We start from the raw sequence: 230,686 nt of genomic DNA, 5'->3' as shown, positions 1-230,686 counted from the left end.
CCTCACCTGTTCGGCGGTCGAGATGGGCGCCAAGGGCGACCTCGGTATCGAGCTTCACCTCGACCAGGTGCCGGTGCGCGAAGAGCGCATGAGCGCCTATGAGATGATGCTGTCGGAGAGCCAGGAGCGCATGCTGATGGTGCTGCGCCCGGAGAAGGAAAAGGAAGCCGAGGCGATCTTCCACAAATGGGGCCTCGACTTCGCCATTGTCGGCAAGACCACCGACGATCTGCGCTTCCGCGTCATTCACCAGGGTGACGAGGTCGCCAACCTGCCGATCAAGGACCTTGGCGACAAGGCGCCGGAATATGACCGCCCCTGGGTCGAGCCGAAGAAGCCTGCGGCGCTTGCCGCCGGCGATGCGCCGAAGGCCGATGTCGCCGATGCGCTGTTGAAACTGCTCGGCGGGCCGGACCTGTCGTCGCGCCGGTGGGTGTGGGAGCAGTACGACACGCTGATCCAGGGCAATTCGCTGCAGCTTCCGGGCGGCGACGCCGGCGTTGTGCGCGTCGAAGGCCATCCGACCAAGGCGCTCGCCTTCTCCTCCGACGTGACGCCGCGCTATTGCGAGGCCGACCCGTATGAAGGCGGCAAGCAGGCTGTGGCCGAATGCTGGCGCAACCTCACCGCCACCGGCGCGCTGCCGCTGGCGGCGACGGACAACCTCAATTTCGGCAATCCGGAACGGGCTGAGATCATGGGCCAGCTGGTCGGCGCGGTGAAAGGCATTGGCGATGCCTGCCGGGCGCTCGGCTTCCCGATCGTGTCGGGCAATGTCTCGCTCTACAATGAAACCAACGGCCAGGGCATCCTGCCGACGCCGACCATCGGCGGCGTCGGGCTGATCGCCGACTGGTCGAAGATGACCCGTATCGGCTTCGCCGCCGAGGGCCAGATGATCATGCTGGTGGGCGCACCCGCAAGCTGGGGCAGCCATCTCGGCCAGTCCGCCTATTTCAGAGACATTCACGGTCGGACCGACGGGCTGCCGCCACCCGTCGACCTCGCGCATGAAAAGCGCGTCGGCGACCATGTGCGCGCGCTGATCGCGTCGGGTGTCGTCACCGCGGCGCATGACCTTTCCGATGGCGGCCTGGCGATAGCCCTGGCCGAAATGGCGATGGCGTCCGGCATCGGCGCCACCATTCCGGGGCTCGCCGGCACCGACCCGATCCCGGTCTGGTTCGGCGAGGACCAGGGCCGCTACCTCCTGACGCTGTCCGTCGATCCGAAGAGCAAGGAATGGGACGCCATCCGCGACGAACAGAGCAGGCTCGGCATCTTTGCGCCATGGATCGGCTCGACCGGTGGAAACGAACTGAAGCTCGGCGATGCCAGGGCGATCCCGGTCAGCGAATTGACCGCCGCCCACGAAGGCTGGTTCCCGAACTTCATGGACAAGTCCAGTTGACCAGCCTGGCAGCCCGGACGCTGATCACAGTCGTCTTCTGGCCGTCGCTGTTCTTCTTCTGGTTCCTCGGGCCGTTCGTCTTTTTCCTGCTGTCGACGACCTCGAGCGAGGTCTGTCCGCTGCTGGAAAGGCGTGACCAGTTCCTTGAGGCGGCCAATGGCACACTGCAGATGCTGGCCTTGCAAAGTCTGATCTATGCGATCCCCATCGTCTGCCTGGTGCTGTGGAGCCGCCTTTTGCCGAACCCGGCGCGCGCAAGGCATGTCGCCACCTGCATCAAGCTCTTTGCCATTGCGGTCATTACCGGCGCGCTGTGGGAATACGGGTCATCGCTGATCTGCGACGGCTATGGCCAACCATTCTTTTCGCCCTTGTGGCAGATGACCAGCTATCTCCCGATTATCACCCTGGCGCTCAACATCCCGCTCTATGTCCTGGTGTTCAGCCTTGGCCGGGGGTTCTCGACCCGCGACGACATTACAGAAGATGGTGTGGTTCACCCGCGGCAGGATGGCCCTTAGACACTGCGTCCCGACAGAACGGCTTCAACCCGGACCAGAAAGGCTTTAGGCTGCCGTCCGAGTCACTCGTGCCTAGCCGCCCAGAACAGGATTTTGCCATGGCAATGGATGCCCACGACATCGAAAAACTGATCAAGGACGGCATTCCGGACGCCAAGGTGACGATCCGCGACCTCGCCGGTGACGGCGATCACTATGCAGCCGAAGTGGTGGCCGAAAGCTTCCGCGGAAAGAGCCGCGTCCAGCAGCACCAGATGGTCTATGATGCGCTGAAGGGCAATATGGGCGGCGTGCTGCACGCGCTGGCGTTGCAGACCAGTGTGCCGGACTGACGCCAGGCTGGCCTAGCGCGTCGGCGGCTGGCTTGCCAACACGGCAATGATCGGCCCTGCCGGATATCTTCCGCCGACAATCATCCTGTCGCCATCCGACAGCGCGGAGACCGCGCCGTCGAGGAACAGCGCGTTGCGGCATTGTAGCGCGTCGCGAAACAGCCGCGCAAAGCTGCCGAAACTTACCTCAGACCGCGAGATCGCCAGCAAAACGGTGTTTTCATCGCGCACGCCGACGCCGTTGCGGACGTAGCGCGAGGTTCCGTTCGGCTCGAAGCGTGGATGAATCTGGCCATCGATCACCAGCATCGGGCCCGACTGCGTGGCGAAGGCGACATCGGGTTTGGCGGCGGCATAGGCGTTGCTTTCCATGACAGCCGCCTTGCCGTCCTTGCCGACCAGAAAGACGCCGTTCGGCTTCAGGAAGAAATTACCTTCGCTATCGGCAAGGTTGAGCGGCGACTTTTCGCTGCCGTTCTCGACCAGCAGGCCGACCGGCGACAAATCCTCGTGATACATGCCGCCATTCATGGCGAGCAGCACCGGCCTCCCCTCGCCCGCAACCGCCTTGTCGAAGGCTTCGAGCGAACCAAAAGGCTTGCCATCGGCGCCGGCGTGGAAAACACCGATGCTGTCGGCGCGAAGATCGATCTCGCAGACGACATAGGTCACCGCCTCGAAGGCGACATTCCGGCAAGGCGCGGGCAGGTCACCGCCAATGACCAGCGGCGGCGGCTCCGGGCGTCTCGGCCACCACACAACGGCAATCGCCGCCAGCAGGATGGCGATCGGAAGGGCGGCGCCATATCGTCTTCTCATCATGTTCCGAAGGCTGCAATCGGGTCGGATGCTTGGCCCAAGACAGGCGATCCTTTGCGCCATTTCCGCGACGGCGGCGCAAACATCTTGTTTCGGCCCATCTATGGGTTTATTTGATGGCTATGCTTCGAGCCTGACTCCCACAGGCGTGAAAGGATATCTCATGAGCGGCATCAACGACTACATCGACAGCGAAGTGAAGGGCAACGACGTCGTCCTTTTCATGAAGGGCACGCCCGGTTTTCCGCAGTGCGGCTTTTCCGGCCAGGTCGTCCAGATCCTCGATTACATCGGAGCCGACTATAAGGGCGTCGACGTGCTGACCTCGGCCGAACTGCGCCAAGGCATCAAGGAATATTCGAACTGGCCGACGATCCCGCAGCTTTACGTCAAGGGCGAATTCGTCGGCGGCTGCGACATCATCCGCGAAATGTTCCAGGCGGGCGAGCTGCAGACGTTGCTCGTCGACAAGGGCGTCAGCGTCAAAGCGACAGCCTGATTCTGAGTTGAGACGGGGCAGCCCCGCCCCGGCAAAATGTTACCTCCCCCTATCGGAGTGAGGACGAAGTTATGCGCCGGCATGCCGGCGCATATTCGTTTTGAAGATCGGACCCGCCGTGGACCAGCCAGCAAAAGCGCCGCAACAGGCACGCAAATTGCCTATTCCGCGCTGGGAATTCATCGCGCTGTGCGCGGCACTGATGGCGTTGAACTCGCTGGCCATCGACATCATGCTGCCGGCACTGCAGCAAATCGGCGCCACGCTTGGCGTTGAGAATGAAAACCACCGCCAGTATGTGATCACCGCCTATATATTGGGCTTCGGTGGCGGACAGCTTTTCTTCGGACCGATCTCGGACCGGTTCGGGCGCCGCGCGCCGCTCGTTGCCGGGCTGGCGATTTATGTCGTGGCGGCGGCAGCTGCCGCCATCGCCCCGTCATTCGCCGTCCTACTGCTGTGCCGGCTGGTGCAAGGCATCGGTGCGGCGGCGACCCGCGTCATCGCCGTCTCGATCGTGCGCGACACGTTCGACGGTCGGCGCATGGCCGAGGTGATGTCTCTGATCTTCATGGTGTTCATGGCCATCCCGGTGATCGCGCCTGGGATCGGCCAGTTCATCATGCTGTTCGCAACATGGCACTGGATCTTCGTCACCATGGCCGTCGGAGCGCTGATCGTGTCGGCGTGGTCGCTGCTGCGGCTGCCGGAGACGCTGCATCCGGAGTACCGCCGGCCGCTGACAGTCTCATCCGTCGTCGGTGGTTTCCGCATCGTGCTCACCAACCGCATGGCGCTTTGCTACGCCTTTGCCAGCACCTTCATTTTCGCCGCCATGTTCGGCTTCATCGCCTCCGCACAGCAGATCTATGTCGACATTTTTCATGTCGGCGAATTGTTTCCTGTCATCTTCGCGGGTGTCGCCGGCGTTCTCGCTTTTTCGAACTACCTCAACTCGCGCCTGGTCGGCCGCATCGGCATGCGCCGCCTGTCGCAGAGCGCACTGCTGTTGTTCCTAGTGATCAGCCTTGCCTGGCTCACCGTTTCGCTTCAAATGAAGATGCCACTCTGGCTGTTCATCACCTTCTTCGCCAGCGCGATGCTCCCGTTCGGCGCGCTCGGCGCCAATTTCAACGCGCTCGCGATGGAGCCGCTCGGCCAACTGGCGGGCACCGCGTCGTCCATCCTGGGCTTCATGCAGACTTTTCTCGGCGGCATCCTCGGCACGCTGATCGGCCAGGCCTTCAACGGCACGGTGACGCCGCTTGCCGCCGGCTTCTGCAGCGTCTCGGTCGCGGCCCTGCTGATGATCCTGATCGCCGAGCGCGGCAAGATGTTCCAGCCGCACAACCCACCCATTTCAGGGCACGTCACCGACCTGCATTGAGCAACTGTTCTGCGCTACGAGTTTTATTTGTCTCAGACCGCAGCCACCTTCAAGCGACGCGTTTCAGGATGCGCCGCCAATCACTGCCGTGAAACGAGGGAACAGCGGGCGCCCTGCGATGGCGCCACCCATGCTGTCCGAAAGAGGCATCGGCAGAGCCTTGTCGAGCGCTTCGAGCACGGATGACACAAAGACCCGGTTGAGCGAGGCATCATCTCCCATATGGGAGAAAGTGGCGCGCGGTTTGCCCATCAGCGTGCCGTTTTTGCGAATTGAGAAACTCAGCGTCAGGGTCATGCCAGCACTTCCAGGCGGCGGCTGCCAACAGGCAAAGATCGCGGAAAACATCTCGTCTATGGTATCGACGGGATCGCGACTGCCGCACGCGCGTTCCTGCGATCTTGCCTCAGTGGCGCCAGCGGCGGCCAAGGCAAGTGCAAGCGCCGTTGCAACAATTGCGGACCGATGTTTCATTTCGCAGATTCCGACTTCGCGAGAGATTGGACACTATAACAGAGCCAATATACTTGACGAAAGCCTCTACCAGCAGTTGGGCCGATTATTGCGCCCAGAGTTCCCTGCGCAACTCCTGCCAGCTTTCCTTGTCCGGGGCGACAAGAATGCCGCCGTCGATATGCGAGGGCAGATAGGCGCTGCCGTCGATCCGCGCGGTGTAGCCGCCGGCCTCGGCGTGGATCAGCACACCGACCAGATGGTCCCATGGCATCAGTTTGTTGTAGACGACGAAATGGGCATGGCCACTGGCCAGAAGACGGTATTCATGTGCCGCGCAGCGATAGCCGAACTGCGACAGGGTCTTGGTCTGGTTGCGCGCCAGGAGCGAGCGTTGCGGTTCCGCCAGATATTGCCAGGAGACGGAGCCGGTCATCTGTGAGATCGGCACGGCATCCGCGACGTGCACCGTCTCCAGCGTGCCATGCGCATGGCGGATATGGCTGCCGGCGCCTTTGGCGCCGATCAGCCAGTCCCGGCCTACGGGGTCATGGATGATACCGGCGACGGTCTCGCCCTTGACGACGACGCTCAGCATGACGCCGAACAGCGGCACGCCGGAGGCGAAGTTGAAGGTGCCATCGACCGGGTCGACGACGAAGGCGAAGTCGGCATCGCCGAGCCCCTCGAGCAGGGCCGGATTGTCGGAACAGGCTTCCTCGCCGACGATCATCGCCGTGGGATAGCGCTCGCGCAGCCTGGCCGTGATCAGCCGCTCGGCGTTGATGTCGGCCTCGGTCACCAGATCGGCGGCCGAGGTCTTCTGCCTGATGTCGCCCTCGCCCAGCCGGCGAAAGCGTGGCATGATTTCGGCCCTGGCTGCATCGGCGAGAAGCTCGGCCAGCCAGTCGATCGCTTGGTCGTCAAATATCATCGGAAATGTCTTGTCCTGTGCTGAGGCTGCCATTGAGGGCGGCAAAGTCGAACAGCTTTCTGTCGAGCAGATGCGACGGCCTGGTGTTGGACAGCGCGCGCAGCATCGTATCCTTGCGGCCCGGCATGCGCTTTTCCATATCGTCCAGCATCGCCTTCATGGCGTTGCGCTGCAGGCCTTCCTGGCTGCCGCAGAGATCGCAGGGAATGATCGGGAATTTCATAGCGGCCGCGAATTTTTCCAGATCGACCTCGGCGCAGTAGCTCAGCGGCCGCAGCACCATGACGTCGCCGTCGTCATTGAGCAGCTTTGGCGGCATGGCGGCAAGGCGGCCGCCATGGAATAGATTCATGAAGAAGGTTTCGAGAATGTCCTCGCGGTGGTGGCCGAGCACCAGCGCCGAACAGCCCTCCTCGCGCGCGATGCGATAGAGATGGCCGCGCCGCAGCCGCGAGCACAGCGAGCAATAGGTGCTGCCCTGAGGCAGCTTGTCGGTGACCACCGAATAGGTGTCCTGATACTCGATGCGATGGGCGATGCCATGCGCATCGAGGTAATCGGGCAAAATGTGCTTCGGGAAATTCGGCTGACCCTGGTCGAGATTGCAGGCCAGCAGCTCGACCGGCAGCAGCCCGCGCCATTTGAGATCGAGCAGCACGGCCAGCAGCCCGTAGGAATCCTTGCCGCCGGACAAGGCCACCAGCCAGCGGTCGCCGGGCCTCGCCATGGCGAAATCCTCGACCGCCTGACGGGTCAACCGCAACAGCCGCTTACGCAGTTTGTTGAACTCGACCGATGACGGCACGTCGGCAAACAGCGGATGGAAGCCGCCTTCAGCAATCGGTTCAACTGTTTCGATGTCTGCCAGCATGTTCATGGCTTGTCGCTTTCCATAGCCGAGAGTGCCGGATTAGCGGACATGGCCGACAAAGAAAAGGCCGCCTCGACGGGCGGCCCTTTCCGGTATCGCAGAAAGCGATCGCTTAGCGCGAATAGAATTCGACGACCAGGTTCGGCTCCATCTGCACGGCGAACGGAACGTCGGCCAGGCCGGGGATGCGCGAGAAGGTCGCGACCATCTTGTTGTGATCGACTTCGATATAGTCCGGCACGTCGCGCTCGGCGAGGCCGACCGCTTCCAGCACGATGACCAGCTGCTTCGACTTTTCGCGCACTTCGACGACGTCGCCCGGCTTGCAACGGTACGAGCCGATGTTGACGCGCTTGCCGTTGACGTTGACGTGGCCGTGGTTGACGAACTGGCGAGCCGCGAAAATGGTGGGCACGAACTTGGAGCGGTAGACGACCGCGTCGAGACGCGACTCGAGCAGGCCGATCAGGTTCTCGGAGGTGTCGCCCTTGCGGCGATCAGCCTCTTCATAGACCTTGCGGAACTGCTTTTCGGAGACATCACCATAGTGACCCTTCAGCTTCTGCTTGGCGCGCAGCTGCAGGCCGAAATCGGAAAGCTTGCCCTTGCGGCGCTGGCCGTGCTGGCCGGGGCCGTATTCACGCTTGTTGACCGGGGACTTCGGGCGGCCCCAGATGTTTTCGCCGAGACGGCGGTCGATCTTGTACTTCGCGGATTCGCGCTTGCTCATCGCATTCCCTTTCAAAACAAACCACCCGGAGCCTCATGGTCCGGGTGAAGGAAACGCGCCCTCCTCTGGCCTCCGTTTTCGAGGCCTGACAGGGTTTTCCCACGCAACGCGGCGGAAAACCCACGGGACACGTCAGTCTAGACAAAACCCAGGAAACGATAAACCTGCTTTCCCGGGCTTGCCATGCAAAAGAAACAACCGGGCATTGCGGCCCGGTGTTGGTGCGCTCGTTAAACGGAGATTTGAGCAGAGTCAAGCGCGTCGCTGGCGCTGGGCCCGGCAACCATATCACGTCTTTGGCGTTGAGTGCCGTGCCGGATGCGGCGGGAGGTTGTTGCGCCGACGGCATTTAGGAAGGGACTGGAGCCAAAGGAGCCCGAAGTCGCATGAAGAAGTTTTTCCTCTCGTTGGTCGGTGCAGCCGTCCTGGCCGGGACGATGTCGATCGCCGTGCCCGAGCCAGCGATGGCCAAGCATTGGCAGGGCCACAAGCATCGTCAGACCTGCCATGTCGTGGTGAAGAAGAAGGTCATCTGGCGGCATGGCCACAAGAAGGTCATCCGCTACAAGGTGAAGCGCTGCTGGTGACGTCAGGGGTTTCGGGCTTGGCCTGAACCGAAGAAGCCCGTGGTTTCGGCCACGGGCTTTGTTTATCGACTCGGTTCAAGGTTTCAGTCTGCCGATTTCTTCTCCGGCAGGCCTTTGCGCTTGGTCTCTGCGAATTCCTCGAGCTGTTTTTCGCTCATCGAATTGTACATCGACTTCGACGCGCCTTGAAGTTCGCTCTTCCTGGTCTCGCCGCGCTTGGCCGACAGGGCTGCGCCAGCGGCCTTTTGCTGTGCTTTTGAGGTTGCAGGCATATCGGCTCCTCCTTTGCTGCCAGAGGAAGAAACGTTGCGCTCCGGCGACGGTTCCAGCGCTGGCGGTCAACTTCCGTTCCGCGCTCATGCCTGCCCATGGTCGGCCGGCACTGCCGGCAAAACCACCTTCCCGTGCCCGCAACGCCGGTGTAGGACGGCGCCATGAAATCGTTGAACGATCCCTCGCAGGCACTCGCCACCGGCCTCGCGAAAATCCGCACCGAGTTCCATGTGCCGGAGGCATTTCCCCCTGATGTAATGGCCATGGCACAGACGGCGGCCAGGCGCGTGCCCGACCAGCATGCCGACCGCACGGCGATGCCTTTCGTGACGCTCGATCCCGCGGCTTCCACCGATCTTGACCAAGCGTTTTCGATCGAAGCGAGCGGTAGCGACCTTCTGTTGCACTATGCGATTGCCGACGTAGCCTGGTTCGTCGCGGACGGCGACGCGGTGGATCGCGAAGCCTGGGCGCGGGGCGAAACCCTGTATTTGCCGGACGGCAAGGCCGGGCTCTATCCCCGGGTCATTGCCGAGGGCGCCGCGAGCTTGCTGCCCGGCGCTCCGCGTCCGGCTGTCATCTTCACGGTCCGGATTGCCGAGGACGGAGCGGTAAGGCTGGATGGCGCGGAGCGGGCAATCATTCAAAGCCGCGCCAAGCTCGGCTATGACAGCGTGCAGGCCGCCGACGTCCCAGTCGGCTTCGCCGAAATCGCGCGGCGCATGGCGGCGGCCGAAGACCGTCGCGGCGCTTCGCGCGTCGACCCGCCCGAGCAGGAGGTGGAACAGCTTGCCGATGGCACATTCCAGCTTGCGTTCAGACCGCTGCTGCAATCCGAGCAAGACAACGCAGCACTTTCGCTGGCCGCCAACATGGCGATTGCCGACGCCATGCTGGCACACCGGACCGGCTTGTTCCGGGTGATGGCGCCGCCCGATGCTTCCAAAGTACAAAGACTGCGCAGCGCGGCACGGGCCTTAGGCCTGTCCTGGCCTCCTTCGACCAGCCTGTCCGACTATCAGCGAACCCTCGATCCGACCAACATGCAACAGGCAGCGCTGATGCTGGAAATCCGCCGCGCCGGCTCCGGTGCGTCCTACCAACCCTATGAAGAAGGCGTTGTCCCCTGGCACGAGGCGATGGCCGCGACCTATGCCCACGCCACCGCACCCCTGAGGCGGCTGGCCGATCGCTATGTCGTGCGCTGCGTGCTGGCCATCGTCAACGGCCAGCCGGTGCCGCAAGCCGTTACCGAGGCGTTTTCCGGACTGCCAAAGGTGATGGGCCGCGCAGGCGCCCGCGCCTCGCAGATCAACCACGCGGCCATCGACCTTGCCGAGGCGGTGATGCTGAGGGGGCGCGTGGGTGAAACATTCAAGGCCGTCGTCACCGACGTCGGTGATCAGCGTGCGCGCGTTCAGCTCTCGGACATGCCTGTCGTTGCGAATGTGAAGGCCTCAGGGTTCAGGCAGGGCGATGGCCTGACGCTAAGGCTTGTTTCGGCCGATCCGGATCGGCGCGTCATTGTCTTCGAACCTGTCTAAAGCGCGTCGGCGACGCGCTTTGGTTTTTTTGTTTTTTGCATGTCGTTGTCCCAAAACCGCTGCGCACTTTTGGGCGACATGCATTAGCGCGCGCTCAATCCAAAACCCTGCATCAGCCGGCTGATGGCGAAATCCGCCTTTCCCGAGGTAAAGACGGCGATGTCGGGCTCGCTTTGCGGCAATGGCCCGTCGACAGCCGGAAGCAGCGACAGAGCACGCCGCGCAATCGCCTCGGCCGGGTCGATCCAGTCGACCGGCCAGGGCGCGGTCTTGCGCATGCGATTGGCCAGGAACGGATAGTGCGTGCAGGCGAGCACGACGATGTCCGTGCGCAAATCGTCATGCTGGACGAAACACGGTGCGATCTCGGCACGCACGGCCTCCTCGTCGACAAAGCCCTCGCGCATGTAGGCCTCGGCCAGTCCGGCCAGATTGTTGCTGCCGACCAGCCGGACATGGCATTTCTGCGCCCATTTGCCGATCAGGTCGCGCGTGTACTGGCGCTTCACCGTGCCCGGCGTCGCCAGCACCGAGACCAGCCCGGACCGGGTGCGCTCGGCAGCCGGCTTGATTGCCGGCACCGTGCCGACAAAGGGATGGCCAGGGAATTTTTCCCGCAACGCATCGATCACCAGCGTCGAAGCGGTATTGCAGGCGACGACCGAAATTTCCGGATCAAAACGGTCGAGCAGCTTGGCGAAGAGCTCGACTATATGGGCCTGCAGCGCCGGCTCTTCCCAGGCGCCGTAGGGAAAGGCCTTGTCATCGGCGACGTAGACGAAGCGCCGGTCGGGCATCAGCACGCGCGCTTCGCGCAGCACGGTCAATCCGCCAACGCCGGAATCGAACATCAGTATCGGACGGTGGCTCATTGATATCGGACCATGAAAGAGGCTGGATCAGAAGGCTTGGCGGTCATTGGCCAATGCCGTTCTATCTGCAACCATCATGGTCTTGAAGTGGCGAATGTTAGCAACTTCCACGCAAAGCCGGCGAAGACGACCTTGCCTCGGCTGCTCTAGAGCCCGCGCTTGCCGAAGCCGGCGGGCCGCGGACGGCCCAGAGGCTGGGCGGACGGCACCGAGCGCGTGGCCGGTGTGGCGTTGCGCATAGAAGACTGTGCCGCGCTGCTGGCCATCCGGCTGGATGCCGCAGGCATGGGCGTATCGCCATCGAAATCGAAAACCGATGTCAGTTCGTCGATATTGATGCCCGCCACCGGCTTAGCCACCAGAATCGTGCACCAAAGGCCAAAGATCGACAGCGCAAGCAGGTTCAAACCGCTGGACGTGCTTTCCGGATTGTTGAAATCGATGACCAGCAGCGTGCCTGCCTGCAGAAAGGCGTAGATGGCGCAGAACACGATGTAGGACCACAGGATCCAGGCTTTGCCGTTGGCGTCGCGGCTGCGTCGCCAGGCGATGTTGGCACGCATGACCACAGCCAGGAGGGAAACGATCAGAACCGCGCTTGCCATCCCTTGCCGCGATGGACCGGGCGCCGAGTTGACCAGCCCCTCAAAGCCGATCGTGCCAACGATGCACAGCACGGCAAGAACGGCCTCGAGCAGGGCTACGCCGAGGGAATAGAAGAAGAAGCGCATACGGCCGATTTTGGACGTGAACATCTGCCACCCCACCGTTTTGACAACAATGGATGATAAGCAAATAAAATTCGGTTACTTCAGCCGTTCGAAGCTTAGCGATTTCTAATCTTCTTTATCTGCCTGGGGTTTTCGCGCAGCGGCCGGCAAACGCCTTGGATCGTCTCCCGGCGAGCCGTCACCGCGCGGCATGGCCGGCGAAAACCGGTCGAGCGACGAGATGATGCCGCGCAGCACTTTCAGTTCCGGCTCGGCGAAACCGGCGCGCGTCAAGACGGCGCGCAGATTGTCGACCATCTTGGGTTTCTTGGGCGCCGGGCGGAAATAACCGCGCGCTTCGAGCGCGCCTTCGAGATAGGCAAACAGGCCGTGCAACTCTTCCTTGCTCGCCGGCTTCATTTCAGGACTGGAGAAATTAGTCGCCGTCTCGTCCTCCAGGCCGGATTTCATCCATTCATAGGACATCAACAGCACGGCCTGGGCGATGTTGAGCGACGAAAAGCCGGGATCGACCGGAAAGGTGACGATCTCGTCGGCCAGCCCGACCTCGTCATTGTAGAGCCCAAAACGCTCGCGGCCGAACAAGATGCCGGTGCGCAGGCCGGCCATCTGACGCGCCCTCAGCGCCCTGCCCGCCTCGACCGGACCACGCACGGGTTTGAAGCCGTCGCGCTCCCGCGCCGTGGTGGCGAAGACGAAGTTGAGGTCGGCGACGGCGGACGCCAGATCGCCGAACACTGTTACGGAATCGATGACATGGTCGGCGCGGCTGGCGGCGGCGCGCGCCTTCTCGCTCGGCCAGCCGTCACGCGGGTTGACCAGTCTCAGTTCGGCAAGGCCGAAATTGGCCATGGCGCGCGCAACCATGCCGATATTCTCGCCGAGCTGCGGCTCGACCAGGATGATCGCCGGCCCGGCGGCGGATGCGTTTTCAGGATGATCGACGGCGGACATGATCTCAATGAACTGCTGTTTGCGGCATTTCAGCGTTCCCTGCCACATCCGCTCGGCAAAATGAAGCTTTTGCAAAACACCGGTCGCGGCACAGACGACCCATTCTGCACGGATCGGCGTTTGCGCGGCCAAATAGGCTTTGATATACGCTCCGCATCCCCGGCCGAAGCCATGCGGGCAAGGCCGTTTAGTTCCCCAAAAGCGAGGCATTCTTTTCATGGCGAAGATCAAGGTGGCGAACCCGGTCGTCGAGCTCGACGGCGACGAGATGACCCGCATCATCTGGCAGTTCATCAAGGACAAGCTGATTCACCCTTATCTCGACCTGAAGCTCGAATATTACGACCTCGGCGTCGAGCACCGCGACGCCACCAACGACCAGGTGACCATCGATTCGGCCAATGCCATCAAGAAATGGGGCGTCGGTGTGAAATGCGCGACGATCACGCCCGACGAGCAGCGCGTCGAGGAATTCAAGCTGAAGAAGATGTGGAAGTCGCCCAACGGCACCATCCGTAACATTCTCGGCGGTACCATTTTCCGCGAACCGATCATCATGAAGAACGTGCCGCGTCTCGTGCCGGGATGGACCAAGCCGATCATCGTCGGCCGTCATGCCTTCGGCGACCAGTATCGCGCCACCGACTTCCGCTTCCCCGGCAAGGGCAAGCTGACCATCAAGTTCGTCGGCGAGGACGGCAAGGTGATCGAGCACGACGTGTACGACGCACCCGGCGCCGGTGTTGCCATGGCGATGTACAATCTCGACGACTCCATCCGCGAATTCGCCCGCGCCTCGCTGAATTACGGCCTGCTGCGCAATTATCCGGTTTATCTCTCGACCAAGAACACCATCCTCAAAGCCTATGATGGCCGCTTCAAGGACATTTTCCAGGAGGTCTACGAGGCTGAATTCGAGGCCGAGTTCAAGGCGAAGAAGCTGTGGTACGAGCACCGGCTGATCGACGACATGGTGGCCTCCGCCCTGAAATGGTCTGGCGGCTACGTCTGGGCCTGCAAGAATTATGACGGCGACGTCCAGTCCGACACGGTGGCGCAAGGTTTTGGCTCGCTTGGCCTGATGACCTCCGTGCTGATGACGCCGGATGGCAAGACGGTGGAAGCGGAGGCCGCGCACGGCACCGTGACGCGCCACTATCGCCAGCACCAGAAGGGCGAGGAAACCTCGACCAATTCGATCGCCTCGATCTTCGCCTGGACGCGCGGCCTCGCCCACCGCGCCAAGCTCGACGATAATGCCGAGTTGAAGCGATTTGCCGACACGCTGGAGAAGGTCTGCATCCAGACGGTTGAGAGCGGCTTCATGACCAAGGACCTGTCGCTCTTGATCGGTCCCGACCAACCATGGCTGTCGACCACCGGCTTCCTCGACAAGATCGACGAGAATTTGCAGAAGGCGATGGCGTAAGCCGGCAGCCATGGCCAAGCCGGTCGTCTACGGGGCGGACTACAGCGTCTATGTGCGCATCGTCCGCCTCGTGCTGGCGGAAAAAGGCATCGACTACGACCTTGTGCCGGTCGATGTCTTTGCCGCCGAGGGCACTCCCGCCTGGTACTTCGAGCATCACCCTTTCGGCCGCATTCCGGCCGTCGAGCATGACGGGTTTCGCCTGTTCGAAACCAGCGCAATCGCCCGCTATGTCGACGAGGCGTTCGACGGCCCGGCACTGCAGCCAAAAGACGCCCGCACCCGCGCAACGATGAACCAGATCATCGGCATGCTCGACGCCTATGCCTACAGATCGATGGTCTGGGACGTCGCCGTCGAGCGGCTTGAGAAGGAAGCGCCAGACGAGGCACTGGTCGCCAACGGGCTGCGCCAGGCGGAAACGGTGCTGCGGGTGCTCACCGCACTCAAGCCTCCCGGGCCGTGGCTGCTCGGCGACCAGCTGACGCTGGCCGACCTGCATGCGGCATCCATCATCGCCTATTTCGTCAAGGTCGCCGACGGGCAAAAGCTGCTTGCGGCGTTCGCCGACATCCAGGCCTGGTGGGACGGCATCGCAAAACGTCCGAGCCTGGCGGCGGGCTGATATGGGTTCGGGCCATGGCTGACCCATCTCGCCAGGACGCGCTCACCATCGCCAGAATTGTCAGGGTCAACCACGCCGGTGAGTTCGGTGCGATCAGGATCTATTCGGCGCAGATTCTTGTCGCCAGGCGCTTCTGGCCGGATTGCGTGCCATCCTTGTCGGAGATGCTCGGGCACGAGCGCACGCATTGCGCCGCCTTCCGTGCCGCCATGCCGGCGCGGAAGGCGCGACCGTGCCGGGTGATGCAATTCTGGAGCTGGGGTGGCTGGCTGCTGGGTTCTGTCACCGCCCTGCTCGGTCCGCAAGGCATCTGGGCCTGCACGGCGGCGGTTGAAGCGGCGGTGCATCGCCATCTGGACGATCAGCTGTTTTTCCTCGCCAATCGCGACCACGACTTGCAAGGCATCATCCTGGCGATCCGCGAGGAAGAGCTCGCCCATCTCCATCACGCCGAAGAGCAGCTGAAATCGCCCGGCCCGGCGCTGAACTTTTTACGGTCGCTGATTTCGATCGCCACGGACGTGCTGATCTGGCTGTCCACCTGGGGCGATTCCAGCAGAATGACGCGCGCCCTGAAGGCGGCGAAAAGAACTAGACTAGCTAGACGGACCGTCTAAGAGCTGATTGCCGGCTTGCCACTATCAGCCACAGAATGGCAAGCACGGCGGCGAAGGCCGGAAAGCCGCACACGAACCAGATACGACATAGGGTGGCTTTCAGGCTGCCTCCAGCGCCGCCCTCACCGCGGCGATCGCATCATTGGCCTTCGAGGCGTCCGGACCGCCGGCTTGCGCCATGTCGGGCCGTCCGCCGCCGCCCTGCCCGCCCAATGCGGCCGAGGCAACGCGCACCAGATCGACAGCGCTGAAGCGGCCGACGAGATCGTCCGTCACGGCGACCACGACGCTTGCCTTGTTGTCTTCGCCCGCACCGACGAAGACGACGACGCCGGAGCCGAGCGATGTCTTGCCGGCATCGGCCAGCGGCTTCAAATCCTTCGGCGACACGCCGGAAACCGCTTTGCCGAGGAAGCCGATACCGGCGACGGTTTCGGTGGTGGCCGGAGCATCGGCCGCGGCACCACCGCCCAGCGCGAGTTTCTTGCGCGCTTCGCTCAGCTCCTTCTCGAGCTTCTTGCGCTCCTCGAGCAGCGTCTCGACACGCGCCGGCACGTCGGCCGGCGAGATCTTCAGCACGGCCGCAGTTGCCTTCAGGCGCCTGTCCTGCTCATCGAGATGTTTGCGCGCGGCTTCGCCGGTCAGCGCCTCGATGCGGCGCACGCCGGCGGCGACCGCGCTGTCGGAGACGACACGGACCAGGCCGATATCGCCGGTCGCCCGGACATGGGTGCCGCCACAAAGTTCGACGGAATAGGGTCTATTGGCCTTGGCGCCATGCACGCCGGTGCCCATCGAGACGACACGCACCTCGTCACCATATTTCTCGCCGAACAGCGCCATGGCGCCCTCGGCAATGGCGTCATCGACCGACATCAGGCGCGTCGTCACCGGGCTGTTCTGGACGACGATTTCGTTGGCCATGCGCTCGACCTCTTCGAGATCTTCGGCCGAGATCGGCTTGTTGTGCGAGATGTCGAAGCGCAGGCGCTCGGGCGCGACCAGCGAACCTTTCTGCGCGACATGGGTGCCCAGCACCTCGCGCAGCGCCTCATGGATCAGATGCGTTGCCGAATGGTTGGCACGCAGCCGGGTGCGGCGCGCATGGTCAACCTTCAGCTCGACGGCTGCACCTGGCTTGACCGTGCCGTTCGTCACCTTGCCCAGATGCACGAACAGGCCGTCGGCCTTTTTCTGCGTGTCGGAAACCTCGATCGAGAAACCTTCGCCGGAGATGATGCCGGTGTCGCCCATCTGGCCGCCCGACTCGCCATAGAACGGCGTCTGGTTGACGACCACCGCCACCGCGTCGCCCTTGCCGGCGCTATCGACTGTCTTGCCGTCCTTGACCAGGGCCTGGATGAGGCCTTCCGCCTGTTCGGTCTCGTAGCCGAGGAATTCGGTGGCGCCGGCCTTCTCGCGTACAGAAAACCAGATGGTCTCGGTGGCCGCGTCGCCGGAGCCAGCCCAATGCTTGCGCGCTTCGGCCTTCTGCTGCTCCATCGCATGGGTGAAGCCGGCAAGGTCGACCGAGATGTTGCGCTGGCGCAGTGCGTCCTGCGTCAGATCGAGCGGGAAGCCGTACGTGTCATAGAGCTTGAACGCCGTCTCGCCATCCAGCATATCGCCGGCGTGCAGCGTATCTGTCGCCTCCGAGAGCAGGCCGAGGCCGCGCACCAGCGTCTTGCGGAACCTGGTCTCCTCGAGCTTCAGCGTCTCGGTAATCAGCTGTTCGCCGCGCAGCAGTTCGGGATAGGCCTGGCCCATCTCACGCACTAGCGCCGGCACCAGCTTCCACATCAACGGCTCCTTGGCGCCGAGCAACTGCGCATGGCGCATGGCGCGGCGCATGATGCGGCGCAGCACATAGCCGCGGCCTTCGTTCGACGGCAGCACGCCGTCGGCAACCAGGAAGGAGGACGAGCGCAGATGATCGGCAATGACGCGGAAGGAGGCGACCGTCTCCTTGTCCGGGCCCTGCCCGAGCGCTGACGAGGCCGCATCGATCAGATGACGGAACAGGTCGGTCTCGAAGACGCTCTCCACCCCTTGCAGGATGGAGGCCATGCGCTCCAGGCCCATGCCGGTGTCGATCGACGGCCGCGGCAGGTCGATGCGCTCATCCTTGGTGACCTGCTCATATTGCATGAACACCAGGTTCCAGAATTCAAGGAAGCGGTCGCCATCCTCCTCCGGGCTGCCGGGAGGGCCGCCCCAGATGTGCTCGCCACGGTCGATGAAGATTTCCGAGCACGGCCCGCACGGTCCGGTGTCGCCCATAGCCCAGAAATTGTCGGAGGTCGGGATGCGGATGATGCGGTCATCGGAGAAACCGGCGATCTTCTTCCAGAAGCCGGCCGCCTCGTCATCGGTGTGATAGACGGTGACCAGCAGCTTGTCCTTGTTCAGCCCGAACTCCTTGGTGATCAGGTTCCAGGCCAGTTCGATGGCGCGCTCCTTGAAATAGTCGCCGAAGGAGAAATTGCCGAGCATTTCGAAGAAGGTCAGATGGCGCGCGGTGTAGCCGACATTGTCGAGGTCGTTGTGCTTGCCGCCGGCGCGCACGCTTTTCTGCGCAGTGGTGGCGCGCGAATAGGACCGCTTCTCCAGGCCGGTGAAGACGTTCTTGAACTGCACCATGCCGGCATTGGTGAACATCAGCGTCGGGTCGTTGCGCGGCACCAGCGGGCTCGAGGCCACGACCTCGTGGCCCTCCTTGCGGAAATAGTCGAGGAATGTCGACCGGATCTCGTTCACGCCACTCATGAGTGCTGCCTTTTCGCGAAAACCGCCGGCACGGCCGGCGGACACTGGTCTCTGCTTTTTAGAAGATTGACTTGGCCTTTTAGCGGGCACGCCCCACCCTGTCCAGAAACACGGAATTGGGCCAATCCGGCAACTGCCAAGCCGGCTTCACGCTGCCCAAAAACGAAAACCGCCGGCGCGAAGGCCGGCGGTTTGAAACGCAATACTAAAGAACTCGGTTACTTAAGCATCGGATAATAGACTGGATTTATGGCCGAACTCTGGCCGTGCCCTACATGGCGCCGGATTCTTCCTCGAAGCCGTCGTCGCTTTCGCCGCGCTCGGGGCCACCATTTTCAAGAAATTTCTCGGCGATCAGCCCGGCATTCTGCCGCAGCGCAAGTTCGATCTCACGCGCCGTGTCGGGATTGTCGCGCAGGAACAGTTTGGCGTTTTCGCGACCTTGGCCGAGACGCTGCGAATTGTAGGAGAACCAGGCGCCGGACTTCTCGACCACGCCGGCCTTGACGCCGAGATCGACCAGTTCGCCGGTCTTGGAGACGCCCTCGCCATACATGATGTCGAACTCGACCACCTTGAAGGGCGGCGCCAGCTTGTTCTTGACCACCTTGACCCGGGTCTGGTTGCCGACGACCTCGTCGCGGTCCTTGACCGAGCCGATGCGGCGGATGTCGAGGCGCACCGAAGCGTAGAATTTCAGCGCGTTGCCGCCGGTCGTGGTTTCCGGCGAACCGAACATGACGCCGATCTTCATGCGGATCTGGTTGATGAAGATGACCATGGTGTTGGAGCGCGAGATCGAGGCGGTCAGCTTGCGCAGCGCCTGGCTCATCAGACGAGCCTGGAGACCGGGCAGCGAATCGCCCATCTCGCCCTCGATTTCAGCGCGCGGCGTCAGGGCGGCCACCGAATTGACCACCAGAACGTCGATGGCGCCGGAACGCACCAGCGTGTCGCAGATTTCCAGTGCCTGCTCGCCGGTGTCCGGCTGCGAGATCAAGAGGTTTTCCAGATCGACGCCGAGCTTGCGGGCATAGACCGGGTCGAGCGCATGCTCGGCATCGACGAAGGCGCAGATACCGCCCTTCTTCTGGGCTTCGGCAACTGTGTGCAGCGCCAGTGTCGTCTTGCCTGAGCTTTCCGGCCCGTAGATCTCGACAATGCGGCCGCGCGGCAGGCCACCGACGCCAAGCGCGATGTCGAGGCCAAGCGATCCGGTCGGCACGGTTTCAATCTCGACGACCTGCTCGTTGGCGCCCAGCCGCATGATCGAGCCCTTGCCGAAGGCGCGCTCGATTTGCGACAGCGCCGCGTCCAGAGCCTTTGATTTGTCCACCGCTTTGTCCTCTACAAGCCGCAAAGTATTCTGAGCCATGATACATCACCCCTTGGTCGTCAATGAAGGCCGGACAATCCGTAATCCCTGCCCTATTTGTACCTTTTTTGTTCTCGTTTGGCAAGAGGGGTCAAATATCTGAAAAGCAATCTTTATCCGGATTTGTTCTTTTTTTGTCTCATGGTTTCGTTTCCGGATGTATCCACCATTGGGCCAGGCGCTCCGGCGGTTTGGCTCCGCCCGAATCGCTGGCTTGCTTGCGAAGCTCCGTCGCACAGCCTAGCGCTTGTCTGGTTCGAATAACAAAGGTCATATCGCCTACATGGTGAAATCAGCAAAAATACTGGCGGTGGGCGGCGCCCATATCGACCGGCGCGGTCAGGTGTCCGGTGCTTACGTGCCGGCGGCGTCCAACCCCGGCACGATGCGCGAGGATGTCGGCGGCGGCGTCTTCAACGCGCTGCGCAGCCTCGTGCGGCGCGGCGTCTCGGCCTCGCTTTTGTCGGTGCGCGGCGGCGATGCCTCGGCCGAGACGGTTGCGCGCGCCATCACTGAGGCCGGCATTGCCGATCTGTCGGCGGTGTTCCTCGACCGCACCACGCCGAGCTACACGGCGCTGATCGATCGCGACGGCGAGCTGATCACCGGCTTTGCCGATATGGCGCTCTACGATTTGGCGTTCCCCAAGCAGATCCGCCGCTCCAAGGTGCGCGAGGTGGTCGCCGAGGCCGATGCGGTGCTCTGCGACGCCAATCTGCCATCAACGGCGCTGGAGCGGCTGGTGGGGCTCGCCGCCGGCAAGCCGGTGTTCGCCATCGCCATTTCGCCGGCCAAGGTGGTGCGGCTGATACCGGTGCTGAAGGAACTCGCGCAGGTCTTCATGAACCGGCGCGAGGCCATGGTGCTGGCCGGCGTCGATGCCAATGCCACCGAGCGCGAGACCGTCGACGGACTGCGCTGCAGCGGCCTCACCAGTGGCGTGGTGACGGCGGGCGACGGCCCGGTGCTGGGATTCGACGAAGCCGGCGCCTTCTCTATCCTGCCGCCGGCGCCGAGAAAAGTCGCCGACGTCACCGGCGCCGGCGACGCGCTGGCCGGCGCCACCATCGCTGCCCTGCTGCGCGGCCTGCCCCTGCGCCAGGCATTGCGCGAGGGCGTTGCCGCCGCCACGCTGGCCATTGAAAGCGCCGACGCGGTTCCGGCCTTCACGATTGCGACCTTCACCGAGGCACTGGCTCTTGTGCCCGACGCGCAGGAAATGGCATGAGGGCGGCCAATTGCCATTGCCGGAGCGCGACGTCCAAGCGGACGCGCGGATCTCCGGATCGGAGACCATCATGACACCGCAAAGCGCCCGCCCCTTCATCGACCTCCACGCGCCCGTGGCCGAGGCGCTCGCCGCTGGCCGCCCCGTCGTGGCGCTGGAAAGCACCATCATCACCCATGGCATGCCTTACCCCGACAATGGCGCCATGGCCGCCAATGTCGAAAAGATAATCCTGGACAATGGCGCGGTGCCAGCGACGATCGCCGTGGTCGCCGGCCGCATCAAGATCGGGCTTTCCGACGGCGAGCGCGAGTCGCTGGCGATGACCGGCGACGCCATGAAGCTGTCGCGCGCCGATCTCGGCTTTGCGGTGGCGCAAGGCCGCACCGGCGGCACCACGGTCGCCGCCACCATGATCGCCGCTGACATGGTCGGGATAAAGGTGTTCGCCACCGGCGGCATTGGCGGCGTCCACAAGGGCGCGGAAAAGAGCTTCGACATCTCGGCCGATCTCGACGAGTTGGCGCGCACGCCGGTCATCGTCGTCTCGGCCGGCGCCAAGGCGATTCTCGACATCGAAAAGACGCTGGAAGTGCTGGAGACGCGCGGCGTGCCGGTGATTGGCCATGGCTGCGAGACGATGCCGGCCTTCTGGTCGCGGCATTCGCCGTTCCGCGCGCCGCTGACCCTGCACAGACCGGAAGAGATCGCGCATTTCTACAAGACCAGGGCGGCACTTGGCCTGGTCGGCGGCATGCTGATCGCCAACCCGGTGCCGCAGGACGATGAAATCCCGGCCGACGAGATGGCCGGCTATATCGAGGCCGCGCAGAAGGCGGCGGAAGTGCAGAATGTGACCGGTAAGGCGGTGACGCCGTTCCTGCTGGGCAAAATCCTCGAACTGACCGGCGGCCGGAGCTTGAAGACCAACATCGCGCTGGTCGAGAACAATGCGCGGCTGGCGGCGAGGATTGCGACGGCGCTGTAGGATCGCCTACGTCGGCGGGACAGCACCCCCCTCTGGCCTGCCGGCCATCTCCCCCGCAAGGAGGGAGATTAACAGCTTAGCCGCAGGCTCCCATTTTCAACGTTGGTGATTAGCGAAGGCCAATGTGACAACTGATCTCCCCCCTTGCGGGGGAGATGTCCGGCAGGACAGAGGGGGGTGGGAAGAAACGCGGCGGTCCCGGTTCACTTCCCCGCCCTTCGTCCCGCCTCATACGCCCGGCGCGCCCACACCCTCATCTCGTCAGGATCATCAAACGCGTCGTCGGGAATGCTCCAGTACGGCATCGCGACCAGCTTGCCGTGGCGGGTGCCGGTATAGGTCCATTGCTTGCAGCCGGCGGCTTCGAAGTCGGGCGCGCTTTGCTCGTCAGCCTTGAGCAGCAATTCGCCGCGCAGCACGATGGCGACGATGACGCCGTCGAAATAGATACCCTTGCCGCCGAACAGTTTTCGGATACTGACCGGGCCGAGGCCTTCGAACAGTTCTTCGATGCGTTCATTGTCCATGCCGCAATCATGTCACCGGGCTTGCCATGGCTGCAACCAAAAACCATGCTGGCAAGTTGAGAGCCATCCGTCGGAGTTCTGTCATGCCGCTGCTGCTCAAGGGATCCTGCCGCTGCGATGCCGTCCATTTCGAGGTGGAGAGCAACACGCCGGTGCCGTTCATGCTGTGCTACTGCTCGATCTGCCGCAAGCAGCAGGGCGGCGGCGGCTTCGCCATCAATCTCGGCGCCGATTACAAGACGCTGAAAATCAAGGGCAAGCGCAATCTCGGCGTCTACCAGGCCGAGATCGCGGACGACGAGCATCCAAAGTGCGAGATTTCGACGGGCGAGCGCAATTTCTGCAAGAAGTGCGGTTCGGCGCTCTGGCTCTACGATCCGACATGGCCGGACCTGGTCCACCCCTTCGCCTCGGCAATCGACAGCGAGTTGCCGAAACCGCCGGAGAAGGTGCATCTGATGTTGAAATACAAGGCGAGTTGGGTCGAGCCGGTGATCGGCAAAAAGGACAAGGTCTTCGACGTCTATCCCGAGGAATCGATCGCCGACTGGCACAAGCGGACGAAGATGTGGGTGAAGTAAGCAGGGAGGCGCGGAGCGCGACTTCCGATGGTCAGCGCTGCCCCTCATCCGGCCCTTCGGGCCGTTCGTCATTCGAAAAGCCAAGCAATTGGCTTTTCGCCCGCTGCGCGGACCATTCCTCACCTCCCCGTGAACGGGGAGAAGGAAGATCAGGCCGAAGCGCGCGCCTCGGCCAGCGCCTTCAGGTCGGCGGGCTTCAGTTCGACGGATTCGCCGCAGCCGCAGGCCGAACTCTGGTTCGGGTTGTGGAAGGTGAAGCCGGTGCGCAGCGTCGTCTGCTCGAAATCCATCTCGGTGCCGAACAGGAAAAGGGCAGCCTCGGGCGCGACATAGACATGCGCGCCGTCGCGTTCGATATGGTCGTCCTTGGTATTGGGCTCGGTCACCAGGTCGACCGTGTATTCCATGCCGGCGCAGCCGCCCTTCTTGATGCCGAGGCGAATGCCATGCGCATTGTCGCGCGTGGCGACGATCTCGCGCACCCGGTCGGCGGCCTTTTCGGTCATCGTGATGACGGCGAAGCGTCCCATTCTTTTTCCTCTTCCATTCCATGCAGGTTCAAGGCCTGCCGAATGATTCCTCACCTAAAATGGTGAAGTTTTACCACTGGTGCAAGTGCACCAACCTCAGTCAACCTAGTACCAGCCCACCGCCACCTGCGCCTCTTCCGACATGCGGTCGGGCGACCAGGGCGGGTCGAAGGTCATGTTGACCTCGACGCCGGAGACGCCTTCGACGGCGCCGACGGCGTTTTCCACCCAGCCGGGCATTTCGCCGGCCACCGGACAGCCGGGCGCGGTCAGCGTCATGTCGATCTTGACCGCGCGGTTGTCCTCGATGTCGATCTTGTAGATGAGGCCGAGCTCATAGATGTCGGCCGGTATTTCCGGGTCATAGACCGTCTTCAGCGCCGAGACGATGTCGTCGGTCAGCCGCGCCAGCTCGTCGGCGGGAATTGCCGAGGCGGAAACCACCGGATTGACGGCCGCTTCCGGCGCGGTGGTGTGGCTCGCATCATCCATGGTCGTCATCCAAAGAACCTGTCACCCGAAGAACTTGCGCGCTTTTTCCAGCGCATCGGCCAAAGCGTCGACTTCGGCCCTGGTATTATACATGCCGAACGATGCCCTGCATGTGGAGGTTACGCCAAAGCGTTTCAACAGCGGCTGGGCGCAATGGGTGCCCGCGCGGACGGCAACACCTTGCCTGTCTATCACCATCGACACGTCATGGGCATGAATGCCCTGCAATTCGAAGGAAATGATGGCGCCCTTGTCCGGCGCGTCGCCGAAGATGCGCAGCGAGTTGATGGCGCGCAGCCGCTCGTGCGCGTAGGTCTTGAGGTCGGCCTCGTGCGCGGCGATGCGCTCGCGGCCGATCTTTTCCATGTATTCCAATGCTGTACCCAGCCCGATCGCCTGGACGATCGGCGGCGTGCCGGCCTCGAAGCGGTGCGGCGGCTCGTTGTAGGTGACGACGTCTTCCGTCACTTCCTCGATCATCTCGCCGCCGCCCATGAAAGGGCGCATGGCCGAGAGAATATCCTTCTTGCCGTAAAGCACGCCGATGCCGGACGGCCCGTAAACCTTGTGACCGGTGAAGACGAAGAAATCGCAGTCGAGGTCCTGGACGTCGATCGGCATGTGCACGGCGCTCTGGCTGCCATCGACAAGTACGGGAATGCCACGCGAATGCGCGATGCGCACGATTTCCTTGATCGGCGTCACCGTGCCCAGCGCGTTCGACATATGCGTGATGGCGACGAGCCTGGTCTTGTCGGTCAGGCGCTTTTCGAATTCCTCGATGTGGAAGATGCCGAGATCGTCGACCGGCACCCAGACCAGCTTGGCGCCCTGCCGTTCCCGGATGAAATGCCACGGCACGATGTTGGAGTGGTGCTCCATGATCGACAGCACGATCTCGTCGCCCGCGCCGATATTGGGCATGCCATAGCCGTAAGCCACGGTGTTGATGGCGGCTGTCGTGTTGGAGGTGAAGACGATGTTGTCGGTGCTTGGCGCATTGAGGAAACGGCGCACCGTCTCGCGCGCCTTCTCATAGGCGTCGGTTGCGGCATTGGACAGGAAATGCAGGCCGCGATGGACGTTGGCGTATTCCTGGGAATAGGCGTGCTGGATCGTATCCAGCACCACCTGCGGCTTCTGCGCCGAGGCGCCATTGTCGAGATAGACCAGCGGTTTGCCGTAGACTTCGCGCGACAGGATCGGGAAGTCGCGGCGGATCGCCTCGACGTCGTATGGGGTTGTTTCGATCTTCTGGTCCATTACAAGCTCTCTTGAGGCACCGCCTCACTTCGTCACGCACCCCTCATCCGACCGAGCTTCGCTCGGCCACCGCCCGGGGCGAGTCACTTGCCTCGCCCGTCCTTCGGACCCCACAAGGGGAGAAGGGAAAGAGGCGCTTACCCGTGCGCCACGAACCAGTCGTCCAGCCTTGTTTCCAGGGCCTCGACGATGGTTTCGTCGTCCAGTTCCTCGATTACTTCGGCCACGAACGCCTTCACCAGCAAGCCGCGGGCGCTCTTCTCGTCGATGCCGCGCGCCATCAGGTAGAACAGATGGTTGTGGTCGATCTCGGTAACGGTCGCGCCATGGCCGCAGATGACGTCGTCGGCGAAGATCTCCAGCTCAGGCTTGGTCGAGAACTCGCCATCGTCCGACAAAAGCAGCGTGTTGCAGGCCATCTTGGCGTTGGTTTTTTGCGCGTATTGGTGGACGTTGATGCGGCCCTGGAAGACGCCGCGCGCCTTGCCGGTCACGACATTGCGGATCACTTCCGTCGACGTCGTATGCGGCACGGCATGGTCGAGCACCATGGTCACGTCGGTGTGGGTGTCGCCGGCGAGCAGGTTGATGCCGCGCAGTTTGAAGTCGGAGCCTTCGCCCGTGGTCTTCACCACGATCTCCTGGCGCACAAGCTTGCCGCCGGCATTCATGAAAAACAGCGTCAGCTTCGAATTCTTGCCGAGATGCGCCTTGAACTGGGCAAGATGCGTGGCCGTTTCCGGCTGCTCCTGCACGATCAGCCAGGTAACGTCCGCACCCTCGCCCAGAACGAGCTGGCTGACCGAGCTGCCCAGTGCCGCGCCCTCGCCGGCCTGACGCTCGACGAGAGCAGCTTTGGCGCCGGCGCCGACACGCACGGGAAAGCGCACATGCACCTGGCCACCGGCCTGCAAATTCTGCAATTCGATCGGCTTTTCCAGTGCTGTGCCATCCGCAATGTCGACGAAATAGCCGTCAGCGACAAAGGCGGTGTTCAGCGCACCGATGGCGTCATCGCTGCCATAGGGATCGAGGCCCGGTGCGATCGAGCCGTCAGTCAGCTTTTCCGACAGGCGCTGGATGGTCACGCCTTCGATCGCGGGGAATTTCGCGCCGGAGACGCCGTTCAGAACCGCCAGCACGGCGGAGCCTTCGACGATGGGCGCCAGCCCCTTGGCGGCGGCCGTCGGATCGAACGCCGGCACCGCAGTCAACAGCCGGCGCAGGTCAGTGTAATGCCAGGATTCGATGCGCCGCGTCGGCAGCCCGTGCTTGATTGCCTCAATGGCGTCGTCGCGCTTCAGCATCACCGCGCCGTCACCCGGCAGCAACGACAGACGCTCGCCAAAGGCGTCGATCAGCGCCGTTTCGGCCTGCGTGCGCTGGGGTTGTGTATGCATATTCATCAGTTTTGCCCCGCCTTTCAGCATAAAATGGCCTTCTGGCGTCTCACGCGGCTTCGCCGATCACGCCGGCATAGCCATTGGCTTCGAGATCGAGCGCCAGCGACTTGTCGCCGGACTTGATCACCTGGCCCTTGTATAGGACGTGCACGCTATCGGGCACGATGTGCTCGAGCAGGCGCTGGTAGTGGGTGATGACGATGATGGCACGGTCGGCCGAACGCAGCGCGTTGACGCCGTCCGAGACGATCTTCAGCGCATCGATGTCGAGGCCGGAATCGGTCTCGTCGAGCACGCAGAGCTTTGGCTCCAGCAGCTTCATCTGCAGGATCTCGGCCCGCTTCTTCTCGCCGCCGGAAAAGCCGACATTGAGCGGCCGCTTGAGCATCGCCATCTCCATCGAGAGCGAGGCTGCCGCCTCTTTCACCCGCTTCAAAAATTCCGGGATCTTCAGCGGCTCCTCGCCGCGCGCCTTGCGCTGCTCGTTCATCGCCACTTTCAGGAATTCCATGGTCGCGACGCCAGGTATCTCCATCGGATACTGGAAGGCGAGGAAGATGCCCGCGGTGGCGCGCTCGGCCGGATCCATTTCGAGGATCGACTGGCCGTTATAGAGGATGTCGCCTTCGGTGACCTCATAGTCCTCACGGCCGGCGAGGATGTAGGACAGCGTCGATTTGCCCGAGCCGTTCGGACCCATGATGGCAGCGACCTCGCCGTTTTTCACCGTCAGGTTCAGGCCGCGGATGATCTCGGTGCCGTCATCGACGATGCGGGCATGCAGGTTCTTGATCTCAAGCATTTTTTCTTTCCTGGATATATTGTCCGGTCAGCCGACCGAGCCCTCGAGGCTGATGCCGATAAGCTTCTGCGCTTCGACCGCGAACTCCATCGGCAGCTGCTGGATGACATCCTTGACGAAGCCGTTGACGATCAGCGCGATCGCCTCCTCTTCCGGGATGCCGCGCTGCATGACGTAGAACTTCTGGTCCTCGGAAATCTTTGACGTCGTCGCTTCATGCTCGAACTGCGCCGTCGAGTTCTTGGCTTCCATGTAGGGCACGGTGTGCGCGCCGCACTGGTCGCCGATCAGGAGACTATCGCAATTGGTGAAGTTGCGGGCGTTGGTCGCCTTGCGGTGCGCCGAGACCTGGCCGCGATAGGTGTTCTGCGAGAAGCCGGCGGCAATGCCCTTGGAGATGATGCGGCTCGACGTGTTCTTGCCGAGATGGATCATCTTGGTGCCGCTATCGACCTGCTGGTAGCCGTTCGACACAGCGATCGAATAGAACTCGCCGGAGGAATTGTCGCCGCGCAGGATGCAGCTGGGATATTTCCAGGTGATCGCCGAACCGGTCTCGACCTGCGTCCACGAGATCTTCGAACGGTGGCCGCGGCAGTCGCCGCGCTTGGTGACGAAATTGTAGATGCCGCCCTTGCCCTCGGCATCGCCGGGGTACCAGTTCTGCACCGTCGAATATTTGATCTCGGCATCGTCGAGCGCCACCAGTTCGACGACGGCGGCATGCAGCTGGTTCTCGTCGCGCTGCGGCGCCGTGCAGCCTTCGAGATAGGAGACGTAAGCCCCCTCCTCGGCGATGATCAGCGTGCGCTCGAACTGGCCGGTGTTCTTCTCGTTCATGCGGAAATAGGTCGACAGCTCCATCGGGCAGCGCACGCCCTTGGGCACGAAGACGAACGAGCCGTCGGTGAAGACAGCCGAATTCAGCGTGGCGTAGAAATTGTCGGATGTCGGCACGACCGAGCCGAGATATTTCTGCACCAGCTCCGGATGCTCGCGGATGGCTTCCGAGATCGAGCAGAAGATGACGCCGGCCTGCGCCAGTTCCTTCTTGAACGTGGTGACAACGGAAACGGAATCAAACACCGCGTCGACGGCGACACGGCCCGATTTGTAGACATTGTCGCTGGGCTCCTCGAGATCGGAGACGTCGGTTTTCTGCACGCCGGCGAGGATTTCTTGTTCCCGCAGCGGAATGCCGAGCTTCTCGTAGACCTTCAACAGCTCGGGATCGACGTCGCTCAGCGAGGTCGGGCCGGGCGTGCTCTTGGGCGCCGCGTAGTAATAGAGGTCCTGAAAATCGATCTTCGGATAATGGACGCGCGCCCAGGTCGGCTCTTCCAGCGTCAGCCAGCGCCGATAGGCTTCCAGACGCCATTCCAGCATCCAGGACGGTTCATCCTTCTTGGCCGAGATAAAGCGAATAATGTCTTCGCTCAGGCCCTTGGGGGCCTTGTCCATCGCGATCTCTGTCTGGAATCCGTATTTGTACTGGTCGACGTCGATCTTTCGGACCCGATCGATCGTGTCCTGCACAGCAGGCATAAGCGTTCTCCATCCACGCCGGGGTCAAGGCCCGACAGTTTTCAAACTATGGCATCGCCGAGGGCTGCCCATGAGGCGCCGAAGGCGGCGTAAGTTTCATATAGTGCGTCTCGGCCGGGAATTCACCCGGCCAGTTGCAAACGCACGGCTCTACCAGGCCGCGAGGCCTGAATTCTTTGTAGCCTTCAGGCGGCTTGTTCCCTGCCCGCCCGGCGCTGGGCGATTTCGGCCAGCGCCGTACGAAACAGTTCGATGTCCCCGGCGCTCGTTGCGCGACCGATGGACACGCGCAAAGCCCCGAGGCTGTCACCATGACCCATGGCCATCAGCACATGGCTCGGCCCGACCTTGCCCGACGAACAGGCCGATCCCGCCGACAGCGCAACGCCAGCCAGATCGAAAGCGATCTGCGCCGTCTCGGCCTTGATGCCGGGAATAGCGAAGAATGTCGTATTGGCAAGCCTTGGCGCGCCGGTTCCGAAGATTTCTGCGTCCGGCACCAGCGTTTTGAGTGTTTTCTCGACCTCGCCGCGGCGTTGCGCGATCGCTTCGACGTCTTTCAGTCCAGCCAAAGCCTGCCGCGCCGCGGCGCCAAAGCCGGCGATGGCCGCCAGGTTTTCGGTGCCGCCGCGATGGCCCTTTTCCTGGCCGCCGCCATTGATCAGCGGCTTCGGCATCATCAGATCGGCTGCCGCAACGACGGCGCCGACACCCTTGGGGCCGCCGATCTTGTGCGAAGACAGAATCAAATAGTCGGCGTAAGCCGCTGACATATCGATGGGAACGCGGCCCGCAGCCTGCACCGCGTCGACCACCAGAATGCCGCCCGCCGCCTTGACGATTGCAGCGATTGCCTCGATCGGCTGGATGACGCCGGTCTCGTTGTTGGCCGCATGGATCGCGACCAACGGCAGGCCTTCGGCCTTGTCATGCGCGGCCAGAGCGGCTGTCAGCTGAGCGAGGTCAGCGATGCCATCGGCGTCGACGCCGATCTGCGAAACCTGTGTTGCCGGGAAGCGGCCGCCGTTCAACAGGCAAGGGTGGTCGGCCTCGCAGACATAGAGCCGGCTCATGCGCGCCGTGCCACGGCCCATCCGCCAATCCGGTGTCAGCAGCGTCGATGCGGCTTCCGTCGCGCCGGAGGTGAAGACGACATGCTCGGCCTTGGCGCCGACAAGCGCTGCCACATCGCGCCGGGCAGTGTCGATCAAGCGCCGCGCCGCGCGCCCCTCGGCATGCACCGACGACGGATTGGCGACGAGATCGAGCGCGGCAATCATCGCCTCGCGCGCCTCGGCAATGAGCGGCGCGCTGGCATTGTAGTCGAGATAGGCGCGTGCTGCGGCCATTTTCACCCAATCGATCCCGTCAAGACCCTTTCCGCAAGGATAGCGCGTTATTTCCTTGAAATTGCAAGGCAAGACGTCCTATTTACGCGGCTTGCGGCGAGGATGGCCGGGCCGTCACGGCTGGCTATCCAGTTTTGAACAATTCTAAACTAGCTTCTAAGAAGACGCTTGCCCTGCGTCAAGGCCCGGAAGGGCTGGGGCTGGAGTAAGAATTGTTCCGGGCGCCGCGCATTCGTATGCCATTTGGAGTATTTCATGCCTGAGGTCATTTTCACCGGTCCGGCCGGCCGCCTGGAGGGCCGCTACCAGCCTTCCAAGGAGAAGAGCGCGCCGATTGCCATCGTGTTGCATCCGCATCCGCAATTCGGCGGCACGATGAACAACAAGATCGTCTATGACCTCTTCTACATGTTCCAGAAGCGCGATTTCACCACGCTTCGCTTCAACTTCCGCGGCATCGGCCGCAGCCAGGGCGAATTCGACCACGGCACCGGCGAATTGTCGGATGCCGCCGCAGCGCTCGACTGGGTGCAGTCGCTGCATCCGGATTCCAAGAGCTGCTGGGTGGCCGGTTATTCCTTCGGCTCCTGGATCGGCATGCAGCTTCTGATGCGCCGGCCCGAGATCGAGGGCTTCATCTCGATCGCGCCGCAGCCCAACACCTATGATTTCTCGTTCCTGGCGCCCTGCCCGTCATCGGGTCTGATCATCCATGGCGATGCCGACAAGGTGGCGCCGCCCAAGGATGTGCAGGGCCTGGTCGACAAGCTGCACACGCAAAAGGGCATCACCATCACGCAGAAGACCTTGCCCGGCGCCAACCACTTCTTCGCCAACGACGCCGATCTGCTGCTCGAGGAATGCGCCGACTATCTCGACCGACGGCTGGCCGGCGAATTGTCCGATCCGCGGCCGAAGCGGCTGCGCTAAGAGCAATTCCAGGAAAAGTGCAAACGGGTTTTCCGTCCGGAATTGCGTCAAAACAAAAACTCCCGGTCCGATGCCGTCACAGTCGTGCCCATCATGGGCGCGACAATGCCATTTCGGCTGATCCAAACGGTGAAGCCAGCCTGACATGTGGCGCGGCTCGGCTGAACGGTGCACAATGCCGGTTCAGCCAGCGCAAGAAGGCATGACCGATCATGTACCAGCCTCCCCATTTCCAGGAAACGCGGCCGGACGTCCTGCACGGGCTGATCCGGACGCATCCGCTGGGGTTGCTGATCTCCAACGGCACCGATGGCCCGGTCGCCAATGCCATTCCTTTCCTGCTTGATGCAGAGGTTGGGCCGAATGGCCGGCTGCGCGCCCATCTGGCCAGGGCCAACCCGCAATGGCGTCAGCTGGCCGACAATCCGACATCGCCGGTGCTGGTCGTCTTCCAGGGCGCCGACGCCTATGTGACGCCGTCCTGGTACGAGACCAAGCGCGAGACCGGCAAGGTCGTGCCGACCTGGAACTACGCCATTGTCCAGGTGCGAGGAACCGTCAGAGTGATCGAGGATTCCGCCTGGATCGCACAGCAGATCACCGAGCTGACGCTGTCGCAGGAAGGCGCCCGCGAGGCACCCTGGGCGGTGACCGATGCGCCGCCGACCTTCATCCAGTCGCAAATCAAGGGCATTGTCGGGCTTGAGATCGAGATCGCCGAAATCAGCGGCAAGTGGAAAGTCAGCCAGAACCGGCCTGTCGCCGACCGCGTCGGTGTCGCCGAAGGGCTGGAGAAGGACGCCGCCGGCGCGCCTGACATGGCTCGGCTGGTGCGGAGCTGGGGTGGCATCGACAGCTAGCTGGGGTGGTCTTAGATGGTTCCAAAGGCGTCAGCAATTCAGTTGCTTGCCGGCGCTGCTCCAATGCGGAAATTCGTCTTGTCTCGGCGCATCGTTTTGGTTTGGTTTGCGAGCCCGACGGAATAGGCGGAACGTAGTTTTTGCCACCGGCAACCCCGACGCCGTGTAGCGGAAGATACATCCCAGCCGGCCAAGCACCATCGCGCAGACGATGGCAACAGCACAGCCAAGGCCGAATCCGGCGACAGTGTCGCTCGGGTAGTGCGCGCCGATAAAGATCCGGGTCGATGCGACCGACAAGGTTGCTGCCAGCAGCACCCATCTGCGCTGGGGCAACAACAGCAGTGCAATGCCGAAAATGACGCCCATGGTCGTGGCATGGCCGGACGGGAAGCTGGCAAAGCGCGCCTCCAAGGAAAAAGGATGCAGCGACAGATCGCCGAGCTTGTCGAAATTCATCGGCCTGGCTCTGCCCACGCCATATTTCAGCACGTTGACGACCATGGCCGAGAGTGCGATCGAACCCAGCACCATGAAAGCAAAGCAGGTCCAGTTGTAGAAGGTCATCCGCGCGCGCCGGGAAAGGCTGCGCCAATCCGTCAGATTCGCGGCAATCAGCACCAATACCGACGGGACAAGATACCAGCCGCCTAGGCCGAAGAAGGTAAAAAACGCGGCGATGCGGAAGACATTGGTCGAGCCTGAAGCCCACTCCCTCGCCATGGTCCCTGCAAGATGGTCGAAACGGAGCGACACCGCGATCGTCAGCAAAAGCCAGGCCACAACCCAGACCGACCACAGGATTTTCGGGTAGCGCGCCGGGCGCGTCGCCAGGCGATGCCGTACAATCCCGAAAGTATCGCGGAAATTAGCGACAGACTGCCGGAGCATGGCAGGCAAAGCGGCACGCGCCGGCGATGGCGACTTCATCAACATGCGGAGCTCGGCGCGATCATTGAAGAGCTATCAGTTCGCCACACGGTACAGGCCGAGCGACAATTTATCACCTGACGAATAGTTGATGCCGTCGATCTCGGCGACGCGGCTGGCCTTCTTGCCTTGCCCTGCCAGCAGGTCATCCAGCCGTTTTTCATCGCCGACCGGCGCCAGGCCCAGCGCGCAGGCCGGATCGCCAAGCAGATGTTGCGCAACCCCGTCGACATCGGTCAGTACCGTCTTTGTGCCCACCAGAAATACCAGGCTCGGTTCGTGATATTGCGCGGAGGCGAGCACGCTCATCTCACAGGGACGATCGGCGCGAACCGCAGCCTCGATTTCCCGGCTCATCCAAATCGGTTTCAGTGACGGCACGATGACACCGAACAGCAGGGCGTAGGTTATACCGGCGCAAACCGCAGCCCCGCCGATGCGGACCAGCGGCACCAGCGTCTGGCGCGAAACAGCGAGGTAGCCGGCGCCCAATGCTGCCGCGGCGGCCGGAACGCTCCACCATAAAAATGTCTTCATGAGATAGATCGGCGCACCGACGCAAAGCACGGCGAGACCGACTGTCACCAGAACGGTGCCGAATGCGGTCGCCCACCACAGCCATGTCTGCCAGCGCCTGAGCGGCGCATTTGCCTCTTGCGGCGTCAGCGTCAAAAGCCAGCCGATGAGCAGGGCCATGCCGGGATAGGCCGGCAGCACATAATGCGGCAGTTTCGTCGGGATCAATTCGAAGACGAGCCAGAACGGAACGTACCAGGCGAGGCAGAAACGCAGGCGCGGATCGTCGCGCAATCGGTTGAGCGCCTGCAGTCCGGCGCCGAGCGCCACAAGGCCGAACGGCCACATGAACAGGCAATAGGTCAGCACGTAGAAGCCCGGCGGAACGCCGTGCGACTCCTCGCCTTGCGCGACCTTGCCGAGCATATCCTTGCCGACGGCCTGCTGCAGGAAGGCGCCGTTGCTCTTCCAGGTGATGAGGGCGAGCCAAGGCAGCACGATCAACAGCACCAGAATCAGCCCACGCCCGGCTTTCAGCCTCGCCAGCCAGCGCCAGTCGCGCTCGAAAGCAACCAGCGTGAGCACCGTCAGCGCCGACAGCAGCGGTGCAATCGGCCCCTTGATGAGGATAGCCGCGCCCTGCGCAGCCCAGAAAATCCACGGCAGATGGCCGGCGACAGGCTCGTTGCGGCGCGATGCCAGATAAATCTGCGCCAGCGCGCCTTGCGCCAGAACGCAGCAGGCAAGCAGCATCGCGTCGGTCTTGGCGTCACGGCCTTCGAAGGCGGTGGCGAAAATCGCCGCCATGACCAGGCCGGCGGCAAGACCGGCATTGGCGCCGAACAGATTGGCCCCGGTCCAGGCGATTGCGACGACGGCGATGGCGATGCCCAGCGCCGAGATCAGCCGGTAAATCCAGATCGGCGCCTGTGCCCCCTCGCCGCTCAGCGTCACCGCCGCCGATTGCAGCCAGTAGATGCCGATCGGCTTTTGGTAGCGCGACGCGTCCTGGAAGCGGATGTCGACATAGTCGCCGGTCTCCGTCATCTGCTTGGTCGCCTGGACGAAGCGCGGCTCGTCGCGGTCGAGCGGCGGCAAAGAGGCCAGTCCCGACGCCGTCATCATCAGGCTGAACAGGAAGAGAAAGATGTAGTTCCTGCTCATTTCGACACCGGACAGACTGGTCAACACCGGACAGACTGGATTTGGCGGGACTGGTGGCTCAGTCGACCTTGGTCATCGCCGCCTTGCGCTCATTGGCGATGAGCCATAAATTTCTGACATAGATCACCATGCCCATGGCCTGGCCGGCGATGAACACCGGATCCTCACGCTGGATGGCGTAGACGAGCAGCAGCCCGCCGCCGAACAGCGAGAAGAACCAGAAAGCGATCGGCACGACGCTGCGCTTGGCCTTTTCCGAAGCGATCCACTGCACCAGGAAGCGCATGGTGAAGAAGAACTGGGCAACGAAGCCGAGCAGAACCCAGGCGTCGAACTGCTTGACGAAAACCTGGTGCAGCCAGGTCGCCAATTCCTGAAACACGTTAGCCATGCGTGATTTCCTCTACCTTTGGCATTCTGCGGCGCCGGCGCCGAAGCCACCAGACGCCGGCGAGATCGAGCGCGCCCTGCAGGCCGCGATCGAAGATGCCGTAATTCGACTTGCCGTGGCGGCGCGAGCGGTCGACGACGTCGCAATGGACGACGCGGTAGCCTTCCTGGATGACCAGGGCCGGAACGAAACGATGCGTGCCGTCGAAGAAGGGCAGTTTGCGTAGGATATCGGTGTGGATCGCCTTCAGGCCGCAGCCAGTGTCGCGGGTGTCGTCATGCAGGATCGCGCCGCGCAGCCAGTTGGCGAAACGCGATGCCAATTGCTTGATCTTGCTGTCGCGGCGCTTCAATCGCTGCCCCTGCGCGGCGCCGAAATCGGGCCCTGCCCGACGCAGCGCATCGACCAGAACGGGGATATATTGCGGGTCGTTCTGGCCGTCGCCGTCGATGGTGGCGACGATCGAGCCGCGCGCCGCCCAAGCGCCCGAGCGCACCGAAAGCGACTGGCCGGCGGATTTTTCGTGCCGCAGCTGCCGAAGCGGAAACGGACGTTTGGCGGCTTCAGCGGCAAGCACCGAAGCGGTGTCGTCAGTCGAACCGTCATTGACGACGATGATTTCGAAGTCGCGCCCGGTCATCGCCGCCTCGATCTCGTCGATCAGCAGCGGCAGGTTCGCCGCCTCGTTGCGGCAGGGAATGACGATGGATATCAATGCGTCCGGCATATCGCGTCGGGCTCTGTCACAAGATATGGCATTCGGTGGATGCCGTGCGGTGCCGTTCCAGCGGATCGAACCCGTTGGCGCGGCGCCTCATTACGCCAGCCGACAGGATGAAGCAAGCATGCGCGGCAGTGCAGAATAGGCTGTCCATGCCGGCGCAAAATCGGAAACCACTTTTGCTTGACGCGCTTGGATGCTAAACGCCCGCGTTCAGGCCATGCCGGGCCGTTCGGACCCGGCGCTTTCAGGAAGAAACAATGTCCGCCTTCAAGTCCGATTTCCTGCGCGTCATGAGCGAGCGCGGCTTCATCCACCAGATTTCGGATGAGACCGGGCTGGATCAACTTTTCGCGAAGGAAACCGTGACCGCCTATGTCGGCTACGACGCCACGGCGACCAGCCTGCACATCGGCAATCTGATATCGGCGACCATGCTCTACTGGATGCAGGAGACCGGACACCGGCCGATCGCGCTGATGGGCGGCGGCACCTCGATGATCGGCGACCCGTCCTTCCGCGACGACCAGCGCAGCCTTTTGACGCCCGAGGCGATCGCCACCAACATCGAAGGCATCAAGCGAATTTTTGGCCGCATCCTGCGCTTCGGCGACACTGGCAATGACGCCATCATGGTCAACAATGCCGACTGGCTGATGAAGCTCAACTATGTCGAGTTCCTGCGCGATGTCGGCCGCCACTTTTCGGTCAACCGGATGCTGACCTTCGACAGCGTCAGGCTGCGGCTCGAGCGCGAACAGTCGCTGTCCTTCCTCGAATTCAACTACATGATCCTGCAAGGCTATGATTTCGTCGAGCTCAGCCGCCGCCACGACTGCCGGCTGCAGATGGGCGGTTCGGACCAGTGGGGCAACATCATCAACGGCGTCGATCTCGGCCACCGCATGGGCACGCCGCAGCTTTATGCGCTGACCACGCCGCTGCTGACGACATCGTCGGGCGCCAAGATGGGCAAATCGGCCAAGGGCGCGGTGTGGCTGAACGGCGACCTCTTCTCGCCCTATGATTTCTGGCAGTACTGGCGAAACACCGAGGATGCCGACGTCGAGCGCTTCCTGAAGATCTTCACCCGGCTGCCGCTGTCGGAGATCGCGCGGCTGGCCGCCCTTGGCGGCTCGGAGATCAACGAGGCCAAGAAGGTGCTGGCCACCGAAACCACGGCCATCGTGCACGGCCGCGAGGCGGCGCTCGCGGCCGAGGAAACTGCGCGCAAGACATTCGAGGAAGGCGTGACGGCCGAAACGCTGCCGACCGTGGAAGTGGACGACGCCGCGCTGGAAGCCGGCATCGGCATCCTGTCGCTGCTGGTCAGCGCGGGCCTTGCCGGGTCAAACGGCGAGGCAAGGCGTCACATACAGGGTGGCGCCGTGCGCCTCAACGACCAGCCGGTGGCGGACGACCGGCGGATGGTGACGCCTCTTGATTTGAGTCCGGAAAACGTCGCAAAGCTTTCAGTGGGCAAGAAAAAACACGTTCTGGTGCGGCCGGTCTGACCCGTCTTCTGGGATCCTCAGCGATATTCGAAGATCGAGCGGAAAATGCCCGGCGCGATTACCGATAGCGGGTTGATGTCCAGCACCGGCTTGTTGGCGTTGCCCTTAAGCCGGTAGGTGACGCCGATCAGCCCGCGGTCGCGGCCATTGCCGAGCAGCGCGCCGACCAGCGGCAGTTCGCCAAAGATGCGGTTGAGGCCATAGGCCGGCATGAAGGTTCCGGTCATGTCCATATTGTTGTTCTGGTCGTAGAGCGTGCCTTGGAAGGTGGTGCCGATGCGCGGGCCGCGCAGCACGCCATTCGCCAATTTCAAATAGCCCGACCCCTTGTCGATCTCGGTAAAGCCGCGCTCGAACTTTACCCGCGAAGTGTCGATCTTGCCCTTGACCGCTTCGTTCAGGCTGCGGCTGTCGCCGGTTGGCGTGGTCGAGACGATCGAGGCGAGCTTCGGTTCATTGACGATGAAGAAGTTGCTCGAATCGACCTGTCCACGCATCGGGCCGTCGGCTGCGCCGCTGAGCGCCAGCGTGATCGATCCGCCTTCCATATGCTCGTAGATGTTGAGGAAGCGCAATATGGCGCCTGCGTCGGCCGACTTCATGGTGAGCGCGCGAGCACCATTGCCTGCCGTATTGCTGATGGTGATGGCGGCGCCGGAACTTGCCGCGGCGCTGACCTTGAGCCTGTTCACCCTGGAGCCGGCGGCACTGTAGTCGAGCTTCAAATTGGACAGGACCTCGTCATGGAACCCGGTTAGCGAATTGACGTCGGCGCTGACCGAAACCGCGTCCGTGCCGGTGGTTTTGGTGGCGGTATCGACATCGGAGGTGAACTGCTTGATCAGCGAGCGGGCATCGAGCGCGTTGCCGCTGACATCGACTGCGAAGCCCTTGCCCGACCGCTTCACCGTCACGGCGACATCGTCGCCCCGGTTCAAGGCGACTTTGCTGAAGCGGGCCGACGACAGCGCGCCCTTGACCAGGACGACATTGCCTTCGACCGAAAAGCTCTTTCCGTCGAGGTCGAAGTCGGACAGCGTCGTGGTATCGCCGGACTTGGTCATGGTAAAAGTGGCATTGGCGGCAATGCCCGGCCCCTTGCTCCAGCCTGCCCAGGGAATGTCCAGCCTGGCGCTCGTCAGGTCGACGTCGACGTTCTGGCTGCCGCCTTCGCCGCTCTTGTCGATTGCCACCTTGATGGTGCCGGAAATCAGCGGCGACAGGCCAGGCATGGCCATGGCGCGCGTCTTTTCGTCGAGCACAAGCGCCACCTTGCGGCTGCGCGGCGGCCCGTCATCCCTGAGCGGCTCGACCAGATCGAGCTCGGCTGGAATGCCGTTCAGCCGCGCCTTGGCAGAGATCACCGCCTTGTCGGGCCCGACTTCGATCGAGCCGTCGGCATCGGTCACCATCTGGCCTTCGAACGGCTTGGCGAGCGACAGGTCCTTGTAGTCGAGCGATACCAGCCAATCGAGCTTCGACGTGTCGACGCCGGATTGCAACGGAATGTCGGCCTTGACGTGGCCGGTCACCGTGCCCGACAGGTCGTCCGGCAAGATGCCGACATGGCGCATGGCGTTGATCGGTTCGTAGGAGGCAAGTTCGGCGATGGCCGGCGCCTCGCCGGCGACGTCGATGTCGAGCGCGCCGATCACCGGCGGGTGGTTTGCCGCCTTTACCGACAGTGTGCCATTGCTTGCCGCCACGGTGCGGCCGCTCGGCATATAGACGCTGCCCGACGACAGCGCGACGTCGACATCGTTGCCGTGGAAGGAAACGACGCCGACGGCATCGCGTATCGGCGGGATGCGGCCGGCGGTGTCGAAACGCGAGCCCTCGACCTGGAAGCGGCCGAACACCTCGTCGGCCGAAAGCGGCACGCCGTTGCCGAGACGCCCCGGCACGACCTGGAACTGCAGGCTGGCATCGACGACGCGGCCGCCAAACAGGTTCTGCAGCACCCACAGCCGCGCGTTCTTGGCCGAGAACCAGGGCCACAATTGCTTGACGTGCGAGACCGCCATGTCGTGGACGTTGAGCGACACCGAGATACCCGGCGGTCCGTTGTCGATGAAGGAAACCGCAGCGGTTCCCAGCACTTCGCTCCCCGATCCCGACCTGATGCCGATCTGGTCGGCGACAAGCTTGCGGCTCTTGATCTGATAGACGCCGGCGATGCGGGCGAAGAAATTCAGCGCCGGCTCGGGCGATTCCGAAGGCGCCAGCGTCGAGCCGTCGCTGGTCAGGTCGTAACGATAGGAAGGCTCCTCGCCGGCCGCGCCGGTCGACGGCTTTGGCCCGATCGAGCCGGCGAAATTGAACGCCGAGCGCCCGGTCTTTAGAACCAGCCTGCCGACATCGATCTTGTTGGAGCCGGAGACAAGGGCGGCGTCGACATCGACATCGGCCGGCAACAGCCCGCGTGTGCCGAGGTCGAGCACCGAGCCGGTTAGCGACAGCGAGCCCGTCAGCCGCGAATTGGTCTCGCCCGAGCCTTCGGATCCCGTGAGCTTCAAAGCCATCGCGCCGGTTCGCCCGCCGGCCGCCGGCGTTGTCTCCGCGACATCCGCCATGTCGATGGCGGCGTTCAAGGCGGTAACGCGCATCGAGCTCGTATCGCGGGTGGCGGTGGCCGTGACGGTGAGCGCGCGGCCATCGACATCCGCCTCGGACGAGAACTCCATGCTGCCGGGGCCTGACTGCAGCACCGTGGCGTTGGCGATCGTGACCAGCTTGACCGATCCGGCCTCGGGCAGCTCGAACGCGACATTTTTGAGATCGATGCGGCGCATCGAATCCTCGCGCACGGCATCGAGTGCACGATTGACGTCACTGAAGACGACGGCGGCCAGTTTTTCCGGATCGATGAGACCGTCTTGATTGCGCAGGCGCGCTATCCAGTCACCACCCGACGGCATTGCCGCGGTGACGATATGGGCGTCGGAAATCCTGGCGCTGGTCAGCCGAACCTCGCCCGAAAGCAGCGGGACCAGCCGGATGCCGAAGCGGACGCGCCCGGCATCGGCCATCGGCTTGCCGTCGGCCGTCTCGACGCTGACATCCTTGACCTGCAGCGCAATGAAGCTCGATCCGTCAAGTGTCAGGCTGGCAGGACCGACGGCGACTTTGACGTCGAAACCGGCCAGTTTCTCGATCGCCGTTTCGGCTTCCAACCGCAGCCGTTCGCTGCCGATGCCGGTGGCGCCGATGACGTAGACGGCGGCCGCCGCCAGCAGCACAAGGGCTCCAATGCCGGCAAACAGCCGGGCAAGGATGCGAAAGCCGCGGCCGATCCGTGCCTTGCCGAGCGGCGGCACGCGGCAAGCGGACGGGAAAGCCCCCAGGTCGGTGATCTCGTCACGCCTGAACCGGATTTTCTCGTGCTGCGGTTCTTCCTGATCCACGCAATTTTCCGTTGTGCGAATTCGATCGTGGACGAATCCCCGCCCGACACTATAACGACGCAGGCTAGAGCATGATGCCGAAAAGTGTGAGGCGGTTTTCTCGGACAAACGGTTTCCGTTTGTCCAGACATCATGCTCTATCTCTTTGATTTAGGGCCGCGTAACCTCAAACAAGGGCATCGATATGGCTGATCTCGACGTTGGCGACGTTGCGCCGCAATTCGATCTTCCGCGCGACGGCGGCGGCTCGATCAGCCTTGCCTCGATGCGGGGGAAGCCCGTTGTACTTTATTTCTATCCGCAGGACGACACCACAAGTTGTACCAATGAGGCGATCAGCTTTTCGCAGCTGAAGCCGGAGTTCGAAAAGGCCGGCGCCGTGGTGATCGGCCTGTCGCCGGACAGCGTGAAGAAGCACGACAAGTTCAAAACCAAATACGATCTCACCGTCGGCCTGGTTGCCGACGAGGAGCGCAAGGTGATCGAGGCTTACAATCTGTGGGTCGAAAAGACGATGTATGGCCGCAACTATATGGGCGTCGAGCGGGCGACGTTCCTGATCGGCAAGGACGGGCGGATCGCCGGGATCTGGCGCAAGGTCCGGGTGAAAGGCCATGCCGAAGCAGTGCTGGAGGCGGTGCGCGCGCTTTGAGGCGCCACCGATCTGGCCAACGCCGCGCAGTGCATTAGGGGCATAAGACATAAATGCGGTTGGCTGACACCGTTGGTCACTAGCGCGCCCGCGACGGCAAAACTTTGTTAACCCTAATAATGTGTAATCGGGCTTCGTTGGTGTCGTAACGAAAGCTTGGTCCCGTGAACCTAACCGGTCAGTCAGCGGTCTTCGGCAGGCGCAAGGAGCCGCATACGGTCATCATTGCGCGGGGCAATGAAATACGGCATTTCACCATCCGGCCGTGGCTCGTCGCCTTTCTCGGCTCGGCACTGGCGGCGATCGCCATCGGCTATCTCTTGGCGACCTCCTATCTCGTACTGCGCGACGATCTGATCGGCGCCACCACGGCCCGGCAGGCGCGCATGCAGCAGGCCTATGAAGATCGCATTTCCGCATTGCGCGCGCAGGTCGACCGCATCACCAGCCGCCAGCTTCTCGACCAAAAACTGATGGAAACCAAGGTCAGCGAATTGATCGAGCGGCAGAGCCAGCTCAGCCAGCGCCATGGCCGCCTCGGCCCGATTCTCGAGCGGGCCGAAAACGAAGTCGGGACGCTGCCAACCGCTGATGCCGCAGCGACAACAAAACCCGACGAACATGCCGAACTGACTGGCGGCGAGCCACTCGCCTATTCGGTCGCCAGCCTTGGTTCGGGCGACACCAGGCCATTCTCGCTGTGGTCGACACGTTCCGATCCGCTGCCCAGCGAAACGGCTGCGGACCGTGCCGACAAATTGTTCGTCTCGATCAATGATTCACTGAAGGCTATCGAAAGCCAGCAACTCACCCGCATCGAAACCCTGGCCGACAACGCCTACAAGAACGCCGATGCCATCACCCAGGCGCTGGAAGCGGCCGGTCTGCCGGTCGACAGTGATTTCGGCAAAAACGAAAGCGATGTCGGCGGACCGCTGATCCCGCTTGACAGCTCGATGATGTTCGACAGCAAGGTCAAGGAACTGGACGAGGCGCTGGATACGCTCGACCAGTTGAAGAAAGAGGCGCGGCGGCTGCCGCTCGCCAACCCGGCGCCGGGCCACTCCGTCACCAGCCCGTTCGGCGTGCGCACTGACCCCATCCTCGGCACCGCTGCCCTGCACTCGGGCATGGATTTCCGCGCGCCGGTCGGCATGGCAGCCAAGGTCACGGCGGCCGGAATCGTTACCAAGGCCGGCTGGAACGGCGGCTATGGCCGCATGGTCGAGGTCGATCACGGCAACGGCTTTGCCACGCGCTACGGCCATCTGAGCGAGATCGACGTTGCCGTCGGCCAAAAACTCGCAGCCGGCGACATCATTGGCAAAACCGGCAGCAGCGGCCGTTCGACCGGCCCGCACCTGCACTACGAAGTCCGCCACAATGGCGAGGCCATCGACCCGCTGCGCTTCCTGACCGTCGGCAAGAAGGTTGAGCAGTATCTGTAGGGTCAAGCCAGGCTGGTTGCTGCCCAACTTCGCCGCGCCCTGCCCGCTGGTTCCGCGATCCAGGGTCGCACCAAGCGCGGACCCGTGCCGACAAAACTGTCCCTGGGCTGAGGCAGATGCACGGCCACTGCGAAGCCCATCGAGCCATGGGCGTCATGGCCGCAGGCATGCATCACCTTATCGCCACATTGCGATTGACGGCCTCCCGGAGCCGACAATATCGACGGCCAGGCCGTAGCGGGCGACGTCGCGGATGTCTGATATCCCCTGCCCGGCCAGCATCGGCCTGAGATAAGCTCCCGTCCCAATCTTGCGGTTCGATAATTCGGGATGGCGGTGCAGATGACGGCGGATCTCGACCATCCGATCGAGAATTCCGGCATCGATGCGGGGGCGCGGCACCGCCCGGTGCTGCCGACCGGTCAGGATTTGACATGGATGTCTCGCGGGAATTTGGTCAGCGTCTCATGGCCGGTCTCGGTCACCAGAATGGTCTCGCTGATCTCGATGCCCCAGCCATCCATCCACATGCCAAGAATGGAGTGCAGGACGTTGCCGGGTTGCAGCGCGGTCTTGTCGCCGGGCCGCAGGCTGATCGTGTGCTCGCCCCAATCCGGGGGATAAGCGACGCCGATGGAGTAGCCGATGCGCGATTCCTTCTTCAGCCCGTAGCGCTGGATAACCTTGCGCCATGCGGCCTCGACCGCTTCGGCTGTGGTCCCCGGCCTGACCGCGTCGAGCACCGCATCCATGCCTTCGATCACCGCCTTTGCGGTGTCGGCGACACGGGCCGGCGTCTTGCCGAGCTGCATCGTTCGGGCGAGCCCTGCGGCATAGCGGCGGCAGACGCCGGCGAGTTCGAGCGCAATCGTTTCGTCCTTGCCGAACCTCCGGTCGCTCCACATGATGTGCGGAGCCGATGCATTCTCGCCGCCGAGGATCGTCGGCGGAAGTGCCGTGATGTCGCCGGCGAAGTCTGGACTGCCGGCAATCTGCGCCGCCTGGATCGCGGCAATCGCATCGCATTCGCGCACGCCTAGCGCGATGACTTCGAAGGCCCGCGCGACAGCTGCTTCAGCCAAGGTAGACGCCTTGCGCAGGTAGGCGATTTCCGGCGCGGATTTCACGGCGCGGATCCAGTTCACCAGCAGATCGGCGTCGTGCCATTTCGCATTGGGCAGGCCAGCGACCAGCCGGGCATGCGCCTTCGGCGAGAAATAATAGGCTTCGAGCTCGATGCCGATATGTCTCGCGCCCCAGCCCTTGGCGACGATCCAGGCCGCCATCCAGTCCATCGGATGGCGATCGGCTCGCTGCACGTGGTCTTCGGGGAAGCCGACCACATTCTCCGGCTTCATCCAGGCCGTCAGCAAGCCGCCTGCCGCATCCATGGCGCGGCCGATCCAGACCGGCTCGGCCTCGTCTTCGATCGGGACCAGCACGATCTGCGGCGTGTAGAACGACCAGCCGTCATAGCCGGTGATGTAATGCTGGTTGGCGACATCGTTGACGACCAGCAGTTCCAGCCCACGCGCCGCCATCTCGGCGCGGATCTTCTTGAGCCGCCGCTGGTACTCATCGCGCGCAAAAGGCAATTCGATCATCGGTTTTCCTGCTGGATTGTTGGCCGGCGAGCCCCGCGCCCGCCTGACGTCATTCACCATTGCGGTGGTTTCAGCCCGGCTGCAATCGGCCAGCGCGACGAATGGGACAGGTCCTGCACCGCGCCAGGGAACCGTCGCGACTTATTTTTGAATTCCATTTGACTGAATAAATTGCCTGTGCAAGTCTTGGCCTTCCTAAGGGGCGCGGGACATGGCACTGCGGGGGACCAATCAGGAGTTCGGGCGGCCTTACAACCGGCGCATCGTGCTGGAGTCCATCCGCCTTCACGGTCCCATAGCTCGCGGCGACATTGCCAGCCGGGTCGGCCTCACCGTCCAGACCGTATCGACCATCGTTCGCGAACTCGAAGAGCATGGCTATGTGCTGTCGCTGCGCGAAGAGCCGCGCGGACGCGGGTTGCCGCCGGCGACGCTCAGGATCAACCCCGAGGGCGGCTATGCCGTCGGCGTCCACCTCACCCCGCTGGGGATCGACGCGGCGCTCATCAATCTCAGCGGCGATGTCATCGAGAGCATGCATCGCGAGGCGCCGCATGCGACGCCCGACCATGCCTTCGAGCTGATCGGCGCGATGGTGCCCGAGCTGACCGCGCTGCGGCCCGGCGGACGCGTGCTCGGCATCGGCATGGCGCTGCCTGGACCGTTCGGCGTGGAGTCGATGAGCTTCGTCGGCCCGACGACCATGGCCGGCTGGAAGGATGTCGCGCTGCCGGAACGGCTGGCCGCGTCGACCGGGCTGCCGGCCTTCTTCGAAACCGACATGGCCGCGGCGGCCATGGGCGAACGGCTTTACGGTCTCGGCTCCGGTTATTCCGAATACTACTACCTCTATTTCGGCGTCGGCCTCGGCGGCGTCATCGTGCATGACGGCGCGGTGATGCGCGGCGCCTGGGGCAATGCCGGCGAAATCGGACACATCCCTGCCGTTCCGGGCGGCGAGCCTTGCCCATGCGGCAACAGCGGCTGCCTCGAACGGTATCTCTCGCTCGAAGCACGTCGCCGCCGCAACATCAGCGACGCCGCCTGGGTGGCCGAGATCGTACCGATCTTCCGCAACGCCATCGTCACCATCGAGAATGTGTTCGACCCCGAAACCGTCATCCTCGGCGGGCTTGCCCCCACCGACCTGCTCGAAAAGCTGGTCGGCGCGGCGGGACAGCTTCCCAATTCGGTCTCGGCGCGGCGCGACCGCAAGACACCGCGCGTGACGGTGGCGACCGGCGGCAAGCATTCGGTGCTGCGGGGCGCTGCCGCATTGGCCGTTTCGGGCGTGCTTTCGCCGCGCTTCGGCCAGATGTTCATTGCCGAGCGCGAGCGCCGGCCAGACCTCATGCACAGCAAGGGAGTGGCGGCATGACCGAACCGCTGCTGGTACTCGAAAACGTCACCAAGAATTACGGCGCCATCCATGCGCTGAGGGGCATCAGCTTCTCGATCGGCAAGGGCGAAGTCGTGGCGCTGCTCGGTGACAACGGCGCCGGCAAGTCGACGCTGGTCAAGATCATCGCCGGCGGCCTCGAACCGAGTTCCGGCCGCATGCTGTTCGAGGGCAAGGAGTTTCTGGCGAAGACGCCGGCCGAGGCCAAGGCTGCCGGCATCGAGACCGTCTACCAGGACCTGTCGCTCTGCACCAATGTCGACGTCGTCGCCAACTTCTTCATGGGCCGCGAGATCACCCGCAAGGTGCTCGGTGTCCCCATCCTTGACGAGCGCGCCATGGAGGCCGTGGTCGGCAAGGCGCTGGCAAGTGCCGGCACCCGCATTCCGTCGCTGCGCACCAATGTCGAGCATCTCTCGGGCGGCCAACGCCAGGCCATCGAGCTCAACCGCTTCGTGCACTGGGGCGGCAAGCTGGTGCTGCTTGACGAGCCGTTCGCGGCACTCGGCGTCGAGCAGACCAGGCGCGGTCTCGAGATGATCCGCCAGGTGGCCAACCAGGGCATCGGCGTCGTCATCATCACCCACATCATGCAACAGGCTTTCCAGGTCGCCGACCGGATCGTGGTGATCCGGCAAGGCGTCGTGGCCGGCGATGTCGCACGCAACAAAACAAGTCCCGATGCGGTGATCAACATGATCACCGGTGAGACGCTTGCCGGTGCCGGACCGGCAGGCTGAGGGACAAAAGAGGGGTCCGGTATAAAAGAGGAGCGAACGACATGAAGCGAATACTGGTTCTTGTCTTCGGTATCCTGGCACTGGCTCTTGCCTCGCTCACGCCGGCAATGTCCCAGACCAAGGGCACCGTCTATTATATGGTCCCGACCCTGCTCGATGAATTCCAGACCGGCTCGGTGAGCGCGCTGGAGCTGTTCCTCAAGCAGGTCGACTATGAGGTGAAAACACTCAACGCCGACAACAAGACCGACGCGCAGCAATCGCAGATGAACGACGTCATTGCGCTGAAGCCGGCGGCGATCATCCTGGCCGCCGTCGATTTCAACGCGCTGAAGCCGTCCATCGAAGCGGCGCGTGCGGCCGGCATCCCGGTGGTCGAATTCGACCGCCAGATCACCTCGACCCCGTCCGATTTCACCTCGGTGGCGGGCACGGTCGAGATCGGCTACGTCGCCGCCGAGCAGGCGCAAAAGCTTCTGACCGCCAAGAACGGTTCGGTGAAGGGCAAGATCCTGCAGGTGCTCGGCGATCCCGGCGATCCCTACACGCTCGACATCCAGAAGGGTTTCGAGGAGAAGTTGAAGGCGTTTCCTGACGTCAAGATCATCTCGCTGCCGGCCATGCAATGGGAAGCCAGCAACGCCGGCACGATCGTTGCCGACCAGATGCTCGCCAACCCCGACATCGACCTGATCTTCAGCCATGCCGCGCACCTGTCGGTCGCAGCCGTCGCCTCGCTCGAGGCCGCCGGCAAGAAGCCGGGCGACGTCATGCTGATGAGCTCGAACGGCGCTCCGGTCGGTCTCGACCTGATCCGCAAGGGCTGGCTCAATGTCGAAGTCGAGCAGCCGCTCTACGCGCAGGCCGCGGCCGTGGCGATGTTCATGGACAAGATCGCCGGCAAGCAGGAAATCAAGCCTGGCGAGTATGACGTGCTCGGCTTGAAGTCGACCGTGACCAAGGAGAGCTGGGGCCCCAACATCAAGATCCCGGGCGCCGCCATCACCAAGGAAAACGTCGACAATCCGGCCTTCTGGGGCAACCAGAAGCCGCCGACGGACACGATCAAGTCTGTCGAATAGTCGCCTAGCGAAGCGCTCCGGGCCATTGCGGCCCGGAGCCTGCCCATTCACGACGCCGCGTTGCAGGACACCGTGGCGAACCTAAACCCGCGCCTGAACCCGATGAAATCGAGTTGATTTCTCAGCCTGATTTTCTCGGGGGCGCCAACCGGATCAGCCCATGAACCCGCGCAGCCGCAAAGCCCTGGAGTTCGTCCTCGACAACCTCGTCTGGTTCATGCTGATCTTTGTGCTGGTTGTCTTTTCCGTCTTCGTCCCCAACTATTTCCAGCTCGGCATCTTCGCCAACATCATCGAGGCCTCGAGCGTTCTCGGCGTGATGTCGATCGGCCTGTCGCTGGTCATCATTGCCGGCCATATGGACCTGTCGGTGGAATCGGTGGCCGCACTCAGCGCCATGGCGGTCGGCATCCTGTTCTGCTCATCGGGCATCGGCATGGGCATACAGCTCAATCCGCAATGGCTGATGGTTCCGGTTTCGCTGCTGGTTGCGCTGGCCGTCGGCGGCCTCATCGGCGCCTTCAACGGCTATCTCGTGGTCAAGGTGAAGATGAGCGCCTTTATCATTACGCTGGCGTCCTACATCTGGGTGCGCGGCCTGGTGCTGGTGATTTCCGGCGGCCGCTCGGCACAGGATCTGGCGCCGGCCATCCGCTGGTTCGGCATCCAGCGAATGGCCGGCCTGCCGCTGACCGCCTGGATCGCGGTCGCCTGTTTCGTCCTGTTCTCGCTGATCATGGCCAAAACGCCGTTCGGCCGCCACCTCGTGATGATCGGCGGCAACGAGACCGCGACCTTCCGCGCCGGCATCCGCGTCAACCGCAATCTGATCATCGCCTTCGTACTTGCCGGCGCCATTGCCGGCCTCGCCGGCTGGCTGCTCGCCATCCGCACCTCGGGCGCCACCGCCAATCTCGGCACCGGGCTGTTGTTCAACGCCTTTGCCGCGGTCGTCATCGGCGGCGTCAGCCTGAAAGGCGGTGTCGGCACCTTGCCCGGCGTCTATGCCGGCGTGCTGCTGCTCTCCTCCATCAACACGGCAATCAACCTGATGGGCCTGCCGGCCAATTTCACCCAGGTGATCCATGGCCTGCTGGTGCTCGCCGCCGTGCTGCTCGACGCCTTCAAGCAAACCATTCGCCAAAGACTCGCATGACAGGACAGCTCACATGACCGGACGGCTGCAAGACAAGGTCGCGCTTATCGTCGGCAGCGCGCGCGGCATCGGCAAGGGCATTGCGCTGCGCTTTGCCGAGGAAGGCGCAAGGCTGGTCCTGGCCGACAGCGAGGCCGAAGCCGGCCAGGCGACCGCGGACGAGCTCGGCGCGGATTTCATTCGCACCGACATCTCGCAAATGGCCGATGCAGAAGCTGCGGTGGCGCTGGCGCTGAGCCGCCATGGCCGCCTCGACATCGTCGTGCAGAATGCCGGCATCTATCCCTGGCAGCTGATCGAAAACACCAGCCCGGACGACTGGGACCGGGTGATGGCGGTCAATCTGCGCGGCACGTTCAACGCCACGCTGGCGGCGCTGGCGCCGATGAAGGTGCAAGGTTACGGGCGCATGCTCTACACCTCGTCGATCACCGGTCCGCACGTCACCAGCCCCGGCCACGGCCACTATGCCGCCAGCAAGGCCGGCATCAACGGCTTCATCCGCTCGGCGGCGCTGGAATTTTCGGGCTACGGCATCACCGTCAACGGCGTCGAGCCCGGCAACATCCTGACCGAAGCGATCGAGCTGCATCGCGGCGCCGCCTACATCAAGAACATGGAGGATTCGATCCCGCTCGGACGCCTCGGCAGTCCGCGCGACGTCGCCAACGCCTTCCTGTTCCTCGCCTCCGACGATGCCAGCTACATCACCGGCACCACCATCGTCGTCGACGGCGGCCAGTTGCTGCCCGAAGGCAAGGATTTCCGGCTGCTGCCGCCGTGATCAGCCGGATTTCTTGTACAGCAGCAACTCAGGCCGGTACTCGAAGTGCATGGTGTCGTAGTGATACCAGCGCCCGCCCCAGATGAAGCCGTTTTTCTCGAACAATTCCACGATTTCCAGCGGAATCCGGTTCTTGAAGGGAATGTGGGCCTTCGGGTTGGTTTTGTTCCTGTTGTTGTACCAATAGTCGGAGAAGCCGACATTGATATCGAAGGCCGCTCCGAACGAGTGAACGCTCAACCGGTCGGTGCCGGCGATCGGCCGCCAGACAAAGCCGCCGCCGGGCTTGAGCCCGTAACGGCTCAGCTCCGCGGGCATCGCCTCAAGCGCAGCGGAGACCTTGCCCAGCCGGTCGTTGATGCCGAAAATCCTGGTGACCTGCACGGTCTTCTTGCCGAGCTTCGGCAACCATTTGACGTTGGCGATGTGCTTGCCCACCTCGGCGGCACTTGCCCCGTAAAGCTTCTCGAAGAAAGGTTCGTTGCGGATGCGGCCGGGGTCGAAATCCTCCGCCGGGACCGGGGCGCCCTCCGCTGCTCCGGGATAGACGTAGCGAAACATGTCTTCGATGTCAGGGCTCTCCAGCAGCGCGTCGGCGTCGCGCGCCTTGCCGTCGTTCCACACCATGGTGGTGCCGTCGGTCCAGGTCAGGACATTGCCCGAAATGGTGAAAAGGCCGGGATAGGCCTTGAGCAAGGCTGCCTTGGCGGCGGGCTGGTCGACGCCGTCGCCCACATTCCCCGCATAGGCGAAGCGCCCAATACCAGAGATTGCCAATGCCAATAGCAGCTGTAACATCAGCCGCCGTGGATGGTCGATCATTGTGCTGCCTCCGCGAGGGCTTTCATTCATCGTGCATTTAACAAGGCAGCTGTACCATGCTGGTCGAATCGAACGGGAGACAAAATCATGTCAAAAACCTTCACTGCTTTGATCCGGATGACGTTTACATTCATTTGCCTGGTCGGCCTGGCCTCGTCAGTTTCTATCCTTTTCCCCGCCACCGCGTCGGCCCAGCGCATGCAGAAATGCGCCGATGAAGGCGGCACGTGCCGCCTGCCCTACCCCTCGGAAGTGGTCTACGGCGCGCGCGGCCAGACCACCTCCCGCTTCTTCGATCGTCGTTCCGTGCCTTGCTCGAATCGCGTCTTCGGCGACCCGGCGCCCGGCCGCGACAAGGCCTGCTATATTGCGAGGCGCGATAGCGGTAATGATTATGGTGACAACGACGACGACAATTACGGCAATGATGACAATTACGGCGATAATGATTACGGCCAGGGCCGCGGCAGATGGGTGGCCTGCGCCTCGGAGGGGCGGTTCTGCGAGTTCCGTGGCCGCAAAGTGGTGAGATACGGGGCGCGTGGCCAGTACGTCCAGGGCGTATTCAGGAACGGCGTCACATGCAGCGTCGACGCCTTTGGCGAGGATCCCATCCGCCGCGTGAAGAAGAACTGCTACGTCAAGCGATAGGTTGCACTGGGAAAGAAGTGCGGGTGCGGCTCATTGCGGCCGCGCCCGGCATTCGAGATATGGTCGGCCGGGATATGGTGGGCGATGACGGGCTCGAACCGCCGACATCTTCGGTGTAAACGAACACGACTGACTACCTTGCGTTCCTCGCGCCCACCCTCTCACACTGTTTTTACTTGATATTTTAATGCTGCGCTACCTTGTGGCCCCCGCTGTTTACCGAGATACTAGTAGCTAGTTTGTAGCTAGGGACGCTCATGGCGATCACGAAGACGGACGTAGACACAATCGCCGCAAACTCAGTCCTTTGGGATTCGGGTAGGGGAAGCGTTGTCGGTTTCGGCGTTCGTAAGCAGCGCCGCGATGCGGTATTCGTGATCAAGTACTCGATCAACAGCCGCCAGCGCTGGTACACGATCGGACGGTTTGGATCCCCCTGGACCGTCGACCAGGCGCGTCTTGAAGCCAAAAGGTTCTTTGGCCTGGTCGCGTCGGGAATCGATCCTGGTCAAACCAAACGCAATGCCAAAGACGAGACGCCGGTACTCTCGGTTTCTGATCTTTGCGACCGCTATATGGAAGTGGCAACCGCGGGAGCCATTCTGACAAGGTTTAACAGACCCAAGAAGGGCTCTACGCTGCAAATCGATATTGGCCGCATCGAGCGACACATCAAGCCGCTGATCGGCACTACGGCGGTCACGGAGGTCGATGCCAAGGTCGTTAAGCGCCTTATCCAAGACGTAACCCTGGGCAAGTCGGCAACCGACGTCAAAACAAAAGCAAGAGGTCGCGCACGGGTTACCGGAGGCGCAGCCGCCGCAGCCCGTGTGGCTGACCTGTTGTCAGGAATAATGACCTGGGCCGTCGACGAAGCCATCGTTGACAAAAACCCAGTTCATGGCGTCCGACGGTTTCGAAGCGAGGCAAAACAGCGCTTTCTTAGCTATGATGAGTTGGCAGCGTTGGGAGCCATGCTCCGCAAAGGTAAAGACCAGACCGACAAAGCCTTTCATCCCTATGCCCTGGCGATCATCGAGCTTCTCTGCGTGACAGGCTGCCGATCAAGCGAGATTACCAAACTCGTTTGGTCCGAGTTCGACCGCGACCAGCACTGCCTCCGTCTCTCTGACACGAAATCAGGATACAGCTTGCGCGCCATCGGAAGTCAGGCGTCGGACTTAATTTGCAAGCAAGCGGTCATTGAATCGTCCCCGTTTGTATTCCCTGGCGCCAAGGGCATTTCAAACTACCAGGGATTGAACAAGGAAGCCCCGCGCTTCTTCGCGTCTGCAGGGCTGACGGGGGTGACATGCCATGTCCTCCGTCACACATTCGCTTCGGTCGCGTCAGGATTGGGCTATTCCGATTCGACGATTGCCGGATTGTTGGGTCACAAAGGTCGAGGGGTAACTTCTCGATACATCCATCGACCAGACGCAGCGCTAGCATCGGCTGCAGAAGCCGTTGCAACGGAAATTTCCGAAAAAATGAAAATTGAAATTAAGCGCTGACGCGGTTTGTGCGCACGTGCGGAAACGCGTTTTTGGACAATTCACAGGATTCGATTTTTCGCTCGTAAAGACCGCTGTTTGTCGCATGATCGGAAATGCGCTGCACGAATTTTGAAGCGGTGCATAATATGTCATCAACAAAATTTCGCATCGAGAGATTGCGAGCAATTGCGTGCTGACGCACCTCTCGCAGATGATGGGCGCGAATTTCCGCGCGACGATTTTCGCCGCCGTAAAGACCGCCGTTTCCGCCTCCATGAAATGAATCGCACAATGTGAACCCGCGCGCGGAGTTTAGCGGATAACGAAAATTTGGAGCGCGCGATTCCGCAACAACTGGAATCGCCTGCGTTTATCCGCGCGCGAACTTCTTCGCGTGACGTCGACCATTTTTCGCCGCCGTAAAGACGGCCGTTTTCAACGGATCGAAAATCAATCGCGCGCACTTCGAAGCGCGCGGAATTTAGCAAACAATGAAAACTGAAATCCAAATTTGATGCACGCGATTCCGCAATGACCCGCGTCATGTGCATTTATGCGCGCCGAATTTCTGCGCGTGATTTCGACGATTTTCGCCGCCGTAAAGGACGTGTGCACTCGAACAAAGGAGTACACGTTGTGCAGCAACCTCAATTTAAAAAAGCTGAAATCGACGCAGCTGAAAATGCGTTGTCCGATCGCCTGATTGACGAGAAAACACTAGCAGTTCGCTGGGGCGTTTCAACGAGGACGCTACAGAACAAACGCGTCGCCGGAAATGGAATTCCATTTCTGAAAATCAGCTCATCAGTGAGATATCGCATGAGCGATGTGATCGCATTCGAGAACGCCGCAACGCGTTTATCGACATCAGACTCTTCGGACGCAAATTGATCAGCATCACATCAGGTAATGTCGGTCACTGAGCTGCACACACGCGTCCGCACTGCAAGGCGCAATTCGCTTCAGCGATAGCTCAGTCCGACAGCAATTCGACCCGTCGTAAATGATCACATCGAACGACATTCGCTCGTTCGGCGATCTCCAACTTTTGTCCAACAGTCACCAACATTAACGAAAGGAAACTGCCGTGAAATCACGTCAGAAGGTAATCCGTCTCGCGCCGATCAACGCGGAAACAAACTTCGCAAGGTCCATCTTGCGGACCTCAAAAAATGCTCGCGATGACGGCATCCAAAAGCTCGGCAAGCGTTTGCGAAAACAGGACGGCGTCGCAAATGTGCTGGTCAAGATTCGGTCAGAGTTCAACCCACTCTCGCTTGCATATCATGACCACGTCAGGGGATCGACGGTTGCCGTTTACGCGGCCTCACGATTCCTCGTCGAGGACAAATCGTCATGGGTTGAGTTTTGTCGGCACCCCGAGTGGCAAGACTGGAAGCGACTCGCACCACGTGCAAGTCACCCAGAAGACGCACTGCGCGCCGCCGCAAGGATCGCTGTTGGATTTGGCAGCAAACGGGCAACTAGACGGGCCAGCCGCCTCTACCGGCTTCTGGAGCCGTTTTTCGCCCGCAATGCCTCCCTGCGAAAAGTTGCGTCCATCATCAATGACGGCGGCTTAAAGCGCTTAGCAGAGGCTGGCGCGACGTTGAAAAATGGAAAAAAGGGAGCGCCGAAATCAGCAAAGACTCCGCACTGCCGGTTTGACCTGAAGAACCAGAAGATGGCGAAGAAAATCGCGGCAATGACCCCAGGCACAAAATTTAGGTTGTCGGCTAAGGTGAAAAAAGCAAAAAGCGGCGCGATCGAAATTGGTATTTACGACATCAAAGCGACATAAGTTATTGTAATACACTAATTACATAACATGAATAATTCACGTAATAATAGCTATATGTGTCACAATAACTATAGATATTTAGTTATATGTTCATATAGCTATTATTTTTTTGTAAGGTACCTGCAATGAGACGAGAACCGATGCTAACCAAGCGCGTTTTCATTAAAACACATGATAAAATCGATGAGGCCATCACCAAAAAACTTCTCACCCCGCGAGGCGAGGAGCTTCTAAACATCGACTTGCGCGACGCGATGCTCGAAAGGGCGGCCAAACAGTTATACGCCATCAACAAAAGGTCCCGTATCGCCTTCGCCAAATCCATGCAAAGGACCTTCAAGCGCACAGTCAACAACAAGAGCAAGAAAGCTGCGTATCATTTCGTCACCCTGGCGCCAGCAAGGTTCGCTGTCCCCATCTCGCAAGCCTCGGCCATGGATGTCGCGCGCATCATCAAGTGGGCCAGGCGTCACCTCGGGAAATGTCACTTCATCGCCTGTGTAGAGGCTGCGGTCTACCCGAACCTTGCGAAGGCCGGCATCGCCCGGGAGATAGTGGTCTCTTGGCACATCCACGCCATCCTCTGGGGGGTCGAAAGCGAAGCCGTTAAAGAACGCGTGGACAGGGTGACCAAGCGGTGCCCCTCCCTCCTTCCGGGCGTACCGGCAGGGCACGTTGCGACGTTCACGGCCGACGAGATCCTTGGGCGGGTATGGTACGCTCTCAAGGCCCCCTGCTCGGAGCACAACGTGTACCCGATGAAGACATTGGATGTTGATGGGGAGACGGGGGAGATCTTCACGGTAGCTACCGGACGGTTCAGGCAGAAAAAGCGCGAGATCCGACCCGGCAATGCCGTCCGGATGGTTGGTGTCATGGGAGCCCGAACGATTCCGGACCTAGCTTTCGCCGGCGGGAAGGGTGCAGCGCTTCTGGAACGGGCTGAGAAGGCCGCCCGACGCACGCTGGAGAAGCAAGACAGGGAAACCGCGCTGCGGCTCGACCGGCTGTTTAAGTAACTTTGACGTTACCTCCCTCGGCGAGGCTAAATCGCCGGTCCCCACGATCGTCATCGCTGATCGGTGTTGGCGCCTTCTCCTCGGTCCGGTTAGCTCGCCAATTGCTAGGGCGCGTCGGCTTTCTGCATCACATGTACCGACGCGGCTGCCAGCGGCAGCAAGAAGAACAGCTCAGGCGCGCTTCATCTTGACAACTTGCGAGCGGTCTTCCTGTTCGCTAGGCTGAAAGGTCCGCCAAGCCGGCGGCAGGTTCTGCTCCCAACTGAAGAAATCCCGCAGCAACCAGTCTCTTTCGGGCATGGCTATTTCCGACATCGGCGGTAGAACCCGCTTCCAACCCGGCTCGCCACTGGCCGACGCGAGCACCGCCTTCACCGAGGCCGGGAACGGTTTCCTCGAAAGGATGGAGTCGCCGCCCAACAAGGCCGGCACGAGCTTGCGGCGATCGAAGGCGGTCGGCGCGTCGAACATCGCCCGCATCAGACGCGGCATGGCGTTGCCGAGGCCGCATATGGTGCCGCGCGCGCCCGCCGCGAGCGTTTGCGGTAGATGGGTCTCAGAGCCCGTGTAGATGGACAAGTGCGAGAAGCGGCCGATCAAGGCCTCGGTGAAATCCAGGTCCCCGCCGCTGTCCTTCACGCCACTGATGATCCCCGGATAGGCCTCGTCCAGCCGCCGGATGACGCGCGGCGTCAGTGGGACGCCGCAAATATCCGGGAAATGATAGAGGCACAGTTTCAGATCGACACGCGAGATACGGTCGATGACAGTCGCGTAGAAGCGGAAGGTGCCGTCCTCGGTGATGCCGCCGCGATAGACGCAAGGCGGCATCAGCAGCAGGCTGTCAACGCCACGGTCCAGCGCATGATGAGCCAGCCGTGCAATATCCGGGATCGACAGTGCGCCGACCGAGACGATGAGCCGACCTGGCGCGATACCGGCGGCAATGACGCCATCGAGTGCTTCTGTCCTGTCCTCCACCGAGAACTCGGTGCCCTCGCCCGTCGTGCCAAAGAGCGCGATGCCGTCGCAACCGGCACCGAACAGCATCTCGATGTGACGGACGAGCAGTTTGATGTCGGGGTGCAGGTCGGTCGTCAGCGGTGTCGCCGCCGCGACCATGAAGCAATCGATCCTCGGCAGGGCTGGCGTCTGGATCTTCATAGTGGGCTCGCTCGTCTGTTTGAGAGCAGTTTGTGCCCTCCGGCTCCAACAAATGATGATTGATTGCCTATTGTCAACATTCAGCTTGACGATTTGTAGCTGTGGTGAAACCATCCGTTCGTCAGGTCGCGCGCCATCGAAGGCGCCCCAACAGCGACGCAGAGGGGAAGAGCATGAGCAAACAGGAGTCTTCATTTCTTAATCGTGCCGTTGGCCGCCGCACGGTAGTTGCCGGCGCCTTGGGCGTCCTGGCGGCGCCCTTCGTCTCGCGGCTCGCTTTCGCGGCAGGCAAGGTCATCCGTGCCTCGACGCCCGGTCCGGACACAGAATGGCAATCCAAGGCGCTGCAAGCGTTCAAGGCGGAACTCGACAAGTCGATGCCGGGTGCTTTCGACGTACAGTTGCACTACAACGGCACGCTGTTCGCGCAGGGCACGGAAATCGAGGCGATGCAGCGCGGCAATCTCGAAATCGCTCTCACCTCGCCTTCGGATATTTCGGAACTGGTCCCGGAATTCTCGATCTTCACCACCGGCTATCTGTTCCGCGATGCCAAACACCTGGATGCGGTGTACGGCGGCGACATCGGCAAGGAATTCAAGGACAAGGTGGCGAGCGATCTGAAATTGCAGATCCTTAGGAGCCAGTATCTCGGCACGCGGCATGTCATCCTGCGGACAGCCCGCACCGTCAATGTGCCGGCGGATCTCAAGGGCGTGAAGCTGCGCATGCCGGGTTCGGCTGCCTGGCAATTCCTCGGCAACGCGCTTGGCGCCAGCGCCACGCCGCTGGCCTTCGAGGAAGTCTATCTTGCCATGCAAACCGGCACGATCGACGGCCTCGAAAACCCGCTGCCGGACGCCATCGCTTCAAAGTTCTACGAGGTGTCGAAACAGGTCGTGCTGACCGGCCACCAGGTTGCGAATGTCTTCTTCACAATGCCGACCGCGTTCTGGGACGGGCTCAGTGACGATGAGAAGAAGGCGATCCTCGCGGCCGAGGAAGTGGCCAAGAAGGTCAATGACGACGGCGTGATCGCCACTGAAAACGATGGCAAGGCGTTCCTTGAGGCACACGGCAACAGGGTGACGACCCCCGACGTCGCGGCTTTCCAAAAACATGTGCTCGATGCTTTCGTCAATTCGGACTTTTCGAAGACCTGGCCCAAGGGCATGCTTGATCGTATCGGCGCTGCCTAAGCTCGGTTGATGCCGTCCTTGGCCATCGTTTGGAAGCGACTGGCGGAGTCGGTGAGCGTCGTGGCTTTTGCCGTGATGTTCGCCGGCTTCGTCATCGGCATCGTCGCCCGCTACGTCTTCAACGCGCCGATATCGTGGACGAACGAGCTTTGCGTGGTCGCCTATGTGTGGATCGTGTTCTGGACGAGCGACATACTGATCAAGGAGCGGCAGCACATCGTCTTCGACGTTATCTACGGCCTGTTTCCACCCCGGTCGCGACGAGCCCTGGCGATCTTCGTGACGCTTTCCCTGGCGGTGGTGTTCCTTGCCGCCCTGCCCGGCACTTTCGACTACATCCTGTTCCTTCGCAATCGTCACTCGACCTTGCTGCATCTTCCCATGCAGTTCGTGTTCGGAAGTTTCCTGATCTTCCTCGTCGCCGTAGTCGTCAGCGCACTTCGGCGCCTCTGGCAATTGTTACGACCCGGTTGGGAACAGCATATCTAGGAATTTTTCATGTCCTTCGCCGTCGAGGTGATGTTCGTTCTATTCTTCGTCTGGATGTTCGCCGGCATGCCGCTCGGCCACGCCATGCTGGCCTCCGGCATCGTGTACTTCGTCATCACCGGCCGCGACATGGGCCTGGTCGCCAGCCAGAGCCTCAATGGGATCTACGGCAACTTCGTCATGCTAGCGGTGCCATTGTTCATCTTTGCCGCCGAGTTGATGAATGCCGGTAAGATGACCGACAAGATGTTCGGCTTCGCCAACCTCCTCGTCGGCCGGTTTCGGGGCGGGCTCGCCCATGTCAACATCGTCGCCAGCGTGATCTTTGCCGGCATGAGCGGCAGCGCGCTGGCGGACGCGGCAGGTCCCGGCAAGATCTCCATCGACATGATGATCAAGGCCGGCTACCGCCCCGGTTTTGCGGCGGCGCTGACGTCGGCATCCTCGATCCTGGGACCGATCATTCCACCCTCCATCCCGATGGTGCTCTACGGCGTCGTTTCCAACACGTCGATCGGCTATCTTTTCATGGGGGGTGTCGGCCCCGGCATCTTTCTGGCGCTGGTCATGATGGCGGTGGTGGCAGTGCAGGCGCGGCTGCAGAATTTTCCGACACAGCCGAAGCCAACCCGGCAAGAAGCGATTGCCGTGACACGCGACGCGGCACCGACCCTGGTGTTGCCCGTCATCCTGCTCGGCGGCATCTACTCGGGCGCGGTCACTCCGACCGAAGCCGCGGCGGTGGCGGCTTTCTGCGCACTGTTGCTCGCGCTGTTCTGGTATCGGACACTGTCGCCAAAGGTCCTGTTCAATGTGTTGATGGAATCGTCGCGCTCGACCGCTATCGTGGCGATCACCATCGCCGGTGCCGTGCTGATGAACTACGTCGTCGCGGCAGAGCAGATACCGGATCAGCTCGGAAGCTGGATTGCCTCGCTGGACCTCAGCCCGCTGATGTTCATGCTGCTGGTGACGGTTTTGTTCCTGATCCTCGGTGCACTGCTCGACACCTTGCTGATGCTGCTGATCGTCATCCCGATCCTGATGCCGACCGTGCGGGAACTTGGCATCGATCCCGTCTATTTCGGCGTCGTCTCCACGGTGAATATGATGATCGGGCTAATTACACCGCCGATGGGACAGTTGGTTTTCCTCATATCAGGCATTACCGGCATAAAGGTCGCGACCATTCTTGGCGAAGTCTGGTTGCTGCTTTTCATCTTGATCCTAGCGCTCTTCGTCCTCGTCTTCGTGCCCCAGATTACGCTCTGGCTGCCGGAGATGGCGGGCTACGTGCCGGTAGGAACATTCCACTGAATTACCCCGAGGACATGACATGCCCGCTATGAAGGAACTGGTCAAAGGCACCGATCGCTACCGCCACTACATCAATGGCGAATGGGTCGATTCCACCATCAAGGAATGGATCGAGGTCGAAAACCCGGCAACGCAGGCGGTGATCGCCTCGGTGCCGAAAGGCGGCGCGGACGATGCCGACCGGGCGCTGGTGGCCGCTCGCGCCGCCCAGCCTGGTTGGGAAGCCCTACCGCCGGCGGCGCGTGGGCAATTGCTAAAGGATCTGGCGCGGCTGATCCTCGAAAACCGCGAACGGCTGGCGCGCATCGTCGTTGCCGAACAAGGCAAGCCGATCCACGAGGCGCGCGGCGAAATCGAGGGGGCGGCGCTCTATCTCACCTACGCCGCCGAGGAAGCACGCCGCATCACCGGCGACATCATTCCGTCCGATGTGCCGGACGAGCAGATCTGGATCCAGCGTGTCGCCCATGGAGTCGTCATCGGCCTGACGGCCTGGAACTATCCGGCGGCGCTGATGTGCCGCAAGATGGGTCCGGCGCTGCTCGCCGGAAACACCATCGTCATCAAGTCGCATGAGGGCACGCCGATCTCGGCGCTGGAGATCGCGCAGCTCTCCTCGCAGCTCGACTTCCCGCCTGGCGTGATCAATGTCGTCAGCGGCACCGGCGAAGGCATCGGTGCGGCCCTGGTGCGCCATCCTATCCCACGTCTCATCACGCTCACCGGCAGTGTGCGCGCCGGCAAGGAGATCTTCCGTGCCGCTGCTGAAGATCTCAAATTGCTGCGGCTTGAGCTCGGTGGCAAGGCGCCCTTCGTCGTCGCCGAGGATGCCGACATCGGAGCAGCCGTTCGCGCGGCCGTGCTGTCGCGCTTCGAGAATTGCGGCCAGATCTGCATCTGCAACGAGCGCATGTATGTGCATAGGCGCGTCGCCGACGAATTCCTGGAGAAGTTCACCCGCGCGGTGAAGGCACTAAAGGTCGGCGATCCCACCACATTGGTAGATGTCGGGCCGAAATTCAGCGGCATGGAACTCGACAAGGTCGAGCGCATGGTCGAGATGGCACGCTCCACCGGTGCTGAAGTGCTGACCGGCGGGCGGCGCCTGACAGAGGGCGAATTCGCGCGCGGACACTGGTACGAGCCAACCGTGATGACCGTCACCGACAATCAGATGCGCATCATGCAGGACGAGGTCTTCGGCCCTGTCGTTCCGGTGATGACGGTCGGTGATTTCGATGAAGGGCTGCGGCTTGCCAATGAATCGAACTACGGCCTGTCGGCCTACGTCTTCACCAAGGATATGCGCCGGGTGATGCGGCTGGTGCGAGAGCTGAAGTTCGGCGAGATCTATGTCAATCGGCCCGGCGGCGACGCCGTGCATGCCCACCACGCCGGCATCCGCGACAGCGGCATCGGAGGCGAGGACGGCAAGTACGGGCTGGACGCCTATTTCCAGAAGAAGACTATCTACGTCAATTACGCTTGAGTCGTTTCGTCGGGGCGCGATCCAATAGGCAAGGCATTGCGCCTTCGCCGCCGGGACCGTAAGGCTGGCCGCAATGGCACGGGCGGTGCGATGAGTTTTGCCGATCAACTACAGCGCTTCGGGCTGCTTTTGCCGCAAGGCCGCGCGACAGTGGTGCTGGCAGGCACGCCGGACGAGATCGGCCGGGTCTATGAGACGGTCGATGCAGCGCTCCGGCAGCGACCCGGCTATCGGCTTGTGCTGGCAGCGGCGGCCGAAGACCTCTCGGAACTGCGCCGGCGATATCCTCATGAACTGGTGCTGCCCTTGCCCTATCCAGCGGGCGCCGGGCTTTGGCGGCGTCGTCTGGAAGCGATCCTGGTCATCGGTCCGGCGAGACTGAACGCGGAATTTGGGAAGGCCGGCGTCCTCGACAGCAACGACCCCATGACAGCCGGGACGGTCGCGACAATGCTGCCGCCCCGCGACTTGCCGGCTCGTCCGGTTTCCACCAGCACATTCCTGATCGACCTGCTGGGTGGAAGTAGTATCGCTTCGCTGGCCGACCTCAAGACGCGGCTCGGCAATCCACGAACGATAGTCTGTCTTGGCAACGGTCCATCATCCGAGGATCCGAGACTTTCGGACCATCGCGATGCCGCGCTGTTTCGCGTCAACTGGAACTGGCGCGGGCGCGGCTGGATGACGGAGCCCGCTGTCGTCTTCACCGCCGATCCCGACCTTCCCGGTTCTGGACGGCGGCCGATCATCACCTTTCCGACCGCTGCGATCGGCCGGCCAATCCTGATGCGCCATACGAGGGCGATGCGTCCTCCTTCGGCTGGCTATATTTTTCTTGATGCCTTCGATCCGACGCTCGCAGATCTTTCCGGACCAATGATCCCGACCAACGGTGCGCTGATGATTGCCGTGGCCGCGGCAGTTGGAGCCGAACGGATCGTGATAGCCGGAATGGACCTCTACCAGCACCCGCACGGACGCTATCCCGGCGATGCCACGGCGTTTGACGGCTACTCGCGCGAACACAGCGCCGAGATCGACCTGGCGTTGATGCGCACCGCTTTGGGCGGTTTCAAAGGCGAAAAGATTATCCTCAGCGACAATCTGCGCGCCGCGCTCCAAACGCCTGGATAGCCGGCCTTGTCATATTGCAGGTGGCGCCCTCAGGACGCCTTTTCCCGGATGGGCTTGGCGCTGCCGCCTTGCTTTAACAGTTTCGCCAGCAGCTTGACTTCGGCATCGTTATGATTGCGCGCCAGCTTCTCGGCCCGGTCCGCATCGCCGGCGATCACCGCCTCGATCAACGCCTTGTGCTCGGCAATCAGCTCTTCATAGTCGTTGGGCAGAAAGCCCGATTGCACCATGTGGAAGCGGACCTGCTGGACGATGAAGCGGTGTTGTTCGGCCAGGCGCTCATGCCTGGCTAGCTCTATAATCGCCCCGTGCAGGTCGAAATCGATCCCTGTGGCATCCTGGAAGCGGCCCTCGCGAATGGCGTGCAGCAGGTCGTCGGCAATGGCACGCAGGCGCATTCCATCTGTTTCGCTAACGTTGGCCGCGGCAAGGCGCGCGCCCAACCCTTCCAGCGCGCCGCGCAGCGTGTAGATTTCCCAGGCATCGACGGTAGAGGTGCCCGAAACTTCCCAGCGGGTGAAGGCCACCTGCTGGACAAGACCTTCATTGGCCAGTTGCGCCAGTGCCGAACGCACTGTGCCGCGGCTGACTTCAAGTTCCTCGGACAGTTGGGTCTCAAGCAGCCGTTCGCCGGCCGGCAGCACGCCTTCGAGTATATGCGAGCGTATCTGGTCGGCGGCCCTGCGGTCGAGCAGACGCTTTTCAGACTTGAGACTTGTAAGCTTCGTCATCAATCGACTCATGGCCAACGGTGCCAACTACATATTCCGGCGCCTTGGCCCACGCAACCGGCATTGCTGACAATTAACGATAGCTCATCGCCACTGAGGAAATGCTGTTTGGCACCCAAAGCCGCTGGGGACGAGAGAGCCCTGAAGGTGGCACACAGATTTATGTTTGCTGATTGCTGACAATCAGGCAAAACTATGTTTGATTGCTTTCCTAGGAGTGGGCAATGGCCGAAGTGAAAAGCGTGGTTCTACAGCTGAAGCCCGACGACGAGGTGGCCGTGGCGCTTCGCGACATCCATGCCGGCGAGACCCTGGTGCCGTTTGGCCCGCTTGCAACCACCGCTATCCCCTTCGGCCATAAGGTAGCGTTGCGACCGCTGGAACAGGGAGAGGTGATCCACCGCCTCGGCCAGCCGATCGGTCTGGCGACGGCCGCTATCCCCGCTGGAGCGCATGTCCACCTTCACAATATGGGTTTCGAGGCATCGATGGCAGGGCGTGCGATCGGCACACGGCTATCCAATGCGCCAGTGCGGTTGCCATCGGATATCCCGACCTTCGACGGCTATCTTCGCGCGGATGGCAAGGTTGGAACACGCAACTATGTCGGCGTCCTGACCTCGGTGAATTGCTCGGCGCTGGTCGCGCGCATGATCGCCGATCATTTCCGTGATCCGAGGCGGTTGCTGCCCTACCCGGGCGTCGACGGGGTGGTCGCGTTGACCCACAAGTCAGGTTGCAGCGTCGCCGATGGCTCTATGTCGATGAAGATGCTTCGGCGGACGCTCGCGGGCTACGCGCGGCACCCGAATGTTTCTGGCGCGCTGCTTGTCGGGCTTGGCTGCGAGGACAATCAGATCGACCAGTTGATCGACGAAGAGCAACTCGAGCTCGGTGACGACCTGGCCAAGCTGGTGATGCAGGAGACCGGCGGAACCCGTTCGAGCATTTCGCGCGGCATCGAGATGGTCGAAGCCATGCTGGAAAAGGCGGCAAAGAAGCAACGACAGAGGGTCCCTGCGAGCGAGATCATGGTCGGGTTGCAATGTGGTGGCTCCGACAGCTTTTCGGGAATTTCCGCCAATCCCGCACTCGGTGCCGCGGTGGACCGTCTCGTTGCCTGCGGCGGTACGGCGATCCTGGCGGAGACACCGGAAATTTACGGTGCTGAAAACCTCTTGCTCGAACGCGCCGTGACCAAGGAAGTCGGCGAGCGGCTGATCGGGCTGCTCGAATGGTGGGACGACTACACCAGCCGCGAACCGCAAGGTTTCGACAATAACCCTTCGCCAGGCAACAAGGCAGGCGGATTGACCACCATCCTCGAGAAATCGCTGGGCGCGGTGGCCAAGGGCGGCACCAGCAACCTCGTCGAGGTCTACGGTTATGGACGTCCAATAGACAAGCGCGGCCTGGTGTTCATGGACTCGCCCGGTTTCGATCCGATGTCGGCGACCGGTCAGGTCGCGTGCGGCGCCAATTTGATCGCATTCACCACCGGGCGCGGCTCCTGCTTCGGCTGCCGGCCGGCACCCTCGATCAAGCTCGCGACCAACTCCGAAATGTATGCCCGCATGGAAGAGGACATGGACATCAATTGCGGATCGATCCTCGATGGCGACAGGTCGATCGACGAGATGGGCGAAGCGATCTTTCGCGAGATGATCGCCACCGCCTCGGGCAAAGCCACCAAGAGCGAACTGCTCGGCTACGGCGACGACGAGTTCGCGCCATGGCATGTCAACGCGTGGCTATAGGCCAGGAATTCGGAGGGACATCATGCCGACAATCAGCGTTAGGCTGCTCAAGGGACGCAGCATCGATCAGAAACGCGAATTCGTCGAGGTCGTGACGCGCGAAGCGGCGAGCATCCTCAAATGCGGACCTGACGTGATCGACATCATTTTCGAGGATGTCGAGAAGCACGATTGGGCGGTGGGCGGCAAGCTCGCGTCCGACAAATAGCGTGCCAATGATGCAGTCGGCACGGCTCAGCGTCGATATCGGTGGCACGTTCACCGATCTGGTGCTGCTCAGAAATGACGGCCTCACCTTCTCGGCCAAGGTTAGCTCAACGCCGGCGGCACCCGAGGACGCCGTTATATCGGGCATGGCCGAAGTGCTGGCTGCCGCCGACATCCCTGCCGCCGCCCTCACTGAGATTTTGCACGGGACAACGGTCGGTTCGAACACACTGCTGCAGAAACTTGGCGCCCGCACGGGACTGATCACGACCAAGGGGTTTCGCGACGTGCTGGAGATCGGCCGGCTGCGCACGCCCGGCATGTTCGACCTGACCTGGGACAAGCCGGAACCGCTGGTTGCCAGGCGATACCGGCTGGAAGTGGCCGAGAGGACGCTGGCGGACGGCACCATCCAAACACCGGTCGTCGCCGAGGACGTGCTCAGGGCGGGCGCCTTCTTTCGTGACGAAAGCATCCAGTCCGTCGCCATCTGCTTCCTCAATTCCTACAAGAACCCAGAGAATGAACGCAGCGCCGCGCAAATCTTCTCGCAGGCTTTCGCCGAGATCGCGGTGACGGCCTCCGTCGACGTGCTGCCCGAAGCGGGCGAATACGAACGTACCTCGACGGTGGCTGTGAATGCCTACGTGCTGCCGCCGCTTAAGGGGTATCTGGAGCGTCTCGAGCATAAATTGCGGTCGGCGGGTGTCACCGCGCCGCTGTTGATCGGCAATTCCAATGGCGGCCTGTCTGCGTCCACCACTGCGCAGAGCAAGCCGGTTTTCTTCATATCGTCGGGTCGTTCTTCAGGCGCCGTCGGTGCCGCACGCCTGGGCGCGGCTCTGGGCGAACCCAATCTCGTTGCCTTCGACATGGGCGGAACGACGGCATCGGCGGCACTCATCCACCGGGGCGTGCTGAGCCGCACGCATGAATACGAGTTCCGCGCCGGAATGTCGGTGCCATCGCGCTTCATCAAGGCCGGCGGCTACATGATGCGGGTGCCGACGGTGGATGTGGCCGAGGTCGGCAACGGCGCCGGTTCCATCGCCGCGATCGACGCCGCCGGCCTGCTCACTGTCGGTCCAATTTCGGCGGGCGCCGATCCCGGTCCCGTCTGCTATGGGCTGGGCGGCGCACGGCCGACGGTAACGGATGCCAATGTCGTGCTTGGCTACTTGCCGCCGCGACTGGCTGGCGGCACGCTGAGGCTGGACGTCGAGGCAGCGCGCATGGCGATCGACAAGACGCTGGGAAGCCCACTCGGGCTCTCCGCGGCAGCGGCGGCCTGCGGGATCCGGGAGATCGCCAACGCCAACATGGTTCGCGCCATCCGTGCCGTGACGGTAGAGCGGGGTCTCGATCCGCGCGACCTCACGCTGCTTGCCTTCGGTGGCTCGGGTCCGGTGCATGCCTGCGATCTCGCCAGAACGCTCGGCATCACACGGGTTGTGTTTCCGCCGTCGCCAGGGGTGTTCACGGCAATGGGCATGCTGGCCGGCAGCATCGAACATCACGAGTTGCGGTCGGCGCAAGCGAGGCTCGATCTGCTGGGGTTTGAAGTGGTTGAAAGGTTGCGGCGCGAGATGCGCGCGGCCGCTACCGTGGCGCTGACAAGACAGGGCTATGCGGCCGAGACGGTCGGCTTCAGCGAGGCGATCGATCTGCGCCTCGAGGGACAGGACGCGTCGCTGTCCATACCGTTCTCCGGTGCGTTCGACGCAGCTTCCCTGCGGCCGGCGTTCATCGCGGCCTATCGCGACACCTACGGCTACACGCCAAACGACGCGGTGGAAGCGGTGGCGCTGCGGCTGCATGCCCACGCGCGGATATCGGAGCCGCTCGATTTCACCTCGCTCAAGGCCGCACGGACCGATGTCGGTGCGCGCGAGGAGAGGCGCATGGTGCACTTCACCCGCGACGCGGCGATCGAGACGACGATCGTACCACGTGCGTCAGTGGTATCGGCGCTCTCCGGACCGGTGATCATCGAGGGCGCGGACACCACTATTGTTATCCCGCCCGGAATCCGGGTCGAACCAAATGCGACCGGCAGCCTGATCGCGACGCTGGAGGCTGCTTGATGACCGCCATCGATCCCATCACGTTCGCGGTCATCAAGTCGGGGCTCGACACCATCGTCGACGACATGGCCTACGCGGTGATGCGCACCGCCCGCTCGCCGATCGTGCGCGATGTTCTCGATTATTCGGTGACGCTCTGCGATGCCAAAGGGCGGATCCTCAGCCAGGCAAAGACCGTCGCCCTGCACTTGGGCGCCGTCCCGGACGCGATGGACGTGATCGTCGAGCGCTTCCGCGACGACATGTTCCGGGGCGATGTGATCGTGCTCAACGATCCTTATGACGGCGGCATGCACCTGCCCGACATCTTCATGTTCAAGCCGATCTTTTCCAGCAAACGATTGCTCGGATTTTCCGTCGTGATCGCCCATCATTGCGATGTCGGTGGCCGGGTGCCGGGCTCGAATGCGTCGGATTCGACCGAGATTTTCCAGGAAGGCCTGCGCATCGCGCCGATGAAGCTCTATGAGCGCGGCCTGCCCAACAGGACGTTGTTCAATATCATCGAGAAGAACGTGCGGCTGCCGGCCATGGTGCTCGGCGATCTCGATGCGCAATACGCCACGTGCAACATCGGCGAACGCGAGATGTTGCGGCTGTTCGAGCGGTACGGCGAAGAACTGGAAGCCTATTTCGACCGGCTGATCGACTACGGCGAGGAACTGACGCGCAAGGCGATCGCCGGCTGGCCGGATGGCGAGTACGCCTTCACCGATTACATCGACGGCGATGGCTTCTCGCCCGCGCCGATCCCGATCGTCTGTCGGATCACGGTGAAGGGCGACCATCTGTGGGTCGACTTCGCCGGCTCATCGCCACAGGTGAAGGGCGCGATCAATGCCACGCTCTCTTTCGTCAAGTCCTCGACCTATCTGACCATACGCTGCGCCCTCGACCACGACGTTCCCAACAATGCCGGCGTCTATCGCTGCATCACCGTGACGGCGCCGGAGGGATCGATCCTCAATCCGAACATGCCAGCTCCGGTGGCGGCGCGGGCGCTGACTGGCTACCGCGTCGTCGACACGGTGATGGGGGCTCTGGCACAGATCGCGCCGAAGCGGCTGATGGCGGCAGGCGAAGGCGGCAACACAGTAGTCGCCATCGGCGGCTATCACGGGCCTGAGTGCAAACCTTTTATCCTGGTGGATATGATCAACGGTGCCTGGGGCGGTCGGTCCGACAAGGACGGCATCGAAGGTATCACCAATCCCAGCCAGAACATGTCGAACTTGCCTATCGAGACGATCGAGGCGCGCTACCCCGTGATGATGGAGGAGTATGCGCTGCGAGAAGATTCCGGCGGCGCCGGGCAATTTCGTGGCGGGCTAGGACTGGTGCGGCAATATCGCCTGCAGGCGGACACGGCGGTCCTGCAATTGCGCGCCGACCGTCACGAGCATTCGCCCTATGGGCTGTTCGGCGGCCAGGCGGCGGCGAGTTCAAGGAATCTGCTGAAACAAGACGGCGAATGGCGCGTGCTGCCGGCAAAGGTGACGCTGGAGATCGGCAAGGACACCGTGATCCGCCATGAACAGGCTGGCGGCGGTGGTTGGGGCGACCCGGCAAGTCGCGGCCGAGACTCCATCGCGACCGACCTGGCCAACGGAAAGATCTCACCTGCGCGCGCCATGGCCGACTATCGTTTTGAGGCAGAGCCAAAGGCAGACGGCGACGACACTTCAACCTGACGTCCAACACACAATGCCGGCTAAGGTGCCTGCAAAAACTGGAGATCTGATATGACTTGGACAGGCGTATTTCCCGCTGTCACCACGAAGATGCAGGCATCTGGAGCGATCGATATCGAAGCTACCCAGAACAGCATCGATAGGCTCATTGAAAATGGCATCTCCGGCGTGATCGTGCTGCCGATGCTTGGCGAAAATGCCACGCTCACTCAGTCGGAACGCGACACTGTCGTTCGCGCCGCGAAAGAAGTCGTCGCGGGACGGGTGCCGCTGCTGTCGGGCCTTGCGGAGCTGTCCACCGACAATGCATCGGCTGCGGCTCGCAACTACCAGAAGCTTGGAGCCGAAGGCCTAATGACCTTCCCTAGCCTCGCCTATCGCACCGACCGCCAGGAGACCGTCGCCTGGTACAAAACGGTGGCCGAGGCGAGCGATCTGCCGGTCATGATCTACAACAACCCCATTGCCTACAAAGTTGACGTTGATGTCGAAACGCTGAAGGCGCTGGTCGACGTACCCGGCATCGTGGCCGTCAAGGAAGAAACCGGTGACATCCGCAGGGTCACCGACCTGTTTAACGCCTTCGGCGATCGCTTCGATATCTTTTGCGGCGTGGACGATCTGATCCTTGAAAGCCTGGCGCTGGGTGCCATTGGCTGGGTCTCTGGCATGACGAATGCATGGCCAGCCGAGTGCGTATCCCTGTTCAACACGGCACGAGGCGGTGACTTCGCGACGGCCCTTCCTTTGTACCGGCTGCTGACGCCGGCGTTTCATCTCGATACCGACGTCAAGTTGGTCCAGTACATAAAACTTGCCGAGCATCTGGTGTACGGCGCCCCAGAGCATGTCCGAAAACCACGCCTCCCGATCACTGGTGAGGAACGGGCGAACGTCGAGGAGATCATCATGCAGGCGATTTCAGATCTATCATGCTTGGCCGGTCGCAAAGTGGAAAGGGCTGATGTGGCCGCCAGTGATGTTTGTGGCGAAGTGCAAAGCAAAAGCTAGCCGTTGAATGCCGGCAGTGTGAGGCCCTTGACGCCAACGTCGAGCGCGAACAATCCACCCGGATTATTCTGTCCGACAAAGTGGCAGGCCGGACGTTTGAGTACTGCTGAGGTGACACACAGGATGGCCCTGCATTAATGCGGGCGTTTGCGGCACAAATGCAGGCGTTTATCGCCGGTACGGAAACCTCCCAGGAACCAAGGTGCGTGCGGCGCTAACGGTGATTAGAGATCGCGATTACGCGTTCGACAATGGTCAACTGGTCGCTGGCATTTCGGCGCTCGCGGTTCCCATTTTGCCTCGCGGAAGAGATGCAATCGCTGCTATTAACATGACGAGTGCGCGATTGGCTCCGGACCGTTTGGTATCGCTGGTTGGATTGCTGCATCGAGATACCCGCCAAATTGAAGAGGCGCTGAATGCCCTCGAAGGTTCTCACATCGCCCCAACCAGCTAAATGCGACCAGGAGGCGTGAACTGCTTTGGACGCAGACAATACGCTTTGCGTACCAAATGTCTGCTCACTGACTAGACACCAAACAGCCCGAGCCGCCGACTTGAGGCGCAAAGCTGCCGTTCATCTCGCGGATAATAGCCGCGCCCTTCAAGACCGCGGTCTGGCGCTCAAAATCCGTCAAAGAGTCCGATAGTGTGAAATGGGTATTTCACACTGAAAAGTCCATTGCTGCCGGCCCCTTGTCTGACAAAGGCTACAGATCGACCGCACGTTGGATAACGTCGTGCCACGCCTTCGGCGAGTATCCGGTCGATGGGTGCTGCATCCGCACTGCGCGCATAGGTGGATTTCGGGGCAGATCGATCCACTCGCCAGCGAACGACCATGGGTGTCCATCGTATTCAGGATAGTGGTTCCTGATTATCCATGGAAAAAGCTCGTAACCCCAGATCAACAGCACTTGGGGGTTCGTCGCTTGAAGCACATCCTCGAACGAGGCCTTGCCGTCCTGAAACTGCTCGGGGGTAGGCCTGTTGGATCGAGGCGTTTTGGCGAGCACTTTTGGGATGTAGTTATACAGGGCTAGTGAACTCCAGACTTCAAATTCGCCCCGCTTGCCATCGCACTCGAGTTCTTCACGACTCTTGCCAGATACGGCCCAAGCGACGTTGTCAAAGGTCCGGACCCAGCGCTCACCGGCCGGCCTCGATTGGTAGAGCCTCATCGCATCAGCAGTCATCTCAGGAACTTTGCTGCCTACCGGATGTTCGCCTGCATAGTGCGATTCACCGACACAGAGCACCCGTCTTCCGCCCACGATGTTGTCGGCAACACCAAATCGTTCCCCCACCCACGGCTCAAACATTATCGTCCCCATCTTCCTTGATTTCAAAAGGCGGCAGTTTGTGCGTCCATCCGGCTAGCATGGCTCCTAGCACAGCTCCAACGATAGCGTGCGGAGGATCATACGTGCTGTGTGCATGGGCGACCTTACGCTGACTATCGATGAGACAAACTCGATAATCCGTTCCCCAATTGACGTTGTCCTCCTCGCTGATCGTAAGGCGGAGGTAAGAGCCGAAGACTCGATCCTTGAATTTCAAGGCATCGTCCACTTTCGTGGTGAAGTGAGGGATCAATTCGAGGCGGGGGCTTTCTATGAATTCACCGTCGGGGCGGAAGTAGCCGTGACGTCCCATTTCGACAACATGGACGCCGTCGTCCTCAACATAGTCGACTTCGAATATATGTGTTTCGCTGACCCAGTCTTCATGGACAGCGGGCAGCAGTTCTCGCAACTTGAGTTCCGCATCAAGTGCATCCGGAGGCAAAGCGCTCAACGTCACATCATTGTTCATGACGGTGCCCCGCCGAACGGGGCGTGGGTCGATGGCTCTAAAAAGGTCTGCGTCATAGTCGCGACTGGCGTAGTCGACCCCTACCAGGGGCAATAGACCCGCGAGCCTGATAATGGTCGATCGCGGGATTTCTCTGTGTTCAACGTAGGCCATAGGTTCTCCTTGGTCTTGCCAAGCCAGAACCTTTCTTGAGCGTCTAATTCAGCCTTTGCGTCCGCAAAAAATCTTGCCGAAGCAGAATCTATGGTGGCGTATGGGTGCTGGTCACTGGAGGTCACCACTGTCCAAGAGCGCCTGGAAAGCTCGCAGACCCACGACGCATTTGCTGTGCAGACCATAGCCGGCGAACCTTGCAACAAAAAACCTCAACTCGAAATCAACCGGCTCGTCGACGGAGCCAATTAATCTACGGAGAATCGTACTGTTTGGGTTCGTGTTTGCGATAATAATTATAACTTCTGGCCTACCCGACACCGTAACTCCGTCAAACACCTTAGCACGATTGAATCTCAGTAGCCCAAGTTGATCCAACTGGCGGAATTGACTCTCAATCATATTATTCAATTTCTCACTTCTTAATTCATCGCGTAGAGTTGCGCTCAAATCCGCAAGATGCTTCTGTAAACCCGCCTTTCCATCCAGAGCAGAATCTCCGTACTTCATCTCTATGAAGACTGGACCACATTTTTTTCCTGTCTTTTTGTCCTTGGCCAACCATCTAAGGCCAACCATATCAAACCGCCCGGAACCCGCGCCGCCATCGTATTCGATGTCCGTTATGAAGTATTCGGTCCCGTTCGCATTGCGCGAACGGTTATTTTCCCATGCAACAAGCTGCTGGAATTCGCGTTCCAACTTGGGATGTTTGGCAAGGTAGCTGTTCATGATCTCCTTGAGATGTGGAAAGGATTTCAGCCAAAGCTGGCAGTCTGCCTCCGTTCCAATCGACTTAGGCAATTGTTCGAGTAACGCGAGCTGCTCAGGGAAGGCATTCTTCCCGGCGTAATTCACGTCGAACGTCGCTCGGTAGCTGCCAGGGTTCTTCTTCGCGATTCGCATAAGATTGCCGCCCCTGTAGTAGATGTTGATCGAGGCCCCCCTGAGCGCAAGCATGAGAGTGTCGTCCACGCGCACACGCTCTGTTAGATGCCGAAGCATCCCGTCCTTCAAATCATGGAGAAATTCCTCCGAAACCGCCCTCATTCAAATCTGCTCCCACTTGCCATCTTCTGTTGGTGCAACATTGTCGAACAAGCTGCCGAACCGATCCGGAAAGAATGTATGGATCGGTATCAGTCTGCCAGGGTTGACCGCCTTGGCATATCGCTGGAGATCCTGGATATCGGCGTGGCCTGAGGTGTGGATGGTCTCCATCGGGATGCTAAGTTCGCGGCACCTAGCCATAAACCTGATGCCGGATTCCTGAGCGAGATACCCATCCCATTGAGACCAGATTACGCGTGCTCCGTTCAACGCCCCAAACTCACTTAGGTCGGCTAGCATCCGTGGTCTAACGATCATTACCGACCTGCTCGCTGCCGCCGATAACTTCTCCGGGAATATCCGTAGTCCTTTATAGCCGTCGACCAGATAAGAGATTTCATTCTGGGCCAGATGCCGTCGTTGGTATTTTGGAATATAGACTTTTACGTCGTCCCAGCCTTCTGCGGGCTTGGGGATGGAGGCGGTATCCGTGGCTCTCAGGACCTCCGCCCCATAGGCGTCAACTATCAGTTGTCGACCTGAGCGCTTTCCTGCCCGGTAGATGCTGACAACGCGATCGATGTTCTGAACCGAGCAGGCCACCAATACCATCCCCGTGGTCTGGTTCATCGCATCGAGCAACCGGTTTTCGATCTGGCCTTCTGTCTCAAACCGGTCGCCTTCAGCGAGCCGACCAAGGCTCGATCCCTCCATCAGCATTACGTCGACGGAATTTGGTGGATTTGCCACAAAGCGCTCGAACAGGGCGGCCTTTCGGCCATGCCCTCTTATGTCCCCGGAATACAGCAGCCGTTTTCCCCCAGCCTCGACCAGCAGACTGTAGGCGTCGAACCCGGAGTGATCCATTAAATATGGGGTGACCTTGAAAGGGCCAACGTGGAAAGGCTTGCGATCCCGATACACGATGACGCTCTCTGGAGCGTAGCCGCCTGGGACGAACGGCTTCGAAGCACGCATGATCGATAAAGTCTTGGCGCCGACATAGACATCGATCGGCTGGGAGAGTTTCGGAAGAAGGCCCCAGTGATCTCGGTGGCCATGACTAAGAACAATCCCCAGCAGCCCGTCGTCTGCCTCTTGCAGGCCACTGACAGCTGGTAAGGTTGCGCTTTCGAATTCGAGGTCGAGTGGGAGTCCCAAGTCCAGCAAGATCCTGTGACCGTCCTGCTCCAGTTCGACGCAGCTTCCTCCGATTTCCTTACTGCCGCGACGGATACAGAGCTTCATTTTGGCTCAGGCCCCCAGCCCAAATCTAGCCCCTCGGCTTGGAACCATGCTCCTCGGCCTCATGTTGGCTATTTAACGCCCGAATAGCTCACCATTCGGCCGTCCTGGTCTAAATCGATGAAGGCCCGCTTTCCGCGAAGGCCAACAGCCATGAAGACGAGACGGTCCGGGTGGGCCTCCAGAAAGCGCAATGAATGGTCATAGGCGTCATAGTGAGTGATGTCGTCCCCATCGGTTTCGCGAAAGCCGTTTTCCTTCAGGAACCGCTCGTTGAACTTGGCTACGGCGATCATTTTCAGCCGTTTCGGTCGCTGAAAAACCCCAGCCACGACACCGATCCCTGCGATGATCGCGGTCACCACGAGTCCGCCGAGCAGTGCAAGAGGAAGAGGACTGTGAGCATTGCCATCATTGACGAAGGCGAGGACCCCGAACATCAAGAGGGTCGCGGCACAAAAGCCCGCCACGATCAAAAGCAGACTTCCAAGAACGGTCAGGAAGATGGTTCCGAATATCCCTCGATCATGTCCCCGGACGAGACCCCGTCCGCCGATGAACGGGCAAAAAATCGCTGCCAAAAGGAGCGCGATCAATTCGACGTTCTTCTTTGTTTTCTTGTAAAGGTCCCTGCCGAACGCAAGTCCAAAACCTGCGACAGCAGTCCCACCAATCCCCGCCGCTACCAACGCCAGTCTTGAACGTCCGTTTGAACTCATGTGCTCGCCCCCGCGCGTTTAACTAAGTTGCGTGAGGTCCGAATCAAAGAAAACACGAACCACAAGGCGCCAGCGAACCAACCTATCGCCGCAATCAAAACCGTTACGACCAAATAAACCAGTTCCCCAAGCCTGATCGCGCCTTTGCCTAGCAATTTCAGGACCGCAGAGGTTCTCTCACCCGTACGCCTTGCCAAGGATCGGAACCGGGATAAATCCTCGGCATCGTCGGCATATTCCAGCGCTCGAAATGTCGCCTTTATTCCTCCGCTAGACGCTATTCCGGTTGCAGAGCTTGCCAGTATACCTACCTCCTCGACCATCTCTTTGCGAACCGCGCCGCTAAAGGCTTCCTTTGCAGCCTTGATGTCGACAGGCATCATTTCGGAGATCAGTTTTCTGAATCCCGAGAAGTCGCCCTTCGCCACGTTATGCCAGTCGATCTCCCTGAAGGCCGCGCGAACGGCCGCAACCGAAGGAGTCTTGAATGACGGCAGTGAGGTCCGGGAAAGTCCTCGTTTCAAGCCTTCAACGTCAATCAGACGAGCGGATATGGCTCCTAGGCGCGTGCGCAGCGCTTTCGATAGCTTCCCCGCCTTGTTGGCGTTTTTGAATAGCGAGAACCCGATATCGATCGGTCCGGAACCTGGAACATTCGTCGCTAGACCGACTAGGGAAAGCCCAAGCGTGAGCTTGTCGTAGTCTTCTCTACGGACAAGATGGTTGCCTTGGATAACTGCATCGCGGATATCGCCGACACCGAAGTAATCTGCCGCCAAAACCCCTCCGATAGAGGCTGGAGTCGTCACTTGTCCGGTAATCGCGCCGTCCAGGAAATCTTTGCTGTTTCGCAGTCCGAATTCAAAAGGGCTTTCTTGCGCCCGGTCCACCAGATCCGGCGGCAATTGGATCCCATTGTACTGGGCGAGCTTCACAAGGCTGTTAGCCTCAGAAACATCCCCCTCTTCCAGCGCTTGTTCGATGGATACTTCATAGTCGTTAGTGGAAAGACGACTCAGGCGATATTGTGAGATCGCGAACGGATCCCAAAAATCAAAGGCCAGCTCCAGGGCGGCAAATTGATTCGAGGATAAGAAGGCAACAAGTGTTGCAGTCAGCACTGCCCCACTGATTGCCTGTCGACCCAGACGGATCATACGGAACATTCACTTCGCACCTGCGCCAGAGTATCTTTTCAAACATCTCAACATCCCCGTCGCGAAAGGCGTGGACGAACCCCCTCAGTGTAAAACTGGAATTCCACACTGAGAACACTCTCCACAGTGGCTGGTGATATTCAAACTTGGTCTTTTGAGATGAAATCTGCAACTGAGGGTCAATCAGGCTCCCAATCCCATCTCCTCCTGGGACAAGCTCTCGATCATCAGTGGATCGAGTCCTTCAATGACCTGCAGATGCCGCCCGGCGATACCCTGAAGATCGCCATACATTCCTGCGGTCGCCTCAACCACACCGCGGATCTGTTGTTCACGCTTCGCCCACAACCTCGTCATGGTTTTGCGCTCCTTCTCGAGATCCTCCTGCATGTCGGTGAACTTCTCGACGATTGCTTCCACGCGATGCCGAAAACGCGGGCCCGTCAGGTACCCGTAAATCATCTCCATTTTGGTCTGTTGGCCTTCGCCGGCATGGCGCGCGCCAAGCAAGGAAATGAGCGATTCACGCAGAGCTATGGCCACTGGAACCGCACATCGTGGTTCGGTCACCCAAACGCCGTCGATAAGATCGAACGAATGATCCATCCCCTGCGGAAGGGCGTGCGACACAATAAGAGCCACCTCTGCCTTTGCGGCGCGCTGGTCGTCCCGCAGTTTTGCCAGCCAGTTTCCGCTCCAGTTCTTGGTGCGCTTGATCTCCCACAGTATCGTGCCGGCCAGCTGTGACGTCGGTCCCATCACCCGCTGGATGATGTCGCCACCAAATTCGCCTTTTCCCACTGGTTCAATCTGATCACGTGGAAACTTTTGTCGAAGCATCGCTTCAAACTCCAGTTCCTGGACTTCACCCTGCAGCTGTTGCGATCCCTGCTCGGCTCGCTGCTTCAAAAGCTCAATCTGCTTCTGCATTGAGCTGATTTGCTCCTCCTTCTCGCGGACCTTGAGATGAAGGCCATCCTCCGCCTCCTTCTTCGCTTTGTCGCGCACGCTGACTACCGATTCTTGCACGCGCTGTTCGACAGTTAGTTCCAGTTCGCGACGTGCGTCATCGAGCTCCCTTTCTTTGCGGAGCGTCTCTGCTTGGACCTTCTGCGCCTCCCCCAACTTTTCATCGCGCTGCTGGAGCAGTTCCTTCAGATCGCCAATTTCCTTTGCACGCTGCTCCAAATCCGACGAGACCTTAAGTGTGGCGCGCTTCGCCTCCTCCGCCCCAATCCGCTCGCATTCGGCAGCAAGCTTTGCTGCCACTTGTTCATCAACAGTCTCCTTGGCGTTCGCGACGTCTTCCAACTGTCGCCGGACCATTTCCTCGCGCGCTCCGATTTCGGAATCCTTCTTTGCCAGCCGCTCTTCGAATTCCCGCCGCGTGGCGTCAATCAATGGGGCCGCCAAAGACTCCGTCAGCTTGATTTCCGTCTTGCATTTCGGACAGCAGATCGTCGGTTCCATTTTGGCCTCCCCTTCCTTCGAGCCTTTTTCTACCGCCGCTTTCTCACGTTGCGGCTGAGCCTTGCTTCCTCAGAGACAACCGCAGATGATAGTCAGACACCCGTTCCAGGACGACTACATCGCCCGGCTCCGCCGTAGTGTGCCGAAAAAAGTCGGCGACGAACGCCCGATCGCGAAAGAAAAGCCGTGGATTGCCGGCCCTGGTAGTAGGGACGTCGGTTTCCGTTTGGAGGGAGCCGTACTCAAGGAGCATGCTGCGCGGCGCCGCCTTGTCCTTGGTGCTGCCGCCGAACACGTCAGTAGGCAGCTGGTGAATGAAGCTGGTTATATAGAAGTGGTTGTTGGCAACAGATTTCCCGAAATTCCCGTAGGTTAGCACACTCTCATAAACCATAAACTCAATGCTCCTTGACACGCCCGCCGTCGAAACAGCCAGGGGTGTGTTTCATTCCCATAGTCCGGTGACAAAACCTGTCACCAGCTAGTGGTCACGCACTTTGCATGATTCGGACGGATGGATCGCCAGATTATGGAAGCGACGGGAAATCCGATCGCCGATACTCGTGCACCATCTGACGAAGGGCTTGGGGACCTATCACTTCGACCTTGTCGCCCCACATATAAAGATGCCAGCACATCTCGAGGTGCCCCGACGCGGAGAAGCGCACTAGGAGCGAGCCGTCAGGTTGGTCCTCCAGCACCTGATCCGGATGAAAAAGAAAGCTGCGGGCCTGTGGAGCGGCATCTGAACTGAACCTCCAAACGACCTCGCCAAACTCGCTGTCATTCTGAAAGGCTCCGAATGCCTGGCGGGCATGCCGATTGATATCGAAGCTGGGGTCGCGCTCGAAGATTTCTCCAGTTAACTCGGCCCCCTCGATCTTTTCAGCAAGATAATGCCGGAAGCTATCACCTGCATCCAATCTAGGTTTTGCCACAAGATAGCGTCTGATTCCGATCAACACACCATACGGCTCGATAATGCGTTCGGTCGGCACGGCAGTGCCACGAGACTGATAGATGATCCGGAGTCGCTCCGAACCCTTCAAAGCCGTCGCTATGGTGGCGGCGATTTGAGGAGCCAGCCGCGAGACAGGTCCGGGACGGGCGGCTAGACCCTGCGCCTCAAGAAGGGCATCGTGATCTGTCTCCAGGCGAGCAATTCTGTTACGCGGTACCAGGGCAACGATCTTCTCCCTAAGCGACCGCAGCATGTCTGCCTCCACACCCTGGGCGTTGCGTTCGAGTGTCCCAATCGACATGTCCAGCGCAGCCAGCTCGTCTGGAGTGAGCGTGAGGAGATCGCGGAGGGCAGCCGTATCCAGGCGCCATCTTTTCCGGCCTTCGTCGTCGAAATGCGTTTCCGTATCCGGAAATCTAAGTTCGAGCGTATGGAGAATCCGTTGGGCCGTGCGTTTCGAAACGCCGAGCCGGTCAATGACATCGTCGGTGGTCACCCCCATACGATGCGCGGCTACGTAAGTCGCAAGATCGATGAGCTGCTGCGCTTTTTCGAAAGACATCGGCGTTTACCGTTTCGGGTGACAGCTATTGTCATCTCCACTGCTTACAGCTTTATTATCATCGGTTGTGGGGAATCTAACATGAAGATGGAAGGCAAGGACATCTTGCTGTCCGCATCGGATCTGATGCGCTTCATGGGGTGCGTGCATGCCACGGCGATGGATCTGCGCAGTTTGCGGGGTGAGCGGCTGACGCCAGCTGAGGACACTGAAGATGCGAAGCTCCTTCAGCAATATGGCGATGCGCACGAAGCAAACTACCTCGCCAAGCTACATTCCGAAGGTCGCCGTATAATCGAATTCAGCCGAGACATCGATCTGCGCACCGCAGCGAATGCTACCAGAGAAGCACTCAGCGAAGGCGCGGACGTTCTTTTCCAAGGCGCCCTCCTCTCGGCACAGTGGGGTGGTTGGTCAGATTTCCTCATCAAGGTGGACAAGCCGTCAGCTTTAGGTCCTTTTTCTTATGAAGTGGTCGATACCAAACTGAAGCGGAAGCCCGACCCGAAGCACATCCTGCAGCTTGTTCTCTATTCGGATTTGCTTGCCGAGATTCAGGGAGTCGACCCCGACCAAGCCCATATCGAGCTAGGCAACGGCGAGCGCTTTTCATTCCGGCTTCAAGAATATTCCGCCTATGCCCGTCAGGCGCGTACGCGTCTGGAAGCATTCGTGGCTAACCCGCAGGCGACATCTCCTGATCCGGTCAGGATGTGCCAGCTTTGTCGGTGGAGAGAAGTCTGCAAGAGTTATTGGGAAGATACTGACAGTCTCACTCTCGTCGCCGGGATCGCAAAAGGCCAGCGAGACAAGCTGACCTCGGTTGGCATTTCGACCATGACTGCTCTTGGTCGACGCGAGATGCCGGTGCCGAGGCTTGCCGAGGCGACACTTACGAGGCTCAAAACTCAGGCTCGGCTGCAGTCTGCCCGGCGCGCCGGCGGCCCGCCAGCGTTCGAATTGAAGCCGTTTGACCCAGCACGCGGACTTGCACTGCTTCCTCGGCCGGACGAGGGAGACCTTTTTTACGACATCGAGGGCGATCCATTCTACGAAGATGGCTTGGAATATCTGCACGGCGTCTGGTTCAACGGCGAAGGTGATAACACTTTCCTGGACTTTTGGGCTCACGATCGTGTCCAGGAAAAAGAAGCGTTGCGCCATCTGATGGCATTTTTCGAAGATCGGCTTCGCCGGTTCCCTGGGGCGCACATCTACCACTACGCAGCCTACGAAATTTCCGCGCTGCGGAGACTTACGAGCAGCCACGGGATCGGCGAAGCGCTACTGGATCAGCTGCTGCGGCAAAACCGCTTCATCGACCTTTATCGGGTTGTTTCCGGCGGTCTGACCGCTTCAGAACCGGCCTACTCTCTCAAGAATCTTGAAGTTTTCTACATGGAACAACGCACCGGCCAGGTAAAGACCGCCGGCGGCAGCGTTGTAGCTTATGAAAAATGGCGCGAAACAGGCGACCAGGCGATTCTTGATGAAATCCGAGACTACAATCGTATCGACTGTGTCTCTACGCAGTTGCTTCGCGACTGGCTGGTCTCAGCGGTTCGTCCACACGATATGGAATGGCGGGCTTCTAACGAGGACGGAAGCGGCATCGATTTTGAGAGAGTTGATACCGAGCAAGTGGCCGGCGACCAACTGCGCGAAAGGCTGCAGCCAGTTCGTGATCGGCTGGGGGATCGGATGGCTGACTTGCTGCTTGACCTCGTCTATTTTCACCCAAGAGAGAAGAAGCCTTCATGGTGGTCGATCTTCGACAAGGTCAGCGCCGAATTGGATGAACTCATCGACGATCTCGACTGTCTGGGCGGGCTGAGGGCCGTTTCGTCGAGCTCGAAGATGGGCAGTTATTGGCAGCGAACCTATGAGTTCCCGGAACAGGAGACAAAACTCGATATCGGCGATTGCAATGTCGAATTAGAGGGACTGCCAGTGTCGGTTAGGCTGGTTGAACTCGACCGAGTTCACAACACAGCGATCGTGGCCTTTCCTAGGGGTCGGTTCGACGAAACGCCGATTTGTACAGCGCTCATTCCCTCTGGACCGCTCGACACCCGTCAGATCGAAGGTGCCATCCGACGAGTGGTGACATCCGTCATCCATGACGATCGACATTTCCCGGCCATCCTCGACTTCCTTGAGCGCTCCAAACCTCACTTTACAAGTGACCATCGGCAGCTCACAATCATCGATCCATCTCGAGAAGTCGTCGCCGAAACGGTCAGAGCGTTGGGTGACCTCAATTGTTCAACTATCGCGATACAGGGCCCTCCGGGCACTGGTAAGACCTATGTCAGCTCCCGCACGATTATCGATCTCGCTAAGCGAGGAAAGCGGGTTGCAGTCGCTTCCAATAGTCACAAAGCGATCGACAACCTTCTCTGCGCTGTCATAGACCGAGCCAACGACGCCGGGATCAACATCACGGTCGCAAAGAAGGGTGGCGATGGCTTTAGCGATGAGTACCGGTCGATTTACGTGGCATCCAAAAACGATGACGACCAGCTGCGCTCTGCGTCGGTAGTAGGTGCAACGGCCTGGCTTTTTTCACGGCCAGAATTCGAACAGATGTTCGATTACCTGTTCGTCGACGAAGCTGGGCAGGTTTCGGTGGCGAACATCGTGGCGATGGGGACCTGTGCGAATAACATCGTATTGGTTGGTGATCCGATGCAGTTGCCACAGCCAATCCAGGGTGCTCATCCCGGAGAAAGCGGACTTTCGTCTCTTGAATATCTGCTGGCCGGTCACAATACAGTTCCTACCGACATGGGTATTTTCCTACCCGTGTCGCGGCGAATGCACCCAGACGTCTGCCAATTCATATCCGACATCGTCTACGAGAGCCGCCTCGCCTCAGATGACAGCGCAGCAAAGCAGGCTCTCCTTCTTGATCGTGGCGATCGATCGTCAGGTGTCCATCTTATGCAAGTTCCACATGCGGGGAACAGACAGGTTTCGGTAGAAGAAATTGCTGCGATCCGTAACGAGTTTGATCGCTTGGTCGGAGCGAGGTTTCGCGACCGCGATGGCTTGGAGCGCAACTTGTCGCTGGACGATATCTTGATCGTGGCGCCCTACAACGCACAGGTCAATGCGCTGAAAAGGTCGCTGCCCGCCGGGACCCGTATCGGAACGGTCGACAAATTCCAGGGACAGGAAGCACCGGTTTGCATGGTCTCGATGACGACCTCGTCGGGGGATGAAATACCTCGGGGTGTCGAGTTCCTGTTCAGCCTCAACCGGATCAATGTCGCCGTTTCGCGCGCGCAAGTGCTTGCGCTTGTTTTCGCCAGTCCGCGTCTCCTGGAGGTTCCCTGTAGCAGCGTGCGCGAGATGCGGCTCGTCAACACGGTCTGCGCCTTGCGCGAATACGGTCTGACTCAGGAGCAGCCATCTACCCATTCAGGCGAACGGGCTGCGTGACAGGAATTGACATCCTCCTCTGCTAGCTTGGGCCCTGAAGGAGAATTGGATATACTATGATATACAGGAATCGCGATGAATAAAGACGCCGGCTGGCAAATAATTTCAAGCGAAGCGCACGCATAACCTACTTTTTAACTCACCGGACGCGAGATTGTATTGGAGGTCGAGAATGCTCGACAGAGTCAAAATCGCCATCACTGACGAAGCGATCTATTTCGCCAATACTGGACGCCCGATGGATCGCCTGGGCGTGATCTCCATCTCGAACCAATATCTTAGTACCAAGGCGGAAGGCGCGCCGGTCGACAACTACAGATGCCGGGACGACGAGCTAGCCAGCGCCATCAGCAACCAGCGCTTGGAACTTTACCGTCAGAACCTCAATGACTTAAACGCCCACGTCAACGAGGAAAATGCCACACGACGAGACTACGCGGGGCGCGCTCTTTGGGAGCTGCTCCAGAATGCCGACGATGCTATGGCTCCAGCCGGCAGTCCCTCGAGTGAATTGATCGGGGCAAAGGGGCTAGGCTTCAAGTCCGTTCTGGAGCTGACCGATCGGCCTGAAGTGCATTCAGGACCGTTCCATTTTGCTTTCGATCCGGATCGATCGGCAACTATGCTTGGTAAGCTGGTTGAAAAGCCACCGCGGCTGGTCTTCAGGTTGCCGCATACAGCGCTCCCCGACAAACCGGTCAAAGCGCTTCGCGCTAGGGGCTTTGCAACGGTAATCAAGCTTCCGCACAAAGGCAAGGAAACCCGAGAGGAAGTCGAGCAAAGGCTCCGCAATCTTGCTCCACATTTTCTGCTTCTCTGCCAACACTTGACCTCCGTTGAAATCCAATTCGGCAATGGATCGGCTCGCCTAATGAGCAAGGAGGGCGGAAATCTCAATGGTATGGCCGTCCGAGCGGTTCTTTCGACATTGGAGGACAGCGAGAGCCAAACAGAAGAATGGCGGATCTGGTCGAAGCTTTGGGAGGCGCCGGCCGATGGATCGAAGCGCCTCAGTGCTGCCATCGCCGTTAAGGTGGAAGGAAAAATTGCTATACCGGCCCGCTCGGAAATCCCGATCCATGTCTTCTTCCCAACTCACGAGACTATCTCAGCACCGTTCCTGGTACATGCGGCTTTCGAACTCCGCAGTGATCGCAATCACCTTTTGGCTGGCGCGAAGCACCAGTCGCTGCTTCTCGAGGCCTTAGGCGATCTGGCAAGCCATGCTGCCGCCTTTTTGGAGCCTGCTTCCGCTCTGGAACTCTTCCGACCGCTGGCGAAGCTGCCTGCCGCCAATGTTACTCGGCTCGATCGTAAGATCGAGCGCGCGCTTGGGATAGCAGTCCATGGGACGGACTTCGTGCCCACTCATGGCGGGCGATTTGTAGCACCGGCTAACGCTAGGATTTGGTCTCACGACCTCGTTTCGGTGTTGGATCGCCGGTTGAAGCCGATCAAGGAGGCTCGACTCTGCTCGGCAGCTGTTGTCGAGGCTACATCGGCTTTGCGCGAATTCGGTGCCGAGACCCTGCGGGTCTCCGACTATGCAGAGCTTCTAGGCACTGTAAGCTGCCACACACTCGAGGAGTGTCTCAACACAGCTCGTGTGGTTCGTCATGCCTGCCTTGAGGATGGCTATCTAACGGACAGTGCGTCGGCGCACCTCGTCAAGGCGTCGTTCTGGTTTGTTCACGCCGGCCAAATAAGGCCACTGGCGGATAAGCGGCCGCTGGTTCAGTTCCGCCCAGCCACGTGGCCATCTTGGCTTTTCGTAGACGACCTTCATTCCGATTTTGCAAAAGCGATCTTTGCTTCGGGTGACGAGTTGAAGAAGTGGAGCCCACTGGTCGAGAATCGCCTCTTGGGGGACATCAAAGACGTCATCGCCTACTGCCTCGCGCCTGCCTTGAGCTATTGGTCGGCTAAGGACTGGGACGAACGCGGCTGGGAAGCGCTTGAGACCCTCGCGGCCTGGATGCCAGATCTGGAATGGGCCAAGATCGAACCGTTCATCCCAGGAAAAACGGAATTGAACGACCCGGCGCGTGCTGCGTTGATAGCAGTCGCGCGAGTGCCGTTTGGCTCAAATTGGGTTGCTTCGGCAGATGCCTACGCGAGCGGCGAGGTAGGTGGGAGCCATGAAATGGCAGAGTATTTCCGAAAACAGGAGGGCAGGAACGTCATCGGCATGCCGTCAAAGGCTACCGCCATAGGCAAAGGTCGTTGGCGGGCTCTCCTTAGATATCTAGGGGTTTCTTGGGAGCCAAAGGTCCGGTCGATCGAAAACCTCCAAGATCCGGGCCTTAAATGCTATCCGAGATATTGGTCTGCCATAGATGAAACTTCCCTCAAATACCTGAAATGCGACTGGTACCTGGACGGATTCCCAGATGCCGTTGCTGAAGTGAGCCCACCACGCTTGTTACGAATGATCGAGGCGCTGCAGCCTGCCGTCTCGCAGCTCTCGGCGGCTTACACGAAGGTTTGGGGGGCCAGCCTGACGCACAGGCCCTACCCGTTTGGATCATGTGCAGACTACCAGCTGAAGCGAGAGGCCTATCTTCCTTGTCGACCGAGCTTTACGCACCCAGAGAATCGGGCCGCACCACGCGACCTCTACTGGGCGGATCGTGGGCTCATCGGGATCACGCCAACTCTGGATGTCGGATCATTCCCGTTGGGGGAGCGCTCACGTCTGAAGAAGCTGCTTGTGTCCCAACTCAAGGTTCAGGAAAAACTCCCCGATATATGGGAGCCATGGCTCGATTGGGCAGATAGCCTCGCTGAACACGTCGCGACCGGAGGATCAATCTCGGAGCGAGCCGTCCGCAATTTTTACGAAGAGTTCGTCTCACGCAAATTCGACGATGACCAACCTCGCACGCCAAAGCGGGTGGTCGCAGCAACAATCGACAAGCTGATGGCTGTGCCCACAAAGGAGGTCGTTTGGATCGATAACCCAAAGCTTGCCTCCCACGATGTGCATGCTGCGCTACTCACAACCCAGCCGTTGTTTCTGCCGATGCTCGATCGAGGGACCGGCTCGGTGCAACGGTTGAAGATTAGGAAAGCAAGCGATCTAGTCGCGGTGACCCCAGATTTCCGGGACGGACCGATCGAAATCACTGCGCGCCTCGAGAGCAGGCTCAAATCTCGACGTCGGGCTCTAGCCGCCGTCTGCGAACGGAAAGGAGAAAAATGGGCGGAGCCAGGCATCCTCCGCTCTGTGCAAGGACTGTCTCTGACGCTGACCCTGGCCGGTCAGGTCATCTCGCGCCACTCTGCAGCCGCCTTCCGTATTGACGGCAGATGGTTGATCAACCTTGAAGCCGGTCAATGGGAAGGTCTAGCGACGGCGTGCGCTGACCGGTTTCGCAACTCAGCTGATCTGCGCCTATGGTTCGCACAAATCTTCAAGGCAGGCACCGCTCAGGAGGTAATCGCCATCCTGCAGGAAGGCGGAATCCCGAGTTATCGTCTTCAGGAATTGAGACTGGCCGATGATGAAGTGTCGGATTCTGAGTTTGCGCCGCGCCTGGCCGAACCGTTGGTGCCTGGAGCGCCGCCGGAACCTTCCCTCGGGATACCTGGGAAAGTTGGCCTTGGCTCTGAGGGAGGGGACGGGGACGGGGACGAGGACGACGACAGCGAGGGAGTTGGGCAAGGTCGAGATTACATTTCCCAAGGAGATCGAGGCACGAAATTAGACGAGCGTCCGTTGCAATTTCCGTCCGCCGGTGTCCGCGCGGGTTCCGCACGATCCGCCTTTCTGCGTAAGCGCCCACTCTACGAGGGCGGCGTCGACTTGCGCGGAGGCGGCAATCCAGGACGCGCAATCGCTGCTCAAGTCGCCGCTCGAGCACGAACGCTGGGGTATGAGGGTGAAGAGTGGTTTGCCAGGCGTCTCGAGGAGACCATCGCCGTCGGCTGGATCCCCACCTTCAACGTTCGGGACGACGCACTCCGCGAGAGCGACGTCGTACTGTCGTCGGATCGTGCCGAATGGCACATTGAAATCAAGACTCTATCAACCGAACGCATCTATTGGTCCGAACTTGAGTGCCGGAAGGCACAGGATAATCCCAAGCGATATTTGATGGCCTTGCTCGTCCCCGACGCTACATCAGGCTTCAGGGTCTGTTGGTGCTGGGACCCACTCAAGGACCTTCTCGCATGTGAGCGACGTGTCGATTGGGTCTGGGCTGCTTCTGATCCTGGCCCGCCACTATCCGCAAACTCTTGGAAGCCGCTCAGCGGCCTGAAGCGCCCGGAGCGGCCGCCGGACCGGATGAATTTTGCCATCCGCATCCCCCAGGCATTCCTTGATATTCTGCCGCGCGAGAATAACGATTTGCAGCTTCTGTGGGGTCGACTGACCGGCACCTCGGAAACAGAAGCCGCCGAATAATCTCTCGGGTGCAGGGACACCATAAATCTGGGACCCAACCGTCATCGGATCATCATTTCACTGTGCGCAATGCGTTGAACACTAACCTGTGGCAATTCGGCCTTTAAATGGAAGGCTACATGACAGAAATTGGCATCCCCCTCTCCTACCTTTCAGATGGAACAGGAGCGAGGAAAGATCGTGTACACGCACCACGCAGAAATTCGTTGTCGGCAAAGGGGCATCAGACCTGAAGTTGTAGAGGCCATACTCGCCTACGGACGGAGAAAGCGCCGGCGCGGGGCCGATGTATGTTTCATGGATGACGAGGCAAGATCTCGGGCTAAGGAGGAGCTAGGGCGCCGGTACGCGAAGCTTTCCGATCGACTGAACACCTACCTTGTGTTGAGCGACAACGACGAGATCATTACGGCTGCCAAGAGACATAGGCGAATGAAATTCTAGGTTCCAATTAGTTACACCAAATCGGCGGGCGCAAGAATGAACGATATCGAGCCTTCTGGTCTCCTACCCCGCCTCTACGAACGGGACATTGACGTACTGCTGCAGGAAGAGCTTCTGTTCAACTCGTCAGTCCGCCGGCTCGTCGCGGAAGCGCTGAAGCTGCCGCAGGTCATGGATGTTCAGGACTGTCAGCTATCTGTAGTCGATCATTCCGGCGAGACTGACGTAATGGTTACGTTCTCAGTTGGATCGCGGAGATGCGCCCTATTGATCGAGAACAAGATTGATGCCTCGTTTCAGCCAAGGCAGCCAGAACGTTATCGAGAGAGAGTTGCTACGCTCGTGTCCCCTGGTGGCCCCTTCGACGCCGCCTTTTCAATGCTGATCGCTCCGAAAGACTATTCTCGAGATGGGGATCCGAATGTGGCTTCTTTCGACGCGGCAGTCTCTTACGAAGATATCGCCTCTGCAGTGGAAGCCGACGGAGCGCCCCGCTCTTATCATCGGGCGAGGCTCCTTCGACGGGCGATCGAACAGGCACGAAGCATGTACATTCTCGTCGAGGCGCCCGCCGTCACGTCTCTTTGGGACCGAATTTTCCAGATTGCGAACACTGAATATCCGATTCTCGACATGAAGAGACCGGGCGGCAAAGGTAGCAATTCCAATTGGGTAGTATTCAAAGGGACCCTTCCGCCGAAAGTCACGATCGACTGGAAAATCAAGAAGGCGACAGTGGACCTTTCATTCTGGCCAGGAGCTTTGATAATACCGCCGAGTTCCGTCGACCTGACAGCGCTTGCCAACGTCGCGCTGAGCAATCCTGTCCTGCGCGATCTCGGGGCAACAAGGGTGATTACAATGCGAGTTTGCAGCCCGCCGGCAAACTTTGTAGAGATGAATGATGGCCTGATCCGAGAAGCGCTCAATACTGCTATGGCTTTGCATGGATTTTACGAGGATCTAGAAGAACAAATTCGCCCGACAGCTCGTACCTAGCCGAATTGCAGACAAACATTCTGGAGGTGTGATTTCGACCAGGATCGCTGTCGTCAGGAGCTCCTGCGCCGTGTGGCTCCCCCAAAGCTAGGAGTGGCGACTCTAAGCCGATTCGAGAGCATTATCGGTTCCGATCTGCATCATTTGCTTGCGTTCCCACAATGCAGAGACTTAATTCAATCACAGGGTAGGTTGGGGAACGGAAGTGGGATGGGCATCACTTGGATCTATGAGGACAGCCAAGAGGCTATTTACTCCAACACTGAAGTGGTTCCGCCTCCCGGTGGTCGGGCACCTCTCCTTTTTATCTGCCCGTTCTGCGATGCCGCTTATCCAGATTTTCCTGCCATGCAGCGGCACGCGTCGAGCGAACATCGATTGCAGCGGCCGGCCCTCCTGTGGAACGGATATGAAGTTGGCGTCGATCGTAAAATTGTCTCGCAGGGGTCATTTGTCGTCACCAACTGCACGAGTGCATTCGTTGCAATCGACGGCGCTGCCGAGAAGCCGATACTGGCGAGCGAACTACCGGCCGTCCTGGACGCGGCAGTGGATTCTTTTGTCAGGGTCCGGCTCGAGAATCGGCCCGACAAAAAAATGGCGCCCGCCGTGTCGGCGTATCGCCTGGAATTTCGTGTCGCCGATCAGACTTCGCTTGCTGGAGTTGAAGAGGCTTTTCGCCATCACATTATTCGGTCTTCGCCTACACCAGATATGATTCGGGTGTTCCTTGAGGATCCACGCTGCGCCGGTGTAGCGAGCGAATATGCCACAGGCCTCTATGCGTATGTTCATGCCCTTCTGCTGAAGGAACGGTTGAACGACGGTTCCCTATTCTCCGCCTACGCGATGCATTCGGAACGCTTCGGAGAGGCACTTCAAAAGCTGGAGCAAGTGGAACGCAAGCTCGCATCGATGATCTGCACGATCGTGCGACTAATGCGGAACGATATCTCGGGGCGCGCCGGTGCCTCTCCGGGAAACATTGGGATTGCGTATGCCATGTTGCGCGGACCGACGGAAATAGCGTCGATGAAGCGTTTCGACGGCTCGACGCGAAACGAGCGCCTGTGTCCGGTCGACCACGGTACAAGTCGCATAATTGCCCTGGCCTGCCGAATGGCCGCCGCCGAACGCTGGAGCGACCTGTTGGAAGACGAATGTCGTTCATTCGCGGCTAGCGATATTCTCCCTATTGATGATAGGCGAAAGGTATTCGCCTACTGGGCTGTGACCGCATTGCGACTCGGTAGGCGGAAAGCGGCACGTTATCCGCTCCAGCAAATTGCAAACATTTATCCCTTCGATCAGTGGGCTGCGGATGCGCTCGCAGAAAATGGGCAGGACGTCGAATGAGTGGAGATCAAATCGACCCGAGCGGTCAGGGTAACCCGCGGGGTGAGCCACAAGGCGATAAGCATCCTAAGGACGCCCAGTCGTCGCGTGACACGGAACCGCAGAAAGAAGGAACAGCTACTCTTTCACGAAAGGCAGGTCCGCCCTCCAACAACGATTCAGCATGGACAAACCAATCCATCCTTGAGGAACCTAGCGGCGGGGGAAGTCTTTCGGTTCCCGACGATGCGAAACCTATAGACGCGCATGCCGAAAAGGATGCGGACGAGACTACGGTTGAGCCGAGACTGCAAGTATATTTTGGACCGAACGCTGTTCAGGTTGCAGCGTTCGTTAGGGCGCTGAAGGCGGCGAAGCTTCGCAGGTTCGATCCGGACGATATCAGGATCGCCGAGGCGGCTGTCGCTGAGAACGACAAAGAAGGCTCGCGGCTCTGGCAGCTTGTCACCCACGCGTCGAGTTTGAGGCCGGTTTCCACATGGGGCTGGCCGTTCATCCATGATCGAATCAACGCATTGGTCGGAGCGCAAGTTAACCTGAGCCAAGAGTCGCCATCTCGGATTTTGAGTTATGTCATCACCGCCATTTCCGATGCGCTTCTCGGGGAAAGCCGGCAACATGCAAAGCGTGCCGAGAATGATCTACGACTTGCAATTGCTTGGCTCCTCGAGCGCCGTAACGCGGATGTGACTGATGTTGTCGCGCAGATCTACCACCTCTTCGTCGGCGTTGAAGGCGATGTAGAAGGGCGTGTCCGAAGAGCGGTGTCTATTGGTAGCAAGGCTGAACTTCAGGCAAGTATTGCGGCTATCCATCTCATCAACGACCAGATACGCGCTGCAAAGCACGAACGCGACGTCGAGCGGCGTGAGAGGTTTGACCTAAAGGGTGCATTGGATGAGCTACGAGAGCGGACGGCTCGTGACAAAGAGGCGATTCATCGCTTGGAGGATGAAAAGGCCGATCTAGAGCGACAGCTCGAAGAAGAAAGAACGAAGGCGGAAAGCGATAGGAGGCACCACGCTCATTCTTCCACCCAGAGACAGGCTGACGTCACCACGTCTTTGCAAAGAGTGAAGGGGCTCATTGTAGACGCTGCCGAGGCCGTCCAGATAGCTATGAAACGAGCCGACGAAGGAAGTCTGCGAGGACTTCAGGCCGCGGAGAGGCGCATTATTTCCGCGATTGACGCAATAACGGGGATCGGCAAATGAGTGGTCAGATTTTCGGAATAGATTTCGGAACAACAAACAGTTTGGTGACGCTCATTGACGAACAAGGTCGTCCGATCCCATTGGTCGAAATAGAGACCAACAGGCCGCATCCGTCGGTACTCTGGTATCGCGGAAGCGAAATCGTCGTCGGACGCCAAGCTCGCAGTTACCTCGACATCACCTCTGAAGGCGCCCCTCCGGGTTTCGTCAGGTCACCCAAAATGGCACTGCGCCAAGATAGCGCGATATACGTTGATGGCCTCGTCATCGATCCATGTGACGCAATAGCCGAGGTCTTGAAACATTTAGTCGCAGACGCCGCCAAGGCGCGCGGTGGCCGCGCTGGAGAGACCGTGACGAAAGCAGTGATGACGATACCGGTTAATTTCGGCGGTCCGCAACGCAGGGCCTTGCGCATGGCGGCAGCGAAGGCCGGCATTGGTGTCGTGCAGTTTGTTCACGAGCCAGTGGCTGCACTCTATGCCCACCTGCGATCAAAACCGAACATGGATCGCGAAATAGCACGCTACGAAGACCGAACGATGCTTGTCTTCGATTGGGGCGGCGGGACGCTCGATCTCACTCTTTGTAGGATTCGAGATGGCATGATCCTGCAGATCGATAGTCTCGGCGACAATGAAGTCGGCGGCGATCGCTTTGATGAGAGGCTGCGCAATCTTGTCCGTGAGAAGCACGGTAAATCGTGGAAGTTGGCCGACGTAGTTGCCCTAGAACGTCCCGGCATGGCAGCTCGGCTTCTGAACCAATGCGAGAACGCCAAAATCGATCTCTCTGATCCGGACAAGGAGAGCACGGACTTTATCATAGACGGGTATCTTGAGGCAGACGGCCCATCCTCAGATCTCTTGGAAGGCATCACCCGCGATGAACTGAATTTTCTATCAAGGGATCTTGTGCTGCGGGGCCTCGGCCGTATCGACGAAATTCTCGACAGATCTGATCTACAGACAAGAGACGTTGAGTTCTGCCTCGCCACGGGTGGAATGGTAAACATGCCAGCGATTCGAAACGCCCTTGCGGAGAAATTCCCAGGGCGGTACCGGGCACCAGCAAATGGCGACAGGATAATCTCGGAGGGGGCCGCATGGATCGCCGCGGACGGTCTTCGGTTGTGTCTTTCCAAACCGATCGAGATACTTAGCGCAGATAGCACCGGGCGTGGAACGTATCAGAACTCTCGTCGCCGAAGGCACGGCACTACCGATCGAAAACGCTACGCATACGGTAACGAATTCTCGACTGTACTGCTTGGATCCCCGAGAGGGGGTGGCTAGCATTGAGTTCGCAAAGCCCCGGTCTCCTGGAACGCCACGGCCCTCGGACAAGAGGACGACGCTACAAACTCTTGTGGTCTTGGTTGATCCTACAGCTCGTCCACTTATCGAACGTATCATCTGCGACCTTACAATTGACCATGACTACGTCGCCAAGGCGAGCCTTCGATCAACGGCAAGAGGCGATGTTCGTGAAGCTGAGTTTCACGATCTCGATTTCGCACTTGCCCTTCCTCATAGAGAACGCGATCCTGCGAAACGCTCCGACAACCCTAAATCAGAGAAATCGAACGGGTTAGCGACTGGGCCGACACTGATCGCGGCGGGGTCGGTCAACATTGTTCAGCGCACAAACATCGTGTTTTCGCCCGGCGACGATAACCGTGTGGATGCCTTCTGGAGGCTTGTGCCTGGCGATATAATTGGCGAGTACCAAACGAGCTATTTTGATGTCCGCAGCGCACAGGCAACGTCGAGGCAGCACGAGGAGCGCGATTTCTATCAGCCATGCGCTTCATGTAGGCGATTGCTGACCGAGATCAAAGCGGTTGGACCTATCGAGGCCTGTCGTGGGAGGCGGTGCGGAGCATCGCTGCCTTTGCCGGCAGGTGCTTCTACGCACCAGGCCGACTCGCCTGAAGCGGCAGCTTCCGCAGCATCCGCCTGACGATGCACGATCTGCCATTCACTCAGACCGAGGGAAGACGGGGCGCGAGACGCTTTGTTGTCTCAAGCACTCCCGATCGTTCGCTCTTCAGCAGCCGTCGTCCTCGCGAACGCCCTCAGTGTGAAAATGGTGTTTCACACTGAGACCCCTCCTTCAATGCCGGGAGGACTCCCGTTTTGGGGTGTCGGCTGCCAAACCGATTTTCCTTTGCCGACATCCCGTTCGCCTCCAGCCTGGCAAGTGGCGCCTTGTCGAAACCCACTTTCCGCCGAGACTCGCCGACATTTCGTCGAATTGGGACGAGTCGGCCTGAAATTCGGCTTCACAGCCGATGACTTCATGCCAAGCAAGCGGTTGCGACCCGGCGTAAAGACGGCAATCCGGCGCGGGAATCGACGAACTAGGCTTCCGCCCGCTGCATCTCCCGACGGCTGATAGCAACACGCCGCATGGCAAGATTTCGGTACGAGGGCCATAAGACGTGCCGCCGACGTAGGCAGTTGCTCGATAAGACGCGAGCGGCTACGTGTGCGTCGGGAGGGTTTTGACTTTGGATAACAACCTCGATCTGGAATGGCTGCTGAAGATCCGTACCTGCATTGCGCGTTGCGGTGAGATGGACGTGGGCAAGTGGTGGAACACCGACGGTCAGCTTGGGTCCTACGGATCGAAGATGCTGAGCCGAGGTTTTCCCAGGACCCACCATTTCGCTCAAGCAAGGTCGGTATTTGCTGTTGCCGCCCATCGCTGCTCCCAAGTCTTCGACCCTCCGCATTGCGCAACGTTCTGGCATTTGTCCGACGCGATCGAAGATGAGTTCGATGCTCGATGGGAGGGTTGGCTCGACGATGCTCCCGTTTGGGCGCCATTCTTCGACCAGATCGCGGCCATCGACACAGCAGACGCTCGCATCGTCCTCACGCGCCTTGAATTGGTGACTGATGAGGAAGTCGCAGAGGCAGCTACCCTTCGTCGTTCAAACGAAGGCAAGTCGGTACAACTTCCGAGCCTGTTTGGACGAGACCGGCGGTCGGTCGCGCTTCTTGGCCTCGCCTTTTCACTGTCCGCCATTGGCGACCTTTCTGTACCCTACGCCCGCATGGGTTCGGAATGACCGCTCCGACCATCTTCTCCCAACGCCTGCTTCGAAAGGGACCTCTTGTCGAGGAAACCTATCGGCTATTCGCTGGCTGGGACCTTTCAGTCGCGATGGAGGACAATCTTGCACAAGGACTCCGCGGAATTTTCCGCAGCCTCGGCTGGGAACGAGAGGTTGTCACCACTATCAGCCGCCGCCTAAAGCACTTCGATCTGCTGATGCCGCTAGTAGTGCTGGCAGAACGCGGTCTGCCGTTGTTGGACTGGCGCGATTGTTGGCGCCTGTGGATTGGAGCAACCGAGCAGCCTTTTGGGCGCTTTGCGCTGGATTGGCTGTATGACGAGTACCAGTCCGGGAGGTACCACCTTAATTCCGAGGACGTCCGCGAGCTGGCCAAAGATGCCTGGGCTGCCCAAAACCCGCAGAAGCCTCTGTCCGACTACGGGGTTCAGCGCACAGCTCGCGATCTCCTCAAGACGGCTGGAGATTTGGGGATGCTATCGGGGAACGGGCCAATCAAGACCTTTGCGCCCATTACCATGTCGAACGACGTCTTCTTGTTTTATGTCCACCAAATCGCCGGATTCGAGGGCACTTACACCAAAGTACCAAGCAGCAAGTATTGGCGATTGGCCTACATGGGGCCGGAAGATGTTCACCGAACACTGCTTCGCCTGCACCAATACCGGAAACTCGATTATCAGATTGCGGGAACATTCGTTCAACTCACGCTGCCGCAAAAATCGGCGCTGGGCTTTGCCGAAAGTATCACCTCATGACTGATTTCCAGATTCGGCTCACCCGTGACCTCGAACCCATCCTCAAGATGGTTGACCCTCGCGAGAAGATCGGTGCCTACCACGACATGCCTTACGCGATCTTCCAATATGATCCATCGCAGGAGCTGGCGTTGAGGGCTGCGGTCACCGGCCTACAAACACGTCTCGATCTCGCTGGAAAGCGCGTGGTCAGGATTTCCCTTGCCGATTGCCTGATCGAGGCGCTGCAGTCGGAGGGCGAACTCAGCGAATGGTTCGATCTAGAAAAGCGTTTTGGAGTCGACAAGACCATCGAGGATGTTCATGCCCTCCTGGCGGAACGCATGCCCCTCGTGGATCTAGTTGCCAACCGCATGCCACCCGACCCCGATCCCAAGAAGGATGTCGCGCTCATCGTGCGTACCGGTGCCCTGTTCCCGGTCTACCGCACGTTCTCGCTGCTCGAACAGCTCAAGGGACGTGTCGAAATCCCAACAATACTATTCTATCCGGGCGATCTCGACGGCGCCGCAGGCCTTCGGTTTATGGGCGTACTCGACGCCGAGCACAATTATCGTCCGAAGATTTTTTGAGGGTTTCCTTGATGACGCAGATATCGACGCTTTTTGCCAACAACATTGATCGCAAGATCGAGGAAGTAATCAAGGTCGACCAGGTCGCGGAGGAGAGCATCGCGGCGGAAATCGACGAGTATGTCGTCACCGATGCGATCAAGCGGTATTTCGTCGAGGTGATGGAGGCTTACCAGCAGACGCCGCAGAAGCCGCACGAAGGCATCGCGATCTGGGTGTCTGGTTTCTTCGGGTCCGGCAAGTCATCCTTCGCCAAAAATCTTGGTCTCGTCGTCGAGAACCGCAGCGTTCTGGGTCAACCGGTTGCTGATCGCTTCATCGCCCGGGCACATGACCAGAAGCTCGCGGTCGTCCTCAAGACGATTAACGAGCAGATCCCGACCCACACTGTGATCTTCGACGTCTCGACCGACCGCGGCATTCGTAGCGGCAACCAGATGCTCAGCGAGATCATGTACCGACTGTTCCTGAAAAGCCTGGGTTATTCGGAAGATCTTGATCTGTCCGAGCTTGAGATCAATCTCGAACAACAGGGCAGCTTCGACCATTTCAAGGCAACCTTCCAATCCGAGATCGGCAAGGAATGGGACGTCGCCAAGAAGCGCCTCATGTTCGCGACCAGCGAGGCCAGCAGCACACTTCACCGGATGCAGCCAGGGACGTATTCGTCTCCCGACAGCTGGGCCAACGTGGCCAATAACAAGACCGACATATCGCCAGGCAAGCTCGCCGACCGTATTGTCGAATTGATGGCCAGGCACCGACCCGGTCAGTCGCTGATGTTCGTGATCGACGAGGTCGGACAGTTCGTCGCGCGGGACGTGCAGAAGATGCTCGACCTGCAAGCGGTTGTTCAGCAACTCGGCGTCAAGGGGCGTGGCAAGCACTGGATCGTGGTGACGTCCCAGGAGAAGCTCAACGAACTGGTGAGCGGTCTCGAGAACTCGAAGATCGAGCTCGCCCGCTTGATGGATCGCTTCCCGCTGCAAGTGCATCTCGAGCCGTCTGACATTTCCGAGGTCACGAGCCAACGTGTGCTGCTGAAGTTGGGCAGTGCAGAACAAGAGCTCGGCGCACTCTACGAGGTCAATCGCGGCCGATTGGTGCAACACACCAAGCTTAGCGCCGACATTACGCTGCCCGAAATTGACCGTCAGTCGTTCATCGACCTCTATCCGCTACTGCCGTATCAGATCGATCTCATCATCCAGATCGTCTCCGGCCTGAGGACACAAAGTGGTGCCAGCAAGCACGTTGGTGGTGCCAACCGCACCATTATCAAGCTCGCCCAGCAGCTCCTCGTTCATCCCCAGACCCGTCTCGCGGATTCCGAGGTAGGGGCCCTCGCTCGCCTCGATCAAATCTACGACTTGGTCGAGGGCAATATCGCTTCAGACATTCGCGCCAAGATTGCGCTGATCCCGTCCAAAATATCTCATCCCCTGGCACCGGCAGTTGCCAAGGCGGTTTGCCTGCTGCAATTCGTCAGGTCCGTGCATCGTTCTGCCGAAAACATTGCTGCTGCGCTGCATGCCAGCGTCGACGGTGACTCCCGGCTGGCCGAGGTTCGTGAAGCACTTGCTCTGCTGGAGAAGGAGCTGTTCGTACGAAACAAGAAGGACGGCTATCAGATTCCCACTCCCGCTGAGGACGACTGGGATCAAACCCGCAATTCGTTCGATCCCAAAGTGGGGGACACCAATCGGATTTATGCGCAGACGATCAACAGCTTCTGGTCGCCGGCGCCAGTGTTCAATCTTGGCGACACCAAGCAGTTCAAGGCCGGGTTGATGATCAACGGTAGGTCAGAGGTCGGCGGCGACATCACCTTCAACATCCAGATCGCCGAGGATGCGGCGACAGCGGCCAAGCTGGCAGAGGAACTTCGGGTCCGGAGCCAGACTGAACCCACTTCCATCTTCTGGGTTTTCACGATCGATGGCGATATCCAGCGCGAGGTCCGCGAAACGTTCCGCTCGCAGCAGATGATCGAGAAGAAGGGCCGCGATATGACAACTGTCGATGGCGCTGCTCTGATTGGAGAGGAAAAGCAGCGTCTTCGTCGACATGAGGACGAATTGAAGCGCCGGCTGCGGGCCGCCGCGCTCTCCGGTCGGATGTTCTTTCGTGGGAACGATCGCAGCCCAGATAGCTCGGCCACCGACGTTGGTAAGACTGCGTCGGCGACGCTTGGTGTCGTGCTGCCGCTGGTTTACGACCGATTCTCGGAGGCATCGGCAAAGTCCGTCGATGTGAAGAAGGGGCTCGATTCCCTGTTCGTCGCCGAGAATCTAAACGGGCTTCCAGCCGTGTTTTCCCAGCTTCGTCTGCTACGGGATGAGAATAGCAAGCCGACCTTCAAGACCGACGTCACGCCGCTCTCGGAAATCCTTGCCCAAATCGAAGCCCGCGCCAACTATGGCGAGCAGGCAACAGGCAAGTGGCTGGAAGACGAGTTCTCGAAAGCTCCGTTTGGTTGGGACTTCGAGGTACTCCGCCTGTTGGCATTGTCACTGCTTCGTGCCGGCAGCATAGAAGCCGTCTCCAAGGGAGTGACCATCGACAGCGCCACAAGTACCCAGGCGAAGGATTCGTTTGGCAGTAACAACCTGTTCAGGTCGACTAATTTCCGGCCCAAAAAAAGCATCGACAAACGAGTACTCATCGAGGCCGACGAGAACTTCAAATCGACTTTCGGTACCGGCTTCAAGGAGATCTCGCAGCAGGCCATCGCTGCCGAAATCCGAACCGAGGTCGAACGCCACGAGGACGCCATCAGCACGGTCATGAGCACCTTGCAGGTGCATGGCTTGCCCGGCGCCAACGTGCTTGAGACCGCGGTCAGCGAGATCAAATCCATCCGACGCGGGAGCGAGGAGAATGCGATCACCACCTTCAACGCCAGCCATCGCTCCGTCAAGGACGCGATCAGACGGGCGGCAGACCTATCGAACGCATTAACCGCGCCGGCGCTTCAGGACCTGGACCGCGCCAAGCGGGTGGTTGTCACCGAGCTTCTTGTCCTTCGAGAGGAGTCCGATATCGACGAGGCGATCTCGGCCAAGGGATCGGAACTCGTGGATCGGCTCAGCAAGGAGACGTTCTTCCGCGAGATCGCGGCGATTGAGCAGGCCGCGACCGTTATCCAGTCAGAATACGGGAAGCGCTATGGCGCTGCCCTCGACGGTCGCATCAGCGCTTACGTGGACGCGCTGCAGCTCCTGACTCAGACGCCCGGTTGGGAGCGGCTGACAGAGGCACAGCAGGAGCAGGTGTCGAAAAACCTTCGCCAGTCTGCGGACCGCAACTTCAACAATCAAACAATTCGTCATCTTCGATCTGAGACCGAAGCGTGCGAGGGGCGGCTTTCCTCGGCGATTGAGCGAATTCATCAGATCCTGGAAGGCGAGCGGCTTGCGACAGTGTCAGTTTCCAAGTTCTTCGCAGGCGGCATAGACAATGAAGAGCAGCTCGAGCAGGCGCTGACGGGGGTTCGGGAGGAGTTCACCAAGCTCCTGGGAGCCGGCAAGAAAGTGATCGTGCGGTAAGTCAGATGGAGAAGGAAACCCGTAGCGCGATCGAGCGTGCCACCCAACGAGCGCGGCTGATACTAGAGGCAGACTTCGCAGAACAGCTGCAAGGCGACTATGACGTCATGGTCGACGGTCGTGTCGGCGAACGGCCAGGCGTTCATCTGACTGGCCAGCAGAAGGGTTTGCGCTCCAGGATCGTGGCTGCCCTCGAGCACAAACGCATGGCCGGTATGAAGCCCGCTGATGCTGTCGCCGACTACATCAGAGACGCGGCCTTCACTACGTTAAATCGCTTCGTCGCCCTCAAGATGCTTGAGGCCCGCAGGCTGGTCCAAGAGTGCATCACCAAGGGCGACGCGTCGTCCGGCTTTGTCAACGAGTATCTTGCATTCGCAACGGGGGCGAAGTTCGCTGATGGCAGTGGGTATCGGCTCTATATCGAGAGCATTTTCGACGAGCTCTCGACCGAGGTGAAGGTGCTGTTCGACCGGCGCGATGCCGCCTCGGCCCTTTGGCCCCGGCGCGCAGCATTTCTGGAGCTGCTCGACATCCTCAATGCATCGGCCCTGGCGGGGGTATGGGCTGAGGACGAGACCATCGGCTGGGTCTACCAGTACTTCAATGGCCAGGACGAGCGGCGGGCGATGCGCGACGCTAGCCAAGCGCCTCGCAACAGCCGCGAGCTGGCCGTGCGCAACCAATTTTTCACCCCTCGCTACGTAGTCCAGTTTCTCACTGACAACACCTTGGGTCGCATCTGGTACGAGATGCGGGGGGGCGAGACCGGCCTAGTTGAGATCTGCGAATACATGGTCCGCAGGCCGGATGAGGTCTGGATGCCGCGGGCGAACAAAGATCCGCGCGACCTGCGTGTGCTCGACCCCGCCTGCGGCTCGGGTCACTTCCTGCTCTATGCCTTCGATCTGCTGGTGACGATCTACCAGGAAGCCTGGTTCGATCCCGGCTCGCCGCCCAGCGACGTGACCGGAGCAACGTTGCGCGCCGACTACCCCGACCTGGATGCCCTAAAGCTGGCGATACCGGGGCTGATCCTGGCGCACAATCTGCACGGCGTGGACATCGACCCCCGCTGCGCCCAGATCGCCCAGCTGGCCCTGTGGATGCGAGCCCAGCGTGCCTTCCGTGAATTCGGCGTCGACCGTGCAGCCCGCAGGCCGATCCGACGCTCCAACATCGTCATCGCCGAACCCATGCCGGGCGAACAGGACCTGCGCGATGAGTTCCTCCGCGAGCTGAGGGAGGACCGGCTGGAGGGTCTGATGCGCCGGGCGCTGGACATCCCGGCGGGACGACCTGTGCACACGAATAGGGCGATGGCCGATAGCCTTGCTTCGTTGGTAGGAACCGTTTGGGACGACATGGCCTTAGCGGGCGACTTGGGCGTGTTGCTCAAGATCGAACGCACGCTGGCGCAGGCCATAGAAAAGGCGCGGGCAGAATGGGAGGCGGACATGCCCCTGTTCCGCATCTCTGAGTTCGGCTTAGTTGGCGACCGCCTGCGAACGGAAAGCGAGAAGGTGGTCCGGTTAGTCCCCGGCGAAGGGCTGGACTTCTGGGGAAAGGCGGAGCGGCTCGTGCTCCGTGCGCTGGAAGACTATGCCGACGCCGCCAGCGGAGCTGGTGTCACACGCCGGCGCCTGTTCGCGGACGATGCAGCGCATGGGTTTGCCCTGGCTGACCTGGCGTCCAAGAGGTTCGATGTCGTGCTGATGAATCCGCCTTTTGGCACGGGGAGCTTGAACGCGAAGAAGGTATTTGAGAGCGCCTATTCGAGATCCAAATCCAACCTCTTTGCAGCATTCGTCGAACGAGGCGTTCAGATGCTTGTTGGGCGTGGCCGGCTGGGTGCCATCACGTCTCGGTCCGGGTTCTTTAATTCTAGCCTTAAGCAATGGCGCGAGGAGGTCCTGCTAGCGGACGCTCCTCCAATAATCGTGGCTGATCTCGGCTATGGGGTCCTCGACGGAGCCAAAGTCGAGGCTGCAGCCTATTGCCTGGAGGCCGTCTGGTGACAATCTTTGTGCGCTTGCTTGACGTTGCATCTGAGAAAAAAGGGGCTGTTCTTCTAGAGAGCTTGAGGACCAGAGATGATCGAGTAGTTGACGTGTCCCCTTCCGAATTCGGCCGAATCCCGGGAGCGCCATTTGCCTATTGGGCCAGTACTGCCATTAGGCAGAGCTTCGAAAAATTCCCGCCGTTGGGGTCGAGCGGGCGCACTGCGCGCCAAGGATTGGCTACGGCTGACGACTTTAGATTTGTCCGCGCCTGGTGGGAGGTTGAGGCTCTGAATCTCAACCGCAGTTGGTATCCCATGGCAAAGGGTGGCGCTTACTCGCCGTATGCGTCAAATATATATCTAACTGTAAATTGGGCGCGCGGCGGCTACGAAATAACCAATTTTTATGATCCTATAACCGGAAAGCAAAATTCACGGCCTCAGGGCGTAGCTAGTTATTTCAAACCGGGAATTACGTGGCCTTCTCGCCCGTTTAAGCGGGGTGGATTTTCCTTGGTGGGTCCAGGAAGCATTTTTAGCCACACCGGAACGATGCTCTTTTGTGAGGATGACGCGGATCTGCCGGCTTTGACCGCAATTCTGAACTCTGACGCATATATTGGGCTTTTGCACCTCCTCCTGCCCAGAGGCGGCGAGGGCTCCGACCGCACGCTGCAATATGAAGTTGGGTATGTCTCGTCGGTACCGCTGCCAGATCTCTCCAAAGTGGACCGTGAGGCATTGGAGGGTGTATTCAAGAAAGCTTATGATGAGAAAAGGCGAATCCATAGCGCAACCGAGGTATCAAGGCTGTATTTGCTTCCAAAAGCTATTTCTGAGGCAAGAGGAAAGGCTCCGACGTACCAAAACGAGGCCGACCTGTCAGATAGACTTAATGACATCGCCTTTGGCATCTATGGATTTCTAGGCGAAGATCGCACAAATCTGGAGTCCTGGAGTAGAAGCGAGTCTGTTGAAATTGAGCTTGACGTAGAAGTAGAAACGAAAAGTGCTGTAGCCTCCCCTCAAAGCGATGACGGCGACGAAGTGAGCACTGACGGTGACCAGGAAGTTCTTTCCTGGACCATAGGGGTGGCTTTCGGCCGCTTCGACATCCGCCTCGCCACCGGCGAGCGCCCTACACCTCGGGAACCCGATCCCTTTGACCCGTTGCCGGCGAATAGTCCCGGCATGCTCCCCGTGGGCGATTTGCCATTCATCCCAACCTCAGGCGTCTTCGTTGATGATCCAGGCCATCCCGACGACCTCACCTCCCGGGTGACCGCCGTCTACGACCGCGTGGGTGAGACGCCGCCGGCGCCGGACAAGTTGCGACGAATCCTGGCAAAGGATTTCTTTCCCGCTCACATCCGCATGTATTCCAAGAGCCGCCGTAAGGCGCCGATCTACTGGCAGCTGGCGACACCCTCGACCGACTACTCGGTTTGGCTCTATGTTCACGCCTTCGGCAAGGACACGTTGTTCCGCATCAGGAACGACTATGTGGAACCCAAGCTGGCCCATGAGCGGCGCGAGTTGGAGTCCCTGCGCGCTGAGGCCGGGCTCATGCCGACCACCATCCAGAGTCGCGCCATCGAGAACCAGACGGCTTTCGTCGAGGAACTGTCGGCCCTGCTGGATGAGGTCAAGCGCGTCGCGCCCCTGTGGGACCCTGATCTCGATGACGGCGTAGTCGTTAACTTCAGCCCTCTCTGGCGTTTGGTCCCGCAGAACCGCGCTTGGCAGAAGGAGCTGCGCGCCACTTGGGCTTCGCTCATTTGCGGGGACTACGACTGGACCCATCTGGCGATGCGACTATGGCCCGAGAGGGTCGTGGCCAAATGCGCAGAAGACCGTAGCCTTGCAATCGCCCATGATCTGGAAGGCGTCTTGTGGGCCAAGGACGAAAACGGCAAATGGGAACCACGCACCTCGCCAGTTAGATCAGTCGGTGACCTGATCGCCGAACGCACCATCCCAGCCGTCAAAGAATCTCTCAAGAGCCTACTGCAAGCGCCGGAACCTATTCTGGTTACCAGAGGCGGTCGAAAATCCAAGGCGAGCTAGGAACATGGCGATGCATGCACTCCACGACTACATCGCCGGTCAGATTGGCGAGAAGATAAAGAACCGCCAAATCGTGGTGATGTACGATGAGCGGAAGGAATTCGTCCCGTTCTTCGACGAGATGGTCGAAGGCGCCAAGCAGGACGGTTTGCCGATCGGCGATTTCGGCGGCCGTCGAGCCAAGATAGTTCGCTTTAGCGGTTCCTTCCTGGAAGTGCGGTATGCTGTCGAGTCGATCACCGGTGGTGATAGCGTCGAGGATGTCGTGATCTATCTTCCAGGTGTCCGCAGGCACGAGAAGGGATCACTCCTGCTGGAGCTTGAGAAGACAGGGATGTACTACGCCCAACCACCTCTCCAACAGATGGCCCGCCTAACCCTGCGGAAACGATTTACCGACGTCGCCATCGACGATCTAGTGAAGAACGAGGCTCTTACCTACTCAGACTTCGCGAAACTGGCGAACGATTCCAGTACTGCGGAAGGGGCCTCAATTCTCAAGGGCATTTTCGGTCAATCCGAGTCTCTCCCGCTCATTGCAGCTTGGATTCTCGATGATCAACGCGACGAAGAAATCGAGCAGAAAGGCGCAGTTGAAGAATTTTGCCGCATTGTGAAAGGTAGGATCGGCCTCAGCCTCCCGGATGATGCAACCCTCGCTCGCCTGCGGAGCAACGTTGCCCGCTACGTGTTGGCGAACGAATTTCGTCTCGACCTGACTGGCGAAGCTCCCATCTCCTTGGGCACCGTCCCGGTTCCAGACACCGAGACCCAACGGAAGGCGGTCAGAAAGATTGCCGAGAGTCTGCGCGAGCTTAAGCACGCTGATGCCTATGAGACACTCGCCGACCAGGTCGAAAGCGAACTCGGTTTGGGTGAGCATAGCGCTCCGGGCGCAAACCTGGGTTCCATCGACACTTTTCGTTTTGAGGAGCGTTCTGTCGTTCGGGAGTGCTTCAGACTGATCGCCACGGGCAAGGCCGATGCCGCAAGGGAGATCTTGGGAACCAGATCGCAGAGCTTCTGGGTCGATCGAAGTGCCGCCAGGAAAGGTGTGTGGGAAGCATGCCGTCTCATGTTGGAGATGGAAGGGCTGGCATCCAGGGTCGAGGCGACGATCTCCAAGGCCAATGGGAAGCCCGAAAAGTGGGTTGATCGCTATACATCGGACCAAGGCGACGGAAGCGGCTGGTATCGCCTTGACCAAGCACAGCGCCAACTAGAGACCTTATTGGCCGCTATCGATGACGACGATCTCGATGAAAAAGCCATCGCCAAGATGCGGTCTGTGTACGATGGCGTTGCCCGCAAGATGGCTGAGGGTTTCGTAAAGGCTTATGCCAACGCGGGATGGACCGTGCCCGGCGTCGTGCATCAGACCGCGATCTGGTCCGACGTCGTTGCAAACCAGCATAAGCCGGTCGCCTACATCATCGTGGATGCCATGCGCTATGAGATCGGTGTGGAGCTGGCGGCACGCCTCGAGAAGCTAGGCGAGGTCAAGCTCGTACCGGCGATTGCTGCCATGCCGTCCATTACTCCCGTCGGGATGGCCGCGCTGCTTCCTGGTGCATCTTCCAGCTTTTCTGTAGTCGAAAAGAATGGGAAACTCGGCTCACAGATCGACGGCACCTTCATGCACAACCGGGAGGCACGCCTCAAGTATCTGCAGGCGAAAATACCGGGCGCTGTCACATTGAGATTGAGCGATGTCGTCACCTGGACGGTAGCCACGAAGAAGAAAGTCGCAGGCGCCCAGGTCGTGGTTGTGCTCTCTTCCGAGATCGATGAAGCAGGTGAATCGACCGAGAACCGTTACGCGCGCAGCATCATGGGCGGTGTAGTTGCGGATGTGGCCAGGGCTTTGCAAAAACTGGCCTCCGTCGGCATCGAGAATGCCGTCGTTACTGCCGACCACGGTCACTTGTTTTTCGGGTCCGAGCGCGAAGAGTCGATGCGTATCGACGGCCCTGCCGGGGGGCAGGTAGAACTCCATCGCCGCTGTTGGATCGGGCGCGGCGGCGCAACGCCTCCGGGAAGCATCCGTGTGACCGGCGTCAAACTCGGCTACGACTCTGATCTCGATGTGGTTGTCCCCGCGAGCGTGTCCGTATTTAAGGCCGGCGGAGATCTCGCCTACCATCATGGTGGGGCCTCACTCCAGGAGTTGGTGATCCCGCTTCTGACCGTTCGGATGACGGGCGATGGATCGCAGAAAGTTGAAAAGAACGCACTGTCAGTCAAGCTAGGATTCGACACGGTGACAAATCGTATCTTCTCGGTCGAGATCGCGTTGGGCGGAAGCAGTGGGGGGCTCTTTGCTGAGGCCAGAAGGGTTCGGCCTGTTGCCATCGCCGAGGGTAGAGAGGTCGCCTCGGCGAAGATGACCTCAACCGGTCCCATCGAAGATGGCGTGTTGGTCGTCGAGCCGGGAGCTCCGATCAACGTTGCCTTCCTTCTCATCAACGATGAAGCTGAGTCCTTGAAGATCCAGGTCCTCGATGCGGAAACGGACGCGGTGCTCTATACCTCGCCGGCCGCGATACCTGTCCGGCTCGGAGTTTAGATAATGAGTGTTCCAGTCCGCGACGAGCTTGACGATAAGGCCAACCGGCTGTTCGCGGGTAAGGTCGTCCGCAAGGACCTAGTGCGCAAGGTCAAGACCGGCGCCAACGTGCCAGTGTTTGTCTTGGAATTTCTGCTGGGAAAGTACTGCGCCTCATCGGACGAGATGGCGATTCAGATGGGGTTGGGTGTAGTCAACGATACCCTGGCCAACAACTACATCCGTGCCGACGAATCCATGAAGGCTCAGAGTAAGGTCAAGGAGAAGGGTCGTTGGACGTTCATCGACAAGGTGAAAGTCCGCCTGGTGGACTCCGACTATTGGGCGGAACTGAGCAATTTCGGGAACAAGTTCGTTCGCATTCCCACCGACTATATCCGCGACTACGAACGCCTATTAACCGGGGGTATCTGGGCGCAGGTGGAAATGCGCTTCGAGTACGACGAAGAAAACAAGGGGAAGAATCCATTCCGGATCGAGAAGCTGACCCCCATCCAGATCGCGGCCTTCGACCTGAATGAGTATCAGAGGATTCGAGCTGAGTTCACGACCGACGAGTGGATCGACCTGATCCTTCGGAGTATGGGCTACGAGCCGAGCGAGATGTCGCGCCGGCTCAAGCTCTTGTTTCTGACGCGTCTCGTTCCGCTTGCCGAGCGGAACTTCAACCTTGTCGAACTGGGTCCCCGCGGCACCGGCAAGAGCTACGTCACGCAGGAAGTCTCACCCTACACGGCCCTCATGACTGGCCCGACCACAGTGGCGAACCTGTTCGGCCACATGGGAGGTAAGTCCAAAGGTCTCGTGCAGATCTGGGACGTTGTCGGTTTCGACGAGGTGGCCGACCTCGAAAAGATGCCGAAAGAGGTCATCACTACGATGAAGACCTATTGCGAGTCCGGCACATATCAGCGCGGTCAGGAGGCGGCCACGGGCGAAGCAAGTATCGCCATGTTCGGCAACACCAACCAGCCGATCGACGTCATGGTGCAGACCGGCCACCTGTTCGAACCCATGCCGACGGTAATTCGCGACGACATGGCGTTCATTGATCGACTGCACTTTTATCTCCCTGGATGGGAGATCCCAAAGATGCGGAATGATCTCTTTACGGACCATTATGGCTTCGTCGTGGACTACTTGGCCGAGGCACTCCGCGATCTGCGGAGGCATAACTTCACTGAGATCGTCGACCGCCACTTCACGATGGGTTCGCACCTTGTCACCCGTGATCGCAAGGCGGTCAAGAAAACGGTCTCTGGCCTGATGAAGATCATTCATCCGCACGGCAAAGCAGCGAAGGCGGATATCGCTGAGCTTCTCGACTTCGCGATGGAGGGCCGACGCCGGGTCAAGGAGCAGCTCAAGAAGATGGGCTCTTTCGAGTACTACCACACGTCTTTCAGCTACAGCGACATCGAGACGGGCGAAGAGCGGTTCGTCGGCGTCCCCGAACAGGGCGGCAAGAACATGATTTCCTCCGATCCCCTTGCGCCCGGAAGCGTCTATAGCGCTTCCGTTGGCGCTGATGGCACGGTCGGCATGTTCAGGATCGAGGTCTCCCTTTCCACGGGTTCAGGTAAGCTCAAAATGGCCGGAGGCATCAACGGTGCGACTAAGGAGTCGATCAATCGAGCCTTCAGCTACATGCTCACCCGCAAGGGCGAACTCGCGATTGCTCGGGAAATGGATGAATCCGATTTGCATGTGGAAGTCATCGACCTGATGCACAATCGCGCAGAGGGTGAGATCGGCCTCGCATTCTTCGTCGCTGCTTTTTCCGCGCTCAAGAAGGCACCGGCCGTTGCCGCGACACTCATAATGGGCGATCTCAGCGTGCAGGGAAACATCAAGGGCGTACGGTCGCTGGTCGAACCGCTTCAGGTTGGAATGGATAACGGCGCCAAGCGTGCCCTTATACCGATAGAAAACAAGCGTAGCTTTATGGAAGTGACGGCTGACGTCATGGAGCACGTCGATCCAGTGTTCTTCGGGGATCCAAAGACGGCGGCTCTCAAGGCATTGGGTTTGAACTGAAGCCTTGAGCCTATCAGAATCATAACAGCACCTGTAGCAGAGAGTTGTAAATACACCAGAGACAGAATTGCGTGCCTAAAGCTTCCAACAATCAGCCAAGCTAATGGCAATGGGAATTGGTTGGCAGCGTTAGTGTTCATCATGAACAGAGCGTACAACACAGCCCGCCGGGTCAGTCGGTCGAACTCACTTACATCATAGCGCCAGTGAATTTAACTGGTGTGGCCCATCCATCGACCTAACGTCATCGCGAACGCTTGCTGGAAATCGAAAGCCTCGCGCTCCGGGATCATCCCCGAAAGCCTTGCAGACGATCGGGAAAAGCTGGAGGAGACGCTGGCGGCGTTCGGACTACCTGAGACGTTCGACCTCAACTCCTACGAGAACCTGCTGCCCGCGTGCGGGCGGTGCAACGCCAAGAAGCTCGCGCATGTGTTCGAACCAGGACTGCTAATCAAGCTGGCGCTGGACGAAGCCAAAAAGAAGGCGAGGGTCGTTCGCTCTGTCATCGAGCAAGCCATCAAAGACCGGCGGTTGTCCGAGAGCCTAAACCTCGTAGAACGGGCAATCGACAACTAACAGGTCACGCCTGCGATGATACGCAAATTAGAGGAGCTTGCTGCACGCGCTAAGGAGGCGCAGTGGCAGATCAATCTTGAATTCCAGATCGAAGGTCCACGCAGCGAATTCCCTGAGACATCAAGAGACACGCGAAGGATCGCTGCAGCGGTACGATTGCTAAAAGCCTTCCGCGAAATAAGCATGCACCGCGAACGGGACGGCCTGGTTTACCGGATCGCCGAGACGGAAGAGCCCTGACGTCCTAACTGGCTGGTACGGCGAGATAGCTGACTACAACCTGGGCGATGCCAACCTGGATAAGAACGCGGGTCAATACGCCAAGGATGGTCTGCAACCGGGCATTCTGCTTGAACCGCCTCTCCTCCAGCTCGTAAGCAATCAGCCCGGAGATGCTGCTGGACGACAGTCGATAGTTACACCTCCCTGGGCCAACTCGCCGGACTGCTCAAGGGATGCGAGGATGAGCCCGTAATAGTTCGTGGTGGCTTCGCGCTCTGAGTGCCGGAAGCTGCGGAGGGAATAAAGTTTCCATATCAAATGTGTCCGATCGGGCGTTAAGCCGCTCTTCTCGATCGTGTTCGAGACGAAGTACCGGAGGACATCAATGCGCCCCTGTCGCACTAGCGGCTATCGGCGCAAGGATCCGCTACACCGGTCATTCCACATATACTCCGTGGCTCCCGACAACGGTCTCAGTGTGAAATTGGGTTTTCACACTGTCGGACTTTCCAAGGATACTACCGTCAGCTTTTTTTCACCGAAACCGGTAGCTCTTGGTAGATCGCCAGTAGCGGACACTCATGCCGATCTCTCGCGTTTTACAAGGAACTTTGGCCGCGAGTTCAAGCTTGAGGCAGTGAGGCAGGTGAAAGGGTCGAGGCGTGGGGATGGCGCAGGCGGCCCGCGACCCTCGATCTCCACGAGAACGCGCTGCGCAAATGGACGCGTGATCTATCGGCCGATCCGCAGCATGCTCCCGGTCACGGACAGATCAAACCGGAGCAGTCGACCAAGCATCAATTCCATATCCATTCTCTACTGGTAGGCTTGCGCCTGATGCCCCAAGGCTGCATATTGTCTGCAATCGGGGTGTACAGGCATGCCTCTTCGTGTCCAGACATACTTTTATTCTGTCAACCTCTTCATGCTCGTGATGGTTTCGGGAATTAGCTCCGGTGCTGAGCCTTCTGAAATCCATTACAAAGCTCCCATCCGCTGTGAAGGTGATCACCCGGCGGCATCCTGTGGAACACCTGTATTGTTGAGCGAAGTAGAGTCAAGCGCGGCGAATCTGTCGCGTGACATCGCAACTTGCGGGAAAAATCCTGAACAATGTAGCACCCTCAGGATCAGTCAGCGACTTGCCGACCCAAGTTTTTCTTGCGACGGCGACTATCTCGATGATGACGAATGGTTGCCATCTTCGATGGACGAAATCAAGGCCAAGTATGGAGAGGCGCTCAATGGCGTTCCGGTTGAAGGTCGGATACTGGTCGAAGCTTCCGATAGTCCGCCTAACGAAACGCACTTCGCCTCGTGCTCAGTGAGTACCGTTGACGGCAGGTCTGGACCTCCCCACGAATGCGTTACGGTCGCCGTTGTAACAGCGAATAGGGTGTATCGTCGTACCAGCGGCCGCGATGGGAAATCCTCCAACAACTACATCAATCTCTGCAATGTTTCTGCGAGTTTTTCTCCGTCTGGGAGAATAGATATTGAGTATAACATAGTCACGCAAAAAAGTATTGTTGGCTTTGCGGATGCGGTACAAACGTTGCTAGTTGATGATTTTGCTCTGGCTGTCAGTCGCCGCGAAGTGTCAAATAATATTCCCTATATTGACATTAGATCAACATCTGGCCTTCGGGATTCGACAATACTTCCGACGTGGAGAGAAGCGCTTGATCTCGATGTGAATATTGCGCAAACGGAAGATAACAGTATCCAGTTGAGGGCCAGCACGAACCCACTTATCTGCAAAACGGCTTCGTCGAAGATCTTCGAGTATCGGGGTTTGGATGACGGGCAACGAGACGCGTATGCGACCGTTTTCAATAGCCGTATCAAAAGAGCCATTGTCGCTGCATGTGGGCAAGTTACAAGCGCCGACGACCATACCATCGTGTGCCAGTGACGGGGGACGAAAATGACAGTAGCCGATGCTAGAAAATGGTTGATTTTGGCGAGTCTTATCGTCACCGGCGTCCAGATTTTCTTTTTGCTGGTGGCCCCGGCAATCGGAGTACCGCTCGAGTTCAAACAGAGCATAAATCTCTTGCAGATCGTGACGCCCGTTTTCCTTGGATATCTGGGATCCGCAGCCCACTTCGCTTTTATGACACCTCCGCCGCCGGTAACGGCGGATAACGACCTCTTGCGCTACCTTGTGAAGGGCCCGATCTTGATTTATGCCATCGCCATGGTAGCGGCGTTCGGGGCTTTCACGTATTCGAACCGCCCGGGTGTCATGCTGGGTACAGGCATGTCTATCGACGACTTATCGACAGCGGTCTCGATATGCCTTGGGATCCTGGCTGCTGTTACCGGCGTCCTCGTCACCTATCTTTTCGCTGTTCAACGTCGAAAGGAGGCAGAGGCCGAGAACCGAAATCTCGTTGGGGGCACTCCACTAGCCCCGCCGCCGGTTACGCAAAGTGCGCAAGGCTAGGCTCAAACTTGGCCCTACCCAAAATGCTGGAGTGGCTGCGGACTGTATTCCCACCTTCGGTTATTTTGGCACAATCTTCTGTCAGAAGAAATTTAGGTTGAACTGAAATCGAAAACGGATGAATACTACACCTATCCACGAGGATCAGGTCATGGACTTCATCGAACAAATATTCGGAATATCCCCCGACGGCGGTTCCGGCTCCTTCGAGGCGGCGCTGATTATGGTTCCTATCGTGATCGCGGGCCTTGTGCTGGTGGCATGGAAGCGCGCAAGGTCCGGCTGAGGCGCTTCGAATAGACGCCGCGGTCCAGCCGCCCCAGGGCGCTATCGGCCACTCCAACGAACAGGAGGTCCGCGATGCCTAACAAGGGTTCGAAGGATTCAAAAGGCGATCCGGGCAAGGCGCGCGACGACGGCAAGCCGGGGACGAGCAAGCCCGAGCGGTTGCGTCCACAGGGCGAGCATCAAGTGCCGTTGCAGCCGATGCCTCCGCCGCCGAGCGAAGAGCGATCCATTCATCAGCGCCGTCCGCTGCCGCCGGTTCCGGAAAAGAAAGCCTGAACGGAGAGGGCCAGCACCGAATAGCTCCCGCGAGATTAACGAGCCGCCGAATGGAGGAACGAGATGGCCAAGGCAAGCAGCAGCCGCAGAGGTTCAGGCAGAGGCACGCGTGCCGCCAAGGCCGGCCGATTGCCGGTTCAGGCGGTTCCGCTACTTGAGACCCCGCCCGCAATCGAGAGGCCGAAGCGGATTCACCCCCGGCATCTGCTGCCGCTGATCAGCGAGGGGGTTGAGCGCGACGTTCACAGTGTCTCGAAGGAGATCCGGCTGGCCCCTGCCTCCATGGCGGCGCGCGCCGCAGGCGACGAGATAGCGCTGTGGCGCAACACCGAGCTGACCGGCCCGGTGACCAACAGCACCGCATCCAACGTCGGCGAGCCGAGCTGCGCGATCAACGGCGACATCGTGCTCTACACCGGCAACTGGTACGCAGCGGTTTCCACCGACGGCGGCGCGACTTTCCAATACATGAACCCGGAAAACGCGTTCCCGCGGCCGGACCCCAAGATTCGCTTCTGCTGCGACCAGGTGGTCCAGTACGTAGCTGAGCTCGATATGTTCGTATGGCTGCTGCAGTATGGTCCTGAATCGGGCGACAATATCCAGCGGCTGGCCTTCGCCAAAACAGCTGATGTCGCGAAGGGCCGCTGGAAGGTGTTTGACATAACCACCGCCATGCTCGGCGTGCCCGGCGCTTTCCTGGACTTTCCCGACCTCGCCGTCGGCCAGAACTTTCTCTATATGACCACCAATATCTTCGCGGGCAATAATGTCGGCTCGGCGGTCGTGCGCATCAGCCTGGCCAGCATCCGTGCCGGCAATCCGACAGAAACCCATTTCGTCTCAATGGAGTTGCAGAGCTTCCGCGTTGCGCAAAACACTAGCAATGTCGGCTATTTCGCCGCTCACCAGGATACAAGCACGCTCGCCGTGTTTGCGTGGCCGGAGAATGCGGCGGCTCCCACCAAGACGCAGGTTGCCGTAGCGCGCTGGCTGGGCGGGAACGGCTACATCTCGCGCACACCGGACAACCGCAGATGGCTGGATCGTGCCGACCCCCGCATCACGGGCGCCACGCGTTCCGGCAACGAGCTGTGGTTTGCATGGAGCGTCGATGCCCGGTCCAATCGAAGGGCGCGACCGTTCATCCAGATGGCCCGGATTGGCCTTCCCGGCTTTAGCCTGATCGACAACGTCAACGTGTTTGATCCCGACGCCGCCACCTGCTACGGCGCGCTGTCGACCAACGTAGACGGCGAGATCGGCATCTCCTACATGATCGGCGGCGCTCAGCAGTTCCCGAGCCATGTCGTGGGATTGCTCACCGGTTCCGAAAAACACCTCATCGTCGCCAACGGCGAGCGCAGCCCGATCGGCGATCCCTCGACCGGCAAGGGAGAATGGGGAGACTATCTGACGGTGCGGCCGGTGCATCCCGGCGGCAAGCTGTTTGCGGCCACCGGCTACACGATGAAGGGGCCGGGCAATGGATCGAACCGCGACGTCACCCCGCGCTTCGTGACGTTCGGGCGCGCGCGCGATGGCGCAGGAGGCATGGGCATGCCGCCGATGCCGCCACCGCCCCCGCCGCCCCCGGCGCTGCCACCTCCAGGGATCGACGACCTCAAGGCGCCGTTCGGTGACGTCAACACGCTCGCCGCGGTACCGGCGGCGGTCGCGGTGGCGGTCAAGGCGGCGTGCGTCGCAGAGGGGCAACAGGCCATGTCGGCCGACCAAGAGATGGTAGTCGGACTGAAGATGGTCACCAAGCCCGGCGTGGAGCGCTGGTCGATCAAGACCGGCACCGATCGCGACATCGCGCTTGTCGGTAAGAATGTCATCGGCGGCCAGAAGCTCGCCACCGGCATCGTCGAGACGACTATCGAGGAACTCAACTTGATTGGCCGGCCGGCGGACATGCGTCCGCCGACCATGCTCTTCCCGCGTTACCAGGAACGTCGGCGCGGGCCGGTGGAGTTCACGGTGTGGCGCATCGAATGCGACGTGATCGGCGTCAAGCTGGAAAAGGACGGGGATTATCACTTGGTCCTGCAAGGGGCGAGCGGCAAGATGATGGTCGGCGAAGTTCCGACGCCGAGTCCGCCCTTTATCGACTCGACCGCGCCGTGGCTGCAGAACATCAAGGACGTCAGGCGGGCGGTTGACGACAAGCTGATCGCGCCGCTGTCACCGCACGACTTCGTGCAACTCAATGACACGCTGGTGCCGCGGAACGCTGTCAGCGACGATCAATTCCTGATGCTGCCGATGGCCATGGAGAGGCTGCCGGTCTCGTTCCGCACGCCGCTGGACGATGTCCTGGAGATGCCGACCTTCGAGGCGAAGGTGAAGCCGACCTCCGCGCGCATAACCGGCGTCGGGTTGTTTGACCGCATCCATGGCGCCACCGGTGCCTCGCCCCTTAACGGCATCGAGTTGCATCCGATTCTGAAAATCGAGTGGCTTTAGGCGAGAAAGTCACTGGCGCGGCATGCCAGGGCGCTGCTTAGGCGGGCGGCGCCTCGTTGCGGACTAGATTTGTCCTGCTTGTGATCACACTCTGATGAGCGAGGTACGAGACTTCACCGCGGTAAGTCCTGGGATCACTCGCGCCCTCGCCTGACGTCTCACACAATGCCTCGATTGTGCGGCAAGATGTCTCAACCAGACTGATTGCGTCGAGCCACTATAATCCCTGCTTTGCGATCGCCTGGTTGACATTCTGCGCAAAGGTCGGATCGTCGCGGTACTCAACGCTCTGCCTGAGCGCCAGAAGCACCTGTTGCTGTACAGGATCTTTCAAGGCCCCAGATGCCATACGGGTGAACGCCACCGCGACATAGAGGTTGACCCGATAGCGTCGTTCCGGATCCTCTTTCTGAGGGATGATCGCATCGACAACGGCTTTCACGAGTGTCGCTCGGCCGGGTTCATCGGATTTGTCATAGAGCATCGCTAGATGAGTGGCATACTCTCGCCGCTGATCGCTGAACAATCGCTGTCGGATCCGGTCTGTGGTCAGATCGGCTATCGTCTCCGGGAAGAGAGGCGCAACGTCCTGCTCGCCGGTAAACGCGGCGGGCAGCTCGGCAATACACCTCTTGAAGCTCGCCTCATTGAAGCTACGCAGGGTCAGTAGCTGACCGTTTGTCCGCTTGCCGAGGGCATCCTTTATGCGGTCGAGTAATCGCGCGGTATTCTCGACATCCGACTGGGCCTTGAGCTCCCTTTCTTTCAACTCGACCAGTTTTTGGATCCAGGCCGCGGTATCGCTGAAAGCATAGCCCGCTACTTGCCGGGTCACCTGCAGCAGATTGTACTGGCCGTCCGCGCCTACGTCAGGCGTATTGGCAAGAAAGGCGATTACATAACATACGTTGGTATTGTCGACTACGTTGCCAAGGACCAATGTTGCCGGGCTACGGGTCTCCGACCTCAACCCGGCGGCGAGTGGAATGAGTCCGCGCACGATGTCGTCGTCATTCTTCGACTCCCTGAACCGGCGGATGTCGTCCGGTGTACGGATCCAGTCATTAAGGGCATTGAGGTGCGATACAAGCGCCAGGTTAAGTCCGCCGCTAGTGCTCTCTTTGTCGATTTCCTTAAAGGTGGTCAACCAGCCTGCAAGCGCCTCGTCCGAGAGCGGCGGCTGGCCGCTCACCGTCTGCCCGCGCGCAAGACCTGCGCACAGCATCAGCGCCATCGACAGGCAGATCGCTGTCTCTCGGATCTTCATCGTGGTACCACCGGGTCCTCGCTTTGAACCACCAGCGATTGAGCACTAAGTACCGCGCGAATAACGACGCGGGGCACTCGATTGACGTCGACCGCATCCCTTACCGTGATGATGAAAAGACAGGAATCCTGCGACACACGAACGAGGCATTGGTCGTTTTTCTCGTCGCTGCCGGCAAGGTCGCGGAAGCTGAAGTAGCTAAGGTCGGCTGCGTACTTGGTATTACCCTGTTCAGCCGAGGCTCCGTGGAGCTTGATTCTGCCACTATCCCCCAGGTCACGGTCGAATACAATGAACTCCAACCCGCTGTCGTCCGCTTTGCCGTAAGCGCGCTCGCCAAGCCCGGTCTCGAGATAGGCGCTCTGGACAATTTTTCGCAGCGTTTCATCCGTCAACTCCGACCGGCCCGGCTCCGGCGCCTTGAGAGCGACATTGTCAAGCACGTTGGGATCGGTGCATTCGCTCACCGCAGCATCGCAGAACTCAAGCCTCACCCTGGTGTATTGATCATAGTCCCGGAAGACTTGCCGAATTTGATTCTGGTAGGTGATCACCCCCCAACCGAAGAATGCCGTGAGCACAGCCGCGCCGCCCGCGACCACCAGGTTCGCTGCGCCGGGAGAGATCGCTGTCGGAAGCGCACCTGGCGGTGGGTCGGGTGCCTTGGGCTGAGGAGCCTCGTCCCCCTCAGCGGGTTCCACAAGCTTTTTCGCAGAAGGCTTTTCCTCCTGGCGAGCCTGAAGCAACCGCGCCGCCAGTTCCGGGTTCGGTCCAAAGGTTCCGATAGCCTGCGATCCTGTGCCATATAACAGGATCGCCACGCCCAGCATTGCCACAAGGAACGTCAGCGAAGTGTTCAGCCCTTCTTGCGACGTTAAAAAGGCCAGAGCGAGAAGAAGACATCCAAAGAAGAAATAGAACGGCGGAGACTGCAATGCATCGAACGCCACGTTCCACCATCCCGGTCCCCGCGTGACTGGGAGCAGTGCATTCGACTCCGACACGATAGCTTTCAGGACTTTCTGCGCCTCGACTGCACTGAGCGTCTTTTCATCGAGCGTGCGCACGAACTGCTGAATGTCGGCGCGTTCGTTATCAGAAACGCCGCCGAGCAGTACCGCCAGGGCACGTTCTCTTAAACGGTCGTAAGCCGCATTTTCGGCACTGTCGCCGTTGGCCACGTCGAGCCCCTCCTCAGCGGCCATGGTCGCAAGTCTCCTTCAATGGAAACATGCCCATGATGAGTATTCAATTGCTACTACGCCCATTTCCTGAACAATCACAGCATTTTTTAACTTAGTCTACGTTTTCCAGCCCCCTTCGAGATCGAAGCGCAGTCAACACGCTTCAGAACGCGCGTTTCTTCCATGTTGTGGGTTTGACGAACCGATGGCGGGCGTTACTGGCTAGGCGTTTCATCCGGACCGCGCTGTGTCGCAACCTATGCAGGTCTATAAGTTGCTCAAAGCAACCAAAGCGGCCAATGGAATGTGGTTGCTACTGTCAGCTCGGGTACGGGCGACAGGCACCGGTGCGACGCCCGAAGCTGGATGCGGTGGTCGCGGCGATCGATCGACGGATGAGGACCTGACAGTCCCGCGCAGGCAGTTCACATGGCTGGGTATGGGATGTTGATCTTAAGCCTTAACCGCGAAATGTATATGGTTTCCATGTTGGTTGATCGTAGTGTCATCGAAGGTGTGCGGGCTGCCGCCGTCGAAGTTGAAACGGTTTGTCTTGAAACCAATCTTGCGAGAATCGAAGATAATCTCATCGATCCCGAAGTGATCGACGACTGATTGTATTGCAACCTTTGGCAGCAGCTTCCCGGCAACATCCTCATTGCCAATGTCCACGGCTTGCCCCGTTTGATGGAAGCTGCCGCCGCCAGGGCGAACGATCGAACTTATTTCGATAAAGGTATCGACAACACTTGCCAGATGAAGCACCAGCCGCCGGAGGAGTGGAGTTGCAAAACCATCGTTTCCCGTCCCCAGGAGCATGCCCCGGAGCTTGTCTTTCGGAGGTTGGAAACGAACCTTGCTCTTGGCAATATGTTCCCGCAGAAGCTTGATTACATCTTCGTCGTCCGTCGGGACTGAAAGAGCGGCCATTGCGGAGCCATCGCCGTTGAATGCATGTCCCCTGCCCGCATGGAAGATCACGTAGGATCCCGTGGGCTTGTAGAGCGATCCGTCCAGTTTTTTCGGAAAACCATGATAGTGTACAGAGTTGGTATCGGGATTGCCGCCAATGAATGTCGGATGTGCCTTTACCTCTGGCCCCCAGTCCGGGTTTGATGCGTGAGGATTGAAGAAGTGCATGGCGCCCAAAACGACGCTGGAACCCCCCAAGGCGCGCCGTTTCAAATGCGCGTCGACTATGGCAGACACCTCCTCAGAATGTGGCAATTCGCGCCAGGTTTTGTGTGGCGTCTCCAACATTGGTGAAAACTGAGACTTCTCGTCAATGACCGCCTGGATGGTATTCTCGAATTCGGTGGAGTCATCGACAATCCGGTTGAAAACTGTATCGACGACTGCGCCCACCCCGTCGACAAGCACCTGTTCTCCAAACATCTTGAAGACCCCGACCTCCTTGCTGCACAAGCGACCCAGCGCATCGACGTCGTCAGGCTCGACCTTGATCACGACACCTTTGAAGTCGGCGGGAATATCATTGAAGCTGGCGTCGGAACTATCGGGCAGTTCGATCGAAAAATCGCGCAGGAGCGTCGCTGCCCGATCCAAACCAGCTTGCAGTGCAGCTCTGCAACGCTCCAGGAACGTGGACACGATCGCTTCAGCGCCCGCATTCATCGTCAGCAACCCACGATTGGCTAACACGTCTTGCAACTCGTCTGCGCTAAGGCCAAGCTTATCCAGAATGTCGCTGAGCTTCTTCTCCTGCGAGGAAGGCTCCCGCAGCGCAATCGCAGCCGTCACCCCAAAGATATGGGCCAGGTAGAGGTCGAGTGAGGTGACGAAGCGTTCCAGTTTTTTTGTTAGAACTTCGGAATCCTGGTTGCTCTTAAGTCCCACCGCCAGGGACTGCTGATCCGGGAAATTCAGTCCCGCTTCACGCAATCCCAGCTCCCGCCCGCGATCGCTTTCCGCGATCACTTTCCAGCTATCCTTCGTGAACCGATAGGGGGCAAACGCGCCCTTGTTGTCCACGTTCGCTGTTAGAACTCCGTTTCGCCAGTCGTCCCGGCTCTCCACATGGGCAACAGCCAATAAGTAGCCTGCATTCGTCTGGAGGTCCTTCGCAACAGCAACGCTTACGGCAGCGAGTTCCTTTTCTTCTATCGACCGGACGAGCGCCGTTTCACGCAGGTTATCCGGGCGCGTCCAACCTGCTGTACCAAGGTCGTCAACATTGATCCATTTCTTGCCGTCCGCAGAATTTGCCTCACCGAGCACCGTCAACTCCGTTTCGGCCAAAACGCGGTGGTCGGTAAGATCTCCACCAGGAGTCGATCTGAGAAAGAAGGCAAACTTTGCGATTGTCGTAGTCATGAACGTGCCCTCACTATCAGACCATAAGTCTTGTCATCCACTATGCCTGTAGTTGGAAGCTGATTTCTTTGCTGGAACGCTTTTATCGCCTCACGTAGATTTATTCCGAACTTGTCATCTTTTTCTATCTTTTCGACCAGCTCGGCGGAAATCTTCTCCTCATTCATTATTGCAATAAGATTTTCTTTGAACTCCCTGACGTTCTGAGCTTCTGGGAAGAGGAACATCTCAAACGTATGGCCATGCCACGTATTGCAAAGCGCCTGCGATCCCTTCGACAGAATAGCCAAGCGCTGATCTGGACCATTGATGGTTCTTGGGGCATCGCCGCTTGGTATGGTGACAGCGTTGCCCCAAGCAAGCTTGAACTGCGCGATCGCTAGCCTTGTTTTGCTCTCCAACCCTCCAAAGTTTCCATCATCCGGCACGCAAAGCGCCTGCTGAATGAGCTTGCCGTCCGAAAAGTCGATTTGCCTTTCGAAGTTAGTTATCGCGCCGCTGATTTTCGTGCTCCCTTTTGGTGTTACGACGACCGGCGCTTCGGGACTTTTTGGTACGAAGGTTGCTTGACCCCGCTCGTTCTCCCTTAGAGCAGCATTCGGAGAAACTTGCATACCACCCACCGTGAGAAGCTGCGGGGCAGCTAAGTTACTCGAGGTGTCGGCCACAAAGTCTGTGTTGTCGACGGCCTTGTCGATAAGCGACACGATCGTCGGCACGCGGCAAAGATCGAGGTATCCGGCGATCGCATTCATGGCCGACACCTGATTGGTGTACTCGCCGGCGCGTCTTATAGTCTGCTCTTTATAGGCAGACTGAGCCCGGTTCACCAGTTGAAGAACGCGTGATGGTCCAAGATCTACCAGACGAACGATTTGGTAGTTGTCTATCGTCGATTTGGCCAGACCAAGGGAAGCAGCGACATAACCTATGGCTTCCAATGATGTGCCTGCGATCGACATTATGGCCATGGCCGCCGTACCAACATCTGAGATCTGGTTGCGCGTAGCGCGCAAATTCCGCTCGGCAGCAAACAGGTTGCTCAAGAAGGGTTTGCAAAGGTCCTCGTCGACATAGTCGTAGCCCCCCAGGACCACCAGTTTCCATTCAGGCGATTCCAGACCCGGCCTTTCAGGGAGGCCTGAATACCGGGCTATCGAAGCTACCACGTCGGCCCTGTTGCTAGCTGCAGCCTTCACCCGATCGGCCCGCAGGACCATCGAAGAGTCAGGGTCAGTGGTACACGCGCTGGCAAAAATGATCGGGAGCACTGTCAAGATCGAACGAAGTCTTCGGGTGCGGTTGAGAATCCGTATCATTCCGTCCCTCTGTGGTCGCACATTAATCCGCAAGCAAATGCTTCGCCGCCGCTGGAAGATGACGAGGTAATAGCCATCACCGCGCCGATTCGATCCGCAATGCAACGCCCGGCGCTCTCTGTGCACAGGAAAGTACGACCCGGAACGATGATTAGAGTGCTGCGAGGGACTATAGTCGAGTAGATCCTGCTTAGTTTCGTTGCCCATGGGCCCGACCTCATTAGAGACACCGTGTTCGACACCAGCTCCCGCCGAGATATCGGCCATGTAAATCATGCCTTTAGACCATCGTTGACTGTGGGCAAATTGGTCGGCGACGATGAAGCTAGGGGGTGCGGAGCAGGTCGGTTTAGTCGTAGTGACTTGATTGATACGGCCCATGGTCATCGCGAACTCAGCCATCCCAGCCTGGCTCGGACTGGTGTGGCCTTACGCGGCGTTTGATGAAAACGCGGCCCGGTTACCGGGGCTGCATCATGGCGGTGCCAACTACGGTGCCATGTCATTCTGCGACTAACAGTGCTGAACGAGCCGGCGCTCTTAGATTGAGCCGGCTCTACGCGTTCTCGGTCCACCCAGTGCGGCGCGCTGCCCATGCCGCACCCGTCGGGTCATGGGGCTATTGGCTCGCACAGACCTAGCAACGACCCGCATGAAGACGCCTATCCCTAGACCCCTCCGCTACAAATGGAGAAAATGTTGGCGGTTCGCATAGACGCTTGGGATACGCCCTTTGCTCCAGACTATTTGTATAGCCCAAGTTCCTCAAACGAAGGCAGAGGTTGAGACATGTCCTTTGAGCTAACTACTGGCGAAGAAAAAATTAGCCTAAGTTTTGCATCCACCTTTTTTATTAGGTCGGAAGCATCAGTGGCGATTAGATCTGGCGAAGACATCGTAAGAAGTCGGAAGCTAGTCATGGCATCTCTCACCTTTGATTGATCGTTCGCTCGAACCGCTTCATTTACAAGCCGGTACGCGTCGCGGAGTTCACCAATTTCACCCCAGCGAGCCTGCTTCTCAACCGCCTCGATAGTGAAAACCAAATAGGGCCTATCTTCGTAGTGTTGACCATCTACCTTCAGTTTCCCGTCGTCTGGATCCAAGTCCATCTTTGCGCCCGCAAGCTCGCCTACCGAGGACGCGATCAAAGCATAGTGGCCCGGCTTTGGAACCTGGAACGTTCTATCCATGCCAATTTCCAGTTTTACAGATCCGACCTGCCTCGTCAGGGCACCTACCGCAGAACTAATGACTTCGATGAACGGCTTAGACGGTGTAACGAATGCTACGCCGACCTTGTCCGAGAGGGCGGTCATAGTTAAGAGGAACGGCCCAGCCAAGTCTTGTTCAACCACGGAAAATAGACCGATCTGCAGCCTTAGATCACCACCCCGCCAAGGCGTCGGACCAACAACCTGCCTATCAATCATCAAGATATTCGAAACGTTCTTTGGATCGAGCCCGAACAGCGCCGTGGGAGTGGTTGCACTTGCAAATTCTGTCGCTTCTTGGCCTGCGCCCGGGAGGTTTGCAAAGGTGTGCACTACTCCGTGCAGCTTGGCAACGCCTCTGCGCCGGAGCGGCAGACGAAGGGACTTCACTCTCACCGAAAGATAAGTTTCCTCGGGGACTAGCGATCGAAATTCCGGATCTCTCCCCCCCACGGTTAATGGAGGTGTCGAGATAAAGTCAACCGTTTCCTCTTTTGCCACTTTGCTGATCAAGTCGTTTAGCCATTGGGCTGTTGACACGCGGCACTCCTATTTCAACAGAGTTAGTTCGAGTTCATTCAGGGCCGATGGTGCCCAAATCCAATCAGCAAAATCGACAACCGATGCGCCGCCGTAGGGAGTCCTTTGAAACGCGAAGCCGACTAGTTTGTCGTCGGCGTTTAGAAGAGCCGACCCAGAATCTCCGTGGTTGGTATCTGGTGCAGTTTGAATGCAAAGCTGCCTACCTTTGAACGGGAACGGAACACCCCAATCGGTTGCTATAACCTTGGTATATTTTGGACCTTGTTGCTGAAACCCGAAGAAATGATGCGACTCGGCTCTTCCAGGCGCGCGCTCAGCTAACAAGCCTGCAACTCCACAGACCGCATTTGGTCGCCAATTATCGCCAATCGGTACAAAACATGTGTCCATTACTTCGCTCGCTTTCGCTACCTCTCCCTCATAAAAATCCGGATCGTTACCTATCTTCACTTGGGTTCCGATAGGCCCGGAACCATGAAAGCACACGGTCACCCCTAGCCTTCCACCTGCGTCTCTAGCCAAAGCGCCTACTGTCGACTTTTCCCGACCTGACACGGCGCTCCAAGGCGGCCTGGGCACGCACGTTTTGATCATCTTAGGAGCAGATGCGACGATTACACTTGGTTGGGCGATCCATATTGCTTCGGCCAGACTTACCGGATCGCAAATTAAATCGCTAGATACCTTCCGCATTCGTTCTAGCGTCGCCACGTCCGGATACTCAAACAAAGGCATGTATTTCCCTGGAGAGATGACTATCGGCGTGGTGGAATGGAAATTTGGATCTAGAACCACGACGCTCCGCAACGCGTCGGAATGTTCATCTAACAAGACGACAAACCTCCGGGCAGCGGCCGAAATGCGCAATCCGGTTTCATCCAAAATTACTTCGTCCAAAACTTCTTCTCTAAGTAACGGCTGCACAGCCGTCGATCCAATCATGTCCAGCGCCGAGCTACCGCGGAATTTCGCAAATCTCGACCGCAAGAGTGCCGAATTATTGTAACGCTCGATTGGCGAAGTTCGATCCGATTCTAGGTATTTAGCTGCCCCGGGAGCAGCCTTCGACATCGAGGTGGCTCTAAAAAATTCTTCAAAATCGCGGTCAAATTTCTGCCATTCGTCGGACGTCTTATCCGAGCGGAAAGCACTCCGAAAATAGTCAATGCCGCGCTGCAACAGAAATCGCGTGCTAGGGCCCTTGCTAGGAGCCTCAATAGAACGCCTAGGCAGGCGTTGTCGAACCCGATAATTAAATTTGACCAGTTCCTGCTCCGCTATTATATCGAGACGGCCAATTCCGTTTCCTGGCCCCGTTGTTGCTGCCATAATACCCCCCAATATTCGGTCTTTCGTCGAAGTATACCCCACAACTCTGGTCGCGCAGACGGCCTGGAGCTTTCTTTTACCCGCGATATCATGCTTACGACCAGCGGGTACTACGTATAAGGCGCTGCAGTAGCGCCACCAGCGCACTGTAGGTTGTAATGATAGCTCCATTACTTGCTTGCCGCAAACGGCGACACGATGAACGGCATTGACGACGGGCAAGCGTCGTCCGCCTTGCCGGTCGAAATGAAGGCTTCAACGGGCATGCCGGGTGCCAGGTCAGGCCTTTGATTTTCTCTCAACTCAGTTCGCGGCAGACTGACTAGAAGCCCGCTCCGCTTCGCTTGTCGACACTGAGACCGGCGCAAATCTCGTTGGCGCTGCCGTTCAGTTCCGCGGTACAAGCTGATTGCATTGCAGAGAGCTAAAGGGTCACGTCCTGTCCAGTTGGTCGAGTCCTGCGGAGCGATGCGGGCTTCGACCTATATTTATGTATCCGTCCCATCCATCAACGAGCCGATCGGGCTGCCTCCTCCGTCTCCGAAGCGTCACCGCGAGGACTGGGGTCAATACTCGTCCGCTCGCATGATCGTCATCACCCTCGACGTAACATTTCGGTCAGTTGGGTCAGGGGAGTGGTATCGACGGCTCAGATCGTAATAGTCGATCTTCCAAATGACCTTGATCTCGCTGACCGTCATGACCGCGCAATCGTGCTCGCCATACGGATCGTTCTCGGGTGTGAAACCGTCGAACGCGGTGATGGCCGAGATAATGTTCCTAACCGTCGATGGACCGAGCGCGGATATCCCGGAAGTGATGACAATCGTCCCACCGAGGCGGTGGATCCTCAGGTCGTCGTTCAGTGATCTGGTCTTGAGGACAGTCCCGTCGAGAGCCCTGCTGATATCATGAGTCTCCCCGAAGAGGAGGTCTGGCTTCTGTTTCGTCATGGTCTTTCCTTTCTTGGACATAGGTGATCCATTCTGGCCGGCCCCATCGCCGGTCAGTTCCGCTTTCAAGTTCTTGTTTGGTGTGGTTAGCCCGTCAGGGACAATCAATCAGCCGCGGGCTCGTCAGCCGGGAATGCTCCCGCGCGCCACCATCCTTGCTGACACGTCTTCCAAATCACGTAATCGACGGTCGAGACGCTGTCCCCCGACTGTTTCGACAGTCGTTCGCATAACTCTTGGACCGTCTCACCCGATTGGCTCGCAACCCTTTCCAACCAGACATCGGGCTTCGCCACGTCAACACCGAGGTTCTTTGCCAAGTGGTATTTCGTGATCTCGCCAATGTGAGGGAGTGTCCGACAGAATTCGATCACCTTCTCCGGTCCCTGTTCCCAGGCCAATCTAAAACCCTCGAAAAACTCCGACCTGTTCGACATCACCAAGTTGATGGACTTCGTCTTTCCCGGATGACCGAAAGTGTTTCCTACATCCCCTGTCCCTATCAGTGACGGCCTCATCCGGTTCCAGATGTCCTTTGCTACTGTCCACCTCATTCCACTGTTGAGAATGACGTACGACACCCTCAGGGCAAAATCGGTTTCGTCCGTCGGCGGTGATTTCGTCTTGACCCTTTCCATCGCGTCCGGATCGAGTTCTGCGACCATTTTGCGGTAGGCGAGATACTCATCCAGCGTCACCGAGTTAGTTCCGCTCTGGCAACCGTACTACCCTCGTTGGCGGTGTCGGTTTCGGTGTAAAAGAGACATTTCACACTGAGGGAGCGATCACCCGAAATTCTACTAGATTTTACTATCAACGCCTCCTCCCCTTCGAATGAGAATGATCTCGTCCGGATCAATCTGGTAAGGAACTCTCGGATCGCGGAGCGAGCACCGCGCCCGTTGCAAAACTTTCATCGAGTCGGAGTCAAACAACCGGATCGTTCTCGCGGTCATTCGATAGGCAACCGTCCAATGATCGTAGCGACCAGAGAGACCGATGATGGCGACCTGATTGTCGCCCAAGCCCTCACCCAACGCGGCCCACAGATCGTCGAACCGACGGATTTTCGACGTCAATGTCGCAGCGATGATCGACGTCTCGAGTACCTCTCGGAGGTAGTTGCAGGCAGTCTCGACGAGAGCATGGACGGTCGGAATTTCGATACCCAGTCCGACAGTCTCATGGGCCGTCACCCGGTTTGTCGTCAGAACTCTCTGACAGGACTTGGAAAAGGCCAATCGACCTCTGACGTCCCAACTCCGGGCAAAGAAATCGGACGGCGTTCATGACGGAATAGATCCCACAAAGGCTATCCAAATCTCCTTGATTGAACGGTGCCGGGATCTTCTCGGCGACCGGCATCCTCAAAATGCGCGCGCGCGAAATCGGTCTACGGACATCGTCGTCTCGGTCAGGCATCTTCGATATCTCAGATCATGGAAACGATGCGGCGTTGGGCATCGGTGTCGCCGTCGATGTAAGTCTGTGTCATCGACAGCGAACGATGACCCGCGAGGAGCTGGACGTCGCGAAGACATCCTCCCGCGCGGTGCGCGGATCGTGCTGCCGTCGTTATAAAGGTTCGGCGTCCTGAATGGGACGAACAGCCTTCGAAGTTCAGTTCTCGATAGAGTTCGACAAACCAATTGACGATGCTATTCGGCTTCATTGCACCACCGCGAGCCGAACGAATGACGGGACCAATGTCCGGTCCAATCTTCCGTAATCGAGACAATGCGTTCCTGAGATCATGATGAAGGGGAATTCGACGCCCGGATTGCCGTTTTGCGATCCTATCCTCAACAACAAGCGAATTCCCGATCTTCCCCCTCGGATCGAGGAGCATCGACCATTCCAAGCCCGCAATCTCACAGGCTCGCAATCCGGCCTTACAAGAGAGCAGAATCATCACCTGGTCTCGGACTGGGGTGGAGGATCCGCGCGAATGTGTGAGCATTTTGCGCAACATTAAATCGGTGACGAATTTGGCCTGACGACCAGACATTTGGGTTGTGCTCCAAAGATGAAGACAACTCAAGATTATAGGCATTTAGTCCTATTTTCAAGCCGAAAAGCAGGACATGACGACCCTGTTTGAATGATGTTATTTCAGGATTTCTGGTCGAATTGATCCTCAGGTCTGACGAGCTCCACATGGTCACCCCGGGGCGCCTGGGCCCAGTCAATCAGGATCATCACCGTTGGGGTTTCGCTTCCCGTTCTCAATTTCACTGATGTATTGCTGACTCAAATTCGCGCGTTCCGCGACGGCCTCCTGGGTAAGCCCTGCCGCACCCCGAATTCGGGAACAATTCCGGCCCACGAGTTTCCGTATATCCGTACGGCTAACAATCGCGGAAGCGCTGAGCTTAAGTTTATCAACTATGTGAATAGGTCATCAGACCAACATTGGCATATCCTTGATGGATCCCGATCGTCTTCTGACTTGGGAGACGTCGGTCTGCGGCCACGACCTCACAACGGCTTTGAGAACGACTCATCCGCGATCACGAAAAAAATGACCACAATGGCGCGCCGGGTCGACGGAAGGCGAGCTCGAACGTCCTTCCTTTTTGTGCTTAGCTAACATTCCACGGTCATTTATAAGATGCATCCTGACACCTACCTGGTCTGGTCGAACTGGAACTGTTATTTTTCAGCGAGAAGCCGCGGGGCGGTTGAAGGATTCGGCGCTTGATCCAATATCCGTCGTTGGGCTCCCTTTTTGGAATCTTGATAAGCTTCCTACTGGTTGCATCCGCTCGCTCTGAAGATCTGTTTGTCGATTCCTGCAAGCAGGACGACTGTACACGAGAATGGGTGACCGAAATTGGCGCAATGGGCGACGGTTTATTTGATGTCTCTGTAACATCGGCAGACTACAAAGCTCCCGGTCAAGGAAAACAGCTCGTGTACACCAGTGTCACTCAGGAAAAAGATCGGGTCCATTGCGGGTCCACGAATCCCTATACCCGCCTTGGGAATGACACACCCGTGCCTTTGGGAGACTTTTCTGACCTTCCCAGCCAGTTCGACATTGTATTCGTGATTCGTGAAGCCCTATGGAAGGCGGTGTGCGAAGGAAAATATGGCCAGGCCATCGGTTGGTAGTTGGTTTTCTGACACCATGTCGCCGGACCTTGCCTCCACGCGCGCGACCGTTCTCTTTCAATTTAATGAAGATGTGCCCATCGATAACGAGGTCGGACGTCTACAACACCTCGACGACGAAATGGACTAGGACCCAGACATTTGTTTGAACTCTGACGGCAGACATGGAGTCGAGCGCCGGGCAGGCTAAACCGGATTCCTCACTGGCTACTTCGCAACCTTTGGACGCCCTTCGCTTATGCACGTAAGATACAATCGGGCTGCTTCAAGTCGGTCCTTTTCTGGAAACAGCTTAAGCCACTCCGTCTGAGTGCTTATTTTTGCGGTACCGTCAGCTCCTTGGCCCGAGAATATGTCCTTTAAGGAACCCTTTAGGTCTGCCGAAATGTCAAAATTTGCACCGGCCGCGCAGGTGCTAATTTGATCATACATCGTGTTTCCGTCCGTCTGAGAAGACGCGCCAACAGTTCCCAGCAGAAGTATTGCCAATACGCGAGCTATTCCTTTAACTATCATTTTTGTTCTCCGGATTCCTTAATGCCCATCAATGCAGAAAGCGCACCTACCAAAGCGCCCAGCACCAGTTTGAACCCGTCCGACGCAATAGGCAGGAGATTGGCACGTACCGTTGCGCCGAGGAACTCGCTGCCAATGATCAAAGCCGCACAGAGGCATAACAGCGCAAAATACAGAGCGATTACCGCGCTTCTCCTTTGCAATGCAGTTCTCCTTCCCTTTTTTCGATCGGCCTATTATTCACTCCGAGCCCTCGGCACTGGGCTAAGTCACTTACTGGAACGTAAGCGTAACGAAATTCCAACGTGTATTGTCACTTGAAAATGCGCTGAGTTTTAGAATTAACCGCTTATCCTCGTTGTAGAACATAATATTCTTCGAATCGTTCTTTTGATCTGCACCACTAGCCACTATCCCATTCTTCCAAGCGGGCAGGCATGCCTGAATATCTCGAATAGCCGACGTGAATATCGTTTCGGGATCTTTCAACTCCTGGTCTGGATAGATCGACTTGATGTTGAATTTGGCTAGCTCTTCCTCACTGAACCCGTACTTTCTCATCAATGTCTCCACGAAAGCCCGCTGCTCACTCGACGAGCGCGGCTGCTCAATCACTGAGTTTCCATCGAGACGCTTGTAAAGGCTAACATCTGTCGGCCGGCCGCCGACGCATTGAAACATACACACAGGCTCCATTTGATTTCGGCGCCAAGTCTGTTGGCAATTATCGATGAAGCTGTTTCCAGTCCGTCCGTCCTCCATCAAAGAAAAACGGTCGTCAGTGCCTTCCTTGCAAGATGAGGTGCCGACTTCTGAGATAATATACTTTAGCCTGTCGCAATATCCAATCCCATTTCTCCATATCCACGACTCCGGAGCTAGACCATCCTCAATTTTACGCCACGTAAACAGCATTAGTTGGTCAAACGAATCGATTGTTCTGTCACTTCCCTGGACTCTTATTATTCGCAACACCTGCGTCGTTCTTACATCGACAATCTTAATAGCAATGACAACCTTATCTCCTAAGACGCTGACCGACGGAAGAAACGCCTGGTCCACTTGATTGGCGCATTCTGTTGTGTCATTCGCCATCGCTAGCGACATTAGCGGGTCTGAGTCAGATAATTGTTCCAACGTCTGCTGGACTTGCTCCGACAGCACCAAACGATACTTGCGCGAAGCCTTTAAGAGAGACGCAAGCGAGGTCGAGTACAAGTCCTCTTGATTGACGCCAGGGCCAAGAATGAACCTAGACATCGCAATGCGCGTATAATGTGATGCTGGTGAGTCTGCGCATATCGAATCCGAGGTTAAATTCAACGTCTTAAACATACACCCGCGATAGGCACGATATGCCTTTAGCTTGTCGGTATCGGGGAAGAGCCCTAAGAATGCTGTTGTCGTTTCTACGCTGAATCGGCCTTTGGCCGAGGCATCCTCAAACAACGACTTCAAAGAGCCCTTGATATCGGCATCTACCTTAAGGTTGACGTTCAAAGCACACAGGGACAACGCTGTGTACATCTGTTCTGCGCTCGGCATTGGATTAACAGCAGAATACCCTTGACTGCCTGTGACGATGCCAAGCACGCAGGCGAATAATCCTATAATTCTCGGAGACCAGCGATTCAGCAGTCTCATCCAAACCTACCTGGCATATTACGCGACTTCTGTTTCCGGCAGTCTACAAGCGGTAGCTTAATTACGCAATCAATACCCAACAAAATCCATGCCAATCGGTATGGTTTCGGCCGCCTACCCGCCACCCATGCGATAGTGCTCTGCTCAAGCAGCTGTGACCGGGGACGTGCACCATTCACTAGACGGTCAGTGGTGCAGAATGACGTGAAAGCCAAAGCGGTATCATCGGGCGAAATATGGGTGACGTCGTCAAACGTAAACTGGCGTTTACGTTTGACGAGGCCCCATGAAATATGTCGGCTGTTACCGGTTTCCACGAAGCAGCAGTTCAAGCCCGGGCTTGGGTTAGACGCTCAGCAGCAGATTGTCCGGCCATTTGCCGAGGCCCAGTGGGTCGGTGATCGCAGAGTTTGTCGAGTTAGAATCAGGCAGGAACGATCTAATATCTGAACTGGCAAAGGCGATCGTCGCTTCGAAAATGGCGGGTGCATCACTATAGATTGCCCGCCTAAACCGCTTCTCACGACGTGTCAGCTTCATCGCAGCCGTGATGGAGAACGGCGTCCAGCTGGTCGTGCCGAGATGCCCCACGCCAGGAATCCAGCAGCATGTTTTTGCGGCGTTGGCCCAGGAAGAACGACGGCTGATATCGGCGAAACGTGAAGCTCAAATCCATGGCGTCATCTAGTCCGCAGTCGGCATGTACGGTTACCTGCCGGGCATAGCGGGAAAGCAAATGTAGGAGATATTGAGCCTGCAGGTTTTGGCGGTGGAAGGGCCATCCGATAGTAGTGATATTTGCGGCAACCGTCGACTTCAGGGACCTGCTGACACGGCATATGAATCACCGCATAGAGTTGCTAGTTTGTAGCTAGATCCGCCATCACTGGCAGGGAGGTCAATTCAGTGCGATAAAATATTCATTTAAATTCAGCATGTTAGATGGTGGGCGATGACGGGCTCGAACCGCCGACATCTTCGGTGTAAACGAAGCGCTCTACCAACTGAGCTAATCGCCCGCTCCGGCCGGACCTTTAAGCGGTCGCAACCGGCTTCGCAAGGCCAAATGAACAGCTGCGAGCTTAGCCGCACAGTGGTTTTCGCGGGCAAAGTGCCGCCCGTCAAAAAACCTTCTCCTGTTTGCGTTTATGCTGTCCAGCTGCGCTTGACACCCGGTGGCGAACCCCTTATCCACCGCCCCAACGACGAACACGGCTGACACGTGCTCGTCCAATGCGCGGGTGTAGCTCAGTTGGTTAGAGTGCCGGCCTGTCACGCCGGAGGTCGCGGGTTCGAGCCCCGTCACTCGCGCCATTAATTTCAAGGGGTTAGCTACCGCCCCTTGAAAAGTTTCAACTCTCATTCTCCGGAGAGTTTCAACTTTCTGTATTCGTTCCGTTCCAGGCCAAGCAGCGTTCTGCCCTTGCGGCGGCTGGCATCGGCTGAGCGGACGGCGGCCAGATTGACCGGCATATAGGTCTTCTGCAGCGCCTTGTTCTCGTCGATCGAATTGCCCATCTTGGCCGAGATTGCCTCGACCGACGCGCCTCCGGCATTCGCCTCGACCGCGCCGGAACGCCGCATGTCCATCAGGCGCCGCTTCTCCGCTGTCCCGAACACCAGCGTGCGCAGATCGGCGAAGTCGTCGACCAGGGAATCCTTCGTGTAAGGCACGCCGGCGCGCGGCCGGCCGCCCTTCGGGCCCGGCGCGAAACCGCGCGAGCGAAAGATCGGCGCATCGTCAAGCAGGGTGACGCCCAATGATTCGACATAGGCCAGCACCAGGCGCTGCGTGCGTGACGACAGCGTGCCGAAAGCCGCCTCGCCACTCTTGCTGCGTGCAATCAGAAAACCCCATTCCTGTGCTGTCTGCATTGCCTGCGCCGGTGTGAGCGTGCGTACGTCGACCGGTGAGAAGCTCGTGTCCCACGCAACGGCGATGATGCACGCCAGTCCGCGGTAGCCGGCGCGCCAGGCGCCCTTGACCATGCGCACGGCCTCGCCTGCCGTCCACGTCTGGTGCCGCGGTGTTGGCGTCTGGCGGCGGATCGCCTGCGATGGGTCGGAGCCAGGTGGGCATAGCTTCATGCCTGCCATGACATTGTAGAGCGAACGCCACGTCTTTACGGCACGGTAGGCGGTGTCGACCCCCTTGACCCGCAGCAGACGGCCATACCAGTCGTCGAGCAGCTCGAGCGTGATGTCGGCTGGCGGCAGGTCGGCGAAGTACGGCTCGATGAAGGTCCAGCCGCGCTCCCAATCCTCGCGGGTGCGCGGTGGCTTGCGCCTCCATGCATCCATGCGGCGGTAGCGTGCGAAGGCGTCGCCGATCGAATCCTTTGGCCATACATGCAGGCGCGACGGCTCCCTGCCCTTGCGAAATTCCTGCCAGCGGTCTTCCCACTCCCTGGCGATCGTCCAGGCCTTAGGCCCGTCGATTCCACAGGAAATGCATTCGAAGCCAGCTTCGATCATCTTAGGCGTCGGCAGCCAGTAGCCGTATTTGCCCTTACGAATGACGTAGTGCTTCAACTTGATCTTACCCAAGGGTCGCCAGCCTCGCTCTTGCAATGTCGATGCTAGACTGCGCGCCGGATCCTGATCCTGCAAGACCCGCGCGTCGATCCAACCAGGCGTCGATCGCAACCAGGTCGTAGTTGCCGGTAATTGGGCAGGACTTGGGAAAGCCTTGATCCTGCAACGAGGGCAGCAATTCCATGAATTCCCGCAGCGTCAGGTGCAGATAACGCGCCGCCTTGATCGCCGGTACCAGCCGCGGTTGCACCGGGAAGCGGATAGATGACGGTTGTAGTGTGTGGGTTTGGCTCATGACACCACAACTCTATTCACCATCCATCGGGCAGGGGATGGGCGCCTTGTCGCATAGCATGCGATTTTCCTACTCCGTGATCTCGTTATTCCTGCATCGAAGGTGAACGAGGCTTAGAATAGCGGCCTTTCTCCCCCATGCCTATTCATCCAATTCTTAATCGCAGAATCGGCAGCCACAGGGCGAGAATACTTATAATCGGCGGCTTCGGAGCCGCTACGCCCGGGCGCCACAGGCGGCATATTCGCGGCACCAGCTTTCCTGATGCTCTGCCCTAAATATCGCGGATAAGGTTATGGTTGAATGAGCCAGCGTTAGCTTTGACGCCTCTAGACAGCTGTTATTCAAGATGATGAAAAGAAGGAATTTCCGCGCCCAATTGAGAGAATGGAGCGTCCACTGGTAATCCCGCTTTTGCTCGGCTCGATCAAGGAGGTCGCGGGGATCGGCGACAGCTTGGTAATCAGCCAAACGTGAAGCAGAATACCTCGACGCCGGGGCCAAAAAATTCGATGTCGAATTGGCGATCTACGATCGGCCCTAGTTGTCGGATAAGCTGGAACAGGCGTTGTTCGCTTACCGTTCCGTTGCCGTGTTCATCAACGTCAAGTCCGTGAGATCCGCCTGGTGGGTGACCATCGACAAGGACGCGGAACTCTACGGACGATCCCGGCGATGCCGGCACCATAACAAGATGCAGATCGCGGGCGTGAAAGCGGTACGTTATGCGGCCATTGGCCCTTTTCGCCGACACGCCGTCGCTTCCCATGATCCAGTCGCCCGTAAGCGCCCATTCGTTCGGGCGCAACTGTGCCGGCGCTTCGAAGAGATGCGGCTTGTTGCGAATTACTCCGCCAAGGGACGCAAAGCCTTGGGTACGTTCATAGCCAACATAATTTTCCCGAGACTTCAGGTTGGCTTTGTCGGCTGCGGCTTCGAGGCCGCGCGCATCGACCGACACCAGATCACTGCCTCCGACCTCGTTGCCACCCTCTGCCAGCAATCGCTGAATGATCTTCTCGGACTCGTTGTAGGATCCTTCACCGAAATGCTGATCACGCACTCGCCCTTGAGCATCGATGAAATAGAATGCCGGCCAGAAGTTGTTGTTGAAAGCGCTCCAGATCGCTCCCTTGCTGTCGACGGCGACGGGATAGTCGACCCCCAGCGCTTTCACCTCTCGGCGGACGTTGTCGATGTTCTTCTCAAACCGGAACTCCGGCGAGTGGACGCCGATCACGACCAACCCCTGGTTTCGGTATTTTTCCGACCAAGCGCGGAGATAGGGCTGTGCGCGCATCCAGTTGATACAGGTGTAAGTCCAGAAACTGACAAGGACGACTTTTCCACGGAGTGCCGTCGGCGTCAGTGGTGGCGAATTGAGCCACTCTTCGGCTTGCGTGATTGACGCCAACTCCGATTGGCCGGCAAACCAGCCGAAAATCGAGCCCTGGACGGATGAGCCCTGCGATCCTTTGGAACTCATCGATAGTCCCATAGCGTCGGCCCCAAAACTGCCATTCGGCAGCCCAATCGAAGTGATGAGTAGGAACGAGGCCAACAAGAGGTTCGTCTTCATGCGCGAACTCCCTCCATGGTTTGATTGTGGTCTTCCGCGCGGAAAATTGATGGCGGGCTTGCCCGCCATCATTTTAGGCGCCGTTCGCGGGGGCAATGACGGGGACTATTTCATCCCGCCGAGGGCATTCACGTTGGCGCAGAACTCGGCGTAGGGCTTGCTCATCGCCGCGTCGTTGCATTCGCGCATGATCATTTCGCGCATGGGCTTCGGCTTGGCCATGAAGACCGCCTTGAACTCAGGCATAGGCTTCAGGGCCTTCATCGAGGCGTCAGTGTAGAATGGCCCGATGTTGTCGACGACGTCGAGTGCGCCGGCGAGGGCTGTGCTGCCGACACAAAAAAGTGCAAATGCACCGAGACCAATCGCTTTGATGTTCATGGTGTAGACCTCTCTTGTTTTCGCCATCGTCCCAATGACGATGGGCGTCCAAAGGTACATCTGACGAGGGTCAGAAGTGATATGGAGATGACCTACGCAATCTTTTGGATGCTATTGCACGTTGGTATCGGCAATACTTTTGTACCGACGCCCACCTCGCCGCCCGATTGCCGTCCCGAATGGAACGCCGCGCAATTCCCAGCGCTCCATCGACGTTTTGTCGATCAGCCGCCAATGCCCGAGGCAGGTGCCGGCATTGGCGATAATGCCTGAAACCCGCTGGTGTACCTCGTGCGCAATCGATGCGGTCAGAGCAGCACAGGCTCATGATCCGAGTAGTGCGTGCAGTTCGGATCGGACTTTCTCCAGCGCCCTGGCTGCACTCACAGCCGGGGTCATTTCTTCACCCGAGGATCATGCCCGCAGCGGGAACCAAGATCCACAATCCGAACAGCGGAATAAGTATCCACCGCGCCTGATTGACGCTGACTTCGTTCTTCGTTTTGATGATTGCTGCGACACGTGAATTGCTAAGCCCTTGATCGCGCATGGCATATCTCCTGTGTTGAATGCGCTAGTAATCGACTGACGGCGGCCGCAAATCCATTGAACGATAGTGTCGGCAACACTTATGTGCTGGTCTACGAATAAGTGAAGAGTATCGCTGCCAAGAGAATACCTCAGATGCAGTCGGTGATCCTCGGGTGGCCCGCAGGCTCCGATCCTAATCGGTCCTATCTCTTGTTCCTCGAGCCAATATCCAAAGAAATCCAATAAGTGAGGACCTCGCGGGCAAGCAGGAGCAACAGGGCAGCCTTAATCGCCGCCATTTTCCAACACCTGCTGGCGTTCCTTTGTAATCGCGCCGTTATCAGGTGGTCCTGACAGACGTCACCGTTCAAGCGCGCCTAACCAGAAGCCAGGCGGTAAGCTCCGGCGGACACGTCACCATCTCCAGCAGTGAAAAGGACCCCGGGGAAGCCGGAGACGCAGTATCGCAGGCCACCATCCCTCACGAGATATTCACCCTCTCGTAGTCGGCATATTCGAAAACGCAGCGATTGTGGCCTCGAGAGATACATTCAACGCGTTGGAAAAGGTCCTGCCCCTCTGCCAAATCGCAACGTAGTGATAGAGCGCGGACGGTTCTACTGGCCTTACTCCCAGCTGAAACGCCGCGTACTCACGCGCGATGATCTCGTTTGTGATCGAAATGCCCAGGCCAGCCGAGACGTATCCGGCTTCGTGACCGTTGCAATCGAATTCCACCAGTATGTCTGGCTCAACGCCGGCGAAGCGCAAGGCGTTGAAGTTCATTTGATGAGCGGCGAACTGGGGATCGATATCGACGATCGTCTCGCCTGCCAGGTCTTGCGCCTCGATACAGGTCTGTTTCGAAAAGCGGTGGTCGGGATGGAAGATGCATACGTTGCGAGCCGACCCAAGCGGCGCCCACTCAAACAGACGTGGATCCAGCGGCAGTCTCGAGATGCCGAGATCGGCACGGCCGGCCAGGATGTGTTCGCCGATCTGCTCGTAGCTTCCAGAAATCGACCGGACATTCGAAGCGGTCTTTGAGTGGATGATCGCCACGACCTTGGGCAAGGTCACGAAACCGAAAACAGAAGGCGCGGCAATCGCGATCCGTTGCTTTTCCTCGTTCTTCATTGCGAAGATCGACGCTTCCAGCCGATCCAGGGACGTCAGGGCAAGTTCCACGTTTCGCAGGAGTTCCCAGGCTTCCTGCAAGGGGACGATGCGGTTGGCTGATCGCTTGAACAGTGTGATGCCGAGCGTGGTCTCGAGCTGCTTCACATGTTGACTGACGGCCGGCTGGCTTATCCCGAGCGCAACCGCTGCTCGCCGTGTCGAACCGGCCCGCAACACTTCCCGGAAGACCTTCAACTGACGGAGCTTGAGGTCGCTCTGCAGAAGCTCCATCCCCGCGCACCTTTCCCTGACAACGCTACCCGGGAAGCGGATCACGCCAACCTAGGAGCAACGAACCGCCTTAGTATATAACGGTTGGTTATAGATAAAATAATAAAAATTATAGATTGAGTGTGTAATTTGAAGCGCTAGAATTAGCGAATATCTCAAATTAACTCCAAATTACAAATATAACAATTCGCAACCTTGGGTTATACGACTTGGTCTTGGCGATAAAGACCGGCGTGTCCTGCGGTAATTGCGAGTCGAGGAAAGCGCCCCATGGGTGGTTTTACTACTCAGTTTGTTGTCGCACTCACCGTGACCATCAGCCTGGCCCTAGTCAGCGGCTGCCTGGGTACGGCATTTGGCTTGTTTTTGGCGATTTCGAAGGGCACGGCAAAACCGCGCCTCAACGCGGTCGTGACCGCCTACACCACAGTCGTCCGGGGTGTACCAGAACTTCTGATTATCCTGCTCATCTACTTCGGCGGAACCACGCTCGCCAGCAAGATCGCCGGCCGGTATGTCGAGGTGAACGCATTCACCGCAGGCGTTGTCGCGCTCTCGGTCGTTTTCAGCGGTTATGCGACCGAAGTGTTTCGCGGAGCGATCGCGGCGGTGCCAGCGGGTCAAACCGAAGCGGCAAAGTCGCTTGGCCTGAACGCCTGGCAACGCTGGATGTTCGTCATCGGACCTCAAATGCTGCGGCTGGCGCTGCCTGCCTACGGCAATCTATGGATCTCGCTCTTCAAGGATACCGCACTGGTTTCGATCGTCGGCCTGACCGACATCATGCGCGTTGCGTATGTGGGGGCCGGATCCTTGCGCGCACCGTTGACCTTCTACCTTGCGGCCTCCGCTCTCTATCTCTCGCTGACCACCGTCACGCTGCTTTCGATCCGGCTGGCTGAGCGGCGCTATCCGGCACTCGGCCGGTAGGAGGGAGCGACCCATGAACCTCGGCTTGATGTTCGACGCAATGGTTGTCCTGCCTTCGGGCGTTGGTCTCACATTGACCCTGACGGTCCTGTCGCTGACGGCCGGATTTCTTCTGTCCGTGCCGCTGGCCTTCATGCGCGCTTTCGGACGCCCCGGCCTCTCGCTCTCGGTGCTCTCATACACCTATGTGATCCGCGGAACGCCGATGCTTGTTCAGCTCTTCTTGCTCTATTACGGCCTCGCTCAGATCGAGGGGGTGCGGGCCAGCATCTTCTGGGTCATCCTGCGGGATCCTTTCTGGTGCGCCCTTCTGACATTTTCGCTGAACAGCGCGGCACACACCACCGAGATCCTGTGCCGTGGTCTCCAGTCCGTGCCTAAGGGTGTCACCGAGGCGGCCACGTCTCTCGGCTTGAAACGCTTCCAGATCGCTCGCCTGGTCACCTTCCCGATCGCTTTCAGGATATCGCTCCCGGCCTACGGCAACGAGATCGTCGGGATGATCAAGGGTTCGTCCCTTGCGAGCACCGTAACGCTGCTCGAGATCACCGGCATGGCGAGACAGATGGTGTCGACCACGTTCGCGCCGTACGAGATCTTCATCGTCGCCGGAGCGATCTACCTATCGCTCACCTCGATCGCCGTAAAAGCGATCCAGCTTCTGGAGCGATGGCTTTCGACCGACGGCCATCCGGTGCATCGACGAAAGCAGCGCTTGCGCCCGGCCTTGCCTGATCACGAGATCACGATGCCACCCCTGCCCTGACGCCGCGGCTTTTGAACTGCCCTTCCCATCCAAACCAACGAAGAGGTGCATCATGCGCATACCCGTAGCTATTGCCGTTTCTATCGCGTCCCTGATGTCGGTATTCCCGGCCGGCGCGCAAAGCGAGCGCGTCATTTCGATCGCCTCCGAAGGTGCTTCGCCGCCTTGGGACTCTACCGACGCGAACGGTCAACTTTACGGCTACGATATCGATGTCGGACAGGAGCTGTGTCGTCGCATCGAGATCAAATGTACCTTTGTCCCGCAGGATTGGGACGGGATCATCCCGGCACTGCTTGTCGGCAAGTTCGACGTGATCATGTCTGGCATGGCGATCACGGAAAAACGCAAGCAGAAGATCGCGTTCTCAGTTCCCTACGCCACCGGCTTCAACCAGTTCGTTGTGCGCAAGGACCTGGGTCTCGATCCTGGCGACATCAAGCAGAAGGTCAACCTCTCGAGCATCGGCGACAAGGAAAAGGCGACAATCGAACGCCTCAGATCGACACTCGCCGGCAGGGCGATCGGGGCCTTGCGCTCGTCAAATTCGGAAGCAGTCGTGAAGGAAATGCTGGGCGATGTCGTGACCATTCGCAGTTATGACAGCCAGGACAACATGAAGCTCGATCTTGCCGCAGGTCGCATCGACGGCGGTCTGGCCGACTATTTCACCTGGCGGGATTTTCTGGAGACGCCTTCCGGCTCGGATGTGGTGTTTTTCGGCCCTGAACTGAAAGGCGGGCTCTGGGGACCAGGCGTCGGCGCCGGCATGCGCAAGGACGATACCGACCTTCTCGCCAAGTTCAACGCGGCGATCGACGCGGCCACCAAGGATGGGACGATCAAGGGGCTGAGCCTGAAATGGTTCAAGAGCGATATCTCGCCGGCCATCTCGCAATAGGCGGCAACCGACTTCGACATTGACGTGGCGCCAGCTTGAACGCTGGCGCCCTCCCCTCCTTCAAGGCGAGTTCCATGAAAGACCAGTTCTGCGCGGTCGTTACCGGCCAATCCCTGATCAAGCACGACATCCGTGACCTCAAAGACGAACGCTTCATCGCGGTTACGGACTTTCTGCGCCAAGGCGACGTCGTCTTCACCAACTTCGAGTCGACGATCCTCGGCAAGCACGGCGGGTGGCCGACCAAGGGCAAATACTTCGGATATTCCAGGGCTGAAGTGCTCGACGCATTGCAAGCGATCGGTTTCAACGCGCTTGCGCTCGCAAACAACCACGCCTTCGATCTCGGAGCTGGCGGCATCCTCTCGACGCTGGAAGAGGTGGAAGCGCGCGGTTTCCTGCATGCCGGCATCGGAGCCAACGAGACGGACGCGAGGAAACCGGGCCGCCACCGGCTGGGCGCGTGCGAGGTCGCGCTTCTGGCGATGGATGCAGGCCCCGGCCCGACCAACATGTATGCCGAAGACCGCACGGCCTTCCGGCCGGCTCGGCCCGGCGTCAATCGTCTGAACACCGTTCGCAAGATGGGGGTGCCGGACGGGCATTTCAGCAGACTGGCAAGGCTGGGCGCGCATTTGCAAAGCTCCCCCTTTGAACTGGCCAATTATGCGCAACCGGAGGACCCGGTGGCGGTGTCGGCCGGCACGGAGATCAATTTCTACGGCACGGTGTTCACGCAAGCCGCAGATTTCGGCCGTCTGATCGAAGTCGATCAGCGAAGCGCGAGTGTCCACCTGTCCGCCATCCGGCATGCCGCGGCACAAGGCGATTTCGTCATCGCCTATCTGCATCACCATCATTGGGAACCAGGTTGGCAGGACGTGCCGCGCTGGGTGCAGACCTTTGCCAGGATGTGCATCGACGCCGGCGCCAACCTCTTCGTCAGCCACGGCGCGCCGGTGCTGCAGGCCGTGGAAATCTACAATGGCTCGCCGATCTTCTACGGCCTCGGAAATTTCCTATTCCACGTGCATCCCGGCGAAACCGAATGGGATCCACCGGAAGTCTGGCAAAGCATCGTCGCCGCCTGCCGCTATGATGCGGGCGGAAACCTCGCAGAAATAGACCTCCTGCCCGTTGCGATCGGCGCGGAAGCTCAGTCTCTCGGATCGGCAACGGGCAGATTGGTACCCGTCGCCGTCACTGGAAGCGCGGCGCGAGAGATCCTCGAAGGATTCGCGACCCGCTCGCGGGCGTTCGGCGTCGAAATCGAAATGTCCTCGGCTTGCGGCCGCATCGCCCTGCCCGCTGCCCAAAAATTCGGCTGACGGACCCGACCTGTCGTCAGAAGGTCCTGCATTCGGCCGGCGGGGATTCGCCGGGCGTCTCGCTATCCGCCTTTGTGTCTAGCAGGGCCAGTTCTTCTCCTAACGCTGCGATCAGGGACGAGACGCGACCGCGCACACGCGGCGGAAGGTGCACAAGCCCCTCGATCAGGCGCCGCCCTTCCGCGCTGGCAATGAAATCCAGGCGCTCATCGACCGGCAGGGGCCGCGCCTCGATGCAGGTCTCATCGTTTCCCGGCAGGCCGTCGAAGAAGCGGCTGACGGGAACGTCTAGCGACGTAGCGATCTCGTAGAGCATCGACGCGCTCACGCGGTTCCTCGCGTTCTCGTATTTCTGGAGCTGCTGGAAACTGATGCCGATGGACCGGGCAAGTTGGGCTTGGGAGACGTCCGATTGGACGCGAACCGTCGCAATCTGCCTGCCGACATGCTGGTCGGCGGGATGAGGGTCACTCTCGATCTTTGGCTTCGGCCCCGTCCGAAGGAGAACGGAGCGTTGCGGTTTCAACAAGGCCTTTCGATCCTCCACTAGTCAGCAGATAGAGAGTCTGTCGCGTACGCTCCGGGCTCTTCGCACCGATGTTATCTACAGGTCGAATCGCCGTTTAATATACCTTATTGGGTGCAAATTAACCCTATAGGTGGCAAAGAAAATCTGCCTGCCGATTGTGGACTCATGGTCAGTCCACGACAGATTCGAGCCGCACGAGCCTTGCTTGGTTGGTCGCAGCAGGAGCTTGCTGACAAGGCAATTGTGTCGCTGAATGCGCTGGCCCGGTTGGAAAACGGCAAAGTAGATTCTCGGATCAGCACTTTGCAGGCCATCGAGGCGGCCCTGATAAAGGCGGGCGTCGAATTCTTGTCCGCTGGTCAAAAGGGTGAAGGTGTTCGGCTCTTAGATCCTCAGGTTTGAATGTCCCGTTCGCGGAAAGATAGGGTTTCTCGCAATTGCAATCTCCACAAGTCCCCTCCTGCGGGTGACGAGAGGCAAAGTCGTGATATTGTCGGAATCAGCCATGATCCGAGCTCGCTGAAGTTTGGTTGTGGTTGGCCTGGGCAGATGCTGCACCATCCGTCCGTCAACCAGATTGCAAATTGTCTAACGTCCGTCATTTAAGCTGACATTCGCTCCAAAGTCAACCAAAAAGTCTGATTTTAACTGATGAGCCAAATTTCGGTGGAGCAATGCAGAGGCGCCAGAGCGATGCTAGGCTGGAGCCAAGCTGAACTAGCAGAATCTGCAAGTGTTTCGCGCGCTACGGTTGTGGATTTCGAACGAGGATTGCGCGTCCCACATCGCAACAACCTCGGTGCCATTCGTGAAGCGCTCGAAGCTGCCGGTATAGAATTTATTCCGGAGAACGGCGGCGGTGCTGGCGTGCGCCTGGCCAAACGGCGCTAGCGGCGGCGAACGCACCGTTTCGTGCGATTTGCCCAAATCTGAAGCCATCCTGGTGTGCGAATTGAAGACAAATACTTCGGTTTAGGTGACCCGTTGCAGACACCAACTTCCGGCCCCTTTCGCGCCAAAAAGCGGACATTTGAGTTCGCACGCACCAAGGACCGGCTTGGGGCCGGGAGCAGACAATCCGGTTTCGTCGATGGATGGTAGGATAGCTGCCGTTCCATTGAGAAGCGAAGCTGACATCCGCAAAAAAAGCGCTCAGACGCCGCGAGCCGTTCCCCTAACCCTACTTAAATTTCGCAGGTTTGATAGAATCTGCTTGTCCACCTGTTCCTCCGAGCAGTTCCAGAGTTCGCTGAGAACCGGATATGCCATGGCCACGTCCCAAGGAAATAAAGGTGCGCCGTTCATCTGGGCGAACGGCGAATCCGTTTCAGTTAGAATTCGCTCGCGCGGCATCAATTCCACGAGCTTCCTTCCCTTAGCTGACCCCATCATGGAAGGCCCGATGCTAAACCAGCAATCCAGCTGAATGGCCCTCTGAAGTTCGCGAGTGCTCCCCGAGAACCAATGTAGGATCGGAGTTCCAGCCGTCGGTTCAGCTTCTAAGAGATCCAAGACTTTCGAGGCCGCACGCCGCGAGTGCAAACTGATGATACGACCGCCTGCGTTGCTGCAAGCCAGCAAAATCCGCCGCAAAGTCTTCATCTGCAACTCAAAGCTCCCGCTCAAATACGGACTGCCATCGAGGCCGACCTCGCCGACGTAGTTCGTTTCCGGCAGAAAATGTTCGAAGAGAGCTATCTCCGTGTGGCGCTCGTGCACCAGTTCTGGGTGGAGGCCAAGAGCGATCTGAATACGCCGTCTGTCTCCGATGAGCCGCTTTGTGCCGGTCCACGCTTTCGGCGTGGTTGTGACCGCGAGAACGTATACGCCTTTCTTTTCGGCTTCGTCCAAGATCGGTTCCGGATCTTTGAACAGGTCAATGTGGCAATGAAAATCGATCAAAGGACGCCTTGCACTTGTAAAAATTTCTTGAGCTCGTCGAGCCCTCGCTCGGCCACACCGTGGGCTAACGCCGTATCTCCGACGATCGCCGAATTCAAGGCGCCGCCTATCCATTCTTCCGCGCCGAGAGTGTCAACCGTGTGTACCGCGACAGCGACCGAACGGACGTCATCGAAGTCCCGGAAGCGGCGGCCCGGCGTTCCGAGTGCATCATATTTGTAGGCGGGCGTTGTATCAGCCACACCCCACTTTAAAAAGGACGAGCGCCTTACCAAACATGGCACACAGCGACCGCACTGACGGAAGCCGGTGCGGGCATAGCGGCCGCAGCTGGTGGAAGATCCGATGAGTTGCTGCAGAAGCGGCTGGTTCTTGCAATCGGCGAGCATCTCCCCTTTCGTCTTGTATTGGTACGGATTGACCAGCTTCACGTTCAGCCCTGCGGCATTGAGTACCTCTTGAATCTTCGCGAGGTAGAACGGATGGGTCGTGCGTGTGCTCAGCGAACCAAGACGCATCGGCGTTAGCGGCACGTTGAGGCTGATAAACCCGTTCTCGGGGACGAAAAGCTCAACAGCCGCGCCCTTCCCGTAGCTTTGGAGGCATGTTGCGGCGAGAATCCCTATACCGAAAAACATCATAGATCGTGCGCGTTGCGATCTTTCCGACGGCCCCGGTGGTGAGGCGTTGTGATTTACTTGCAGGTGCATCGCCTGCTTGGCAATCCGCTGAGCGAAGGCGCGTTGGTCGTGCTTGTCGCCCTTGGCAATCTGGCTGACCAAGAAAGGCACGTGACCTGCCGCCACAAGATCGATCGCACCGATTAGGCTGTCCATGCCACCGGACAGCAAGCAGACGACATCTTCGTTACGGACTTTGATCGGATTGGGCGGCCCCGGGAGGTATCCTCCTTCGATGAATTCCAGCTTCCAAATGTCGGCGGTCAAGAAGCGAAGAGCTTCCTCAAGTCGCGGCGCGGCAGTGTTCCAAAAATGTGGATCGATCACAGCAACCGTTAGCTTGATCTGACGTGTCCATCCATCAGCGCTTGTCGTTCGGGTTGTGCTTTCGTCTGCGGCGATCACGGAAAGCGCGATCGACAAGAAATCCCAGGCGCGTGCCGCAGGACTCAGACCGAGCGCTCGTACTACCGGCGGGATTGTTGCTCCGACAGCTCCGATATTTGGCGAGGGTCGATGGCCGTACAGGACGAAGGGGGTATCAATGCCGAGCGGCAATGGCGTCCCGGCTGGAGCGCAACCAACTGTTGTCATAGGTAGCTCTCGAAAATTTCGAATGTGCCGCGCAGGATCGCATTGGACATCGCCGTCGCATTCTGTCTGTTCATTGGCTGCGCGGCTCGCTGCGCCCTGAAAGCACGGGCTACCTCCTGACGCACATAAGACTTCATCTCCTGCAGCCGTTCGACGCCTTCCGAATAGGAATCCGCCTTGTCGAGGACCGCCTTTCCGACATCGAGTTCGATACGATGAGCAAGATCGTGCGCGATATAGCCCTCAACCACCGCATCGATCTGCGCCGCATTCAGATTTGTGAGTTCGGCGTTAGGATCTGTGTCGAGCAACTCAGAGAGCGATCGGGACACTGAATCGCGCGCTGCCTCGCCATCTTGAGTTCCGTCGACGGGAGCAAGTGCGCTGGCAATAATATCTGCGATTTCGCTCTGCGATTTGCCTACGAGTTGTGCCGGGTCCACCGCCACTCCTGGCGGGATTGGCGTTCCTGTCCGGAGCGCGTCGAGCACGCCAAAGAGCCCGCCTGCTCTCTGGGCCGTTCCGCCCATACGCCGCGCGGCCGTGGATGATCCGCCGAGACCGCTACGGGAATAATGACCAAGGCCACGCCTGAGGTCATCCTGCGAGCCGCTACGGGCGAAGCGCCCAAGATTGGTGCGCGCCTGCTGGAATCGCCGCGGCGGCGCTTTCGGAACGGGTGGCGGCAACGGCGGAGGCTGTGGAGGTTCAGGTGGTGGAGCCGGCGGCGCAGGCGGCGATGGTTGACCGGGCACTCCGGGAACGGCGGGAGTCGGTTGCGGCGGCTGGGGTTGCGGCGGCTGCGGTTGCCCGGGCGCTGCCGGAACCCACTCGGGAACTAGTGGGACATCTTTACCCGGCCCACGGCTAGACGTGGAGGTGCCCATTATTTCCCCGCTTTCTTCGACGCCGCGGCGATGGCTCTTTTCACAGGGTCCTTGATATCGGCTTTGCTTGCCCAGCCGCTCAAGACGGACGTTGCCCATGGCTTATCGGCAAGCAGAGGCACAATCGCCGCCGTAAGTTGCGGGCCAGGTAGCCCAGCGAGAAATCTTGTGATCGTCTGGACATGTTCGCCGGTCGCTTGGGCAAGCGTCAGCAATCCGAACAACTCGTTCGGTGTGCCCCATGTATTGAGCGTTCTGGACCGCCCGAGAATGCGCTCGGTAATGATCCCAAGCTCTTGCGCAGGAAGAGCCTTCAGTTTCGTGCCGACAGCCGCGCTCTCCGCGTTGAGCTTTACGACAGCCTCAAGAAGTTCTGCGCCTTCCGACGAAAGCCTGTCGGCTGCTGTGATGATCGGCGTGTGCTCTCTGCTTACATAGACCACGCCTTGCAGATTCAGATCTGCAAGCGGCGGCTGCAGCGCCAGCCACTCGCGTACGAACTCGCTATTCCAATCCCCTTCGAGCTTCGGGATTTCCGCATTCTTGCGGGCAGCTTCCTCCCAAGGTGCCAGAAAGACCGGCTTTCCATCGCTGCTCTCGTTGATGGCGGCAAGGAGCTCGGCATATGCCTTTTCCGATCCGCAGCGCTCGAACAACAACATCTTCGCCAAGGCCGTCTCGTCCACGCTGACCTTCTGGGCACGAGCCATCGACATGCGAATGGATAGTGTGTTCAGAAAACGCTTTATCAGGCGAGGATTACCCGCAATCTTCGACGAAGTCGTTAGAATCGGAGCGATGCGGTCTGCCAAATCCAGTTGGGCCGACAGGATAGGCGTGGCCCCGGAAATCTGAGAGGCCACGAATGCGCGATCGACCCGCTTGCCGGTCCATGTTTCGCCAAGGCGTTCACTAATTGCAGTGCGAACCTTGTCCTTTTCTGTTTGCGGCAGCGTGCTGTTCTCGACGAAGAGCATCATGAGATATGCGCGGACGTCCTGCGTCCCGAGGGGTGGGACGCGAATTGGCACCTGGATCAGCTTGTCGAAGTAATTAGTGACTAGGTCATCATTCAGCGTCATGCCTTTGAAATGCGCGCGCACGGCCTCGCGGATGACAGCGTCATCGGCTGCGATGACAAACGCTGTCTTCTTCAAGAATAGAAAGAGTCGCATCGCCTCAAGCGTCGCAATCGCGGCAGGCGGAAGACAGCGATCGAGATCGTCGATCAGAACCACCAGGGTTACATCCAGCTCGCGAAGCGTGTCCTCCAAGGCATCGCGAAAATCATGAATGGCCTGCGGAGGTGTCGGACCTGCGGGAACGACCGCCGGACCCATCAAACCCTTTCCGCCTTCTGCGGCCTTTAACGCCACGTCAGCGGCTTGATCGATGTCTTTCTGACCTGCTGAGCCATCGAAAAGCCCTTTGAAAGCAGAAAGTCCTTCCGCCAGCAGCCCAATCGGCGGCAGGCCTACCGCGAGAGACGCCACTGTGGTTGCGCTTACACTGGCAAGGCGGAACCAATTTACGCGGGCAAGCAGGCCCTTCGCCTTTTCGACCGCCTTGCCGACAGTACCTTTCTGCTCCTCGGCCCGCGCCAGGATCGCGCGGGCGATAATTTCCATTAGAGCAGCTCTGGTATCGTCAAAGCCTTGATAGAGCCACGCGTTGAATTCGACGAATAGGAATTTGTCGTTGCTTTTCTCCCGGAGGGATTGCGCAAGCAGCTTCATCATCGACGATTTGCCGACGCCCCAGCTCCCAGACACGCCGAGCGAAAGTGGCCGACCATCGGCCTGTGCAATCATCTCAGCCGCGATGTCGGCGACATAACGAAAATTAAGAAAGTCACGATCAGTTTCGTTATCCGACCACATCAGCCCCCCCGGAGTACTTGTTCGCATTCGCGCTTTTGTATGTTTGTTGACCACAGTCTAGTCATAGATTTAATATAATGAAAGCGTTCGATCCGACTTGCGTGCACAACCCCTCTCGTGGCTCACTTATCCTCAGGGAAGGCCCCCAGACCGTTGTAGGTTACCCACCAGACATACGCTGAACCGAGGCAACCAGAACTCAGTACCCAACCCAAGTCAGAACCGGTGCCCACATGACCGAAATAAAACAGGAGCCGAAGATCGCTATACTGGGATGGGGTTCGCTCATATGGGACAAGCACCTGGAATTCGACGCGCACCATGACGGGTGGCTGCCAGGTGGCCCAGTTCTGCAACTAGAATTCTCTCGTATTTCCGAAAGCCGGAAAGGCGCGCTAACGCTGGTAGTCGACAACGAACACGGCACAGCCTGCGAGACTAGTTATGCTGTCAGCTCAAGGAAAAATCCGGATGACGCTGTGGCGGATCTGCGCTGCCGGGAAAGCACTATCCTGTGACGGATCGGCTATCATTTCGCTAACGGAAGCCGGACTTGTAGTCCGCAAGTTCCGGAGACGGTCGCTCCTTGGGGTGCCGACAAAGGGTTTGACGTCGTAGTTTGGACGGGGCTGGCTAGCAATTTCAAGAAAGTTACACACAGGGATTTCTCTATTCCAAACGCCATGGCTCACCTGCAATCGTTGTCTCCCGAGGGCAAGGCTATGGCGGCTACATACATCTGGCGCGCGCCCGAGGTAGTAAAGACAAATCTGCGGACGGCACTCCAGTTAGAGCCTTGGTTTGCCGGCACGTGATGTGATTTCAACAAGCCGTTTCAGACCGCCGGCCACAGTGGCACCCCGCACGGAAACACCCGCCGGCTAGCGAAGATTGAATTGCGCTATCGAGCCTGGATCCGGGCGTCAACTATCGAGCATCGCGTACGAAACGCGGGAGCCAAAGACCTGTCCAAATTTCCCCTGCCTGATTCATGCTATCACGAGGGCCAGAAGACGTCGCACCGACTCTCGAAGGAGGAGGTATGGATAAGTTCGTGTCGTCAACTAGAGCATTGATCGGCATCAACCTGGACTCTGAAACAGCCGGACGCCAGGCGATCGCAGGTTTCCTTCTCCAGATCCTGCGGAGCATCAAACTTGGTCTGGACATGAGCCTGACTTTGTCGCCGCTTAGCGACGGCACTCAGATGGTCCTTCACCTCGAGCCAGTTGACGGTGGCGACCATCAGGTCGTTGGCGGTCCGCGAGACATCGTCGAGCAGGTGAAGATGCGCGCCAGCCGCCGCAAATGGACAAGTGGTGAGATCGCCGCGAAAGTCTTTCCGGACCTGCTCAAGGCAGTTCGACTGAACGCCGACCAGCAATTCCGTTTCGTGACGAATAACGCAGAGGGGCTTGCGCCGCTCCAATCCTACCTCGCCTCGCGAGATCCAAACTCTCACCGCCGGCATCGCTGGGGCAATGCTCGTCTCACAACGGCCGCGTTCAAGCAGCGCCTGGCAAAGTCCGCCGGTCTCACCACTATAAGTGCCGAGCTGCAGCATCTGCTCGACCGATTTGAGATCGAGATCATCGCAGCCGAGGCCACTCAGAATGGAATCGACAAGGCGCTGACGCCCCTGCTCAAGCCAGGCGAGGTCGCCAGCGACAAGCGCTTTCAGCTTGTCGGGCAGTTGATGACGCTCTCGACGGATGGCGCGAAGTTGACACCTGCGGAGCTACTCGCGCTGATCAATCCGCAGGCCCATCGCCTACTCGCCCATATCCAGTCGTTGCCAACACTTCTCGCCCGTCATGTCGACAAGGATGCCGATCTCATCGGCTACGTGCCAGAGCAACAAGCGCGTCGAGCACTTCCGATGGTGACCTCCACCTTCGCGACCCTTTCCGGGGAATCCGGGCAGGGAAAAACCTGGACGCTCGCCCAGCTAGCGTTCAACCAGATCGCGAGCGGGGAGCTCGCGATCGTGATGCGCTCGCCCAAGAAGATCGAAGAGGTCGCCGACGGCATCAGCGAACGTATTTGGCAACCAGCACATTCAGAGCGCGGGACGATCGCGGTCATGGCGAAGAACCTGGGAGACGCGTTCCGCAACGACGACGGCATCTGGCTAACTGTCTATATTGATGACGTGCAGGATCGTGAGTTCGCGCAGCGACTCGCCCGATCGAAGTGGGACGAATATGGTGTGCGCGTCGTAGTTTCCGCCCAGCCGCGCATCACCTACGTGATCCAGTCGATCCGCCAGGGTGTTCAGGTCATCGATATCGGCAACTTCCGTAGTGCGGATCTGCATCGCTTCCTGAAGCATCACGGCCGTGCCGAGTCGTTGGAGACGATGCCGGACGACGTCTTCGAGTTGCTCTTGAAGCCGGTCCATGCGAGCATCTTTGTGCAGCTCCCGAAGCGCGTATCCTGGGCCGGCGTTTCCGAATATGAGCTCTTCAGTGCTTACTGGGAGTATGCGAGCCTTCAGGCGCGCGAACAGTCCGACCATCCAAGCGACAAATATGCCTTGCGGTCGCTCGCGGCTCAGTTGCTGACCGGGAAGAGCCACTATCCATGGCGCATCGCCGACTTGCGCGGGGTGAACCTCGATGATCAGGCGGTGTTGAGGCTTGAGCAGGTCGGCCTGCTTCGCCGGCCCGTGCCCGACCGCATCCTGTTTGCATCAGACCGGATGCTTAATTGGGCGATCGCAGAGTCGCTGGCGGACAAGATCCAGGAGGATGAGCTTTCACCCGCGCAGGCTGAAGCGCTTTTCGCCTCGATCAATGGGCTCCAGACAAAGAAGAAGGAGCCGATCGGTTCGCGTTTGGGCTATGTCTATTTCGACGCGCTGTGGCTGCTCGCGCGCGAATGTGAACCCGAATTCGTTGCCCACCTCATCTGGGAACATGTTGCGCGGCTTCCTCAGGATTCCCGCGCAGAGGATCAGTGGCGAAACGGGTTCGGCAGTCTCGGAGCCGAGATTCTGCCTGCGCTGGAGATTGTTGCGTCCGGTGCGTTCGATGAAGAGCGGGACTGGGACATCCCACGGAACATCCCGTTCGCCCTTGCGGCTGTCGCGGTGTCTGATCCTTGGCCGTTCGGGGAACTGATCGCCCGCCTAGTCGCCGCGGAGGTCGAGCGCAAGGTGGATATGGGCTTACGTGCGGCCCGCCTGGTTCCCGCGCCCGCCGCACTCGACGCGATCTGGAATGAACATCTCTCCCGCGCGACCGCCTACGATCAGGTCAGAGCTGGCAGAGACGTCGATGCGCGCGCGCCTGCTATGTTCCGGCAGCAGTTGAGTTCGGATGCGCTTCACCTCGCTATCAGCGCGAAACCCGGTTGGCTCGACGCCAAGCTTGCTACCGAGACGAACGTCATCGCGATCAATCAATTGGTCTGGATGCTCAAGGATGAGAAAACCGTCGACAGCGACCTGGCGGCGGAAATCTGGGAGCGGCATCGTGATCGGATCGTAGCGCTGATGCCGACTCCGAGCACCGCGCTCATCGAAGCAATCGGCTATTTTCGCGAATCGTCACTCACCCCTGTGCTGGATGCTATCCCGGACTCGGAAGACTGGACGCAAGATCGCGTCTTACGAAGCCGCGCCCGCCTCGCACCTCAAGACGCAATTCGCCAGATCGCGGAGGGCAGCGACGATTACGGTTGGAGGGCTGCTAACTGGTGGTTCGATGAGCTCGCCGCGGCGGACCCTGATGGGCTTGCTACCGCGATCCGCGCGCGCGCCGCCACCAGCGATGATCCGCTCACGAACATTATCCTCTATTACAGCTTGAATCCTGAAGCGATGGATGCACGGACGCTTGACGAGGTGCTCGACGCCTTTACCGAGAAGCTGCGGGTCTTCAATGACAACAACACCCACCCCGACGGTCTAGAAGGGCGGCTTCACCACCCGTTGAGCTTTCTGCCGCGCCTTTGCGAGCGTTGGCAGTTCGAGGCGTTGCGTAATCGCGCCGGCACAGAGCTGGAGGCGCAGCTCGTGCGGTTCGCCGCCGCCCGAAGGGGGCGCACGTCGATGACACGCGATATCACGGGCAACGAGTGCGAGCGGATTCTCGCAATGATCGCGGGGGACGGTTACGACGGGTTGGTCCTTGCGGAGCTAGCTAGGCCGAACGTTTTCGGTCGTCAGGACGGCTTCATCGCTGCACGCTGGTCTAGCGATGACCGGGTTGCGGTCGCGCTCGCAGAGTCGCCCGCTGATCCCGACACCCAATCCTTCGACCAAGTCGTGCGAATGGAAGCGCTGGCGGTGCACTGCTGCGACCCACAGCTCGAGGCGATGGTTCGTGCCGGTACTCCGATCTACGTGAACGCGGCAGAAATGCGCGGCTCGATCCATCGCGACATGTCGGGTTTGCGCACTCGCATTGCTGATCTACTCGCAGCGGGGGGTCCACAGTCGCGCGACATGGCTGCAGCCCTCACGGGCTTCCTCGAGGACGCCGAGGACGCACTCCCACTGGTCCCAATTTATGTAGCGCCAGCGACAACCGACCACGTTCGGCACAGGATTCTGGCCTCCTTCCGCGCGCTTCGCTTTTACAGCCCCGAGCTACTCCCGCTTGCGCGCAAGATGCTTGCGGACAAGATCGACGAGGAAGCGCAGTTCGTCGCGACGTATTTGGCCGAGGCCGGCGACGATGAAGCGAGGCAAACCGTGATTGACTGGCTTTCGGGCCGAGACCTCGGCAGCGCCTCTACGTCGCCGAGGAGGTATCTGACGGCACTTCTCGATCATGCCGCCGGGAAAGCTGCGGTGGTGGAGTATCTTCGACGATCGCGAGCGAATGGTCATCTGGTGGTGGATGGTGGTCAGCTGCGGCTGCTCGCCGCTGCCGGCGACAGCTGGGCGCAAGAGGAACTGGTGCGCGCGAGCTATCGCTATTCTGGCTTCGACCGCGGGAATGCGATCACGGCCATCGACTATCTGCGGGAGGAAGAGCCCGACGAGGCCTATTTCGCCGCACAGCGACTACTCAGCCGTCATGCGGTCGCGACAGCGGCCGATCTCATGCTTGAAATCGACCCAGCGCGGGCTGGCCCCGAGCTACTTGAGCGCTATCGACATGCAAAGCCTTCGCTGCGCCTCCAAGTCGAACGCCGGCTGCGCGTGCATTTGGGAGGCGATGCTCTGGCCGCTCTCGTGACCCCTCTCGCGAGCGCCGCGCGCGCAAGTGACCGCAAAATAGCGGCAGGCTTGGCCGCTGCGGTTCCCCCTGGCGTCCCACTACCCTGGCTTCAGCAACTGGCGAGTGACGCCTCGCCCACTGTACAGCAAGCCGCCCGCACGGCGCTTCGTCAACGCCGCCTCGAAGCGGCAGCGATCGCTCACCGTGATCTTTTGTTATCGTCCCCAAAGCCGCTTCAGTGGGCGAAGGTTTCGACGATTCTCGAGCTGGTCGATCCGTTCTATCTCTGGGCTCGTGACGACCCCGCGAATCTGAGGGAGGTGTTGGACGCACTTCCGTTTGAGTTCCTCGAAGAGGGACGCCAGCTTCGCAAGAAGCAGCTCAAGCAGCGGGAGGACTCAGCCGCAAAGGCTGATAAAGATCATTGAAACCTCGGGGGACTGCCGTCAGCTATGTCCGCTTTCGGGAAGATTGTGGTTCGGTTCGGACCGAATGAGGCGCATTGCCGCCCGGCAGCCTTTGGGGCCGCCAGCGGACTATCCGCTTTGGGCATCGGACCTCGAAAAGCAGGCGCTGGAGTAACTTTCGGTCTGACGCGGTTTCCCGCAGCCGGACGATTGTGCTGCTGGAGCCATTGAACTTAATCGTACGTTGTCGTTCAATTGGGTCGGTACGAGGAATTGACATAGGTTTTCACGAACTCTAACGAATTTCACGTATGCCGGAAGGATGATGCTCTCGAGGCTGGCCCCATACATTAAATCTCACTTGCCGATCCCGATTGACTTGATGATCGAGGCTTTCAATACGGCCGCGTGTGCCCGAGACGATTCGGAGTATCGTCATGCCGCCGAGGAGATCATGTCCGAGGCAGGCGTCTATCTGCACCCGCTTGAACTGTCCTGGTTTATCTCTGCCCGGGGGACAGATGATGAGGCCCTAGAGGCAATTCGCCACCGAAAGGCTTACCTCACGCGAGCTGCTTCTCTGATTCCAGTTCTCTTGTCTTTTTTTGATGTGAAAGACAGCGGAAGTCTGGAGTCTGTTCTTCGCCGGATCGATGACTTTTGCAGGGATTTTCCTGCCATCAAGGCGACGCCTCACGAGAAAAGAGCTCGCAAAGAGATCGCCACGGGCCTTCAGCGCGTTTTAAATAATCGTCGCTGTTTTCCTGCCGCGATTCTTCTGCATCGGAATCGAGTTTTTTGCGAAGAGCGCTTCGGGCAAATTTACTGATGGCGCCGGCTAGGCTGGCGTCTTGCCCGCCGCCTGCAAGCTCAAACAGCAGCGCACATAAGAACGAAAAATCCGAACCCGGCGTGGTGACGAAAGCTGGCCGCCCATACCAGATCGCCATGTCGTATGCGCATTCAACGACATGCGTCTTGGCCTTATTGTCGCCGACATAGAATCCATTTTCCCCAACATCATCGCGATAGAGCGCGATGTCGGCAGCGACCCGCAGCCAATCAAGCTGTTGGTTGAGCACCTCGACACCCGAGCTTGGTACCCCCTGTTGCTCGTCCCTCAGGATCGCGACGTGCTGCTCAAGCTCATGATTGATATGCGTTTCCGCTTTCTCCAAGGTAGCCCGCAGTTCCTGCGCCAAATTTCTGATTTGGGCGATATCCGTCCGAATTGCCTTCCTGACTTTTTTCTCGTGAGCTGATTTTGCTACGATCGGAAAGTCATGGCAGCAATCGTCGATCCGCAGCATTATGGAGTTGAGGTTGCGCCCTTCGCGGACTCCAAGGATTTTCAGGATGCTTGGCAGTAGATACCGCATCCTTTCCAGATACTTCTTCCTGCTGGAGATGATCGCGACCGCTTCTGTCTGTGGCAGCTTTCCAGAAATGAAGTCGGAGAGATAACCCCGCCTTGGCAGGTAATCGCCGGCACCGCTTAGAATCTCGTTTGCTGCAAGTCGCCGGGGTTCGCCATCGGCACGATCATGTACGCCATTCAGCAGCCGCAGCATCATATCGCCAGGGATGGTTTTCCCATTGTCGACGAACGGCAGAAGCTTGAGAAGCTCGGTGTCCATTACACTAGATCCAGACTAGGTGAGATGACCTTCATCTTTTACTACCCAGATTCTACGAAACGCGAATATCAGGTGACTGCTTCTCCGCATCCACGGCAGCCCCAGTTTCTTCAGTACCTTCGACCATCTTCGCGAACGAACGGTTACAGAAGGCCATTTTGGAGGCTGCAAGAGCTATAGCAGGGCGGTTGATCGCTAAGTGCGCCATAGTGCCTTCCGGCGCCCCGCCTGTGATGACCCCTTTTAGGAAGCGGCGAAGCCGGTCGCTACGATCGACATGAGGCGCGAAGCAGCCATTCGCCATCCGACGTATACATCCCAGGGCTGGAAGCGCATAAAACATTTCAGGAAAAAGCCCATTCCTCATCGGCCGGCTTGACCAACCCCTGCCGCAGCCGGCTGTGAAGTTCATGCCACGACGGGTCTGACACGAAGCCCTTCATGCTTCCACATGCCTCGGCGAAGGAAATGTCGCCCAAACGGTCGATAAGATCGCTCATCGCGCCGTTCCTGCCATTCAGGAATAGCTCGAGCGGATCATCATCACATTCGATTACCCGATGTCCCCAAGCGCCCGGTACGTCGTCGGTTGCGAGAGCCCGCCGAAGATCTTCATCCACGCCTGCGGCCTCGAGCGCCCGGCACACGACATAGCGCATCAGGGGGTAGTAGATCGGCTGATAGCTGCCTCCAAGCGCGCGCACGCCGGGCAGGATCGACAAAACCAGAAACATCAGCAGGAGATTCGGGACAAGGCTGCGGTTTGCCAGCCGCTCGAGGATGTCGGGGGCTTTGAAGCACGCCACCTTCATACCGGTCGCAGGATCGATGAGTTCTCCGGCGACCAGACGCAGCGGAAGGCGTTTGCCATTTTCATAGAACCAGAAGAAATCGGTACCGCGCGCGAGCCAGCCACTCCAGGGGCCGGACGCGATCGCGTCAGCTACGTTAACCACGTCAAAGGTATCGTCGAGCGTCCAGGTGCAATCGCGGCAGCCGAAACGGTGTTTGCACGCGCCGGCATTACGGCTTTGCAAGGCGTGGAAGGACTGTTCGCGTTGGAAGGCTGGGATATCAAAGGCTTTCCAGAAGACGACAAGCCTACCGAGGACGAGGATCGCGCTGCCACGGTCTGGTTGGAAGCCGATGAGGCTGCGGCTACGGCATGTTGCGCGGGCTGGCCGGCGGAAAAAGTTCCGCACCCTCAGGTCATGGAACTGATCAACGTCCCCGCACGAAGTTGCAAGCCGAGGCGATTCCCGACACCTGGCCGGAGCGCCGGCAGCTCTATCCTGACGTCGTCAAGCGGCTGGCCAGCGGGAAACACTACGAGTTCTTGACGTGCCGGTTGAGGCCTTTGCTGCGTTCAAATCTGCCTTTGCAAAAGGTCGTCATTTCAACAGCCACATCCGCAATCGTTATGCATTCCGGCTCGCGGAAGGCGCGGCAACAGGCCCGTCGGGCGATTGACACAATTTCGGATCCGAAGCGGCCCACGCCACCCCAGGAAGGAAAGCGCGGCCCCGACCGTTGCCGTTGGTCGACAGCGGGAAGGCATCCATTGCGGACCGCTGCAGACGGAGCTTGAGACGATTATTTTCGTGCGATGACGTGGCCGATTATGTCGTCGTCTGGTTCTGTCGGTTAGCTTTTAAAAGAGTCGCCTGGCATGTTCAGCCCATCGAGCCTCAGCGCGGCTCCAGCCTGTCCAGATCAGCGGGATCAAGGCGCTGCAAAAGCGCGTTCCTTGTCGTGTCAAGATGTAGATCCATAGCGCTCTCCTAAGGGATGAGAGCACGCTTCTCTCAGCCGCCGGCGAGTTGAACGATGCCAGATATAAGGGCGCGACCATAGCGTACAGTTCTAATTCAGCAAACGCATGGCGTTGGCCGTCGCAAGCACCGTCGCGCCGGTATCGGCCAGAGTGGCGGGCCACAGGCCAGTTAAGCCGGCTATGGTGGTCACCAGAAACACCGCCTTCAGCCCCAGCGCCATCGTGATGTTCTGCCGTTGGCCATAATCGCTTGAGACAGGCTTATCATCGCAGCGACGTCTCTGACGCGGCCATGCAACACAGCCCATCTGCCGTTTCCAACGCGACATCCGTGCCGCCGCCGAAATGGTTCAGAAAGCCCGGTGGGGTAACATAGATAATACTACGCGCCGGGCTCCGGACCGCTCGGCCCCGCGCCGACAAACCCCTCGCCGTACAGCCCAGCAATCTATAGTGAAAAGCGGATCTTTGCGGACTGGTGCGTCCTTCCAAGGCTAACCGTAAACGACACCCGGCTTACTCTGACCCACTTCGATGATGTAGCCGTCTGGATCGCGAATGTAGCAGCGAGTCTCGCCGTACTTTTCCATCGGCTCTGTGATGAATTCAGCGCCCCGGGCTTGCCAGCGTTCATAGCAGCCGTGGATGTCAGCAACGCGGATGTTCATGAAGCTGCTGAATGAATCAAGATCGCGGGGAACACCGAGCGTCACCGACGGTTTGTCAGGTGTGGGGCCGCCCCCGATGTTGACGATGAGCCACGTGTTGGCGATCTGTATGTATCCCGGCGCGCCACTGCTATCGCCCAGGCTCAGGATGCGGCCTCCGAAGACCATCTCATAGAATCGTGCCGAGCGTTCAATGTCGGCGACTGTCAGAAAATGCGCGACAATAAAGCCGTTGTGCGGGGGCATTTCATAGATTTCATCCTCAACGCGTACTTGGGGCATCCGCGACTCCTATTGAGAGAGTTTTCAAAGTCTTCCCGGGCCGCCACGGCGCGCGCCGACAGGTTTAATGTGGCTTCCCTGATACGGGTTTTAAGTTGGCCTTTGGTCTCGGTCCGTCTCTGACCCGGCGCGGGCGACGCCTTGGCACGCCGAGAACCTACCTCAATAGGGGTCCTGTGCCGCGCCTCAGAACGAGAAGGGCGAAGGTGGTGGTGCGGGCCCTACCCCCTTGGCTCTTCGCGTCGCCTCTTCAATCGTTACTGATACTTTCGTCCTATGGCCTCAGTGCCGGATTTGATGCGCGCCATGAAAGGGGCATCGTGGCCGGCCTGGCTCGGCAGATCGCGGTGGCTGTAGCCGAGATCTTCGCTGCCGACGCCCGACGCCCGGCCACGGATCGAGACGATCGACACAACCGGCGCCCGGCTCAGCCGCACGAAAAGATCAGGCAGTGCCGGTAAGCGGCCGGACGTCAGAACGCGCGCTAACTCCGGTCCCGCGTCGGGCCAGAGATATTGAAGGGCAGCCGATTGATGGTCACTCGCCAATAGGCCGGGTGACACGTGTAATACGGAACTGCTTATCATCCGCTGGCTTGGTATCGGAGACGGTGCCGACCACCGATCTAGCGGCCACTGAACTAATTCACCGCCACCAGGCAGCCTAGCCCCGCGAGCGCGAGGATCACCGTACTTTGAATGCTATCGTTCACTCCGTTCTTTTACCGAAAACCCGATCTCAAGAATTGGGTCGATCGAACGACGTACACAATCACACCCTTCGTATTGGAGCTCAGATACCTTTTCGAAGCAATACCAAGGAACAATAGCCCTATCAACATTCGCTACGATCTCCCATCCTGAAGAAGGTCTTGATCTCCGACGGAGGGCGAGTGACCCGGGCAATAAAGATGATCACCGTTTTTACGTTTCAGGCGCCCGTCGCGTTTGCCGGAGCGGCTCGCGGACAATCAGCTGGTACGACTGGGATCTCTACGGATGCCGAGGATGATGGGTCGGCGGCCGGGCCTCCTTCGGCGCCGAACCAAGTTGGCGAGCCAATCGGGTTGGGCGGCGACTGGCTTGGTTTGAAGCCCCTCCTCGCAAGCGAGGGCATCATTGTCAGCAGCCACTACATCTCGGAAGCAGCGTGGAACTACACGGGTGGGCGACGCCAGAAAGTCGATGAGACCGAGGAGTTCAATGTCGGCGCCCAAATGAAGGGCCTGATCGCCGGCGGGCCGAGCGGCGAACTGGGTTCGGCATTGCCCGAACCCACATAAGCGGCCGCTTGGCCGAGCGGGGCCGGGCTGAAGGAGCGAGCTGACATTCTAAAGGCCAAGACGGCCTGGACGAGGAGACCAAAATGTCGCTGCAAGACGCTGCCTCCCTCGGCCAGGTAATTGCGGCACTCGGGGTGCTGGGTTCGCTGTTCTTCGTCGGACTTCAGGTTCGGCAAAGCGTGCGTTTTCAAAAACTAGCGGTCATCGACTCGCTTTCCACGTCGATCGCCTGCCTCAATATTCCGGGGATGGAAGCGCCGGCCCTGGGCGAAGCCTTGGCGATTGTAACTCAGGATTGGAACGCGTCGAGCCGCGAGCAACGGATCATCGCGCATTACTTCCTTTTCTCCTATTTCAAGCTCGCGGAGAATGCCTGGTACCAGCGCGAGGCTGGGATTCTGGAGCCGGCTCAATGGCACGGCTGGGAAAATATGGTCCGCATGTATTATCATAGCCCTGGTGTGCAAAGCGTATGGTGGCCGCGGCGTCACGATGCTTATTCGCACCCGTTTCAGCTCTATCTGGCCCGCACCCGGCCACCAGAGGATTTTGGAGCCATGAACGACGTCTTTCGTGACCATGCGCTGGCAGCAACGTAGCTCGCACACGGCAGCTGGCGCTTCCGAGGCTCAAGCCGCCATGGCTAAGGAACCCGAACTGCCCGGTTCGGTGAAAAACCGAAGCTCAGGCTGGAAAACGTCGTGTCGAAATCGGTCTCGGCCGAGCTCGGCTGGACCCTTGTCCAAATGACATTCAGCAACCAAGTCCCACCGGACGGCATGGCGAAGGTGGCGCGTCCCGCGTGATCCGTGCGGTGCATCTCGAACGGCACGGCGTCGTCCTCCAAGCGCGTCAGCTTCACCAACGCGCCCACCAGCGGCCGCCCGAGATAAAGAACGCGCACGGGAAGCGTGGTGGATCGTGGCAGCGCATAGGGGCTGCGATCCGGTACGATCTCGAGGGGCAAGCCTAAGATACGGGTGGCCTGCGACTGGTTACCCTCAACTGCGCCCCCCACCTGCACGATCGACTTCGCGCACCGGCTGTAATTCTCCGATCCGTCGCGGTCCATCCGATTGAGCCGAACCCGTAGGTCTATCGCCGGCGTCAATCCTTCGGCCTTGATGTAATCGTTGAATCTGATGAACGGGAGGTGCACTTGGGCGCGATCGTCCGTCTGGAAGACGATTACATGGGCACCGGACTTCTGCAAGACGAAGGATCCATCTGCTGACGGCGCGCCCAATTGCAATCGCTCTTTGAGATCGACCCTGGACCCATCTGGAGCAAACGCTTCATATCGTATGATGCGGCGAAGCGTGATCGGTGAACGCTGGCGGGCAGGACCGTGTCCTACCTGCAGCGTCATGGTCGTGATGGCCGTGGGCGACAGCCAAAACGCGCTTGGCTGGACCCAGAAGTCATGGGCATTAACCGGCGCGCCACCGCAGCACAGCACGATTGCGAGCGCCAAGCGCGCGCGTCGGCGTCGAATGGAGCGTTTGGGATGATCAAGGTTCATGGCGGCGCTCTATTCGAGATGATCGGGCAAGTAGCCCGGTGTAACGGGGAGGAACGGCAGCGTGGCGCACAGAATGGCGATGGCGATGAGCCAACTCGACCCGACCTTGACGGCGATTGGCGCCCGCCGAGCGACCAGCCAGCCGGCGGGTATCAGCACGATCAACATCAAGCACGCCTTTGGCAGGTCCGATGGCGAGCCGGCGAGCCGGACCACTGCGGTGACCCACACCCCCGAGTTGAGCGAGAGGGCGAGCCCGCTACGCCACCCAACACCGCCGGGCAAGTGCACAGTGGCGGCATTCACCACGGTGGTTGCCCAGCACCCGAGAAAGGCGATCTCCAACCAGCCGCGCGGAAGCTCCAGTTGGGACAGCGCGCCAAGCGTGATGGCCAACGCAATGAGGCTGACGATCCGAACGCGCGGCGTGGCAAAAGCGAGCGCGAGAGCCAGCGCCGCCAGCAGCAGGGCTGGAGGAAGTGCTCCGCCCCTCACACGCTCACCGCCGCTTGGAGAAACCACAAGCCGGCAGCGGCGATAAGACCGCCCACCAGGCGTACCGCAATACTACCCCAGCGATGAGCATTCAGCGCGCCGATGCCGATGCCCGCAACGTGCAACAGGCCGGTCGCGAGGACGAAACCTGCGCTGTAGGCGACGGGATCGGGTGCCGACGGCAGCTCCCTGCCATGGGCGTACCCATGGAACAGCGCAAAGGCAGCCACCACGATGGCCGCGGCCCATACGGGAGCCCTGATGGCCAGGGCGATGCAACTCCCGAGCACCAGAACCGATAGCGCGATGCCGATCTCCACCGATGGTGCCGGCAACCCGACCATGCCGAGTACCGCGCCGACTGCCATGACCGTTGGGAAGACCACCGGCAGCAGGTAAATGAGAGGGCGCCCCAGGAACGCGCCCCAAAGACCCACCGACACCATTGCCAGCAGATGGTCAGCGCCGCTCAGGGGATGCCAAAACCCCCAACCGAATCCCCCGGGCAGTCCGGTTCCCGTATGCGCTTGCGCCGAACCGGACATCAGCAGCACACCGGCGACGGCCGCCACCGCCGCGGACATTCGAAAGTTTCGGTCGGACATCCTCACGGTCAATGGTCCACGCCCTTGGGATCGGGCGGCGCCAGGAACGGGAAGATCGTCGCCGAAGCCGGATACTCGTCGCCACGCAAGCCGTCCCAGGCGATACCGTGCGTCGTCCCGCTGACCAGCAACGACCGCCACATGTTTGGCGTGTCGTAGGTCGGGCTGCGACCACCGCAATCGCCGTCGAACTGCGAAAGTTTGGCCAGTGATGCGAGCTCGACCGCTAGAAACTGCCGGCAGACCCGCGCCGCACTGTTCACCCATAGGCGATCGTCCACGAAAATGGTGGCAAGGGCATGGTAGCGTTGTGCCGGTGCCGGGGACCTTTCCGTAAGCAACTGATTGCCGCACTTGCCGTCGAGGCTGTCCTGGAACGCCAGAGATTTCTCGATCCGCGCCATATACGACATCCTGGCTTTCGCGCTCGCCGTGTTGAACGCTTCCCGCTCGTCACCGCTCGCATCATCAGTTGAGAAGGGTGAAACGCCGAGCAGCGTGTTGCCCACGAACGGCCGCGCCATCCGATCGAGAGTCTTGGCCGATGTTGTCGATGAACCCCTCACCGCCAGTATCGCCCCGCCCTTCGACACGACCGCAAGGTCGACCGAGACGACGATGGCGGAGGCGGTCCAGTTGGCGAGGAGGTTCGTGGCCGGGCCGCCGTCGGTATGGCGCCATTGGTCGCCAACCTTTGCGATGGTTTCCTCGTCCAGCTGCGGACATCCGGCTTCGTCGGGTTGCGCGGCACCGCTCTTTAGCGCGGCCAACACAACCCCATAGGCGGCCAATGACCCCTTGACGTTGTTGTAGAACGGATCGTCCCGCAACCCGGCGAACAACCGGAAGTGACCGTTGCGGCTCTCCAGCCCCTCCGCGTCGCTGGCATCGCCTTCCACTGAATCCACGGTGCCCAATTGGCAGCTTGCCATTTTTGGCGCGGGAAACCGGCAGATGATCTCCGTCGAGGCAGTAGTGCGGCCAAACGCCTTCCCGCTGTCAATGCGAAATATGTACTGGAGCCGGTCCGAGAAGGTGTGCCCGACAACGGTCATGCCCAGGTTCAACCGATCGCCCTCTGACGCTGTCCAGGCATAGACATCGCCGATATCTGCCTGCGGGTTGCCGGTCATGGCCGGAGAGTCGAAATGGTCGGAGCTTCGCCCGGGTTGGCCGCTGCTGACCACCAACGCTACCGCCGAAACTGCGGTCGCTAAACCTCGCACGGCAGGCCATTTTTGTCGGCGCATTGCGATCACTCCTATTTTCGTTGTGTCGCAGAGTTAGGCTGGCGCAGGAGACCTTTCATATTGGACGAACGTGTCGGCGATACCTTGGTCTATTGAAGCGCCTTGGTCTGATCCCGGGCAGCGCCCGATTCACATGGCCGTAGCGCTTCGCCAACTCACCGTTGAATTCGCCGGCCCCACCAGCATCTCCATAGCGCGGCTACCCCAATCACGCGTGGCACCTGGGGCATTGGCCCGCCGCCTGGGGCAAATACCGCGCCGACATCGAATTGCGAAATAATTACCTTTTCGCGGCAGGCGAAGCGTATGTCCGCGGCCAGCGCCACTTCACTGCCAATACGGCTGAAACCAGGATAGTCGGGCGCAACGAAGTGATAGCGGGTCGGCGAGCAGCGGCAGCGGCGAATCCTAGATGCGCGACGACGACGGGAAGCGGTGGAGCAGCAGGATGGTCAACGCATCGCACGGGCCCGCTTCACGGTAGAATAGTCCCAACCGATCCACCTCGACGGTGGGATACGTCACGGTCGCCGACGTCGAAGGCAAACCATGTCAACTGAAACACCGGCATGCCTTTCGGGGGAGACGCAGTGGGACTCAAACGCCCTTTACTGCCAACAGCTTGCGGTATTCGGCGACGGGCATTCCGCCCCAACCCCAATTCTCCATCTCCACTTCCTCAAACACTACCCACGTCCAGTCCAGCGGCTTCCCGAGAACGTCGAGCAGTACCTCGCTCACGCCCATGTAGATGGCTGCTTTCTGCTCCTTTGTAACATGGTCCACACCGGGCTCGGTGCCCTCGCGCGTGAGCTGGACGGTAACAATAGGCATGAAGACTCTCCTTTGACTGGTGGGGTCAGTGGCCAGCGCTCTGGCCGCCGTCGACATGAAGGGTTTCCCCCGTCACGAAAGGGGCATCCTCCAGGTAGAGGACCGCGCCGACGATGTCGGAAATCTCACCAAGGCGGCCGAGCGGATGCAGGCCCGCCAGCGCCTCGTACGTCTCCGGCGCATGCATCGGCGTCCTGATGACGCCCGGCGACACGGCGTTCACCCGGATTCCGCTGCGGGCATATTCGATCGCCAGACTCCGGGTCGCAGCGTCGAGCCCGCCCTTTGTCAGCGAAGCGAGCACCGATGGCACCTTTGAACTGGCCTGCTTAACAAGGCTCGTTGTGATATTGACGACGTGGCCGCCGCCCTGACGTTCCATTGCGGCGATCACGGCTTGCGTGGCGAAGAAGAAACCGGTCAGGTTGGTCGCGACCGCGCGGCCGTAATCCTCTGCCGAGTAATGCGTGAAACTGCTAGCAAGGAAGATGCCGGCGTTGTTTATCAGCGTGTCGACCCGCCCGAAACGCTGGAGTGTTTCCTCGACCACCCTCGGCCCCGTAGAGGGGTTGCCGATATCGCCCGCGATCGCGAGTAAATCCGATCGATCGGAAGGTTTGATAGAGCGAGAGGTGGCAACGACGCGATAGTTCCGGCCGAGATAGGCCTCAACCAGCGCCGCGCCAATGCCTTGCGACCCGCCGGTGATGAGAACCACTTTTTGTTCAGTTTGCATCACAGACCTCGATGATGTTGGGGACCACGGACCCAGCTGCGCCGCGTCTCTTCCCGGAGTGAACATGTGGACAATCAAGGCCTGCAACCATTGTCCAATGGTGTCGCGGATACTTTGATATTGGCGGTAATAACGTGACTGTCGCCACATTATTGGTAATCGAGCGGCGCCCCACAGTGCCGACCAATATGGGGCGGAGATTTGTCTTAATTCGCCCGCACGGGCTTTGCCCGGAGATACTCAGAGCGCCAATCCACGCGGCGTACCTCCGTCTTAAGTATTGCCGACACCTTGGCGCAATGGAACGTTTCGACGGGGTCTGCTGTGGTCTTTTACAGAACATCGCGAATGGCGCTCTTGTGGTGGGGCGGCGTTACCGGAGGATCTGGCCATGCTAACTGGATTTGCGAATCCATCACCCGCGTCGGACCAGCCGCTGGCATCGCATCTGTTCGAAGAGATCAGCCACCGGGTGATCAACGAATATAGCGAAGCGATCGCGATCCTGTCGCTGGCCGCGTCCCGGGGAGAAGCGACGGCCGCGCCAGCGTTGAGGCGCGCCGCGGACCGTCTGCATGCGATGGCTGAGGCGCATCGATCCCTTCTCGTACCGATCGCCGAGGAAAACATCGACCTCGGTCATCATGTCGGGAAGTTGTGCTCCAGCCTGTCGCGCGCATACCTCAGCGAGCGGGGCATTCAGCTGACCGTTGCAATGGACGAAATCCCGCTCGAGGCCGCGCGGTGCTGGCGCGTCGGTCTGATCGTCTCCGAACTTGTCCGCAACGCGGCTCGCCGTGGCCTGAAGGATCGCCAGGGTTCCATCCGTGTCACACTGAACAGGAGTGGCAGCAGCGCCTGGTGCGTTGTCTGCGACGACGGATGCGCCGCCTCTGATCCGCCTGAGGGACATGAGTGGCGGTTGATACGCGCGCTGACGGCGGAACTTGGCGGCTCTGTGCAGTGGAAATTCACCCCGTGTGGATCGGTTGCGGGTGTGCGCTTCCCTCTGATCACGCCTTAGCTTCTGCACCCGAAAGCTTCTACACCAAAACTGCCAGCAACGCGGTCTGCGCTCTTATCAGAACGCGCGCGTTTCCATGAGCTTGAGCCAACTTCGCGCAGGAAAGTCGATGCGGATCAATGCCACCCGACCAGCGGTCAGCAAAATGCCCCCGACCGCGTTGCACTCCAACTGGAGGACGTTGCATCAGCACCGAATGCGCGATCCTTGCCGGGCGTGCAGAATCGCATCCGCCGCCTTGCCCGCTTTTTCGCTCAGGCGCGGCAAATCTCGTAGAGAAACCAACCGCGCCGTTCGCTTTCGTCGATCCATCCTTCGATCAGGCTCGCGGTGGCAATGTCCGAATAGCTATCGCACAGCTCATGGACGCGACGCAGCTCGGCCACCAACTGCTTATTGTCGCCGTGAAGCTCGGCGAGCATGTCCTGCGGATCAACATAGTCGGCATTGTTGTCGAGGATGCGCTGGCGTCCCGCGATATCGGAGATCGAACGGATCGTGGTGCCGCCGATTTTGCGCGCGCGCTCGGCGATCGCGTCGGTCATCTCGAAGATCTGATCGCCATGCTCGTCGAGCAGGAGGTGATAGTCCCGGAAATTCGGACCACTCATGTGCCAGTGAAAATTCTTGGTCTTAAGATACAAGGTGAAGACGTCAGCGAGCAGACCGGCCAGGCCGGCAGCGATGTCGCGGGTCGCGTCGGAACCAAGATCTGTCGGAGTGCGCAGGAAGCGATCCGAGCCGGCTGTCTTGCTCAACTGTTGCGTCATGATCCCAGGTCTCTCTACAGGCCGCGCACCGGCGTCTTTTCGATACGTCAGAATACGAAATGCCGTGTTCTGATCCAATCAGACGAAGGTATAGGCGCGCTCGCAGGGACGCGATTGCATCTTAGTCAGGCCTTCACGAGCGAATTGACGCAAGCCGGATTTGACCGCAATCACCGTAACCACGCCTGAAGACTTACCGCATCGGGATGGCGGCCCTCAACCTGCCACCGACACCAAGGTGCTATGGACCGTGTCGGGCAGTACGGGCATCGTGTCGGCATCGCTGAACCGACATCCAAGTGACCGAAGTCCATGTCGCCGACAGCGCTCGGCCGCCGGGCCGAGGGACGTAGGCGCGGCAGTATCGTCTCGCCACGTGGAACCTTCGTGATCAAGGTGGAAAATTGCGTCGCCCGGAATTTACCGAACGTGTCTGTAGTTCTGGGGTGGCGGACTGGTTGGGGAGCGGCGGCCGTCGGCTCTCTTCATCTGGTTCAGCATCGCACATGAACGCAAGGATCTCGGTAAGACTGACCAAATGGACAATCAGGCCACTGTTCAGCCGATCACCGTAGCCGTGGAAGCCAGCAGCCTGCGCGATCAGGTGGCGACGATCAAACGGGCGCTGATAGGCTCACCGGTGCGCAAGTGGCTGGTCTGGACGTCGGTCGGCATTATGGCGGTCATCGTCGTGACGTCGATCGGCCAGGTTCTGCTCAACCGCTGGAACCAGCCTTTCTACGATGCGCTGGCGCGTCGCGACATGGCGGCCTTCCTGCATCAGCTGATGATCTTTGCCGTGATTGCCGGCACGCTGCTGCTGCTCAACATCGCTCAGACCTGGCTCAACCAGATGATCCGGCTGAAGCTGCGCGAGGCGCTGACGCTCGACCTGATCGACCAATGGATGCGGCCGGCGCGGGCCTTCCGGCTCGCCAATGCCGGCGCCATCGGCGTCAATCCCGACCAGCGCATGCAGCAGGATGCCGCGCATCTGTCCGATCTGTCGACGGACCTCGGCGTCGGCCTGCTGCAATCCTTCATCCTGCTGGTGTCGTTCGTCGGCGTGCTTTGGCAACTCTCGTCGGGCTTCGTCTTCCACATCAACGGCTGGTCGCTGGCGATACCGGGCTACATGGTCTGGGCCGCGTTCCTCTATGCCGGCATCGCCTCCTGGCTGAGCTGGCTGGTCGGGCGGCCGCTGATCCGCCTCAACAGCGACCGCTACACCCGCGAGGCCGAGCTGCGTTCCGGGATGGTGCGCGTCAACGAGAATGTCGACGCCATCGCGCTCTATCACGGCGAAGCCGATGCCAAGAGACGGCTCGAAATCGACCTTGGCACGGTGCTGGGCGCGATGCGAAACATCTACAAAGCGCAGATCAACCTGTCCTGGGTGACCGATACCTATGGCTGGATCACCGTGGTGGCGCCGATCCTGGTGGCATCGCCGGTCTATTTTTCGGGCGATATCAGTTTCGGCGGGCTGATGATGGCGGTCGGTGCCTTCAACCAGGTGCATTCGTCCCTGCGCTGGTTCATCAACAACATCGGCGGCATCGCCGACTGGCGCGCCACGCTGATGCGTGTTGCCGACTTCCGCATCGCGCTCGATGAAACCGATGTGCTGCACGACAAGGAAAAGCGGATCGAATTCGGCGACAACGCCAATGGCAGCCTGACGTTCGAGAAGCTCCAAGTGGCCTCGCCGGAGGGCTGCACCAAACTTTCAGACAGCCATGTCGAGATCCGTCCCGGCGAGCGCGTGATGATCACCGGTGAGCCAGGCGCCGGCAAGACGCTGTTCTTCCGCGCCATAGCGGGCCTGTGGCCATGGGGCAGAGGGAAAATCGGCCTGCCCGCTGGAGAAACCCTCATCTTCGTGCCGCGTGTCCCGTATTTGCCGGCCGGCACGTTGCGAGAGGTGCTCAATCACGCGAATGGGCATGCGCCCGCCAACGATGCCGACATTTCGGCCGTTCTGGCCGAGGTTGGTCTTGAACGGCTGTCATCTTCGCTCGACCGCGTGGGGCGCTGGGACCATGAGTTGGCCGATGACGAACAGCGCCTGCTGGGCGTGGCCAGGCTCGCGTTGCGGCAGCCGAAGTGGGTGATCATCGACGAAGCGATGGATGCGTTCGACGGACCCTCGCTGAGGCGCGTGCTGGCGATGCTGGAAAAGCATCTGAAGGGAGCCGCGATCATCAATATCGGGCGCGGCCAGCACAACACTCAGTTCTTTCCGCGCGGCCTGACGATCGTAAAGGATTCCGGTGCGCCGGCGCTTAAGCCCCCTCGCGTCAGGGCCGGCGCCATCGACCCTCCGCCGAAGGCGGCCGTGCGGCGAAAGAAGTAGACCGGTATTCAGATTCGCGCCGGGCTGCGCCATCGCCTGTTCGGTTGGCCACCGTCCCTTACGTCCCTATGTTGCACGATGACCACACAGTTCGCCCGAGGCAGCGCTTATCCCGGTGGAGGTCTGTTAGAAGAAGTTTGCAGCGCGATGGCGACGGCACGGCCACTGTTCAGACGGGTCGGTAGTCCGTTTGATCACCGAGCGGTCGGCCCTGCCCTGCCAGACCGACACCATGGTCTTGGCGATACGTTCGTCCACTCGCGGGCCTGGAGCCAATGCCTCATGTTCGAGGCATCGAGCATGTAAACATCGAAGGAGTTTCCAGTGGACGCCAAGACAACTACCTCGCAGATTCGCCTGACACGCCGGACGCCCACCTATTGGCGAGTCACGTTCGACAATGCCCCGCTCAATGTCATGGGTCCACAGATGGTGCAAGAATTCACACATCTGATTGACGCCATTGAGGCTGACGAAGACGTTCGGGTCGTGGTGTTCGACAGTAGCGTCGACGGATACTTCCTCAACCATTCAGACTTCAAGGCGCGGATCGAGGATATGCTCGCGCTGCCGCCCGGGCCGACGGGCCTGCCGCCCTGGCCGGATTTTCTTGTGCGGCTGACGCGCGCGCCGGTCGCCTCGATCGCCCTCATCCGGGGTCGCGCTACGGGCAACGGGAGCGAGATCACCCTTTCCTGCGACATGGCTTTCGCTAGCAAGGAAAAGGCCATTATTTCCCAGTGGGAGGTTGGCGTGGGTATGGTCGCCGGCGGTGGACCGATGGCCCGCCTGCCGCATCTCATCGGTCGCAATCGCGCCATGGAGGTTCTGTTGTCCTCTGAGGACATCCGTGGCGAACAGGCAGAGGCGTATGGCTACGTGAACAAGGCGCTGCCCGACGCAGAGCTCGACGCCTATGTCGATGCGCTCGCCACGCGGATCTCCAGGTTCGACAAGTGGGCGATCGCGCAGACCAAGCGCTTGGTCAACACCAGCCTGAGTCCGGATGTCGAGCTAGGCGCCGGCTGGGAATCCTGCATAGCTTCACTGAGCCGGCCCGCCGCCCAGGAGGGGATCAAAGCGCTGACCGCCAAGGGCTTCCAGGCGCCGGGAGATGTCGAGAATCGGCTGGCTTTCCACCTAGGCGAGTTGCCGCCGCGATAGACCGCTGCCGATGGCGACGGCACCCCCTCAAAGAAAGGAACAATCCCATGGATCTGCTCACGAAAGCGAAGTCACTGGCCGAACGTGTGGAGGCAGAGGCGACAAAGGCCAATGTGCCCGTTGCAGTGTGCATCATCGATGTTCATGGCAATCTGGTGCTTCAGCACCGGATGACCGGGGCGCCCGTCTTCGCGCTCGAGATTTCCGAGCGGAAAGCGTATACCTCGGCCCTCGTGCGCCTGCGCACGGCTGACATCCTGCCGCTCGTGCAGCCGGGACAATCGCTGTATGCGCTGACCACAGTGGGCGGCGGCCGTTTTTGCCCCATGGGTGGAGGCATTCCTGTGGTTGACGAAGATGGCAAGGTGTATGCTGGTGTCGGCGTCAGCGGCGGCACTGCCGAAGAGGATGTCGCCATCGCCGAGGCCGCTGTCCGCTAAGCGCAACGCAAGCAAATTCGCCAGAGGTCCGGTGGCCGAGGTCGGGAGTCGACGTAAAGCGATGCCCCGGCTGCGCCGTAACTATGTAATCGACCGAGCTTGACACCCAAAGGAAACCCGGTAGGAGTGATACGTATCAGTAATACGTATCAACAAGGGTGGGAATGGCAAACGGCAGGGCGACGCAGAAGGATGTGGCAAGGGCAGCCGGGGTTTCGCAGGCCACGGTTTCCATGGTGCTGGGCGGTGGTAGCGCTTCTTCGATCCCAGCGGATACGTGGGCTCGCATCACGAAGGCCGCCAAGGACCTTGGCTACGTCCCAAACCGCTTTGCGCAAGCGCTGAAGACGAGCCGTTCGATGACCATTGCCTGCATCGTGCCCGACATCACGAATCCTTTCTATCCATCGCTGATCCGCGGCATCCAATCCGTGACGGACGGCCTGAGCTACGACGTCATCGCAGTTAACACCGATGGCACACCTGAACGCGAGCGGCACTTCCTCGACTGGGCGCGGCAGGGTCGCGTCGATGGCGTGATCGGCGTTTTCTTTACCTTGCGTGCCAACGATTTCAGCCCTCTGGTCGAAGCAGGGGTTCCGGTGGTGCGGATCGAGTCTTCCAAGAAACGCGGCGGCGAAATCGTCGTCGATGACATCTATGTCGACAGCCGGGCAGCCGCGCTAGCGGTCACCGACCACCTGATCGGCCAGGGTCACGAGCGCATTGCCATGGTAGCGGGCCGAGGCGGCCCCCAGGCCACGCGTATCGACGGCTATCGCTCGGCCCTAGCCAAGGTGGGATATCCCGCGCATGTGATCATCGACGAGGAATTCTCGGAGATCGGCGGCACGCGCGCCGCCGAAGCAATACTCGCAAGCACGTTTAAGCCAACAGCGATATTCGCCGCGAATGACCTGATGGCCGTCGGCGTCATGCAGGCGCTGCGCGAGCGCGCCATCGAGATACCCAGAGAGATCGCTGTCGTCGGCTTCGATGACATTCCTGCAGCGAAGCTGGTGACGCCGCCGCTGACCACAGTCGCGCAGTTTCAATGGCAAATGGGCGCGCGCGCGGCACAGACACTGATGGAGCGGCTTCGCGGCGCCAAGACCGGTGCGGGAACCGCGCTGGAAATGCCCTTTGAACTTATCCAACGAGGCTCGACACGAGCCATCTAGATGCTGGCCGTCTTACAAAACTGGGAGGAAGAAACCATGCAACGCCGTACAATTCTGAAAGCCGGACTTGGTCTGGCAAGCCTGCCGCTCCTGCCGCGCCTCGCCTATTCGGCCGATCAGAAGCCCGTGGCCTTCTGGTATGAATCGGCATCGCCGGAAAATCAGGACAATCTCAAGACTCTGCTTGTGGACCCGTTCAACGCGGCCCATCCGGAAGAACTCCTGAGCATTGACTTCCGCGGCTCCGATCTCGACAAGCAGCTTCGTGTCGCCATGCTCTCGGGCACCGGACCCGACGTCGTCTTCACCGCAGGCCCGAGTTATGTCGCCGCCATGGCGCAGGCCGGACAACTCCTGTCACTCGACGATTATGCCAAGAAATACGGTTGGAACGAACGGCTGCTGCCTCTGTTCCTCGATCTCGGCCGCTACCAAGGCAAGCTCTACGCGCTTGCCAAGACCTATGAGACGCTGGGGCTTTTCTACAACAAGACGCTGTTCGCCAAGAACAACTGGAAAGCACCTACGACGATTGCGGAACTTGAAGCACTCGCCGATGAAATGAAGGGCAAGGCCCTTGTACCGTTCGGCGCCGGCAATGCCGATTGGCGTCCGGCAAACGAGTGGCACGTCTCGATAGCCATGAATTCGATCGCTGGCCCGGAAACCGTGCATAAGGCATTGGCGGGATCGATTCAATGGACAGATCCGGCCTTCGTCGCGTCAATCGACAAGCTGGCCGAGTGGTGGGACAAGGGTTATTATGGCGACAATTACTTCTCCCTGACCTCCGAGCAGGCCTTCGCTCAGATTGCGACCGGTCAAGCGGGCATGGCGCCCACGGGCACCTGGAGCTTCACCAACGTCAAGCCATATTTCCCCGACAACGATGCCGAGCCGGGCTTTGTCGGCTTCCCCAGCGCGTCGGGCGACCCGATCTTTCCGCTCGGCATCGGCTCGACGCTTTCGGTCAATGCCAAGTCGGAAAACCCGGACGGTGCTGCCGCCGTGCTTGACTACATGTTCCAGGACGATTTCTACAGCAAGATGAACTCGGTCTGGCAAGGCGAATGGAACCTGCCGCTTGCCGATCTCTCCAAGGTGAAGCTGTCGGACAATGTACTGCCGCTCTACACCGAAGCGATGAGGGAGCTGTCCACCGCCGTGGGCGCTGGCAAGTATGGCTATACGACGTGGACTTTCCTGCCACCCGCGACTGACACCTATCTGGTCAGCGGCATGGAAGAGGTTTGGCTCAAGAAAACCTCGTCCGCCGATTTCCTTAAGAAGCTCGACGAGACCTTCAAGCAGGAAAAGGACGCGGGCAAGGTGCCTGCAATCCCGCCCCGCGCCTGACCGCTCAGGGTGGCGCGATATGCGTCGCCCTTCCCCGGAGGAACTCCATGCATCGACTCTACATCGTTCCGACGATGATCATCAACGTCGTCATCGTGCTCGTTCCGGCACTACTGACGGCCGCTCTCGCCTTCTGCAATTGGGACGGCATCTCAGCGCCGACCTTTGCCGGCCTCGGCAATTTCCGGGCATTGGCGGCGGATCGCGTCTTCTGGTCGGCGCTCGGCAACAACATGGTCTGGACGCTCGTCTTCCTGACCGTGCCGATCCTCATGGGTCTCGCCGCCGCATCGATGCTGTTGATCGTGCGCCGCGGCAGTAACTTCTTCCAGACAGTCTATTTCCTCCCCGTCGTCATTGCCACCGCCATCACCGCACGCGTCTGGCAGGGCATGATCTACAGCCCGGTGACAGGGATCTTCGGCATCCTCAAGAAATACGGCATGCCAATCCCCAACCCGCTGACGCAGCCGCCGCTTGCGCTGTTCGGCGTCGCGACTGTCGATCTCTGGCACTGGTGGGGTTTCCTTTGCGTCATCTTCTTCGCCGCGCTCCGCCAGGTTCCGCAGGAACAGATCGAGGCCGCGAAAGTCGAGGGCGCCACGTATTTCCAGATGATGCGTTACGTCTTGTTGCCCGGTATCCGGCCGACGTTGACACTCATGATGATCATGACGGTGATCTGGTCGTTCCTCGCCTTCGACTTCGTCTACATCATGACCCAGGGCGGCCCGGCATTTTCGAGCGAGCTCCTGTCTACCCTCGCCTACCGAAAAGCGTTCTATGACCTGAATGTCGGGCAAGCGGCGGCGGCGGCGCTCGTCATCAGCCTGTTCGGGCTGGTCGGCACCTTCTTCTACGTCCGCATCCAGACGCGGGAGGGGGAGCAATGAGCCTTGTCGAAAGCCGCCTGACGCTAATCGTTTCCTATGCGCTTCTTAGCCTGTTCGCCTTCATCGCTCTGTTTCCGATCGCACTTCTGGTACTCAACTCCCTGAAGCCGGCTGCTGAGATTGTACAAAATCCGCTGGGCCTGCCAGGACCGATCCGCTGGCAGAATTTCGTCAATGCCTGGAACCATGCGAAGTTTTCGAAGACCTTCGTGAACTCCCTTGTCGTTAGCGGCACGACGATCGTGCTGGTCTGCTCGACCTCGTCGCTGACAGCGTATGTGCTGGCCCGCAAGAAGGTCAAATCCTGGAAGATTTTCACCTTCTACCTGCTTGCAACGACGACGGCGCCGATCCAGCTCTACATCTTCCCGCTCTATTTCGGCTTCGCCAAGCTCGGCCTGATCAACAATATTTTCGGAGTTTCGCTGATCTACACGGCACTCTACAGCCCGTTCGCGGTGATGCTGCTTAGGACCTACTTCATCGCAGTTCCGAAGGAACTCGAGGAAGCGGCGATCGTCGATGGTGCCACCTCCTGGCAGGTTTTCTGGCGGGTAATGCTGCCGATCGTCTCGCCCGGCATCCTCACGGTGGCGCTCATCATCGGCCTCAATTCGTGGAACGAGTTTCTGATAGCGACGACCTTCCTGCAGAGGCAGGAGAATGTCACCGCCGTCATCGCCTTCTATCTGCTCTCAGGCCAGTACAGTTCCGACTGGGGTGAGATCATGGCCGCCGCCCTTATCATCGTCGTGCCCGTCGTCCTGCTCTTCGTCTTCATGCAGAAGCGTTTCATCGAGGGCATGGCCGGTGGCTCGGTGAAGGGCTAATCAATCCCGTTTCGAATTGTGGAGTGAACGATGCAGTTGCCCAATGATTATCTCGAACGCGTCTATGCCGGCGTCCTCGGCAAGCTGGTGGGGGTATATCTCGGCCGCCCTTTCGAGGGCTGGACGTACCAGAAGATCATGGATGAGCTCGGCCCGATCGAATACTACGTGCATGAGCGTTTAAACCAGCCGCTCGTCGTCACCGACGACGATGTCGCCGGTACCTTCACCTTCGTTCGTGCCCTGGAGGACTATGGCATCAAGGCAAGCCTTTCGGCCGAGGAAATCGGCAAGGCCTGGCTCAACTACATCGTTGAGGAGCGCGCTATCCTGTGGTGGGGCGGCAACGGCAATTCCACTGAACACACCGCATGGCTTAACCTCAAGAAGGGTATTTCGGCCCCGCATTCCGGTTCGATTGCAACCAACGGCCAGGCGGTTGCTGAACAGATCGGTGCACAGATCTTCATCGATGGTTGGGCCATGGTCGCGCCGCGCCAGCCGGAACTTGCCGCAAGGCTCGCCGAACAGGCTGGCAAGGTCAGCCATGATGGCGAGTCGGTCTACGCCGCGATGCTTTGGGCGGCGATGGAGGCCGAAGCTTTCGGCTCGTCGGACATCGACCACCTGATCGATACCGGTTTGAGCCAGATACCTCAGGATTGCCTGATCGCCAGTCTGATCGCCAATATCAGGGCCTGGCACAAGGCGCATCCCGACTGGCGCGACACCCGCCAGAAGATCGAACAACACTACGGCTACGACAAATATCCCGGCAACTGCCACGTCGTCCCGAACCATGCGCTGATGATCATGGCTGTGCTCTATGCACCGCAGGATTTCCAGCGGGCGCAGATGATCGTCAACACGTCGGGCTGGGATACGGATTGCAATGCCGGCAATGTCGGCTGCCTGCTCGGCATCATGAATGGGCTCGAAGGGCTGGACGAAGGCCCGGACTGGCGCGGGCCGATCGCTGACCGCTTGCTGATCTCGTCCGCAGATGGCGGCAACTCGATCAACGACGCGGTTCGCCAGGCCTATTTCCTCGCCAACCTCGGCCTGCAATTGGCCGGCAGGCAAAAATTTGATGCTCCCAAGGCCGGCGCGCAGTTCCATTTCTCGCTGCCGGGCAGCCAGCAAGGCTTCAGGCCGCAGACCGGCCTCGATGTCAGCTCTGCGCTGCGCATCGGCAATGCCGAGTTCGAAGCCGCCCGTGCTCTCGCAATCGACTATGAAGCCTTGCGGCCTACTCAGGTCGCAGTCGTAACCACTCCGACCTTCTCGCCGCGCGAAATGCTCAACATGCGCACCTACGACCTGATGGCAACGCCGCTTGTCTATCCCGGTCAGGTCGTGCGCGCTCGCGTCGTTGCCGATCAAAAGAACCGCGGCGCTGTCGAGGTAAGATTGCGGGCACGCGTTTACGACGAGCATGACGAATGGCGCAATGTCGACGGCTGTTCGGTGATCATCGAGCCGGGCAAGGAGGCCGTTTTGGAATGGGCTTTGCCGGACACGGGCGGCCAGCCGATTGCCGAACTCGGCCTGGCGATTTCTAGCACAGGCAAGCGCGCTGATGGCCGCTTGCTTGTCGACTACGTCAGATGGGATGGCACGCCCGAGCTGACGCTGAAGCGCCCGGCGGGCGACGGCGATTTCTGGCGCTTGTCCTGGGTCAACGGCGCAGACTTCTTCTCCAAGCGCTATCCGGCGGCATTCCGGATCTCGCAGAATAGCGGCGAAGGAATCATCATCCATGGCACGCGCCAGTGGGCCGATTACCAGGTGTGCGGCGACGTGATGTTACATCTCGGCAACTATGGCGGTTTCGCCGTCCGGGCGCAGGGCCTGCGCCGCTATTATGGTGCCCGCGTCACCCGCGACGGCAGGATGCAGATCGTGCGCGTCCGAGACGAGAGCACCGACGTGCTCGCCGAGACCGCCTTCAATACCGAATTCGAAAAATCGATATCGATGAAAGTGGCGGCCAAGGGCGAGCGCATCACTTTCGAGGCGGACGGCATATCGCTTTTTGCGGAAGACTGCAGCCCCGAGGCTTTCCATGATGGCGGCATTGGCCTGCTGGTGCATGAAGGCGCCTTGTCATGCAACGAAATTCGGGTCGGAGCGGTCTGATGGCGAATGTCACGATCGATAAGGCCCGCAAGGCATATGGTCCGGTAGAGGTGCTTCATGGCGTCTCCGTCGACATTCGAGACGGCGAGTTCGTGGTGCTCGTCGGCCCGTCCGGTTGCGGAAAATCCACGCTGCTGCGGATGATCGCGGGGCTGGAAAACATCACTGGCGGGACGATCGGCATCGGCGGGCGGGTCGTCAACGATCTGGCTCCCAAACAACGCGACATCTCGATGGTGTTCCAGAATTACGCGCTCTATCCGCATATGACGGTGGCCGAGAACATGGCGTTTTCACTGACGCTGTCCGGTGCGCCCAAGGCGGAGAAGCAGAAGCGTGTTGCGGACGCCGCTGAGATACTGGGACTGACGCCGCTGCTCGATCGCTATCCGCGCCAGCTGTCAGGCGGCCAACGCCAGCGCGTGGCCATGGGTCGGTCGATCGTGCGCAAACCGCAGGTCTTCCTGTTCGACGAGCCGTTGTCTAATCTGGACGCCAAGCTACGCGTCGCCATGCGCGCCGAGATCAAGAGCCTGCATCGCCGTCTTGCCACCACCACGATCTATGTCACCCACGACCAGGTCGAGGCAATGACCATGGCCGACCGGATCGTGGTGATGAATGGCGGCCATGTCGAGCAGGTTGGCCGGCCGCTCGACCTCTACGATGATCCGCAGAGCATGTTCGTTGCCGAATTCATCGGCTCGCCGTCGATGAACCTTCTGAAAGGCCGTTTCGACAGCGCCGACGGCCAGCCCGTTTTCATAGCCGATGCCGGCATCGTACTGCCGCTGCCCGACAACGTTTCAAGGCCCTCCGGCACGGAAGCGTTCTACGGTATCAGACCGGAATATTTCACTATCGCCCCGATAGGCTCGGGTATCCCGGCCGGGGTCCTAGTCGTCGAGCCCCTCGGCCCGGAAACGCAAGTGACCGCGAGCGTCGGAGGACAGACCGTGGTGACTATGTTTCACGAGCGGATCAACGTGCAACCCGACGATATGATCTGGCTTCGGGTGCAGCCCAATCGCGTCTGTTTGTTCGACACCGCTGGACGACGGTTTCAGCCTGCTATCGCTCCTTTTGCCCACCTATAGGCGCCGGAAGTAAAGAGCCGGTCATGGCCAGAATGATCGTTCTAACGGCTAGCCACATAACTAGCAGGTTTGCGGCCGCAAAAACTGGAAGAGCCAACCACCCAGCAAAGCCTGACTCCCCACGGATCGCCAGTTTTTCAATCGTGGTTGCCAATGCCGTGGCGCCGAAGCTGACGCTCCAAAGACCGGCAGAAAAACGGCGGACAATTCGCGGCAGTACGCCGCCGACGATAACAGCCTGGAGCATTGCGTAACCGATCAGACAGTGAACAAAAACGTCTTCGCTGGTACCTGACAAGTTAACATAGGCGAGCGAGCACACCGCCGGAGGCGCGAGTTGAACTCCCAAGGTAGACCGGATCTGGTCTCGCAGTGGCTCGCCAAAATAGAGCCGGTAGAACAAAACGGAATCGATTGTTAGCCACGAGAAGAGCCCCGCACCCAAAGCCAGTTGAGCCCATTCAGAATGTCCGAATGTCGATAGGCCGATGCTGAGAACGAATGACGCGGCCGCAACAGGCAAGTATAAGGCAGGCGTCGCGTCGGACAGAGCGATGGTCGTTTTCCAGATCAATTGCGAATGCCAAAGCCCGAATGCCACTGCAAACGCCCCGCCGATGCACAGCAGTATAGCGGCCACTGTCGCACTGAAGGGCAATACACTCACGGCGGTCAGCATCATCCCGACACCCGCAAGACCAGGAAAGCAGTTCTGAACGGGATCCGCGAGTTCCGCCTGCACCGCCAACGGTGCTAACCACAACTTCAAACCATATAAAGTCAAAAGAGCTGTCCATATGCCCATGGCCAGTATCATAACCCCAACAACAATTCCTACCGGCATCGCCCACAGTTGTTGCGCAACCTCCCACATAACGGCAAAAGAACTTGCCCCGAGGCCGATAGCAAAGAACGAGGCTGGAAACCGGGCTATTAGAGATCCCTCTGCCGACAGACCGAGAACAGCCTGACACTTCAATGCGGTTATTTCCTTGGAGCAGAGTCCACTCCCTTGCGCTGCGCCGACGTCAGATTGGGACCACTCTTTCATAACTGCACCTCACGAATCTGCCCTGAAATCACACAGGCTTGCAACCAAACTCCTGATCGCACTCCCCGAACGAGTTCCTAATGCATTGCGGGCAATTTCAGCGTCACGACTGTGCCTGACCCGAGGATGCTTTTTAGATCGATGCTTCCTCCCGCTTCTTCAACGAAGCGTTTGACCATCGGCAATCCAACACCACCCAATCCCTCGCCCTTTGTCGTAAAGAAGAGATCAAATGCTCGCACCATGGTCTCGTTGGTCATCCCAATTCCGCGGTCTTCAACCCGAACATCCACCCCCTTGGAATTCTCCGATACCAACGCGTGAACTGAAATCAAACCGCCGTCGGGCATCGCATCGCGTGCATTGAGCAGAAGGTTGAGGACTGCATTTTGCAACCCGACGCGATCGCACCTTACCAAAGGAAGGTTGGAGCCGACGCAAACCTCGACACGGATGTTTTCATCCCAAGCACTTCGAACAAAAGCTTCGACGTCGGCCAGGCAAATGCCCACGTTAGCATTTGAAATTACGCCTTCGATTTCTCTGGCTGTCCTGATGGTCTGCCTGACAAGACAACCGGCTCTCTCCAGAGCGGTCTTGGCGCCAGCAATTACCACCCCTGCGCCCGGAGCCGTTGCGATATTCGGGTCTCGACCCAGGTGGTTCAACGCAGATGAAGCCACCTGAATGAGATTACCAAGGTCATGGACGATACCGGCAGTCGAGATCTGCAGGGCGAGACCACCTTGCGGATTGTTCCCCCGGACGTCGAATATGCTTTCATCTACTTGGAGACTTGACATTCCATTCCTCCGTTTGCTGAACAAACATTTTTTTGCGTTCCGAAGCGGACGCACCATCGCTGGCCTGCCCTGACCGAGGACAAGCTAACCGGATGCCAGGAGCACTCTCCTCGCCGTTTGTTTCAGACAACTCCCGCGCACAATCCGACGCAGCGCGTGCAAAAGGAGCCCCAAACGGCGTCGCCCGGCTTCGTAAAGGCATAGACATCAGTGAGATCCAGACGCGCATCTCCCCGCGGGAACACAAAATTGGGACCTGAATAATGATGTGACATCGTCATATCCTCCTCAAGGGAAAATTGGTTGACAAGGTCGAAACCCAGAATTCCAGCGTTTACGTCTTCAAAACAGATACTCCGCACCGGCATCAATCAACGGTGTTCACCCAACTGAGTACTGACAGCTGTCAAAGTTGGAATATATTGAACGATGGTATTACCAATACTTTGGTGTCGATCGCTTCCATGCTTACACGTGCTAGTTTGCGATAGTAAGCGCTGACGGTGAGCATCCCTCTTTGGTTGCTCGGTGAGCGGAACGGGCTGGCAGTGGCTGGCAGAAAGGGCGCAGTGATGGCTCGCTTGCTGTCGGTCAATGTGGGCTTGCCGCGTGGCATTCCTTGGCAAGGAAAGACCGTCAACACCGCAGTCTGGAAAACATCGGTTGAAGGCCCACGTCAGGTACGACGGCTCAACGTCGATGGCGACAGGCAGGGAGACCTGGCGGGGCACGGCGGCGAGCAAAGGGCGGTTTTGGTCTACCAATCGGAATCCTATCATTATTGGCAACGCGAGCTGGGCCGCGAGAACTTTTCCTACGGCCAGTTTGGGGAGAATTTCACAGTCGATGGCCTGTCGGACGATGAGGTATGCATCGGCGACCGCTATCGGATTGGGAGCGCCTTGTTCGAAGTGACCCAACCGCGCGTCACTTGCTACCGGGTCGGTATTCGCATGAACGAGCCGCGCATGGCCGCGCTGCTGGTTGCGCGAGGCAGGCCCGGCTTCTATCTGCGCGTCCTGGAAGAAGGCCAGGTCGAGGCTGGAGATGAGATCGTCCAGGTCGGGATCGGCCCTGAACGGATGACTGTGTCAGAGGTCAATGCGCTGCTATATTTGCCAGGCCACCCTCACAGCCAGATCGAGCGGGCGTTGCGCATCCCGGCGCTAAGCGAAGGCTGGCAGGGATCCTTCCGGGCGATGCTAGCACAAAACGAAGACCGCGATGCCAGGACAGGCAATGCCGGACTTGATCCAATGTCTGGACCACCACCTGCGTGGACAGGATTTCGCCCGCTACGCGTGGTGCACAAGATCCCCGAAAGCGTTAGTGTGATGTCGCTGGTGCTAGAGTCCGTTGATGGATCCCGCCTCACAGCAGCACTCCCTGGACAGTTTGTCGTGCTGCGCCTGCAGGTGGCGTCCGACGGCCCGGCCCTAATGCGCAGTTATTCTTTGTCGGGCGGACCTGGTGAGCGCTGCTACCGAATAAGCGTAAAGCGGGAACTCCATGGAGTGGTGAGTGCCTACATAGACGACCGGGTCGAAATGGGCGACGTGCTCGACGTAAGCGCACCACGCGGCAGCTTCACTCTTCGGACGGACGATCGTCCAATCGTCCTTCTAAGTGCCGGGGTGGGCGTCACGCCCGTGATTGCGATGCTCCATGCACTGGCGGAAACAGGTTCGACGAGGGAAGTCTGGTGGCTCCACGGCACTCGATGTAGCCGTGAGCATGCCTTTGCCCAAGAGGTTCGAGACTTGCTGAAAATCTTGCCCAACAGTCACAGCCATATAAGCTACAGCGCGCCCGATCCAGATGACAGGCAAGGTGTCGATTTTGATGCCCTCGGACGCCTGGACATCGAGGTACTTCGAAAACTGGACATTCCGCGCCATGCCAATTTCTATCTGTGCGGACCATCCGCCTTTACGGGCAACCTGAGCGCGGCGCTTGCAGCCTGGGGTGTCGGCGCCGACCGGGTCTACACGGAGCTGTTCGGCCCAGGTCCTTCTAGTACCCCGGGCATTGCCGCCGCTCCAGGCCGGGCGCCGCATCTACCTGCCGAAACCGACGGTACGGGACCTCTGGTTTCGTTCGCACGGAGCGGCCTGAGCGTCCGCTGGGGCTCAGGATTCCAGAGTCTGCTTGAGATTGCTGAAGCGTGCGACGTCCCCACGCGATGGTCGTGCCGCACAGGGGTCTGTCACATTTGCCAGACCGGGCTTGTGGCTGGAACAGTCGCCTATCGGCCCGATCCAATCGATCCGCCAACAAGCGGCAACATCTTGATCTGCTGTTCCCAGCCAAATGGAGACGTCGTCCTTGATCTCTAAGGCAGCGGATAGGAATTGTTTGGGTGCATGTGGAAGAAAATTTCCGTGTCGGGCAATCACGTGACCGCACCGACCTCGATTACGGCCTCGGCGAAAGCCAGCGGAGCTTCCTGGGGTAGATTGTGCCCTATGCCGCCCGTGATCAGTCGATGAGAGTACCTCCCTGAGAACATCTTCGCGTAGGCGCTGGCTTCCGGGTGAGGAGCACCATTGGCGTCGCCCTCCAGCGTTATTGTAGGCACGGTGATGACGGGCGCCTGCGCAAGCCGCTTCTCCAGGTTCTCATATTGAGGTTCGCCCTCGGCCAGGCCGAGACGCCAGCGGTAGTTATGGATCACGATCGCCACATGATCGGGATTGTCAAACGCGGCAGCACTACGGTCGAAGGTCGCATCGTCGAAATTCCATTGCGGCGATGCAAGACGCCAGATCAGCTTTGCGAAATCGCGCGTAAATTTCCGATAGCCGGCCTGCCCACGATCGGTTGCAAAGTAATACTGATACCACCATTGCAGTTCCGCGCTCGGTGGCAGCGGCTGCCTACCTGCCTGCTGATTACCTATCAAATAGCCGCTCACTGAAACCATTCCTTTGCACCGCTCTGGCCATAGCGCAGCGACAATATTGGCGGTTCTGGCGCCCCAGTCACAGCCGGCAAGAATAGCCTGTTCTATTCTGAGGGCATCCATCAGCGCAATGACGTCCAAGGCAACTGCGGACTGCTGCCCGTTGCGCATGGTGCCATCGGAAAGGAACCGTGTTGTGCCGTACCCTCGTAGATACGGTACGATCACGCGATAACCTTTAGAGGCCAACAAAGGCGCGACACCGACATAAGTTTGGATGTCGTATGGCCATCCATGAAGGAGGATCACCGGTGCGCCGGTCATAGATCCCATCTCCGCGTATCCGATGTTAAGCAAACCGGCGTCAATTTGCCTTAATGAACCCAACAGCTCTTGTACCGCTTTCTTGGGGAGTTCTTTGCTTGTACTTCTGACAGCGGATCTCGCCGCCGCTGGCTTCTCGATCCCCAGTTCAAAGGCAGTCATCGCGGCAAAGGCCGTGCCTAGTAAGCGGCGGCGATTGTGGTCAATTTGTTGTGGGATGCTGTCCATTTTCAAACCTCCTCAGGAAATGGTTTGTCCGTTGTTGCCCCACGTGCAACTAAAATGCGCGGCCGGGTGGGGGGCGACCCGGCCGCGCTACTGGGCGAAGACGATGCGGGGAGAATCGCCTCTTTCGCCTCAGATTGCTCGGCGTAGCGGTCTGAACGCCTCTCTGAGCTCGTTAGAGAAGACGTAAGGCTGCTCCCACGCCGCGAAATGACCGCCTCTATCCACTTCATTCCAGTAAATGACGTTACCGAAGCTTCTATCGCCCCAACTCCTCGGTGCGCGGTAGATTTCGGCCGGATAGACGGTGACCGCTACAGGGACCTTCGGGATGTCGAACGCATCAAACGGACCACCGCCTGCTTGCGCGCCTTCCCAATACGACCGCGATGATGAAGCTCCTGAGTTGGTAAACCAGTAGAAGGAGATGGCATCCAGCATCTCGTTATACGTGAAGATCCGTTCCGGCTCTCCGTCGCTATCGGTCCACTCCGCGAACTTGTCGTAGAAGTAAGCTGCCATTGCGACCGGAGAATCGGAGAGGGCATAGCCGATGGTTTGCGGGCTCTGATTCATCATAGCCGCATAACCGAAACCGTCGCGGTAGAAATGCAGCAGCCGATCGTAGGCGCTCTTCTCCCGATCCGATAATTCCACCGGGGCCGGGTCGAAATTACGGAGATGCCGAAGAATGCTCGGGGGTACAGTCCCGGGCATGTTAACGTGAATGCCGAGAAGACCTTTCGGAGCCTGAACGGCCAGCACCTGCGAGACGATCGCGCCCCAGTCGCCTCCCTGGGAGACGTATTCGTTGTAATCCAGCCTGAGCATTAGCTCGTGAAACGCGCCAGCTATCCGCGCCGGACCCCAACCGGTCGCAGACGGCTTACCCGAGAAGCCGTAACCCGGCATGGTCGGAAGGACGAGGTGAAATGCATCTTCTATCCGCCCTCCATGCGCAGTGGGATTGGTCAGGGGGCCTATGACTTTCAAAAGCTCCACAATCGAGCCTGGCCAACCATGCATCATAAGCAAGGGCATTGCCCCCTCGTGTGGGGAGCGGACGTGCGCGAATTGAATATCTACTCCATCAACACTAGTAATGAATTGCGGCAATTTATTCAGTTTCGTCTCCACCTTGCGCCAGTCATAACGACTCCCCCAATACTCGACCAGCGTTTGCAGCTTTGCTAGTTGGACGCCCTGGGAGCGATCATTGACGGTCTCCCGTTCCGGCCATCTTATAGCTTTGATACGCCGGCGAAGATCTGCAAGCGCCCAAGTCGGGACATGAATACTGAACGGACGGATAAATTCTTGCCCGACCGCTGCTTGCAGAGCCCTAGGCACCAGATTGGCCGCTCCAACTGCGGCGGCTGCAACAATGACATCACGTCGAGTTGGTGATAGCGATATCGCTGACATCATTTGTTCCTCGATAAACCCAATTTATTCACATAAGTTAAGTATATACCTAAAACAGCCTAAATCCATCACACCTTTGTATCAACAATACTTTACGATTGGTCACAGACAAGCAACCAATGATCACCGATCCGTGTCGGCGCCGTACCGTCATGGTCTCGCGCGGCATACGGCAAACACAGCTATCCTGCATCGCGCCAGGAGCAACTACGCCCCTGCTCACGTCGGCAGCGGCTGCCCGATCTGTTCCGCTGCCATGTATTCGGCGTACCAGTCGGGCCAGTTCTCATCGCGTGTTCCGCCTGTCCGCTTCTCGTGCTCGCCATGCGCGGCCGCGGTGCGCCGGAGTGCACCTGCAAGCTCATTCAACGAGGTGAATGTCGTGTCGCCGGCCTCCACGCGTCCCGGCAGCCGCACAGTGATTTCCTGCAACAACCACCCGTTGCCGTCCGGGTCCTTGAAAGAGGCGAACGAGGAATAACTGCGCCCCTCTGGATCCTTGCCGCTAATTGCCGGCTGTCCAGGACCAGCACGGTGGAACACTTCGCTGGCGTCGGCCCCGCGCGCCACAAGCTCGGCGCGCGCTGCTTCGATATCGGACACAATGAGATAAAGTCCCTGTGCCGAGCCGGGCGCGGCCGACGTGAGGCCGGTGCCGAAGTGGATCGAGGCCGGTGAACCCGGGGGCGTAAATTGTACAACCCGAAACGTGTCACCGACAGGGAAGTCGGCGTCGAGCCGCCACCCCAGGCCGCCATAGAAACGCTTGGCACGATCGACGTCCGAAACGGGGATAACCACGGCCTCGAACTTCAGGTCGATCATCGCTGTTTTCGCAGTTTTGCTGCGCACTACATCGTCACTCATGTCGAGCTCCTTAGTTTGGCGGCAGGGCATGCCCAAGTACATCTGCGTGAGCAGTGCCAGCGACCGCGTCAATTACTCAATGCTATCGCCGCATGACTTTCCATTGATCACGACTTCGGCTTTCATCGACATGCGGGGCGCCACCTCAGAGGAACCCTCGCGACGCCATGCTTCAACCGTCCCCGGAAGCGCGCCGATGATCCCGACAATCGCCGTCGCGGCGAGCAACTCACGTTGTGTGGCCGTTAGTGATCTTGCTGGCATCGCGCCGCGCTCCGTCCGTGCTCCTCGCTCCGAACACAGCATCCAGTTTCGGTGGAGATTAGTCTATTGCACGTTGGTATCGGCAGGGTTGCAGTGTTCCCGACGCATCGCGGGCCAGCGATTGGAGACGCTGGCCGCCCGCCGGCGAGGAGGCCATGTGATCTGACATCAAGTCCGACCGCAGGCCATACGAAAGACGAGGAAGCGACAGCGGTGAGATTTCTCGCGCCGCATCCGCCCGACAAACTCAAGACCATACCAGGGCGATTGTTCGAAGGCGTGGGCTGGTGCCGAGGGCCGCAGGGTATTTCTAATACCATGGTACCCGCGACACCTAAGCATAATAACCAATCTTCGAATTTTCGACAAATGTCCCTGCAGACATCAATCAACCAGGAGATTTGTTATGTTTCTCTTCCGTTCGAATCTTTTGGCGGTAGCGGCGAAGGTCGGCTTCGTCGCGATCACTGTCGGACTCAGTTCGGCGCCATTCCAAAGCGCCCGCGCCGAGACCTTGCCAGGACAGTCTGGCGCCCCTTACCAGAGTATGCCATCGCTGGCGCCGATAGGTACGCGCGTTGACCACTATCTTCCGATTCCCAAGGAAGACGTAACCCCGGCCATCGAGACGAAGAAGGGATACCGGAGCCAAGAGTTGGGCCGTGGCCTCTACATGGTCACCGACAACGGCTACCAGTCGATGTTCCTGGTGTACGAAACCGGCGTCGTCGTGGTCGACGCACCTCCGGGATACTCGGCCCACATACGTCAGGCTATCACCGAGGTGACCGACAGACCAATCACACATATCGTCTACAGCCATGCGCACGTAGATCATATTGGCGGCGTAATCGACCTCGGCGGTCATCCAATCATCATCGCCCAAGAAGAGACCCTGCGGCTGCTCGAACGAGCCAAGGATCCGAGGCGGCCTTTGCCTACGGTCACGTTCAAGGATCACTACACCCTGAACGTCGGTAGCCAGGTTCTCGACCTGAGCTATCCCGGCAGCAGCCCCCATGAGCCAGGAAACATCTTCATCTATGCTCCCGAGCAGAAGGTCCTGATGGTGGTCGACGTGATCTTCCCTGGCTGGATGCCGTGGCGTCGCTTTGCGCTTGCCAAGGACATCCCCGGTTACTTCGACCAGGTGGCGTACATCGACACATTGCCGTTCGAAACGCTCGTCGGAGGTCATGTCAATCGCGTGGGTACTCATTCCGATGTACGTACGCAGCTCGAGTTCATGAATGACCTGAAGTCAGCTGCCGTTGCTGCCCTCAAATCAACGCCCCCAGGCGAGGAAATGGAAGCCGAGGACAAGCCCAATCTCTGGGCCGTCTACGACAACTACATCGACCGCGTCGTTGTGAAATGCGTCAATGCCGTCACGCCCAAGTGGCAGTCCCGACTGGCCGGCTATGACGTATTCATCTGGGACCAGTGTTACGCGATGGAGCAGAGCCTTCGTATCGACTGACGACCTGGCAACCCGGGAGCTCAGCCGGGGGTCGTAGCTATGTGACGATCCGCGGGGGGGTAGCGCGAAGCGTGGTCTCAGAGGATTTGCCGGAGAGTCAGCCCGCTCTGCGCGTAGCCGGCAATCCTCGGAGCATGGTCAGACAATTTGTAAGATCGACTGCCCCGCATGTTGGAGATTGGATCGTTGAGATGCTCCGAGCTGAAGGCTTTGAAGGACCCACGCAATCGGCTTTGAGGAGTGACAACGGACCGCAACCGGCGGCGTCTCCTGTGTTCGGCCTGGTGGCTTCGCAGAAATCAACGCAAGCACCAATAGGCTGGGCTCGAAAGACCGCTATTCTAGTGGTGGCGACTGTGACGATGTCGCTGTCGGCAGCCTGGGTCTGGCAATGGTATTTCCACGGCCGTTCCGAAGAGTCTACCGACAACGCTTATGTCCGCGGCGATATAACGAGTATCGCGCCCAAGCTCTCCGGCTATGTGGTGGAAGTTGCAGTTGGCGACAACGCCGACGTTAGCAAAGGGAGCTTTCTGTTTCGCATCGACGACAGTGATTACCGAGCGAAACTCGACGAAGCCATTGCCACTCTTGCGACCCGACAGGCCGAGATCGCAAACATTGAAGCAACGCAGAAACTGCAAGATGCCTTGATCGAACAAGCGGTGGCGCAGCAGCGCTCGGTCTCAGCGGATTTGCTGTTGTCGAGCGCCAATCTTGACCGCTACATGGCTCTGCGAAAGAGCGGGACGGCCAGCGAACAAAAACTCCAGGATGCGCAGACCGCGTTCGCAAAAGCCGAGGCGGGGGACAAAGCCCAGGCGGCCAATACTCTGGCGCAGAGGCTGAAGCTTGGTGTGCTCGACGCCCAACTCGCCGGCGCCCAAGCAGCGATGGCTCTGGCGAAAGCTTCCGTTAGTCTGGCCAGGATGGATCTCGCCAATACCGTCATCCTGTCGCCGATCGACGGTGTCATCGGCAACCGGCAAGTTCGCGTCGGACGCTACGTCACGCCTGGCACCCCGGCGATGGACGTTGTTCCGGTCAAGGGTATATGGGTCGTCGCCAATTTCAAGGAGACCCAGCTTGGCCGAATGGAGGTTGGACAGCCTGTTCAGGTGGTGATCGACGAGTACCCTGACGTTCATATCGATGGTATCGTCGACAGCTTCGCCCCGGGTAGCGGGGCTGCCTTCAGCGTGCTGCCACCGGACAATGCGACGGGTAACTTCATCCGCGTCGTCCAGCGCGTTCCAGTCAAGATAAGACTTACACACAATCCGTTGCCTGGTCGGCTGGTTCCCGGACTTTCAGCCCGCATTGCCGTCCGGGTGGGCAGAGGAACCGATCCCGCGACCACCACTTCGAACCCGGTCGGCGACCTTGCGGATAATCGGCCCGGTACGGCACAATGAGCCGTCAGATCGAACCGCCACCGTTACTGACTAAGCCCGAGGTGCTCGGCGCCGCGATGGTCTTGACCGGAGTTGTACTGACAGCCGTCATGGATTCGATCGCCAGCACGGCGCTCTCTATTGGGCGCTTGGATATGCTGGGCGACATACATGCCACGACCGACGAATTCGCGACTTTCGACATCGCATTTCTCGCGGCCAAGCTGACCGGCTTTTTGGTCGCGCCGCTGTTTGTTGCAGCGCTAAAGCCTACGCCCTGTTTGCGCGCCGGCACGGTCGCGCTTCTCTTGGCATCTGCCGCAATGATCTCTTCCGTCGATATTGCCTGGATTGACGTCTGCCGCATCGTTCAGGGTTTTGCCGGCGCGACCGTGCTCGTGGCAGGCCAGACACTGCTGTTCCTTCGTTTCCCGAGCCGTCAGCAACCGATTGTGCAAGCTCTCTTAGCCCTCGGCTCCGTCATGGCCCCAACGACATTGACACCAGCGCTCCAAGGTTGGGTTGTCGACCACCTTTCGTGGGACTGGATATTCCTGAGCAACGTGCCGATGGGCATTCTCGCCCTCGTCATGCTCGCGGCGGACCGCGGACAAACGGTCCGCCACAGAATCCGCATCCCCTACATCCAGATCGCGCTGGCTGGAATCGCCGCAGCCTCTTTGACCTATGTGTCGCAACAAGGCAGCAGGTTCAATTGGTTCGACGACGGGCACATCATCCTTCTCACCCTGACCGGTCTGCTGGCGGTCATCCTGCTGCTGCTGTGGGAGTTCCAATTTGCATCGGATCGTCTGATACTTCCCGCGTCGCCCTTAGGCGATCCCGACTATTGCTTCGCCCTTGTCGCCAGTCTGGTAGCCGGATTTGCCCTATCCGGCAGCGCCTTTCTCATCCCCGCCTTTGCCTTGAACGTCCTCAACTTCACAGCTACGGATGCTGGAACTCTTCTCCTGCCGAGTGGAGCAATGTTGGGCTGCTCGCTGGTAATTGCAGGAATCGGCGTAAAAAAAAGCGGAATAAGTCCGTTTGCTCTGGCTCCTGTCGGGATCGTGTTTTTCGCCTCGTCAATGTGGCTCATGTCGGGTTCGACAAGCGACAGCGGAGCTGTGGATTTGGAGTTTCCACTGCTCCTGCGCGGCTTTGGACTGGGTTTCCTGTTCGTGAGCTTGACGCTGATTGCGTTCATGCAACTTCCTGCGACAGCGCTGCCCTTCGGCATCGGTCTTTTCGATCTTGGCAAGCAGGTTGGTGGTCTGGCTGGCACGGCTCTCCTGCAGACTTATCTCGATCGACAACTTGCCTATAATCGGACGGTACTGGCATCGCACCTGGATGTTGGCGATGTTGTCCTCGAAGAGCGCCTGAAGGCAGTGGCGGGCCAACTTGGAGCTAGGGGGCTCGACGGTGTTGCTGCTGGTAAAGGCGCACTGCTGGTTCTGCGGCAGGCCGTGGACAGGCAAGCCGTCACCATTTCCTTCAACGAGGCCTTCTTGGCGATTGTGCTGTTGTTCTTGGTCGCGGCGCCTTGCCTTATCCTCTCCAGGAGGTTGCTTGGCCGTCGATCCTCAGTCCCGGTAGGTGGATCGAGGGTCTGATGCATGTCGCGCAAAAGTGCGCAGCGGTTTTGTGATGACGACATGCATGAAAACAGATCCTAAAGCGCGTCGCCTGAATCCGTTCAAACGTGACGCGCTCTTGGCCGCTATCGCTGCCAACCGTCGGGTCAATAGCTCTTACGCCTCAAGGAGGTTTCGCACTTAGAAAGCGGCCTGTGAGATACTACCTTGGTGCCGTGGCGGCGCGCTCCAGGCTGCCGGCTGGATTGGCCAAATCGACGAAAGCGAATTCAATGTTCGGTTTCGTGGTCGGAGTAATCCCGATTGCGGTCCACCGGCGAGGACGAACGGAATGGCGCCTCGAGGCCAGAAAGGTCTTTCTTGCCGAGTTATGCGTCTTCGCTAAGATCAATAGCTCCTTTGCGGACTGGATGGTGTTGGTCCGCAGAACGCGTTCTCCAGCGTGAGCACGTCAAGGGACCCAGATCTGCTCAAAGACCCTACGGGTTATGACATCCTATCCTCGACGGATGGCGCGAAGGTCCGCCGAATGCTCAGGCCTCACCCCGCGGCGTTCCCATTGCTGCCTGGGCTTCCTGAGCCGTGGCCGGGCCGCGGAGCACGTTGGCTACCAGAACGGCAACAATTGTGCCGGTCACCGGTCCCAAAACATAGACCCACCAGGTGGACAGATCGCCGCGGGCCAGGTCGGGACCGAAGGCGCGGGCGGGATTCATCGCGCCTCCTTCGTACGGGCCGCCCAACGTCCCGAGCGACATCACGTAAGCACCCACCGCAATGGGGATGAACTGGCCATTAAGCTTAGGGCCATTTGCCATCGAAAGCACCATCAAAACCATGCCAAACGTAAGGATGGCCTCGAAGAAAACCGCCTGCATGGCCTGCCCAGCTTGCGGGACGGTGGCTGCCAGGTTGCCTTCAATGCCAAAAAACGAGCGGGCAAGAAATGATCCGGCTGCGGCCGCGACTAACTGCACAACGACATAGGCCGCGCACATTGGCCAACCCATGTCGCCGCGCAATGCAAAGGCAAATGTCATGACAGGATTGAAGTGCGAACTGATATCACCGAGGAAATAGATGGCCACGACCAGCCAAAGCGCGGAAATCGCCGATAGGATAAATGCAGCGATGATGGGCTCAACCTTTATTCCGCCGTACAGTACGAGGATGGCAGCGCCAGCCGACAATACGAAGGTCAATCCTGCCGTGCCGATGAACTCGGACAGCAGGCGCCGAAATCGATGCTCGGAACTTTTCCAGTTGGCGTTGAATCGAGGTTGACCAATCTGCAACGCGAGTGCCGCCTCGCCGAACACGACAGGGGGGATGCTCATGGGTCCTCCTAGAAATCCTGGGTTGAAGTGATGACTGCCTCTGCCGAGGCCGGCAGCGGATCCGAATCCCGCGTCTGACGAACTGACGCGATCCTAGGCGCAGGTTGCGACGAAAGGTTTGACCATTTTCTCCGGGTCAACCACTCGGTCGAACAACGCTTCGGAAACGAAGCCGAGCTTCAGCGCGGCCGCCTTGAGCGTCATATCGTTGTCCATCGCATAGTGCGCGATCTTCGAAGCCTTATCATAGCCGACAACAGGCGAGAGCGCGGTCACGAGCATCAGCGACTCGCTCACATATTGGGCGATCTTGTCCTTGTTGGGCTGCGTGCCCTCGACCAGAAACTTGCGGAAATTCGTGCAACTGTCGGCCATGATCGTGATCGAATGAATGATGTTGTGGATGATCAGGGGCTTGTAGACGTTCATCTCGAGGTAGCCGCTCGCTCCGCCAAATCCGACCGCGACGTCATTGGCCATCACTTGCACAGCCACCATGGTTAGTGCTTCGGCCTGGGTGGGATTCACCTTGCCTGGCATGATGGACGAGCCCGGCTCGTTCGCCGGTATTATGAGTTCGGCGAAGCCGGCCCGCGGTCCGCACGACATGAGACGGACGTCGTTGCCGATCTTGTACAGGGAAATTGCCAGCGTGCGCATCGTGCCAGAAAACTGCACAAGCGCATCGTGAGCGCCCTGAACGGCGAACTTGTTCGGCGCCGTTACGAAGGGAAGCCCGGTCAGCCTCGCGATTTCCGCTGCGGCCGCTTCTGCGAAACCTGGTGCCGAATTGATCCCGGTGCCCACCGCGGTACCGCCAAGGGCGAGGCGATAGACGCCATCCAGCGAAGTCTCGAGCCGATCCAGATCGTCGGCGAGCATTTCGGCATATCCCGACCATTCCTGGCCCAAGGTCAGCGGCGTCGCATCCTGCATGTGGGTGCGGCCGATCTTGACGATGTCCTTCCATTCCTCCGATTTGCAGCGGAGAGCTTCGTAGAGCTGCTTGACCGCCGGCATCAGTCGCTGTTTGGCATTGCTCGCCGTAGCGATGTACATCGCGGAAGGGAATGAATCGTTCGACGACTGCGCCATGTTGACATGGTCGTTCGGATGTACCGGTGTCTTGCTGCCAAGGACCGTCCCGACCAGCTGGCAGCACCGGTTAGAAATCACTTCATTGACATTCATATTGAACTGGGTGCCGCTACCCGTCATCCAGACATGCAGGGGAAACATGTCTTGATGTCGCCCGGCAAGGATCTCGTCACATGTCTGGACGACCAGTCGATGGACCTGATCATCGAGTCGCCCACCAGTGTAGTTTGCATTGGCAGCGCCTTTCTTAAGGACGGCATAAGCCGCGATCATCTCGCGAGGGATCAAATCCTTCCCTATGGAAAAGTACTCGAGAGACCTTTGCGTTTGGGCTCCCCAGAGCCTATCGGCTGGCACATCCACCTCGCCCAGACTATCAGTCTCCTTGCGCATTTGAATCATGATCAGTCCTTTTCACACGCCTCACGTCGCTCCATCGAATTCCACGTTGCAAATTACTCCTGATACTTGGCGGTATATTGCTCCAGGTTCTTCTCGACATCCCCAGGCTGCTGCAGCCCTTCATCGACAAGGACCTTCACACGCGCCTGAGCCGCAGGTCGTTGTACAGAAGTGATGAATGCGTCCCAGCCCGGCTGCATTTCGGAGTCCGGGGGCAAACTGGCCTGGTTGATCAGGTTCTTGGTGTCGGCAATCGCCTGCCCATCGAACGAAGCAATGCGCGTCGCCAAGGCGTCGACAAAACCGTCCAATTCTGAATCGGGCAGCGCCCGGTTCACATAGCCGTAACGCTCGGCAAGTTCGCCATCAAAGCCCTCGGCACCGATTAACATTTCTATAGCGCGGCCGCGGCCGACCAACCGAGGCAGTCGCGCCATAGGGCCGCCCCCAGGGACGAAGCCGGCGCCAACTTCAAACTGCGACACGACCGCCTTTTCCCGACTTGCAAAGCGCATGTCTGCCGCTAGCGCAAGCTCGCTCCCGATGCCACTCGCCCGTCCGCGAATTGAAACAATCGTCACCGCCCTCAGGCGGCTGAGGCGCACCATGATATCCGGCACGGGATGCATGCCCGTTGGCCCCGGCTTCATACCGCTGGAGTCCTTAAGAGGACTCAAAAGGTCGTAATGAGCGATGAAATAGTCCGGCACCGCGCTGTCAAACACCACGACCTTGACCCTCGGATCCGCTTCGATCTGGCCCACAATTTTTGCAAGCTCGCGGACTTCGGACGGGCCAACTATATTGAGCGGCGGATTATCGAAAGTGACTTCCCAGTAGGCCTCACTCTTCCGCGTCAGGCGGATCTTCGCCGTCTTCGTAGTTGGCGTCGTTGCAAGCAGCGTGCTATAATCACTGGATTGCTTTGAATTCTGCCCGAACACACTAATTGAGAAGCATAACAATGCAATAATGGCAAACAGTATCACTGGTTTTCTAGGTTTAGAGTTGTCCATTGCTATCTCCACCTCATTGGTCGTCGAGATCGACACCGTTGAAAGAGATTAACTTTCGACACCGATACATATTTAACAATGCCAAACACCATCTCTCTCGAAAATACTGACGAACACCCCCCTGCCTCGCCAGCCGGTCTGCCAACAATTCCACATTACTTCGAAACTATGGATATAGGTGCAGGAACATTGTCGCCAAAGCGATAGGACGATGGTGTCGCCAATACCTTGGCATTGATGAGACTTCTCACCGCGATGGCGATTGCACGATAGTTCGCGCGCGGAGAAACCTCTACTCAGTGATGCGCAGTCGGGCCGCCATGTTCACCAATTCGGCCAGCGAGCGGGCCTGCATCTTCCGCATAGCCTGGCCACGGTGTGCCTTGACTGTGATTTCGCTGATGCCAAGCTCAAAGCCGACCTGCTTGTTCAAGAGACCACGCACGACCAGCGTCATAACCTCTTGCTCGCGTCGGCTGAGCGATACATAACGATCCCTAAGGACGTGCAACTCAGAGTCCAGAGCAAGTGCGGTCTTACTTCTTTCGAGTGCCAGCTTGATCGCACCCAAAAGTTCCTCGTCGTTGAATGGTTTGGTGAGAAACTCGGCAGCCCCAGCTTTCATCGCTTTTACCGTCATCGGTACGTCGCCATAGCCGGTTATGAAGATGATGGGCATGTCGGTACGGTCGACAGATATGAGCTTCTGCAGGTCGAGCCCACTCAGATCAGGAAGATTCACGTCGAGGATCAGACAGTTCGCAACCAGCGAACGTGACCGCTCGAGGAATGCCTTTGCTGAGGCGAACGTCTCTGGTCGCCAGCCCACAGAGCAGATGAGTAGTTCCAACGATTCGCGTACCGAAACGTCGTCGTCGACAATGAATACGACAGGTGTTTCGTCCGACATGGTTGACGATCTCGCCGCACCGTCTCGTTGAACCGCCAGATAAGAGTACATCGCAAATTATCCTCCTGAGATGGCATTAACAATCTACCAGGTTCAAGGATCACGGAGCGCCGAAATAAGCGCGTCCTGAAGAACCTGATCGCTGAACGGCTTGAACAGACACTCCACTGCACCCTGTTCGATGAGACGCTGGCGGATCGTGCTATCCCTTTGCGCGGTGATATAGATGATCGGGATCATCTTGCTGCGACGTGCCAGCTCGACTTGCAGCTCGGGTCCCGTCATGCCAGGCATGGCAACATCGAGAATGAGGCACTTGGTCTTATCGACGGCATCAGATGCGAGGAACTCCTTCCCTGAAGAGAATGCCTTCACGCTAAAGCCGAACTCCTGCAGCAAATCTGGTAGGGACTCACGTACGGATTGATCGTCATCGACCACCGACACGAGTGCATGCGTAAGCTTCATCTAACCCCCACACTGACCTTTGAGCGTCGCCGACCTCGGACACCCGCGCTTAGAGCCACGTCCCCTGCTGACAACTGGCACTTGGAATACTCGGGTACGGAAAACGTAAACGTAGCCCCCGGGCCGTCATTCGCTGCCGCCCACAGGCGCCCGCAATGGTTATCGATAATGGAGCGGCTGACGGACAAACCTATCCCCATGCCTTCATTCTTGGTTGTGTAGAAAGCCTCGAATACCCGCTCCGGACCATCGGCGCCGAACCCCGTACCTGCATCTTCTACCGAGAGACGCACAGAATCCTCTCCGTCGGGTTCAGTTTTAATCACCAACCGCTTGGGCCGATCTTCGACGCCGCTCATCGCATCCGCAGCATTTCGCAACAGGTTCATAATCACTTGCTGAAGTTGAACACGGTCGCCTGCGACGAGGGGAAGCCCCTCAGGGAATTGGGAGGTCAGAACCACGCGACTTCTCTGAAGGTCGCCCGCCGACAATGCTATTACCTCGCGTGCAGCCTCGTTCAAATCTACCGGCTCGATCGTAGGGGCTTGTTTGCTGAAGAGCGCACGCAGTCGCGCGATCACATCGGCGGCAAGGTTGCCGTCGCGTATCGTGCGACGTGCCGTCACACGTGCGCCGTCAACATTTGGCGGATCGGCGGCCAACATCCGAAGGCAGGTGCTCGCGTTGGTGATGATGCCCGACAGCGGCTGATTGACTTCATGTGCTATCGAGGCGGTCAACGCTCCGAGACTCGTAACCCTGGTGACATGTGCGAGTTCAGACCGAGCCTTGCCAAGGGCTTCTTCCGCCTGCCGGCGCTCTGTGACGTCCTGAACTGCAGTAAGGCATTCCATCCGGCCATCCTGATGACGGATGACCCGGCCGAAAGTGCGGAGATACTTTACCCTGTTGTCCGACATCCGTAGCCGAATCTCGTAGCCCAGATAGCTCTGACCGCTGCGAATCCGGGTCATTTGCGTAGTTAGTGACGGAATGTCGTCCGCGTGGATTCGCCCACTGATGTGGTCGAGCGTCACAGGGACATTCGGGTCAAATTCAAAGATACGATAAAGTTCCTCGGAAAATGCGATCTCGTCTGTGTCCAAGCGCCACGAGAACGCACCAGTTGAACTCAGACGTTGAGCTTCCGAGAGCAAAGTTTCGGTCCGCTTAAGCGCTGCTTCGGTCAGGGAACGCTCGATAGCGATGCTGGCGATCTGCGTTGCGTGCGCAATGAGATCCTGGTGGTGCGGCGATGGGGCCGCTGGCTTTCGTTGGACGATGCAAAAGGTGGCTAACACCCGCCCTTCCCTGGAACAGACCGGCGTACTCCAGACCGATCTGTATCCGTGCTGCAGAACATGGGACCGAACAGGCGACGTATACCAGCGCGGATCGGATTCGATGTCCACCGCTACCACCTGTATCTTTTGAGAAGCCGCTATGCCACATGGCAAAAGCTCACCGCTGACGGGCATCCCCGCAATCGGGTCGCTGTAGGCGGAAGGCAGAGAAGGAGCCACGGCATATTCAAATGTCGAGTTGCTCCAATTGATCAGGTGAACATCACATACGCAATCAGGCGCGGCCCCTTCAATAAATTCGCACAATGCGCTTAGAACATCGCGAAGCAAACTGCCCGATGCGATCATCTCCAGCAGTTGCTTTTCGCCCGCGAGGAACGCTTCCGCCTGCTTTCGACCCTCAATATCATGGCTCATGCCGTACCAGCGGGTCACTTTACCGGCGTCGTCGTGGAGCGGCACGCGACGGGCCATGTGCCAGCGATACGTACCATCGACCGCTCGCACTCGGTATTCATGTTCGAACGGTTCTCCAGCCGTGACACATGCGCGCCATTTGCTCTCTTCAAGTCCGATGTCATCTGGGTGGATTGCGCCTCTCCACCTACCATTCGTCACATCCTCAGCAGAGAGCCCCGTGAACTCGCGTCCCCGCCTGTTGATAGAAATTCGCGAGCCATCCGCGTTATAGGTCGCAACCAGCGCCGGTATGCCGTCGATAGTCCGTTGTAGCTCGCCCTCAGCTTCGATGGCCTTGTCCTCAGCCCGCTTCCGCTCATCGATGTCAGTGTTCGCCCCATACCATTTGACGATGTTGCCAGTCTCATCCCGCAACGGGTTAACGCGGATAAGAAACCACCGATAACTTCCATCAAATCGGCGCAATCGCGCTTCGGTCTCCCCGGCCTTACCCGAGGCTATGATTGTCTGCCATATGGTGATCAGCCCATCCAGGTCGTCAGAATGGACCGCGGCCGTCCAGCCCCAACCCCTCGCCTGCTCAATGGATTGACCCGTGTACTCAAGATAGGGATGGCTTAGAAACTCAATGGGGCCGTCGGGCCGAGCTGACCACGCCATCGCAGGAATGGTATCGATGATGAGTTTAAAATTGTGCTGACTTGTCACGACCACTTCTTCGCTTTTGCACAGTGCTTCTTCTGTTCTGCGGCAATCACGCGAAACGCCTCGTCATCGCCGTTGAAGAAAGCACGGCCATGACGCGCTCCGCCGAGTTCATATCCGGCGAAGGAAGCGGATGCGTCGGTTTTCTCCATGGCCGTTGTCGCCTAACAGAACGGGTCTACGTCGTGGCGGACCATGCCCCCGGACAACACGAACGTCTATTATGCCTTGGTGTCGATTTTGGTGACGGAGATCGAAACGCGCGATGGGAAAAAGCCAACTCAAACGCTTCAAGGCAATGACGGGCAATGTCTGCGACCCGCGATGCATTCACCATCAAGTGGAGCAAACCCTGAACAAGCCGGCGGCCGGCGCCGAACCTTTGGCTTGGCAAGCGGTGCATTGTGCTAAGACTCAGCAACCTCAGCCTTAGCCTAGCGACCTATATTCGATGCTGGAGTAACCATTATTCCATGGTATCGGCGACACCATCGGATAATGGATTTTGATACCTCTTCCGGCTTTTCATTGGTCCGTCCGGCCAAAATGGTTCTCAACCTCCGGGACACTCAGTGAGGCTTTCAGATGCGTTCCGACATCATTCCAGGATCGATTTTTCCGGATTATGAGTTACCGGATCATGGCGCCGTGCGACGAAGGCTTTCCGAATTGCAGGGGGAAGACCCCATGGTCCTGGTTCTCGGCAGAGGTGGGTACTGTCCTAGGGACCGACGGCAGGCGGAAGGGCTTGTTCAGCTCTATCACGAAATGGCGGTGGGTTATTGCCGGCTCGTCACCATCACCACGGATAATCTCCTAGAGACAAACGAGTATCGATTGAGCGCTGGCGCTCATTGGCCTTTTCTTTCCGACTCGCGGCGCGTGATCCAGAAGGACCTCGACATCGCCGAGTACACGGATCCCGCGCACAACCCCATGATCCCTCACGTTATCGTCATGGAACCCGGCCTCATCGTCTCCAAGGTCTACAATGGGTATTGGTTTTTCGGGCGACCCACCGTGGAGGAACTGCGGCAGGACATGCGAGCGGTGACCGTGAAATGCCGACCGGATTGGGACATCACCAGCCCGGAACTCAAGGCTGCGTGGCAGACGGGTCGTAAGGAGCTCTTCTATCCCTATGGAAAGACGCGCGCTCAAACACTTCGCGAAATGAAATGAATTCGAAGATTGTCGGGGCGCGAGAGCGGGCTGGCAAGGTGACGAGCTTTAGTCGCTGTGCGAGGTTAGGCCTTAGGGGGTAAGAAGATCTGATATGGAAGACCGGAGATACGAGCGGCTCTGGATCGCCACTGGGCCGCCTCCGATGCGAACGATCTCGAGGCGGAACATCAGGTTTATCGGGAGGACGCGGTGCTCGATTATCCGCAATCGGGCGAGCGCATTCGCGGATTGCGATGCATTCAGTCGTCCCGCGCCGCGCAGCCGAACAAGAAACGCTTCACGGTGCGGCGCATCATCGGCACGGGCGACCTCTGGGTCACGGAATTTGTCCTGACCTATGACGGGCGGCCGTCCTACGCAGTGAGCATCATGGAGTTTCTCGATGGCAAGGTGGCTCGCGAGACCCAGTATTTCGGCGATCCGTTCGAGCCGGGGCCTTCGCGTGCGGAATGGGTCGAGCGGATTCCCTGAACCCTGGCCGCCATAAAGGATGGTCATCCGCCGCCCACTCGCCCGCCCCCGGAGCTGCCGAACGATACGGCCGCCCTCGCCCGCTATCTCATTGGCAAGTTAGTGGTTCGCGAGTTGCCGGAAGGCGTCGCCAGCGGTCGCATCCTCGAGACCGAAGCCTATGTCATCGGCGACGCCGCCGGCCACGGCTATCGCGGGATGACGCCGCGCAACCGCTCGCTGTTCCTCGAGCGCGGGCATGCCTATGTCTATCTCGCCTACGGCACCTTCTATGCTCAACGTCTCGAACGAGACGCCGGGCACCGGCATCGGCGTCCTGATCACGGCGTTCGAGCCGCTCGAACGCATCGAGATCATCCGGGCAAATGTCGAAGCATTGAGCGCTTGCGCGACTTGGCGCGAGGACCGGGAAGGCTCGCCCAAGCGCTGCGGATTGATCGTTCGCTCGACGGGCTCGATCTTTGCCGGAAGGCCTCGATGACTTGGACGCGATCACCACGGCATCGCATGCGGTAGCCATGAACCCGGTGAAATTGGGCAGAGCAACGCGATCGGCATTTTGAAGGATGCGAGCGCCTGCCGCGATTTTTGTGTCAGGGAGAGTCCGTTCGTCAGCGACCCAGGAGTACGGGGGAAAAGACGGCCGCCCGTGCTTCCCAAAACGAAAAGCCGGCTTGAAATTCCCATGGCCCGAAGGCGAACCCTCTCACTAAATGAAATCCTTGGCTGCACAATGCTTCAGTGCCATCCCGCCGAGTAGGATCGGTCATCGCGAGGCGCAGAACGACATGTCCGCGGCCATTCTCCGCGTCAACTATCATGACGGCGAAGACTTCGCGAAAGTTTCGGAGGTACTTGGGCAGCGGTTAGAGCACGGGTCTGCGACGTCCGCAACATCCTGAACCGGTCAGTGGAGAACAGCGTTGAGAGCATCAAGCAGCGCAGTGTCAGTAAACGGTTTTAGCAGACATTCGACTGTCCCGCTCTGACGCAGACGCTGACAGACCCGGTCATCACCATGTGCTGTGATAAAAACGATCGGAATCTGCCGACCTTGGAGCGCCAGCTCGCGTTGGAGCTCGATGCCGGACATACCAGGCATTGCGATGTCAAGAACCAAACACTTAGTTTGATCGACCCGTTTAGAAGCCAGGAATTCCTCCGCCGAGGAGAATGCCTCGGCCTCATGCCCAAAGACACCGATTAGATCCGGCAGAGACTCGCGAACGGACTCATCATCGTCAACAACAGCGATGTAGGCTCGTGGTATCATTGTGCATTTCCAGAATTATCGCCCAAACTCGGCGGAACGTGTTTAAGAATTGGTGACGGATATTCCCGCAATCAGAGAAGGAACGGAGAAGTAGAATGCGGAGCCAAGGTCATCATTACGTTCGGCCCAAACACGCCCCTGATGATTCTCGATTATGGTTTTGCTAACCGACAAGCCGATGCCCATTCCGTTGCTTTTGGTCGTATAGAACGAGCCGAAGAGCTTCTCGGCTACAGCAGGATCGAAACCGCCGCCCGCGTCCTTGACCGAAACCCTAACATGGCCCGTTCGTTCCAGCTCCGTCGAGACCAACAATTCTCTCGGCCGATCCATTACTTCATCCATCGCTTCGGCGCCATTCAGTATGAAGTTTAGGATTACTTGCTGCAGCTGAACGCGGTCACCCATAACGTGTGGCAGATTTTGGGTAAAATTAACGCGAAGGCTTACATTGCGTTTATGTAATTCGTTCGATGATAGTGCAACTACCTCTTGTGCGGCGGTATTCAGATCTACGACCTCAGAAATCGTGGTTCTTTTGGTGAAGAGGGCCCGTAGCCGAGAGATTACCTCCGATGCGCGCTGAGCATCTCTGATTGTTCTCGTTGCGGTTTCACGAGCTCCGTCGACGTTCGGCGGATCGGCGGTCAGCATGCGCAGGGCCGTACCGGCGTTCGTCATGATGCCGGCCAAAGGCTGATTTAGCTCGTGGGCAATCGATGCTGTAAGCTGACTCATGGTCATCACGCGCGTTAAGTGAGCGAGCGCCGCCTGGGTCTCGCGGAGTTCGTCTTGCGCCTCTTTCCAATCATGCATGTCGACACATACGCCATGCCACTTGAGGATACGCCCTTCTTCATCACGCAGCGGCAGGCCTGTGGTTAGACACCAGCGAAACGAACAGTCGGCAGCGTGGACGAGGCGCGCTTCCACCTGATATGGCGTTCCAGTCTCGATACTCGTGGACCACGCGCGCGCAGTTTGGGCGAGATCATCGGCATGAACGACACTTTTCCAACCGTCGCCCGTGATTTTGCCGGCAGCCAATCCGGTATAGTCGAGCAAACGCGTGTTGCAGTAGTCAATCGCCCCGTCAGGTCTGGCGCTCCATAGCATCTGAGGAATGGTCTCCGTGAGATGACGCAGATTCCATTCGCTGGCGCGCAACCTTTCCTCTGCACGCTTCAATTCCTCGATATCTATCGTAACTCCGAACCACTTGACGGCTCCCGCTCCATCCCGAAGCGGATTTGCCCGAAACAAAAACCAACGGTACTCCCCATCGAAACGACGGAACCGGGCTTGTACTTCACCAGCGCGCCCCGAAACCAACAAGTCCTTCCAAACACCGGCGCTTGCCTCACGATCGTCCGGATGGACCACAGCCGACCAGGGCCAGTCCTGCATCTGATCCCGCCCAATTCCGAGATATTCGAGATAGCCGCTACTGAGAAAATCGGTGCTACCATCGGCACTAGCCGACCAAACGTAGACCGGAATCGTATCGATGATTTGTGCGAGGGTCCGCTCGCTCGCTGCAATAGCTGATTCAGCCTCCTTTCGATCATGGATGTCGATACAACTACCGTACCATCGCAGGATTCGACCGAAGTCGTCATGGAGTGGCAACGCATTGGTCAAGACCCAGCGATAACTGCCGTCGGCAGCATGAAACGTCCGCACTTCGACCTGATAGGGCGCACCATTCTCAATGCAAGCAAGCCACACTTTGCGGGCCCGTTCGACATCGTCGGCGTGTAGCATTTTGGTCCAACCACCGCCGATGATTTCATCGACCGAGAACCCGGTGTAATCCAACAAACGCGCATTGCAGTAGTCAATGGATCCATCCGGCGTAGCGCTCCACAGCATCTGAGGGATGGTTTCGGTTAGCTGACGAAGGTTCCACTCCCCGGCGCGCAACGCTTCCTCGGTCTTTTTGCGATCTTCGATGTCGACGTTGACACCAAACCATTTGACAAGGCCGCCGGCCTCGTCGTGCAGAGGATTTGTGCGAAACAGAAACCAGCGGTACTCCCCGTCGAAGCGCTTGAGCCGAGCCTCCGCTTCGCCCGCCTGACGTGAAGCCAACATTGCATGCCAACTCGCAATCAACCCCTCTAGATCCTCCGGATGAACTGCCTTCACCCAGCCCGCCCCAAGCGCCTCGTCGACCGTAAGCCCAACGTAGTCGAGGTAGTGCTGGTTGAAGAACTCGGCCGAGCCGTCGATCCGGGCCGACCACGCTAGACCGGGAATCGTGTTTAGGAATTGTGCAAGATTACGTTCGTTTGCAGCGAGCGCTTGCTCTGCATGGGCAAAGCGTTTCTGTTCGCTAATTTGTAAAGCCGCCTGCAAGCCGATCGTCGCCTGGGCGGCCGCGACTCTCAGGAGAACTGTCTCGGTGTCGCGCGGGAAATCCTCCCGCCGCGATCCCGTCACCAGCAGCCCGAACTCTCCAAGCACGCCGAGGCGCATAGGCAGGATCGTAAGAACACTGCCGCCAGCCGTAAGTCGTTGCGGCGCCTCGGCGGTCGTCAAGGGCGCGAGCATCGCCCCGAAATTCTCCGATGTGGCCACGCTGCGCGCCCATTGTGACAGCCGCGTTACCTTTAGTGGCGAGTCGTTGCTGGCGCTCTTCAAGTGTAAGTGTGCGAAGTCGAGGTCCAACATGCCGAGGACTAACTCGAGGAATTGACCGGCGATCAGGGATGACTCGCCGCCAACCCAGTCGCTGGACAGCGCCATAACACTGCCCAAGTCCCTGAGACAGCGCTGAAGCCGTTTATTCTCGGCGAGAACATCGGTATACATGATCAGCTTGCGGTTCGGTGCGAGAGCGCTTTGTCGGTACCGCGTTGCAGAAGTCCTTGAAGAAACTCCTGCGTGGTGGCTAAGAACGGATTTTGCTCAACGATATCGAACTGACCGACGCATCGGTCGGCGCCAGCAGCTGTGCGAGGAGTCAACTCGTCAATGCGCTCCGTCGACACCCCGTCGGGATCCCATTGGCAACTAAGGTGACCAGGACCACAAAGACCCGCCATCTGAACCACTCGATGGTCGCGGTCAAAGCGATTCTTTATCCATGGCATGAAAACGCGATACCCTTGGTCCCCGCATTGAAGAATACACAAACACTAGCCACTCGATACAGTTGAGCGCCCTAAAAGCACCATAGGCTACGCTGACGTACCCACGCAACTCCACAAGCACTGGACTTTAATGCGCCAATGCTAACGCTGGCCCCTGCTATTCCGAAAATCCATAGCACCTTGGTATTGGTCTGGGGCGTTTTTTGTCGGTCGACGGGCAAACGCTCGATCAAAAAGGATGCAAAAACGTTCGCGTCCTCTCTCCCACTCTTTAGGAGATGATTTCCTTGAGACGCAGCATTTCCGCTGTTCCCGTTTCAAACGCATCAATCGGAGCCAACGAAATTGCCAAATATGGCAACGTTCGAAAATCCGGCCGAGGAGGCCAAGCACCTTCAGGGATCGATGAGAGATCTTCTCAATCTCACAGCGCTTAGCCTCGCACATTCGCTGGAAGGACCCTTCGGCCAGGCGAGATTTGGCACTGGCGTCGTCCGGGCGCCCGAAGGCTTGTTATACAGTGACCGGCTGTCGGACGTATCGACGTTGGCGACGCAGAGTTCTCGATCGCGACAGTGCACAATGGGGGAGCGAGCATCTCATTTGCCATTCCTTACATCGGGAACAAATCCGCATGAAACCGCTGCATACGCAAAACCCGGCTACCCAGTCACACCTTTAGAGGACAGCGCCGTTGACCAACCATCCGCCGATGACGATTCATCGACGATGACGTCATGAAGCAGAGGCCGCCGCCCCGCCTACAGGACGGCGGGCCGCCGCGCACATCTCCCTTACCTGGGCCCGAGGCAGGTCTGCAGCGCACTGGTCAGGCGCTACGCAACGACCCGAACGCGGCCCGAAGCTCGCTGGCGAAAACCTGCGGCTGTTCCCAGGCCGCGAAATGACCTCCCTTCGGGAGACGGTTGTAGTAGATCAGCTTGGGATACGCCTTCTCGGTCCAGCTCCGCGGCGCCGTGTAGATCTCGTCTGGAAACGCACTCACGGCGGTGGGCAGGGGTACGCCTTTCGGCGCGAAGAAGGCGAGCTTGCTTTCCCAGTAAAGGCGCGCCGATGAGACCGCGGTGTTGGTCAGCCAGTAGAGTGCGATGTTGTCGACGACGTCTTCCTTGGACAGACCCTCGGACTTTCCGTCGAAGACGCGGGCAATCAGGTCATAGCTGCGTGCATCGTGGTCGAGCATCCAGGCTGCCAGCCCGATAGGTGAATCGGCCAGCGCGTACAGCGTCTGTGGCCGGTTCGCCATCTCTTGGGCGTAGGCCAGCCCATGCTTCCAAAAGAAGTCAAGCTGATCCCAGGCATAGCGTTCGTCGGCCGATAACCCCGACGGCGCGAGGCCACCCGCAGCAAGCGCACTCGATACTTCATCGGGCAAGGTGGCCGGCATATTCGTGTGGATGCCGACAAGACCCGGCGGCGTCTGCAAGGCCATCTGCTCGGTGACGGCATTTCCCCAATCGCCGCCCTGCGCCACATATCGCGTGTACCCTAGGCGCGTCATTAGTTGGCCCCAGGCTCGCGCGACCCGGATTGGGTCCCAGCCCGCCGCCGTCGGCTTCCCCGAGAAGCCGTGACCCGGCAGCGAAGGGATGACCACGTCGAAGGCGTCGGCGGCGCTGCCCCCGTGGGCCGTCGGATCGGTCAGGGGGCCGATGATCTTCAGCTGCTCGATGATCGAGCCGGGCCACCCATGGGTAACGACGATCGGCAATGCGTTGGTATGCTTGGAGCGGACGTGGATGAAGTGGATGTCCAGCCCGTCGATTTCGGTAACGAATTGCGGCAGCCCGTTCAGATAGGCCTCGCATTTGCGCCAGTCGTATTCGGTCTCCCAATAATGCGTAAGCGCCTGCATCGTCGCGAGCCGAACGCCTTGGGTGGTGTCGTTCACCGTCTCGCGCTCGGGCCAACGCGTGGCTTTGAGACGCCGCTTGAGGTCGACGAGATCGGCGTCCGCAACATGGATACGGAACGGGCGGATGGCGGCAGATCCGCCACTCGTCGAAATCGTCCCGGCGACACCCGCCGAGGCAATCATTGCAATAGCCCCTGCGGCGGATGCTACGAGAACTTCCCGGCGCGTGGACATTGAAGATAATGGTGACATCTGTACCTCCTCATAATTTGGCGAAAGCTGCTCGCGTCGAGCCAGCATCAACCCATGAGGCCAGTAAGTGCCGGTCGGCTCTATTGGACGTTGGTATCGCCGATACCTTGGTATGCTCCCGCGTCAAGCGCATCTCACCGCACCCCGAGGCTCCGCCACGTGACCTCTGGACTGATGCCTGAGGCGCTTGCGGCACGACAGCGCCAAGGGCGGGCGCATCCACGCCGTCCTCGTCGGTACAAATGTATCGGCGATACCTGGGGTCCAATGGATGCGTGTCTGGCGGCGCGCGAGGCCAAACGTTGTGCGCTCGCATGGCCGAGTGGTCACCTGAATGCTGGTTCTGTCAGCTTCTGTCACGGATTGTAGAGCCGAGCCATTGCGCCATCGAGCTGGCGCGCTGGCATAGGCACGGAATATATGCGGCGGCACGGTTGCCGTACGGGTAGCCCCCGGCCTCCAATGAAAACGTATGGCCTCTATCTGCAACTGGAGCTGTGCTTACGCACTGTCGTCATCGCCCCGGCAACCTGTCATCGGTTTGAGGAAAGGGCTTTTCTGGAATCGTGAGGTCGCTGGCCGTAGTCAGAGCGTTACAGCTGGCGCGAATTCCAACTAGCACGCCGCTGATTTCGGTAGTTTCGGCGGCCCAACCAGTTGCGTTCGCCTTTAGCGGCCCTAGCCGCAGATGGGTTCTAAGCCGATTCTTTTCCGATTGGCAGCATCACGCAAAACACGGCGCCACGAGGTTTGTTAGGCGTTGCCCAGAGACGGCCGCCATGCGCTTCCACGATCGAGCGGCAGATCGGCAATCCCATCCCTAAACCGCTGGACTTGGTCGTGTAGAACGCCTCGAAGATGCTATCGGGATTGGCCTGAGACAGACCCGGACCCGTATCGCTTACCGCGACCAGCACTCCGTCTGGCTCAGCCTTGCTGGTCCTGATCGACAATTCGCGCAGTCCCTGCCCAACCTCGCTCATCGCTTCGATGGCGTTCATGATCAAGTTCAGGATCACTTGCTGCAATTGGACTCTGTCCCCCAAAATGTGCGGCAGGCCCTCTGCCAGTTGCATCTTCTGCAAGACCCCTCTCTCTGACATTGGGATGCGGGCTAGGGCCGCAATTTCCAAAATTGCTTCGTTGACATCCAAGTCTTCCTTTCGTGCCGGCGCATTCCTGGAGAAGTCACGAATCCGGCTCACAATATCAGCGGTTCGCTTTCCGTCCCTGATAATCCGGTCGATCGCGTACTTGGCCCCTTCCAAATTTGGCGGCTGACGGTCGAGCAAGCGCATCGCGGTTCCAGCATTCATAAGCGTAGCAGCAATAGGTTGATTGACTTCGTGGACGATGGACGCGGCGAGTTGGCCCATCGTTGCCACGCGGTTGGCGTGCACCACCTCTGCCTCGGCGCGTTTTCGCTCCGTCAGGTCCAAAACGAAGGCCACGCCCTGATGTCGGAGTTCGTCGAAGGTCGCCCCACCCACAAGCACGGGCACGAGGCTGTTGTCTTTCCGAACAAGGTCCTTTTCGTAAGGTCTGCAGGTGCCAGTAGAAGCCATATCCGCCAAGGCTCGTTCGTCTGCTCCCCTCCATTCGGCCGGAGTCAAGGAGCTCCAGCTCAGGCTGCCCGAAATAACAACTTCGCGGTTATATCCCACGATCTGAAGAAAGGCCTCGTTGGCCTCCAGGATGGGGCCGTCAAGATCAAAGATGCATATCCCAATTATATTGGAGTCGACAAGGCGTCGAACCTTCGCCTCCCGTTCTTGGAGATCGCTATAGAGGCGTGTGTTCTCGAGCGAGATCGCCGCTTGCGCCGCCAGCATTTCCAACACAGTAATTCGTGCCGGTGTGAACGCGTGTGAAGTCAGCGCATTTTCAAGGAGAAGAATTCCGGTCAACTCTCCTTGTTTGATGAGCGGCACGCAGAGGATAGACTTCGATTGTCGTTTACGCAGATAGTCATCAACGGAGAACAGGTTGGGTTTGGAGGCATCATCGAGAATCACGCTTTCGCGTGTACGGATGACGTATCGGACGAGCGATTCTGGACAGGTGATCGGTGTGATCGGTTCTTGACGCATCATGACGTCGATCTGATCTGCGCTCGCTCGCGCCTCCGCTTGGATCAGATATTCATCCCCTGATGGCAGAATCAACAGGCCGCGATCCGCGCCTGCATTCTCGATTAAGGTCTTCATCAGCCGCTCGATCAAACGGGGCAACTCGATCTCACTGGACAAAGCCTGAGAGGCTATTACGACACTCGCAGCATCCAGATGTTGAACCGGCGAGCCAACGATTGCGGCATCATGTTGTCCTTCTGGGGCGGCCAGGTGTGGATAAAGCCGATCGAGCTGCGCCGTCTTGCCGTGGGCGCCCCAGCGGAGATAACAACGCCGGGCCTTGTGCAGATGGGCATTGGCGGATGTCTCGGAGCCGCGCGCGTTGTAAAACCCGGCCGCCAACTCATAGGCCAGCCCCTCGTTCTGTACGAAACCTTGGTCGCGCGCCGAGGAAATAGCCCGCTCGTAAAGGTGCATGGCCGCGGCGTCCCGTCCTTCAATACGGGCGATCTCCGCAGCCAGCAGTGCATGCCTGTCACCGAACGTTGGTGGGTATATTTCGGCCCACTCTCTCAGTTGCTCCAGATGCACCGCCAGGAGATCATCCCATGTTCGCTTCTCGCCGGCGGAAGCGTTCTCATACAATGATGCCATCGCCAGCGCGCTGTAATAGAAGTAGTCGAGCCGCTGGAAATGAACGGGTGCGGCCCAAAGCAGTTCTTTCGCCCGCTCGGCTGACGCTAGCGCCTCGACGCAGTCGCCCGACAGAAACCGGGATTGTAACTTGAGGACCCAGTATAGGCACGCCGCGGTCGCCGTTGCGTCAGCCGCGATCTGCGTTTCGAAGTCCGCTTCGTCAAACTGCGCATCACTGAAGGTGGAGAAGGTGAAGGTACGGCCCTGCATGGTAGCAATGAAGCGTTGCTGGGCCACGATAACGGTAGCGACGTCGTGGAACCGAGCTTTCCGGACAAAGTCCAGGGCCATTTCCGACTCACGCCACACCGCGTCGAGCGGATCGTTCCGCATCAGAGAATTGGTGACGGACTTGTCCATGCAGTAGCAGGCGACGGTCAGGTCACCGGTGTCGGTCGCTATGCGAAAGGCCGTTCGCAGAAAATCTATCGAGGTTGAGATCGGTTGCGTCCAGACGGCGACTACACCTTTCGCGTGGTAGGCCTTTCCACGGTACGCCGCGAAGTTGTGTCTATCAACGATGTGGCAGGCGAGCTCCGCGAATCGATAACCCTCGCTGTAACGGCGAAATACTGGTCCAAGGATTTGACCGAGATCCGCAAAGCCATGGGCAGATGCGCCGCTTGTGCCGTGCTCCATGGTCACCTTCGCTATCCGGCACGCGAGTAAACACCACAAATGGAAGTCAGTATGGTTAGCTGGGGAGAGGAGCACTGAGAGCACGTCCATCGCGGCCAGCATTTCTGGATCCGTCATCAGTGGCAGATCAAGCAAGCTTTCGATCGGGCGTCCGCCGAGGGTCTGCCAGACCATCTCGTATTCGGCCTGGACCTGCGCCGGGGTTGGGTGCGCCGCGACGTCAATGCCGAACAGCCGCAAACACGAGAGTGCGCTCTCGACTGCTTGGGCGTTTTCCGATTTCAGAGTGTGGAGAAGGACTTTCAGACGGTAGGTGATCGCAAGATCGACTTTCGACGCCGCGCGTTGCGAAAATTCTACTAACAATTGCTCGGCTTCTTCGAAATCGCCGATCAAAAAATTGCACTCCGCACGTTCGAGCCAGAGGCTGAACGTCAGCTCGTACAGGCTGTCCCAGCTTTTTTCGTCAAGCATGGCCAGTCCGGCTGCAAGATACACGCCCGCAGACGCATAGGCAGCCGACGCTTTGGCCTTTCTCCCGGCGCGCAGGTTGAGTGTCGCCAGTTGGGCTTTCTCCCGCGAGTCGGTCAGCACTGCAGCGCCCCGATTGAGCTGAGCAACGACATTGAACAGATGGTCGGCGAGTTGATCACCCGACATGTTCGCCAGCAGCTTGCGGCCGATGAGTAGGTGGGTGTCAACGCGGTGCTCGTCGGGAATGAGCGAATAAACCGCCTGTTGAATTCGATCATGCAGGAACCTGTACGCGCCATCCAGCTGATCGATAAGACCAGTATAGACAGCCTCCCGGAGTGTCGCGTGCATTGCTTCCTCTGGTCCATTCTGTACCAGAGTCAGGGTGGCGGTGTCGGCGACGTGGCCTAAACAAGCGAGTTGTTTCAGCACTTCCAGGGTAGGCGGAGAAAGACGCTTCAGCTTTTCCACCATGAGATCCACCACGTTGTCAGTATAACCCTTTGCGTGGATGCGATCGAGTTCCCAACGCCAAGCTTGCGCGACGGGGTCAAACATCAGCAGACCCTCATCAGCCAACTCGGCCATGAATTGGATTGCAAAGAATGGATTTCCGCCAGTCTTTTCCTGAACGAGCTGCGACAACGGCCGTGCCCGCTCGATGTCACACTGCATCGCACTCGCGATAAGCTGATCGACGTCTTTTAGACCGAGGGGAGCCAAGATTATCTCACCCACCCTCGCATCTGTTTTTTTGATTGCAACCAGTGTTCGCAAAAGAAGGTGTGCGGGACCGACCTCGTCATCCCGATAGGCGCCAACCAGTAGAAGGTGGCGCACTTCCGAATGCGTGATCAAATGCTCGATGAGGTCGAGCGTGGCCGTATCCAGCCATTGCAGATCATCGAGGAACAAGACGAGCGGATGATCCGGCTTGGCGAACACGCAAAGGAAGCGGCGGAACACCACCTTAAATCGATTCTGCGCTTCTTGGGGTGGCAGGTCGGAAACGGCCGGTTGTTTGCCGATGAGGAACTCGACTTCGGGAACGAGGTTGACGATCAGCTGTCCGTACGATCCAACCGCCTCAGCCAAGGCACGCCGCCATTGGTCCACTTCCGATTCGCTTTTGACGAGAATCTGCCGGACCAGATTCTGGAAGGCCTGTGCGAGGGTCGAGTATGGGATGTCGCGCTTGAACTGGTCGAACTTGCCTGCTGCGAAAAGTCCGCGCGACGGGACAAGGACCTTATGCAATTCGCTCACCACGGAGGATTTGCCGACGCCGGAATAGCCCGATATCAGGACGAGTTCCGAGACTCCTTCGGCCACGACCCGATCAAAGGACGCGATCAAGGAATTGATTTCACGTTCCCGCCCATAGAGCTGCTCCGGGATCATCAACTGGTCCGACATGTCGTGCGCGGCGAGCGAGAATGGTTCGATGCGACCATGCAGCTGCCATTCCATCAAACAGCGACGCAGGTCAGCCTCGACACCCCCGGCGGTCTGATAGCGTTCCTCTGCGGTCTTCAGGAGAAGCTTCATCACGATTGACGAAAGCACCTGTGGAATTTGGCTTATCCTCTCACTGGGCGAGTCGGCGCGCCTCGCAATGTGGCAATGAACCCACTCCATCGGATCTGAAGCGGTGAACGGGAGCCGGCTGGTCAAGACTTCGTACAGCGTGACACCCAGAGAATAGAGATCACTCCGAGAATCGATAGAACGGTTCATCCGCCCGGTCTGTTCGGGAGCCATATATGGGAGTGATCCAGCGATAAATTCGGGCGCCTCGGGCGCCTGACGCTGGCGGGGGACCCGCGACGCGACCCCAAAACCGGTGAGCCACACGCGACCAAAGTCGTCCACAAGTGCGTTCGCCGGCCTAATGTCCCTATGGATGAGGCCTTGCCGGTGGACTTGACCAAGCGCGGCTGCCAGGCCGATGGCTACATGCAGGCAGCGGACCAGGTCGATCGGGTGTCCCTTGTGCTGCTCAACTGTCTGATCCAGGGGTTTACCACCTGGGTCCTCAAGAATGAGGAGCATTCGGCCTTGAAGACGAATCATTCCGAGGGGCAGAGCCGCCCACGCTGAATCGAGTTCGCTCGCCAACGAGTATTCGTGTTCGAGCCGCCGGAGATTCTGAATCGACGGCTGCTCACCAGCTACCGTTACCGCCAAGATCGGCATGTGGTTGCCATGCTCTCTTCCGCGGTAAAGCGTGAACTCCGCGCCTTCTCGAAGCAACTCTAACGCGTACTTCGAACCCTCAGGCATCACGATTCTTCTTGCTATGGGATGAGCCGTTGTCCACACAGTGAACTCGGCCGCGCAAATTCGCAAATCCCGTGTGGAGCTTCAGCCAATCTGGCGAAGCGATCAACCGTGAAATTCTGCGAAGAGTAGGCGTAATCAGGCTTTAAGTCTTTCAGGACTTAGGTCCATTTGGAGGTTCGGCGGAAAGGCTACCATGATCGCCGCGACCGCAACAGCGAACAAGGTCAATGCCTTGGCGTACGTTCCCGTTGTCGCCCTGTCGAAGTGCCCGCCAGTCACCAGAGCTACGGCGGAAGCCCGCCCTCGCCTGTACCCTAGGAGGGGCTGGCCCAGGGTTTCGCTCAGGACGCAGCCGACGGCCGGCGGCCCGATCCCCCGGCGGGCAAGGGGCGCGCTAAGTTGCCGCGGCCAACCTGCCGCAGAGCCTCGCCCGAGGCATAGCCGACGAGCCCGCCAGAACCGGGATCCCCAGCACGGTCCCGATCACACCATTTCGAAAAGGATCTCGCCATAGCGGGCGGCATGTTCGTCCTGGCCATAGCCGGCGCCGGCGCGATATCTCTCGACAGGGTGCTGAACGGCCTCGTGAAGCGCCGGCAACAGGACAGAGAGACGGTTGCGGCGCTGATAGCGGCCGGTAGGCCTCTCTCGGTCGGCGAAATCAAGCTTCCATTCTAAACCGGCCAACACGCCGGCATCATACAACCCGACCGCCGATCGGCACCCAAGTACACTGCCTTGTGACGTCACCTCAGGGCATACCTTGATGTTATCAGCGATTACCCGTCGGCCAAGGCACCGGTTTTGAAATTCGCTTGATGGCGTCCCTGCCCTTGCCCTTCAACTCCGTCGAGTCCTTGTGTGTCAATTTGTTGCGACGAGAGCTAGTCCCTGTCGTGCTGGTCCGTCTCGTCTCATCTCCTGGCTCTGCAAAAACCGTAGCAGCATGTTCGCAACCTGTTCACCCATGTTGATTTCACGAGTTTCCGAGTGTCGGCATATAAGAGGGAGAGGTCCGATGGATTTCAAGTTGATGGTGAACATGGCCGGCGGCATCCTTCTGGCCATCGCGATCCCCTCGGTGTGTCTCGGCGATGGCTGTTTTGCCGTTCCGGATCGGAACGATTTGAAAGGCGAAAGCTGTGACAATGAAAAGCCCGCCACCGTGCCAGACCAGAAAACTCATATTTTAGCACCTGCGAAACAAAGCTCGTTATTCCGCGTTGAGGCTCGTCGAACAACGGAGCTTCACGAATGGATCCGGCAACTGCAGCTGTGATGATTTTGCTTTCTTGCAGTCCCGCCCAGAGAGTCTGCAAGCCACTCGACACATCACCGTCCATGTTCGGATCGCTTGACAGATGCCAGTTGGCGTTAGCCGTGAGGCTCGAGGGCGCTCCCAACGGGGAGATCGTGGGGCGATGCAGTTCGATCGATCCCTCCGCTACAGGTTCCGTTCCAGCCGGGTATAGCACGATTGTCGTCACGCGGGGCACAGGGGCGGGTGCGGTGAGCAGTCGCTACATCGTGCCACACAAAAACTGAAGCCAGCCACGGTGAGGCAGCGGGCTGCTCATTCTCGACCGGAAAGTTATAGGCCTTGCCCTCCCTCTATGAACCCAGGGCAATCATAATCGGCATCGTCGGCTTCGGGCTCGTCGTCGCCTTCCCTGTCATCGGTGCCGACGACTTCGATGCCACCGGACAGATACGGTTCAAGATCCGTGTCGGGGCTCTACGAAGTCGAGCAGTGAGATCAGGCGTTCAATCTCATCTTCCATCGAGCGACGGACCGCCATGTCCGAAAGGCGAAGGTTCGTGGCTGGATAACGAAGAAGCGCACACGCCTTCCCTTCATTCGCATGGTTCGCAGAGATTAGCATGATCACATACTCTCATCTGATCCGGCGTCGTCTCCCTCAAAGCAGCGCCGGTAAGGCTCGGCGCCCTTCTTGGTCTGTCCCCGTGTGTCAGAAGGAGGTCGCCGGGCCTACCCGGCCCGTTGCTCATCGTTTGCGGGGTGCTCCTGATGGCTGCGCTTGGCCCCGCGGCCTAACGGCCAGAATCAAGCTTCCGAAAACCTTTCGCTGCATAAGAGCATCGTCAGACCGCTCCTGGCGCACCACAGCGACACCCCAAGAGCACAGCGACACCCCAAGAGCTGTACGTCAGGCCCACCGGCCCTGCTGATGAGTGCCCTTGGACAGATGGATTGCGTTTGTCACCAAAAGGAATCGTACCGGCCCGTTCTCAGCACGTTAGCCGGAACGGGCCATGGGGAGAACAGCCAACTGGCTAAAATCGCAAGACGACCGAAGGACCACGTCGGCGATAGCACCGGACCCGACGGCGCCCGTGTCGCCAGTAACTACGGCAGACTCTTCTCCAGCCCCGCCGGCGGCGGCGGCGCCGGTGGTAGTAATCTGGGTCGTAGTCTGGGTCGTAATCTTGGTCGTAGTAGCGCCGATGGTTGACCGGCTCCACTTCCGCGTGAGTACCTTCGTTGTCGAAGGCGTCTGGCGCGTCGAGTTCTTCGAGAATACCGCTTTTGGCCGCTGGAACACCGGCCAATGCGTTGATAGGCCGGACCGCGCTTGCAAAGGCTGCTGCCCCGGCAACGCCACATATCGCTGTCAAAAAGGATCGCCGATCCATAGTAAACCTCCCAAGTTACATGAGATGAACGAAGCGCCCCGCCTGCTGAAGGAGCAGGCCTAGCGCACTTAAAATAGAGGATTCGCCAGCCGCTCAAGCAACTCGCGAATCCTATCAGCGCAGGAAGGGACCTGGCTGCGCCGATCCAAGACATGTCAGCTAAGGACGACCGCCATTACCAGAAAGGTAACGGCTGTTGCAAAAATCGGTGCGAGCAACCAAAGCGCCTGGCCAACACTTTGATCCATTTGTTCTCTCCCGTTGTGGAGAACCAACAACCTGAAGCCCTAATCCGTTCCGCCTAGTCCAAAGGTAAGACCATTGCGTTGTACGGTCGGACTTTAGACCATTCGGATTAGACAAAGGTGCGTAGGCGGGAACGTTTACCCCGGTTCAAAGTTGGTTGCCGGGCAGTGCGGACGATGATCGTCGTGTGCCGGTCCTTGCAGGAGAGAAGATATGAAGATGCACTTTGTGAACACCGCCGCAGCCATGTTGCTCTTGGCGGGGATCGGCTCCGCCGCCGCTGACGACATTATCATCCAGCCGGAACAGGACACGGTCATCCGTGAGTATGTCAAGAAGCAGCCCTTGGCTTCGGTGAACCTTCCCGGCGTGGAATTGAACGTCGGGACAGCTCTGCCGGAAACTGTGGAGATCCACGAGGTCCCGAACGTCAAATACCGTTACGTGGTGGTCGACAACCGCACGGTCCTGGTCGATCCGGGCACCCGCAAGATCGTGAAAGTTTACGACTGAGATTTCGAACGAACCCACGCTCGCCACCCTTGGGTGGCGAATGTGTGCATTCAAACGCTACTCAGCCGGACAAATTCAAATTGCCACTCAGCTGGACAATGAACATGACGAACCCTGAACTCGAGAGGACGCAAGCCCTGGTTGCCCGCTTGGCTGATCTCCAAGCAAGAATGCAGGCAGCACGTCTTGTTGGAGCCGAGGTAACAACCGTCCGAAAGGTTGCAGCTACAATCAATGACGGCTTGCGACAGGCCGGCCTCACACCGTTAGAAATCGCAGAGGGTCAAGAGGAACAGTTTAGCGATACTAAATGTTCGACTTGCTATGGAACGCCGAACTCTCCTCTCAGCAGATCAAGTCAGAGCGGCACGAGCCCTACTGAACTGGCCGCGTGTGCGACTTGCCGCCAAGGCCAATCTTAGCGAGATGGTGATCAGCGATCTTGAGAACGGATACAGGAAACCGCGTCCCCACAACATGGCCGCCATCCGCAAAGCGTTTGAGGATGCCGGAATCGTTTTCACCGTCCAAGGCACTCCATCGTTAACCCGCTCAGAAGGTGATAGCGGCCTAGCCGCCGATAATAGACGGTGGCGCGGCCGGGAGAGAAAAGGATAAAGGGGAAAAGCCCGTGTACCCTCTGCACCCGATCTCTAAAGCGGCCTCTAACAAGGGCGGTTGTTCACTGACTTTGTGCTGGCGCTCACCTTTCTGAGGTGCCGCTCGAATATGGCCAGCTTCTCTTCGTAGCCGAGCCGCACTCTGGACCTGCAACTATCGCATTTGAAACCGGCAATCGTTTTCAGCCAGGATCCCCTTCTCACCATTGGCTCGAACAGGAGGGGCATTGGAATTCTATAGGTACGTCGCGCAGTTCATTTGATAGAGGCACTGTGCATGTTCTCCTCAGCGGCACGGCCACTGCAACAAAGTAGAAGGAGAAATGTTTCCGGCTACGGCCATTTGCGCGGAGCAATCAAACGTAAGTCCTGGCCGGGAACCGCCGTTGAGGAAGGCAACCTTACGGTCCAAATAGCGACACTGAGAAAGGCACTCGGTCCGGCTGACAACGGCGGCGAGTGGATCGCCACGGTGCCTCGCGTCGGCTACCGCTTCACCGGGACTGTCGAGCCGGTGGCGAGCGCATCCCGCAGACCGATACCAGGGTCCGGCAAGCCGTCGATTGCGGTCCTGCCTTTTGCCAATTTGAGCGGCGATCAGGACCAGCAGTATCTCAGCGATGGCATAACCGAGGACATAATTACGGAGCTGGCCAGGTTCCGCTCCCTCCTTGTCATCGCGCGGAATTCATCTTTTCAGTTTCGCTATCCGGCATTGGACATTGCCGAAGTCCATCGCAAACTCGGAGTTCGCTACCTCGTCGAAGGCAGCATACGAAAGCTCGGTGATCGCATTCGGATCACCACACAGTTGATTGACGCTTCCACCGGTACCCACCTGTGGGCCCAACGCTACGACAGGGCCCTCGACGACATCTTCGCATTGCAAGACGAGGTTGCGGTTCTCATCGCCTCGATGGTCGAAGGCCAGGCGGAGGCCGATTCGACGAGCAGGACCAGACGCAAGCCTCCGGCCGATTGGGATGCATACGACTGCTACCTGCAGGGGCGCGCACAGTTCTACCGGTATGAACTGGACATGGCCGAGCCCCTATTCGTCCGGTGTGTCGAGCTCGATGCGACGTTCGCTCGAGGCCACGCCTTCCTCGCGCAGGCGCTCGTCGGCAGATTTTGGTACGACAACGATCCGCGGACGCTACAGAACGCCTGGGACTCGGCACGAACGGCGCTCGCTCTCGACAGGAGCGATGGCGTCTGTCACCAGAGCATGGGCCTGGTGCTTACGCACATGCGCCAGCACAGCGACGCGGGAGTGCATTTCAAGCAAGCGCGCTCATTAAACCCGTTGGACGTGAACATAGCGGGGGACTACGCAAGCTGGCTCAACTACGGCGGCCGGGCCGAGAGCGCGCTGAACGTGCTTGAATCTGCGCTGCTGCGCGACCCGTTACCTCCAATATGGTTCTGGGAGGTGAAGGGCAGCTCCCTCTTCCTGCTAAGAAGGTACTCGGAGGCCGTCGGTTCGTATCAGAAGGCCGGCGACCAATTCTTCATTCATGTCTTTCTCGCAGCGGCGTACGCTCATTTGGGGGAGACGCAGAAGGCGCGTGCTGAAGTTCAGGAAGCACAGATGAGGAACACGACCTGACTATCCGGCTAATTTCACGTCTCCCGTTCGCCCACCAAGTCGACCTCGAGCTTTTCACGTCAGGCTTCAGAAAGGCCGGTTTTCCCGCGTGAACGCACCTTCGGCGCGCGCCGGTCAGGCCCGACAGCCGAATGCACCCCAACAGGTCATCGAACCCCCTTAACCGAGATCGAAGTCGAGGGGGGCGTCGGCACGCATCGGCTTCGGGGCTAGCATTCCGCGCGTCTCGTCTTCTGGACTCTTCGTTGAAACAGTCGCATCCTCTCTGCGGGGATGAGGGCGTGGACAAATACCGATACGACAATCGATCTGATCGCTGGCGAAAGCGAACCGGTGCCAAGCATAGCCGTGCGCACCGATGGGCGAATGTGCCGCGGCGCCTGATTTTGGTGACTGCGGTAGCGGCTGGCGCTCTGGTCGCGCAAACCGCCATCCAGCACAGCGAAAGTTTGCCAGAGATCAATGCATCGAATTGGTTCGGCTCGAAGCCGGCGCCGATCGCCGGTGTCGCGTCTGTGATCGACGGCGACACGATCGAGATCCACGGACAGCGCATCCGCTTCAACGGCATCGATGCGCCCGAGAGTAAGCAATATTGCGAAGACGCTAAGGGCTTCGAATACGCCTGCGGGCGCCATGCTGCCCAAGCCTTGGACGAGTTCCTGGCTGCATCGCGTCCGTTGCATTGCAGCTTTGTTAACCGAGACCGGTACGGCCGGCTTGTTGGGGATTGCGATCGCGCCGACGGTCGCAACGTCCAGAGCTGGCTTGTCGAGCGGGGCTTGGCACTAGATTGGCCGCGCTACAGCCACGGAGCCTACGCAAGACAGCAGGCGAAGGCCCAGGCGGCGAAGGTCGGTCTGTGGGCTGGAGCGTTTCAGGCGCCATGGGATTGGCGCGCAGAGCATGCGAACGGCACCACCAGGCCGTCAGCAAAACAACCACTCGGTATCATGCGTAATGGGCAGGTGGCGCAGAGCTATTCTTGTCAGCCACAGCGAACCTGTCCCCAGATCAGCTCATGCAACGAGGCGAACTGGTATTTGGCCAACTGCTCTTGGGGCGGCAAGCTCGACCGCGACAAGGACGGCATTCCTTGCGAGAGCCTTTGCTAAGTCCGCAGTGAGAGGGACATGGCATGATCGTCGTCGACTTTGCCCTTTTTGCCTCCACGGCGCACACCAAGGGGAACTCTGTGGTCGCCCAGAGCCTTCCGCAAGGCTACTGGCGAAGGCAATCAATCGGTCACCGCCGCCAAGATACGCGGCGTCTGGCGCCGCAGCGACGAGTATAGGAGAATTCCGACCTTGGCCCGCTCAGCGTGCCTGAACTCCTGCGCAACTGAGGCAGAGCGATGTGCGGACGTTACACCAAATATCTGTCGTGGTCGGAAATCCACCGGCTCTACCGCCTGACTGCGCCGGCGGAGACGGGCCGCAACGACGAGCCCCGGTACAACATCGCGCCGACTCAGGATGTCCCATTCGTCACTGCCGGTGAGGATGGCAACCACAGGCTCCGTGAAGGGCGCTGGTGGCTGGTCCCTTTCTGGGCAAAGGAAATGCCCAAGGCGGCTATGTTCAATGCGAGGATTGAGGGCATCGATACAGCGCCCGCCTTCCGCGACGCCTACAAGTCCAAGCGCTGCCTGATCCCTGCCGATGGCTTCTACGAGTGGACGATATCGCCAGCCGACGGCAAGAAAGACCCTTGGCACATCTACCAGCCAGGCCACGCGCCTTTCTCGTTCGCCGGGCTTTGGGCTTACAATTCCAATCTCAACATAACCAGCTGCACCATCATCACCGAGCCTGCCGCAGAACCGATGAAGCAGTTGCATGATCGGCAGCCTCTCATTCTCGACCCGGCCTACTATGACGCCTGGCTGGACCCGGCGACGCCCAAGGACAGCCTCAAGGACATTCTCAGCCACGACATCGACGGTCAGCTGCAGTTCAATGGCGTTGGGCGTGAGGTGAACACCAGCGCCGTCAACAAGTTGCCCAACGACCATCCCGGCCTCGTTGGGCCGATCAACCCGCTATGAGCAACGAACCGGGTCGGCTTGCCGAAGACATGACAGCGATTCCGCGCGGCCGAGAGCCGATCGAAAATCGCTTTGCGAGCATTCTGGCTGCGGCAAGCTCGGCGGGTTTGGCTTTTCGAGGCCTGGACAGAAGTCACATTGGTTCTGTTGTTTGCATCCCGGCGACGGCGATCGGTTTCTATAGGAGTTGACGTCCGACCATCTAGCGCCCCTGTTCGAGGCATGGCATCGAGAAGCTGTGAAACTCTTCAAAATGCCCCGGAAAGGTCCGGGCGAGATACCGCACCACTCTGGAATTATCCATCAACCGGTCGAAAAAGCGGTTGGCTGCGACAAGCTCCAGGCCCACCTGGCCATGACGTTCCGCGGCGCTGAGAACCGCAAGGCTTACCGCGCCGACATCGAGCACCATCGCGCCGCGCTGGTCTTCCGCTTGTGTGGTGATCGTTGAGAGATTAAAACCCTCGACCAGCAGGGCTTGCGGTGTCAGAGCGACGAGTAGTCTCGCGTAGGTGATCCTGACCCGGTCCATCGCCACCATCAGCCGGGCAATCTCCAATTGCCTGGCTGGCAGCACCTTCTGGAGCAACCCGAAGATTTTTGTTTTTACCGGCGCGTCCCGAAGCAGGTCGAGGACATCAGGGCAAATTCCGTTAACGGCTTTCCGGTTCTCGCCTGTCTCGGAAGCGGGTTTTCCGGGAGAGCAGAACATTTGCGGCTCGCGGGTCGCGCCACGCAACCTATGTGCCAGTAGGCTTGGCATTGTCCTGAAGCCCTCGGACACCAGCGTGGCGCAGAATTGCTTGTCGCGCATCATCAGGTGGAGCGCCGCTACTATCCGGTCTAGGCTCTGTTCAGACTTTGCCGCTTGCGTGACGAAATCGCGCATGCGTTTGCATTCCGCATCGTAGGTCGCCAAAAATTCGTGTGAACGAAGCCTCTTCTTGGACCCTAATGCGCCAGCAACAATATTGCTCGCATGTCTGTCGCCACCGTTTTCCAACGCACGGTAGGCGGCGTCCTTGGCTAAGCGCTTGACTACCAAGCCACGCCTCCGACAGGCTCTCGCTCTGCCAACCTGATAATGGGGTCGAGCGTGGGAAAAATATAGCTGTCCAGCGGTATCCCATTGATGGCATGCAGTTCCGATTTACCCGCGATCTCGTGGGCAGGCGCAATCAAATAGTCCCGAATGGTCAGGTCGCCGGGATTCATACGGATCAGGACGAAAATGTCGGGTAGTGGCCGTTTATCGGCCTTGGAAAACCAGCGAGGATAGCCGAAGCCGGAAACCCTGCATCGGCCCATTGTAATCGCCACCGTGATCTCCTCGTTTATCCGCAGGAGGTCCATCGCCATGTCATGGGCAGCAACCCCGCCCTGCTTATCAATCGCGCCCACAAGATCCCGGATAATCTGCAGCCTCATTGATTCCAGGTGCCGGTTCACGCCGATGAAGCGGTAGTTCTTGGATGGCTCGTATCCGATCAGTTCATAGGCTTTGACAATGGTTCCAAAACGCCACTGGTAGCGTTGGGCCGGCGGGCATCCGGGATCCGCGTCGATCATGGCCAACGACAAGGCGCCACGGCGAGCCAGAAGCGCCCTAAGGGCGGCCAGCATCTCGTCGTTGGTCATGTGGCGATAGATGGTCTTGAGCACGATCTGCGCCCGATCGAACAGTTTGCTGTCGACGATCGGCTCCAGGACGTTTTCCACCCGCACCCACTGTTCGGGGGGATTGCGGACTTGATGGCTTCTCAGCCGGGCCGAATGCTTGTTCCAGACGCTGTTGCCAATGTAATTTTCGTTGGTCAGCACCGAGTGCACGGATTCCCGCGTCCATGGTCGCCCCAAATCGCTGAGCACGCCGCGCTTGTTGAGCAGTCTTGCCATCTCCAGCTCTGTCTTGCGTGTTCTGACAAAGTGACTGAAGATCCACTTCACTGTCGCAATCTCGTCAGGCGGGCCGAGCACCAGAACTATTCGATCCGTCTGCTGGCTCTTGTATTCGTGGGATGAAAGGATGCATTTTGAGCGGCCGTGTTGATCGACAAGCAGGCGCCGCAGGCCAAAGCCGGCCTTCCCGCCCTGCCGGAAGCCCAGCCGGATCAACCTTGCCTGGCCGATGAAGACTTTTTGCGAGAGCATTCTGCTCTGCTCGGCAGCCATGCTCCGTTTGATTGCTTTGAGGACGTCTGACCCGATGCTGCCGTCGTTTGCGAATTGCTCGGCGCAAAATTCGATACGCACGCCGGCCATCTGGCATCGGTATTCGTAGGCTGCGCTTTCATCAATGTTCTGAAAACGCCCCCACCGGCTTACATCATAGACCACAACCGTCTCAAAATCGGCTCGCCCACTTTCTACATCGGCCAACAGCTTCTGAAGACCGGGGCGCCCTCCAAGGTTTAAACCGCTGCGACCGAGGTCCTCGTAAGTGGCGACAATGTCGTAAGCCATGATATCGGCATAGTCGCGAATGGCATCCGCTTGGTTGTCGATCGAGTAGGTCTGGTGTTCCGTCGACATGCGCACGTACTGCGCGGCGCGAACTCTAGGCACAGTCTGGTGCCCGCCATCTAACTTTGGCACTTTCCCCACACTCTCGACCGTTGCCCAGGCAATGTCTGCCTGGGGCATGCCCAACCTACTAGGCAGCTTCCTACGGTCCCATTAGGAATACCTCGACAGTTTGTGTCGAATGGCTCGATAGTCTGATCGAGCCTCGAAGCCGCTCCTTGGGGGAACCGACCCGTGCGTCACTATATCGGATTGATCCACAAGCAAGCGGACAGCGACTTCGGCGTATCCTTTCCCGATTTTCCGGGCGTGGTCACCGCCGGCACCAGCCTCGACGACGCCCGCGCCATGGCCGAAGAGGCCCTGGCCTTCCATCTCGAAGGCCTTGTCGAGGATGGCGAAGCCATTCCCGAGCCATCATCCCTGGAAGATGTCATGTCGAACAATGACAATCTCAGCCGGGTCGCCGTCCTGGTAGCGCTCAAAGCCGAGACCACAAAGGTGGTGCGCGTCAACGTCACCATTCCCGAAGATGTCCTCGACCAGATAGATCGATATGCGGAACGCCATGGCTATAGCCGGTCGGATTCCTGACCGCCGCCGCGAAAAAGGCCATACGCGACGAGCCAGCCTAGCTGCTCCTCAACGGATTCAAACCGAGGCGCTACCGACCTGTTCGCGAAAGCCGTTTCCGCTTTGGCAACCATTGTCTTCAAGGCCCGAGAAACCACGTCTCATTTCGTGAGCGGGCGTGCCGCCGTTTGGCCGCAATGCGCCAGCAACTGGCAACCATTCGCCCCGATCCGCGTTTGGGGCTCCAAAGGAGTTCCAAGATGATCATCAGACAAACCATTGCCGCCGTGCTCATGACTGCAGCACTTGCAGGCTGCGCGACCCAGACCGAACAGCAGCAGAGGGCAACCACAGGCGCACTCATTGGCGGCGGTGTCGGCGCCCTCGCCGGCCAGGCACTGGGCGGCAACACCGAAAGCACGGTCGTGGGTGCCGCCGGCGGCGCCTTGCTCGGCGCCGTCATCGGCCAGTCGACCACGCCGCAGCGCCGCGGCGAACAGCTTTGCCGTTACCAGGACCGCCGCGGCCGGATCTACACGGCGCCTTGCGATGATCGCTATTACAACAACGACTATTGATCCAGCCTCCCTGGAAGTGCGGCTCTCTGACGTTTGCTGCCGCTCTTCCAGGGACCCGGGATCCGTTCGGCGTTTCACAATATGAGAACGCCCGCTCAGTCCATTACACCCTCTGGCTGATGAGCTTGCGCTTGGTGCTTGCAAGGATCCCATTTCGCGGAAGCGACGTGAAGCGCTGGTTTCATGGCGCCAACAATGACATCGCATTGCCGCAGCTGAAAGTGCCGACAGCGACCATCGGCTGCGGCTGAAGAGCGGGGTGACGGTCACGGTGCCAAGCATCAAGGCGCCAAGCGCGCCTTGGCCAAGCCGAATGGCTTGCGCTGCATGCATAAAATGTGGGATAATTTGTTTGGTGGAGATTCTCGCTCACACCATCCAAAGGCCTCCTTCGGAGGCCTTTTTCATGTCATGGTGGCTGGCAACTGAGTGCCACAACGATTAGGTGGCACTCCCTGCCTAGGCGAAGAGTTGCACTGCCGCCAAGGTCCTTCGACCGCTTTCACGTCGTAAGCTTGGAGAACAATCCCGATGCTCAACAGCATTGCGGGCTGGCTCGATGCTGCAACTGCAATTGCCATTGTTCGGCTCCTGATTGACCTCATGAACCTATACCGCTCCGCTGCCGCCAAGAAGGCGCCGGACGGCAGGCGCGCGAGATCAAAGCCGATACGCAAGCGCCGTCCGCGTCGCCGCTGAACCGCGTCTTCCCAACCAACTCAAACTGTGACCGCGATGGTTTGACCCACCAGCGACCCGTGCACTCATCATATGGCGTCGACCGTATCCAGCTCGCGTGCCCTGCTCGGTGATGCGGTCGGCGCCGACGGGTGATGATGCGGGTGGCGTCGCGAAGGCAGCCAGCCGGCGTGCCGCGCGCCTAGTCGATTTTATCGTTAGTGGCGTATGTTGCAAGTCAAGCACTGTGAAGCACAGCGTCCAGATCGGACCTGCTGCCGTGTCGAATGGAATAGGCGCGAGTGATTTCCGCACCAAAAAGAAAAATTTCCGCCGAGTAGTAAGCCCACAGCAGGATGACAAGCAGCCCACCGGCGGCCCCATATGAGGCCGCGACCGCGCTGGAGCCTATATACCAACCGATAAGCGATTTCCCGAGCGTGAACAGGGCAGCGGTTACAACAGCGCCAATCCAGACATCCCGCCATTCCAGGGTTCGATCAGGCAAGATCTTGAAGATAGCGGCGAAAATAGCTGCGAGGAGGACAAAAGAAACGACCGCGTTGATAACGGCCAGGACAAGTGTCCCGAACGGCAGCTGTGCGTTGATGAGGTTGCCTAGGGCCGAAATCGCCGCGCTCGCGACTAGAGAGACGAGCAACATGAAGCCAAGTGCGGTGACCAGTCCCAGACTTACCGCACGTGCGCGCACCAGGCGCGACAACGAACTGCCCTGCGCTTCGACCTTCCATATCATGTTCAAGGACTGCTGTATTTCGCCGAAGACCCCGGAAGCGCTCACAAGCAAGGTGATGATGCCAATCACCGCCGCCCAGGTGCCGCCGGATGGCTTTTCGGATGCGCTCTTCAGTGCGGTTTGCAGGATATTTGCGCTTTCTGTACCCATCATCCCTGTGATTTGAGCGGACAATGCCGCTTGGGCTGCCTCGTGACCGAATGCGAGACCCGCAATTGCAATCACGATGAGCAGAATTGGCGCCAACGATGTTGTGGCATAAAAAGCGATTGCCGCGCCATGGCTGAGAGCATTGTCGTTGACGAACCCAACGACGGCTTCTCGCACCATTGCCCATGCATTTGTGATCCCGCGATGCATTTTTCGCCCCAGTCGAATTGGCGTTCACTAGCAATGCACCAGCACATGTGATGTTCCGGTTGCGGGCCACTAACAGAGAGCAGGCAACGTCAGTGGTTATGCGTCGCGCTTGGCGCCCTACTCCGCCGGGGTCTTCTCGAGCACCGGCTCAATTTTCCGGCCAAAGCGCTGGACAACGAAGCGGCCCGCCTTCTGGCCGGGGACCTCGATCAGAGTGTAGGTGATCCAGGACAGCAACGTCACCGTCGGCAGCACAACGGCAACGACGATGGCGAAGCGCAGCGGCGCCGACAGTTCGTGGCCGAACTCACTGATGACGAACGCCGCGACGGGCTGCAGCACCAGCAGATGGATCAGGTAGATGCTGAAGGAAAGCTCGCCCATCAGGTGGAAGAACCGGTTGCTGAACGTCACGGCGATCGCTCGCGCCAACATTCCCGCCCTTCCAGGCAGCATGCGGTAGAGAACCAGCGCAAAGAAGCCCGCCACCAGCGCTTCACGCACCAGAAGCTTGCCCAGCCCCTGGTCGCCGCCAAAGGGCAGCGCCGCCAAAAGCATGGCCAATGCCAGATAGAGGAACGGCCTCGGTCGGCTCTGATGCACGACTCCGGCCAGCAGCATCCCGCACAGGAATATCTGTATCTTGAGCGGCAGAAAGGACGGCATCGGAAAATGGATCGACAACAGCCGCATCGCAAACACGATGACGCAGCCGGCCGCCGCGACCACAAGGGCGCTCCTGATCCAGTCCAGCCTGCGCACCAGCAGCATGACGGCCGGGAACACGGCATAGAACTGCATCTCCAGCCCCAGGCTCCAGTCAGGCAGCGGCGTGCGATAGGCGAGGTTCGGCACCAGCCCAAACAGGAACGTGAGATGAGCGACGATGTTTTTCAGGCTGCCGTCGAGGTAGCGTTCCGGCGCCTGGTGCGATCTGGAGAGGAAATCGTCGATGATGATCCTGCGATCGTAGAGATAGGGGCCAAGCGCCAGCGCCAGGAAAAGCATGACATAGAACAGCGGCGCGATCCTGAAATAGCGGCGCGTCCAGAATTTCAGCCAGGTTTCCGGTCTTTGCCAAGGCTCCTTTTCCTGGCGCAGCTGATAGTGGAACACCATCAGGAAGCCGGACAGCATGATGAACAGGTCGACGCCGAGATCCGGCTCGCCGACGATCGGAATTTGCCAGCCGGTCAAAAGCATGCAGTGCCCGACCAGCACCCAGATCGCCGCAAGCGCGCGAAGCCCGTCCAGGCATTCGATGCGCGACGACTTGATGATGCTGGTTTCGTCGCTAGCCATGTTGCACTGCAGCATGGCGCCTGAGGAGCGATTGTCAACCCGGTGAGAGATGACGAATTACGGCTACGCTGGCGGATGCCGAATTGTGCCGATCTCCTCGCCAGACAATAGGCTGAACGGACAGGCACCTTTTCAGGAAACCGTCAGCGCGTCCCGAACGACCGAAATCAGGCGCGAAGCAGCCGTTCGCAAACCGGCACACGCATGCCAGTTGCGGAAGCGCATAAAACATTTCAGGAAAAGGCCCATTCCGCATCGGACGGCGTGACCAACCCCTGCCGCAGTCGGCTGTGAAGTTCATTCCACGACGGGTCTGTCACGAAGCCTTTCATGCTTCCACAAGCCTCGGCGAAGGAAATGTCGCCCAAACGGCCGATGAGATCACTCATCGCGCCGTTCCTGCCCTTCAGGAATAGCTCGAGCGGATCATCATCACACTCAATTACCCGATGTCCCCAAGCACCCGGTACGTCGTCGCTTGCGAGAGCCTGCTGAAGATCTTCATCCACGCCTGTGGCCTCGAGCGCCCGGGAGACGACATAGCGCATCAGGGGGTAATAGATCGGCTGATAGCTGCCTCCAAGCGCGCGCACGCCGGGCAGGATCGACAAAACCAGAAACATCAGCAGGAGATTCGGGACAAGGCTGCGATTTGCCAGCCGCTCAAGGATATCGGGGGCTGTGAAGCACGCCACCTTCATACCGGTCGCGGGATCGATGAGTTCTCCGGCGACCAGACGCAGCGGAAGGCGTTTGCCATTTTCATAGAACCAGAAGAAATCAGTACCCCGAGCGAGCCAGCCACTCCACGGGCCAGACGCGAGTCCGTCGAGGCCGGCAAGGATATTGGAGGCGAACTTCGGGTCTTCCAGCAGTCTCATGCGTAGCCAGGAATTTTCGTCCGACAGATGGTCGGCCACCAGGTCGGCGATGTCCTCGTCGTCGATCTGCAGGAAGGAAAAGTGGCCTCCGAACATTTTTGGCCAAAGCGTAAGATTGGCTGCCTTGATGGCATGCGCGGGCCGCTCGAATTGCGTCTTCGGCAGAAGGGCACGAAGCAGCGTGAGCGCGTCGCCCCCAGTGTTTGGTTCCGTCGGTAACAACTCGAACTTATAGGGTCCCCGCCCGGCTAGCAGGCTGTACCCGATCATCCGGCTTCGGCTCAGGCCAAAGACGTTGACCGGCTTCCCGTCAACGGTGAGCCAGCCTGGCCCCTTGCGTGGCTTTTCGACGAGATTCACCGTCGAAACGGCGTAGGAAACGTAGGTCGAACATCCGTGCGCCGAGAGACCAAGGAGGCTGAAGATATGCGTGTAATAGGCTTCTGGCTCCATGAGGAGAAACAAATGAGGGCCTGTCTGCAACACGCGGCGCCTTTCGAAATCCCTGCAGATTTCTGAGGCGGTATCGGCAGACAACCCGTTTCGTGTCGCTGCCTTCCTGATGATGTCGAGTAGTTTGGTGAAGGCTCGGAGCCGGATTTCTGGCATGGGAACCGAAGCCGGCGCCGTAAACAGGCGAAACGCATAATCGCGGATCGGCCGGGAATGGTATGGGCTCATCCAGGGGTAGAGTGCCGTCAGCGACCCCAGGACTGCCTGTTTCGCATCTACGCCTGCTGTTAGCTCTTCCACCTCACGATTCACCTTTTTCTTGCGTCTGAACGACACTGACGCTCAAACACGAAACACTGATGAGGAGCGCTACGCCAAAGCTGAAGAAAATCGTCGAAGGAAATGCTCGATTTCCTACTGCGGCGGCGATGCCGAACACGAGTAATCCGAGCACCACGGCCACACTATGCATGATGCCTTTTGCCCGGCCCAACAGATAATCCGACACACGCGTCTGCAATGTGACTTCAACGCTGACGCGTCCAAGATTGTATATAAATCCGAGCGCGGCAAAAAGGATCACTGTCCAGGGCGTGGGCAGAAATGCCAGCGCCATGAGTACCAGCGCCGTTAAGCCCAAAAGCATGAGATGGAGCGCATGAGTGCTCATCGATCTTTCAATCCGGAATAGAGAGACCGCACCGATCAGTGAGCCCGCCGACCATGCAGCCTCGAGGTAGCCGAAATCCACGGCAGTACCCTTCTGCTCCTGGACGAAGCTAGATCCCACGACGCTGACAAGCACCGCGCTTGTATAGAGAAGCGCGTAGACGACAATGAGACGACGCAGGCTCAGATCGATTTGGGCTGCCGAGATTTTGGCGGTGCGGACATCGAGCGAAACCGGTTGCAGCCGCATCAAGGCTAGGCAACCCGCTGAAAACAGGAAGAAAGCAGCAAGAACGGTGAATGGTAGGGCTGGGGAGCGCTCATGCAGCAAAGCCCCTGCAAGCAGAGCTGCGCCGAGATTGCCGACCTGCATGACGAAGAAGACGGCGGAATTCGAGGCTACAAGATCGCGGCCGTCAGCTATCACGGGGATCATTGATTGAGAGCTCGTAAGGGCGACACGGTCGCAAAACGAAAAGAGGGCCGCTGACAGACAGATGATCAGAAACACGTCCATGTAGAGGAGCGCGCAAGCGGTAGCCAGCATAACGAGAAAGCGGCTGAGGTCTGCCGCAACGTTCAAGCACCGCCTGTCAAATCGATCCGCCGCTACGCCGGCCAAAGGGCTCGCCATGAATTCGACAACGCTGACGATCGCAAGGAACGTCGCGACGCCGGCGGTTCCGTATCCTCGCTCGACGACAATCCAGGCGGAGGCGATGTAGAAGCCGTTTCGGGCAACGGCCGCCGATAGCGTGCTGGCCAGGAATCCGAGGCACGGATTGGACCGGCCGGCCCGCCCTTTGGCATGATGATTTCGAACCAGGTTTGACATGAGCGGCGTATCCGAGCTGACCGCCGATGGATACCTTCTTCCGCCAAGCCTGCTTTACTGTGATGTTGGGGTTTTCCGATACTTGCTGAGAACGACAAGCGGCGACCTAGATTCGCCACTTACGACGAAATTCCGTCGGGCCCGCACCGAAAGCCCGCTTGAAGGCGGTCGCGAAATGGCTGGAGCTGCCGAAACCACATTCCATCGCGATTTCGGTCGCCGACAGATTGGTCGATCGCAGCATGTCCGCGGACTGCTCCAACCGTCGCTGCGCAATGAATGCGTGCGGCGTCATGCCTGTCGACTGCTTGAAGGCCCTCCAGAAATGGAACCGGCTAACCCCAATTTCTTTTGCCAGATCGGCCAGCGTAGGTCTGCCGTCCGACAACGTCTCGATCATGTCCACTGCCCGCTTGAGATCGAACGATGACAAACCGCCTTTTGCCGGCTCCTGATGGACGCCGTTCAACCTTAACATTTGGCCGAGCAATTGCGTGGCCTGGCACTCCACCATGGTTGCGCTGATGGGGTCAGGCTGCTTGAGCTCCAAAGCAATCCTCTGCAACGCCAACTCTGCAGTGCCGTCCCGAAACCCGATCGAAGGCGGCAGCACTGCCGGGCGATGGCGAGCCATTCCCGCAAACACCTCGTCGGCGAACCCTTTTTCAATCGAGACCAGGAGATAGGAAGCAGTCGCTTCCCCCTCGTCCCATCCATTCCAATCACTGCCGGCCGGCATGAAGATTATCGAACCGGCCCGGCGCGGCAAAAAGGCAATCCGGCGCCCATCCACAATGTCTTCTCCGCGGGACGCCGTGCCCTTCAGGTTCATCAAGAACACATGGTTTGGCTGGAGGAGCCTTGTCTCCTGACGCTCAAGCCCGGTTCTTTTGACTACGTCCGCCCGCACGCTCCCCCAACTCTCATACTTGTGGGCAAGGGATTGGTGCCGTGAACGGCGATTCTCGGTCGGGTCGAGGGCAAGAGTATTCACGTATCCACAGCCTCCTTACTGGCGAGTGGCCAGTCGTCGCATGATGTGGCGAACCATTGGTTGCTGAACAACACGCAAATAACTCTGGATTGGTAGAAGATGTGACTTTAGCGAAAAAATGGCAAACGAGCGAAAGCCGTCTGTATCCGGCAGGCCTACGAGTTGGCTCAGCCAATACTTGAGCCAGGCGAAATATTAGACCCCACTTATCTTAGTGGCATTTCCCCTATCGACGTATCGGCATCTCACCAACGGAACGGTGCTGGAGGCATACTGCGATGCGTGGACTCGACGACTTTCTGGCTGAGTGCGACGATGGCCCACGGATCAACCGACTAGCCGGCTTTTTCGCCGCGACCGCCGCTGGCAAGAGCGGGATGCCAATCCGCAAGCCCGTCGCGGACGCCCGCCTTCTGCCGAGCGATGAACTGCTGCACGGCTTGGTCAGCCTGCATGCGGCACGACAAGGTTTTTTCGACCAGCACTATCACGGCAGCATTCCCTACAGATTAGAGGAAGAGTGCCGGATGGCCTACGCAGTGCTGAAATACGCACGGCATCGTGGTGGTCCGCTTTCGCTATATAGCCTTGGAACAGCGGAAGGCACGATGGCGAGGACACTGTCGGAACTGTCCGATGGGCAGGTACGCTCACTGTCGTGCAGCCCGAACGCGGAGAATTACAAATGCTTCATGGCTTATGGCCAACCACCGCACGCCGACTTTTTCATTGGTCCCTTCCATCATTTGACAAAGGACGTCCTGGGCTCGGATCCGCGACTGGCAAATTTCGCCCACGGTTTCGATATCATTCTGGAAGATACGACCTTTCAGATGTACTCGCCGAACAGAGTGGGACAGATCGAGTTCGTGACACAGCACCTCAAGCCGGACGGAATCTTCGTCTTCGTCGAGAAGTTCCGGGCTACAGAGGAGCCGGACTACAGGCGTCGCGAATACCAGAAGGATTTCGGCTTCAAGGCGCGCTATTTTCCCCCAGACGAAATCGAGAAAAAGCAAACCCTCGTTCTGAATACGATGTTCGGCAATGAGGTGACTTTGGCAAAGATGGCTGACGCCATACGCGCGCATTTCAGCTACTGCGCCCTGACCTGGAACAGCGGAAATTTCTGTAGTCTCGCGGCGAGCAATAGCGAGGAAAACCTGAACCGATACCTTTCCCAGATGGCCGCTCCGGCCATTCCGCACGAGTACGTCTACGAAACCAGCTTGTATCCGACCCTGCCGGTTAGCGTCGCCGCCGCGCAGGAATTGGCTCCTGTGCCTTGAGACAGGTCAACAACACGTTGCGTCGTTTGGACCATGTCTTCGCGGCTGTCGACCATGGCAGCCTCAGGCAGGCCGCAAGAGTTCTCAGGGTGAGGGAATCCTGTGTCAGCCGCAACATCGTTGCTCTCGAACAATTGCTGGACATGCAGTTGTTTGACCGCGACGTCCATGGCGTTCGGCTGACCGAAGCAGGCCGGGCCTGGACTAACCTCGTCCGGGCTCATTATGAAGGGTTGCAAGATGCCATGGCCGGAGGTGGTCCTGGCGACCAGGATGCCAAAACAGTCAAGATAGGGTTGTGCGGTCAGATAGGACGGGCGTTCGTGGCGCGGCTTGTCGATCGATTTCGCGGCTTGCATCCGGACGTGAGCATCGCCATCGAGGACGTTCCCCATGATCAGTGTCTGGCGGCAATACGTCGCCGGCGCCTTGACATCGTGTTCACGCACGGGCTCGAGAACGGCGCCTTATGCCGCAGCGAGCTATTTGGACACGAGCGCTTGTTCATTCTCCTGCCCTGTTACCATCCGCTTGCTGAAAGGTCTGCGGTCACATGGGCAGATCTTGCAGATACCTGCCTGCTGGTTTCGGTCGGATCGCCGCTGGATCCGGTTTTGTTGGAAAAGA

The 230,686-nt window shown here is 59.2% G+C and carries 196 protein-coding genes, 2 tRNA genes and 5 pseudogenes (2 of these 203 cut by a window edge); 104 read left to right on the top strand and 99 right to left on the bottom strand.

Annotated elements, in window-relative coordinates; translation table 11 throughout:
• The 3 genes from purL to AC3EMP_RS19905 all read left to right on the top strand — a co-directional run.
• Positions 1–1,411, top strand: partial view of a phosphoribosylformylglycinamidine synthase subunit PurL gene (purL, locus tag AC3EMP_RS19915; protein ID WP_023739390.1) — the 3' portion only. 821 nt of this gene lie to the left of the window's left edge; only the last 1,411 of its 2,232 coding nucleotides appear in the window; its start codon lies off the left edge, out of view; the stop codon is at positions 1,409–1,411.
• Positions 1,408–1,932, top strand: coding sequence for a hypothetical protein (locus tag AC3EMP_RS19910; RefSeq protein ID WP_023726922.1), 525 nt, complete (start codon positions 1,408–1,410; stop codon positions 1,930–1,932). The genes purL and AC3EMP_RS19910 overlap by 4 nt, the downstream gene beginning before the upstream one ends.
• A 98-nt stretch (positions 1,933–2,030) precedes the next feature.
• The gene (locus AC3EMP_RS19905) at positions 2,031–2,264 is read left to right on the top strand and encodes a BolA/IbaG family iron-sulfur metabolism protein (protein WP_010909092.1); all 234 of its coding nucleotides are present in this window, start codon (positions 2,031–2,033) and stop codon (positions 2,262–2,264) included.
• 12 nt (positions 2,265–2,276) lie between these two features.
• Here the strand turns inward: AC3EMP_RS19905 and AC3EMP_RS19900 are convergent, their stop codons facing one another.
• A complete protein-coding gene (locus AC3EMP_RS19900) occupies positions 2,277–3,086 on the bottom strand; it encodes a phosphodiester glycosidase family protein (RefSeq protein ID WP_023739391.1) in 810 nt (269 codons plus the stop codon).
• 160 nt (positions 3,087–3,246) lie between these two features.
• Between AC3EMP_RS19900 and grxD the strand changes: the two genes are divergently transcribed.
• Both grxD and AC3EMP_RS19890 read left to right on the top strand, forming a co-directional pair.
• Positions 3,247–3,582 (top strand): Grx4 family monothiol glutaredoxin, encoded by a 336-nt coding sequence (grxD, locus tag AC3EMP_RS19895; protein ID WP_023669102.1) that lies wholly within the window; start codon positions 3,247–3,249, stop codon positions 3,580–3,582.
• A 118-nt stretch (positions 3,583–3,700) separates the two neighbouring features.
• Positions 3,701–4,969 (top strand): multidrug effflux MFS transporter, encoded by a 1,269-nt coding sequence (locus AC3EMP_RS19890; RefSeq protein WP_023684881.1) that lies wholly within the window; start codon positions 3,701–3,703, stop codon positions 4,967–4,969.
• Positions 4,970–5,032: 63 nt separating this feature from the next.
• Here AC3EMP_RS19890 and AC3EMP_RS19885 read toward each other — a convergent pair whose 3' ends face one another.
• From AC3EMP_RS19885 to rpsD, 4 genes are all read right to left on the bottom strand, one after another.
• A complete protein-coding gene (locus AC3EMP_RS19885) occupies positions 5,033–5,443 on the bottom strand; it encodes a hypothetical protein (protein WP_023669104.1) in 411 nt (136 codons plus the stop codon).
• A gap of 85 nt (positions 5,444–5,528) precedes the next feature.
• Positions 5,529–6,356 (bottom strand): inositol monophosphatase family protein, encoded by an 828-nt coding sequence (locus AC3EMP_RS19880; RefSeq protein ID WP_023750763.1) that lies wholly within the window; start codon positions 6,354–6,356, stop codon positions 5,529–5,531.
• Positions 6,346–7,233, bottom strand: a complete 888-nt coding sequence (gene ttcA, locus AC3EMP_RS19875) for a tRNA 2-thiocytidine(32) synthetase TtcA (RefSeq protein ID WP_023669106.1) — start codon at positions 7,231–7,233, stop codon at positions 6,346–6,348. Before ttcA ends, AC3EMP_RS19880 begins: the two co-directional genes overlap by 11 nt.
• A gap of 106 nt (positions 7,234–7,339) precedes the next feature.
• Entirely contained in the window at positions 7,340–7,957 is a 618-nt protein-coding gene (gene rpsD / locus AC3EMP_RS19870; RefSeq protein WP_023669107.1) for a 30S ribosomal protein S4, read from the bottom strand.
• Between the two features lie 386 nt (positions 7,958–8,343).
• On the opposite strand from rpsD, the gene AC3EMP_RS19865 reads away from it, so the two are divergent.
• On the top strand, positions 8,344–8,544 hold the full coding sequence (locus AC3EMP_RS19865; protein ID WP_023690200.1) for a hypothetical protein: 201 nt from the start codon (positions 8,344–8,346) through the stop codon (positions 8,542–8,544).
• An 83-nt stretch (positions 8,545–8,627) separates the two neighbouring features.
• On the opposite strand, the gene AC3EMP_RS19860 is transcribed toward AC3EMP_RS19865, so the two are convergent.
• A complete protein-coding gene (locus tag AC3EMP_RS19860) occupies positions 8,628–8,816 on the bottom strand; it encodes a DUF3008 family protein (protein WP_023684876.1) in 189 nt (62 codons plus the stop codon).
• 162 nt (positions 8,817–8,978) lie between these two features.
• On the opposite strand from AC3EMP_RS19860, the gene AC3EMP_RS19855 reads away from it, so the two are divergent.
• On the top strand, positions 8,979–10,361 hold the full coding sequence (locus AC3EMP_RS19855; protein ID WP_352712456.1) for an RNB domain-containing ribonuclease: 1,383 nt from the start codon (positions 8,979–8,981) through the stop codon (positions 10,359–10,361).
• A gap of 83 nt (positions 10,362–10,444) precedes the next feature.
• Here AC3EMP_RS19855 and murI read toward each other — a convergent pair whose 3' ends face one another.
• From murI to AC3EMP_RS19840, 3 genes are all read right to left on the bottom strand, one after another.
• Positions 10,445–11,233 carry a glutamate racemase gene (gene murI / locus AC3EMP_RS19850; RefSeq protein WP_023684874.1) on the bottom strand — a complete coding sequence of 263 codons (789 nt, stop codon included), beginning with the start codon at positions 11,231–11,233 and terminating at the stop codon, positions 10,445–10,447.
• A 146-nt stretch (positions 11,234–11,379) separates the two neighbouring features.
• Positions 11,380–11,988 (bottom strand): DUF805 domain-containing protein, encoded by a 609-nt coding sequence (locus tag AC3EMP_RS19845; RefSeq protein ID WP_488494660.1) that lies wholly within the window; start codon positions 11,986–11,988, stop codon positions 11,380–11,382.
• An 81-nt stretch (positions 11,989–12,069) separates the two neighbouring features.
• The gene (locus AC3EMP_RS19840; protein WP_031239313.1) at positions 12,070–12,918 is read right to left on the bottom strand and encodes an RNA methyltransferase; all 849 of its coding nucleotides are present in this window, start codon (positions 12,916–12,918) and stop codon (positions 12,070–12,072) included.
• A 217-nt stretch (positions 12,919–13,135) separates the two neighbouring features.
• On the opposite strand from AC3EMP_RS19840, the gene AC3EMP_RS19835 reads away from it, so the two are divergent.
• From AC3EMP_RS19835 to AC3EMP_RS19825, 3 genes are read left to right on the top strand one after another with little or no spacing between them, the layout of a single operon-like run.
• Positions 13,136–14,347: an NADP-dependent isocitrate dehydrogenase gene (locus AC3EMP_RS19835; RefSeq protein ID WP_023669114.1), complete on the top strand. Its 1,212-nt coding sequence runs from the start codon at positions 13,136–13,138 to the stop codon at positions 14,345–14,347.
• 10 nt (positions 14,348–14,357) lie between these two features.
• Complete coding sequence (locus AC3EMP_RS19830; RefSeq protein ID WP_023684871.1) at positions 14,358–14,972, top strand: glutathione S-transferase family protein; 615 nt, start codon at positions 14,358–14,360, stop codon at positions 14,970–14,972.
• A 14-nt stretch (positions 14,973–14,986) separates the two neighbouring features.
• Entirely contained in the window at positions 14,987–15,589 is a 603-nt protein-coding gene (locus AC3EMP_RS19825) for a demethoxyubiquinone hydroxylase family protein (RefSeq protein WP_023684870.1), read from the top strand.
• Between the two features lie 99 nt (positions 15,590–15,688).
• Here the strand turns inward: AC3EMP_RS19825 and alaS are convergent, their stop codons facing one another.
• Together alaS and recA are read right to left on the bottom strand one after the other, a co-directional pair.
• Complete coding sequence (alaS, locus tag AC3EMP_RS19820; RefSeq protein WP_286461055.1) at positions 15,689–18,355, bottom strand: alanine--tRNA ligase; 2,667 nt, start codon at positions 18,353–18,355, stop codon at positions 15,689–15,691.
• 271 nt (positions 18,356–18,626) lie between these two features.
• The gene (gene recA, locus AC3EMP_RS19815) at positions 18,627–19,730 is read right to left on the bottom strand and encodes a recombinase RecA (protein WP_488494659.1); all 1,104 of its coding nucleotides are present in this window, start codon (positions 19,728–19,730) and stop codon (positions 18,627–18,629) included.
• 283 nt (positions 19,731–20,013) lie between these two features.
• Here recA and AC3EMP_RS19810 point away from each other — a divergent pair, with 283 nt between their 5' ends.
• On the top strand, positions 20,014–20,958 hold the full coding sequence (locus tag AC3EMP_RS19810; protein WP_023684867.1) for a carbohydrate kinase family protein: 945 nt from the start codon (positions 20,014–20,016) through the stop codon (positions 20,956–20,958).
• Positions 20,959–21,028: 70 nt separating this feature from the next.
• Positions 21,029–21,946 (top strand): pseudouridine-5'-phosphate glycosidase, encoded by a 918-nt coding sequence (locus tag AC3EMP_RS19805; protein ID WP_023748562.1) that lies wholly within the window; start codon positions 21,029–21,031, stop codon positions 21,944–21,946.
• 203 nt (positions 21,947–22,149) lie between these two features.
• On the opposite strand, the gene AC3EMP_RS19800 is transcribed toward AC3EMP_RS19805, so the two are convergent.
• Positions 22,150–22,473 (bottom strand): TfoX/Sxy family protein, encoded by a 324-nt coding sequence (locus AC3EMP_RS19800; protein WP_023669120.1) that lies wholly within the window; start codon positions 22,471–22,473, stop codon positions 22,150–22,152.
• An 83-nt stretch (positions 22,474–22,556) separates the two neighbouring features.
• Here AC3EMP_RS19800 and AC3EMP_RS19795 point away from each other — a divergent pair, with 83 nt between their 5' ends.
• On the top strand, positions 22,557–23,054 hold the full coding sequence (locus tag AC3EMP_RS19795) for a GFA family protein (RefSeq protein WP_023697559.1): 498 nt from the start codon (positions 22,557–22,559) through the stop codon (positions 23,052–23,054).
• 149 nt (positions 23,055–23,203) lie between these two features.
• Here the strand turns inward: AC3EMP_RS19795 and sufA are convergent, their stop codons facing one another.
• From sufA to AC3EMP_RS19760, 7 genes are all read right to left on the bottom strand, one after another.
• On the bottom strand, positions 23,204–23,584 hold the full coding sequence (gene sufA / locus AC3EMP_RS19790; protein WP_013532156.1) for a Fe-S cluster assembly scaffold SufA: 381 nt from the start codon (positions 23,582–23,584) through the stop codon (positions 23,204–23,206).
• A 105-nt stretch (positions 23,585–23,689) separates the two neighbouring features.
• Complete coding sequence (locus AC3EMP_RS19785) at positions 23,690–24,076, bottom strand: SUF system Fe-S cluster assembly protein (RefSeq protein WP_023684865.1); 387 nt, start codon at positions 24,074–24,076, stop codon at positions 23,690–23,692.
• Between the two features lie 21 nt (positions 24,077–24,097).
• Positions 24,098–25,339, bottom strand: a complete 1,242-nt coding sequence (locus tag AC3EMP_RS19780) for a cysteine desulfurase (RefSeq protein WP_023697558.1) — start codon at positions 25,337–25,339, stop codon at positions 24,098–24,100.
• A gap of 137 nt (positions 25,340–25,476) precedes the next feature.
• The gene (gene sufD, locus AC3EMP_RS19775; RefSeq protein ID WP_023825123.1) at positions 25,477–26,745 is read right to left on the bottom strand and encodes a Fe-S cluster assembly protein SufD; all 1,269 of its coding nucleotides are present in this window, start codon (positions 26,743–26,745) and stop codon (positions 25,477–25,479) included.
• 43 nt (positions 26,746–26,788) lie between these two features.
• On the bottom strand, positions 26,789–27,544 hold the full coding sequence (sufC, locus tag AC3EMP_RS19770; protein WP_023711504.1) for a Fe-S cluster assembly ATPase SufC: 756 nt from the start codon (positions 27,542–27,544) through the stop codon (positions 26,789–26,791).
• A gap of 27 nt (positions 27,545–27,571) precedes the next feature.
• Positions 27,572–29,089, bottom strand: coding sequence for a Fe-S cluster assembly protein SufB (sufB, locus tag AC3EMP_RS19765; protein ID WP_488494658.1), 1,518 nt, complete (start codon positions 29,087–29,089; stop codon positions 27,572–27,574).
• A 185-nt stretch (positions 29,090–29,274) separates the two neighbouring features.
• Positions 29,275–30,438 carry a cysteine desulfurase family protein gene (locus AC3EMP_RS19760; protein WP_027049529.1) on the bottom strand — a complete coding sequence of 388 codons (1,164 nt, stop codon included), beginning with the start codon at positions 30,436–30,438 and terminating at the stop codon, positions 29,275–29,277.
• Positions 30,439–30,693: 255 nt separating this feature from the next.
• On the opposite strand from AC3EMP_RS19760, the gene AC3EMP_RS19755 reads away from it, so the two are divergent.
• Together AC3EMP_RS19755 and AC3EMP_RS19750 are read left to right on the top strand one after the other, a co-directional pair.
• Positions 30,694–31,368 (top strand): alpha/beta hydrolase, encoded by a 675-nt coding sequence (locus AC3EMP_RS19755; protein WP_023669128.1) that lies wholly within the window; start codon positions 30,694–30,696, stop codon positions 31,366–31,368.
• A 212-nt stretch (positions 31,369–31,580) separates the two neighbouring features.
• Entirely contained in the window at positions 31,581–32,228 is a 648-nt protein-coding gene (locus AC3EMP_RS19750; protein WP_023700865.1) for an FMN-binding negative transcriptional regulator, read from the top strand.
• 30 nt (positions 32,229–32,258) lie between these two features.
• On the opposite strand, the gene AC3EMP_RS19745 is transcribed toward AC3EMP_RS19750, so the two are convergent.
• From AC3EMP_RS19745 to AC3EMP_RS19730, 4 genes are read right to left on the bottom strand one after another with little or no spacing between them, the layout of a single operon-like run.
• Positions 32,259–33,164 (bottom strand): phosphatase PAP2 family protein, encoded by a 906-nt coding sequence (locus AC3EMP_RS19745; protein ID WP_352712459.1) that lies wholly within the window; start codon positions 33,162–33,164, stop codon positions 32,259–32,261.
• Positions 33,165–33,194: 30 nt separating this feature from the next.
• Positions 33,195–34,838 carry an ArnT family glycosyltransferase gene (locus AC3EMP_RS19740; protein WP_023819423.1) on the bottom strand — a complete coding sequence of 548 codons (1,644 nt, stop codon included), beginning with the start codon at positions 34,836–34,838 and terminating at the stop codon, positions 33,195–33,197.
• Positions 34,839–34,896: 58 nt separating this feature from the next.
• Positions 34,897–35,229 (bottom strand): lipid-A-disaccharide synthase N-terminal domain-containing protein, encoded by a 333-nt coding sequence (locus AC3EMP_RS19735; RefSeq protein ID WP_023669132.1) that lies wholly within the window; start codon positions 35,227–35,229, stop codon positions 34,897–34,899.
• Positions 35,222–35,956 carry a glycosyltransferase family 2 protein gene (locus AC3EMP_RS19730; protein ID WP_023739402.1) on the bottom strand — a complete coding sequence of 245 codons (735 nt, stop codon included), beginning with the start codon at positions 35,954–35,956 and terminating at the stop codon, positions 35,222–35,224. The genes AC3EMP_RS19735 and AC3EMP_RS19730 overlap by 8 nt, the downstream gene beginning before the upstream one ends.
• 254 nt (positions 35,957–36,210) lie before the next feature.
• Between AC3EMP_RS19730 and tyrS the strand changes: the two genes are divergently transcribed.
• On the top strand, positions 36,211–37,464 hold the full coding sequence (tyrS, locus tag AC3EMP_RS19725) for a tyrosine--tRNA ligase (RefSeq protein WP_023819422.1): 1,254 nt from the start codon (positions 36,211–36,213) through the stop codon (positions 37,462–37,464).
• A 17-nt stretch (positions 37,465–37,481) separates the two neighbouring features.
• On the opposite strand, the gene AC3EMP_RS19720 is transcribed toward tyrS, so the two are convergent.
• Positions 37,482–40,868, bottom strand: coding sequence for a hypothetical protein (locus AC3EMP_RS19720; protein ID WP_488494657.1), 3,387 nt, complete (start codon positions 40,866–40,868; stop codon positions 37,482–37,484).
• Between the two features lie 184 nt (positions 40,869–41,052).
• Between AC3EMP_RS19720 and AC3EMP_RS19715 the strand changes: the two genes are divergently transcribed.
• Together AC3EMP_RS19715 and AC3EMP_RS19710 are read left to right on the top strand one after the other, a co-directional pair.
• Complete coding sequence (locus tag AC3EMP_RS19715; RefSeq protein WP_023669136.1) at positions 41,053–41,520, top strand: peroxiredoxin; 468 nt, start codon at positions 41,053–41,055, stop codon at positions 41,518–41,520.
• A gap of 164 nt (positions 41,521–41,684) precedes the next feature.
• Positions 41,685–42,968 (top strand): M23 family metallopeptidase, encoded by a 1,284-nt coding sequence (locus AC3EMP_RS19710; protein ID WP_023708648.1) that lies wholly within the window; start codon positions 41,685–41,687, stop codon positions 42,966–42,968.
• Between the two features lie 177 nt (positions 42,969–43,145).
• Here AC3EMP_RS19710 and AC3EMP_RS19705 read toward each other — a convergent pair whose 3' ends face one another.
• Positions 43,146–43,370: a hypothetical protein gene (locus AC3EMP_RS19705; RefSeq protein WP_023700870.1), complete on the bottom strand. Its 225-nt coding sequence runs from the start codon at positions 43,368–43,370 to the stop codon at positions 43,146–43,148.
• Positions 43,371–43,390: 20 nt separating this feature from the next.
• A complete protein-coding gene (locus tag AC3EMP_RS19700; RefSeq protein WP_352712463.1) occupies positions 43,391–44,572 on the bottom strand; it encodes a M24 family metallopeptidase in 1,182 nt (393 codons plus the stop codon).
• 211 nt (positions 44,573–44,783) lie between these two features.
• On the opposite strand from AC3EMP_RS19700, the gene AC3EMP_RS19695 reads away from it, so the two are divergent.
• The 5 genes from AC3EMP_RS19695 to AC3EMP_RS19675 all read left to right on the top strand — a co-directional run bounded on the left by AC3EMP_RS19695 (position 44,784) and on the right by AC3EMP_RS19675 (position 49,733).
• The gene (locus AC3EMP_RS19695) at positions 44,784–45,950 is read left to right on the top strand and encodes an ROK family transcriptional regulator (RefSeq protein WP_023754365.1); all 1,167 of its coding nucleotides are present in this window, start codon (positions 44,784–44,786) and stop codon (positions 45,948–45,950) included.
• Positions 45,947–46,711 (top strand): ATP-binding cassette domain-containing protein, encoded by a 765-nt coding sequence (locus tag AC3EMP_RS19690; protein ID WP_023669142.1) that lies wholly within the window; start codon positions 45,947–45,949, stop codon positions 46,709–46,711. Before AC3EMP_RS19695 ends, AC3EMP_RS19690 begins: the two co-directional genes overlap by 4 nt.
• A 41-nt stretch (positions 46,712–46,752) precedes the next feature.
• Complete coding sequence (locus AC3EMP_RS19685) at positions 46,753–47,793, top strand: sugar ABC transporter substrate-binding protein (RefSeq protein WP_352712464.1); 1,041 nt, start codon at positions 46,753–46,755, stop codon at positions 47,791–47,793.
• 160 nt (positions 47,794–47,953) lie between these two features.
• Positions 47,954–48,949 carry an ABC transporter permease gene (locus tag AC3EMP_RS19680; RefSeq protein WP_023690226.1) on the top strand — a complete coding sequence of 332 codons (996 nt, stop codon included), beginning with the start codon at positions 47,954–47,956 and terminating at the stop codon, positions 48,947–48,949.
• A 13-nt stretch (positions 48,950–48,962) separates the two neighbouring features.
• On the top strand, positions 48,963–49,733 hold the full coding sequence (locus tag AC3EMP_RS19675; protein WP_023690227.1) for an SDR family oxidoreductase: 771 nt from the start codon (positions 48,963–48,965) through the stop codon (positions 49,731–49,733).
• Here AC3EMP_RS19675 and AC3EMP_RS19670 read toward each other — a convergent pair whose 3' ends face one another.
• Positions 49,734–50,555: a M15 family metallopeptidase gene (locus AC3EMP_RS19670; RefSeq protein WP_352712465.1), complete on the bottom strand. Its 822-nt coding sequence runs from the start codon at positions 50,553–50,555 to the stop codon at positions 49,734–49,736.
• Positions 50,556–50,642: 87 nt separating this feature from the next.
• On the opposite strand from AC3EMP_RS19670, the gene AC3EMP_RS19665 reads away from it, so the two are divergent.
• From AC3EMP_RS19665 to AC3EMP_RS19645, 5 genes are all read left to right on the top strand, one after another.
• Positions 50,643–51,206 carry a hypothetical protein gene (locus tag AC3EMP_RS19665; RefSeq protein ID WP_031203220.1) on the top strand — a complete coding sequence of 188 codons (564 nt, stop codon included), beginning with the start codon at positions 50,643–50,645 and terminating at the stop codon, positions 51,204–51,206.
• Between the two features lie 257 nt (positions 51,207–51,463).
• The gene (locus AC3EMP_RS19660) at positions 51,464–52,720 is read left to right on the top strand and encodes a tyrosine-type recombinase/integrase (RefSeq protein WP_352712466.1); all 1,257 of its coding nucleotides are present in this window, start codon (positions 51,464–51,466) and stop codon (positions 52,718–52,720) included.
• Positions 52,721–53,233: 513 nt separating this feature from the next.
• Positions 53,234–53,593 (top strand): hypothetical protein, encoded by a 360-nt coding sequence (locus AC3EMP_RS19655; RefSeq protein WP_352712467.1) that lies wholly within the window; start codon positions 53,234–53,236, stop codon positions 53,591–53,593.
• Positions 53,594–53,789: 196 nt separating this feature from the next.
• Positions 53,790–54,503, top strand: a complete 714-nt coding sequence (locus AC3EMP_RS19650; RefSeq protein ID WP_352712468.1) for a hypothetical protein — start codon at positions 53,790–53,792, stop codon at positions 54,501–54,503.
• Between the two features lie 140 nt (positions 54,504–54,643).
• A complete protein-coding gene (locus AC3EMP_RS19645) occupies positions 54,644–55,522 on the top strand; it encodes a hypothetical protein (RefSeq protein WP_352712469.1) in 879 nt (292 codons plus the stop codon).
• A gap of 171 nt (positions 55,523–55,693) precedes the next feature.
• Here the strand turns inward: AC3EMP_RS19645 and AC3EMP_RS19640 are convergent, their stop codons facing one another.
• Positions 55,694–56,686, bottom strand: coding sequence for a dihydrodipicolinate synthase family protein (locus AC3EMP_RS19640; RefSeq protein WP_352712470.1), 993 nt, complete (start codon positions 56,684–56,686; stop codon positions 55,694–55,696).
• A gap of 173 nt (positions 56,687–56,859) precedes the next feature.
• Here AC3EMP_RS19640 and AC3EMP_RS19635 point away from each other — a divergent pair, with 173 nt between their 5' ends.
• The 5 genes from AC3EMP_RS19635 to AC3EMP_RS19615 all read left to right on the top strand — a co-directional run bounded on the left by AC3EMP_RS19635 (position 56,860) and on the right by AC3EMP_RS19615 (position 62,314).
• Complete coding sequence (locus AC3EMP_RS19635) at positions 56,860–57,885, top strand: DctP family TRAP transporter solute-binding subunit (protein WP_352553114.1); 1,026 nt, start codon at positions 56,860–56,862, stop codon at positions 57,883–57,885.
• Between the two features lie 51 nt (positions 57,886–57,936).
• Positions 57,937–58,374: a TRAP transporter small permease gene (locus AC3EMP_RS19630; protein WP_352712471.1), complete on the top strand. Its 438-nt coding sequence runs from the start codon at positions 57,937–57,939 to the stop codon at positions 58,372–58,374.
• Positions 58,375–58,383: 9 nt separating this feature from the next.
• Entirely contained in the window at positions 58,384–59,691 is a 1,308-nt protein-coding gene (locus AC3EMP_RS19625; RefSeq protein ID WP_027062343.1) for a TRAP transporter large permease, read from the top strand.
• A 19-nt stretch (positions 59,692–59,710) separates the two neighbouring features.
• A complete protein-coding gene (aldA, locus tag AC3EMP_RS19620; protein WP_198030296.1) occupies positions 59,711–61,180 on the top strand; it encodes an aldehyde dehydrogenase in 1,470 nt (489 codons plus the stop codon).
• Between the two features lie 90 nt (positions 61,181–61,270).
• A complete protein-coding gene (locus AC3EMP_RS19615; RefSeq protein ID WP_352712472.1) occupies positions 61,271–62,314 on the top strand; it encodes a hypothetical protein in 1,044 nt (347 codons plus the stop codon).
• Between the two features lie 29 nt (positions 62,315–62,343).
• Here AC3EMP_RS19615 and AC3EMP_RS19610 read toward each other — a convergent pair whose 3' ends face one another.
• Positions 62,344–63,045: a GntR family transcriptional regulator gene (locus AC3EMP_RS19610; RefSeq protein ID WP_023775022.1), complete on the bottom strand. Its 702-nt coding sequence runs from the start codon at positions 63,043–63,045 to the stop codon at positions 62,344–62,346.
• 224 nt (positions 63,046–63,269) lie between these two features.
• Here AC3EMP_RS19610 and AC3EMP_RS19605 point away from each other — a divergent pair, with 224 nt between their 5' ends.
• The 6 genes from AC3EMP_RS19605 to AC3EMP_RS19580 all read left to right on the top strand — a co-directional run bounded on the left by AC3EMP_RS19605 (position 63,270) and on the right by AC3EMP_RS19580 (position 70,252).
• Entirely contained in the window at positions 63,270–64,802 is a 1,533-nt protein-coding gene (locus AC3EMP_RS19605; RefSeq protein ID WP_352712473.1) for a UxaA family hydrolase, read from the top strand.
• Positions 64,803–64,824: 22 nt separating this feature from the next.
• Positions 64,825–65,010, top strand: a complete 186-nt coding sequence (locus AC3EMP_RS19600) for a 4-oxalocrotonate tautomerase (RefSeq protein WP_023775024.1) — start codon at positions 64,825–64,827, stop codon at positions 65,008–65,010.
• Positions 65,011–65,017: 7 nt separating this feature from the next.
• The gene (locus AC3EMP_RS19595) at positions 65,018–67,093 is read left to right on the top strand and encodes a hydantoinase/oxoprolinase family protein (protein WP_352712475.1); all 2,076 of its coding nucleotides are present in this window, start codon (positions 65,018–65,020) and stop codon (positions 67,091–67,093) included.
• Positions 67,093–68,784: a hydantoinase B/oxoprolinase family protein gene (locus tag AC3EMP_RS19590; RefSeq protein WP_352712477.1), complete on the top strand. Its 1,692-nt coding sequence runs from the start codon at positions 67,093–67,095 to the stop codon at positions 68,782–68,784. Before AC3EMP_RS19595 ends, AC3EMP_RS19590 begins: the two co-directional genes overlap by 1 nt.
• Before the next feature lie 51 nt (positions 68,785–68,835).
• Entirely contained in the window at positions 68,836–69,795 is a 960-nt protein-coding gene (locus tag AC3EMP_RS19585) for a dihydrodipicolinate synthase family protein (RefSeq protein ID WP_352712479.1), read from the top strand.
• A 202-nt stretch (positions 69,796–69,997) separates the two neighbouring features.
• A complete protein-coding gene (locus AC3EMP_RS19580; protein ID WP_352712480.1) occupies positions 69,998–70,252 on the top strand; it encodes an IclR family transcriptional regulator domain-containing protein in 255 nt (84 codons plus the stop codon).
• Between the two features lie 253 nt (positions 70,253–70,505).
• Here AC3EMP_RS19580 and AC3EMP_RS19575 read toward each other — a convergent pair whose 3' ends face one another.
• The 9 genes from AC3EMP_RS19575 to AC3EMP_RS19535 form a co-directional block, all read right to left on the bottom strand.
• Positions 70,506–71,117, bottom strand: a complete 612-nt coding sequence (locus AC3EMP_RS19575) for a hypothetical protein (protein WP_352712482.1) — start codon at positions 71,115–71,117, stop codon at positions 70,506–70,508.
• On the bottom strand, positions 71,110–71,763 hold the full coding sequence (locus AC3EMP_RS19570) for a hypothetical protein (protein WP_352712484.1): 654 nt from the start codon (positions 71,761–71,763) through the stop codon (positions 71,110–71,112). The genes AC3EMP_RS19575 and AC3EMP_RS19570 overlap by 8 nt, the downstream gene beginning before the upstream one ends.
• 111 nt (positions 71,764–71,874) lie before the next feature.
• Positions 71,875–72,813, bottom strand: a complete 939-nt coding sequence (locus AC3EMP_RS19565; RefSeq protein ID WP_352712486.1) for a hypothetical protein — start codon at positions 72,811–72,813, stop codon at positions 71,875–71,877.
• Positions 72,814–74,061 carry an MBL fold metallo-hydrolase gene (locus AC3EMP_RS19560; RefSeq protein ID WP_352712488.1) on the bottom strand — a complete coding sequence of 416 codons (1,248 nt, stop codon included), beginning with the start codon at positions 74,059–74,061 and terminating at the stop codon, positions 72,814–72,816. It abuts the gene before it with no gap.
• A gap of 68 nt (positions 74,062–74,129) precedes the next feature.
• Positions 74,130–74,777: a hypothetical protein gene (locus AC3EMP_RS19555; RefSeq protein ID WP_352712490.1), complete on the bottom strand. Its 648-nt coding sequence runs from the start codon at positions 74,775–74,777 to the stop codon at positions 74,130–74,132.
• Positions 74,774–75,943 carry a hypothetical protein gene (locus AC3EMP_RS19550; RefSeq protein ID WP_352712492.1) on the bottom strand — a complete coding sequence of 390 codons (1,170 nt, stop codon included), beginning with the start codon at positions 75,941–75,943 and terminating at the stop codon, positions 74,774–74,776. Before AC3EMP_RS19550 ends, AC3EMP_RS19555 begins: the two co-directional genes overlap by 4 nt.
• Before the next feature lie 174 nt (positions 75,944–76,117).
• Positions 76,118–77,404 (bottom strand): DUF2130 domain-containing protein, encoded by a 1,287-nt coding sequence (locus tag AC3EMP_RS19545; RefSeq protein WP_352712494.1) that lies wholly within the window; start codon positions 77,402–77,404, stop codon positions 76,118–76,120.
• 43 nt (positions 77,405–77,447) lie between these two features.
• Positions 77,448–77,798, bottom strand: a complete 351-nt coding sequence (locus AC3EMP_RS19540; protein WP_352712496.1) for a hypothetical protein — start codon at positions 77,796–77,798, stop codon at positions 77,448–77,450.
• Positions 77,799–77,931: 133 nt separating this feature from the next.
• Complete coding sequence (locus AC3EMP_RS19535) at positions 77,932–78,927, bottom strand: helix-turn-helix transcriptional regulator (RefSeq protein ID WP_352712498.1); 996 nt, start codon at positions 78,925–78,927, stop codon at positions 77,932–77,934.
• An 81-nt stretch (positions 78,928–79,008) separates the two neighbouring features.
• On the opposite strand from AC3EMP_RS19535, the gene AC3EMP_RS19530 reads away from it, so the two are divergent.
• The 22 genes and pseudogenes from AC3EMP_RS19530 to AC3EMP_RS19425 all read left to right on the top strand — a co-directional run bounded on the left by AC3EMP_RS19530 (position 79,009) and on the right by AC3EMP_RS19425 (position 113,707).
• The gene (locus tag AC3EMP_RS19530) at positions 79,009–82,371 is read left to right on the top strand and encodes a TM0106 family RecB-like putative nuclease (protein WP_488494656.1); all 3,363 of its coding nucleotides are present in this window, start codon (positions 79,009–79,011) and stop codon (positions 82,369–82,371) included.
• A gap of 172 nt (positions 82,372–82,543) precedes the next feature.
• Complete coding sequence (locus AC3EMP_RS19525; protein WP_488494655.1) at positions 82,544–86,779, top strand: hypothetical protein; 4,236 nt, start codon at positions 82,544–82,546, stop codon at positions 86,777–86,779.
• A gap of 480 nt (positions 86,780–87,259) precedes the next feature.
• Complete coding sequence (locus AC3EMP_RS19520; protein ID WP_352712504.1) at positions 87,260–88,222, top strand: hypothetical protein; 963 nt, start codon at positions 87,260–87,262, stop codon at positions 88,220–88,222.
• Between the two features lie 210 nt (positions 88,223–88,432).
• Positions 88,433–89,578 (top strand): hypothetical protein, encoded by a 1,146-nt coding sequence (locus tag AC3EMP_RS19515; RefSeq protein WP_352712506.1) that lies wholly within the window; start codon positions 88,433–88,435, stop codon positions 89,576–89,578.
• Positions 89,575–90,792, top strand: coding sequence for a hypothetical protein (locus tag AC3EMP_RS19510; protein WP_352712508.1), 1,218 nt, complete (start codon positions 89,575–89,577; stop codon positions 90,790–90,792). The genes AC3EMP_RS19515 and AC3EMP_RS19510 overlap by 4 nt, the downstream gene beginning before the upstream one ends.
• The gene (locus AC3EMP_RS19505) at positions 90,789–92,087 is read left to right on the top strand and encodes an Hsp70 family protein (RefSeq protein WP_488494654.1); all 1,299 of its coding nucleotides are present in this window, start codon (positions 90,789–90,791) and stop codon (positions 92,085–92,087) included. The genes AC3EMP_RS19510 and AC3EMP_RS19505 overlap by 4 nt, the downstream gene beginning before the upstream one ends.
• Before the next feature lie 1,217 nt (positions 92,088–93,304).
• The gene (locus tag AC3EMP_RS19500) at positions 93,305–93,868 is read left to right on the top strand and encodes a BrxE family protein (protein ID WP_352712511.1); all 564 of its coding nucleotides are present in this window, start codon (positions 93,305–93,307) and stop codon (positions 93,866–93,868) included.
• Positions 93,865–94,632 carry a hypothetical protein gene (locus AC3EMP_RS19495; protein WP_352712513.1) on the top strand — a complete coding sequence of 256 codons (768 nt, stop codon included), beginning with the start codon at positions 93,865–93,867 and terminating at the stop codon, positions 94,630–94,632. Before AC3EMP_RS19500 ends, AC3EMP_RS19495 begins: the two co-directional genes overlap by 4 nt.
• Entirely contained in the window at positions 94,629–95,204 is a 576-nt protein-coding gene (locus tag AC3EMP_RS19490; RefSeq protein WP_352712515.1) for a BREX protein BrxB domain-containing protein, read from the top strand. The genes AC3EMP_RS19495 and AC3EMP_RS19490 overlap by 4 nt, the downstream gene beginning before the upstream one ends.
• Positions 95,205–95,215: 11 nt before the next feature.
• Positions 95,216–98,752 carry a BREX system P-loop protein BrxC gene (gene brxC, locus AC3EMP_RS19485; RefSeq protein ID WP_352712516.1) on the top strand — a complete coding sequence of 1,179 codons (3,537 nt, stop codon included), beginning with the start codon at positions 95,216–95,218 and terminating at the stop codon, positions 98,750–98,752.
• A 5-nt stretch (positions 98,753–98,757) separates the two neighbouring features.
• A complete protein-coding gene (locus AC3EMP_RS19480; protein WP_352712518.1) occupies positions 98,758–100,770 on the top strand; it encodes an Eco57I restriction-modification methylase domain-containing protein in 2,013 nt (670 codons plus the stop codon).
• Positions 100,767–102,821, top strand: coding sequence for a BREX-1 system adenine-specific DNA-methyltransferase PglX (locus AC3EMP_RS19475; protein WP_352712520.1), 2,055 nt, complete (start codon positions 100,767–100,769; stop codon positions 102,819–102,821). Before AC3EMP_RS19480 ends, AC3EMP_RS19475 begins: the two co-directional genes overlap by 4 nt.
• 10 nt (positions 102,822–102,831) lie before the next feature.
• Complete coding sequence (locus tag AC3EMP_RS19470) at positions 102,832–105,387, top strand: PglZ domain-containing protein (protein WP_352712522.1); 2,556 nt, start codon at positions 102,832–102,834, stop codon at positions 105,385–105,387.
• 3 nt (positions 105,388–105,390) lie between these two features.
• On the top strand, positions 105,391–107,424 hold the full coding sequence (gene brxL, locus AC3EMP_RS19465) for a protease Lon-related BREX system protein BrxL (protein WP_352712524.1): 2,034 nt from the start codon (positions 105,391–105,393) through the stop codon (positions 107,422–107,424).
• 219 nt (positions 107,425–107,643) lie between these two features.
• Positions 107,644–108,003, top strand: coding sequence for a hypothetical protein (locus tag AC3EMP_RS19460; protein WP_352712526.1), 360 nt, complete (start codon positions 107,644–107,646; stop codon positions 108,001–108,003).
• 15 nt (positions 108,004–108,018) lie between these two features.
• The gene (locus AC3EMP_RS19455) at positions 108,019–108,243 is read left to right on the top strand and encodes a hypothetical protein (protein WP_352712528.1); all 225 of its coding nucleotides are present in this window, start codon (positions 108,019–108,021) and stop codon (positions 108,241–108,243) included.
• Positions 108,244–108,862: 619 nt separating this feature from the next.
• Positions 108,863–109,011 (top strand): annotated as a pseudogene (locus AC3EMP_RS19450) (transposase); the annotation flags it as partial.
• Positions 109,012–109,105: 94 nt separating this feature from the next.
• Positions 109,106–110,140, top strand: coding sequence for a hypothetical protein (locus AC3EMP_RS19445; protein ID WP_352712530.1), 1,035 nt, complete (start codon positions 109,106–109,108; stop codon positions 110,138–110,140).
• Between the two features lie 12 nt (positions 110,141–110,152).
• Positions 110,153–110,674, top strand: a complete 522-nt coding sequence (locus tag AC3EMP_RS19440; RefSeq protein WP_352712532.1) for a hypothetical protein — start codon at positions 110,153–110,155, stop codon at positions 110,672–110,674.
• A 151-nt stretch (positions 110,675–110,825) separates the two neighbouring features.
• Positions 110,826–110,960, top strand: a complete 135-nt coding sequence (locus AC3EMP_RS19435) for a hypothetical protein (RefSeq protein WP_352712533.1) — start codon at positions 110,826–110,828, stop codon at positions 110,958–110,960.
• Positions 110,961–111,034: 74 nt separating this feature from the next.
• Positions 111,035–111,238: a hypothetical protein gene (locus AC3EMP_RS19430; RefSeq protein ID WP_352712535.1), complete on the top strand. Its 204-nt coding sequence runs from the start codon at positions 111,035–111,037 to the stop codon at positions 111,236–111,238.
• A gap of 63 nt (positions 111,239–111,301) precedes the next feature.
• Positions 111,302–113,707 carry a hypothetical protein gene (locus AC3EMP_RS19425; RefSeq protein ID WP_352712537.1) on the top strand — a complete coding sequence of 802 codons (2,406 nt, stop codon included), beginning with the start codon at positions 111,302–111,304 and terminating at the stop codon, positions 113,705–113,707.
• Between the two features lie 217 nt (positions 113,708–113,924).
• Here the strand turns inward: AC3EMP_RS19425 and AC3EMP_RS19420 are convergent, their stop codons facing one another.
• From AC3EMP_RS19420 to AC3EMP_RS19370, 11 genes are all read right to left on the bottom strand, one after another.
• Positions 113,925–114,974 carry a hypothetical protein gene (locus AC3EMP_RS19420; protein WP_352712538.1) on the bottom strand — a complete coding sequence of 350 codons (1,050 nt, stop codon included), beginning with the start codon at positions 114,972–114,974 and terminating at the stop codon, positions 113,925–113,927.
• Positions 114,971–116,179 carry a hypothetical protein gene (locus AC3EMP_RS19415; RefSeq protein ID WP_352712540.1) on the bottom strand — a complete coding sequence of 403 codons (1,209 nt, stop codon included), beginning with the start codon at positions 116,177–116,179 and terminating at the stop codon, positions 114,971–114,973. The genes AC3EMP_RS19420 and AC3EMP_RS19415 overlap by 4 nt, the downstream gene beginning before the upstream one ends.
• 432 nt (positions 116,180–116,611) lie before the next feature.
• Entirely contained in the window at positions 116,612–118,492 is a 1,881-nt protein-coding gene (locus AC3EMP_RS19410) for a cell wall hydrolase (RefSeq protein WP_352712542.1), read from the bottom strand.
• Positions 118,489–119,811 carry a peptidoglycan-binding domain-containing protein gene (locus AC3EMP_RS19405; protein WP_352712544.1) on the bottom strand — a complete coding sequence of 441 codons (1,323 nt, stop codon included), beginning with the start codon at positions 119,809–119,811 and terminating at the stop codon, positions 118,489–118,491. The genes AC3EMP_RS19410 and AC3EMP_RS19405 overlap by 4 nt, the downstream gene beginning before the upstream one ends.
• 743 nt (positions 119,812–120,554) lie before the next feature.
• Positions 120,555–121,565: a hypothetical protein gene (locus AC3EMP_RS19400; protein ID WP_352712546.1), complete on the bottom strand. Its 1,011-nt coding sequence runs from the start codon at positions 121,563–121,565 to the stop codon at positions 120,555–120,557.
• Positions 121,566–121,574: 9 nt separating this feature from the next.
• On the bottom strand, positions 121,575–122,897 hold the full coding sequence (locus AC3EMP_RS19395; protein ID WP_488494653.1) for a hypothetical protein: 1,323 nt from the start codon (positions 122,895–122,897) through the stop codon (positions 121,575–121,577).
• A 566-nt stretch (positions 122,898–123,463) separates the two neighbouring features.
• Entirely contained in the window at positions 123,464–123,850 is a 387-nt protein-coding gene (locus tag AC3EMP_RS19390; RefSeq protein ID WP_352712550.1) for a DUF3768 domain-containing protein, read from the bottom strand.
• 104 nt (positions 123,851–123,954) lie between these two features.
• Positions 123,955–124,548: a hypothetical protein gene (locus AC3EMP_RS19385; RefSeq protein ID WP_352712552.1), complete on the bottom strand. Its 594-nt coding sequence runs from the start codon at positions 124,546–124,548 to the stop codon at positions 123,955–123,957.
• 102 nt (positions 124,549–124,650) lie between these two features.
• The gene (locus AC3EMP_RS19380) at positions 124,651–125,091 is read right to left on the bottom strand and encodes a hypothetical protein (RefSeq protein ID WP_488494652.1); all 441 of its coding nucleotides are present in this window, start codon (positions 125,089–125,091) and stop codon (positions 124,651–124,653) included.
• A gap of 191 nt (positions 125,092–125,282) precedes the next feature.
• On the bottom strand, positions 125,283–125,858 hold the full coding sequence (locus AC3EMP_RS19375) for a tyrosine-type recombinase/integrase (protein ID WP_488494651.1): 576 nt from the start codon (positions 125,856–125,858) through the stop codon (positions 125,283–125,285).
• Positions 125,859–126,035: 177 nt separating this feature from the next.
• Positions 126,036–126,176, bottom strand: a complete 141-nt coding sequence (locus AC3EMP_RS19370; RefSeq protein WP_352712558.1) for a helix-turn-helix transcriptional regulator — start codon at positions 126,174–126,176, stop codon at positions 126,036–126,038.
• Positions 126,177–126,547: 371 nt separating this feature from the next.
• On the opposite strand from AC3EMP_RS19370, the gene AC3EMP_RS19365 reads away from it, so the two are divergent.
• Positions 126,548–126,964: a hypothetical protein gene (locus tag AC3EMP_RS19365; protein WP_352712560.1), complete on the top strand. Its 417-nt coding sequence runs from the start codon at positions 126,548–126,550 to the stop codon at positions 126,962–126,964.
• A gap of 512 nt (positions 126,965–127,476) precedes the next feature.
• Here the strand turns inward: AC3EMP_RS19365 and AC3EMP_RS19360 are convergent.
• The 4 genes from AC3EMP_RS19360 to AC3EMP_RS19345 all read right to left on the bottom strand — a co-directional run bounded on the left by AC3EMP_RS19360 (position 127,477) and on the right by AC3EMP_RS19345 (position 130,143).
• Positions 127,477–127,683: a hypothetical protein gene (locus tag AC3EMP_RS19360; protein ID WP_352712562.1), complete on the bottom strand. Its 207-nt coding sequence runs from the start codon at positions 127,681–127,683 to the stop codon at positions 127,477–127,479.
• A 70-nt stretch (positions 127,684–127,753) separates the two neighbouring features.
• Positions 127,754–129,073, bottom strand: a complete 1,320-nt coding sequence (locus AC3EMP_RS19355; protein WP_352712564.1) for a hypothetical protein — start codon at positions 129,071–129,073, stop codon at positions 127,754–127,756.
• A 396-nt stretch (positions 129,074–129,469) separates the two neighbouring features.
• Entirely contained in the window at positions 129,470–129,715 is a 246-nt protein-coding gene (locus AC3EMP_RS19350) for a hypothetical protein (protein WP_352713516.1), read from the bottom strand.
• 352 nt (positions 129,716–130,067) lie between these two features.
• Positions 130,068–130,143: transfer RNA gene (locus AC3EMP_RS19345), tRNA-Val, on the bottom strand.
• Between the two features lie 218 nt (positions 130,144–130,361).
• On the opposite strand from AC3EMP_RS19345, the gene AC3EMP_RS19340 reads away from it, so the two are divergent.
• Positions 130,362–130,438: transfer RNA gene (locus AC3EMP_RS19340), tRNA-Asp, on the top strand.
• 45 nt (positions 130,439–130,483) lie between these two features.
• On the opposite strand, the gene AC3EMP_RS19335 is transcribed toward AC3EMP_RS19340, so the two are convergent.
• The 4 genes from AC3EMP_RS19335 to AC3EMP_RS19320 form a co-directional block, all read right to left on the bottom strand.
• Positions 130,484–131,671 (bottom strand): protein kinase family protein, encoded by a 1,188-nt coding sequence (locus tag AC3EMP_RS19335; protein WP_023697539.1) that lies wholly within the window; start codon positions 131,669–131,671, stop codon positions 130,484–130,486.
• Positions 131,664–131,954 (bottom strand): hypothetical protein, encoded by a 291-nt coding sequence (locus tag AC3EMP_RS19330; RefSeq protein ID WP_023697538.1) that lies wholly within the window; start codon positions 131,952–131,954, stop codon positions 131,664–131,666. Before AC3EMP_RS19330 ends, AC3EMP_RS19335 begins: the two co-directional genes overlap by 8 nt.
• Positions 131,955–132,417: 463 nt before the next feature.
• Positions 132,418–133,533 carry a redoxin family protein gene (locus AC3EMP_RS19325; protein WP_352713519.1) on the bottom strand — a complete coding sequence of 372 codons (1,116 nt, stop codon included), beginning with the start codon at positions 133,531–133,533 and terminating at the stop codon, positions 132,418–132,420.
• 105 nt (positions 133,534–133,638) lie between these two features.
• Complete coding sequence (locus AC3EMP_RS19320) at positions 133,639–133,914, bottom strand: hypothetical protein (protein WP_023669154.1); 276 nt, start codon at positions 133,912–133,914, stop codon at positions 133,639–133,641.
• An 87-nt stretch (positions 133,915–134,001) separates the two neighbouring features.
• Between AC3EMP_RS19320 and AC3EMP_RS19315 the strand changes: the two genes are divergently transcribed.
• Positions 134,002–134,187, top strand: a complete 186-nt coding sequence (locus AC3EMP_RS19315; RefSeq protein ID WP_156940624.1) for a hypothetical protein — start codon at positions 134,002–134,004, stop codon at positions 134,185–134,187.
• Between the two features lie 130 nt (positions 134,188–134,317).
• Here AC3EMP_RS19315 and AC3EMP_RS19310 read toward each other — a convergent pair whose 3' ends face one another.
• Both AC3EMP_RS19310 and AC3EMP_RS19305 read right to left on the bottom strand, forming a co-directional pair.
• Complete coding sequence (locus AC3EMP_RS19310) at positions 134,318–134,464, bottom strand: hypothetical protein (protein WP_023669155.1); 147 nt, start codon at positions 134,462–134,464, stop codon at positions 134,318–134,320.
• A gap of 473 nt (positions 134,465–134,937) precedes the next feature.
• Positions 134,938–135,855, bottom strand: a complete 918-nt coding sequence (locus tag AC3EMP_RS19305) for a LysR family transcriptional regulator (RefSeq protein ID WP_023669156.1) — start codon at positions 135,853–135,855, stop codon at positions 134,938–134,940.
• 270 nt (positions 135,856–136,125) lie between these two features.
• Here AC3EMP_RS19305 and AC3EMP_RS19300 point away from each other — a divergent pair, with 270 nt between their 5' ends.
• The 4 genes from AC3EMP_RS19300 to AC3EMP_RS19285 all read left to right on the top strand — a co-directional run bounded on the left by AC3EMP_RS19300 (position 136,126) and on the right by AC3EMP_RS19285 (position 139,780).
• On the top strand, positions 136,126–136,785 hold the full coding sequence (locus AC3EMP_RS19300) for an ABC transporter permease (protein WP_023669157.1): 660 nt from the start codon (positions 136,126–136,128) through the stop codon (positions 136,783–136,785).
• Between the two features lie 13 nt (positions 136,786–136,798).
• A complete protein-coding gene (locus tag AC3EMP_RS19295; protein WP_023669158.1) occupies positions 136,799–137,551 on the top strand; it encodes an ABC transporter permease in 753 nt (250 codons plus the stop codon).
• Between the two features lie 52 nt (positions 137,552–137,603).
• Positions 137,604–138,452, top strand: coding sequence for a transporter substrate-binding domain-containing protein (locus AC3EMP_RS19290; RefSeq protein WP_352713524.1), 849 nt, complete (start codon positions 137,604–137,606; stop codon positions 138,450–138,452).
• 74 nt (positions 138,453–138,526) lie between these two features.
• Complete coding sequence (locus AC3EMP_RS19285; protein WP_023669160.1) at positions 138,527–139,780, top strand: CapA family protein; 1,254 nt, start codon at positions 138,527–138,529, stop codon at positions 139,778–139,780.
• A gap of 16 nt (positions 139,781–139,796) precedes the next feature.
• On the opposite strand, the gene AC3EMP_RS19280 is transcribed toward AC3EMP_RS19285, so the two are convergent.
• Positions 139,797–140,306, bottom strand: coding sequence for a helix-turn-helix domain-containing protein (locus AC3EMP_RS19280; RefSeq protein ID WP_245265606.1), 510 nt, complete (start codon positions 140,304–140,306; stop codon positions 139,797–139,799).
• 168 nt (positions 140,307–140,474) lie between these two features.
• Between AC3EMP_RS19280 and AC3EMP_RS19275 the strand changes: the two genes are divergently transcribed.
• Both AC3EMP_RS19275 and AC3EMP_RS19270 read left to right on the top strand, forming a co-directional pair.
• Complete coding sequence (locus AC3EMP_RS19275) at positions 140,475–140,711, top strand: helix-turn-helix domain-containing protein (RefSeq protein WP_023669162.1); 237 nt, start codon at positions 140,475–140,477, stop codon at positions 140,709–140,711.
• Positions 140,712–140,960: 249 nt separating this feature from the next.
• Positions 140,961–141,200 (top strand): helix-turn-helix domain-containing protein, encoded by a 240-nt coding sequence (locus tag AC3EMP_RS19270; protein WP_245265603.1) that lies wholly within the window; start codon positions 140,961–140,963, stop codon positions 141,198–141,200.
• Between the two features lie 261 nt (positions 141,201–141,461).
• Here the strand turns inward: AC3EMP_RS19270 and qatD are convergent, their stop codons facing one another.
• The 4 genes from qatD to AC3EMP_RS19250 are packed head-to-tail and all read right to left on the bottom strand — an operon-like array spanning position 141,462 to position 146,252.
• On the bottom strand, positions 141,462–142,211 hold the full coding sequence (qatD, locus tag AC3EMP_RS19265; protein ID WP_023697530.1) for a Qat anti-phage system TatD family nuclease QatD: 750 nt from the start codon (positions 142,209–142,211) through the stop codon (positions 141,462–141,464).
• On the bottom strand, positions 142,208–143,485 hold the full coding sequence (gene qatC, locus AC3EMP_RS19260; RefSeq protein WP_023697529.1) for a Qat anti-phage system QueC-like protein QatC: 1,278 nt from the start codon (positions 143,483–143,485) through the stop codon (positions 142,208–142,210). The genes qatD and qatC overlap by 4 nt, the downstream gene beginning before the upstream one ends.
• Positions 143,482–144,372 carry a Qat anti-phage system associated protein QatB gene (qatB, locus tag AC3EMP_RS19255; protein ID WP_031355584.1) on the bottom strand — a complete coding sequence of 297 codons (891 nt, stop codon included), beginning with the start codon at positions 144,370–144,372 and terminating at the stop codon, positions 143,482–143,484. The genes qatC and qatB overlap by 4 nt, the downstream gene beginning before the upstream one ends.
• Positions 144,372–146,252, bottom strand: a complete 1,881-nt coding sequence (locus AC3EMP_RS19250) for a KAP family P-loop NTPase fold protein (protein WP_023697527.1) — start codon at positions 146,250–146,252, stop codon at positions 144,372–144,374. The genes qatB and AC3EMP_RS19250 overlap by 1 nt, the downstream gene beginning before the upstream one ends.
• A gap of 233 nt (positions 146,253–146,485) precedes the next feature.
• Between AC3EMP_RS19250 and AC3EMP_RS19245 the strand changes: the two genes are divergently transcribed.
• Together AC3EMP_RS19245 and AC3EMP_RS19240 are read left to right on the top strand one after the other, a co-directional pair.
• Positions 146,486–146,770, top strand: a complete 285-nt coding sequence (locus AC3EMP_RS19245; RefSeq protein ID WP_352713533.1) for a hypothetical protein — start codon at positions 146,486–146,488, stop codon at positions 146,768–146,770.
• Positions 146,771–147,294: 524 nt separating this feature from the next.
• Entirely contained in the window at positions 147,295–151,851 is a 4,557-nt protein-coding gene (locus tag AC3EMP_RS19240) for a hypothetical protein (protein WP_488494650.1), read from the top strand.
• A 659-nt stretch (positions 151,852–152,510) separates the two neighbouring features.
• Here the strand turns inward: AC3EMP_RS19240 and AC3EMP_RS19235 are convergent.
• A complete protein-coding gene (locus AC3EMP_RS19235) occupies positions 152,511–153,467 on the bottom strand; it encodes a hypothetical protein (protein WP_352713539.1) in 957 nt (318 codons plus the stop codon).
• Positions 153,468–153,811: 344 nt separating this feature from the next.
• On the bottom strand, positions 153,812–154,669 hold the full coding sequence (locus AC3EMP_RS19230; RefSeq protein ID WP_352713542.1) for a hypothetical protein: 858 nt from the start codon (positions 154,667–154,669) through the stop codon (positions 153,812–153,814).
• A 139-nt stretch (positions 154,670–154,808) separates the two neighbouring features.
• Here AC3EMP_RS19230 and AC3EMP_RS19225 point away from each other — a divergent pair, with 139 nt between their 5' ends.
• Positions 154,809–154,937, top strand: coding sequence for a KTSC domain-containing protein (locus AC3EMP_RS19225; RefSeq protein ID WP_081731574.1), 129 nt, complete (start codon positions 154,809–154,811; stop codon positions 154,935–154,937).
• A 393-nt stretch (positions 154,938–155,330) separates the two neighbouring features.
• On the opposite strand, the pseudogene AC3EMP_RS19220 reads toward AC3EMP_RS19225, so the two are convergent.
• The 3 genes and pseudogenes from AC3EMP_RS19220 to AC3EMP_RS19210 form a co-directional block, all read right to left on the bottom strand.
• Positions 155,331–155,583 (bottom strand): annotated as a pseudogene (locus AC3EMP_RS19220) (heavy metal translocating P-type ATPase); the annotation flags it as partial.
• A gap of 152 nt (positions 155,584–155,735) precedes the next feature.
• Positions 155,736–156,191, bottom strand: coding sequence for a VOC family protein (locus AC3EMP_RS19215; RefSeq protein WP_023669176.1), 456 nt, complete (start codon positions 156,189–156,191; stop codon positions 155,736–155,738).
• A 365-nt stretch (positions 156,192–156,556) separates the two neighbouring features.
• Positions 156,557–156,747: pseudogene (locus AC3EMP_RS19210) on the bottom strand (enoyl-CoA hydratase/isomerase family protein); the annotation flags it as partial.
• Positions 156,748–157,101: 354 nt separating this feature from the next.
• On the opposite strand from AC3EMP_RS19210, the gene AC3EMP_RS19205 reads away from it, so the two are divergent.
• A complete protein-coding gene (locus AC3EMP_RS19205) occupies positions 157,102–157,473 on the top strand; it encodes a hypothetical protein (protein WP_023669178.1) in 372 nt (123 codons plus the stop codon).
• Positions 157,474–157,556: 83 nt separating this feature from the next.
• On the top strand, positions 157,557–158,072 hold the full coding sequence (locus AC3EMP_RS19200; protein ID WP_023669179.1) for a hypothetical protein: 516 nt from the start codon (positions 157,557–157,559) through the stop codon (positions 158,070–158,072).
• A gap of 44 nt (positions 158,073–158,116) precedes the next feature.
• On the opposite strand, the gene AC3EMP_RS19195 is transcribed toward AC3EMP_RS19200, so the two are convergent.
• From AC3EMP_RS19195 to AC3EMP_RS19170, 6 genes are all read right to left on the bottom strand, one after another.
• Positions 158,117–158,995: a DUF4198 domain-containing protein gene (locus AC3EMP_RS19195; RefSeq protein ID WP_050589071.1), complete on the bottom strand. Its 879-nt coding sequence runs from the start codon at positions 158,993–158,995 to the stop codon at positions 158,117–158,119.
• A gap of 9 nt (positions 158,996–159,004) precedes the next feature.
• Entirely contained in the window at positions 159,005–159,490 is a 486-nt protein-coding gene (locus tag AC3EMP_RS19190; protein ID WP_023669181.1) for a hypothetical protein, read from the bottom strand.
• Positions 159,487–160,074, bottom strand: a complete 588-nt coding sequence (locus AC3EMP_RS19185; protein ID WP_352713547.1) for a HupE/UreJ family protein — start codon at positions 160,072–160,074, stop codon at positions 159,487–159,489. Before AC3EMP_RS19185 ends, AC3EMP_RS19190 begins: the two co-directional genes overlap by 4 nt.
• Before the next feature lie 29 nt (positions 160,075–160,103).
• Positions 160,104–161,345, bottom strand: coding sequence for a hypothetical protein (locus AC3EMP_RS19180; RefSeq protein ID WP_352713550.1), 1,242 nt, complete (start codon positions 161,343–161,345; stop codon positions 160,104–160,106).
• 597 nt (positions 161,346–161,942) lie between these two features.
• Complete coding sequence (locus AC3EMP_RS19175; protein WP_023669184.1) at positions 161,943–162,179, bottom strand: tautomerase family protein; 237 nt, start codon at positions 162,177–162,179, stop codon at positions 161,943–161,945.
• A gap of 25 nt (positions 162,180–162,204) precedes the next feature.
• Positions 162,205–162,915, bottom strand: a complete 711-nt coding sequence (locus AC3EMP_RS19170) for an SDR family NAD(P)-dependent oxidoreductase (RefSeq protein ID WP_023669185.1) — start codon at positions 162,913–162,915, stop codon at positions 162,205–162,207.
• A 391-nt stretch (positions 162,916–163,306) separates the two neighbouring features.
• Here AC3EMP_RS19170 and AC3EMP_RS19165 point away from each other — a divergent pair, with 391 nt between their 5' ends.
• On the top strand, positions 163,307–163,939 hold the full coding sequence (locus AC3EMP_RS19165) for a sensor histidine kinase (protein WP_023669186.1): 633 nt from the start codon (positions 163,307–163,309) through the stop codon (positions 163,937–163,939).
• A 254-nt stretch (positions 163,940–164,193) separates the two neighbouring features.
• Here AC3EMP_RS19165 and AC3EMP_RS19160 read toward each other — a convergent pair whose 3' ends face one another.
• Entirely contained in the window at positions 164,194–164,709 is a 516-nt protein-coding gene (locus tag AC3EMP_RS19160) for a Dps family protein (protein WP_023669187.1), read from the bottom strand.
• A gap of 538 nt (positions 164,710–165,247) precedes the next feature.
• Here AC3EMP_RS19160 and AC3EMP_RS19155 point away from each other — a divergent pair.
• The 9 genes from AC3EMP_RS19155 to AC3EMP_RS19115 all read left to right on the top strand — a co-directional run bounded on the left by AC3EMP_RS19155 (position 165,248) and on the right by AC3EMP_RS19115 (position 176,165).
• Positions 165,248–167,065: an ABC transporter ATP-binding protein/permease gene (locus AC3EMP_RS19155; protein WP_488494649.1), complete on the top strand. Its 1,818-nt coding sequence runs from the start codon at positions 165,248–165,250 to the stop codon at positions 167,063–167,065.
• Between the two features lie 324 nt (positions 167,066–167,389).
• Positions 167,390–168,229 (top strand): enoyl-CoA hydratase/isomerase family protein, encoded by an 840-nt coding sequence (locus tag AC3EMP_RS19150; RefSeq protein ID WP_023698538.1) that lies wholly within the window; start codon positions 167,390–167,392, stop codon positions 168,227–168,229.
• Positions 168,230–168,276: 47 nt separating this feature from the next.
• Positions 168,277–168,669, top strand: a complete 393-nt coding sequence (locus AC3EMP_RS19145; protein ID WP_023669188.1) for a GlcG/HbpS family heme-binding protein — start codon at positions 168,277–168,279, stop codon at positions 168,667–168,669.
• A gap of 164 nt (positions 168,670–168,833) precedes the next feature.
• Complete coding sequence (locus AC3EMP_RS19140) at positions 168,834–169,850, top strand: LacI family DNA-binding transcriptional regulator (protein ID WP_023669189.1); 1,017 nt, start codon at positions 168,834–168,836, stop codon at positions 169,848–169,850.
• Between the two features lie 36 nt (positions 169,851–169,886).
• Positions 169,887–171,206, top strand: a complete 1,320-nt coding sequence (locus tag AC3EMP_RS19135; protein ID WP_023706328.1) for an ABC transporter substrate-binding protein — start codon at positions 169,887–169,889, stop codon at positions 171,204–171,206.
• Positions 171,207–171,253: 47 nt separating this feature from the next.
• The gene (locus AC3EMP_RS19130; protein WP_023669191.1) at positions 171,254–172,099 is read left to right on the top strand and encodes a carbohydrate ABC transporter permease; all 846 of its coding nucleotides are present in this window, start codon (positions 171,254–171,256) and stop codon (positions 172,097–172,099) included.
• On the top strand, positions 172,096–172,929 hold the full coding sequence (locus tag AC3EMP_RS19125) for a carbohydrate ABC transporter permease (RefSeq protein ID WP_023669192.1): 834 nt from the start codon (positions 172,096–172,098) through the stop codon (positions 172,927–172,929). The genes AC3EMP_RS19130 and AC3EMP_RS19125 overlap by 4 nt, the downstream gene beginning before the upstream one ends.
• A 30-nt stretch (positions 172,930–172,959) precedes the next feature.
• On the top strand, positions 172,960–175,068 hold the full coding sequence (locus AC3EMP_RS19120) for an ADP-ribosylglycohydrolase family protein (protein WP_023698539.1): 2,109 nt from the start codon (positions 172,960–172,962) through the stop codon (positions 175,066–175,068).
• Positions 175,068–176,165 (top strand): ABC transporter ATP-binding protein, encoded by a 1,098-nt coding sequence (locus tag AC3EMP_RS19115; protein ID WP_023669194.1) that lies wholly within the window; start codon positions 175,068–175,070, stop codon positions 176,163–176,165. The genes AC3EMP_RS19120 and AC3EMP_RS19115 overlap by 1 nt, the downstream gene beginning before the upstream one ends.
• Here the strand turns inward: AC3EMP_RS19115 and AC3EMP_RS19110 are convergent.
• Together AC3EMP_RS19110 and AC3EMP_RS19105 are read right to left on the bottom strand one after the other, a co-directional pair.
• Positions 176,140–177,216, bottom strand: a complete 1,077-nt coding sequence (locus AC3EMP_RS19110; protein ID WP_352713192.1) for an SLAC1 family transporter — start codon at positions 177,214–177,216, stop codon at positions 176,140–176,142. The genes AC3EMP_RS19115 and AC3EMP_RS19110 overlap by 26 nt on opposite strands.
• Before the next feature lie 77 nt (positions 177,217–177,293).
• On the bottom strand, positions 177,294–178,019 hold the full coding sequence (locus AC3EMP_RS19105) for a sensor histidine kinase (protein ID WP_023669196.1): 726 nt from the start codon (positions 178,017–178,019) through the stop codon (positions 177,294–177,296).
• A 572-nt stretch (positions 178,020–178,591) separates the two neighbouring features.
• Between AC3EMP_RS19105 and AC3EMP_RS19100 the strand changes: the two genes are divergently transcribed.
• Positions 178,592–180,355: an MOSC domain-containing protein gene (locus tag AC3EMP_RS19100; RefSeq protein ID WP_352713195.1), complete on the top strand. Its 1,764-nt coding sequence runs from the start codon at positions 178,592–178,594 to the stop codon at positions 180,353–180,355.
• 56 nt (positions 180,356–180,411) lie between these two features.
• Here the strand turns inward: AC3EMP_RS19100 and AC3EMP_RS19095 are convergent, their stop codons facing one another.
• From AC3EMP_RS19095 to AC3EMP_RS19085, 3 genes are all read right to left on the bottom strand, one after another.
• Positions 180,412–181,473, bottom strand: a complete 1,062-nt coding sequence (locus AC3EMP_RS19095; RefSeq protein ID WP_023698541.1) for an alpha/beta fold hydrolase — start codon at positions 181,471–181,473, stop codon at positions 180,412–180,414.
• A gap of 129 nt (positions 181,474–181,602) precedes the next feature.
• Positions 181,603–182,895 carry an epoxide hydrolase family protein gene (locus AC3EMP_RS19090; RefSeq protein ID WP_488494648.1) on the bottom strand — a complete coding sequence of 431 codons (1,293 nt, stop codon included), beginning with the start codon at positions 182,893–182,895 and terminating at the stop codon, positions 181,603–181,605.
• 219 nt (positions 182,896–183,114) lie between these two features.
• Entirely contained in the window at positions 183,115–183,762 is a 648-nt protein-coding gene (locus AC3EMP_RS19085) for a VOC family protein (RefSeq protein ID WP_023669200.1), read from the bottom strand.
• A gap of 670 nt (positions 183,763–184,432) precedes the next feature.
• Here AC3EMP_RS19085 and AC3EMP_RS19080 point away from each other — a divergent pair.
• The 3 genes from AC3EMP_RS19080 (at position 184,433) to AC3EMP_RS19070 (ending at position 188,516) form a co-directional block, all read left to right on the top strand.
• Positions 184,433–185,506, top strand: coding sequence for an MBL fold metallo-hydrolase (locus AC3EMP_RS19080; RefSeq protein WP_352713199.1), 1,074 nt, complete (start codon positions 184,433–184,435; stop codon positions 185,504–185,506).
• A gap of 284 nt (positions 185,507–185,790) precedes the next feature.
• Positions 185,791–186,921, top strand: a complete 1,131-nt coding sequence (locus tag AC3EMP_RS19075; RefSeq protein WP_023669204.1) for an HlyD family secretion protein — start codon at positions 185,791–185,793, stop codon at positions 186,919–186,921.
• Positions 186,918–188,516: an MFS transporter gene (locus tag AC3EMP_RS19070; RefSeq protein WP_023669205.1), complete on the top strand. Its 1,599-nt coding sequence runs from the start codon at positions 186,918–186,920 to the stop codon at positions 188,514–188,516. The genes AC3EMP_RS19075 and AC3EMP_RS19070 overlap by 4 nt, the downstream gene beginning before the upstream one ends.
• 515 nt (positions 188,517–189,031) lie before the next feature.
• On the opposite strand, the gene AC3EMP_RS19065 is transcribed toward AC3EMP_RS19070, so the two are convergent.
• The 7 genes from AC3EMP_RS19065 to AC3EMP_RS19035 all read right to left on the bottom strand — a co-directional run bounded on the left by AC3EMP_RS19065 (position 189,032) and on the right by AC3EMP_RS19035 (position 196,313).
• The gene (locus AC3EMP_RS19065; protein WP_023669207.1) at positions 189,032–189,835 is read right to left on the bottom strand and encodes an MIP/aquaporin family protein; all 804 of its coding nucleotides are present in this window, start codon (positions 189,833–189,835) and stop codon (positions 189,032–189,034) included.
• Between the two features lie 93 nt (positions 189,836–189,928).
• Positions 189,929–191,335 carry a class II fumarate hydratase gene (gene fumC, locus AC3EMP_RS19060; protein ID WP_352713204.1) on the bottom strand — a complete coding sequence of 469 codons (1,407 nt, stop codon included), beginning with the start codon at positions 191,333–191,335 and terminating at the stop codon, positions 189,929–189,931.
• A gap of 53 nt (positions 191,336–191,388) precedes the next feature.
• On the bottom strand, positions 191,389–192,351 hold the full coding sequence (locus AC3EMP_RS19055; RefSeq protein WP_352713207.1) for an enoyl-CoA hydratase/isomerase family protein: 963 nt from the start codon (positions 192,349–192,351) through the stop codon (positions 191,389–191,391).
• 292 nt (positions 192,352–192,643) lie between these two features.
• A complete protein-coding gene (locus AC3EMP_RS19050) occupies positions 192,644–193,312 on the bottom strand; it encodes a response regulator transcription factor (RefSeq protein WP_023669210.1) in 669 nt (222 codons plus the stop codon).
• A 42-nt stretch (positions 193,313–193,354) separates the two neighbouring features.
• Positions 193,355–193,729: a response regulator gene (locus tag AC3EMP_RS19045; RefSeq protein WP_023669211.1), complete on the bottom strand. Its 375-nt coding sequence runs from the start codon at positions 193,727–193,729 to the stop codon at positions 193,355–193,357.
• Positions 193,726–196,164 carry a PAS domain-containing protein gene (locus AC3EMP_RS19040; RefSeq protein WP_156940629.1) on the bottom strand — a complete coding sequence of 813 codons (2,439 nt, stop codon included), beginning with the start codon at positions 196,162–196,164 and terminating at the stop codon, positions 193,726–193,728. The genes AC3EMP_RS19045 and AC3EMP_RS19040 overlap by 4 nt, the downstream gene beginning before the upstream one ends.
• Positions 196,161–196,313: a hypothetical protein gene (locus AC3EMP_RS19035; RefSeq protein WP_023669213.1), complete on the bottom strand. Its 153-nt coding sequence runs from the start codon at positions 196,311–196,313 to the stop codon at positions 196,161–196,163. The genes AC3EMP_RS19040 and AC3EMP_RS19035 overlap by 4 nt, the downstream gene beginning before the upstream one ends.
• A 433-nt stretch (positions 196,314–196,746) precedes the next feature.
• On the opposite strand from AC3EMP_RS19035, the gene AC3EMP_RS19030 reads away from it, so the two are divergent.
• From AC3EMP_RS19030 to AC3EMP_RS19020, 3 genes are all read left to right on the top strand, one after another.
• Positions 196,747–197,343 carry a redoxin domain-containing protein gene (locus AC3EMP_RS19030; protein ID WP_023669214.1) on the top strand — a complete coding sequence of 199 codons (597 nt, stop codon included), beginning with the start codon at positions 196,747–196,749 and terminating at the stop codon, positions 197,341–197,343.
• 108 nt (positions 197,344–197,451) lie between these two features.
• Positions 197,452–197,817 carry a nuclear transport factor 2 family protein gene (locus AC3EMP_RS19025; RefSeq protein ID WP_352713294.1) on the top strand — a complete coding sequence of 122 codons (366 nt, stop codon included), beginning with the start codon at positions 197,452–197,454 and terminating at the stop codon, positions 197,815–197,817.
• Between the two features lie 114 nt (positions 197,818–197,931).
• Positions 197,932–198,333, top strand: coding sequence for a DNA-3-methyladenine glycosylase (locus AC3EMP_RS19020; protein ID WP_352713214.1), 402 nt, complete (start codon positions 197,932–197,934; stop codon positions 198,331–198,333).
• Between the two features lie 391 nt (positions 198,334–198,724).
• Here the strand turns inward: AC3EMP_RS19020 and AC3EMP_RS19015 are convergent, their stop codons facing one another.
• The 4 genes from AC3EMP_RS19015 to AC3EMP_RS19000 form a co-directional block, all read right to left on the bottom strand.
• The gene (locus AC3EMP_RS19015; RefSeq protein ID WP_023669218.1) at positions 198,725–199,090 is read right to left on the bottom strand and encodes a response regulator transcription factor; all 366 of its coding nucleotides are present in this window, start codon (positions 199,088–199,090) and stop codon (positions 198,725–198,727) included.
• Between the two features lie 42 nt (positions 199,091–199,132).
• Positions 199,133–201,904 (bottom strand): PAS domain-containing protein, encoded by a 2,772-nt coding sequence (locus AC3EMP_RS19010; protein ID WP_023698553.1) that lies wholly within the window; start codon positions 201,902–201,904, stop codon positions 199,133–199,135.
• 1,110 nt (positions 201,905–203,014) lie between these two features.
• On the bottom strand, positions 203,015–204,313 hold the full coding sequence (locus AC3EMP_RS19005; protein WP_352713217.1) for an epoxide hydrolase family protein: 1,299 nt from the start codon (positions 204,311–204,313) through the stop codon (positions 203,015–203,017).
• Positions 204,314–205,008: 695 nt separating this feature from the next.
• Positions 205,009–210,477 (bottom strand): trifunctional serine/threonine-protein kinase/ATP-binding protein/sensor histidine kinase, encoded by a 5,469-nt coding sequence (locus AC3EMP_RS19000; RefSeq protein WP_023698555.1) that lies wholly within the window; start codon positions 210,475–210,477, stop codon positions 205,009–205,011.
• Positions 210,478–210,966: 489 nt separating this feature from the next.
• On the opposite strand from AC3EMP_RS19000, the pseudogene AC3EMP_RS18995 reads away from it, so the two are divergent.
• From AC3EMP_RS18995 to AC3EMP_RS18965, 7 genes and pseudogenes are all read left to right on the top strand, one after another.
• Positions 210,967–211,155, top strand: a pseudogene (locus AC3EMP_RS18995) (DoxX family protein); the annotation flags it as partial.
• A gap of 340 nt (positions 211,156–211,495) precedes the next feature.
• Positions 211,496–211,756, top strand: coding sequence for a hypothetical protein (locus AC3EMP_RS18990; RefSeq protein WP_352713220.1), 261 nt, complete (start codon positions 211,496–211,498; stop codon positions 211,754–211,756).
• Between the two features lie 1,835 nt (positions 211,757–213,591).
• Positions 213,592–213,891, top strand: coding sequence for a DUF1236 domain-containing protein (locus AC3EMP_RS18985; RefSeq protein ID WP_023669226.1), 300 nt, complete (start codon positions 213,592–213,594; stop codon positions 213,889–213,891).
• 324 nt (positions 213,892–214,215) lie between these two features.
• A complete protein-coding gene (locus tag AC3EMP_RS18980; RefSeq protein WP_352713223.1) occupies positions 214,216–214,509 on the top strand; it encodes a helix-turn-helix domain-containing protein in 294 nt (97 codons plus the stop codon).
• Between the two features lie 279 nt (positions 214,510–214,788).
• Entirely contained in the window at positions 214,789–216,120 is a 1,332-nt protein-coding gene (locus AC3EMP_RS18975) for an adenylate cyclase (protein WP_352713226.1), read from the top strand.
• Positions 216,121–216,401: 281 nt separating this feature from the next.
• Entirely contained in the window at positions 216,402–217,235 is an 834-nt protein-coding gene (locus AC3EMP_RS18970; RefSeq protein WP_280940452.1) for a thermonuclease family protein, read from the top strand.
• Between the two features lie 239 nt (positions 217,236–217,474).
• The gene (locus AC3EMP_RS18965) at positions 217,475–218,167 is read left to right on the top strand and encodes an SOS response-associated peptidase (RefSeq protein ID WP_352713229.1); all 693 of its coding nucleotides are present in this window, start codon (positions 217,475–217,477) and stop codon (positions 218,165–218,167) included.
• 202 nt (positions 218,168–218,369) lie between these two features.
• Here AC3EMP_RS18965 and AC3EMP_RS18960 read toward each other — a convergent pair whose 3' ends face one another.
• Positions 218,370–219,212, bottom strand: coding sequence for a plasmid partitioning protein RepB C-terminal domain-containing protein (locus tag AC3EMP_RS18960; protein WP_023698563.1), 843 nt, complete (start codon positions 219,210–219,212; stop codon positions 218,370–218,372).
• Positions 219,206–220,810 carry a recombinase family protein gene (locus tag AC3EMP_RS18955; RefSeq protein WP_488494647.1) on the bottom strand — a complete coding sequence of 535 codons (1,605 nt, stop codon included), beginning with the start codon at positions 220,808–220,810 and terminating at the stop codon, positions 219,206–219,208. The genes AC3EMP_RS18960 and AC3EMP_RS18955 overlap by 7 nt, the downstream gene beginning before the upstream one ends.
• 114 nt (positions 220,811–220,924) lie before the next feature.
• Here AC3EMP_RS18955 and AC3EMP_RS18950 point away from each other — a divergent pair.
• From AC3EMP_RS18950 to AC3EMP_RS18940, 3 genes and pseudogenes are all read left to right on the top strand, one after another.
• A pseudogene (locus AC3EMP_RS18950) lies at positions 220,925–221,325 on the top strand (type II toxin-antitoxin system HicB family antitoxin).
• A gap of 198 nt (positions 221,326–221,523) precedes the next feature.
• Positions 221,524–221,841 (top strand): YMGG-like glycine zipper-containing protein, encoded by a 318-nt coding sequence (locus AC3EMP_RS18945; RefSeq protein WP_023690487.1) that lies wholly within the window; start codon positions 221,524–221,526, stop codon positions 221,839–221,841.
• 531 nt (positions 221,842–222,372) lie between these two features.
• On the top strand, positions 222,373–222,540 hold the full coding sequence (locus AC3EMP_RS18940; protein WP_023685744.1) for a hypothetical protein: 168 nt from the start codon (positions 222,373–222,375) through the stop codon (positions 222,538–222,540).
• A 217-nt stretch (positions 222,541–222,757) separates the two neighbouring features.
• Here the strand turns inward: AC3EMP_RS18940 and AC3EMP_RS18935 are convergent, their stop codons facing one another.
• From AC3EMP_RS18935 to AC3EMP_RS18915, 5 genes are all read right to left on the bottom strand, one after another.
• Complete coding sequence (locus AC3EMP_RS18935; protein WP_352713233.1) at positions 222,758–223,636, bottom strand: YihY/virulence factor BrkB family protein; 879 nt, start codon at positions 223,634–223,636, stop codon at positions 222,758–222,760.
• Positions 223,637–223,753: 117 nt separating this feature from the next.
• On the bottom strand, positions 223,754–224,938 hold the full coding sequence (locus AC3EMP_RS18930; RefSeq protein WP_352713235.1) for an acyltransferase family protein: 1,185 nt from the start codon (positions 224,936–224,938) through the stop codon (positions 223,754–223,756).
• A 233-nt stretch (positions 224,939–225,171) separates the two neighbouring features.
• Positions 225,172–226,608, bottom strand: coding sequence for a hypothetical protein (locus AC3EMP_RS18925; RefSeq protein WP_352713238.1), 1,437 nt, complete (start codon positions 226,606–226,608; stop codon positions 225,172–225,174).
• On the bottom strand, positions 226,574–227,776 hold the full coding sequence (locus tag AC3EMP_RS18920; protein ID WP_023697522.1) for an MFS transporter: 1,203 nt from the start codon (positions 227,774–227,776) through the stop codon (positions 226,574–226,576). The genes AC3EMP_RS18925 and AC3EMP_RS18920 overlap by 35 nt, the downstream gene beginning before the upstream one ends.
• A gap of 106 nt (positions 227,777–227,882) precedes the next feature.
• Positions 227,883–228,770 (bottom strand): helix-turn-helix transcriptional regulator, encoded by an 888-nt coding sequence (locus AC3EMP_RS18915; protein ID WP_031203337.1) that lies wholly within the window; start codon positions 228,768–228,770, stop codon positions 227,883–227,885.
• A gap of 278 nt (positions 228,771–229,048) precedes the next feature.
• Between AC3EMP_RS18915 and AC3EMP_RS18910 the strand changes: the two genes are divergently transcribed.
• Both AC3EMP_RS18910 and AC3EMP_RS18905 read left to right on the top strand, forming a co-directional pair.
• Positions 229,049–230,059: a class I SAM-dependent methyltransferase gene (locus AC3EMP_RS18910; protein WP_352713241.1), complete on the top strand. Its 1,011-nt coding sequence runs from the start codon at positions 229,049–229,051 to the stop codon at positions 230,057–230,059.
• A protein-coding gene (locus AC3EMP_RS18905) for a LysR family transcriptional regulator (RefSeq protein ID WP_352713244.1) crosses the window boundary here: on the top strand, positions 230,056–230,686 show its 5' portion. Its footprint extends 329 nt past the window's final position; 631 of the gene's 960 nt are visible here — the first part of the coding sequence; the start codon lies at positions 230,056–230,058; its stop codon lies beyond the right edge, outside the window. The genes AC3EMP_RS18910 and AC3EMP_RS18905 overlap by 4 nt, the downstream gene beginning before the upstream one ends.

Source organism: Mesorhizobium sp. P160219, assembly GCF_057786095.1.
This window is presented reverse-complemented; position numbering and strand designations above follow the sequence as displayed.

Coding starts and splice junctions, on each gene's coding strand:
- AC3EMP_RS19905 (WP_010909092.1), top strand. CDS start 2,031: ATGGCAATGGATGCCCACGACATCGAAAAACTGATCAAGGACGGCATT.
- AC3EMP_RS19900 (WP_023739391.1), bottom strand. CDS start 3,086: ATGATGAGAAGACGATATGGCGCCGCCCTTCCGATCGCCATCCTGCTG.
- grxD (WP_023669102.1), top strand. CDS start 3,247: ATGAGCGGCATCAACGACTACATCGACAGCGAAGTGAAGGGCAACGAC.
- AC3EMP_RS19885 (WP_023669104.1), bottom strand. CDS start 5,443: ATGAAACATCGGTCCGCAATTGTTGCAACGGCGCTTGCACTTGCCTTG.
- AC3EMP_RS19880 (WP_023750763.1), bottom strand. CDS start 6,356: ATGATATTTGACGACCAAGCGATCGACTGGCTGGCCGAGCTTCTCGCC.
- ttcA (WP_023669106.1), bottom strand. CDS start 7,233: ATGAACATGCTGGCAGACATCGAAACAGTTGAACCGATTGCTGAAGGC.
- rpsD (WP_023669107.1), bottom strand. CDS start 7,957: ATGAGCAAGCGCGAATCCGCGAAGTACAAGATCGACCGCCGTCTCGGC.
- AC3EMP_RS19865 (WP_023690200.1), top strand. CDS start 8,344: ATGAAGAAGTTTTTCCTCTCGTTGGTCGGTGCAGCCGTCCTGGCCGGG.
- AC3EMP_RS19860 (WP_023684876.1), bottom strand. CDS start 8,816: ATGCCTGCAACCTCAAAAGCACAGCAAAAGGCCGCTGGCGCAGCCCTG.
- AC3EMP_RS19855 (WP_352712456.1), top strand. CDS start 8,979: ATGAAATCGTTGAACGATCCCTCGCAGGCACTCGCCACCGGCCTCGCG.
- murI (WP_023684874.1), bottom strand. CDS start 11,233: ATGAGCCACCGTCCGATACTGATGTTCGATTCCGGCGTTGGCGGATTG.
- AC3EMP_RS19845 (WP_488494660.1), bottom strand. CDS start 11,988: ATGTTCACGTCCAAAATCGGCCGTATGCGCTTCTTCTTCTATTCCCTC.
- AC3EMP_RS19840 (WP_031239313.1), bottom strand. CDS start 12,918: ATGTCCGCCGTCGATCATCCTGAAAACGCATCCGCCGCCGGGCCGGCG.
- AC3EMP_RS19835 (WP_023669114.1), top strand. CDS start 13,136: ATGGCGAAGATCAAGGTGGCGAACCCGGTCGTCGAGCTCGACGGCGAC.
- AC3EMP_RS19830 (WP_023684871.1), top strand. CDS start 14,358: ATGGCCAAGCCGGTCGTCTACGGGGCGGACTACAGCGTCTATGTGCGC.
- AC3EMP_RS19825 (WP_023684870.1), top strand. CDS start 14,987: ATGGCTGACCCATCTCGCCAGGACGCGCTCACCATCGCCAGAATTGTC.
- alaS (WP_286461055.1), bottom strand. CDS start 18,355: ATGAGTGGCGTGAACGAGATCCGGTCGACATTCCTCGACTATTTCCGC.
- recA (WP_488494659.1), bottom strand. CDS start 19,730: ATGGCTCAGAATACTTTGCGGCTTGTAGAGGACAAAGCGGTGGACAAA.
- AC3EMP_RS19810 (WP_023684867.1), top strand. CDS start 20,014: ATGGTGAAATCAGCAAAAATACTGGCGGTGGGCGGCGCCCATATCGAC.
- AC3EMP_RS19805 (WP_023748562.1), top strand. CDS start 21,029: ATGACACCGCAAAGCGCCCGCCCCTTCATCGACCTCCACGCGCCCGTG.
- AC3EMP_RS19800 (WP_023669120.1), bottom strand. CDS start 22,473: ATGGACAATGAACGCATCGAAGAACTGTTCGAAGGCCTCGGCCCGGTC.
- AC3EMP_RS19795 (WP_023697559.1), top strand. CDS start 22,557: ATGCCGCTGCTGCTCAAGGGATCCTGCCGCTGCGATGCCGTCCATTTC.
- sufA (WP_013532156.1), bottom strand. CDS start 23,584: ATGGGACGCTTCGCCGTCATCACGATGACCGAAAAGGCCGCCGACCGG.
- AC3EMP_RS19785 (WP_023684865.1), bottom strand. CDS start 24,076: ATGGATGATGCGAGCCACACCACCGCGCCGGAAGCGGCCGTCAATCCG.
- AC3EMP_RS19780 (WP_023697558.1), bottom strand. CDS start 25,339: ATGGACCAGAAGATCGAAACAACCCCATACGACGTCGAGGCGATCCGC.
- sufD (WP_023825123.1), bottom strand. CDS start 26,745: ATGAATATGCATACACAACCCCAGCGCACGCAGGCCGAAACGGCGCTG.
- sufC (WP_023711504.1), bottom strand. CDS start 27,544: ATGCTTGAGATCAAGAACCTGCATGCCCGCATCGTCGATGACGGCACC.
- sufB (WP_488494658.1), bottom strand. CDS start 29,089: ATGCCTGCTGTGCAGGACACGATCGATCGGGTCCGAAAGATCGACGTC.
- AC3EMP_RS19760 (WP_027049529.1), bottom strand. CDS start 30,438: ATGGCCGCAGCACGCGCCTATCTCGACTACAATGCCAGCGCGCCGCTC.
- AC3EMP_RS19755 (WP_023669128.1), top strand. CDS start 30,694: ATGCCTGAGGTCATTTTCACCGGTCCGGCCGGCCGCCTGGAGGGCCGC.
- AC3EMP_RS19750 (WP_023700865.1), top strand. CDS start 31,581: ATGTACCAGCCTCCCCATTTCCAGGAAACGCGGCCGGACGTCCTGCAC.
- AC3EMP_RS19745 (WP_352712459.1), bottom strand. CDS start 33,164: ATGTTGATGAAGTCGCCATCGCCGGCGCGTGCCGCTTTGCCTGCCATG.
- AC3EMP_RS19740 (WP_023819423.1), bottom strand. CDS start 34,838: ATGAGCAGGAACTACATCTTTCTCTTCCTGTTCAGCCTGATGATGACG.
- AC3EMP_RS19735 (WP_023669132.1), bottom strand. CDS start 35,229: ATGGCTAACGTGTTTCAGGAATTGGCGACCTGGCTGCACCAGGTTTTC.
- AC3EMP_RS19730 (WP_023739402.1), bottom strand. CDS start 35,956: ATGCCGGACGCATTGATATCCATCGTCATTCCCTGCCGCAACGAGGCG.
- tyrS (WP_023819422.1), top strand. CDS start 36,211: ATGTCCGCCTTCAAGTCCGATTTCCTGCGCGTCATGAGCGAGCGCGGC.
- AC3EMP_RS19715 (WP_023669136.1), top strand. CDS start 41,053: ATGGCTGATCTCGACGTTGGCGACGTTGCGCCGCAATTCGATCTTCCG.
- AC3EMP_RS19700 (WP_352712463.1), bottom strand. CDS start 44,572: ATGATCGAATTGCCTTTTGCGCGCGATGAGTACCAGCGGCGGCTCAAG.
- AC3EMP_RS19695 (WP_023754365.1), top strand. CDS start 44,784: ATGGCACTGCGGGGGACCAATCAGGAGTTCGGGCGGCCTTACAACCGG.
- AC3EMP_RS19690 (WP_023669142.1), top strand. CDS start 45,947: ATGACCGAACCGCTGCTGGTACTCGAAAACGTCACCAAGAATTACGGC.
- AC3EMP_RS19685 (WP_352712464.1), top strand. CDS start 46,753: ATGAAGCGAATACTGGTTCTTGTCTTCGGTATCCTGGCACTGGCTCTT.
- AC3EMP_RS19680 (WP_023690226.1), top strand. CDS start 47,954: ATGAACCCGCGCAGCCGCAAAGCCCTGGAGTTCGTCCTCGACAACCTC.
- AC3EMP_RS19675 (WP_023690227.1), top strand. CDS start 48,963: ATGACCGGACGGCTGCAAGACAAGGTCGCGCTTATCGTCGGCAGCGCG.
- AC3EMP_RS19670 (WP_352712465.1), bottom strand. CDS start 50,555: ATGATCGACCATCCACGGCGGCTGATGTTACAGCTGCTATTGGCATTG.
- AC3EMP_RS19665 (WP_031203220.1), top strand. CDS start 50,643: ATGTCAAAAACCTTCACTGCTTTGATCCGGATGACGTTTACATTCATT.
- AC3EMP_RS19660 (WP_352712466.1), top strand. CDS start 51,464: ATGGCGATCACGAAGACGGACGTAGACACAATCGCCGCAAACTCAGTC.
- AC3EMP_RS19655 (WP_352712467.1), top strand. CDS start 53,234: ATGACCCGCGTCATGTGCATTTATGCGCGCCGAATTTCTGCGCGTGAT.
- AC3EMP_RS19645 (WP_352712469.1), top strand. CDS start 54,644: ATGCTAACCAAGCGCGTTTTCATTAAAACACATGATAAAATCGATGAG.
- AC3EMP_RS19640 (WP_352712470.1), bottom strand. CDS start 56,686: ATGAAGATCCAGACGCCAGCCCTGCCGAGGATCGATTGCTTCATGGTC.
- AC3EMP_RS19635 (WP_352553114.1), top strand. CDS start 56,860: ATGAGCAAACAGGAGTCTTCATTTCTTAATCGTGCCGTTGGCCGCCGC.
- AC3EMP_RS19625 (WP_027062343.1), top strand. CDS start 58,384: ATGTCCTTCGCCGTCGAGGTGATGTTCGTTCTATTCTTCGTCTGGATG.
- aldA (WP_198030296.1), top strand. CDS start 59,711: ATGCCCGCTATGAAGGAACTGGTCAAAGGCACCGATCGCTACCGCCAC.
- AC3EMP_RS19615 (WP_352712472.1), top strand. CDS start 61,271: ATGAGTTTTGCCGATCAACTACAGCGCTTCGGGCTGCTTTTGCCGCAA.
- AC3EMP_RS19610 (WP_023775022.1), bottom strand. CDS start 63,045: ATGACGAAGCTTACAAGTCTCAAGTCTGAAAAGCGTCTGCTCGACCGC.
- AC3EMP_RS19605 (WP_352712473.1), top strand. CDS start 63,270: ATGGCCGAAGTGAAAAGCGTGGTTCTACAGCTGAAGCCCGACGACGAG.
- AC3EMP_RS19600 (WP_023775024.1), top strand. CDS start 64,825: ATGCCGACAATCAGCGTTAGGCTGCTCAAGGGACGCAGCATCGATCAG.
- AC3EMP_RS19595 (WP_352712475.1), top strand. CDS start 65,018: ATGATGCAGTCGGCACGGCTCAGCGTCGATATCGGTGGCACGTTCACC.
- AC3EMP_RS19590 (WP_352712477.1), top strand. CDS start 67,093: ATGACCGCCATCGATCCCATCACGTTCGCGGTCATCAAGTCGGGGCTC.
- AC3EMP_RS19585 (WP_352712479.1), top strand. CDS start 68,836: ATGACTTGGACAGGCGTATTTCCCGCTGTCACCACGAAGATGCAGGCA.
- AC3EMP_RS19575 (WP_352712482.1), bottom strand. CDS start 71,117: ATGTTTGAGCCGTGGGTGGGGGAACGATTTGGTGTTGCCGACAACATC.
- AC3EMP_RS19570 (WP_352712484.1), bottom strand. CDS start 71,763: ATGGCCTACGTTGAACACAGAGAAATCCCGCGATCGACCATTATCAGG.
- AC3EMP_RS19565 (WP_352712486.1), bottom strand. CDS start 72,813: ATGAGGGCGGTTTCGGAGGAATTTCTCCATGATTTGAAGGACGGGATG.
- AC3EMP_RS19560 (WP_352712488.1), bottom strand. CDS start 74,061: ATGAAGCTCTGTATCCGTCGCGGCAGTAAGGAAATCGGAGGAAGCTGC.
- AC3EMP_RS19555 (WP_352712490.1), bottom strand. CDS start 74,777: ATGAGTTCAAACGGACGTTCAAGACTGGCGTTGGTAGCGGCGGGGATT.
- AC3EMP_RS19550 (WP_352712492.1), bottom strand. CDS start 75,943: ATGTTCCGTATGATCCGTCTGGGTCGACAGGCAATCAGTGGGGCAGTG.
- AC3EMP_RS19545 (WP_352712494.1), bottom strand. CDS start 77,404: ATGGAACCGACGATCTGCTGTCCGAAATGCAAGACGGAAATCAAGCTG.
- AC3EMP_RS19540 (WP_352712496.1), bottom strand. CDS start 77,798: ATGGTTTATGAGAGTGTGCTAACCTACGGGAATTTCGGGAAATCTGTT.
- AC3EMP_RS19535 (WP_352712498.1), bottom strand. CDS start 78,927: ATGTCTTTCGAAAAAGCGCAGCAGCTCATCGATCTTGCGACTTACGTA.
- AC3EMP_RS19530 (WP_488494656.1), top strand. CDS start 79,009: ATGAAGATGGAAGGCAAGGACATCTTGCTGTCCGCATCGGATCTGATG.
- AC3EMP_RS19525 (WP_488494655.1), top strand. CDS start 82,544: ATGCTCGACAGAGTCAAAATCGCCATCACTGACGAAGCGATCTATTTC.
- AC3EMP_RS19520 (WP_352712504.1), top strand. CDS start 87,260: ATGAACGATATCGAGCCTTCTGGTCTCCTACCCCGCCTCTACGAACGG.
- AC3EMP_RS19515 (WP_352712506.1), top strand. CDS start 88,433: ATGGGCATCACTTGGATCTATGAGGACAGCCAAGAGGCTATTTACTCC.
- AC3EMP_RS19510 (WP_352712508.1), top strand. CDS start 89,575: ATGAGTGGAGATCAAATCGACCCGAGCGGTCAGGGTAACCCGCGGGGT.
- AC3EMP_RS19505 (WP_488494654.1), top strand. CDS start 90,789: ATGAGTGGTCAGATTTTCGGAATAGATTTCGGAACAACAAACAGTTTG.
- AC3EMP_RS19495 (WP_352712513.1), top strand. CDS start 93,865: ATGACCGCTCCGACCATCTTCTCCCAACGCCTGCTTCGAAAGGGACCT.
- AC3EMP_RS19490 (WP_352712515.1), top strand. CDS start 94,629: ATGACTGATTTCCAGATTCGGCTCACCCGTGACCTCGAACCCATCCTC.
- brxC (WP_352712516.1), top strand. CDS start 95,216: ATGACGCAGATATCGACGCTTTTTGCCAACAACATTGATCGCAAGATC.
- AC3EMP_RS19480 (WP_352712518.1), top strand. CDS start 98,758: ATGGAGAAGGAAACCCGTAGCGCGATCGAGCGTGCCACCCAACGAGCG.
- AC3EMP_RS19470 (WP_352712522.1), top strand. CDS start 102,832: ATGCATGCACTCCACGACTACATCGCCGGTCAGATTGGCGAGAAGATA.
- brxL (WP_352712524.1), top strand. CDS start 105,391: ATGAGTGTTCCAGTCCGCGACGAGCTTGACGATAAGGCCAACCGGCTG.
- AC3EMP_RS19455 (WP_352712528.1), top strand. CDS start 108,019: ATGATACGCAAATTAGAGGAGCTTGCTGCACGCGCTAAGGAGGCGCAG.
- AC3EMP_RS19445 (WP_352712530.1), top strand. CDS start 109,106: ATGCCTCTTCGTGTCCAGACATACTTTTATTCTGTCAACCTCTTCATG.
- AC3EMP_RS19440 (WP_352712532.1), top strand. CDS start 110,153: ATGACAGTAGCCGATGCTAGAAAATGGTTGATTTTGGCGAGTCTTATC.
- AC3EMP_RS19435 (WP_352712533.1), top strand. CDS start 110,826: ATGGACTTCATCGAACAAATATTCGGAATATCCCCCGACGGCGGTTCC.
- AC3EMP_RS19430 (WP_352712535.1), top strand. CDS start 111,035: ATGCCTAACAAGGGTTCGAAGGATTCAAAAGGCGATCCGGGCAAGGCG.
- AC3EMP_RS19425 (WP_352712537.1), top strand. CDS start 111,302: ATGGCCAAGGCAAGCAGCAGCCGCAGAGGTTCAGGCAGAGGCACGCGT.
- AC3EMP_RS19420 (WP_352712538.1), bottom strand. CDS start 114,974: ATGAAGATCCGAGAGACAGCGATCTGCCTGTCGATGGCGCTGATGCTG.
- AC3EMP_RS19415 (WP_352712540.1), bottom strand. CDS start 116,179: ATGGCCGCTGAGGAGGGGCTCGACGTGGCCAACGGCGACAGTGCCGAA.
- AC3EMP_RS19410 (WP_352712542.1), bottom strand. CDS start 118,492: ATGACTACGACAATCGCAAAGTTTGCCTTCTTTCTCAGATCGACTCCT.
- AC3EMP_RS19405 (WP_352712544.1), bottom strand. CDS start 119,811: ATGATACGGATTCTCAACCGCACCCGAAGACTTCGTTCGATCTTGACA.
- AC3EMP_RS19395 (WP_488494653.1), bottom strand. CDS start 122,897: ATGGCAGCAACAACGGGGCCAGGAAACGGAATTGGCCGTCTCGATATA.
- AC3EMP_RS19390 (WP_352712550.1), bottom strand. CDS start 123,850: ATGACGAAACAGAAGCCAGACCTCCTCTTCGGGGAGACTCATGATATC.
- AC3EMP_RS19375 (WP_488494651.1), bottom strand. CDS start 125,858: ATGTCTGGTCGTCAGGCCAAATTCGTCACCGATTTAATGTTGCGCAAA.
- AC3EMP_RS19330 (WP_023697538.1), bottom strand. CDS start 131,954: ATGAGCCAAACCCACACACTACAACCGTCATCTATCCGCTTCCCGGTG.
- AC3EMP_RS19325 (WP_352713519.1), bottom strand. CDS start 133,533: ATGAAGACGAACCTCTTGTTGGCCTCGTTCCTACTCATCACTTCGATT.
- AC3EMP_RS19320 (WP_023669154.1), bottom strand. CDS start 133,914: ATGAACATCAAAGCGATTGGTCTCGGTGCATTTGCACTTTTTTGTGTC.
- AC3EMP_RS19315 (WP_156940624.1), top strand. CDS start 134,002: ATGACCTACGCAATCTTTTGGATGCTATTGCACGTTGGTATCGGCAAT.
- AC3EMP_RS19310 (WP_023669155.1), bottom strand. CDS start 134,464: ATGCGCGATCAAGGGCTTAGCAATTCACGTGTCGCAGCAATCATCAAA.
- AC3EMP_RS19305 (WP_023669156.1), bottom strand. CDS start 135,855: ATGGAGCTTCTGCAGAGCGACCTCAAGCTCCGTCAGTTGAAGGTCTTC.
- AC3EMP_RS19300 (WP_023669157.1), top strand. CDS start 136,126: ATGGGTGGTTTTACTACTCAGTTTGTTGTCGCACTCACCGTGACCATC.
- AC3EMP_RS19295 (WP_023669158.1), top strand. CDS start 136,799: ATGAACCTCGGCTTGATGTTCGACGCAATGGTTGTCCTGCCTTCGGGC.
- AC3EMP_RS19290 (WP_352713524.1), top strand. CDS start 137,604: ATGCGCATACCCGTAGCTATTGCCGTTTCTATCGCGTCCCTGATGTCG.
- AC3EMP_RS19285 (WP_023669160.1), top strand. CDS start 138,527: ATGAAAGACCAGTTCTGCGCGGTCGTTACCGGCCAATCCCTGATCAAG.
- AC3EMP_RS19275 (WP_023669162.1), top strand. CDS start 140,475: ATGGTCAGTCCACGACAGATTCGAGCCGCACGAGCCTTGCTTGGTTGG.
- AC3EMP_RS19270 (WP_245265603.1), top strand. CDS start 140,961: ATGAGCCAAATTTCGGTGGAGCAATGCAGAGGCGCCAGAGCGATGCTA.
- qatC (WP_023697529.1), bottom strand. CDS start 143,485: ATGACAACAGTTGGTTGCGCTCCAGCCGGGACGCCATTGCCGCTCGGC.
- qatB (WP_031355584.1), bottom strand. CDS start 144,372: ATGGGCACCTCCACGTCTAGCCGTGGGCCGGGTAAAGATGTCCCACTA.
- AC3EMP_RS19250 (WP_023697527.1), bottom strand. CDS start 146,252: ATGTGGTCGGATAACGAAACTGATCGTGACTTTCTTAATTTTCGTTAT.
- AC3EMP_RS19245 (WP_352713533.1), top strand. CDS start 146,486: ATGACCGAAATAAAACAGGAGCCGAAGATCGCTATACTGGGATGGGGT.
- AC3EMP_RS19240 (WP_488494650.1), top strand. CDS start 147,295: ATGGATAAGTTCGTGTCGTCAACTAGAGCATTGATCGGCATCAACCTG.
- AC3EMP_RS19235 (WP_352713539.1), bottom strand. CDS start 153,467: ATGGACACCGAGCTTCTCAAGCTTCTGCCGTTCGTCGACAATGGGAAA.
- AC3EMP_RS19215 (WP_023669176.1), bottom strand. CDS start 156,191: ATGCCCCAAGTACGCGTTGAGGATGAAATCTATGAAATGCCCCCGCAC.
- AC3EMP_RS19205 (WP_023669178.1), top strand. CDS start 157,102: ATGATCACCGTTTTTACGTTTCAGGCGCCCGTCGCGTTTGCCGGAGCG.
- AC3EMP_RS19200 (WP_023669179.1), top strand. CDS start 157,557: ATGTCGCTGCAAGACGCTGCCTCCCTCGGCCAGGTAATTGCGGCACTC.
- AC3EMP_RS19195 (WP_050589071.1), bottom strand. CDS start 158,995: ATGAACCTTGATCATCCCAAACGCTCCATTCGACGCCGACGCGCGCGC.
- AC3EMP_RS19185 (WP_352713547.1), bottom strand. CDS start 160,074: ATGTCCGCGGCGGTGGCGGCCGTCGCCGGTGTGCTGCTGATGTCCGGT.
- AC3EMP_RS19180 (WP_352713550.1), bottom strand. CDS start 161,345: ATGCGCCGACAAAAATGGCCTGCCGTGCGAGGTTTAGCGACCGCAGTT.
- AC3EMP_RS19175 (WP_023669184.1), bottom strand. CDS start 162,179: ATGCCTATTGTTACCGTCCAGCTCACGCGCGAGGGCACCGAGCCCGGT.
- AC3EMP_RS19170 (WP_023669185.1), bottom strand. CDS start 162,915: ATGCAAACTGAACAAAAAGTGGTTCTCATCACCGGCGGGTCGCAAGGC.
- AC3EMP_RS19165 (WP_023669186.1), top strand. CDS start 163,307: ATGCTAACTGGATTTGCGAATCCATCACCCGCGTCGGACCAGCCGCTG.
- AC3EMP_RS19160 (WP_023669187.1), bottom strand. CDS start 164,709: ATGACGCAACAGTTGAGCAAGACAGCCGGCTCGGATCGCTTCCTGCGC.
- AC3EMP_RS19155 (WP_488494649.1), top strand. CDS start 165,248: ATGGACAATCAGGCCACTGTTCAGCCGATCACCGTAGCCGTGGAAGCC.
- AC3EMP_RS19145 (WP_023669188.1), top strand. CDS start 168,277: ATGGATCTGCTCACGAAAGCGAAGTCACTGGCCGAACGTGTGGAGGCA.
- AC3EMP_RS19140 (WP_023669189.1), top strand. CDS start 168,834: ATGGCAAACGGCAGGGCGACGCAGAAGGATGTGGCAAGGGCAGCCGGG.
- AC3EMP_RS19135 (WP_023706328.1), top strand. CDS start 169,887: ATGCAACGCCGTACAATTCTGAAAGCCGGACTTGGTCTGGCAAGCCTG.
- AC3EMP_RS19130 (WP_023669191.1), top strand. CDS start 171,254: ATGCATCGACTCTACATCGTTCCGACGATGATCATCAACGTCGTCATC.
- AC3EMP_RS19125 (WP_023669192.1), top strand. CDS start 172,096: ATGAGCCTTGTCGAAAGCCGCCTGACGCTAATCGTTTCCTATGCGCTT.
- AC3EMP_RS19120 (WP_023698539.1), top strand. CDS start 172,960: ATGCAGTTGCCCAATGATTATCTCGAACGCGTCTATGCCGGCGTCCTC.
- AC3EMP_RS19115 (WP_023669194.1), top strand. CDS start 175,068: ATGGCGAATGTCACGATCGATAAGGCCCGCAAGGCATATGGTCCGGTA.
- AC3EMP_RS19110 (WP_352713192.1), bottom strand. CDS start 177,216: ATGAAAGAGTGGTCCCAATCTGACGTCGGCGCAGCGCAAGGGAGTGGA.
- AC3EMP_RS19105 (WP_023669196.1), bottom strand. CDS start 178,019: ATGTCAAGTCTCCAAGTAGATGAAAGCATATTCGACGTCCGGGGGAAC.
- AC3EMP_RS19100 (WP_352713195.1), top strand. CDS start 178,592: ATGGCTCGCTTGCTGTCGGTCAATGTGGGCTTGCCGCGTGGCATTCCT.
- AC3EMP_RS19095 (WP_023698541.1), bottom strand. CDS start 181,473: ATGGACAGCATCCCACAACAAATTGACCACAATCGCCGCCGCTTACTA.
- AC3EMP_RS19090 (WP_488494648.1), bottom strand. CDS start 182,895: ATGTCAGCGATATCGCTATCACCAACTCGACGTGATGTCATTGTTGCA.
- AC3EMP_RS19085 (WP_023669200.1), bottom strand. CDS start 183,762: ATGAGTGACGATGTAGTGCGCAGCAAAACTGCGAAAACAGCGATGATC.
- AC3EMP_RS19080 (WP_352713199.1), top strand. CDS start 184,433: ATGTTTCTCTTCCGTTCGAATCTTTTGGCGGTAGCGGCGAAGGTCGGC.
- AC3EMP_RS19070 (WP_023669205.1), top strand. CDS start 186,918: ATGAGCCGTCAGATCGAACCGCCACCGTTACTGACTAAGCCCGAGGTG.
- AC3EMP_RS19065 (WP_023669207.1), bottom strand. CDS start 189,835: ATGAGCATCCCCCCTGTCGTGTTCGGCGAGGCGGCACTCGCGTTGCAG.
- fumC (WP_352713204.1), bottom strand. CDS start 191,335: ATGATTCAAATGCGCAAGGAGACTGATAGTCTGGGCGAGGTGGATGTG.
- AC3EMP_RS19055 (WP_352713207.1), bottom strand. CDS start 192,351: ATGGACAACTCTAAACCTAGAAAACCAGTGATACTGTTTGCCATTATT.
- AC3EMP_RS19050 (WP_023669210.1), bottom strand. CDS start 193,312: ATGTACTCTTATCTGGCGGTTCAACGAGACGGTGCGGCGAGATCGTCA.
- AC3EMP_RS19045 (WP_023669211.1), bottom strand. CDS start 193,729: ATGAAGCTTACGCATGCACTCGTGTCGGTGGTCGATGACGATCAATCC.
- AC3EMP_RS19035 (WP_023669213.1), bottom strand. CDS start 196,313: ATGGAGAAAACCGACGCATCCGCTTCCTTCGCCGGATATGAACTCGGC.
- AC3EMP_RS19030 (WP_023669214.1), top strand. CDS start 196,747: ATGCGTTCCGACATCATTCCAGGATCGATTTTTCCGGATTATGAGTTA.
- AC3EMP_RS19015 (WP_023669218.1), bottom strand. CDS start 199,090: ATGATACCACGAGCCTACATCGCTGTTGTTGACGATGATGAGTCCGTT.
- AC3EMP_RS19010 (WP_023698553.1), bottom strand. CDS start 201,904: ATGTATACCGATGTTCTCGCCGAGAATAAACGGCTTCAGCGCTGTCTC.
- AC3EMP_RS19005 (WP_352713217.1), bottom strand. CDS start 204,313: ATGTCACCATTATCTTCAATGTCCACGCGCCGGGAAGTTCTCGTAGCA.
- AC3EMP_RS19000 (WP_023698555.1), bottom strand. CDS start 210,477: ATGCCTGAGGGTTCGAAGTACGCGTTAGAGTTGCTTCGAGAAGGCGCG.
- AC3EMP_RS18990 (WP_352713220.1), top strand. CDS start 211,496: ATGGATTTCAAGTTGATGGTGAACATGGCCGGCGGCATCCTTCTGGCC.
- AC3EMP_RS18985 (WP_023669226.1), top strand. CDS start 213,592: ATGAAGATGCACTTTGTGAACACCGCCGCAGCCATGTTGCTCTTGGCG.
- AC3EMP_RS18980 (WP_352713223.1), top strand. CDS start 214,216: ATGGAACGCCGAACTCTCCTCTCAGCAGATCAAGTCAGAGCGGCACGA.
- AC3EMP_RS18975 (WP_352713226.1), top strand. CDS start 214,789: ATGTTCTCCTCAGCGGCACGGCCACTGCAACAAAGTAGAAGGAGAAAT.
- AC3EMP_RS18965 (WP_352713229.1), top strand. CDS start 217,475: ATGTGCGGACGTTACACCAAATATCTGTCGTGGTCGGAAATCCACCGG.
- AC3EMP_RS18955 (WP_488494647.1), bottom strand. CDS start 220,810: ATGCCCCAGGCAGACATTGCCTGGGCAACGGTCGAGAGTGTGGGGAAA.
- AC3EMP_RS18945 (WP_023690487.1), top strand. CDS start 221,524: ATGATCATCAGACAAACCATTGCCGCCGTGCTCATGACTGCAGCACTT.
- AC3EMP_RS18940 (WP_023685744.1), top strand. CDS start 222,373: ATGCTCAACAGCATTGCGGGCTGGCTCGATGCTGCAACTGCAATTGCC.
- AC3EMP_RS18935 (WP_352713233.1), bottom strand. CDS start 223,636: ATGCATCGCGGGATCACAAATGCATGGGCAATGGTGCGAGAAGCCGTC.
- AC3EMP_RS18930 (WP_352713235.1), bottom strand. CDS start 224,938: ATGGCTAGCGACGAAACCAGCATCATCAAGTCGTCGCGCATCGAATGC.
- AC3EMP_RS18920 (WP_023697522.1), bottom strand. CDS start 227,776: ATGTCAAACCTGGTTCGAAATCATCATGCCAAAGGGCGGGCCGGCCGG.
- AC3EMP_RS18910 (WP_352713241.1), top strand. CDS start 229,049: ATGCGTGGACTCGACGACTTTCTGGCTGAGTGCGACGATGGCCCACGG.